The following is a 230,686-nucleotide window of genomic DNA, read 5'->3' on the forward strand; positions in this document are numbered from 1 at the left end:
CGGCCTGCTGAAAACACACGCCGCAGCGGCCCAGGCAAAGTACGAGAGTATAAAATCAGGCCCTGTGCCTTCGGGCCTGCAGCAAGGCGTATGCGCGGGCTCGCCGGTACTGGTTACACCCGACAAGGGCAGCACCTTCCGCTTCTACGCTGACGAGGAAAAGACAGAACTGCTGGGCTCCGGCGATGCGCTGCAGATGGGGCAGCTATATACTGGCAGGACCATCTATGTGAGCAACGCCGACTCGCTGTTCGAAAGTGCGCCCGTGCCCTACACCTATCTGATTCCGGAGGAGGCGGAGGCTGACTTTAAGCTGGGGCAGGCTTTCGGGAACACTGGCAAAGCCGTGGACCTGGTGAACCTGAGCAGGCACGCCGCCACGATGCATTGGGATTTCGGAGACGGCACCACCTCCACAGAGGCGCACCCGAGCCATACCTATCAAAAAGCCGGTATATATACCGTCACCCTGACGGCTACCGACAGCCTGGGCTGCGTACAGAGCAGCAGCAGCCAGGAGCTACAGATTTACGCGGACCAGGTCATCTTATACCCCAACCCGGCCACAGCGCATATTGCCCTCACCCTGACCACCCCTATCGACTGGGGCAACAGTGCCACGGGTCCCCGCCTCACCCTGACGGATATGACGGGCCGGGTGGTATCGCCGCCCTCTTACGTGGCCGGGGCAGACCTGCGCTATGATGTCAGCGGGCTTGCGGCCGGGGTATATATAGCCCGGGTTATCTACAACAACACCAGTTATGTGGAGCGCATCCTGGTCCGGAACAAGTAAGTCGCATTCCATTGTTCTGGGAATTACCCGGCCGGGATGCCCCCGCCAGAGCTTTGCAGCACGCTTCAGTAGGTCAGCTCGCTGGTAATCTGGAAGCCTAGCTTGCGCGGCCTGGTCAGGTGCGAGTTCTCCAGCTTCTGCTTCAGGGTGATGCGCTCGATGTCGCTCACGTCCTGCCCGATCAGGTCGTTGTTGACGGAGGCGATGATGGCGCTCTCCACAATCAGGCGCAGGCTCTTGTCGGTAATCACGTTTGCCTTCATGTTGCTGATTTTGTCCATTGGCAAGTCCAGCTGCTTCACCCCTTCAATGCAGAAATGCTTTTCGATGTTCACCAGCATGCGCCCCACCAGGTAGCCCGGGTCATCGAGGCGGTTGTACTTGATGGTGTCGGCCATGAAGTTGTAAGCCATGATGTGCCCGAAGAACCTGCGCCGGAAGTCCTCCTCCACATACGCGCTGCGCATGATCTCATAATCGTCCGGAAACGTGATGATGTTGGAGTGCATCACGAACACCAGCAAATCGCCGGAGAACTTGATCTGGAACTCGTGCTCCCCGATGTTGCGGTACTCGATGATCACATCGCCGTCCTGGCGCGTGATCCGCTCCGTCAGCTCCGCCACCAGTGTCTGCGAGATTTCCTTCATGCGGTCAAAGGCCTCTTTGGTGTAGCGGTAGATGGCCTGCTTCGTCTTCGACTTCTGGTGCAGCCCGTTTACGATATCATCTAACCTATCCTCTTTGTCATCCATAATCTTTCGTTACAGTGCAATTCGCTATTTGGACTATATTTACCTCCCAAGGCGTCACTTTGTTCTCCCGCGCCCGCTGAAGCGCTGATGCACAGCGCATATTCTATATGGGCTGCCTTTGTATACGGTTATATATGGCATACCGGGCCATATATAACCGCCCGTTCCCGGAGAGGAAGAAACAAGCGTTCGTTGGCCCCGCTTTTGAGAGCTAAGCTATATATGGCTGAATCTATTCCAGTGCTGCCATCACCTCCTCGTTCAACTCCAGGTTGTGGTACACTTTCTGGACGTCATCGTCGTCTTCCAGTGCGTCGAGCAGGCGCAGGATTCTTCGGACGGCTTCAGGGTCCTGCACCGTGACGGTGGTTTGTGGGATGCGCTGCAGTTCGGCGTTCTCCAGGTCCAGTTGCAGTTCCTCCGCCTTTTTCTGCATCGCCCCAAAATCTTCCATGGCACAGTAAACGGTGATATGATCTTCCTCCACCTCCCCGGCGCCGCCATCGGCCAGTTCCAGTGTCAGTTCTTCCTCGTCCAAAGGTTGCTCCGGGTTTCGCTTCACCACAAAAACGCCCTTCCTGTCGAACAGGAACTCCACGGACCCGTTGGTGGCCAGGCTGCCGTTGCCCTTGTTAAAGATGGTGCGCAGGTTTTGCACGGTGCGGTTGATGTTGTCGGTGAGGCACTCTATGAAAAGGGCCACACCGTTGGAGGCATAGCCCTCGTAGGTCACGTCGCTGAAATCGCCGCCGGTGCCCTCGCCCTTTTGTATGGCGCGCTCTATGTTGTCTTTGGGCATGTTGGCGGCTTTGCTCAGCTGTATGGCGAGGCGCAGGCGCGGATTGTTTTCCGGGTCAGGGCCGCCCACTTTCGCCGCCACGGTTATTTCCTTGATGAGCTTGGTGAAAATTTTGGATCGCTTCGCATCCAGTGCGCCTTTCTTGCGCTTGATCTGCGACCATTTGTTATGTCCTGCCATGTGTTGCGCTATTGTGATACTCCCTCATCTTCCTGAAACAGATGCTCCTTCCTGCAAAGTAAAAAGGCAAGCCCCATATATCGGCTTGCCCCTTTAATCAGATACTCTGATGCGTTCTATACTGTTGCCCATTGCCCCCTGTTTTGTTGATACATTGGTGCCGCCATCCTCCTGGCACTCTCCTTCTCAGCCCTGTAAAATGCCAGATACTCTTCCTCTTCCATCTCTTCGCGCAGCGCTATATGAAAAAGAGCCAGCTCGGGGTATAACTCATACTGCTCCAGTCGCTCTTCCGGGTTGTTTCTGTTGAAGTCATAAAAGCTTTTCATGTTCTGTTTTCTTAAAAGATAGAAGTAAGATTTATTGTCAAGGATAACATACTCATAACAAATTGGTTAAGTTATTAACAAGCAGGTAGCCAAACCCGTAACAAGGGTCGTACAATAGCCTCCACTAAAAAATAAAGTGGCTACACCAAATAGGGGCAGCCACTTGACTAAGTTATACCGGAAAATTCCGCTTTTCAAATACTTTCCGGCAGCCTAATTGAAGTCATCTTTATTTTAACCAATTAATTATTAACAAGTTACATATAGTCTTACTTCAGGCCCAGTACATCCACACCCTGCTCAAATACAATATCCACGGGTATGCTGGCCTCGGCAAGGCGGTCCAGGTCGGCCTGCAGCTGCGGACTAATTTGCCCCTGCTCTTCCAGCAACTGCTCAACTCCGGCGTAGTCTCCGCTGCCCTGCAGCGTCAGTATCTTCTCCGACAGCTTGTTCATCGCCTCCCGCATTTTCTGGTAGTTGACGCGGTACCTTCCCGTTTCCTCGTCGCGCTCAAAAGCGCCGTTGTCCCTGAAAAAGTTAAAGCGCACCATGTTGGCCTTGCCATGCGCACTGGCCGCCCCGAAGCGCACCGAGCGGAAAATACCCGCCAGGAAGGTGGTATAGTAATCCTCCAGGCTGCCTTCTATCTCGCCTTTCTCGTGCAGCTGTGTAATCATATATAAACCCAGGATGTCGGCTTTGCCTTCTTCCAGCGCCGAGGCCTGCTCTTTCAGCGCCTCGCGCACGGTGCCTTTGCCGTTGATGGTGTTTTTGATGCCCAGGCCGTGCGCCACCTCATGGAACATGGTGTTGGCAAAGAAAGCATCGAAGGTGACGTGCTGCTGCTGGTCTTCCGCTATCAGCTCTTCGGCAATCGGCACCATAATCTTGTCGAACTTGGCGCGCATGGCGTTCTTGAGTTGCAGGCGGCGGGTGCCGCGTTTCAGTTGCACCTCCTCGTCGTTGGGCAGGTTAATGGCGATGGTTTTGCTACCCGCGTTGCTATCGCCAGCGTAGTACACCACGTCGTAGGCGTTCAGGTCGGAGTCGGTGCCGGGCGTTTCTGTTTTATAAGGCGCCGCCACCGGCAGGCCCCGCTGCAGCTCTGGCAGAAACGCCGCGTACTTGGCCAGCCGCTCGCTCCACTCCATGTCCTTCACCAGCACGTAGGCCTCGTGCGCGGCCTTGTAGCCGAACAGTTTGTCCTCGTACGTCTCAATTGGCCCGATCACGATGTCCAGCCGGTTGTCTTTCATATCCATCCAGGCCAGGTCGCTGGGCTGGTAGTTGTCGGTGAGCAGCGCCTCGGCGCGCAGGGTCAGGTACTTGTTCAGCCCGGCGTCTTCGGCCAGCGCGGCCGCCTGCCGCAGCAGGCCCGCTGCCCGCCGCACCTCCTTCTGAAACTGTACATGGTACGGCACCGTGATCAGTTTGCCGCCGGCGTCGCGGCGCAGGAATGTGTACTGGCTCGCCTTGTCGGGGAGGTTGGCCTGCTCAAACTCCTCCTTCGTCATATCTGTTGGGTAAAAGTTGGCGCCGTCCGGCTTCGGCCCCACACCTGCGATAAAAGGGGCGTTGTTGTTGAGGCGGTCCCAGGGGCCGTAGTTGATATGGACGAAGCGCTTCGCAGCCTCGCTGGCCAGGGCGTTCAGCAGCGAGTCGCGCTGGCCGTAGGCTTCGTACCAAAACAGTCCGTTCATGATGTCGGCCGCCCCAATCAGGAGCGGGATCATCTGCTTTTCTTTGGCGCTGAGCCCTGCCAGGTCGGAGGTGAGGCGCACGGTAGTGTACATGTCCAGTTTCTGCTGCAGGCTGTCGCTGGCCTGGGCGGTCTCGGTGGCTTCTGCTGTAGCCGTTTCGGAAGTGGTGTTGGTGCAGCCAACGGTGGCAGCCGCAAGCGCCGTGGCAAAAAGTATATGGCGTGGTTTCATATCAGGGTATAGCTTTTTTGGAATGGAAGATAACAAAATTTGGGCCGGGGGCAATTACCTGTGAGCCGCCTGTCTCTTTTGCGCCGGTTATATAGCAGGGAAGATTCTACATATGGTTGCACCTGAAAAGGGCGGCAGGAAAGGCGTGTCGCTTTTCCTGCCGGATTTGTACATGTGCCCGTTTATATATAACGGTTACGCTCTCTGCCGATTAGAACAGTCCGAACAGCTCTGCCTGGATTTTTTCGATGATAGTGCCCAGGTCTTCGGGGTTCGCTACGAAGTCGAGGTTGTTTACGTCGATCACCAGCTGCCTGCCCAGGTCGTAGCTGCTCATCCAGGTGTTGTAATGCTCGTTCAGGTTGCGGAGGTAGTTGATGCTGATGCTGCTCTCGTAGTCGCGGTTGCGCTTCTCGATCTGTCCGATCAGTTTGGGCAGGTCCGCTTTGAGGTAAATCATCAGGTCGGGTGCCTTCACCATGCTGATCATGGACTGGAACAGCGCAAAGTAGTTTTCGTAGTCACGGGTGCTCATCAGGCCCGACTGGTGCAGGTTTTTGGCAAAGATGAAGGCGTCTTCATATATGGTGCGGTCCTGGATCACGCTGCGGCTGGTGTCCTGTATTTGCAGGACCTGGCTGAAGCGGCTGTTGAGGAAGTACACCTGCAGGTGGAAGGCCCAGCGCTCCATGTCCTCATAAAAGTCCTTCAGGTACGGGTTGTTCTCGACGGCCTCCAGGTACAGGTCCCACTTGAAGTGCTGCGCCAGCTTGGCGGCGAGGGTGGTTTTGCCGGCGCCTATGTTGCCGACGATTGCAATGTGCATGGTAATCTGCGGTTTTGTCTGAATAGGTAGCAAAAGTAAGGCTTTTCCGGCAGAGGCTGGCGGTTGTCGCGATACTAGTTCCCCACGGCGTTATCAACATGCTGCCCGCCGCTTCAGCTCCTGCAGTTCGCTATATATGCTGCGGTGCGCGCAGCCTGGCATGGGCAAAACTTTTCTTCGCCAGGCCATCTTTCCCGATTCTATATATGCCTGTGGCTAAAAGATAAAACAGGCGGCCCCGGCCATAAATGGCCGGGGCCGCCTGCTCTAAATACAGCGCAGTTGGAGACCTAGACTTTTATCGCGCGTCTTGCCGCCGGTCCCTGTTTTAGTTGCTCTCGCGCATGTGCTCGTAGGCATCCCGGGCCTCGCGGCCTTTTTTGAGTGAGGCGAACTCCACCTGCAGGGCCGCAATCCGTATTTTGTCGCTGTTGGTCAGTTGGTCCAGCACCTCAGCCTTGCGGCTGTTCAGCTCCCCGAACACAAACTCGGCGTACTCCCAGTCGCGGAGGCTCCACTCGCGGCGCTGCGCCCGTGTTTTCTCCAGCAGTTGCGTGTAGGTGTCGAACATCCGGGCTGGCTTCAGGCGGCTGATGTTCGTGGTGCCGGTCAGTTGCCGCTCCCAGCGCTCCAGTTCCTCCCCGTCCAGGCTCACCGACTCGGCCTCGTGGCGCTCCTCCCACTCCCCGAAGCGCTGCTTCATCGTATTGTACTCTTTCCGGGAGCTTTCGGAGAGCTCCTCCGCGTCGCGGTTAAGGCCGTAGGTCAGCTCTTTGTACTCTTGCTTCACCGTGGGCCACTCCCTCCGGATGGTGCTGTCGGCCTGTGCCGACCGGCGCTGCATCCAGGCGCGAAGGTCGGCCAGTTCCCGCTCCACCTTCGATTGCGCCTGCACGCCTCCCCAGGCAACTGTCGCCAGCACCAGTACCAGCGCCCGTTTCATCATTTTTTTCATAGTGCTCTTTTCTGTTTGCTTAAACTACAACAGGCATCCTCCGTAAAAATTATGCCACATTTCTGCGGCCCCCGACACAACCTCGTCAGCACGCGCCGCGCCGCGCCCGCCCATCACACAAATTTAATATAAAGGAAGCTGTAATTGGACCATCTTTTGCGGTTAATATCCGTTTAGTAGACATTGGCTTTGCGGGTGCGGGATGGTTTGTGCAAATGCTCGCCTGCGAAGCGAAAAAATTATTTATATATGAGCAAATCCCATAAAGGCAGTTTTCACGAATCCGTCGTTTCCATCTCCAACAACGACGACATATTCCTGAGCGCGCAGGAGTTTCCGTTTAAGACCTCGCTCAGCCTGTCGCCGCTTATTGCCTATTGGGAAAACAAGGAGAGGACCGACCCAAACTGCAACGCGGCGCGGGTGCGCGAACTGGCCGACCTGCTGCGGGGCACGCCTGAACTGACCGGGACGATTGAGGACGTGTCGCTGATTGAGAAGTATGTGGACACGGTGGACATCCTGATGGAGGACATCTTTCCGAGCGCCCTCTGGGAGCACGAACTGATGGCGGCGGTGGTGCCTTTCCACTTCCGCAGCTTTTATGCCACGCCCAAGCTGGACGAGCTGCAACTGCTGGACGGCGGCAGCCACACCCAGAAGCTGAACATGGACCCGAAAACCCTGCTTTTCCGGCTCACGCTCTCGGCCTACACGCTCATCCTCGAAAAATTCTACAACGCTAACTTCAGCATCGACGAGCCCTTTATCTTCACCGTCAGGGACAAGTTCACGGGCTTGCCGCGCCACTACAAGCTCATCATCGACCTGAAGTTTATGGAGGTGAAGGCCAAGGGAGAGATCAGGAAGCTGAGCCCCCGGGAAATCAATTTCCTGATAAACCGCTACAACGACCTGGACCTCTGGATGATGAAGCTGCCGCCGGAGAGCTTCGAGTTTACGGGCTTTGCCATATATGATTTCACGGAGGTGACAAACGAGGAGACGCTCTCGTCGCTGCGCTTCGACCTGCTGAAGCGCGACTCTGTGAACACGCAGGAGGGCTTCCTGAACCTGCAGCAGAAGCTGCGTATTCTGTTCGGCCTGCCGGGCATCCGGCTTGGTTTTGCCTCGTGCCCCACCCTGCAGGAGTTTGACACCAGCTATGCCCGCAAGATCTGGAACGGCCTGGTGCTGACGCAGGACTGCGACCTGATACTGAAGGACCTGCAAAACTCCATATATGAGCCTGTGCTGCAGCGGGGCAACACCATAGTGGTGGAAGACCTGGAGGTGTTCTCCAATCCGTCGCGGATTGAGCAGAAGCTGCTGGAGCAGGGGATCCGCAATCTGATTATCGCGCCGCTGCAGTACGACGGCCACACCATCGGGCTGATGGAGCTGGCCTCGCCGATACCCGGCGAGCTGAACGCCCTGGCCACCATCCGGCTGAAGGAGCTGCTGCCCCTGTTTGCCCTGGCCATCAACCGCAGCCTGGAGGAACTGCGCAACAGCATCCAGAGTATCATCAAGGAGAAGTACACCGCCATACACCCGGTGGTGGAGTGGCGCTTTACGCAGGCCGCCGTGAACCTGCTGGAGAAGATGGAGCGCAACGCCAGCTCCGAGATTGAGCCCATCATTTTCCGGGACATATACCCGCTCTACGGCGCCTCCGACATCCGGGGCTCCGCCACCGAGCGCAACAAGGCCATACAGGGCGACCTGCTGGACCAACTGGTGCTGGCCAAGGAAGTGATACTGGCGGTGAAGGACAGCCTGCCGCTCTCCATCCTGGATGAGCTGGTATATAAAATCGACACGTTCTCGCAGAACATCGTGAGCGAACTGGGCTCCGGCGACGAGGTGCTGGTGCTGGACTTCCTGCGCGCCGACATAGAGCCGCTCTTCGACCATTTCATGAAAAAGCACCCTGCGGCGCAGCCCGCCATACAAGCCTACCGCGACGCCATCAACAACCCTTACCGGGTGGTGTACAACAAGCGCCGGGCATACGAGGAGAGCCTTTTCATGATCAACGAGACCATCTCCACGTTCTTGGACCGGGAGGAGGAGAAGGCGCAGCGCCTGTTCCCGCACTATTTCGAGAAGTACCGCACCGATGGCCTGGAGTACAACATCTATATCGGCGCCTCGCTGCTGAACAAAGGCGGCTTCGAGCCCATTTACCTCAAAAACATGCGCCTCTGGCAACTGATGCTCACCTGCGAGATAGCCCGGCGCATACACAAGCTGCGGGCAAACCTGAAGCTGCCCCTCGAGATAACACAGCTCATCCTCATTCACAGCGACCCGATCTCCATCCGGTTCAGGCTCGACGAGAAGAAGTTCGACGTGGACGGCGCCAACAACGTGCGCTACGAGATCGTCAAAAAACGGATTGACAAGGCCACGCTGCGCGGCTCCGAGGAGCGCCTGACGCAGCCCGGCAAAATCGCCATTGTGTACTCGCAGCAGAAAGACGTGGCGGAGTACCAGCGCTACATCGACTTCCTGCAGTCGGAGGGATATATACACCGGCAGGTGGAGCACCTGGAGGTGGAGGAGTTGCCGGGGGTGCCGGGCCTGAAGGCGCTGCGCGTATCGGTTAACTTCAAAGAGGAACTGCGCCACAACATTGACGCCGGAGACGAGCTGCTGAGCATTGCCAGCAGCGCGAGCCTGAACTGAGACCGGAGCCCTTTCCCTTATATATAAATTTTCATATTTGAAGAAATTATGCGCCCGCCCATGCGGCTGCACCCAATGCCTTACAACCTGAAATATAGCTGCTTATGGCCCTCCGCACCCCACGGGCAGCAGCCCGCCGCTCATATTTTTTTGGACCCTGTGCAATTATTAAAACAGAAGTTGCGTTTTGACTGCAACCTGCAAAAGCAGGCCTTGTTTCATCATTTCAACTTTTAGCCAAATGAAATTGAAAAACAGACTGATGCCCGCCCTCCTTTTCTGTGGCGTGGTAGCACTAAGCTCCTGCGAGAAAAATGAGCAGGAATCTGTAAATCCGGAGTTTACCCAAGGCGTGATATCCCATATCCTGGCCGACTCCGCGGAAGTGACCTCGTATGTGTTTTCCGGCAAGAACCTGAGCCAGTTAAACCACTACGACAAAAAAACGGGCGAACTCGAAACCTTTGAGAAATACGAGCGCGACGGAAGCGGCAAATTGCTGAAGACCACCACGCACGCCGCCGGCAGCCACGCGCTGCTCTCGGAGCAGGTGTATACCTACAACGACAAAGGGCTGCTCGCCAAAACAGACATGACCTACTACAATGCCGGCAATCTGGAGTACACCGCCTATGCCACGTATGAATACGACGAGGAGAAGCATCTGAAGAAGAAGTCGCTTTTTGAGGTGAACGACAAGAAGGAGGCCAGGCAGAAATCCTATACCACCTATGCCCTGCTGCCGAACGGCAACTACGCCGAGGAGAAGCAGTACGTGGTAGACGGGAAGGGCGAGGCCAGCCTTTTCTCCACCACCACCTACTCCTACGACTCAAACCAGAACCCCTTCTACGCATTTGCGGAGCCGGGCAGCGCCAGCAGCCCCAATAACCTGGTGGCCTCGAAGGCGCTGGTACACAACAGCAATAAAACTTATGCGTACGCCTACACCTATACCTACGATGAGCGCGGTCTCCCGCTGACGCAGACGGTAACCAAGCCCGGCGGCAAGAGCCAGGCCTACAGCTACCTCTACAGCAACTAAGTAAAGTTGATATATAGATTTCCCTTACCGGCTCCGGGCTCTGCCCGGGGCCGGTTTTGTTTTATTCCCTCCAACTGCCGTGCGTTTCACCAGTTGTCCGCCTATTTCGCTATATTTGTAGCCCCGGCGGCAATCCTATATAGACAAAACCGCAAGCTGGCTTCGTCTGTCTGCTGGCATGATAACCTACATATAACAAACATTAAAGATGGCTAAAACTAAAATAACGGTAAACAACAACGGCTCGCTACGGGTAGAGGGCGAGTTTGAGATAGTAGACAAGAACGGCAACGTATATGGCCTGGGCGGCCGGGAGTTGGTATCCATCTGCCGCTGCGGGCGCTCCCAGAACAAGCCTTTCTGCGACGGCTCCCACAAGGGGCATTTTGAGCACGAGGCTGTTGCCTTCGACCTTCCGCCAAAGAAGCAATAGCACTTTAACGCACCACCCGCATGGCCGATCGCTTCGTCACCATCGCCACTTTCAACGAGGTAACAGAGGCCTACATCCTGAAAGGCCGCCTGGAGGCAGAGGGCATCCTTTGCTTTCTGGGCGATGAGCACATTGTGGGGGCACAGCCGTTTTATTCGGTGGCCGTGGGCGGCGTAAAGCTGAAGGTGACCGCCCAGGATGAGGAAGAGGCGCGCGCCATACTGGCCAGGATACAGGGCGGCACCTCGGAGTTCCTGTACACCGACGACCTGGAGCTGGCCCCGCCGCTGCAGGAGCACGTTCCCGCCCGGGTTTGTCCGGTCTGCGGCTCCGACAACGTCGGCGAGGAGAAATACAACAAAACGGTTTTCTCCCTCAGCTACCTCCTGCTGGGTTTCCCGGTGCCCTTCTTCAGCCGGAAATTTATCTGCTACAACTGCGGCAATCACTGGAAAGGGAAGTAAGCAGGAAGAATTGTCGAAATCTATTGGCTATATATGCCCGGGTGGCAGCGGCCATACCCTACTTTCCCGACAGGTCATTCACCAGTTGCACATAGGCCGTCCGGGCCTCTTCGCTGCTTTTCCCCTCCTGCCCCTTCCAGGCGTCCCATTTGGCGATGCTCTTAAAGTCGAAACCGCCGGGCCGGGGCGTGTTCACGTCGCCGTCGGTGGCCTGCTTGTAGAGGCCGTACAGTTGCAGCAGCACATCGTTGCTTGGCCGCGCTGCCAGGGCCTTTGATCTTTCCACCGCTTCTTCGAATTCTGCCTGTGTCGCCATACGTTATATATACTTGTAGCGTGATGCGTCAAATTAAGAAATATCGGGCTGCTTGCAGCATATTTATCCCTTAATATTCGCTATTTTTAACGGCTCTGTTCTGACCTTTGCGCCTATATAAACCAGCACAACGATAAATATGAAAAACTTTATGACGAAAGCTGCTGCCCCGGCCCTGCTACTCTCCGCTTGCGTGGCCTTTATGCCCGGTTGCACCTCCAGCAACACCGGCAGTGGCAGCAGCGCCGCTACTGTCGCGGCTGATACGGCGGTAATAGCCGAGGCCCCTACCACGCAGCTGCCGCAACCGCCCGTTGCCAAAAAATTACCCAAGGAACTCACCACCCACGGCGAAACGCGCATCGACAACTATTACTGGATGAACCAGCGCGAGGACCCGGAGGTGATCGCTTACCTGAACGCAGAGAACGCCTACACGCAGCAACGATTGGCCGGCACCGAGGAACTGCAGGAGAAGCTGTTCAACGAGATTGTGGGCCGCATCAAGCAGGACGATGCCACGGTGCCGTTCAAGGACGATGGCTACTGGTACTACGTGCGTTACGAGGAGGGCAAGGAGTACCCTATATACGCCCGCAAAAAAGGCACGCTGGAGGCGCCCGAGGAGGTGATGGTGAACGCGAACGAGCGTGCCGAGGGCCTTAGCTACTATGCCGCCGCCGGCATGGATGTGAGCCCCAATAACCAGTTGCTGGCCTTCGGCGAAGACACCGTGAGCCGCCGCAAATACAACATCCGCTTCAAAGACCTGAAGACAGGCAAGCTGCTGCCCGACGCCATTCCCAACACCACCGGCAGCGCCGTGTGGGGCAACGACAACAAAACCGTGTTCTACACCATGAAGGACCCGGCGCTGCGCTCTTTCAAAATCTTCAAGCACACGCTGGGCACGCCTGCCGCCCAGGACAAGGAGGTATACCACGAGGCAGACGAGACCTTCAGCACCTATGTCTACAAAACCAAATCCGACGACTATATCATCATCGGCAGCGGCAGCACGCTCTCGAACGAGTATCGTTTTCTGGACGCGGACAAGCCGAACGGCGTGTTTAAGGTGATACAGCCCCGCGAGCGCGGCCTGGAGTACAGCGTGGACCACTTCGGCGATAAGTTTTATATCGTCACGAACAAGGACGGTGCGACTAACTTCAAGCTGATGCAGACACCGGTAAGCAAGCCGGGCAAAGCCAACTGGAAGGAAGTGGTGCCGCACCGCGAGAACGTGCTGCTGGAGGGCATCGAGATTTTCAGGGATTACCTGGCCCTGCAGGAGCGCAAAGACGGCCTCTCCCAAATCAGGGTGAAGAAGTGGAACGACCCGAAAACGGATTATTATATAGACTTCGATGAGGAGGCTTACACCGCCTACATCAGCACCAATCCCGACTTCGACAGCAAAGAGTTGCGCTTTGAGTACAGCTCCCTCACCACACCAAGCTCAACCTACGATTATAACATGGAGACGAAGGAGCGCGAGCTGCTGAAGCGCCAGGAGGTGGTAGGCGATTTCGACCCGGAGAACTATGAGGCAAAGCGCATTTTCGCCACTGCCGACGACGGCACCAAAATCCCGGTGTCGCTGGTGTACCGCAAGGGGCTTGAGCTGAACGGGCAGAACCCGACGCTGCTATATGGCTACGGCTCATACGGCAACAGCATGAACCCCGGCTTCAGCTCGGTGCGCCTCAGCCTGCTGGACAGGGGCTTTGTGTATGCCATCGCCCATATACGCGGGGGCCAGGAAATGGGCCGCCAGTGGTACGAGAACGGCAAGCTGCTGAAGAAAAAGAACACTTTCACCGACTTTATTGACGTCGCGGAGTACCTGATTGAGCAGCGGTACACCAATCCCGACAAGCTGTTTGCCCAGGGCGGCAGCGCCGGTGGTTTGCTGATGGGCGCCGTGGTGAACATGCGCCCCGAGCTGTTCAAAGGCGTGCTGGCGGCCGTGCCGTTCGTGGATGTGGTGACGACGATGCTCGACACCAGCATTCCACTGACGACAGGCGAGTTTGACGAGTGGGGCAACCCCGCCGAAAAGCAGTACTACGACTACATGCTGTCTTACTCACCCTATGACAACGTGGAAGCCAAGGCTTATCCGAACATGCTCGTCACCACCGGCCTCCACGATTCGCAGGTGCAGTACTGGGAACCCGCCAAATGGGTGGCCAAGCTCCGCGAGATGAAGACGGACGACAACATGCTGCTGCTGCACACCAACATGGAGGCCGGGCACGGCGGCGCCTCCGGCCGCTTCGAGCGCTACAAAGAGACAGCCCTGCAATACGCATTCCTCCTGAACCTGCTGGAGCAGAACCAGTAAGTTGGATTGCTGGTTGCTGATTGTTAATTGTTTTTACTTTTAAAAGAAGAAGCGGGCCTTACAGCCCGCTTCTTCTTTTTTGTGATGTCTGGCGCTCAAGTATCCGGCTTCAGAGTCAGCCTGTAAGTAAACCTATTTTAAAACGTTCACATACAACAGGTGTATCTGAGAGGCTGTTGTAAAACCTACTAAAGCCTTTTAATAAGTATTGTAATCATGGCAATATAGCTCATGCTTTGGTAGTTCACTCTGTTTTTCTCATAGTCCTTACCAGGCACCTGGCATGTAGCATCCAGGCGAGGGTTCTCTCCACCACCCACCTTCGCGGCAGCACTTTGAAGCCTTTCGCACCGTCTGTGCGCAGCACCACCTGCCAGCACCAGCCTATGCTGTGCAGCCTGATTTGACGCGCGCCTTCTCGCCCAGAAAAGCATTGATCGCCTCCCAACTGCCGTCCTTGCTCCACTGGCTGAAGTAGCCATAGACCGTTTGCCAGCGGGGAAAGTCATGCGGCAAGCTGCGCCAGCTGCAGCCGTTTTCACCATATAGAATATAGCGTTCAATGCTTCTGTTAAATCCGCAGGGGGGCCGGCCGCCCCGCTTGCTGGGGGTTTTTACAACTGGGAGGGCCTGTTTGAATCTCTCCCAGCCCTTCTTACTCATGTCGCTTGGATATCTGCCCCCTTTTTCTTTCTTTTAGTTGGTGATCACCTAGGTTTTGAATAGTTGGTCGTTCAACTTTCCTAACCAAAGTGAGAACTTTATTTATTCACCCCATTTAGGTTCTGAAACAGTTTCTTAGAAAAAATCTATTAAGTTGGAGGCTTATGAAAACCCTACCTATCAACTGGCTTACAGAGGGGCTCATCGATTTTGAGTACAAAAAGTACATGCTGCTGGCCTACCTCAAAGCCGCCAAAACCGAGTTCGGCCAGCGCCGCCTCTACCCCGTCTTGTCGGACCTGATCATGCACTACCGCCACCTGCTGCAGGTGAAGGAGCACAAGCAACTGGTCTACGAGACGTTCCCCAAGCGCATCAGCCGCGCCGATTTCGAAAAGCTGGAGCTGGTGTACCAGAAGATTGTGGAAGACGACGAAACGATGCAGCAGATCGAGGAGATTATCGCGTACGCCGCGCCGCGCTTCAACCAGACGGTGGCGTCTGGGCAGGAACTGTATGATTTTGTGGAGCGCCACCTCGAAATCAGCCCCGTCGGCATCACGCCCATGTACCACGACGAAGGCTATCTGTTCCTGGATGCTTTCCCGGGCAAGGAAACGCATGTTTATATATACCGCATGACCGTTTTTGAGAACGCGTACGAAAAGTACAGGGGCATAAACACACAGCTGCTGCAGACAGTGCGCCGCGGGCTGGCCCAGACGCACGAAAACCTGAAGGGGCAGCTGCTGCGCGAACGGCAGGCGCTGCCAAACCCCGCCACCTTTGCCGTGGTGTCTCGGATACCGGTGCCCCTGGAGCACTCGCTGCTGCCCATCGCCAAGCGTTCGCTGGTGAAGTACGTGGCCCGGCTGTCCGCCTGACGGCTGCCAAAGCCGGGGCGGCGCCTTCGGTTTTGCTGCCCCGGTTAATTTATTTTCGCTTACATAGTAGGCAGTTGAACAAAAAAAGCCTTAAATTTGTACTTCAATTACGAATTGACTAATAATTGACCTGAGCGTCAGTAAAATTTATATAGAAGAGGCGAGAGAATAGGCTCCAAGACCCTCTGGCAACCACCCGTTTGGGAAGGTGCCAAGTCCTATCCCGCGGGGCGGGAGCATATAAATTTAAGATATAATGCAAACTACAGCTTACACATCGCCTTTTGTTTCCGGTAGCCACCTTGCTGCCACCCTTCCTGCCTCGGCATATTTCCGCAACACCCCTGCTTTTTACTGTTGTTGCTGCTGTATGCAGTGCTGCTAACTTGCCGGATCTGTTGCCTCAGATGCAACCCCTCAGTACTTTTGCGCCGCAAGGTGTTCCTTTTTCCCATGCTGTTTCGGTTATTCATCAGGCAACGCCGCCCTTTGGCTTAATTTGCACGGGCGAGCAACGGAACTGGTTATACCACAGGGATATAGGCAAGGCATATATACGAACACCCACTAAGATTTAATATTTCAACATGAGTCAGATATCAGCTTTAGAAACCAAGATGCCGGCCCTGCTCGGCCTGCTGGAGGGCAAAAGCATAGAAGAGAGCCTCGCCATACTGGCCGCCCAGTTTCCGGGGCAGATCGCTTTCTCCTCCAGCCTCGGCATCGAGGATCAGCTCATCACGCATTATATATTCGAGAACAACCTGCCGATCCGCGTTTTCTCACTGGACACCGGCCGCCTCTTCAACGAAACCTACAACCTGCTGCACAAAACCAACGAGCACTACGGCAAAAAGATAGAGGTCTTTTTCCCGCAGCACGAGGCCGTGGAGCAGATGGTGACAGAGAAAGGCACGCTCAGCTTTTACGCTTCGGTGGAGAACCGCAAGCAGTGCTGCTATATCCGGAAGGTGGAGCCGCTGAAGCGCGCGCTGCAGGGTGTGCAACTCTGGATTACCGGCATCAGGGCCGAGCAGTCCGACGCCCGCCACGACCTGCAGCTGCTGGAGTGGGACCCGGGTTTCCAGATGATCAAGTACAACCCGCTCCTGACCTGGTCTTTCGACGCCGTGCGTGAGGCCGTGCGCCAGCTCCATATCCCCTACAACCCGCTGCACGACAAAGGCTTTGTGAGCATCGGCTGCGCCCCCTGCACCCGCGCCATCGCCGAGGGTGAGGACTTCCGGGCAGGACGCTGGTGGTGGGAGAGCGACTCCAAGAAAGAGTGCGGGCTGCACGCACGTTAATTAAAAGGCTAAATGGTTTGATTGTTAAATGGTTGGAAGCATATACCTGAATTTTCAACAATTTAACAATACAGCAATTGAACAATTAAAATATGACGAAGAGATATTTAGATTACCTCGACCAGCTGGAGGCGGAAGCCATCCATATCATGCGCGAGGTAGCGGGCCAGTTCCAGAAACCGGCTCTCCTGTTTTCAGGCGGCAAAGACTCCATCACGCTGGTGCGTCTGGCCGAGAAGGCTTTCCGGCCGGGCAAGTTCCCGTTCCCGCTGGTACACATCGACACGGGCCACAACTTCCCGGAGGCCATCCGGTACCGCGACGAGCTGGCGGAGAGGCTGGGCGAGAAACTGATTGTGCGCCACGTAGAGGACACCATCAAAAAGCAGAACCTCACGGAGCCGGTGGGCCGCTATGCCAGCCGCAACGGCCTGCAGACCTATACCCTGCTGGAGACCATCGAGGAATTCGGGTTTGACGCCTGTATCGGCGGGGCCCGCCGCGACGAGGAGAAGGCCCGCGCCAAGGAGCGCATCTTCTCGGTACGCGACGAGTTCGGCCAGTGGGACCCGAAGCGCCAGCGCCCCGAGCTCTGGAACATCTACAACGGCCGTATCAGCCTGGGTGAGAACGTGCGCGCCTTCCCGATCAGCAACTGGACGGAGTTGGACGTGTGGAACTACATCAAGCGTGAGGAAATCACCCTGCCCAACATCTACTTCACGCATGAGCGCGATTGCCTGATCCGCGACGGCAAGCTGATGGCCTGGTCGGACTTTATTTACCGCGAGCCGGAAGACGAGGTGGTGAAGCGCCAGGTGCGTTTCCGCACTGTAGGGGATATGACCTGTACTGCCGCCGTGGAGTCCATCGCCTTCGACATCGACTCGGTGATCGCTGAAATCATAGAATCAAAAATAAGCGAGCGCGGCGCTACCCGCATTGACGACAAACTGTCGGAAACCGCCATGGAGGACCGAAAAAAAGGAGGATACTTTTAAGATGGATATATTACGATTTATTACCGCAGGCAGCGTGGACGACGGAAAAAGCACCCTCATCGGCCGCTTGCTGTACGACACCAAGCAGATATACATAGACCAACTGGAGGCAATTGAAAGCTCCGGCAGGGTAAACGAGGACGGCGAGGTAGACCTGTCGCTGCTGACGGACGGCCTGAAGGCGGAGCGTGAGCAGGGCATCACTATCGACGTGGCCTACAAGTATTTCAACACGCCGCGCCGCAAGTTTATCATCGCCGATGCGCCGGGCCATATCCAGTATACCCGCAACATGGTGACGGGTGCCTCTAACTCCAACCTGGCCATTATACTGGTAGACGCGCGCCATGGCGTGCAGGAGCAGACGCGCCGCCACTCCATCATCTCTTCTTTGCTGGGCATTCCGCACCTGGTTATCTGCATCAACAAAATGGACCTGGTTGGTTTTGATGAAAACGTATATAACCAGATTGTAGAGGACTACCGGAAGTTCTCCAAGAAGCTGACATCCAAAGACATCACGTTTATTCCGGTGAGCGCCCTGAAAGGCGACAACATCGTGGACCGATCCGCGGCCATGCCGTGGTACAACGGCCCGAGCCTGTTGGAGCATCTGGAGCAGGTGCCTGTGTCGCAGGACTTTAACCTGGACGATTCCCGTTTCCCGGTGCAGTACGTGATACGCCCGCACACACACGAGCACCACGACTACCGGGGCTATGCCGGCAAGGTAATCAGCGGCATCTACCGCAAAGGCGATAAGGTGATCGTGCTGCCATCGGGCCAGACATCTACTGTCAAGTCGGTGGAACTGGGCGGCAAGGTGTTAGAGGAAGCATTTGCGCCGCAGTCGGTGGTGCTGCAACTGGAGGATGACGTGGACATCAGCCGCGGCGACGTGATTGTGAAGCAGGAAGAGGAACTGGACGTGACGAAGGAGTTTGAGGCGCTGGTTTGCTGGATGGACGCAAAGGCGCTGAAGCCGGGCGCTAAGCTGCTGCTTCGCCACAACGCCACCGAAACGCGCGCCGTTATCCGGCAGATACAGTACAAGGTGGATGTAAACACCCTTGACCGCATCGAGGACGTGGACCAGGTGCAGTTAAATGACGTTTGCCGTGTGCAGGTGCGCACCGCCACACCCCTGCTGGTGGACCCGTACCTGAAGAACCGCTCCAACGGCGGCTTTATCCTGGTAGATGAAACTTCCTACACCACGGTGGGGGCTGGCATGGTAGCTACGGTGTCGCATGAGAGTGAGCTCAATTACATGATTTAAAGCATAGACACTGAGAGGTCTTAGACCAACCATATATAAAAGAGGCCGCTGCGGGTAATCCTGCAGCGGCCTCTTTTATATATGCCTGAATAGATTTATATATAGCTGGCTCCTCAGCCTGCCACCACTTCAAAGCTGTGCGTGATGGTGGCGGTTTTATATAGAATGGCGGCTACTGAGCAGTACTTGTCCATCGAGAGGCTGACTGCTTTTCCTACCCGCTCTTCTTCCAGCGGGCCTCTCAGCGTAAAATGCACATGAATCTCTTTGAACAGGGAGGGCACCGCCCCGGCCTCCCGCACTGCCGTTACTTTAATGCGGAACGAATCGATTTGCTGGCGCTGCTTCTTGAGTATCTGGATGATGTCGATGGCGCTGCAACCGCCGAGTCCCATCAGCAGCAGCTCCATCGGGCGGGCGCCTGCGTTGTGGCCGCCAATCTCAGGAGAGCCGTCTATATGCACCTCCACTCCGGAAGTACCCACTCCGGCGAAATGAAAATCCTGGTCTACGCGTGCTAAGTTAACTTCCATATATGGTTTCTTTCTTTTGATCGGCAGAGTATCAGCGCAAATGCGCCTTTACTGCCTCACTCTTGTTTAGCTGGTATTGAATAAATTTGATGGGGGTGCGAGCTTGCAGCTCGTACCCCCGTCTATATATAAGGTACGAACTGCAAGCTCGCACCAGCAAAAAGACGGCAATTGCGAAGAATGCCCACTGATGCTTTTTATTTGTTTCATTGCTGAAAACCAAACAACAACCGACAATCAGCAACTAACAACCACCTATCAAACCTTCGCCAGCGCCTGCTCGATGTCCCCAATGATGTCCTGGATGCTCTCCAGTCCGACAGACACCCGGATCAAACCATCTGAAATACCGGTGGCGGCTTTCTCTTCGGGGGATAGTTTGGAGTGCGTGGTAGAGGCCGGGTGCGTGGCAATGGTGCGGGTGTCGCCCAGGTTGGAGGTGATGGTGGCCATCTGCAGGTTGTCCATAAAACGCTTGGCTGCCTCATAGCCTCCCTTCACCACGAAGGTCAGAATGCCGCCGCCCTGCTTCATCTGTTTTTTAGCCAGCTCGTACTGCGCGAACGACGGCAGGAACGGGTAATTCACCACTTCCAGCGCCGGGTTCCCTTCCAGTGTCTCCGCCAGTTTCATTGCATTTTCGCAGTGCTTGTCGATACGCAGCGAGAGCGTCTCAAGGCTCTTGGACAGCACCCAGGCATTGAACGGCGACAGGGCCGGGCCGGTATGGCGCGAGAAAAAGCGGATTTCCTTGATCAGATCCTGCCGCCCCACTATCATGCCGCCCAGCACCCGGCCCTGCCCATCGATGTACTTGGTGGCCGAATGCACCACCAGGTCCGCGCCAAAGTCTATGGGCGTTTGCAAAATGGGCGTGGCAAAGCAGTTATCCACCACCAAAAGCAGGTTGTGCTTCCGCTTGAGCTCACCCAGCCATTCCAGGTCAATCAGCTCCAGCCCGGGGTTCGATGGCGTCTCCACCAGAATCATCTTGGTTTGCGGCGTAATCAGGCGCTCCCATTCCTCCGGCTTGTCGGCGTCGGCATAGGAGTGCGTAATGCCCCAGCGCGGCAGAATGGAGGTGAGCAGTTGGTGCGTAGAGCCGAACACGGCGCGACCGGCCAGCACGTGGTCTCCGGCGCTCAGCAGCGCGGCCATGCTGGTAAACACCGCCGACATGCCCGTGGCAAAGGCAAAGCCGTCTTCCGCCTTCTCCAGGTAGCACATTTTCTGCACCAGCTCGTCCACGTTCGGGTTGGAGAAGCGGGAGTAGATGTTGCCCGCCTCTTCGTCGGCGAACACGGCGCGGGCCTGCTCGGCACTGTCAAAAATAAAACTGGAAGTGAGGTAAAGAGGCACGGAGTGCTCCCGGTTATGGCTGCGTTTGGCCTGCAGCCGGATGGCCTTTGTTTCGTTATCAGACATTTTATATATGCTTGTTAAGGCTGCACCGCGCTATCGGCAGACAGTGGCCAGGTAAAGTCTTAGGTTATATATGGCAAAGGTACGCATGGCCTGCCGTTTCTCCCTAGGGATTTGGCCATCTACTTGCATGCTACCCGAAGAAGGTCATGAAAATCATGCGCAGGCTGACGATGATGATGACAATGCCGACGATGATCATCATGGTTTTCACCGGAAGCTTCCGGGCAAGCATGGCGCCCAGCGGCGCTGAGATAGTGCCCCCCAGAATCAGGCCGATGATGATTTGCCAGTGTGAAATGCCTGCCAGCGAGATGAAGGCCGCCGAGCTGGCAAAGGACACGAAGAACTCCGCCAGGTTCACGGAGCCGATGGTGTACATCGGGTGCCGGCCCTTCGCTATTAGCGTCGAGGAAACAATCGGTCCCCAGCCGCCGCCGCCAATGGCATCCATAAAACCGCCGACAGCACCCAGCATGCCAAGCCGCGTCACAGGGCTCTTCTTTACACGCTTCTTCAGTACCTTCCGGATAATGAGAATGCCCAGAAACAGGGTATATCCCGCCACGATGGGCTTGATGAGGTAGATGTACTCCTCCAGCGTAAAGAGGAGGTAAGCCCCCGCTATGGCCCCCAACACGCCGGGTACCACAATGGTCTTGAAGAGCTTGCTGTTGACGTTGCCGAATTTAAGGTGCATCCAGCCGGAGGCGCCCGAGGTGAAAATCTCGGAGGCATGCACGCTGGCGCTGGCCGCTACCGGCGATATGCCGAAACTCAGCAGGAAAGTGGTGGCGCTCACGCCATAGGCCATGCCCAGGGCTCCGTCGATGAGTTGGGCCACAAAACCAGCCAGTATAAAGATGAGGATCTCTCTGTCGACCTGCGCGGCCACGTCCAGGGCCAAGTGGCCGATGGTGCTGAAAGGGATATAGCTGAAGAGCAGGTGCCCCGTCACCATCAGGGATATGGCCGCCAGCACCAGCATCAGCACAACGGTAGTGCTGTACCTCGATTTTTTACGGGCGACAGGGGCTTTGGGCTCCACCAGCACCTCCGTCACCTCGTTCAGGCGCTTCACCTTGTAAGCAAAGTCGCCGGTGAGCTGGGCGCGAAGTCTGGTGAGTTTGTCCAGCACCTGCTCTATCTCATCAGGCAGCGCCTCGTTCAGCACCTGCTTCAGGCGCTTGGCAACTGTCGGGGATTTCCCGTTGGTGGAGATGGCGAGCTTCAGGCTGCCCTTCTGCACGATAGACCCCAGGTAGAAATCGCACTGCTGCGGCGTGTCAGCTACGTTGGTGAGAATCTTGCGCGATTTCGCCAGGTCCCGGATAGTCACGTTCAGCACATGATCGTCCGTCGCCACCAGCACAATGTCACGATCCGCCAGGTCCTCTTCCCGGAATTCCCGCTTCTCGAGCCTCACCAGCGGGTGGCGGCTGGCCAGTTCTTCAATTTCGGGCAATATGGCCGGGGCAACCAGCAGCACCTGCGCCTGCGGGCTGTTAGCCAGGATGGCCGAGAGTTTCTCGAGCCCTACGTTGCCCCCTCCCACTACCAGCGTCTGCAGTTGCTCCAGTTTCAGGAAAACGGGGAACAGCGGGTTGATAACCGGCTGCACCGTAGCCGGGGGAGAGTCTTGTATTGTATTCTGCGAACTGCTCATGTATCTCGTATGTCGTCCTTTGTGAGGTAGGTGCTACGCGTTTATCGGTTCCTGCACCTGTTTCTGGCTGCTGGCCCTGCCGCACCTGCCCTACCCACGATGGCCTTTAGGACCGCTTCGGCGGCAGCATCATTTCTTACCGCCTGCTATATATCTTACCTTCCTGATGCCATCTTCAGTCAATTTTGAGCAACTGAATACTGAATAATTGAATTCAGATATCAGTATTCAGTTATTCAAAATTCCTGCCTACGCCCCACGCTCTACCGGCTTTGGCGAAGGCATTTGCCGCTGCTGCTGGCGGTAGCTGGAGGCCTGCTGCAGAAACAGCAGCGCCTGGCCTATATACTCGCGGGCGAATGCCTCCGACGGCTCATGCTGGTTTAGCTGGAGCACCGTCTCTTTAAAGCTGGGCTCAAAGGCAAACGTGCCTTCCGCCACATAATTTGCGTCAAAATCATCGATGATGCCGATCTGGGTATTTCCCTTCAGGCCCTTATCGAGCAGCAGCGCCTTAGCCGTGCTCACAAACGAACCGTAGCCGTAGTAGATGGCATCGGCAAAACGCTTGCCCTCCAGGGCCTCGGCGGCCCACTCCAGTTTCTCATCAGACTCATACAGCAGGGTGACCACGAGGTCAATCATCACACCCGCGCACTCTCCCACGCCGATGGCCGTCGAGTACTCCTCCTGGTGGCCCCAGTCGATAAAGTCGTCCGGCGTCAGGTTGGTCAGGTCGGCCAGCGGCTTCAGCAGCTGGTAGAAATAGTTTTTGCCCTGCCGGTCGTAGTAGTCGTTGAAGCGCTCGTTGTCCTCTTTGTTCGCGTAGTAGTCGTTGATCACGTAGCGCAGCGCGTCCGTTGCCTTTTTGCTGGGCACCTTGATGATTTTGTCTGATGCCCGGCCCACGCCGTTCCCGACGGTGCCGCCGCCCAGCAGCACCTGCAGCGCTGGCAACACGTTTTTGCCGCTCTTCAGCGACGAGCCATGGAAGCCGATGTTGCTGATGCCGTGCTGTCCGCAGGAGTTCATGCAGCCGCTTATCTTAATTTTGATGTCGGTGTTGAAGATCAGCTCCGGGTACTCCCCGATGATGATGTCTTCCAGCACTTTGGCAAAATTGGTGCTGTTGGAAATACCCAGGTTACAGGTGTCGGTGCCGGGGCAGGTGGTAACGTCGGCCACGCTGTCGAAGCCCGGCTCCGCCAGGTTCAGGGCCTCCAGTTGCGCAAAGAAGTAGGGCAGCGCCTCCTGCTTCACATACTTCAGCAGCAGCCCCTGGTTCTGGGTTACGCGTATCTCGTCGCCGGCAAAGTCGCGCACCAACGGAGCCAGTATTCTGGCTGTGTCGGAGCTGATGTCGCCGGTCGGCACTTTTATATAGATGCCAAAGTAGCCCTCCTGCTTCTGGGCGAAGACGTTGGTTTTGAGCCAGGCGTCATACTTTTCCGTGTTCTCAATGATATAATCCGGGATGGCTTTCGGGGCCGGGAGCGCAGGCGTGAAGTCCACGGTTTCATCCACCTCAAAGCTGTGTACTTTCAGCGCCCTGGTCTCTTCCTTTATCAGGCGCATCACCTCGTCCAGCCCTATCTTGCTGATCACATACTTGAACCTGGCCTTGTTGCGGTTGCTTCGCTCGCCATAGCGGTCAAATACCCGGATCACACTCTCAATCACCGGAATCACCTGGTTGGCGGGCAGGAACTCGTACATCGGCTGCGCCAGCATGGGCTGTGCCCCCAGGCCGCCCCCGATCACCACTTTAAAGCCGCGCACCAGTTTTCCGTTCACCTCCTGCACTTTAGGTATAAAGCCCAGGTCGTGGATATAGCTCATGGCGGTGTCGCGGTCGCTGGAAGAGAAGGTAATCTTGAATTTGCGGCCCATCTCCTGGCAAATCGGGTTACGCAGGAAGTAGCGGAAGGTGGCATCGGCGTAAGGCGACACATCAAAAGGCTCATTCGGGTCGATGCCCGCCTCCGGCGACGCCGTCACGTTGCGCACGGTGTTGCCGCAGGCCTCCCGGATGGTAATGTCCTCCTCATCCAGTCGGGTCCAGAGCTCGGGAGTCCTGTCCAGGCTCACAAAGTGAAGCTGTATGTCCTGGCGCGTGGTCAGGTGCAGGTTGCCGGTAGAGTACTCATCCGAGATGCCGGCTATATGCAGAAGCTGTTTTGTGGTGACCCGGCCAAAAGGCAGCTTGATGCGGATCATCTGCACCCCCAACTGGCGCTGGCCATATATACCGCGCGCCAGGCGCAGGCTCTTGAACTTGTCTTCCTGCATCTTGCCGGTGCGGTACATGCGGATTTTCTTCTCCAGCTCAATGATATCCTTCTCAACTATCGGGTTCTCTATTTCGGATCTAAAGGTTTGCATACAAAAGTATTTTAGTGGATGAGCCGGTCAAGGCTTCTGCTCGGGTTGCTATTTAAATTATGAGGGTCCAGAAGTGCCTGCCGCAAAGCACACAGAGGCAGCCATATAGGCAGGGGCATTCAACAACAGCCACAAGTGCCGCGCCGCGCACCGTCGGGCAAAAGGCCGGAGGCTTTGTTATATATGATAAAGGAGACAATGGTAGATGTCATAAACTTGTGGCTGCGCCGCTTCCTGTGTTGTTAAAAAATGGGCGGGTGATGCGTTCCCCTGCTTCCTGCGGCATGCCTGTGCCGGCACGGGCGGGCGTCACTTTAGTTAGAAGGATGAACGGCAGCAACAACAGCACATCACAGGCAGCGATGCGGCAAGATTGTCAGGATGAGGAAAGCGGGTGAATGGGAAAGTGCCTGATGTTTTGTTCATGGTTCTCTAATTTATATTTCCCCTTTGTCGGGCAGGATGTGGCACCTTTCCGTTAGGATGGTTGCCAGAGGTTCTAAGAGCCTGTTCTCTCGCCTCTTCGTCTATAAATTTATTGCGGGTAGCAATAGTATTCTTCACAAAAGTAAAAAATAAATCTCACTTGTATATCAAATTGATAAAAATCCGGAGATTATTTTCGTTCCTCCCGTTTCAGCCCCTATGGCTGCACAGCCATAGGGGCGTTACAGGCGGTGATTGGCCGGACAGCGGCCTACGTCTCAGCGGCCTGAATTTCAGGTTTATCAACAAAATCGGCGGCTTTTTGTTCCATCGCTCCCCGCCCGCCAGGCTATATATGGCGCCGTCACCGCCCAAACAACTTTCTCTGTCAGTTGTACCTTGCCAGCCACACAAGATTATATATGGAAAAGCAGTGTCTTGATAAATTCCGGCGGCGGCCACGCCCCTACCTCATATGAACAGCACACTCGCGTCAACAACGTTCAACGTGATGCCGGCACACCTTCGTAAACATCTCTACGCTGCAAATGCACAAAGGCCCTCCCCGTATACGGGGAGGGCCTTTGCTGATATATAAACAGTCTCTGCTTGCCCTGCAGCGCGCAGCTGTTTCAGTGTAAGGTTTAAGCCATTGCTTCGGAGCCTTTCTCAAGCTGCCTGTAGACTCTCTTCGTTTTCACGTGAACGGAGAACCAGGAGTAATTGCTCTTCAGCAGCTCGAAGTTCGTTCCTTCCACCACGCCGTTCATTCCTTTTTTGGAAAGAGCGTCTGCCAGCACATCATCCTGAATCACGAAAGAATCAATCACCAGTCCCCCATTCACAAAAGAGCAGGCAAGCCCTTGCTGGTCAGCTTTGTAGAGTAAAGTTTTGCTTTTGTTGAGTCCCTTCTCGATTCTTTCTAATTCCTTCATAGCAGTCTTTAAAAATTTTAGTGGTTATATAAAGGAGACAAGGCAGAAAGCAGTATAGTTCAACTGGTTAACGTATAATTGCAATAGTATTTCAAATCTGTGTATAGAGTATTATTTTAAGGGTGAATGTAATTATAATGTATATACAGTTAAATCTTCTATACCCTTACCCCTAATTTCATGATCCATATTCTCATATAAAATAAGCTGTTCTGCCCATATACAGGGCAACTGCCACGCCCCCTCAGCAGCCTGCTCCGCAGAAAAGGTTTGGTTATGAGCATAATCCGCAGCAGTGGCTTTTAGTTTTACTGCTTTTAGTCTAATCACACTTCAGCGCCAGTCTGAATGCCTCGTATGCCCTGGCAAGTGCAGCGGGCGGGTAGTGGGCGTTCAGGCCACTTGGGTTTGGTAGCACCCACAGTTCCGTCTCTCCGATTCTTTCCGGCTGCAGCCCCAGCACTGCCCCGCGCAACCCAAAGGCGGTGCGGTACGCCGTAATCCCCAGCACCGCCAGGGCTTGTGGCTGATAAAGTAACACCTTCTGCCGGAGCAGTTCCCCTCCCTCCCGCAGTTCTGCCGGGCTCAGTTCTGCCGCCGCCGCCGTGGCCCGCGCCGCGAAGTTGGTGACGCCATACCCGTAGGTGAGCAGTTCGCCCTGCTCGTGTGGCTGGAAAAGGCGCGGCGTGAAGCCGGCCCGGTACAGGGTGGGCCAGAAGCGGTTGCCGGGGCGGGCGAAATGATAGCCGGTGGCCGCGCTGTAGAGGCCGGGATTAATGCCGCAGAAGAGCACTTGCAGGTGTGGGGCCAGCACGTCCGGCAACGACTTTCCGGCGGCGGCTAATATTTCCTCTCCTGTAGGTTTATATATATGCATCATTCTTTTTATCTTTACCTGTGGGTGCTTGTTGCAACAGCATAGGGGTATTGTAGGAGGCCGCGTCGCCTGCCTGCCCCGCCGCATGGCACCCTTTTATTCAATGTTTAAACTTTCTACCTAGTCCGCAGCAGCGGGATCAGGCTGGTTACCGGTTTGCCGGGCCCTGGCGCAGCGCAGTACGGATGCCGTTGGGGCGGCTGCCAGCAGCCTATATACCGAAAACACCTGTACCTTAGTTTGTTGTTTACCTTAAACCAGATCATACCGTGTACCAGGCAGACATCTCCGCAACCAAAGCATTTCTGAAAGGCATCTTCGAGCGCAGCACCACGCCGCAAGGCCGTGCATGGCTCACGCAGAAAACCGAACTGGTAAGCTCCGGGTCCGCAAAGGAGAAAGACTTTTACCTCGCCTTCAGCGCCGCGCCGCGCTTCGTGGGCAAAGAGCACCTGCAGTTGACAGAAGCTGATCTAGCGCAGGCCGATGCCCTGCGGGCAGGCTTCAACCCCAGCCGCTGGACCGCCGACCAGGCAGCCCGCACGCTGCTGCTGCTCTCGCTACCCGCGCAGGACGCCGACGCCTTTGTGAAGCAGGTCGAGACGCTTTTCGGAACGGCGGATATGGGCGAGCAGGTGGCGCTGTATGGCAGCCTGCCCCTGCTGCCTTACCCGGAGCGATTCAGCAAAAGGGCCTCGGAGGGCGTGCGCACCAACATTGGTGACGTGTACGAGGCCGTGGCCCTGGATAACCCCTTCCCCTCTGAGTATATGGAGGAAGACGCCTGGAACCAGCTCGTGCTCAAGACGCTGTTTGTGGGCAAGCCGCTCTACCGCATCCATGGCCTTGACCAGCGCAGCAACTCCGAGCTCACCCGCATGCTCTCCGACTACGCGCACGAGCGCTGGGCCGCCGGCCGGCCAGTGTCGCCGGAACTGTGGCGCACCGTAGGCCCTTTTATAGACGAGCACACCATCCACGACATCCAAAGGCTTTTTTCGCAGCCCGACGAGCTGGAGCGCGAGGCCGCTGCGCTGGCCTGCGCCCAGAGCAGCTTCGGACCGGCCCGGGAACTGCTGAACAGCCACCCAGACCTGAAGCAGCAGGTGGAAAGCGGCGAGTTGAACTGGGGCTACATCGGCCGCAACGCCACGATGCAGGAGCCCTACAAGGTTGACAGAACCTAAACGAACCGGAATCCCATCGGCCGCCGGACTGATATAGAAGGCTAAATCAAAAGTAATCCATACGCTCACATCCGTTATAAAACATATATGAATACGCAAAACCTGATGCTCATAGACCCGCACATCCACATGACCTCCCGCACCACCGACGACTACGAGCGCATGCGGAAAGCGGGCATTGTGGCCATTATAGAGCCCGCCTTCTGGCTGGGCCAGCCGCGCACCGATGTTGGCTCCTTTAAAGACTACTACAGCAGCCTGGTGGGTTGGGAGCGCTTCCGGGCGAGCCAGTTCGGCATCAAACATTACTGCACCATCGGCCTGAACTCCAAAGAGGCGAACAACGAGGCACTGGCGGAGCAGGTGATGGAACTGCTGCCCCTGTTTATATATAAGGAAGGCGTGGTGGGCGTCGGTGAGATTGGCTACGATGACCAGACGCCGACCGAGGACAAATACTACCGCCTGCAACTGGAACTGGCCAAGGAAACAAACATGCCCGTGCAGATACACACGCCGCACCGCGACAAGAAATCCGGCACTATCCGCAGCATGGAGGTGAGCCTGGAGCACGGCATTGCCCCAGACATGGTGATTGTGGACCACAACAACGAGGAGACGGTGAAAGATGTGCTGGACAGAGGCTTCTGGGCGGCCTTCACCATCTACCCGAACTCCAAAATGGGCAACGAGCGCATGGTGGAGGTAGTGAAGCAGTACGGCACGGAGCGCATCATGGTCAACAGCGCCGCCGACTGGGGCATCAGCGACCCGCTCTCGGTGCCGAAAACGGCTGCCCTGATGCTGGAGCGCGGCATATCGCTGGAGGATGTGCGCAAAGTGTGCTACCAGAATGCGCTGGACGCCTTCGGCAAGAGCGGCCAGATGCACGAGTCCGACTGGCTCACGCCTGCCACCGTGGACCAGCGCGAGAAATTCTCCGGCAGTACGGTGCTGCGGGGCGGTCAGACGCCTGTAGTGGGCGAACTGGAGAATGACGAGGGCGAGTTCGGATCAAAATTCATACGGTAATGTCGCGACTCGGGGCTTACCTGCGGCTCATGCGCCCGGCCAACATTATTACCGCCATCGCCGATATCATGATGGGTTTTGCGGCCTCCGGCATGTTGCTCTCGCGCCCGTTCTGGGAAATTAACCTAACCGGCGAGACGCTGGAGCCGCTGGGCTGGCTGGTGCTCTCCACCATCGGGCTGTACGGCGGCGGCGTGGTGTTCAACGATGTATTCGACGCGGAGCTTGACCGGGTGGAGCGCCCGGAGCGGCCCATCCCGAGCGGAAAAGCCACCGTGGGCGGAGCCACCGCCGTGGGCGCGCTGCTGCTGGCGGGTGGGGTGCTGGCGGCCTGGCAGGTGTCGCTGCTAAGCGCTGCGCTGGCGCTGGCCGTAGCCTTACTGGCCCTGCTCTACGACTGGAAAGGCAAGCACCACAACCTGCTGGGTCCGGTCAACATGGGCTCCTGCCGTGGCGGCAACCTGCTGCTGGGCATGAGCGCCGTGCCGGCAGCCGTAGAGGAGCTGTGGTTCATCGCCCTGATCCCAATCTTATATATCGCCGCCATCACCATGATAAGCCGCGGCGAGGTGCATGGCGGCAACATCGCCGCTTTGAGGGGAGCCGTGCTGATGTACGCGCTTGTGCTGGGAGGCATCATCAGCCTGTCGCTGCTGCCGCAGTTCACTTTCAGATATAGCCTGCCGTTTCTGCTGCTGTTCGCGTTCTTCATCTTCCCGCCCCTGCTCCGGGCCATGCCCACCAAAGAGCCGAAGCTCATCATCAAAGCCGTAAAGGCGGGCATACTGGCCCTGATTGTGATGAATGCGAGCATGGCCGCAGGCTTCGCAGGGTGGCAATACGGCCTGCTGGTGCTGCTGCTGCTGCCGGTTTCCACCTATATAGCCCGCAAATTTGCCGTCACCTGAGAATTGTTATGCCGTGCGCATTGTTATAGCTATATTACAGGTTGATGATTAGAAGGAAGGCGGCCTGTGGCGCGGCGCTTGTGGAGTAAACCGCCTCCGGAACAGCATCATTTATATAAAGCTCAGCCCTTCGCCTCTGAGACAGTGGGCTGGCTTAGAAAGAGACATACCGATTTACTATCATATATGGAGCCAATAGAGCAATCGTTTGCAGTGAAATTCAGGTACGGCGTGTACTTTACCCAAGGGCTTTTTGACCCGGAGAATACTGTGTTAACGGATGTGCTGCAGCAGGACAAGGGCACAGGCCCGCGCAAAGTGTTTTTTGTGATTGACCGCGGCGTCGCGGTTGCCCACCCGCACCTGACCCAGGCGATCAAGAGCTACGCCGCGAAGCATTCGGACATCATCAGGCTACTGGCTGACCCGCTGGTGATAACGGGCGGCGAGGAGGTGAAGAACAGCATTCCGTTGCTGCAGCAACTGCTGGAGGCGGTGAATACCCACCGCATCGACCGCCACGCCTACTTCATCGCCATCGGCGGCGGCGCGGTGCTGGACATGGCGGGCTTTGCCGCCGCCATCGCGCACCGGGGCATCCGCCATATCCGCATCCCCACCACCGTGCTGGCGCAGGACGACTCTGCGGTGGGCGTGAAGAACAGCTTCAACTTTTTCGGAAAGAAGAACTTCCTGGGCACCTTTGTGCCGCCCTTTGCCGTCATCAACGACAGCGATTTCCTGCTGACCCTCGACGACCGCGACTGGCGCGCCGGCATCTCCGAAGCCATCAAGGTAGCCCTGATCAAAGACGCTGCTTTTTACAACCAGATAAAGCAGGACGCCGCCAAGCTGGCGCTACGCGACCTGCCCGCCATGCAACGGCTCATCCACCGCTGCGCCGAAATGCACGTGCAGCACATCGGTGGCGCCGATCCGTTTGAGTCAGGTTCCTCCCGCCCGCTTGACTTCGGGCACTGGGCGGCGCACAAACTGGAGCAACTCACCCACTACAGCCTGCGCCACGGCGAGGCCGTCGCCATCGGGATGGCCCTGGATGTCACTTATTCGATGCTGGACGGAAGGCTGACGGAGGCGGAATGCGAGGACGTGCTGGAACTGCTGGAGGAACTGGGCTTTGATCTATATGTTCCGGCGCTGTCGCAGACGGAGCCCGGCTCTGAACAGCTGAGCGTCATCAAGGGATTGCAGGAGTTCCGGGAGCACCTGGGCGGGCAGCTCACCATCATGCTGCTGAACAGGATTGGCGAGGGCGTGGAAGTACACCATATAGAGGAACCGCTGGTGTTGCAGGCCGTAAACCTGCTAAAGAAACGCCACCAGCACCAGCCGGCCGCCAACCTCTAAGGCAGTCGGGCAGGTTACTGCCCGACTGCCGTTCTCTTACCTAAACCAACTCAAACATGTATCTGGACACAGGGCACCATCTCTCCTACTGCACCAACATCCACCCCGGCGAAACATGGGCCGAGGTCTTCCAGCAGCTCAAAACATATCTCCCGCCTCTCAAACAGAAGCTATCGCCTGAGCGGCCTTTCGGTATCGGCCTGCGCCTCTCGAACCTGGCCAGCGAGGAGTTGCTGCAGGGGAACCAGTTGCAGGAGTTCAGGCAGTGGCTGCAGGAGCAGGATTTATATGTCTTCACGATGAACGGCTTTCCCTACGGCGGCTTCCACCACCAGGCCGTGAAAGACGACGTGCATAAACCGGACTGGACCACGCAGGAGCGGCTGGAATATACCAAGCGGCTCGCTCATATACTGGCTGAACTCCTGCCGGAGGGCATGGAAGGCGGCATCTCCACCTCTCCCCTCTCCTACAAACTCTGGTTTCCGAAGGAAGAAACCTCAAAGATAAAATCCGCTTTCAGCACCGCCACCGATCACCTGGTGTCGTTGGTAGAAACGCTGCTGCAATTGAAGGCCGATACCAGCAAGACCATTCACATCGATATAGAGCCGGAGCCGGACGGACTGCTGGAAAACAGCGACGAGTTCATCAGCTATTACCGGGAGTGGCTGCTGCCTGCAGCCGAAAAAGCGCTGTCGGAGTCGCGGGGACTCTCAAAGGAGGAGGCGCGGACCGCCGTGCTGCAGCACATACAGCTGTGCTACGATGTGTGCCACTTTGCCCTCGCCTACGAGAAACCGGCCGAGGTTTTCGCCAAAATCAGGAAAGCCGGCATCAGCATCGGGAAGATACAGCTGAGCGCCGCCCTCAAAACCGACCTCCCGAAAGACGTGGAGATGCGCGGCGAACTGGCGGGGACGCTTGCCCGCTTCGCGGAGTCGACGTACCTGCACCAGGTGGTGGAGCGCGGCGATGACGGAAAGCTGACACAATACCCGGACCTGCCCTTGGCACTGGAGCATATCCGCAAGCCGAACGCGGTGGAGTGGCGCACGCATTTCCATGTGCCGTTGTTCACCCAAACCTACAGCGGCCTCGCATCCACGCAGCAGGACATTGTGGAGGTGCTGCAGTATATCCAGCAAGAGCCGCTGACGCAGCACCTCGAAGTAGAGACTTATACCTGGGACGTGCTGCCCGAGGATATGAAAAAAGAACTTTCGGAGTCCATCCAGCGGGAGCTGGAGTGGGTTCTCTCAACCATAAATGCTACTGAACATGCAGAAAACGGTCGTACTGGACATCGTCGGGCTCACACAGCCACTCCTCGGTAAACACACGCCAAACTTGGCGAAGTGGGCGGCCGATGCGCAAAAGGCGTCGGTACACCCGGTTTTTCCGGCCGTCACCTGCACCGCCCACGCCACCTATATGACAGGCAAATGGCCGGAGGAGCACGGCATCGTGGCCAATGGTTGGTATTTCCGGGACGAGGATGAGGTGAAACTGTGGCGACAGTCGAACAAACTGATACAGGCCCCCAAGATATGGGAGGTGGCCAAGGCCGCAGACCCGAACTTCACGGTGGCCAACATGGGCTGGTGGTACAACATGAACACCACCGCCGACTATACCCTCACGCCGCGCCCGCAGTACCTGGCGGACGGCCGCAAGATGCCCGATTGCTACACCCAGCCCGCCAGTTTGCGTGACACGCTGCAGGCCCAACTGGGCACGTTCCCGCTGTTCAACTACTGGGGCCCAAAAACCTCCATCAAATCGAGCAAGTGGATAGCGGACGCGAGCAAAATCACGGACGATCTATATAACCCGACGCTCACGCTCATCTACCTGCCGCACCTCGACTATAACCTGCAGCGCCACGGCCCCAGCGACCCGCGCGTGGCCAAAGACCTGCAGGAGATTGACGCCGTGGCCGGCGACCTGATCAAGTTTTACGAGGCGAAGGGCGCGCAGGTAATCGTGCTGTCGGAGTACGGCATTACGGATGTGAATCAGCCCGTACACCTGAACCGCGTGCTGCGCAAGCACGGCTATATAGCCGTGCGCGAAGAACGCGGCACCGAGCTGCTGGACACGGCCATGAGCAAAGCCTTTGCCGTGGCCGACCACCAGGTGGCGCATGTATATATAGAAAACCCGGCTGACGTGGCGGCAGTGCAGAAGTTGCTGCAGCAGGTGCCGGGCGTGCAGGAGGTACTGGCCGGTGACGAGCGCAACAAATATAAAGTGGCGCACGCGCGCTGCGGCGAACTCGTGGTGGTGGCTGATAAAAGCTCCTGGTTCACGTACTACTTCTGGCTCGACGACCGCAAAGCGCCGGATTACGCCCGCATGGTCGACATCCACAAAAAGCCCGGCTTCGACCCGGTGGAGATGTTCGCGGACCCGGAGATCAAGTTTCTGCTGCCAAAGGTGGCGGGCAAGGTGCTGAAGAAAAAGCTCGGCTTCCGGATGGTGATGGACATCATCCCGCTGGACGCCACCCTCATCAAGGGCTCGCACGGCCGCATTTCCGAAGACAAAAACGAATGGCCGGTACTCCTCACCAAAAACCAGCAGGCACTGCCGCAGGAACTGCAGGCAGTGGATGTGTTCGGCGTCATCCTGTCGCACCTGCAGTTGCCGAAGAAGGAGTTGGCGGTGTAGCCGATTCATATACAAAATCACCACAAAGCAAAAGGGGACGCCGAGATACAGGTGTCCCCTTTTGCTTTAACTCAGGCTGTCTTTGTATATAGGCGGACAGAAAGGCCTTGTTTATATGTCTTCCGAAGCAGTATCACTGTCAGGCCTTCCGCCCGCTGCACGGCTCATCGTGGGCCATATATCCCAGATACCGCAACATTTTCCTATATAGCTACGCCACCGGGAGGAGAAACCCGCTGCACTGCCGCGCGTTAAAATAGAGGCACTAACGCTACGCATGCATGGAAGACTACTGCCCCATTGCCGACTACGGCCTTATCGGGAATATGCACACAGTGGCCCTGGTGTCGAAGTACGGCTCCATGGACTACCTGCCCTTTACCCGCTTCGACTCCCCCACCATCTTCGCGGCCCTGCTCGACAAAGACAAGGGCGGCCACTGGCAGATAAGACCAAAACACCCCGAAACGCAATTCAAGCAGTTGTACCTGCCCGACACGGGCGTGCTGATCACGCGCTTTTTTACGCCGGATGGTATGGGAGAAATGACCGACTTCATGCCTGTCCGGCGCAAGAACTCCAGTTGCGCGGTGGTGCGGAAGCTACGGGTAATCAAGGGGAGCATTACCTTCCGGATGGCACTGCGCCCGCGCCTGGATTATGCCAGGGCGGGGCACGAAGTGCTGCAGGAAGAGGGCGCCCTGCTTTTCAGGAGCAAGGGCACCGACAACATGGCGTTCCGCTTCATCACCGACCGGCAGGTGCAGGTGCAGGACGGAGACGTTACCGGCGAATGGACGCTGGACCAGGGTGCGCAGGCCTCTTTTGTGATCGAGGCCCTGCCCCAGGAGGAAGGCTCCTTTAAAGGCCGAGAGTTGCAGTATTTTACTGAAACCGCTTTCCAGGACACCGTGACGTACTGGCAGAAATGGATAGAGCAGAGCACGTACCAGGGCCGCTGGCGAGAGATGGTGCTCCGCTCCGCCATCACCCTCAAAATGATGACTTCCATGGAGTTCGGGGCGCCCATCGCCGCCGCCACGTTCAGCCTGCCCGAGCTGATAGGCGGCGGGCGCAACTGGGACTACCGCTTCACCTGGATACGGGATGCCGCCTTTACCATGTACGCGTTTCTGCGGCTGGGCTTCACCGACGAGGCCAGGCACTTTATGCAGTGGATAATGGTGCGCTGCAAAGACATGCAGAAAGGCTCGGATTTGCAGCTGATGTACGCCGTGGACGGGGAGACGCAACTGCAGGAACAGGTGCTCGATCACCTGGAGGGGTACAGGGCCTCCAGCCCGGTGCGAATCGGGAACGATGCCTTCAATCAGTTTCAGCTGGATATATATGGCGAGCTGATAGACACCATCTACCTTTACAACAAGCACGGCGGCCCGATTACGTACGACTTCTGGAAAGACATGATTGTTTTTGTGGATTATGTGGCGGAGAACTGGCAGCAGCCAGACCATGGCATATGGGAGGTGCGGAACGAGAAGCGGGAGTTCCTGTACTCAAAAGTCATGGCCTGGGTAGCGCTGGACCGCGCCATCAGCATTGCCCAGGGCCGCTCCTTCCCGGCCCCTCTGGAGCGGTGGCTGAACACCCGCAACGCCATTTACAAAGATGTGTATGAGAACTTCTGGAGCGAGAAGCGGCAGGCCTTTGTGCAGTACCGGGGCGCCACCGTGCTGGACGCCGCCTGTCTGGTAATGCCGCTGGTGCGCATGTTCAGCCCGGCAGAACCCCGCTGGAAGGCCACTTTTAAGGCGATTGAAGAGAACCTGGTGACGGACTCGCTGGTGTACCGCTACAGCACCGAGCACGGGGCCACCGACGGACTGGGCGGCCTGGAAGGCACCTTCAGCATCTGCTCGTTCTGGTACATTGAGAACCTGAGCAAAGCGGGGCAGGTAGACAAGGCCCGGCTGCATTTCGAGAAGATGCTGGGCTACGCCAGTCACCTGGGCCTGTATTCGGAGGAGATAGGGCTGCAGGGCGAACTGCTGGGCAACTTCCCGCAGGCGTTCACGCACCTGGCCCTCATCAGCGCGGCGGTGGAACTCAACACCCGGCTGTCTGTGAAGCCCGGCGGCAACATCAACCCGATGTATACGTGAAGGAGCACACGCTATATGGCTGGGTATGGCAGGCGGAAGCGTTACTCAGCAGCAGCGGAGCTTACTCCTTCTCGTGCGAGAACAGCCAGGGCAGCAGTTCCGGCTCATTAAAGGCGTTTACCCAGCTGTTGTGGTCCACGCCGGGGTATATGGTCAGCTGCACGTCGCCGCCCGCCTTTTCTATCGCCTCAGCCATGATGCGTGATTTCTCAACGGGCACTACGCTGTCCTCCTCGCCATGGAACACCCACAGCGGCACTTTGTTTGCGAACTTTTTGGCGGTGGCCGGGTGCCCGCCGCCGCAGATCGGGAAGGCGGCCGCGAAGGTGTTGGGCCTGCGGCGCAGCAGTTCGAAGGTGCCCATGCCGCCCATCGAAAGCCCGCCTATATAGATGCGGTCCTCGTCTACGTGGCCGGAGCGTTTCAACTCCTTCAGGAGACCGAGCAGGTTGTCCATGGCGGCCGTGGGTTTGCCGCCTTTCCGGAAGTTGAACGTGCGCCTGCCACTCTCATCCGGCACAATATTCACATTAGACCAATAGGAATCTTTCGGGCACTGCGGAAACACGACAATAGCGGGGTATTCCTCCTGATTCTCCAGAAAAAGGTCAGCGCCATATACCATCTGTGCCTCGTTGTCATCGCCGCGCTCCCCGGCACCGTGCAGCACCAGCACCAGCGGGTATTCCCTGGAGGTGTCAAAGTTTTTGGGATACAGAATGCGGTAGGGCAGTGTGTCGTTGTGCTGTATAAAGAGCCTATGCTCGTACGCCTCCAACCCTCCCTGCGCCATGGCCGGGAAGTTTATCAATATGACCAGCAGCACCAGCGCGAAATTCAAAAGCTTCATATATTCCTTTGGGTGTTGAGATTCTGACAGCTTATATATGGGTGATGTGTTTGCACATCGATTTTGCCTTTTTTTAAGTTTCGCTGTTTGATATCTGATTATTTAGAAGCCACGCAGCGGAATCCGGTGTTTTCCAGGCCGGTGTCTGCCGAGGATTTCATGCGGGAGGTGACCCTGTAGCCTTTGCAATAGCTGTCGTGGCACATAAAGGAACCGCCGCGCACCACCCGCTTCGGGACAGTGGGCTCCTGCGGGTCAAAGCTTCTCCCGGGCCCCGCCGGGTTTACTGATTCCCCGGAAGCCACCGTTTGGTAATAGTCGGCGGCGTACCAGTCGGAGCACCACTCCCACACGTTGCCGGCCATGTCGTAGAGGCCGTATTTGTTCGAGGCAAAGCTCATCACCGGAGCCAGGCCCTGGTACTTGTCCCAGCCCGTGTTATGGTCCGGAAAACTGCCCTGCCAGGTGTTGGCCTTCGGCTTTCCCTGCTCCACAGCCTCGTTCCCCCACGGGTATACCTGTGCCTTCATACCGCCCCGTGCCGCATACTCCCACTCTGCTTCGGTAGGCAATCGTTTACCTGCCCACTTGGCGTAGGCCGTGGCATCGTCCCAGGATACCTGCACCACCGGAAAGTTCTCTTTGCCTTCGATGCTGCTGCCAGGCCCCTGCGGATGGCGCCAATTGGCTCCTTTCTTCCAACTCCACCACTGCGCGGCATTGTGCAGCGATACGGGTTGGGCAGGCGGATTGAAAACGAGCGAGGCGGCCACCAGCAAACTGTCGTGCGGCTTTGGCGTGCCGGGGGGCAGCTGTTTTTTTAGCTCCTCCCAGTCCGGGGCGCGCTCGGCGGTGGTGAGATAGCCGGTGGCGGCCACAAACTCCGCGAACTGCGCGTTGGTCACCTCGGTGGCGTCTATCCAGAAGCCGCTTACCTTTACCTGGTGCTGCGGCGACTCATCCGGACGCCCCTCGGCGTCGGCGGCCCCCATCGCGAAGGTCCCGCCCTCCACCCACACCATGCCCTCGTGCGACAGCGCCTTTGCCTGGTAAGCGGTGGTGTCCTGGGCAGTGGCGAAGCGCGCCGGCAGGCTGCCGCTGCACGAGGCCATGGTGTCGGTCTTAGCAACTTCTTCAGCTGCTACCGCCTGGTTGCTTCCCGCACCCGAGTCGCAGGCGGACAGGATAAAGGCGGCGCATGCCGTAAAAGTCTGGGTATTTAATCTGAGCATATGCAAATATAATCTTCCGGAAGTAAATCAACCGGATTCAGAATTAATAAGTGCCCTTGTAAGGCAAATCGATGCGCTTGTAAGGGGCGCTTTTCAGCGGTATCTGCAGGCCGTCCGTCGATTCCAGCCAGTTCCACATGTCCAGTTTCAGCTGCTTGGCGATCGGCTCGAACTGCGGGTCGCGAATCAGGTTGTTTATCTCCTCCGGGTCTTTCTGAATATCGTACAGCTCGTTTACATCCCAGACGCCGTGGTTAAAGATGTATTTGTACTGGTCCGTACGCACCCCAAACACCGTGGGCGTCTGCGGGAAAGCCCATTCCCAGTAGTACTCGTAATACATCCGCTCGCGCCAAGGCACCTGCTCCCCTTTCAGCAGCGGCAGAAACGAGTTTCCCTGCATGTGCGGGGGCATCTCCAGGCCAGCCAGCTCCATCACCGTCGGGGCGATGTCCACGTTCAGCACCATCTGCTTCACCTTAGTGCCCGGCTTTATCAGGCCCGGGGCCCTGGCAAGCAGGGGCACGCGAATGGATTCTTCGTACATGTTCCGCTTGTCGATGAGACCGTGCTCCCCGAACATGAAGCCGTTGTCGCCCATATATATAACCAGGGTGTTTTTGTCGAGGCCCTCCTTTTTGAGCCAGTCCAGTACACGGCCGATGCTTTCGTCCACGCCCATCAGCGTTTCGAGGTACTGGCGGTAAAAATCGTCGAACGCAATGGCGTTGTCGTACATGCCGTCCACGCCGTGCCAGCTGTTGCGCTGCGCCCGCACCCACTGCGGAATGTCGCGCAGGTTTACGGGCCCCGTGGGCTTCTGCACCACTCCCCAGCGCGTGCTGCTGTCCGTCGCCGTCAGGTACATCGACATCGGGCTCATAATTTTGATGTCCTTGTACATGCCCTCGTGGCGTTTGGCTGGCATAAACTCGGAATGCACGCCCTTGTGCGAAAGGTAGGCAAAGAAGGGCTTTTTCTTATCGCGCTTCTGCAGCCAATCCAGGGTGTAATCCGTCAGCAGGTCAGTTGTATAGCTTCCCTCCGGCTGTTTCACCTCCTTGCCGTTGATGTTAAAAGCCGGGTTGTAGTAAACGCCCTGCCCCTTGAAGCTCACCCACTGGTTAAATCCCGGCTGCGGCGCATCGTCGGTGTTGCCCATATGCCATTTCCCGAAAAAGCCGGTCTGGTAGCCCGCCTTTTGCAGGTACTGCGGAAAGAACGTGAGCCCTTCCGGCAGGGGGGCGCTGTTGTCCACGATCTCGTGGGTGTGGGCGTACAGGCCCGTGAGGATGGAGGCCCGGCTGGGCGAGCAGAGGGCGGTGGTGACAAAGGCGTTCTGCAGGTGGGCTCCTTCTTTGGCCATGCGGTCCATGTTGGGGGTTTGCAGGCCGGGCACCTTGTTCATGAAGCCCATGAAATCGTACCGGTGATCGTCGCTCAGGATAAAGATGACGTTCACCGGCTGCTGCGCCTTTTGTTGCTGCGCCAGCAGGGTTACCGGGACAGCCAGCACTGAAATCAGCAGCAATACGAGCAGCCTTGTTGCAGAAGGGGTTTGTAGTTCTTTTGTCATAAGTGCTCGAATTATGTTAACAACTGACGCTACGCCACATGCAGTTTAAAAAGACTCCTTTGCGTAAATGGCGCGAGCATCCCCGCTCGTGACTGGCTATCCCGCGGCCTCCGGCCGCATTTATATATAGGCTGCCAACCCGGAAACCCATCGTATATGCACGTTAGCCACTGCACAGGCTATATATAAATGCCACCTATATAAACGCGGGCCGGAGGCCCTGTGAGAGTAGACACGAGCGGGGACGTTCGCGCCATCTACACGCTGCTTTCAAAGTGTGACAAAATCAAGCTTGGGTAACATCAGTTAATAAAGATAGCCCTGTTGAGCCGATTATATATGGCTAAGGCCCGTATTCCGTTTCCAGTCAGGATGTTTCAGGTCATATATGGCCGTAGCCGCGGGAAAACGCATACAGCCTGCGCATATCCTGCCTTATGTATTATCATCCAACAATTTACAGCGAAGCGGGCCAATAGTCCGCGATTTTCTTTCTGAGGAAAGCGACGCTTCTTTCCAACTGGTCCATGCCGTCCACGCCGTCCTCTATGCTAATCCAGCCATCGAAGCCTGCACTTTTCAACTCGCTGAAGATTGCGTCATAGTCGTTCAGCCCCTTGCCGATTTCCCCATGGCTGAGCCTTTTGGCATAGCCCACGGCCCCTTCCTCCTCTTTTTGCAGATCCTCGATGGTGCCGTATTTGAGGTAGCGGTCGCTGGCGTGCATCGTGACCACCCGCTTCGAAACCCGTTTGAGCAGTTCCAGCGGATCCTCGCCCGCCAGGAAAGTATTGCTCGGGTCATAGTTCACGCCGAAGTTAGGATGCTCCACACGGGCTACCAGTTGACAGAAAACGTCCATCTTCTGAGCGAATTCAGGGTACTCCCAGAAATCATCTTTGTAGTGATTCTCCAGTATGAGCGTGATGTTCCGATCCGCGGCATAAGGCAGGCAGGCTTCAATGCATTCCGCTGCCAGTTTTATCCCTTCTTCGGTGCTGAGTTCCGGCCGCCGCTGCCCCGACAGTACCCGGCAGTAAGTTCCTCCCAGCGCATGGGTCATATCTATCCAGTACTGCTGCTTCTGGATTTCCTTCAGCCGGAAGGCGGCATCGGGGTGGGTGAAGTCCGGCGAGCAGCACATCATGGGAATGACTTTCCCTTTGTCCTCCACCATTTTCCGGAATTTCCCCCAGTTGCGCTGGTCTTCCATTTCCAGAAAGCCGGCATACCACTCCAGGCCTTCTATATCCAGTTGGCTGGCCAGGTTTATCCACTCTTCCAAGGCCATGGACCCGTCTTTGCACAAAGCCTGCATATAGGCCTTCGGAAATGCTGCTAATCTGGGCATATGAAATTGTTTACTTTAACGTGACTCATTAATAATTCTGCCTATGCCTTTAGCTGCTGTACATCCCACTGGACTTGCTTCCTCCAAGTTCTATAGCTGGCATTGGTGCTCTCAGGCCGAGCGGCCTCGTTTTCCCTATCGGCGCTGTGTAAAGAAGCTGCCGGAGGTAGGGTCCCTCTATTCGCTCCGCTGCGGGCTGCCTCTCTGCGTTCGGCACCACATCACTTGCAAGGCGCCTCTTGGGAAAACTGGAAACGGTTTCGCCCTGAAATGACTGTTAGAGAATTATATATGGAGATATTCCCTATCTTAACAGTATTTTGCACACAAATTTCTTCACAGGTTCACGCTGCTTTACTTTACTGGTTATTCAATTCCTAAGATCCGATAACGAATACATCTTACTTGATGGTGCTGGTGTCTTTGGGTGCGTTTCGGCCAATCATGGGGTGCTGCTCCAATTCCATCACCTGTCCGCTGATGGGGCCGCACTCGTCTGACAGCCAGAACACGGCGGCTGCCGCTATCTCTTTAGGCCAGATGATTCTGCCGGACGGGGCGTACATATCCGGGAGGCTTTTGTACCAGGTTTCCGACAGGCCGTGCTCCTGCTTTCGTTTGATTTCCGTTTCTGTCAGCACCCAGCCGGGGTTGATCTGGTTCACCCGCACCCCATGATCCCGGAAAAGCGCATCGCCCAGGTTCCGGGTCATCGTCATCAGGCCTCCTTTCGAGATGCTGTAGGCCAGCAGGTTAGGCTCCCCGCTCCAGGCGTTGACGGAGCCGATGTTGAGCACATTCCCTTTGGTGGCGCTCAGGTGGGGCAAGGCCGCTTTTATCAGCAACAGGGGCGCGACGGTATTCACCGCCAGCACTTTTTGAAGGAAATCGCCATCTGTATCCTCGATATTGGAGGATGCCACCATAGCCGCATTGTTCACCACGGCGTCCAGTTTACCGAAGGCTTTCAAGGCTGCCTCCACCAGGCCCTCTGCGGTTCCCTCCTCTGCCAGATTTCCTATATATAAAGCTGCTTTCTCCGCACCGATTTCAGCCACTACTTCTTTGCCCCACTCCTCTTCCAAACCATGCACGACGACTTTTGCGCCTTCCTCCACGCAACGGAGGGCGGTGGCCTTCCCGATACCCGTGGTGCTGCCGGTGATGATGATGACTTTGTCCTGTAGCCTCATCTTATATCGGTTTTAAGACGCTTTTCACCACCTCTCCGCGGTGCATTTTCTCAAAGGCCTCCTCCCAGGAATCCAGCGGCCACACTCCCCCGATGATCGGCCGCACGTTCAGCGCGCCTGTTCCCATCAGGCCGATTACTTTTTCCCAGATGGGCCAGTTGTGGCTGAAACTTCCCTGCAGCCGCACGTTTTTCTGCACCAAGGGATCTAAAGAAAAGCCGCAGGGCTGCGGTCCCCAACCTACTTTGGTAATCTGCCCGTTGGGGCGGACCAGGTCCAGCGCCATTTTCAGCGTGACACTGCTGCCAGCCGCATCCACAATCAGATCAGCTCCCATACCGTCTCTTTCCACGGCCCATTCCCGGGCGTTCCCGATCAAAGGTTCGCAGCCATACTGCCGGGCTATCTCCAGCCTTCCTCTGTCAGCTTCCAGCCCCAGAACGGCAACATCTGCCCCGTTGAGCTTTGCGATGGCGGCGCAAAGAATCCCGATGGTGCCGGGCCCAATCACCAGCACCCTGTCGCCGGGCTTGATTTTGGAGTTCATGACCACGGCATTATAGGCAACGCAGCAGGGCTCGGTCAGGCAGGCTTCCTCAAACGGAACATGCTCGGGAATACGGTGCAGGCACCTTGCCGGTACTTTCACAAACCGTGTCATCGCGCCGTTCACCCCGTACCCGAATCCCTTCCGGGTGGGGTCCAGGTTGTAGAGCCCTACCCTGCTCATGGGGTTCTGGGCATCGATGACGGCGGCCGTTTCGCTCACCACCCTGTCCCCTTCCTGCCAGCCGGTCACCCCAGGGCCTATTTCCGCGATCCGGCCGCCAAACTCGTGGCCCAGCACCACCGGGTAGTTCACAGGCCAGCTGTGGTCGGAGGTCCACTGGTGCAGGTCACTGCCGCAGACCCCGACGTTCTCTACTTCCAGCAGCACTTCTCCCGCCCCAATCTCGGGCTTTTCAATTTCCCTGATTTCTACCGAGCCCTTTGCTTCGGCATAATTGACGACGGCAGCTGATTTTATTCCGGTTGACATGTTTTTCTATATGGGGTGTATATAAATTATCTGATGGGATATCGCCCTGGGCATGAATCGCCTCGCAAATCTTCCGGAGCGACGCCTCCAGGTTGCCGTCTGCTGTTTTGAAGGCATCCGCATCAATGGTGAGCGGCGCCCCTAACACCACCAAAGGCGCCCCGTATCCGGGGCAGGCGATGGCCTGCTCCAGGGAAAGACCGCCCACTGCCTGCACCGGCACATGCACCGCGTCCACCACTTCTTTCAGCTGATCCAGCGGGCTGGGCATGCGTTTTCCCTGGGCGGCTATTCCCCGCCTTTCATCGTATCCTATATGGTGAATCACAAAGTCGCAACCCAGGTCCTCCAGCAGCCGGGCCCCGGCCACCATGTCCGGGCAACCCAAATTATCGCCCATCACCTTGACACCGTAATCCTTGCCCGCCTGCACCACGCATTTAACGGTTTCCGCATGTGCCCGGGCCATCACCACCACATGGGTAGCCCCGGCTTTTGCCATCATTTCAGCCTCCAGGTAGCCGCCGTCCATCGTTTTCAGATCGGCGACAATCGGAATGCCCGGAAAAGCCTCCCGCAGCTTCCGGACCCCATGCAGCCCCTCCGCCAGAATTAGAGGAGTACCGGCTTCCAGCCAGTCCACACCCGCCCGCATGGCCAGCGCCGCGGTTTCCAGGGCTTCGTCGATGTTGGTAAGATCCAGTGAAATCTGAACTATGGGCTTCATAATGAGCTATAGGAGTTGAACTGCATCTGTGAAATGGAAGGAATATGCTTCTAAGCTATATAGGCAGCTATTATTCAGGCAGCGGCTTCACCAATACTTCTTTGTAATAAACCTTGCTCTCAGGGTCGTGGCCCTGGAGCGCGATGGTGCCGCTGGAGAGACGCTTGCCGATTTCGCCCTGCGCCTGCGCCAGCTCTGCCGGCTCGGTATACTCCACCACGGTTTTGTCATTTATCTTGATGGTTACCTTGTTATCCTGCACGATGATGTGCTCGGTGAACCACTCGTTGTCTTTCACGAACACCTCCCTGACGTCATCCACACCATACAGGCTGCCTGTTCTGCGCCAGTCAGTGTGCGAGTTGTTTACCTGTACCTCATAGCCCTGCGAAGGCCAGCCATCCTCCTGGTAAGCGGTATGGATGAAAATGCCGGAGTTGGAGCCAGGCGTGGTCATCACACGGGTCTTCAGCTCGAAGTTCTTGAAATCGGCGTCCTGCACCGGCCCCACGTAAAACAAATGGGCCCGGGGGCCATGCACGACAATCTTGCCATCCTCCACAGAGAAGGTAGCGGGGTTTTCGCTGGCTTTCCATCCGTCCAGGCTTTTCCCGTCGAACAGGCTGATCCAGCCATCGGAGTTCTGGCCTTGCATGGTGCCGGAACAGGAACTCAACAGGAGGAGGATGCTAAAGAACGTGACAAGGTTTTTCATATGGGTTTTCGCTGTTTTATATATGGTTTCCGATAATTCACGCATGCCGCTAAGCCGACGGTAGAGCTTGCCCTGGTTCCAGACTTTCCTGCGGTGACGCCCCTGGCCATCCGCATGAAGCTGTGCAGCATTGTCATGAATGATTTAAGTTATCTGTTTTATGCTGGAAGGCAAGGGGTTTTCTGCAAAAATTGGAATAACCTGCTGAACCAAGGCAACACTACTGCTGCGCTGAGAACCGAAAACAGAAACGGCTTGCCGAGGCACCGGTGGCTTTATGCACCCGGATCGAACAGCAGCGGGAAAAACTGCCCCTGCATCTTCTCCCCTTTCGGAACAACCGGAACGCCGTGCAGCAGTTCCTGGTCGGTGTCAGACGCAGTGCCGTCGGCAAACACGTTCAGCACAAAAGCCCTTCTGGAGTGTTCGGACTTGTTTTTGTAGGAGCCGTGTACCATCAGGGGGTGGTGAAAGGCGGCATACCCCTTTTTCATCTCCACGGGCACCGGCTTAAATGCAGCTTTTTGCTCTTCTGTCAAGTAATCCAGCACCCCTTCCATATCGCCTGCCAATTCCGGCTTGTCGAGCAGGCCCCAGCGGTGGCTCTTGGGCACGTAGTAGAGGCAGCCGTTCTCCGTGGTGGCATCGTCCAGCCCGGTCCAGCAGGTCAGGTGCTGCATGGGCGTGGTGCGGGTCCAGTAAGAGTAGTCCTGATGCCAGGCCACCACCCCACCGTGCAGGGCGGGCTTGCAGAACAGCTGATCGTGCCAGAAGCGCACCGGCCGGTTGCCCAGCAATTGGCTGGCGGCCATTACAAAAGCCGGGTTCCAGAGCACATCATGAAAGCCCGCCCCCACCCGCCAGGCCCCCAGCGCATGGAAAAGCACGGCATCCGGGTCAGACGACTCGTTGGAGTGGAACTCGTAAAAGAGGTGATGCCCCGGGTGTCCGGGGTCGGCGAGGGCCGCCAGTTCTTCGGTAAGCGTATCCACCTGCCATTCTTCCAGCATTTTGATGTTCGGCAGGTAGCCGTTCTCATGAAAGAAGCTTACCTGCTCCTCCGAGAGCCTGTACTGCTCCCATTCCGCATCGGTAAGGGGCCAGGCAAATAGTTCCGATACCAGTTTATGATACGCAGCATAGTCTCCGGATCTGCTGTCCTGGAGGGATGAGGGCTGGGTCTGTAGCATGTGATTAGGAGTTAGGTTACTGAAGTTTAGTGCTTTTTATGCACTAAGTCAAGCCCAACCCCCAGAAGCTGATGAGCCGGAGCTTACCGGCTCATGTATTTCAGAGGTCACCCTTCCATGTATCTCCGGAGAGGAGATATATGGAAGGGTAGGTGGGTTCGCTACTCCTTCAAATCATCGTCCAGTTCTTTGATGGCGATGTTGCGGAAACGGTGCGCCGCGCCGGGTGCCCAGGAGTTTAGCCCGCAGCAGTCGCCCGCGTTAGGGGAGTACAGCGCCGTCCAATGCGATTGCAGGCCGACCATGCCTTCGGTGGCACCGGTTGGGAAGTCGTTTTCAGGCTGCTGCACATCCCACATCTGCACCCCGTTTATCCAGAGCGTGACGCGCGGCACCTCGCCCACCATCCGTATCCGGAACGAGTTCCACTCACCGGGCTTCCACACTTTGTTCCGATTCTTAGCCAAGGCCACCTCGCTTACCGGCATGCGCTCCCCATATAAATTGCCCGTGCTTCCGGCCGCGTCATCCAGCTCAATCTGGTAGGCAATGCCGCTTTCGGAGGAACGGATAAAGATGCCGCCGTTGGTGAAGGAATCAATCTTGGCCTCCAGGTACAGGTCGAAATTCTTGTATTTTTTATCTGATAGCAGCACGCCGCCCTGCCCATAGGGATTCTGCCGCAGCACGATGGCGCCGCCCTCCACCCGCACATCGGGCGTGGTGCCCTGGTGGGTGGTGCGGCTGATGTGCCACCCGTTCAGGTTTTTCCCGTTGAAGATGGGTTCATATCCCTCCGGTATCTGCGCCCCCGCCACCGTATATATAAAAGTGAATAGAAGAAGCGGTATGATTTTCTTTAGCTGCATATAAATCAGATTAGCAGGGTTATATATCGCTATGGCCGGGGCTCCATCACCACCCGGAATCCGACGTCGAAGCCGTTGCCCGGACCGGCGGCGTGGGTCATATAGGTGGCGTTCTTGGCATCGCCGGTGAAGGAGGCGCCTTTGAGGACGTGGAGTTTCCCGGAGCGCGGCGGCACCGGGTCCGCGAATATTTTCCCGTTGTAGTAATCCTGCACCCACTCCCACACATTGCCAATCATATCATATATGCCCCAGGCATTCGGTTCTTTTGACCCAACTTGCCGCATGGTGGTGTCGCTGATGACGCCCCTCGCGCGGGCCTCTGCCCAGGGAATCTCGTCCTTAGCCCCGGCGCGGGCGGCGTACTCCCACTCAAACTCGGTGGGCAGGCGGTATAGATGCTTTTTGTCCAGCCTGTTCAGCTTTTTGATAAAGGCCTGCGCGTCCTCCCAGGTAATGTTCCCGACGGGGTGCTTCTTGGCGTCTCCGGCCACTTTGTCGCCCTGGAAAAAGGACGGGTTGCTGCCCATCACTTTCTCCCACTGCTCCTGCGTCACCTCGTATTTGCCTATATAGTAGGGGCGCTCCAGCTTTACCTCGAAGCCGGGCATGGCCGCTTCCGCAGCCATTTTCTCCGCCACTTTATAGGCAGAAGGAGGCAGCACCTTCCTGACCTCGCCATCAGGCCCGGGCTGGGGCGGCACGTAGGCGCTGACCGTCGGCTGGTACCGGCCCACCACCATGCTGCCCGGTTGTATCAGCACAAACTCCATCCCGGTGCTGTTGGTGACTGTCTTCTCCTGGGCCTGCAATGGCCTCTCTGCCCCTATATAAAGCGACAGCAGCAGTATGATTTTCAGTTTGGCGTGCATGGCTTTATTGTGCTTCGTCTTCTACCCAGTTCCGTTGCGTGGTGCGGTAGCCTTTATGTACTTCCAGGTACTGCATGGTGGCACCGCCGGGGATCAGTTCGGTACGCTCCCGCACCTCCTTCACCTCCTCCGGCGTGATGACCGAGGCCTTGTTGCCCAAATCGCTGCTGTTGCGCACGTAGCTGAGCACAGACGCTATCCACTCATCGCTCTGGTGTGCCATCGAGGGCATCATGTCCGGGTACTCTTTGCCGTCAATGGGTCCTTTGAGCCCGTGCAGCAGTATCTCGATGGGGAGGACTTTGTCGGTGCCCTGCAGGCGCGGCGAACCGGCAAGCGGCGGGGCCGGCATCGGGCCTCCGCCGATCTGCTTACCCTTGCCCTCCGGGCCGTGGCAGGTGGCGCACAGCTGCTTATATATGACTGCTCCCTGGGTTATCAGTTCCCGTTCCTCGGGGCTGATGTTTTTGATGCGCTCCTGCTCCGCCGCAATCCGCGCGTGCGTATCTATATAGGATTTGTAGGAGGCCTGCATCACTTCGTTGTTCGGGTTGGCGGCGAGCAAGTCTTTCACAGTGGCCTGTGCCTCCTCTGTCTTGTTCTCGCGCAGCGACAGCATCAGTTGGATGCGGACATCCGCACTCGGGTCGTCCTTCATCGTGCCGAGTTTCGCAATCACTTCCCGGTCGTTTTCATCGATATACATCTCGCTCATCCACACGGCGGTTTTCCGGATGTGCGGGTTTTCGTCGGCCAGGGCCTTGAACAGGATGTCCTTCTCCATCTCTCCCATGCCCTCCAGTGTCCACAGCGCATGGATGCGGGTGATGGGGCCCGGCTTCTCTTCCAGGGTGGCCTGCTGGCCAAGGGCTATTTTCTTTAAAGCAGGAACAACAGACTTGTCATCGCGCACCACCAGCAGCAGTTGAGCATTGTCGCGCCACCAGCCGTTCGGGTGCGCCAGGTAGGTGACGAGCTTGCTACTTGGCTGCTCCAGCATCTGTGGCCGCTCCGGGTCGCGTTTGAAATCTTCGTGTACCACTCTATATATGCGGCCCATTCCGCGGTTCTTATAGAGCTCTTTTTCCTGGATGATGCCGCCCAGGTAAGTGCCCGGCCCCGACCACTCGCTCTCCTGGATGATGCCGTGGTACATATCCACGATGTAAAAAGTGCCGTCCGGCCCGGTGTAGGTGTTGATGGGGCGAAAGTTCATGTCGGCCGACGCGAGCCAGTCCTTGCCTTCATATACATTCTGTATCTGAATCTTGCCGTCTTTGTTCACTATTTCGCCCCGCTTGATGATGTGGGCCACCGGCTCCGGTATAAAATAATCACCCACCATATCCTCGGGCATCCGGTCGCCGCGGAAGATGGACTGCCCGGCCCCGGCGGTAAAATGCTTCAGGGTGTTGTCTTCGGGCCGCAGGGCATCCGGGCCTCCCTGCGCGTCAATCGTCCCGATGATGGGCCACGGCACTGCAAAGTCCTCTGTAAACTGGTCTTTAAAATTGAGGGCGCCGTAGGCGGGCATCTGCTCGATCTGCACGGCGGGCAGCCCCGGCCCGGCCTCCGACAAGAACAGTCGGCCATAGTTATCTGTGGTGATGCCCCACTGCCCGGTCATGTTGTCGATGATGGTATCGGCCACCAGCACGCCATCCTTGTACTTGTAGCGCAGGTTGTCGCGGGTGGGGTATATCCAGTTGTTGAGGTTCCAGAGCAGGCCGCCGTTCTGGTGCTCCAGGTTGCGGAGGTCGGGCACGTTGTTCTCAAACACCATTTTCTTTTCATCCGCTTTCCCGTCTCCGTCCGTGTCGCGGTAGCTCCATATATGGCGCACGTTAGTTTCCTGCACCAGCACCTTGTCCCCGATGGGCAGCACCACGCGCGGCAACACCAGGCTGTCGACAAAGATGGTGGCCTTGTCCATGGTGCCGTCCCAGTCAGTGTCCTCCAGCAGTTTGATGCGGCTGGTGGGCTGGAACTGGTCCGTGCCCTCGTTGTCCTTCATATAGGTGTTCATCTCGGCCACATACAGCCTGCCGTTGCCGTCCCAGGCCATGGCCACCGGCTCCTGCACCATCGGCTCGCTGGCCACCAACTGTATATGGAAGCCCGGCGGGAGCACGATTTTGCGCATGCTCTCCTCCGGCGACAGCGGTGTGGAGGGCGGATTCTCGTCCACCACCACGCGCTCAAAGGTCTCTTTCTCTACTTCCGCTTCTTTCTTGGGCGAACAGTAGGTGCATAGAACCAGGGCAAAAGCAGCTACACCAAAAGTGCGCAGGCTGGTATTGGTCTTCAGGTGATACAGGTTGTTATCGGGGTGCATGGGTTTAAAGCATTAAGGTTAAGCCATATATGGCTTCTTAGTCTATCTTTTCAGATGAGGAGACAGGGCTTTTTGCCATATCTGGTAGCCCTTGTTGTTCATGTGCAGGCTGTCCTCTAAAAATATCTCCGGTTTCGGCTTTTTGTTTTTGCCCAGCATCAGGCTGTAAGTATCCACAAAGGTTGTGTGGGGTTGAGCCTTCATATAGGCGCGGATGAGTTTGTTTGCCTCCTCCATCACGGGTTTGTACTGCCACCGCGAAGGGCTCGGCTTGATGGATACGTACACGATGGGCACCTCCGGCAATTCCTGTCGAATGGACGTGAACACATCCTGGAAGCGTTCCAGCACTTCCGGCGCCTGTACCGTGCCACCAGCCAGGTCGTTCTCTCCGGAGTAAATGACAATCTGCTTCGGCTGGTATGGCAGCACAATGTCGCCGAGGTAGCGTTTTAGGTCCAGCAGGGTAGAGCCGCCGAAACCCCGGTTGATGACGGTGTGCTTCGGGAACATTTTCTGCATATCGTCCCACATCCGGAACGAGGAACTACCCACGAACAGGATAGCGTCCTTTGGCGGCATCTGCACACTGTCCTGCTGTTTGTAAGCCTGGATTTCATCCCAGAACGGCGGTTTCTCTTCCTGGGCCCGGGCCGCCGCAGGCAGCACGAGATAACATAGCAGCAGCAGGACGAGGTGTAAGGTGTTGTGTCGCTTCATCTTTTTTGTTTTAGTTTCTTTGACTTTATATATAGGTATAACGGTGAAAACGCGCTTTCCCTACAATTTATACATAAACAGCCAGAAACGTTTACTTCAGGTGCGGGCTTTCGAAACCCAGCTTCTTTAAACCGGCCTGCACTTCCGGGGCGCTCATAAACAAATCCCACAGCAGCCCGGTGCGGCCATTCTCAATCATCACCGGAATCGGCCCCTGGTCGATGCCAAGGTAGCGCGGGAGGTACCAATCCTTCTCCTCCGAGAAAGCATCGTAGAATCCGTACTCCCCCCACAGTTTGTCTCCCATGTCTTCGTACAGGTGGCGGATCACGCGCATGGATTCCTCGGGCGCGTAGGGATAGGACGACAGGGCCGCTGTCGGGGCGATAACTCCGAGGTCGTGTTTGGGGCTGTGGCCGGCGTAGCCTTCCGGCGAGTAGCTGGAGGTCAGGCCCCAGGTGTCTTTTCCGTAGCCTTCGAAGTTCTTGGGGTTATCTACGGCGTATTCGTATTGGATCATCGTGTGGTTCTGGTTGAGCTTCCAGTAATCAGCATACTTATCCTTCAGTCCGCGCGGGTCCAGGCCCAGGTACGAATAGTGCGCCCAGAACATCGGCCCCACCGTCCCTTCGTGGCCATTGTGACTCAGCACCACCTCACGCCCATAGGTTTTCGCATCAGAGGTGATTTTGCCGTTCTGCGCCCAACCCTCGTGGTATACCTCGGCGGGCACCCCGTGCGTGGGCGAGGCGGCAGCCAGCACGTACATGATCAGGGCCTCGTTGTAACCCGTCACCGGGAAATTCATTTCCCAGGCGTAGTCCGGGCTCCAGTGCCAGTACAGCACGTTCTGCCCGTCTTTTCGGTACCAGTCCCACTCCACTTCCTTCCAGAGCTTGTCTATCTGGGCAGCCAATGCCTTCTCCTCCGCAGTACCGTCCTGCAGATACTGCCGCACAGTAAGCAAGCCCTGCACGAGGAAGGCTGTCTCCACCAAATCACCCCCGTTGTCCTTCTGCCCGAAGGGCTTTACTTTGCCCGTCTCGCCCTCTATCCAGTGCGGCCAGGCACCGTGGAAGCGATCGGCCTTTTCGAGGTAGTCCACCATTTTCTGCAGGCGCTCCACCCCTTCCTCCCGTGTAATAAACCCACGTTCCATGCCGACGATGAGAGCCATCAGGCCAAAACCGGTGGCTCCCGTGGTCACGACGTTGCGGTCATTCGAAGGGTATACATTGTCCATGTGGATTCGCTCCCGGGCATGGCCGGACGTGGGCTCTGCGCCGTTCCAGAAATACTGAAACGTCTTTTCCTGCACCAAGGTCAGGAGTTCCTCGTCGCTGAGGCTGTCTTCTGCCGTAGTGGCAGTGGGTGCGGTGGCAACGGTGGTTGTCTCGGTTTCAGAGGGATTCTGGCAGCCGAACAGGCTGGCCAGCGGCAAAACTATAAGCGGGATTAATTTACGTTTCATTGTTTCTATATCTTTTTCTGATATCCTGTTTATATATGAGGCACTCGCGCACCCGCTAATGCAGGTAAACGCCAAGCACCTTAGAGGCACCTGCTCCGGTGAGTTTCAGCATATATTCGCCTGGCAGCGCGTCGGCTCCGAACGTAACCGCCTGTAGGCCGCTGCCCTAGCTCTCGCTGTCCCATAGCGTCAGGGCGGTGCTGCCGTCTTTGTTCAGCAGCAGCAGGGTGTAGATGCCGGCCTCTTTCGTAGCCACCTCCACGCGATAGGCGTTCAGGTCCGGATGCTTCAGCAGGTCTACCCAGCCTTTCTGTATATCGGCCACCACCAGCGGAAAGCCTGTTTTATATACCGGCTCCCGGATGTTCAGTTTCGCCAGCCCCGCCTGTATCTCCGGCAAATCGGTGAACAGGCTCCAGAGCAGGCCGCTGCGGTAATTCTCCAGCATCGCCACAACCGGTCCCTGGTCAATGGCCAGGTGGTCGGGGGAAGTCCAGTTGCGGGCTTTGTTATGGGCGTCTTTCAAACCATATTCCCCGATAAGCTGAGGCCCCAGCGCGTTATAAAAATGGCGCAGCGCCTGCATGCTGTAGTAGGGTGTGTAAGGAAAAGAACCTAAAGCCGCCGTGGGCGCCACCGTGCCGTTGTCGTTGCCGGGGTGATGGGCCATATAGCCTTCCGGATCGTCGGAGGCGGTGAGGCCCCAGAAGCCCTCCGAGTAGCGGTAATCTTTAGGAGCGGAGAGGAGGCAGTAAGAGCGGTTGGCCATGGTGTGGTTCAGGTTCTGCAGCCAGTAATTGGTGTAGGCATCCTCCATTTGCCGCGGATCCAGGCTAAGGAAAGAATAATGGGCGAAGAACAGCGGACCGCCGTAGGTCGGCCCCATGTTGAGTATATACCCCTCATAGTTCATCGGGAAGCCAAAACTGGGCTGCACCCAAGCCTTTTGGTACACCTCCGCCCCGATAGGGTGTGTGGGAGAGGAAAGCGCCAGCACGTATGTAATAAGCGCCTCATTCCAGCCGCGGATGGGCATGTTCATCTCCCAGGCATAATCCGGGCTCCAGTGCCAATACAGCAGGCCGTCGCCCCTGGAGGCATACCAGTCCCACTCCACCGTTTCCCACAGTTCCGTAATCCTCTGCCGTAGCGCTGCCTCTTCGCCTGCTCCGTCAAAATAGGCACGTGCAGTCAGCAGGCCGTTTATCAGGAAGGAAGTTTCTACCAAATCGCCCCCGTTGTCTTTGGCGCTGAAAGCGATGGCCCTGCCGGTGCTGCCGTTCATCCAGTGGCTCCAGGCCCCGTGGAAGCGGTCGGCGGCGCTTAGAAAGTCAGTCAGTTTGTGTAGCCGCTCCACCGCCTGTTCCCGCGTTATCCAGCCACGGTGTACCGCCACGATAATCGCCTGCACCCCAAAGCCTGTTCCCCCGCTTGTCACGATGTCCCCGGACCCGGTTCGCTCGCGGGCCATGCCGGAAGCCGGGTGGGCGTAATCCCAGAAATACCGGTACGTGCTCTCCTGCACCTTGTCCAGCAGTTCCCTGTCGGCAGCGGTTGAGGTGGGAACTGTGGGGGCGTCAGGTGTTGCATTTCCAGGCGTTGGCCGGGTCACCTTGTCGTCGTCACAGGACAGCAGCGTGCAGAGCAGCAGGATGAAGCCGTACCAAAGCTGTTTTTGTTTCATCCACACAGGAAACAGGGGTTTAAAGTATGGAGCCTCTGGCTCCATACTTTATATATGAATTAATAGCCGGGGTTCTGGGTAAGCACGCCCTCGCTCAGGCTTATCTGCTGCTGCGGGATGGGCATCACCTCGTTCACGCCATCCTTAAATTGCTTGCCCTGCGCGCGCAGCACCTCACCTGCCCGGCCCTGGCGCACCAGGTCGAAGAAGCGGTCTCCGTTCTCCAGGGCCAGTTCCACGCGGCGCTCATGCCAAATGATGTTCCGCAGCTCCTCCTGTGTGGCAGACGCAATCGGCTCAAGCCCGGCCCTTTCGCGCACCCTGTTCACCGACTCCAGCGCTTCCTCTATCATCCCCAGTTCGTTGGCCGCCTCCGCGTGCATCAGCAACACCTCGGCAAAGCGCAGGATGCGGATGTTCTGGTCTTTGGCATAACCGCACTCCGTTGTGACCGAACCCGGCACATAGGCCTTCTGGTTATAGCGTGGGTTGGGGACTGTCTCTTTTATTTTGTCACCGGCCGGCGTCACCTCTCCGCGGAAGAGGATAGTTGCTTCCATGCGCTCATCCCCTTCTTCAAAGGCGTTCACAAGGTCCTCGGTCGGCTCCACAAAGCCCCATCCGAACTGCTCCCGCACGCCCTGCACCTCGGCCCATTGGCTGTTGGAGGCCCCGCAGTTGCCGGGGATGGTCATGGCCTGTATCTCGAAGATGGACTCGATGTTGTTCTCCCCGGAAAGCGTGAAGATATCTGCATAACTTGGCGTCAGCGAGTAGCCCATGCTCATTACTTGTTCCGTCAGGTTCAGCACCTCCTGCCAGTTCTCCTGGTAGAGTTGCACCTTGGCCAGCATCCCCAGCGCAGCTCCCTTGGTGGCACGGCCCACGTTGGCCGCATCGTAACTGACGGGCAGCACTGCCGCGGCCTCCTGCAGGTCGCTGATGATAAAGTTATAAACCTCTTCTTTAGTTGCTCTCGGCGGGTTGGCCTCTTCCAGCGTCTCTGGCAATTTCGAGACAATCGGCACGCCGCCGAATACCCGCACCAGGTTGAAGTAGTGGTAGGCCCGGATAAACTTGGCCTCGGCCAGCAGGCGTGCTTTCAATTGCTCGTCCATCTCTATATCCGGCACATTCGCCAGCACCTGGTTTGTGAGGTTAATCCCCTGGTACTGCCCCACCCAAAAGCCGTTCAGTTGACCTTCGGTGGAGGTCACGGTAAAGTCATCGAAATCATCCAAGAAGCCGGCATCGCCGGGCACGCTTCCCTTTTCAGCGTTATCAGAAGTAATGGTGCTGACAGCCAGCCAGGCGAATGCGATGTTGTTCCACTCCCGCAGGTTGCCGTACATGGAGTTCACTGCCTCTAAAGCGTCCTGCTGCGAGTTAAAAAAGTCAGAAGCGCGCCCGCTGCCCTCCGGCTCTACGTCCAGAAACGAGTCATCGCAGGCACCCAAACCACCCAAAGCAAGCGCACACACCAACACCAGCGACCGACGTTTTGTGTTATAGAATATATTTTTCATATATAACTTCATTCTGTTTCATTAAAAAGTTACGTTCACACCCAAGTTGTAAGTAGCCGAGAGCGGGTACACGTTTGAGTCGATACCCGCGTTGAGCGGGCTGCCCCCTACTTCCGGTGAGAAGCCGTTGTAATCGAAGATGGTAACGGGGTTCTGCGCGTTCAGGAAAATTCGGGCGGTCTGCATGCTCCACTTGCCCACCAGGTCGGTAGGGAGGTTATAACCCAGCTGCAGGTTCCGGAGCCGGATATAATCCCCTTTCTCCACGTACCAGCTGTTCACATCCAGGTTGGAGCCAGCCAGGTTGGCAGATGGGTACGTGTTGGAGGTACCCGCCCCATGCCAGCGGTTCTCGAAGAAATCTGCATCGTAGTTCTCGTTACCAAAACGGACGTTGCGGTTGGCGTTGTATATATCCACATCCGCCACCCCCTGAATATCTACCTGCAGGTCGAAGTTCTTGTACCTGAAACCGGTGTTGATGCCGTAGAAGTAGCCAGGGTTCGGGTTGCCCAGTATCACTTTATCCAGGCTGTTGATGAGGCCATCGTTGTTCTGATCTCTGTAGATGAAGTCGCCGGGCTTCGCACCTGGCTGTGCAGAGCCCGCCACATCCCCCTCTGTCTGGAAAATGCCGTCTACCACGTACCCATAGAAAGAGCCAATCGGGTCGCCGATGCGGGAGACAGAGGCCAGGTTGCCGGCCACGCCTACACCACCCGAAAAGAGTTCGTTGTTACCTGTCGCGAGCGCGGTCACCTCATTTCTGTTTGTTGAGAAATTCACCCCCACGTTGTAACTGAAATCAGTTCCGGCTTCATCCTCCCAGCCAGCGACAAACTCAAATCCTGTGTTGCGGAAGTCAGCAAAATTGCCCCGGAGAACGCCACTGGAATACCCTTGTGTACCGAGTTGTGGCGCATCAAAAATGGCATCCTTCGTCTCTTTGTTGTACCAGTCAGCCTCCAGGGTCAGGCGGTAATCCAGAAAGGCCATCTCCACGCCTATATCCGTCTCGTTCACAACTTCCCAGAGGAGCCTGGGAGGCACTGCTGTCGTTATGTTTCTTCCAACGTAGGGAGTATTACTGAAGATAGCCGCATAACGTGGGTCATTATTGACGGGTACGATGAAGAGCCCGGTTGGAACCCCCTCGTTCCCCAGTTTTCCCCAGCTGGCTCTCAGTTTCAGGTTATTAAAAATCGTCTGGGTGCTCATGAATGGCTCTTCCGTCACAATCCAGCCCAGCCCGATGGAAGGGAAGTAATCCCAGCGCTCGTCTGCGGGGAACTTAGAGGAGGCGTCGTAGCGCAGCGTGCCCGTGAACAGGTAGCGATTTTTGAAGCTGTAGTTTACCCGTCCGAAGTAGGACAGGAAGGTAAACCTGTCGCCCCTGTTCTCAATAAAGAATGTCTCTGGGTCGCCCAGGCTCAGGTACAGGTTTGCCTCCGATTCAAAAGGCACGTCGTTGGCCCTTCCCAGGAAAAGCTCCTCCCGGTCTTCCTGGGCAGATGTACCCAGCAATGCCGTCACCTCATGGTCGCCAAAAGTCTTGTCGTAGGTCAGGGTGTTCTCAATCAGCCAGCTGGACGATTTGGTCCTGGACTTGTTGAGCAGGCTGCGCTCAGCAAACTGTATTGTCGTCAGGGAGTCCTGCGATACGTAGTTCCGGTACTCGTTGATGCCGTAGTTGAGGCCCAGGCTAGTGCGGAAGGTAAAGTTCTCCAGGAATTGCACCTCCCCGAAAACGTTGCCCGTCATCTGCTGCCCGCCCGATGTCTGGTTGAACCAATCGAGAGTCGCCTGGGGGTTGGCAAAGTTGCCCACACCTATATCAGCCGGATCGCCGTAGTTGCCATCCGGCCTGAAAACAGGGAGAACGGGAGGCGCCACATAGGACTGGTAGAAAATGCCACCCGGTATATCCTTGGAATCGTAGTTGTAAAAAATGCCGCTGTAGCCTACCTTTATATTGTCAGTGATGTTTAGGTCCGTCTGCAGGCGGGCTGTTATGCGTTCGTAGTCATGGCCTTCCACAATGCCCTGCTGATTCAGGTAGCCCGCGCTGGCGCTGTAGGTCACTTTCTCGCTACCGCCGGACACAGATACCTGGTGGTTGTGAATTTTGGCGGTGCGCAACACCTGGTCATACCAATCGGTGGAGGGGGCATTTGGGTCAACCAACTCTGAACCCACCTTTTCATTGACAAGCGTGGCATACTGCCGGGCGTTCGCCATCTCCAGTTTGTTCGTCACGCGCTGAATTCCCACAAAGCCGTTGTAGTTGACGCGCATATCTCCGGCCGCTCCGCGCTTGGTAGTCACCAGCACCACCCCGTTGGCAGCCCGCACGCCATATATGGCCGCGCTGGAGGCATCCTTCAAAACCTCCATCGACGCAATGTCTGCCGGGTTCAGGAAGCTCAGGTCATCCACAAAGGTACCGTCCACCACATAGAGCGGTTCCACTTTGCCATAGGCCGAGCCCGTACCCCGGATGCGCACCTGCGGCGAGGCTCCCGGCGCGCCGGAGTTGGTTATCTGCACGCCGGCCACTTTGCCCTGCATGGCGCTCACCGGGTTCTGAGAAGCCTGCCGGGCTATCTCCTCCCCTTCCACAGATGAGATGGAGCCGGTTATATCGCGCTTCTCCTGCGTACCGTAGCCCACTACCACCACCTGCTCCAACTGCTGGGCCGAAGTCCCCAGTTGAATCTCGATTGTAGTCTGTCCGTTAATGGGCGTCTCTGTCCGTTCGTAGCCGAGGTAATCCACCACCAGCGTTCCGGTGGGCGGAGCCGTAATTGTAAAATTTCCAGTCGCGTCTGTCTGCGTGCCGAGGGTTGTCCCCTTCACGGCCACCCCGGCGCCGATGAGGGGATCGCCGGTCGCTGCATCCGTCACGGTGCCCTGCACCGTTATGTCACCCTGGGCATACAGCGAACCAACATTCAGCAGACACATCCACAGTAGTAAAATGTATTTCTTCATAAGCTGTTTTATTATATATAGGTAGTAGGTTGAGTGTCAAATCTCCGGATAAAAGCGGGCGGCGGCAAAAAAGCCACCTCTACAAAGCCACATCAGGGTGAATATTCTGCGGCAGCGGCGTGTGAGCAAGCACTTTGAAACCGTGGTGTAGGTTATTGGATTGCCCTTTCATATATACGCTGCGTAAACCACCTGGACTGAAGAAAGACAAAAAAAAGCCCCCGGAGCAGCGTATCCGGGGGTAATGAGAGGTAATGATGTGGTAAAAGAGAGGTGCTACAGCCCCATAAAGAACTCGACGAGGTTCTTGTCGTGCTCCATATTTAGCTTCTTGCGCAGCCGGTAGCGGCGCAGTTCCACGCTGCGCACCGTGATGTTCAGCAGCGAGGCAATCTCTTTACTGCTCATGTTCATGCGCAGGTAGGCACTCAGTTTAAGGTCGTTCGGGGTGAGTTCGGGATAGCCCTCTTTCAGCTTTTTGAAGTAGTTTTCGTGGGCCTCGTCAAAGCTGTTCTCAAACCGGTTCCAGTCGTGCCGGTCGCCCATGCCCTCGTCTATGATCTTTTGTATTTTCCGGAGCCTGGCGGCAGGCAGCCTGTTGCCGTCCGCGTCCTCCAGTTTGTGCATCTCCACCCGTATATTCTGCAACAGCTCGTTCTTGTACACGATGTTCAGGGCGGTGCTGGCCAGTTCGCGGCTCTTGCCCGAGAGCTCCGACCGCAGCTGCTCATTGCGCAGCTTCACCAGTTTCTGCTCGTGCAGCAGGGCCTCCCGCTTCAGGTGCTCCTGCTTCTCCTGCTCCAGCTTTTGCTCGATCCGTGCCTTGTCGCGCTGCAGCTTCAGGTAATACAGCTTCCGGAGCAGCAGCGCCAGCAGGGTCGCCAGCACGGCGTAGGCGAGGAAGGCCCAGGTGGTGGCGTACCACGGCGGCAAAACCGTGAAGGTATATATGGCCGCCTCCGCCAACTGGCTGCCGTCTACCCGGGCCCGCACCTTAAAGGTGTATTCGCCGTGCGGGAGATTCGAGAACTCCTTCTGGGCCGCCCCGCCCCAGGCAGACCATTGGCTGGAGTACCCCTCCAGCAGGTACTGGAACCTGACGTTCGCCTGATGGAAGAGCGGCAGGGAATATGCAAAACGAATGTTATTGCGGTCGAAAGGCAGTTCCAGCAGGACGCCACTGCTGCCCCTGTCGCTGATGGCTGTGGCCCCGTCGGTAGTGTTCTCGATTCTGCGGATGAGGACGGGCGGCAGATCCGGTTGCGGCTGCCGGGTGCCGCTGCTGTACACCACAAAACCATCGTCGATGCTGATGAGGTAGTCGGAGGCGCGAATCCGGCTGATGTTCTCGTATTCCTGCACCATGCGCCCGTCCAGGATGCGGAACTGGTTGGTGTTGATGGTCAGTTCTCCGCCACTGCCGAAGTCCACCAAGGCCACCTTGCCGTGGTTGATGAACCAGTAGGTGTCTTTGTCGGCGGGCAGGATGCGGTTGGAGGAAGCAAAGCTGCCTAGCTTCGTGTTGAGCTCCTGGTAAGGCGAGAACCGGTTGCTGACCTCATCAAACACGTAGAACCCGGCACCGGAGGAGAACAGGAGGCGGTTGAAGAGGCGGGAGATGTTGATTTTGTAGTCGGTCGGCAATCCGCTGGCTTTGCCATAGTTGCTGCTCTCCTTCACCCTTCTCAGGTCATTGCTCAGCGTCAGCCGGAACAGCCCCTTGTAGGCGTGGCTCACCCAGATGTTGCCGCTGTTGTCCTGCTCCACGTAGCGCGACGGGCCGCTGAACCCCTCCACCCTGTGCCACAGCGCCCAGTTGCCGCTGCCGTCTTTTTTGTAGAGCACCAGCCCGTTGTAAGTGCCCTGCAGCAGGTAGTCGGGGTCCGAGAGCAGCTTGCCGATCACCCAGCCGCCCTTGGCGTCCGACACTTTCACCAGTTTGTCGCCCTCTACCCGGAAGGTGCCGTCGTTGTGGCCGCAGAGCAGTTGCCCGTCAATCAGCGAAAGGTCCCACACCTGCCCCTGTGACCCTGGAATCATCCGGAAGTCGAGGTTCTGGAACAGGGAAACGCCGTCCGGGGTCCACGCGCTGTAGAACAGCCCCTGGTTGGTGCCCAGGTATATTTTATTGTCGTGGATGATGCTGGCGTACACCGTCCCGAACCGGCCGCCCTTGTCGAAATAAAAGTAAAGCGGGGAATCGATCTCTATATGGTCGATGCCGTTGTCGAGCCCCAGCCACAGGTTTTGCATTGGGTCGGCATAGAGGCTCAGCACCGTGTTGTTCTGCAGCCCGCTGGACTTGTCGATTTTCTGCACCACGTTCCCGGCCGTGTCCACTACCACCACGCCCTTCAGGATGGTGCCATACGCGAAGCGGCCGTTTTGCAGGCGCACGCCGTTGTTGAGCTGGTTCTCCTTCAGAAAAGTGTTTGCCTGGTTTTGCCAGGGCTTGAGGAAGTGGCCGTCATACAGAAACAGGCCATCCCGGTTGGTGCCTATCAGGAAAGTTCCCATCCGGAAGGGCAGCACCGACAGCACACCGGATGCACCGGGCGCGCCAGCCGGGGCAATCAACTCCAGCTTTTTGTTTTTCAGCTCATACAGCCCCTTCGATATTACCTCCACAAAGTACCGGTCTCCGGCCTTGAGCAGGAACAGGAAGGGGGCCTCCGCCCGCACGACCTCCATCCTGCCGTTCTCATATATAAAGATGCTGGCAAACGACTGGAAAAGCACCCGGTCGCCGTCGGTGTATATCTTCCAGACTTCGTCTTTAAGCGCAAATTCCGGTGGCACCAGGTCGGTAAGGGAGGTATACAGGAAGCGCCCTTTGCTGTTGTAGCCCCAGTAGCCAATCTCCCCGAAGGCCCCTGTATAAATACGCCCCTTGTTATCAGCGGCCACCGCGCGCACCGTCAGGTTGTGGGGCATCGGGTACAGTTGCCAGTGGTTGCCGTCGTAGGCCAGCAGGCCGATGGAGTTGCCATAGTACATCACACCGTCAGGTCCCTGCGTGACAGACCAGTTCTGGTTGCCAGCCTGGTAGGTGTGCTTCGTGAAGTTCTGCACGTACGGGAAACCAGTGCTGGGCACGCCCTCGGAGGCAGCAGCAAGCGGCGGAAGGAAGCAGGGAAGTAAACACAAGATCAGCAAAAAGACTGGCCTGAAGCCGGTATGATTTACACGTACTGCAACCATTTCCTTCTTTATATCTACAATATTACAAAATTAGCCATACAGGCAGCATCCGGTTCTGCCCAAATAAATGCCTGCTACCCCGGAAAGCCTGTTATCATCCTTCGACTGACAAGCTCTGTATAAACCAAAGCAGGCATATAAATATTGCCTGGGCCGCACTGCTCTAAGATTGCCCTCAAACGCCTACGCACCTTTCCGGCAACCGCCCCGCCGCATGGCCGTTAGCAGAAAGAAACTTTACGATTCATCTACTCCGAAACAAACACGATGGAAAACAAGCCTCTGCAGAACAAGGTAACCGTGGTTACCGGTTCCAGTTCCGGTATCGGGGAGGGCATTGCCCTTGCCATGGGCCGCGCCGGTGCCAGAGTAGTCATCAATTACCGTTCCAACGAGCAATCGGCCCGGGAACTGAAAAGCCAACTGGAGGAGGCGGGGTGCCAGGCACTGGTGGTGCAGGCCGACGTCTCCAACCCCGAAGACGTGGACAGGCTCTTTAAGACCGCTATCGCCACCTTCGGCACCGTCGACATCCTGGTGAACAACGCCGGGATACAGCGCGACGCGCCTTTCCTGGAGATGTCGCTGGAGGAATGGAACAAAGTGATCGACACTAACCTGACGGGCCACTTTTTGTGCGCGCAGGCGGCGGCCAGGGAGTTTGTAAAGCGGAAGGTGCAGCCCGGTGAGCGGAAAGCAGCGGGCCATATCCTCTTCATCAGCTCGGTGCATGACATCATTCCGTGGGCGGGCCACGTGAACTATGCCACGGCCAAAGGCGGGGTGCAGATGCTGATGAAAACGCTGGCACAGGAGCTGGCGCCCAGCAAAATCAGGGTGAACGGCATCTCGCCCGGCGCCATCAAAACGGAGATAAACAGGAGCGTGTGGGAAAGCGAGGAAGGCCTGAAAGGCATGCTCTCGCTCATCCCCTACGGGCGCATAGGTGAGCCGGAAGACATTGCGAAGGTGGCGGTGTGGCTGGCGACAGACGAGGCCGACTATATCACCGGCACCACTATCTACGTAGACGGCGGCATGACGCTCTACCCGGCCTTCAGCGACAATGGTTAAAACCTGCCGGAGCAGAATTTATATAGGAAGGATATAATTCTACAAATTTTTACGCTAATTTTGTAACAGTTCCTGCTGCCGGAGGCTTACCTTTGCAACAAGTTCAGTTCAGAACCATGAAATTATACCGCCAGGTCATCTTGCTTACCCTCACGCTGCTGGTGCTCGTCTCGTCGACAGGCATGGCGGTGGGCTTGCATATATGCGGCGGTGCCTTGCGCGACATTACTTTCTTCGGTGCCGCCGCCGATTGCCCGATGGAGCAGGAGCAACAGCAGGAAACCCCGCCATGCCATGGAACCAGTGATCAGGACGCAGCCGATGACGAGGCTTGCTGCCTGGACCACAAAGTGCTGGTGGAGCGCTCGGACGCTACTTCCGGGCACGATACGATTACGCTCAGCAAAACCCTTGACATCAAGTTTATCGCCGCCGTGCAGGCTGTCATCCTGCAGTTTTTTGCCCCTCAGGCGGATATAAAACCCACGTACGCACTTTACGAATCCCCCCGCTGGCCCGCGACATCCCGGTGCTGGTGCAGTCCTTCCTTCTATAACCTTACCGCTGTAGGTGCCACCGTGGCATGCTGAATATATATGGCTACCCTATATGGCCATGTGCTTTGGCTTTGCCCTGTATTATATATAGCCGGCACCTCTCTTCCTGCCACACCCGCTGTGGCCCCTGTTACATTCTGTAAAGTTTAGAACATCATTTCCATGATCGAGAAGTTAATATCCTTTTCGCTGCGCAACCGTGTATTTGTGCTGCTTGTGTCAGCCGTCCTGTTCGGCTGGGGCCTGTATTCGGTGCAGACAAACAAAGTAGACGCCATCCCCGACCTGTCGGAGAACCAGGTCATCGTGTTCACCGAGTGGATGGGCCGAAGCCCCCAGATCATCGAGGACCAGGTGACCTATCCGCTCGTGACCAACCTGCAGGGCCTGCCCGAGGTGAAGTATGTGCGGGGCACCTCCATGTTCGGGATGAGCTTTATCTACATCATTTTTGAGGACGACACCGACGTGTACTGGGCGCGCTCGCGGGTACTGGAGCGTTTAAACTCGCTGGCCAACGCGCTGCCGGATGGCGTCACGCCAACACTTGGTCCGGACGGCACCGGTGTGGGCCATGTGCTCTGGTATACCCTCGACGCCCCCGGCGTAGACCTGGGCGAGCAGCGCGCCATCCAGGACTGGTACGTGAAGTTTGCGCTGCAGAACGTGGACGGCGTGAGCGAGGTGGCCTCTTTCGGCGGCTTTCAGAAGCAGTACGAGGTGACGGTGGACCCCAACAAACTCACCTATTACAACATCACCATTCCGCAGGTGATACAGGCGGTGCGGGCCAACAACAACGAGGCGGGCGGCCGCAAGTTCGAGCGCTCCGACATCGGCTATATCATCAAAACCACAGGTTACCTCGAGTCGGCAGAAGAGATCGAAAACATCGCCATCACCACCAGCAACACCATCCCGGTGCGCGTGCAGGACGTGGCCACGGTGCAGATGACGGGCGAGAGCCGCCTCGGCATCTTCGACCTGAACGGCGAGGGCGAGGCGGTGGGCGGCATTGTGGTGATGCGCTACGGGGAAAACGCCGCCGAGGTGATCGAGAACGTGAAAGAGAAAATGGCCGAAGTGTCCAAAGGCTTGCCGGAGGGCGTGGCGTTCAACATCGTCTACGACCGCAGCGGCCTCATCAACGAAAGCATCGACTCCGTGAAAACCACACTCATTGAGGAGATGGTCGTCGCTTCCGCCATCGTCTTTCTGTTCCTGTTCCACTGGCGCATTGCGCTGGTCATCATCATTCAGTTGCCGCTGTCCGTTTCCATCGGCTTTATCCTGCTCAACGCCTTCGACATCTCCTCCAACATCATGTCCCTCACAGGCATCGCCCTCTCCATCGGTGTGATTGTGGATGACGCGATTGTGATGGTGGAGAACTCTTACCGGCACCTGGCGGAGGCGAGCAGGAAGAATTTTGAATGAGTGATTGAGTGAATGAGTGAATTTTAATTGAATGGGAAATGAGTGATTTAGATAGGATACCTAAGGAGCAGTTTGTGGAGCAGTTCCGGCAGCGCACTAAAAAGTTGGCACTTGACGTCATCCGCTTCAGCCAAAGTTTGCCTAAAACGGAAGAAGCAAATGTCATGAAGCGGCAGTTGTTGCGCTCCGCCACCTCAGTAGGTGCCAACTACAGAGCCGCCTGCCGCGCCAGGTCGTCGGCAGAATTTTACTCTAAGATAAGTATAGTCATAGAAGAAGCAGATGAGACGCTGTTCTGGCTGGAATTACTGGAAGAATCAGGTTCTACAAGTAAGTCAGCTACAGCACCATTAGTGAAAGAGGCAACAGAAATCCTATCGGTGCTGGCGAAAGCCAGAAAGAATACCATCCGGTAAAAATTCGCTCATTCACTCAATCATTCATTCAAAATTTATCCAATGAACTTAGATAAAAACACAAGACTCCGCATCATCGAGCACGCCTCCAAGCAGGTGGGGCCGAGCGTGTTCTGGAGTACGGTTATCGTGATTACCTCCTTCCTGCCGGTGTTTCTGCTGACGGGCCAGGAAGGAAAGCTGTTCGGCCCGCTGGCCTGGACGAAGACCTTTATATTGATTGTGGATGCCATCGTGGCCATCACGCTCACGCCGGTGCTCATCTCCTTTTTCCTGAAGGGGAAGTTCAAGGACGAAAATGCCAACCCCGTCAACCGGGGCATGGAGCGCATATATGGCCCGGTGCTGAAATGGTGCCTGAAGTGGCGCAAAACCACCATTGGTCTCAACATTATAGCCTTACTGGTGGCCATTCCGATGCTGTTCAGCCTGGGCACAGAGTTTATGCCGCCACTCGACGAAGGCTCTGTCCTGTTTATGCCCGTCACGCTGCCCGATGTGTCGAACGCCGAGGCCAAGCGCATCCTGCAGGTGCAGGACAAGATCATCAGGTCGGTGCCGGAGGTAGACCAGGTGCTGGGCAAGGCCGGGCGGGCCAGCACCGCCACCGACAACTCCCCTATCAGCATGATCGAGACCATCATCATGCTGAAACCGCGCTCGGAGTGGCGCGAGGGTATCACCAAACAGGACATCATTCAGGAGCTGGACGCGAAACTGCAGATACCGGGGGTGGTGAATGGCTGGACGCAGCCCATCATCAACCGCATCAACATGCTGGCCACCGGCATCCGTACCGACGTGGGCGTGAAAGTATATGGACAGAACCTCGATTCTATATATGCCGTGTCGGAGAAGGTGAAGACGGCGCTGGAAACGGTGCCCGGTGTGAACGACCTGTACGTGGAGCCCATCACGGGCGGCAAATACCTGGAGATCGACATCAACCGCGAGGCCTTGGGCCGCTACGGCCTGACGGTGGACGACGTGAACATGATGGTGGAGTCCGCCCTGGGTGGCGCGACCATCGGCAACACCATCGAGGGGCGGGAGCGCTTCGCCATCAATGTGCGCCTGGCGCAGGATTACCGCAACAGCGTGGAGCGCATCAAACGCATCCCGATTCAGACAGCCGCCGGGTCTGTGCCCTTGTCCTCGGTAGCGGATATAAACTTCACCAGCGGCCCCCCCATGATCAACTCCGAAAATGCGCAGTTGCGCGGGGCCGTGCTTTTCAACGTGCGCGACCGCGATTTGGGCGGCACCGTGGAGGAAGCCATGGAAAAGATAAACGCAGAGGTCACCGGTATTCCGGAAGGCTACTACCTGGAATGGAGCGGCCAGTGGGAGAATCAGGTGCGCGCCAGCCAGACGCTCCAGTTCATCATCCCGCTGGTGCTCGTCATCATCTTCCTCATCCTGTACTTCTCTTTTAAGTCAATGAAAGAGGCGCTGCTCAACCTGGTGACCATCCCGTTTGCGCTGGTGGGCGGCGTGTTCATCGTCTACTTCTATGGCGTGAACCTGTCGGTGGCGGTGGCGGTGGGCTTTATCGCGCTGTTCGGTTTGGCGATTGAGACGGCGATGGTGATGGTCGTGTACCTGAACGAGGCCATCAAACAACTGGTGGACACTAAAGGAAACTCATCCGAAACCATCACCAAACAGGACATCCGCGATTACGTGTTCATGGGAGCCGCCAAGCGCCTTCGCCCCAAGATCATGACGGTGTCGGTGTCGTTGTTTGGCCTGATTCCGGTGCTGTGGGCCACCGGCGTGGGCACCGACGTGATGCTGCCCATCGTGCTGCCGATGATCGGGGGCGTGTTTACCTCCTCCATCCATATCCTGCTGGTAACGCCGGTGGTGTTTGAAATGACGAAAGAGTACGAACTGAAGAAACACGGAAAACTGGATGTATACGATGTCAAGCATTAAGCTATATATAAAAAGACCGGGAATGGGATGTATGTTAACAGGGGTAACCTTGCTAATGCTATATATATATAGCTTCCCTGCCACCGCCCAACAGCAGCCCGTGGCACTGGACAGCATCCTTCAGACCATCCGGACAGAGAACCCCATGCTGCAGCAGTACGACCTGCGGGCGCAGGCGCAGGACGCCTATGCCCAAGGCGCTGCCGGCTGGATGGCCCCGATGGTGGGAGCCGGCGTGTTCATGCTGCCCTATCCTGGCCAAAGCATGGAAGGCGCCGAGAAGGAAGGCGCCTATATGATTTCGGCGGAGCAGGCCATCCCGAACCCGGCCAAGCAGCGCGCGAAGCAGGCCTACTTTGATTCCAAGGCTGCCATCGAGCAGGCGGAGGGTGCGGCTATATATAACGAGCTGCGCGCGCAGGCGAAGGCCTCCTACTACAACTGGCTGGTGCTGGAAAAGAAGCTGGACGTGCTGCAGGACAATGCCCGCATCATGGAGTATATGCTCAAGCTGGCCCGCATCCGCTACCCTTACAGCCAGGGCAAACTCGGCAGTATATATAAAGCTGAAGCGCGCCTGCACGAGGTGGAGAACATGCAGCTGATGACGCGCAGCGAGATCCGGCAGCAGAACGTGCAGCTCAACACCCTGATGAACAGGCCAACGGAACAAACCTTTCAAATCGACACGCTGGCGGCCATACCGGAACCCGTGGCGCTGGCCGCCGACACAGCTTACCTCAACCAAACCCGCAGCGACCTGCGGAAGCTCGACAGAACCATCGAGAGCATGCAACTGGGCGTGGAGCAGGAGAAACTGGAGCGCAAACCCGACTTCAGCCTGCGCCTCGACCATATGACACCCCGCAGCAGCATGATGCCAAACCAGTTCACGGCCATGGGCATGGTTTCCATACCCATCGCGCCCTGGTCGAGCAAGATGTACAAGGCCAACACCAAAGCCATGAACCTGGAGATTGAGGCGATGCAGCGCGAGCGGCAGAGCATGCTGAACGAGGCCCGGCAAATGGTGGGCACCATGGCCCTAGAGCTGAACGCCAAACGGGAGCAGGTGGAGAACTTCAGCACCAAAATCCTCCCGGCCCTGAAGAAAAATTATGATGTGACCATGTTGGCCTACGAACAGAACACCGCCCAGTTGCCCGAGGTAATCGACGCCTGGGAAGCGCTGAACATGGCCCAGATGGAGTACCTGAATAACCTGCAGGAGCTGTACCAACTGGCCGTGGCTTACGAGAAGGAGATTGAGAAGTAATTGTGATTGAGAGAATGAGTGGGTGAGTGAATTTGAAGGTGTGGGAATTTGAAGATGAAGCAGCGCAAAGACTCATCCCAAACCTCGTAGTGTCCGAAGGTCCTGCGAGCGTTTTGCCGGGAAGGTGCAGCGCCGCCATTGCTGACATATATAACCGTCCTCATTCAGTCATTCAAAAGTCAGTTATCCAAAATTAAAAATTCACTCATTCACTCAAGCACCCATTCAAAATTAGCATATATGAAACGATACCTGAACATATACCTGCTGCTGCTCTTCATCGGCAGCAGCGCCTGCCAAACCGGGCAGCACGAGCATGATGAAGAAGCCGCAGCGGAAACCACCTACACCTGCCCGATGCACCCGCAGATCGTGCAGTCGGAGCCGGGCACCTGCCCCATCTGCCACATGGACCTGGTGCCGACTTCGGTGGAGGGAGAGGATTTTGAAATGACGGATGACCTGGCCTTCCTGTTGCAGCCGACAAACCAAATGGTGGTGGCGAGCATCAACACCATCAAACCGGAAAAGAAAGCCGTGAAGGATTCCGTAGAGATGGAAGGCATCATCACCTACGACGAGCGCCGCATCTACTCCATTCCGGCGCGTGTGGGCGGGCGCATTGAGAAGCTATATGTCAAGTACAACTACCAGCCCATCCGAAAGGGCCAGAAGCTGCTGGAGGTATACAGCCCGGAACTTGTGACGGCACAGCGCGAGCTGCTGTACCTGGTGCAGTCGGCACCGGAAGACGAGGCCCTGATTGCGGCCGCAAAGCAAAAGCTGCGCCTGCTGGGTGCTACCGAAACCCAGATCAACCGCCTGATCCAGACTAGGGAGGCCAGCTACAAGTTCGCCATCTACAGTCCTTACGATGGCTACGTCATCGGGCTGAACACCACGGCACCATCGGCTACCCCTAGCGCTGTTCCTGTCGCGACGGCTGGTGCGGCGGGCATGGCCTATGGCATGGGCGGTGGCACTACAACCGCTGCTGCAACGGCCCCCGCCGCGGGAGGCGCAGAACTTCCGTTGCGCGAAGGCATGTACGTAACCGCTGGCCAACCGCTGGTGCGCGTGGTGAACCCTGACCAGTTGTGGGCCGAGTTCAACATCCCCGCCGGGGAGATTGCCTCCATTGCCAAAGGCACCCATGTCCGGATTTCGTTTCCGCAGGTACCCGGTGAGAAACTGGAAGCGCAGGTGGATTTCCTGCAGCCGTTTTACGAGGCCGGGGAAAGCTTTGCCAAAGTGAGGGCCTATATACCGGGTCAGCAGCAGGTGGCGCGTGTAGGCCAGCTGGTGTCGGCCACTGCCGCTTATACCACGGCGCCCGCCCTGTGGGTGCCACGCGAGGCTGTGCTGGACATCGGCACCCGATCAATTGCCTTCAAACAGGCAGGTGGCAACTTCAAACCCGTGGCCGTCACCATCGGCTCCACGGCGGGTGGCCAGGTGCAGGTGGTGGAAGGGCTGGCGCAGAATGACCTCATCGCCGCCAACGCCCGCTTTCTGGTAGATAGTGAAAGTTTTGTGAAAGTAAGTGAGTGATGTGGAAATTTAAGGATGAGCAAATTTGGAGATGAAGCAGCGCAAAGGCGCATCCCAAACCTCGCAGTGTCCGAAGGTCCTGCGAGCGTTTTGCCGGAAAGGTGCAGCGCCGCCATTGCTGACATATATAACCGTCCTCATTCAGTCATTCAAAAGTCAGTTATCCAAAATTAAAAATTCACTCATTCACTCAAGCACTCATTCAAAATTAGCATATATGAAACGATACCTGAACATATACCTGCTGCTGCTCTTCATCGGCATCAGCGCCTGCCAAACCGGGCAGCACGAGCAAGGCGAGGAGGCCGCAGCGGAAACCACCTATACCTGCCCGATGCACCCCCAGATCGTGCAGTCGGAGCCGGGCACCTGCCCCATCTGCCACATGGACCTGGTGCCTGTGTCGCAGAGCGGGGAAAAAGAGGGGGAACTGATGCTGAGCGAGCGGCAGATAGCGCTGGGCAACATCAAAACGGCGCGCATCACGCCGGGTGACGTAGCCAGCAACACGCTCCTGACAGGCAGGCTGGTGCTCGACGAGACACAGACAGACGTGGTGAGCAGCCGCGCACAGGGCCGCATCGAAAAATTATATATAAAGGAAAACGGGCAAACGGTGCAGAAAGGGCAGCCCCTATATGAGCTGTACTCCGAAGAACTCCTGACACTGCAGCGCGAGTACCTGCTGGCCCTGAAACAACACGAGGAACTGGGTAAGGAGAATCCGCGTTTCGCCTCATTCCTGGAGGCGGCCAGACAGAAGCTGCGGCTATATGGCCTCACCGAAGCCCAGGTCAGGAGCCTGGCCAAAACAGAAAACTTAGATGCGCGTGTTACCTTTGTGTCTCCCACCTCCGGCGTGGTGACGGAGGTGGCCGCTGCCGAGGGACAGTACATCGCCGAGGGAGCCGTGCTTTACCGGCTCGGGAAGCTGGATAAGATATGGGTGGAGGCCGAGTTGTACCCGCAGGAACTGGACAACGTGCAGGCGGGCGACCAGGTACAGGTGGCGGTGCAGGGGATTGCAGCGGGCGCGGTTCCGGCCAAGGTCACGTTCATCAGCCCAGAGTACAGGCAGGGCAGCCAGGTGGCGGTGCTGCGCGCCGAACTGCCGAACAAGGACGGGCAGTATTTGCCGGGCATGCAGGTCAACGTCACCCTGCCGGGGAAGAGTGGCACAGCCCTGGTTGTACCCACCGATGCCGTGGTTCGAGACGAGAACGGCAGCCATGTGTGGGTGCAGACGGGCGAGAACACGTTTCAGGCGCGCATGGTGACTTTGGGCGAGGCGGGCACGGATAACGTAGCCATCCTGAGTGGCGTCAAGGAGAATGACGAAGTAGTCACTTCAGGGGCCTATTTGCTTTACAGCGAGTTCGTGCTGAAAAAGGGGGCTGACCCCATGGCGGGCCATAACCATTAATTTTGAATGAGCGAATTTTGAATAATTGAATGTACATCCTTCCATTATTCATGATTCGGTCCAGGTTAGCTTTTCAACTTATTTATATATAACCAAGCATTTACAAGTCAATTATTCAATTTTTAAATTTATCAACCATGAAAAAGAGAATTTTCGCCGTAGCCGTAGTTGCTGCATTTACCTTTGCTTCCTGCTCATCAGAGAACACTGCCGAAACCACGGGGGCTACTGCCACGAACCAGGAAGGCACAGGCGGCGATGCCGCAACAACAGCCACGCCCGCCAGCATGGTGGTAGAAACGCCTGATTTCGAATCGGTGGCCGAACCCCTGCAGCAGCAGATAGACCAATTGGTGAGCCAGTACCTGGAGCTGAAAGACGCGCTGGTGGCATCTGATGCCGCTGCCGCCAAAGCCGCGGCCACCGAGGTGCTGACCGTTGCCAAAGCCATGCCGTTCGCCACGCTCACCAGCGATGAAAAAGCATACGCCGAGGAAAAAACCGCAACAGTAATCAGCGCCGCTGAGGCAATGGCGGGTGCTTCGGATATAGAGGCGCAGCGGGAGCACCTGGAGCACTTGTCAGAGGCTGTTTTCTCATTAGCCAAAGCCTTCGACGCCGCTGGCCAGACGCTCTATTACCAGCACTGCCCGATGGCGCTGAACGACAAAGGCGCCTACTGGCTGAGCGCAAACAAGGAGATCCAGAACCCCTACTTCGGCGACAAGATGCTGAAGTGCGGCAGCACCGAAGAAGTGTACAAGCAATAAGCTCTCATCTTCGCATTAAAAAAGGCAGCCCTATATATAGGGCTGCCTTTTTTAATGCTTAAAATTATTTATTCGGTGCCTGTCCGGCACCTGTTCAATTCAACGAAATGTATCATCTAAATGCCCTGCTGCATCAGCTGTATAGCAGCCATATATGCAGGACTGAGCAGACGCAGGCGCTTCTTTTAAGGCTCGCGGTGGTAGGTCGTCCGGTGGTCGGGCCGCACGAGCAGCCACAGCAGCAGCCCCACGGGCCACGCCAGAAACGCCACCACAAGCGCCACCAGCCAACCCGGCTTCCCTCTTCGCTCCGCGTCTCTGTAAGACCAGACAATACTCCATAAGTACACCAGCAGCGCCACCAGCCCCAGTACGAGGCCGATAATGCCCATTCCTAAAAAAAATTCTCCCATTGGTTCCATAGTTTATATCATTAGAAATTAATTAGCAGCCCCTCTGGCCCTTTCTTTCTAACGAACACCGCCTACTTGGGTTTGGCTGCCAGCAATATACCGGGCAGAAGCCTGTGTCGGCTGTTCACGCTGTTCCCGGGCACCTCCACGGCTTTGCCGCTTTCCGGACCGGTTTTTCCCGTGCAGACAGACCTGCTGCTGCCTTTTATATGTCTTCGCCAGGCCGTGCCGCCTCCTGTGGTATTCCCCGGAAAAACCTGTGCTTCAGCCGGTATCATTCCTCCCGCCCTCCAGACTGTTGATGGTTAGCTGCCAATAAAAAGAAGGGCAGGCACAAACATCTGCTTTCTCGGGCCGTATTGCCTCTGTGTGAAATGTTTAATTTTTAGGCTTTCGGAGGAAGCGCAGCGATATGGGACTGAAAGATATGTTTGATAACCTGAAGAAGGAAGTGAAGGTGCTGCAGGGCGATGAGACCAAGGACAAGGTGTATAGCAACCATAATGAGTTTCCTGATGAGGCCGCTGCCCGCGAGGCGTTCGGGCGGTCGAAGCAAAAGCTGTTCGATGTAAACGGCTGGTCCAGGATGGCGGGCTTTAACTCCGAGTTCAACCTGTACGACAGCCGTGGGCGCCGCACTGCCGCGACAAAGCCGGAGGTGGGGTACTATATAGACATCATCCTCCCGGCCTCTACCCTGGACAACTGGGTGCAGATAACGGATATACGGGAGGAGGAAAACCTTGCCGAGTTTGTGGTACACCCGAGCGAGAAACCGCAGGAGCGGCATCAGGAGGACAAGGTCATCGAGCATTTCTTCATCAAGGAGGCCAGCAGCACGTTCCGGGTGGTGCGCGAGGGCAACACCCTGCATGCCTACGAGATTGGGCGCAACGAGGGCATCAACAACGAAGGGCAGGAATCCGGCAACCGCGCCCTGCTGAACACGCTGGTGGCCGAAGGCGGATGGGCCGGTGTACAGGGGCTGCAGTGGGACAAACTCACCAAATACCTTGTACACCTGGAGGAAGCCAAGGAGACAAAAAGCTAACAGAAACCCAACAGAGAGGCGGGCATTACTGCAGTATATATGGCTGCGGTGGCCCTTATAAAGAAAGGGAGAAGTTGCAGCGATGCCTATATACATGCTGCAGCTTCTCCTTAATCTTTTATCTGTTTTTATTCAACCCTGAAGACCTTGCCGGTATTGCCCTGCGGCCCGGTTTGGTCGGTTGTCAGTACATAAAGTTCTCCGTCGTTGTCCTCGCCAAAGCCCAGCAGGTTGTGCCCCAGTTCGTCCTGCGGATGGTTGTCGATAGCCAGTTTGCGGAATTTCCAGTTGGGGCTTCCGGCTTTTGCATTGGCGGCATACAGGGCACCGCCGCTTCCACCATCCCCCTCAGACCACACGCCAAAGATGTATTCTCCCCCGAGGTTGTAGAACTGGTCGCTGCCCCTGTACACGTAGCCACCCACGACAACCACTCCCAGGCCATCGGCAAAGTTGCTGCTGTTCTTAAACTCGATTACCGGGTCAATCAGCACGTTCCCCCAGATGTCTACATCAGGGCAGTCAGCAGGCGGGTTCATGTTATCCGCCGCATTAAAGCAGTGGCGGCCTTCTTTCACGTTCCAGCCGTAGTTGCCGCCCTTGGTTACCACACTTACCTCCTCATACAAAGCCTGGCCGGCATCTCCCACAAGCAGCATGCCTGTCTGCCTGTCGAAGGAGTAGCGGTAAGGGTTGCGGAAACCGAATGCGTATATCTCATCCAGCCCCTCTTTGCCTACAAAGGGATTGTCGGCAGGTATGCCATAGGGGGAGCCGCTGTTCACGTTGATGCGCAAAATGCTTCCCAGCAGGTTCTGGGAGATGTCCTGCCCGTTGCCGCCTGCATTCTCCGCGTACCAGTCCTCCACGTGCCCCACGCCCACGTCATTCGCGCCGCCGCCATCGCCCAGGGATATATACAGGTGCTTGTCGAGGGGGCTGAACTGCAATGTGCCGCCGTTGTGGTTTCGCTGCGGCTGGTCCACGGCCATGATAAGCCGCTCAGAAGTTGCATCTGCCATGTCAGGGTTGCCAGGCATCATCCGGAACTCCGATATATGACTGGTGTGGTTGAAGTCTGCCGGGGCAGAACCACGCAGCGGCGCACTGTAGTACACGAAGAAGCGTCCGTTGTAGGCATAGTCGGGGTGGAAGGCAAGTCCCAGCAGGCCGCGCTCGTCGTAGCCCGGGTTTAGGGGCACAATCTTGTCCTTCAAGTCGAGGAATGGTGTTTCACTCAGGGCACCGTCTTTAATTATTCGGATCTCCCCTATCTGGTCTACCACAAAGAGGCGCCGGTTGTCGCCGGGGGCCTGCGCCAGGAACACGGGAGCAGTCAGGTTATCCGCCACTAACTCCAGCTCAATGGAGTCTCCGTTTCCCACAATCACAGGAAAATCGTCATCGTGGCAGGACACAAGAAGAAGGCAGACACCGAGGAAGGAAAGTTTGATAAAGTGTTTCATAGTATATATATTTTGGTTAGCAAATCTAGAGAAACACTCTTACCGAAATAAGAATTATTACATATAAACGCTTATCGTTTATATTAATCCATTCCTTCACTCACATTTAGATACAGTTAACCAACTTTAAATCCATCACTTACATAGAAAATCAGGCGCTGACCTGCAGGTGCTATATATGAGCTGCTCCCAGGGAAGTAGAATAGCCAAGTGCGTGGGCTGTAGGAAAACAGGCTAATTGCCCTGCTGCTGCGCCTTAGCGGCCCCCTTCTTGTCTTAAGCCATATACAACTGCAAAGTCCGGCGCATCTGTAAAAGATGCGCCGGACTTCTGCGTTGGTGGCAAACCAGATACAACTCAGTCGCGCCGCTTCAACAGCTTCCGCAATGGAATCAGGGACGCAAAGTTGATGAGGGCTCCGGCTACGCAGTAGATACACACTTTTTTCTGCACAAAAGCCATGTTGTAGAGGTAGAGCGCGCCGCCTGCAGCCTGCCCCAGCACTATGCCGCCCATGGCCACATCCAGCACGCGCGAGGGCTTCTTATACCGGGTAGCGGCAGTGGCCAGCAGCATGGTGGCGGCATAGCTGCCCAGACTGATGACGCCGTCGGGCATGCCCAACAGCACCGCGGCTTTGGAAGAATTCACTTGCTCCGTGTCGAACACCTCGCCCGGCAGGTCGGGCATGTGCCGGATATAGCCCAGTTGGAAGAGGGATATCAGGCTGAAATCAGCCAGGCCCAGCGCAGACAAGGCGGCTAACTGGCGGCGGTAATTGGTGGCTTCGGAGGAGTCGTTTCTGATTTTGTCGATGGCCGATGTCTCTGTTTTCATAGCTTGCGGGTTTGTCTTCTCGCTTTACGCGGTGGCACAGGCGGGGTTCCTTTGCCGCAGCACCAGCCTATATATGGCCTATATATAAGTGGCCGCAAAAACCGCATTTACAACTAAGTGCCGGAAGCAGGCGTACCAACAACAGAAGAAATGGACACTACTAAATCTGTTAAAACTATGGATAACAACAACAATGGCTATAAGGGAGTGGCGGTCGTAACGGGTTCTTCTGCGGGCCTGGGCAGGGCGATTGCCCGCGAATTTGCTCTGAATGGATATGATGTGGCGCTGATTGCCCGTGGCATAGACGGGCTGGAGGGAGCCAAGAAAGAGGTGGAAGCCCTTGGACGCCGGGCTGCTTACTATGCGCTGGATGTGGCTGATGCGGACGCCGTGGAAAACGCGGCGGCCAAGATTGAGGAAGAACTGGGGGAGATTGACGTGTGGGTGAACAACGCCATGAACAGCGTGTTCAGCCCCATCAAAGAAATGAAGGCGGAGGAGTACAAGCGTGTGACCGAGGTGACTTACCTGGGGCAGGTATATGGCACGCTATCGGCGCTGAAGCGCATGCTGCCCCGCGACCGCGGCTCCATCGTGCTGGTGGGTTCGGCCCTCGCCTACCGCGGCATTCCGCTGCAGTCGGCCTACTGCGGCGCTAAGCACGCCATCGAAGGCTTCTACGACTCGCTGCGCACTGAGCTGCTGCACGACAAGAGCAATGTGCAGGCCACCATGGTGCAGCTACCCGCTATGAACACCACCCAGTTCGGCTTCGTGAAATCGCGGCTGCCCAACAAGCCGCAGCCAATGGGCAAGATTTACCAGCCGGAAGTGGCTGCCAAAGTGATTGTGTACGCCGCCGAGCACAACCGCCGCGAGTACCGTGTCGGCTACCCCACTTTGAAAGCCATCATCGGCAACAAGATAGCGCCGTGGTTTGCCGATTACGTGCTGGCCAAAAACGGCTACGAGGGGCAACAGACCAACGAGCCCGAAGACCCGAACCGCAGGGACAACCTCTGGGAGCCCATTCCCGGCGACCACGGCGCGCACGGCACCTTCGACGACCAGGCCACCTACTCCAGCCCGCAGGTGTGGCTCAGCCTGAACCGCGACCTGCTACTGCAGGGGGCACTGGCTTTGGGAGGCGTCGTGCTGGGCGGCATGTTGATGAAGAAGTGGCAGGACGATGATTAGGACTGCTTAACAGGGTACCCATATATAAAGCGAGCGCCGGTCAGATAAATGACCGGCGCTCGCTTTATATATGGCTGAGTTTAGCGGATGCTTGCAACCTATATATTTTTATCTATTAACGCTTCGCCTCTCCTACTTGCGCCGTGGCGCTGTCGGTTCTGAAAGAGGAAGCCGGAAGACCTGCTTTGTTGAAGAGGGTCGGCGTTACCGTATTGCTCCACTCGAAGCGCACCGCCACTGGCTTCTTTACTTCCTTCGCCTGCACTACCACCGTGCTGCCGTCTATCTTTGCATTGGCTTTCACGAACTGGCCGTCTTCTCCGGCTATCTCAAAGTTGGTCAGCTCTTTGCCCTTGCGCACCAGTCCTTTGTCGGCATAGTCGAAGTACAGCCTTGCTTTCCTGCCTTCCACTTTCATCTCGCGGAACAGCGGACCGGAGGCGGGGCGGTCTGTTTGGCCGTAGGTTTTATTCAGGGCCAGGTTGGCCAGGCGCTTACCCACGTCCAATTTGTTTCTGGGGTGGATGTCGTCGTTGTTGCCGATGTCGCTGACCACTACCATGCCCGTGTTGGGAACCCGCAGGCTTTTGCGCTGGGAGTCGCGCAGCAGCGGTCCTGCCTCGGGGCCGTAGCCCTTGTAAGGCGCTATCTGCACAAAATAGAACGGAAACTCGTAGCCCCAGTCGCTGCGCCAGTTGTTGATGAGTGCCGGCAGCATGGTGGCGTATGCCTCAGGGGCATTCGTGTTCGACTCGCCCTGGTACCAGAGCGCCCCGGCAATTTTAAAAGGAGTAAGCGGCGCTATCATGGCGTGGTAGGTTTTGCCCGGCCGCACCGGCCCGTAGGGCACCTCTTTCTGCGTGGCCGCCGCCTGCTTCAGCACCGGGTTTTGGGCAACTGTCTCCGGGCTCACCCACACCTCGGCCGGCGTGCCGCCCCAGCTGCTGTTGATCAGCCCCACCGGCACATCCAGCGCCTGGTGCAGCTCCCTTCCGAAAAAATAACCGATGGCGCTGAAGTTCTTCATCGTTTCCGGGGTACAGACCACCCACTCGCCCTGCACGTCGAGTTGCGGGCCGTCGGCGGTCTGGTGGGCCACGCTGAAAAAGCGAATCTCCGGATACATGGCCTTCGGCACCTCCTGCTCCCCGTTGTCAATCCCTGCCGCCGCCGACCACTCCATGTTCGACTGGCCCGAGCAGAGCCACACCTCACCTGCCAGCACGTCCTCCAGCGTGATGGTGTTATGGCCTTTGATGGTTAGGGTGTAGGGGCCTCCTGCGGCTGGGGTGTTCAGCTTTACCGACCACTTCGCCAGGTTGCTGGCCTTGGTGGTGACGGGTTTGTTGTCCCAGCTTCCCGTCACGGTCACTTCCTCCCCCGGTTTGCCAGAGCCCCATACCGTTACCTCCGCATTTTGCTGCAGCACCATGTGGCTCCCGAAGATGGAGGGCACCGAGACAGCCCCCGCGCTACTTAGGCTCAAGGTTATCGCAACCAGGAAAGAAACAAGCGATTTTTTCATCTTATGCATCTATTTAAAATTAACAGTGAGGATTTATATATAGCCAGTGGTTCTGGTGGCTGTATGTAAAGAAAAGAAAAAACGGCAATAAATCAGCCCCATTCATTATATAACTCAATTTCCGGTATATAAAGCTGCTGAATGAAAACCCACCCCTGCCCCCTCCAAGGAGGGGGCAGGGGTGGGTCCTATCTTAACAGCGGAAGCAAATCGCAGCTTGGATTTTATAAGTTTATATAGAGTCTGTTCCCGTAGCCATATATAAATCTGCTTCCATATATAAAGCGAGGCCTCCGCTCTGTAGCAGGAGCTTCGCTTTATATAACCGCTTTTGCTACAACGCAGCCTTCTCCTGCAGCGCCTCTATCGCGCCTGCCAGGTACACGAAGGGTGCGTTCCAGTTGATGGCGATTTCGTTGGAGGCGTAGGAGCAGTCGTTGTCGGTGAACATCTCATCCGCGAAGGCAGTCGTGTAGGTGGTGCAGTTGTCCTGCTTGTCGGCCCGCGCGTTTGGCCCGCCGGAGAGCAGGCCCGGCACAGGTTCTTCTATCCCATCCGCCACGGAAGGACGGTGGTGCGGGTGCATAATGGGTTTGTCGCCGAAGCCGGTCAGGAAAGAGTAGCCGGTGGCGTTGCGGCCCAGCAGGTAGTCGAGGTTAGCCAGCGCGGCGTCGATATACTTTTTATCGCTGGTGAGTTGGTAGGCCTGGAGGAGGGCGATGCCCTGGTTGGCGGCCACGGCGCTGCTGCCCCATATATAATCCTTCTCCGTTTTGCCCATCACGGTGCGGTACGTGCGTTCGGAGACGCCGTATATCATCTCATCGGCAAAAGCGATAATTCGCTTCTTTATCTCCGGCAGGTCTTGTTGCGCAGCGGGCGTCAGTTCATCGGCGAAGCGGGCGAGGGTGTAGTAACCCAGCAGCCGCACCTGCGGCCACGATGGCAATGGCATTTCCGTATCCGGCAGCATGTTCACGGCTTTGTAGTAGCTGTCGTCTTTGGTGGTGGCATATAGTTCCGAGGCGGCCCAGATAAACTCATCCTGGAATTCCTTGTCGCCATAAGCCCCGGTAGAGACCTCCGGCTTAAACTGCTCGTTCATGCTGTTCTGGTCATACACCACATTCGGATTTTGCTGCGCCCAGTTCCAGGCTTTCACGGCAGCCGTGCGGGCAGAGTCGGCCAGGCCCGGAAACTCCTTTTCGTAGTTGCGGAAGACGCGGCTTGCCTGGGCCATCACCGCAGCGAAATCGAGGGTGGCGGCGGTGCCTTTCTGCACCACGTAGCGCGGGTTGGTCGCCTCGGCAGGCATCACCATGCCATCGAAACTCGGGTTAGTCAGTTTATGGTACACGCCGCCGTCGTTCGAGTCCTGCATGGCCAGCATCCAGCGCAGGTTCCAGAGCGCCTCATCCAAAATGTCCGGCACCTGGTTGCCGCTCTCCGGTATGTTCAGTTCCAGCGTTTTGTAAAACTCCGGGAAATCCTCGTAGGCCGACAGCAGCGTGCCCGTCGTGATGCCGGAATTGACGATGTACTTGTTGTAGTCGCCGGCGTCGTACCAGCCGCGCGGGGCAGATATCTTGGAGGCTGCCGGCCGTTGCTCCGAAGCGGCAGAAGGGTGTATCAGCACCTCGGTGTCGGGGTGGCCTGCCGCGCGCGCCCATTTGCCCGCATAGGTTTCCGGCAAATCCGTGGACATCCGCTGATAGTAGAACCCTTTGATGGAAGCCGCGGCCGCCTCCCGGTGTATGTCCTGCCCAATCTCGAAGGGGTAAGAATGCCCGACGCCTGGAATGGCAAGCACGTAGTTTCCTTTCTCTTTGAACTCCGAAAAGTCTGCGATACGGGTGGGCCTGTTCGAGAATTCACCGGGTTTCATGTCGGTGAGCTGGCCGGTATATACGGTCTGCTGCTGGTCGGCTGTTTTCACGTAGAATGCACCGCCGCTGTGCTCTCCCACCACCACGGCCACTTTGGTGGCGTTCGGGTAAAAACCTACCTGGTTCAGGCGGATACTTTCAGTCAACTGCTGCTGCGCCACCTGCGCCGTCTCCCCGGACTCCTGCTGCGCGCTGGAGCAGGAAAAAAGGAACAAGGCAGACAGGCCATATATAAATCGAGTAAAAGTCGGATGGTGCATGGGACGGGGGTTTAGGAATGACGTTAACGGATGCACAGCGAAGGTAAGCGAAACAACCGGCAAGTGGGGCTACCGGATGTTTCGGATATATGGCTGAGATGTTAACGGCCGGGTATGTAATGGTATCTCCTCCCTTCTTTCACCCCAACGTAGTTCTGATTCTATACATCGTTGCAGGGACGCTTGCGCCATATATGCTTTAAAGAAGTCTAAGTGGATGTTACTGCTGGGCAAGCTCGCGCGCCTGTGCGGCGGGCTGTCTGCCGACTTTCTGCAGCACCCACTCGCCTACCTGCAGCCCCTGCGCACGCCCGTTGTCGATGGCGTCCATGAAGTGTATCCCGCCATAAAAACGGGAAAGGCCTGCCTCGATGGCCGCCTGCCGGAAAGACTCGAATTTGCGGGCGGGCAGGCCAAAGCGCACTTCCACGGTATCGGTATAGCTGAAATTTTCACCGAAATAGTGCGTCAGCACTACCTCCGACGCAGCCGAAATGGTCGAGTGGCCGCTCAGGTACTCCGGGAAAGGGGGCGTCTGCAAAAACGGCTTCCAGGAGGTGTCCATATACTTCCGGATGGCCGTTTCGGGGCGGATGCGGTTGCTCCGGAACTTCTCGTCCCAGCAGGAGATGAAGCCATCCATCAAGGCTACAGACACCATCGTGTTGATTTCCATGGCCTCCGAAAAACTCTTGTCGGCCTGTTTGCAGGCGATGCCGGCAATGCCCAGCCAGTGCGCGCCCGGCGATATCTTTTTCATCCCCACCATCAGGTGGCCGTTGTCCTGCAGCGCGAAGGGGTTGCAGTCCCAGAAGGCGGCTATCTGCTGCTCCTCTTCTGTCAGGCCGTTGCTGCCTTTTTGCTGGCACTGTGCCATCAGCCTGTAAAACTCAGAGTCTTTATCTTTTGAGAAAGCCACCGGAGGCGCTGGCTGAAACTGGGCGCAGGTGTCGAGGGTGAAGGAGCGGACGGTGTTGAAATATGGCTCTACCGGAGCGAAAAAGGCAGGCGGCGTCGGGTGCCAGGAGCCCTCTTCCTCGAAAGGCGTGTAGCGGGCGTAGTTGCTGATGCGGTTGTACTTGTCGGCCTTGGCGTAGGCCAGGATGGCTTTGCTGATGTGCTGGGCATAGCTCAGGGAGTTGGCAATCACCTCCTCCGGCACACCGGCGGTGCGGCACGAATCGAGGAATTGCTGCTCGTAGGCATCCAGCACCGGGCCGGAAGGCTGCATTTTCTTGGCCGTCTCCATCATGGCGAGCAGCGCGCTCAGCTCCGTGGAGTAGTTCGTCAGTCCGGCGGGTTTCTCAATTTTCGGGTATTCATTTAGAATGCCGTGCATGCTCTGGCGGGCACTGTCGTTCTGCGACACCACCTCGTAACCGGCCAGCGTGGCATAGGAGTAAAACCGCGCCGCCAAGGGCGGATTGGTCACATCGTTCACCATCATGTCCGTCATTTCAGCCAGCACGCCGCTGATATGTTCGCTTCGGAATTGAAGCGGTTGCTGGTCCGGCGCTTTGCAGCCAGCCATATATACCAGGATGAAAAAGAGGGGCAGTAATTTTCTCATGGACTACTTAACTTTATATGCCTTGATTTCCCGCTGGTTCACGCCGAACAGCAGCAGGTTATGGATGTGTAACATACTCCGCACATCGCCTTTCAGCTGCAGGCCCGATTTGCTTTGGGGAATATAGGTGAAATTTCCTTTCCCATCGCCCTGCAGCAGCACACCGTAGCTGGCGTCGTACTTGCCGAAGCGCAGGCGGGCCTCGTTCATATTGCCTGCCAGCAGCACATCCAGTTTCCCGTCCCGGTTATAATCCAGCGGCTGAATGGCATATACCGGGGCGAACTGGGCCTGTACCGGCAAGGGTTTTTCCACAAACTTCCCGTTTGCACCGGCCTCAAAATAAGCTGTTTGCAGGTAATTAGCAGACAGTTGCTTTGCCCCTTTCAGTTCCTCCGGCGTAAAAAGATCCCGTAGCGTGGCGTCAGCGTAGCTCTCGTAGCTGACGTAGCGGGTGCGCATCATGCTCATCTGGTCGAGCAGCTCGTCCCGCGTCACGTAGGGGTAGCTTTGGCCTTTGATATAAAAAGTAAGTATCGGGTCCACCGAACCGTTGTCGTCAAAATCCTTGTAATACAGCTCCGCTGGCTGGTTACCAGAGGCTTTTACCTGCGAGTTCAGGCCCATGTTCCCGACCATCAAATCCGGCTTTCCGTCCTGGTTAAAGTCCTCCACCACCAGTTTATTCCACCAGCCGTTGTACTGCTTTTCGAAGTATTGGTCAGTGGCATCGCGTAGTTTGCCGTTCACGTTCTGGAACACCGTTACCGGCATCCACTCCCCCACTATTACCAGCTCCTGCTTTTTATCACCATCCAGGTCATGCCACGCCGCATCCGACACCATCCCGATGCGCTGCAAAGCGGGCGCCACTGAGGCCGTCGCATCTTTGAATTTGCCGGTGCCATCGTTGAGGAGGATATAGCTTTGCGGAATCTCCGGGTAGCGCCCCGGAACTACCCGGCCGCCCACGAACAAATCCATATAGCCGTCGCCGTTGATGTCGGCCGCGCGGGCGCAGCTGCTGCTGGTGCGCATGTTGGGCAGTGCTTCCGTGGCTTTTGTGAAGTCGCCGATGCCGTTGTTTATATAGAGCCGATCCTGCAGCAAGGCGTCTTCCGGCGCAAAGTTGCCGTAGCCGCCGCTGCTGATATATAAGTCCGGCTTCCCGTCCTTGTTCGCGTCGAAGAACAGCGCGTCCACGTCCTGGCTTTCTTTGTCGGCCTCAAACGCAGCGTTTGGTTTTGGGCTGAAGCGCCCGCCCCGCTGCTGTATATATAACACGCCCGCCTGTCCGGCTGAGCCGCCGGCATAGACGTCCTCGAGCCCGTCGCCGTTTACATCGGCTTTCGCCAGCGCAGGCCCCGAAAACGACATGGGGTTCACCAGCAGCGGCTGGCGCTTGAAATCGTTCACCGCCTTTTTCTGATGCGTAAACGCCACCGGCGACTCCACCTCTTCCAAAGCAGGCGAGGCTTTGGTATTCAGATACCTATATAGGACTGTGGCTTCTTTCTCCTGCAGCGCCAGCACCTGGTTGGCCTTCACCTCATATAGAACCTGCTGCTTCCCGCTCTGCCACACCACGCGCAGCGAGTCCACCACAGCCGCCTCCCCCAAACCGAAGTGCAGCACCGGCGACACGCTCGACTGGTAGCCGCGCGTCGGCATCTGCTCCTGGTACTGCTGCTGGTCGTCTTTGTAAAGCATCACCTTTGCGCCAACGCCTGCCGTATTTTTGCCTGCTCCCGCCAGCTTCACTTGCAGATAGTGGCGCTTCAGTTGTTTGCCAGCCTCGTTCTGGTATATAAAAGCGGGCTTGTTGATGTTGTTCACCACCAGGTCCAGGTCGCCGTCGTTGTCGAGGTCGGCGTAGGCGGCGCCGTTGCTGTTCGAGGCGAAGTTCACGCCCCAGTCGGTGCCTTTGTTCGTAAATGCCAGGCCCCCGTTGTTCTGGTATATGTAGTTGTTGACGTTGGAGGAAGGAATCTTGTTCACCAGCTCCAAAACGCCTTTCGGGTTCATGCGGCCGCCCGCGTTCTGGAAAAACGAGCTGCGGTACTTGACGAAATCGAGGTTGGTGAAGTCGCGCAGGAAGCCGTTGGAGACGAAGAGGTCTTTCCAGCCGTCGTTGTCGTAGTCGGCGAAAAGCGGGGCCCAGCTCCAGTCGGTGTTCGAGATGCCCGCCAGCTGCCCCACCTCGCTGAAGGTGCCGTCGCCGTTGTTGACGTGCAGCATGTTGCGCATGTACTGCGGACTGAAACCTGCCCGTATGAACTGCTCGAAATACTCGTAATTGTCCGGCGAGAACAGCAGCTTCTGCCTGCGGTTGTCCTCCGGCAGCATGTCGAGGGTGTAGATGTCCAGCAGACCATCGTTGTTGATGTCCGCGATGTCGTTGCCCATCGAGTACAGCGACGTGTGGCCGATGCTTTGGTTGATTTGGTCCGTGAAGGTGCCGTCGTGGTTGTTGATATAAAGGTAATCCGGGGCGGAGTAATCGTTGGATATATAAATGTCGGGCCAGCCGTCGTGGTTGATGTCCGCCACACCCGCGCCCAGCCCATACGTAAACGCCGAGCCTGCAAAGCCCGACTTATCCGACACATCCACGAATTTGCCTGCGTCGTTTCTGAACAGCTTCACCCGCATATCCGGCTCCGTCTTCTTCTGAATTTCCCGGATGCTTGTTTCATCCAGATTTCGGAACACGTTCGGGTTGTGGTTCAGCAGGAACATGTCAAGGTCGCCGTCCCGGTCATAATCAAAGAAGGTGGCGCTGGTGCTGAAGGCGGCATCGGCCAGGCCATGTGCCTGCGCCTCGTCCACAAACTTCGGTACGCCGTTGGCATCAGGCCCCTGGTTGATGAAAAGCTGGTTTGCCCGCGCCTCCGGCGGCATGTTGCCGGAGTAGCAGAGGTATATATCCAGCAGCCCGTCACCGTTCACGTCGGCCATGCTCACGCCCGTTTTCCAGTTGCTGGGCCTGCCAGCCGCCGCCGCTGACGTGGTGATATCCTCGAACTGCATGTCACCCTTGTTCAGGTAAAGGGCGTTTGGGGCCATGTTGCCAGAGAAGTAGACATCCTGTAGCCCGTCGTTGTTGAGGTCCCCCACGGCCACGCCGCCGCCGTTGTAGAAATACTGGTACGCCAGGATGTTGCCATAGGGGTTTTCCTGGATGGTGTTGCTGAAGTTTATGCCGGTCTCCCCGGCGGGCAGCAGGCGAAACAGCGTTTCAGCGGGCGCGTTGTGCTGCTGTGCCGCACTGGTTTCTACTTCCGCCTCTTTCGGTTGACAGCCTGCCACAAAAACAGCCAGTGCAAAAAGGCAAACGAGAACGGGTAATTTCAAAAACTGCATGCTGTTCTGTAAGGGAATCCAAAAGTAAGGAATCGGGCACATACCTGCAAAAGGCGCAGACGCTCTGCGCTGAAATCGCAAGTCAACAGGTACCTTAACACCTAAACCGCTCTGTTAAATTCCTCTTCAGGTGAGGGATTGATGCGATGTATTTTCTATAATATGGCAATGACTTCTTTCACACGAAGCTATATCACTTTTTCACCACCCGCACCGCCGCCCCGTTCAGGTTCGTTTTCACGAAGTATATACCCGAAGAAAGTCCTTCAAAAGAGACGGAGGCTTTGGTGCCGCTTACTTTCTGCGCCTTCACCTGTTGGCCCTGCGCATTATATATGGCGACGGTTTCCATCCTGCGTTCGCTGCTAATAGTTAAATCAGCCTCCACCACAGTCGGGTATGCGGCGAACGCGGGCTTCTCGCTTCCGTTGTCCCACAAGCCCGTCGGCTCCGACGGGCCGGCCGCTGTGTCCTGTCGCTTATAGGTGCGCAGTTCCGGCATCTCGTCCAACGTTAGCACGTACTCGTGGGCAAACAGCTTCTTCCACAAGTCCAGCGAGTTGTGCTTGCTGTCGCGGGTGTAGCCGCCGTACCAGGGCATGAACCACGACCAGGCCGCCCCGTCCTTTATCAAATCATCTACATCTGGGATGGAGCCCACTTCGCTCAGCGTCAGCATTTTTTTGCCGCCATAGCGGCTGTTCATCTCGCCAAACTCCAGCGTCTGCGAACCATGGTCGCCCTCCCTATAGATGTCCCGCCCCACGATGTCCACATAAGCATCGCCCGGGTACCAGGCATCATCATTGGGCTCCCTTGTCCATACCCAGATGAGGTTGCGGAGGCCGTGGTGGTTCACCAGGCGGTCATATAGGAGTTGCCACAGGGCTTTGAGTGGCTCCGGCCCTTTGGCTCCCCACCAGAACCAGCCGCCCGCCGCCTCGTGCAAGGGGCGCCAGATAACGGGAACGTGCTCGTCCTGCAACTTTTTCAGCATGCCGGCTATATAGTCTATATCGGCGAGCATGGCTTTGTATTCGGCTGAGCTTTTATCCGAGACTTTCGAGACATCGAACGCTGTGCCTTCCGGCTTTGATTGGTTCTGGGTATAAAACTCCTCCGTCTGCCGGGACGGGTCGCGCCAGTGCCACATCAGGGCTGGAATGCCGTTGCGGCCGTACCAGGTTTTGGCGTCGTGGATGGGCGTCTCGTCGTTGTACCAGGTGTAGTTCCGGCCGCTGTGCATGAAGTCGATCCCCAATAGGGCCGGTTCTTTGCCGGTGTTTTCCTTCAGCCAGTCCGATTCATCGAAGCTGTTCAGGGTCATCGCGCCGGAGATTATTTTATCACCGTAGTTGTCCAGCAGGAAATTGTACAGGGCGGTTGCCTCACGAGTCGGGTTTGGGGCCACCAGCGTCTGGTTCAGGTCAAACCTGTGAGTGTCCTCCACTGCCTCGAACGCGATATAGTCGATGTTAATCCACCCCCAGGATTTGGTAATCTTTACCTGGTGCTGCCCGGCCGCCAGTTTCTGGGCGCTCACCAGTTGCAGGGTGCTGTAGGCGGCATCTTTCTTCAGGGAGAAATTCAGCGTGTTGCCGCCTATGCCAAACGTGTTTATCTTGTCGCCTGCCGGGGAGGCCGCCCTGATAGAGATGTTGTAAAATCCTGCTGCCGGGAGCGTCACGGTGAAAGTGAGGTTGCCCTCGCCCTGCGCCACCGCGCCGCCGCCGGAACAACCAGGACACGCGATTTTCGCCGCTCCGCCGGATAGGGCTGCCTGTTCGGCTTCATATTTCTGGCTATATGCCTGCAGGGAGCAGAGCAGCAGCCATACCAGACAGATTAGCGGGGTGTAGGTATTTTTCATATATGAGGTGTTACAGACGTCGGAGTTCGGTACTTCCTGTCGAAAACAGAACATTGGCTCTATACGTGCCGATGATTGTGCTCCAGATTTAGCAAGGTTTGGATATTGAGATTCTGAGTAACAGAAAACCCCTGTAAAACTACAGGGGTTTTCTGTTACTCAGATTAGCTTGTGCTGGTGTGTATCAAGCTTATTTGAAACCGACATGGTCGTAATGCACTACCCCGGCCCAACCGGCAGACTGAAACATGATATCCCCGATACTTGCCGGGCTGCCCAAATCTGACAGTGGAATGGTATAAGTGGTCCATTCTCCTTCCACTACGTTGAATGTACCAGCAGGAGGATTATAGCCTTCATCAATCACGATATTTACGATTTTGCCATCTGTACCCGGGCCGCCATAGACCGAGAACACCAAATGAGTATAATCAGCGGTAGACACGGCTGTGCCAATGTGCCAGCGGATTGCATCGTAGCTGCCGTCGTAGGTCTTCCTGGCAGCAAAATCTCCCTGTCGCACTTTTTCAGTGCTCTCCCAGTTGGTGGCACCGCCCCATCCCCAGTTTTCCCAGCCTGTTCCTCTTGCGTCATTGTACAGGAAATAGGGCAGCGCTGCGAGCGGAGGCAAATCCCCAATAAATTGTAAGGATGTTTCTGACTCAACCTGTACGCCAGAGTGTGCTACAAGTGTTACGACCCCTTTTCCGGCTTCGGCAGGCACCACGACAACAAGCTCAGCAGGAGACACACTCACAAACTCTGTGATGGGCTCTGTTATGCCATTGAATAAAACACCCATCGTCAGATCAAGGTTTTCGCCGGTTATGGTCAGGTTGCTGCCGCGCTCCACGGGGTTTGGTGCCAAATTAGCTATGGATGGCAGGGTGACAACCAGATCCGTTTCTGTTACAATGGCCTGCGGCTCTGTACCACCTGTCAGGAACACCAGTCTTCCTGTCTTGGCATTCACCGGCACCTGCAGCACCAATTCGTTCATGGTCTGGCTTACGAACTCGCTCACCGTGTCGCTGTCGAACACCACGCCTGTTACCCAGTTCATGTAATTTCCTGTGGCGGTAATATTCGCTCCCGGACGTGCCTCTTCCATAACCGATTCGATGGTAACCGGCACCTCAAAACTCAGCACTGTTTTAGAGACAACATCCCCATCAGTAGTTTTCAGCGTTACCAGACCTTCACCTGCTTCCTGCGGCACTACCAGCACAATCATATCGGAGGTATGGCTTTTGAAAGCCGATTTCGGAACACTCACTCCCGGCAGCTCCACAGCCTCCACTTTGTTCAGGTTGTGGCCGATGAACTTTATCTCTTCCCCATGCTGTACGCCGGAGGGGCCGAAGCTTAGCAACTGCACCATGCCACCGTTCGGTTCACTGTCCTCATCGTCTTCACAGGCTGTCAGGAAACCGGCGAAGAGGAACAGAAACACAAGCGTGAACAGCCTCACATTGTATACATTCTTCATATTTCTTCTTGAGCTTTAAAGTTTAGTCAACCGATGTTGGCACTACGCGCATGTTATCAATCGCAAAGTTGGCGTTTACTGCCAGCGGGCCGCTGAAGTGGAAAGAGACGCCGTAGCCCGCCGGGTTATAGGCAAACGACTGGTTGGCAGCATAGAACTCCTCAAAAGGAATGCTCACTGTTTCCCACTTGCCTCCGGTGTCCACGTTTGGCTTCCAGGTATAGCTGGTGCCACGCTCATCTGCCATCTTCGGCCCCATGTACATCTTAATTTCAGCACCAGTCAGGGGAGCCAGCGTGAATACCTCGAACTTCAGTTCGTAATCACCGGGGTTTGCGAATGCCTCGGCCGGGATGTTTTTGGTCTCTTTGGCCACATCGCTTTCTGCTGGTCCTACATACATCTCAAACCAGGCCCAAGGACCCAACTCACGTTTTACGCGAATAAAATTACCGTTGATGTTCGGTATCTCAGGATCAGATGCTTTAATATAAGCCGGACCGTGCCACAGACCGGCAGTTGTTCCATCGAAGCTGGCGATGATGTTCCGGTTGTCTCGGAACCATAAATCAGATTCTACCTCTCCGAAATTAGTTTTCACCGTAACCGGGCCAGGCTCTGCCCCCTCCGGCACCCGCACTTCAATGGCATTGCTCTCTTCAGACACAGAAACTACTTCTCCCTCTACCCCTCCTGTGAATGTTACCATAACAGGCTCGTAGAAGTAATTGCCATATATGGTGGCTACCTCCCCTGTGTTCACATATTCGCTCAGCATGCCGGTAATCACGGGTTCACTGATGTCTACCACAAAGTCGTACAGCAGTGAATCGCCGTTCGCAAAAATAATCTTCATGCGGTTAGAGATATCTGTCGGAATATCTGACGGCACCCTCGTGATGATGGAAGTATTGGTGATGAAGGTAGGCGACAGCGATCCGCGCAGGTCGTTGAACCAGATTTCGCGTGCGTTGCCCAGGTTCTGCCCCACGATGGCTATCATGGCTCCCTGCCCCGCCTTCGCGATGAGAGAATCGGAGGCATCCGGGTTCGTGACCCGGATATAGCTGATTGCCGGGGTGCCGTTGTTCGGAAGGTCCTCATCTTCCGAACAAGCTGAAAACATTCCTGCCATTGCAAAGGCGCAAAAGAGGAACAACAGTGATTTAAAATTCAATTTCATATATAAGTTCTTTTAACTTTTAACAAGGCTAATGCTACTCCCCAAACTCATATGGGACAGGCTCGTCCCGCAGCCACGGCGCCTGGCTTGACTCTGATGCCGGTATAGGAAGCAGGAAGTTACCGGAGTTGGCCGTAGCCGTTCTTTCCGCGAACCACGACGTCTTCTCAAACTCCCAGGAGGTAGGGTTCGGCATGCGGTTCGGATGCACCACAAAGAGTCCCCGGTCCTGGTTGTTGATGATATCGTAGGCCCGCTGCGGGTTGTAGTAGTGGATTCGCACCAGGTCGTACCAGGCCAATCCCTCCATGGCGAACTCCTTCATCCGCTCCTCAAACACATCCTGCCAGGTTAGTGACTCTTCCAGAGGGGCTACACCTGCTCTTTCGCGAATCACGTTTACATATTCCAGCGCCTTGGCATCGCTCGTAGACTCGCTGCTCCCCAGCACGGCGTCTGCATAGATCAGGTACATCTCGGCCAGGCGCAGCATGTAGGTGTCGTTCGGGTAGCGTTGCTGGCCCGCCTGGCCGTCTACGTCTGCCGCTTTACCCACCACATACTTCTTGATGCTTACAAAGCTGTTGTCTGCATCGGCTCCCGGCGCCGGGAAAACCAACTCCTGCTCTGTGGCGTTACCTTCCGCGTCTCTGACTGTCTGTGATATCTCGGGGTAATGAAAGCCCGGCAGCATATAGGTAGCTTTCAAACGCTCATCGTTCGTGAACCCGTCCTCGAACAAGCCGTCGTAGAGGCTCAGCTGCCACCAGGAGGCTCCCAAATCGCCCCCCCAGCCATCGCCGTTGGCAATGTCGTTGCTGTAGGTGATCTGAGACACCATTGTGTTGGCATAGCCATAGTTGGTGGTGTATACCCACTGCTGCTCGAACAGCGACTCGATGTTGTTGTCATAAGGATAACGGAACAGGTCGGCATAATCAGGAAGCAGGGTGTGGCCGCTCATGGTAATCACCCTTTCCGCGTACTCCTTCGCCTTGTCCAGGTATTCCTGGCTCATGCTGCCGCCAACTCCGGCCCTGGTCAGGTAAGTTCTGGCCAGCATCCCTTCCGCCGACCATTTTGAGATCCTTCCAACGTCAATGGAATTCTCCGGAAGGTTTTCAGCCGCATACAGGTAGTCTCTGGTGATAAACTCCCAAACACTTTCCTCGGTGTTGCGCTTCACCTCCGGGCTGTTCAATAATTCGATGTTGTTCTCGATAATCGGAACGGGGCCGTAGTTCATGACCAGGAAAGAGTAGGCAGTGGCGCGCATAAAGCGTGCCTCGGCGATGACGTGCTTCTTTATATCCTCCGACACTTCAGGCCCGGCGTAGCGCTCCACGTTCTGGATCAAGGTGTTCGCCTGGCCAACCACAATCCAGAAGGTGCGGTACGCTTCGCTGTTGGAGGTCGAAACTTCCGTTGTGTTGAATAACACGTCGTCTCTGTATCCCCAGGCGCGCATCGTGGTTCCAGCCCTCAGGTCGCCTAGGGCCCAGGACGCTTTGTCCACATAATCCTTCCACACCACACTGTAGAGCGGGGCCGACGCGGCCAGCAACTGCGCATCGGTCTTGAAGAAGTTGGCATCCACCAGGGTATCCTGCGGCGGCCTCTCCAGAAATTCCTTCTCGCAGCCCGAGAAAAGGGATAGGGTTAGAAGCCCACCTATATATAAAAATCTATTTTTCATCTTGCTCTTCGTGTTTAATTAAAAATCAATGCCAACGTTCACAGAATAAACCGGTGTTAGTGGATAACGGCCATAATCTACCCCTATGGAGGCATTTCTTGCATCTGCGTTCGGCCCTACATAAGAACCAACTTCAGGGTCATAACCAGAGTAGTCTGTGATGGTGTAAAGGTTTTGTGCGCTTACCCCGATTCTCGCTCCTTTAATGTACTTCAGTTTTTCCATCACGGAAGATGGCAGGTTGTAATTCAGCGTGATGTTCTTGAGTCTTACAAATGAACCATCCTCCACGTACTTGTCGGTATGACGGTTGAAGTTGTTGTTTTTATTGCCTCCCGACATTCGGGCTACAACCGTACCTGGATTTGTAAGATAGGGGTTCCCTTCCGCGTCTAACTGCACATTGGCATAGTCGAATGCGCCCACGAACAGGTTGCGACCCAGGTTAATGTTGTTCGGGTTGGTGTTCTCGCTGCGCAGGTAGTTGTAGATGTCATTTCCGATGGTGCTGGTGATCAGGACGCTCAGGTCAAAGCCCTTGTAAGAGAAATCGTTAGTGAAACCGGCATAGTATTTTGGCCAGGGGTTACCGATAAAGGTCTGGTCCTCGCCGGAGATGATGCCATCTCCGTTGATATCGCGGTACTTCACATCGCCCACCCAGATGCTGTTTTCCGCAATCGGGAACTCTACCCCGTTGTTGTCGGCTGGCAGGGCGCTGTTCTGAATCTCCTCAACAGACTCGAAGATGCCTTCTTCTATATAGCCGTAGAACAACCACGGGGCCTGTCCTACCACCGTACGCTGCGTCCAGTTGTTCATCCACCAGTTGATTTTATCTACCTGGCTGGTTTCGGTGGTTAAACTCTTCACCTCTGTTTTGAAGTGAGACAGGTTGAAGTTAGACGACCATCTGAAGCTTGAATTGTCGATGTTGATGGTGTTCAGGGTTAAGCTCCAGCCCTTGTTCTGCAGCGAACCGATGTTAACGATAGGAGGCAATATCGAGCCATTCCCATTTGTGCCCATATACCAGGGCAGGGAGCTATCCAGAATCAGGTTATCAGTGTCCTTTATATAGTAGTCAGCCTCTATTTGCACCCTGTTCTCAAACAAGCCCAGGTTTATCCCGAAGTTGTTGGTCTTCGTTTCCTCCCACTGGAAGTTCGGGTTCGGGTACCTTCTCGCTGAGAAAGCGGTGCCCCAGGGCGTAGGACCGGCAGTAAGCGTACCATATATGGCTCCACTCTCTCCCTGGTTACCTGTCAGACCAATCTCGTAGCGTAACCGCAGGTCGCTTACAAAAGGAACTGCGAAGAACTCCTCCTCAGACACGCGCCAGGCAGCTGATACGGACGGAAAGTAACCCCATCTGTTCTCCGGGCCGAAGTTTACGGAGCCATCCGCACGGAAAGCGCCCGTAATGATATAGCGCTCGTCGTAGTTATAGATGGCTCTGCCCAGGTAAGATTCCATTCCCCACGTACCTTGTCCGCCTCTGGCCACGCTTGTCGCCTCGTCTCCAGCCTCCAAGTCTACAACCTCGTTCGTCTGGAAACCGCGTCTTTCGCCAAACAGGTTTTTCCAGGTAGACTCATTCACCTCGTGCGTTGCCATCAGGTTGATGCTGTGCTTGTCAAACTGCTTTCTGTAGGTCAGCATCTGGTTCCAGTTATAGGAGGTGTTCACGCTGTTTCTGTTGTTCAGGACAGCGACTGTGTTTTGCTGATAGCCGAATTTGTACGTTGGCAGGAAATACGTGGAGTTCGAAAAACCGACGTTTCCGTTAAAGGCTGTGCTGAAGTCCAGATCGTCCGTGATTTTAAAACCTAATGTCAGGCCTCCCAGCAACTGTCGCTTGGTCAGGTCATTCTGCGTAAGCTCAGCAAGTCCGACGGGGTTTGGCGGCGTAAACTGTTCTCCTGTACTGGTCGCCGTTACAATACCACCCCCATAAGTACCGTCCAGGTTCCTTACCGGAATGTGGGGAGCCAGCTGAATAGCCATCCTAATAACATCAGCCTGCGTTGTGGAAATGCTCTCGTCTGTTTGCGCGTAGTTGATGTTCGCTTTGATAGAAAGCCACTCCTTCGCCTGGTTATCCAGGTTCAGTCGGATGGAGGCCCGGTTGAAGCCAGAGCCCAGGGCGACGCCCTCCTGGTCCAGGTATTCCCCTGACAGATAGTAAGTTGTCTTCTCACTGCCGCCACTCAGGCTTAGCTGGTGCTTCTGCATCGGCGCGCTCTTGAAGAGCTCATCCTGCCAGTCGGTTCCCCCGCCCAGCAGCGATGGGTCCAGAAAGTCCTCGCGCACATTGCCGCCTGCAATTGACTTGTACTCGTTGTCCATCTGGGCGTACTGGCGCAGGTTCATCACCTCCAGTTTTTCAGGGGGGGTCTGTACGCTATATAGATAGGCGTAATTAATACGGATGTCGCCCGCCTTGCCACGCTTGGTGGTAATCAACACCACGCCGTTTGTAGCCCTTGAACCATATAGCGCCGTGGCAGAAGGCCCCTGCAGGATCTCCATGCTTTCGATATCCGCTGGGTTTAGGGTAGAGAGTGGGTTTGAGCCGGAAGGAGAAATCTCCCCCTCAATCTGCACACCGTCGATAACGTAGAGCGGCTCGTTGGTTCCACCGATAGAGTTAACCCCCCGGATGTTCACCGAGATACCGCCACCTGGCGCACCGGTGTTCTGGGTTACATACACCCCGGCAGCACGCCCCTGAATGGCCTGCTCGATGGTAGTGTTCACAGTCTTCTCAATCGATTCTGAAGAAATGGTTGTCTGCGCCCCTGTTATCTCGCTTTTTCGAACCTCACCGTAACCCGTCACCACCACCTCTTCCAGCAGTTTATCATCGGGGCGCAGGGTAACGGTAATATTCGTTCTTCCGTTCACGGGAACCTCCTGCGTGGTGAAACCGATATAAGACACCACCAGCACCGCGTCGCTAAACGCCTGCAACTGGAACTGGCCCTGGGCATCGGTGATCGCACCGGCAGCTGTTCCCTGCACGCCAATGCTTACGCCCGGCAGCCCCTGGCTGTCTTCCGAAGAAACCACCTTGCCGCTGATGGCAAGGGGAGCCTGCGCGAAGCCGCAGACACTCTGCAAGAAAAGAAAAGCCAGCAGCAATGGGGATAGCCTGCTCGCTTTCATTAATTTAAAAACAGGATTATGTATATAATCGCTGTAATAGTACATGTGTTTCATCATAACTCAGTGTTGTATTTGTAAGGGTTGTGTTTTGCCTGCACCGGCGCTTTCTCCTTTATCTGTAAAAGCGCATATATAAAATTCCTTTTTTCGAAGCGATTTGCAAACATGAGCTTGAACTATATAAGCCGGAACCTGATCCGCGGCGCTATAGCAGGTATATCTCTATATTGAAACGCTATAATATTTCCGTACCCACGCCCGCCATATAGACCAGGAAGGAAGCCTGCTTCTCAACTGCTCCACATCCGGTAAAAGTGGCCTCTTTTAAGCCACATCTTAGGCACAAGGTATGAAATGATGCGGTACGGCAGGGGTATCAAATGTTTCCAATGTATGCCGCCAGGGTTAACGACATGTTAACCCTGCTGTCCACAGCGATAAGGTGGCGCCACCAGCGGCCCGGAAGGTTAATGGGGTTTATAGTCAGGTTACGGCCGAAGGAATAGGGCGCTACACAATTCGCCTGCCTTATATACTTGGCAGGGAAACCCACTGGTCGCAGCTATATATAGCAAGTCTTCGGATGATGAGGTGTAACGCTGTCAACACTGTGCTGACCGGCATATATAAATATACATAGGAATAAAGCGCGATGCCCTCCTTTCAGGCTGAAAGGAGGGCATCGCGAAAGAAAGTCTGTATGAAATGTTATATAGAAGTGATTTATATATACTAGGTTTAGTTGGCTTGCACTGCTTTTGTGGCCTGCAATGCCTTGTACACCTCCTGCGCCAGCAGGGCCGCGCCAGCATCGTTCGGGTGGATGCCGTCGTAGGTCAAATCGGCTTTGCCCAGAAACGGCTTGTAGAGGTCGATGGTCTCCACTTTCGCTTTGCGGGCAATCTTTTTGATGGCGGGCAACACCTCGTTGTCCATCACCTCTTTGCTGATGTCAAACTTATCCTCAAATACCGGAACAGGATAGGCTATATATACCTTTGGCTTGGAAGGCAGCTTTTTGAAGGACTTGATGAACTTTACATAATCCTTCACGAACTCGTCTTTGTATTGCCAGTTCTGCGGCTTGGTGTCGTTGGTGCCCAGTTTGATGATGACGATGTCGGGGTTCCAGGCCAGCACCTCTTCGTACTTCGCCTCGTTCCAGTAGGGGTAGTCGCCCTTTTTCAGCAGGGTGCGGCCGCCCATGCCGTAGTTGCGCACCTCGTACTGCTCGCCCAGCAGCTCCTGCAGCGCCTGCGGGTAGGTCTGCGCTAGCCCGGCCCCTTCGGTGATGCTGTTGCCCACGCAGGCCACTTTTATATCCGACTGCGCCAGGGCCGCAAACGCGTTCAGCAGCACGAACAGGCACGCCAGCGCCGCGATGGTTAAATGTCTTTTCATTTCAGAGAGTTGATTACATTAGAAAATCAAAGCTGCAGCCACTGCTGCAACTGCCTTGTCATTACCTTAATATATAAAGCTGTTGATCCGGCGCCTTATCACCGAACAAGAAAAGCAGCGGCAGGCCAGGGCTATATATACCACAGCCTGCTGCCCTATTGGCCTGGCTACAATTCTCTGATCCAGATGTTGCGGTACTGCACCGGGTTTCCGTGGTCCTGCAGCGTGATGGGCGCTTTTCCGTGGGCTTTGTACTCAGGCAGACCAATGTACTCTGTCGGGCCTTTCAAATCCACATCGTTCTGCACCAGCACGCCGTTGTGGAGCACCGTAACTTGGGCAGGCGTAAACAGCGAGCCGTCTTCCTTGAAACGGGGCGCTGTATATATGATGTCGTAGGTGTTCCATTCAGTGGGCTTGCGCATGGCGTTCACCAGCGGGCGGTGCTGCTTGTAGATGCTGCCAGCCTGGCCGTTGGCGTAGGTGCGGTTCTTGTAGTTGTCGAGCACCTGCAGCTCGTAGCGGTCCTGCAGAAAGATGCCGCTGTTGCCGCGCCCCTGGCTCTCGCCTTTCACCTCGTCGGGGGCGCTCCACTCCACGTGCAGCTGAAAATCGCCGAACTCCTTCTTGGTGGAGATATCCCCCTTTCCCACTGTGAACGCGTTGTCCTTCACCTGCCACTTGGCCTCACCACCGCCGGCCTTGGCTTTCCACTGCGAAAGGTCTTTCCCATTAACAAGAATGATGGCATCAGAAGGGGCCTCTGTGCTGGTGGCGCCCGGTGTCACCACGCGCACCTCCGGCTCCCAGAACTCAGTCATTTCGGGCACCATCTTGGGCGGCTTTGGCGTTTCCTGAGCCTGTGCGTGGGTGAATGTCAGCAGCCCAAGGGCCACGGCGGCTAGCGCGGTTTTCTTCAGAATCATATGTATCGTTTTAGTATGGAGTGTTTTTTCTTTTTGTTTTTGAAGTGCAGAATTTCAGGGAGTGAAAGTACTGGATTGAGTTGAAAAACGCAATTGTGGTTCCTTCTTCAAAAGGAAGAGAGAAACCTTTCTCCCCTGTACTATAAAAGAGAAGCAAGCTAGGTGGAAAAACATTTGCTTCCTCATCGACTAATACCAGTTATGATTAGGTACTGCAGCTGTATACGAACCACCCCTGCCCCTCCTTGGACAAGGAGGGGCAGGGGTGGTTCGAAAGATCGGCAGAATATATTTGATACTGGTGTTTATCCTGAGTTCACTGCTATATATACTGCGGCCTTACGCCTCCTTCTGCCTGCTTTCGGCGTACTGCGAGGGCAGGATGTTGTACTCGTCTTTAAAATACTTGGTGAAGTACTTCCGGTTGTTGAAGCCCACTTTATAGGCCACCTCCGCCACCGTCAGCTGGCTTTTCTCGAGGAACTGCGCCGCGTGCTGCAGCCTGATCTTCCGGATAAACTCCACCGGCGACTGCTTGGTGAGGGCCACCATCTTTTTATACAGATGCACCCGGCTCACTCCCAACTCGCGGCTCAGCATCTCCACCGAGAAATCGGCATTTTCAAGGTTCTCCTCCACCACTTTGATGGCTTTCTGAATCAGTCTGTCGTCCAGCGACACGATTTTCTCCTCGCTCGACTGCACACTGATTTTCTTCTCGAACACCTTCTGCAGCAGTTCGCGCTGCGTAATCAGGTTGCGGATGCGCGAGAGCAGCAGGTCGAAACTGAACGGTTTGGTGATATAGTCGTTGGCCCCGATGTGCAGGCCATGCAGCTTTTTATCCTCGGAAGCATGTGCGGTCAGCAGCACAAACGGGATATGGGAGGTGCGCGCATCGGCCTTGATTTTTTTGCAGAAGTCGATCCCGTTCACCTCCGGCATCATCAGGTCGCTCACAATCAGGTCCGGCATGTGCGCCAGCGCCTTCTGCCAGCCGTCTTTGCCGTCCCGGGCCTCCAGGATGGTGAAGTGCTCTTTCAGGTTCTCCCGCAGGTAAAAGCGGAAATCCTCGCTGTCCTCCACCAGCAGCACGACCGGCGAACTGCTGCGGGAACTGTTAACGGGCTGCGCTTCGGCCACCACAGGCGCCACGTCCGAAACAAGGTCGGTCGCATCCTTCACTACCGCCCCGTCCGGCACCGGCGCAGGCATAATTTCTTTCACCGGAATGGTCACCGTAAAGCAGCTGCCCTGGTTCGGGGCGCTGTCGAGGGTGATCATGCCGCCGTGTATTTTCACAAACTCTTTGGTGATAGACAACCCGATGCCGCTGCCCTGGTTCACGACATTGCCCGGCACCACGTCGCGGAAGAAGCGCTCAAACACTTTCTGGTGGTTTTCTTTGGCGATGCCGATGCCCGTGTCCTTCACTTTTATCTCCAGTAGCTTGATGCCGGAGGAGGAAGAGTCGTTGTCGTGGGAGTTGAGCGCCACGTGGATATTGCCGTAGTCGGGCGTGAACTTGAAGGCGTTCGACAGCAGGTTGAACAGGATTTTCTCCAGCTTGTCCATGTCAAACGACACCTGCAGTTCCTCCACATTCGATTTAAATGTCAGAGCGATGTTCTTTTTCTCCGACAGATCGGAGAAGGACTGCACCGTGGCCTCCACAAACTTCACCACATTGCCCTCCGAAGGATATAAGTGCAGTTCCTCCACCTCAATCTTGCGGAAGTCGAGCAGTTGGTTCACGAGGTTGAGCAGGCGGCGGGCGTTCCGGTTTATCATCTCGAACTGAAGCAGTTGGTCCTTGTTCTCCGTGGTTTTGAGCAGGCGCTCCACCGGAGCCAGTATGAGCGAGAGCGGCGTCCGGAACTCATGGCTCACGTTGGTAAAGAACTTTATCTTCATCAGATCGAACTCGTGCAGCTGCCGGGCCTCCCGCCGCTCCTGCTCCAGTATCAGTTTTGTCCGGGCCTTCTGCAGTTCCATTTTATGCACCAGCACCAGCAGCAAAACCCCCACCAGCGCATATATAAAAAAGGCCTCGGTGGTGAGCCAGAACGGGGCCAGCACCGCCAGCTGCATACTGATGCCTTCCTCGTTCCAGACGCCGTCGTTGTTGGAGGCCATCACTTTAAACGTGTACTTTCCCGGGTCGAGGTTGGTATAGGTCACGCGCCTGTTGGCATTCGTAACGGTGTGCCACTCCTTGTCAAAGCCCTCCAGTATATAGCGGTAGCTTGTTTTTTCGGGGTGGAAGAAGTTGAGCGCCGCAAACTCAATGGAGAAAAGGTTCTCATCGTGCTTCAGGGTAAGCTGCTCGGTGGCGGATATGGACTGGGGTAGCAGCACGCGCCCGTTCACCGGCTCCCCCACGGCCAGGCTTTTGTTGAACAGCTGAAAATCGGTGAACACGATGCGCGGCGAGGCGTGGTTCTCGCCGATGCTGCCGGGGTGGAACAGGTTGATGCCGTTCGGGCCGCCAAAGACTACCTCGCCCCTGCTTGTCAGCAGCGCGGCATTCTCGTTAAACGCCTTGCTCTGCAGACCATCCAGCTCGTCGAAGTTGCGGAAGGTGGCCCTCATGCCGTTTTTCCGGTTGAGGCGCATGTTGGAAATGCCGTTTGGGGTGGAGAGCCACAGGTTTCTGGCGGCGTCCTCCACTATGCCGACAATGGCGTCGTTGGGCAGGCCGTCGGCCGCGGTGAAATGCCGGAACGAATTCGTCTTCTCCATATATAAATCGAGCCCCTCGGTGGTGCCGATCCATATATGGCCTTCAGTGTCGCGGTGAATGTAGGTGATGTTGTTGCTGACCAGGCTGTTCGGGTCCGTCGGGTCGTGGGCGAAGTAGGTGCTCTTGCCCGTTTCCGGGTTAATCACATCGATGCCGTAGCCGCCGCCTACCCATATATTGCCTTTGCCGTCGCCAGCCAGGGCGGTGATGTAATCGCAGTGTACCGGAAACTCGCCCCCGCCGTTGCGCGAGTGCCTGAACGTGTTCGTCTGGCGGTCGAAGAGTTCGAGGCCGCCGCGCAGGGTGCCTATCCACAGATTCTCTTTTTCGTCTTCATACAGCTCCCATATATTATTGTCGGAGAGGCTGCCGGGGTCGCCGGGCTGGTGCCGGTAATGCGTAAAACCGTTGCCGTCAAACTCGTCGAGGCCGCCGAGGTAGGTGCCCACCCACAGAGTGCCGCCGCTGTCGAGCAGCAGGCTCACGATCACATCCGAGGCCAGGCTGGCTGGATTTTCCGCATCGTGCCGGTAAGTGGTGAAGGTGTCCGCCGCTCTGTCCCAGAATACGAGCCCGCCCCCGTTGGTGCCCATCCATATATTGCCTTTGCTGTCCTCCACAAATGCGTTCACGTCGTCGTAGGGCAGGCTCTGGCTCAGAGAGGCCTGGTGCTTCAGGTGCGGGAAGCGGATGTTGTTGGGGTGGTAGTAGTTGACGCCTTTTTTAAAGGTGCCCACCCATATGATTCCCTCCCTGTCTTTATACAGGGTGTTGATGCTGTTGTGCGCCAGGCTCTTCTCCACCTCGGGGTTGTGGAGGATATAGGAAACTGAGAAGTCTTTTTTATCGATCACGTTGATGCCCCCGTGGTCGGTGCCGACCCAAATGGTGCCGCTGGCCGCCTCCGCCACGCCCCGTATCGTGTTGTTGTTGAGCTGCGTGCGCTCCGCGCCCTTATGGAAACGCGAGAGGGCTTTGCGCGTGTGGTCGTAGAAAAACACGCCTGCTTCCACGTTCTGCAGGTATATCCACAGGTCATCGTCGCTGTCGACGGTGAGGGAGTAGCTGAACTGCTCTTTTTTATTTCTCCGGTAAAGGTCATCGTTCCGCTCTATCACCTGCAGCGTTTTGCGGTGGATTTTCTCTAGCAGGCCGTTGCGGTGGATGACCCAGAAATCGCCCGCTGCGTTTTGCCCGACAGCCGCTACCTCGTTGGTGCTGAGGGTGTTTTTATCATTGAAGGCGTTCGTAAGCCTGACGGAGGCGCCGTTGGACGGGTTATACCGAGTGAGGCCTTTGCCCCTGCTGATAAACCAGTAGTTGCCTTCAGCGTCTTTCACGATATCCTCCACCACGGCATCCGGCAGGTTGTATTTCCTCAGCAGGCTGTCTTGCTCCCGTATAAACTTCTCCGTGAGGGGGTCGTAGACGCAGGTGCCGGCGGTGGTCTGCACCCATATCTCTCCCCCGGGGCCCTCAAAAAGTCTGATGATATTGTTGTTTAGGAGCGAGGTGGTGTCGTTGGAGTTGTATTTGAACACCCGGAACTTGTAGCCGTCGTAGCGGTTCAGGCCCGAGGAGGTGCCGATCCAGATATAGCCCCTGCTGTCTTTGAGGAAGCTCTTGATCTGGTTGTCCGAGAGCCCGCTGTTGATGTCGATGAGCGAGAACCGGTACTGCCCCGGACTGGCAGCCAGCACCTGCCCGATGCTCATCAGGAAAAGGAGAAAGGGTAGAAACCTTTTGAAACGCATGGTTGCAGGAAAGCGTGAGATTTTGCAGCTTCCAAGCTAAACAAAAATGCCCGGAAAACATTCCATTTCCAGTAAAACCCTTAGCGCCTGACAAAGGGCGGGAAAGCCATCGGTCAAATCCTCCTTTTATCCACCCAACAGGCTATATATGAAACGGCTGCGTTTCCGGCGAAGAAAACTTAATCTCCCCAGAGCAGCGCCATTTCATCCCGCTTCTTTTGCCGGCGCAGTTCTGTAACGCGGATTATATATCCGCAACTCAATACTCCCGGATTATAAATCCGCAAGATCAGGCAGATACCCTCCCCGAGACTGCGCCCGGAGCAGGCTGGTAGTGAGAGGTCGCAATCCAATGCCATCCGCTTAAAGAGAAGCGTAGAGCTGTTTCGGATTTCTTCATCCGAAACTTTGTCTGGAGCGGATTAAGAAATCCGCATTAGCCGTTTATATATCACATTTAAAGTACTCCTCGCTGTAGCCCGGCCCGTGTTTGTCGCCCAGCCGCACCAGTCGGTCCAGCCGTATCTCCTCCCCTGTTGCCAGGCGCAGGAAAGGCACGCCATTCCGCTCAAACAGTTCCTTGGGTACCGCCGTGACAGTGATAAATTCCCGGATGTCGCTGAAATATTGTATCCGGATAAAAGGCCTTTTTGCCACCAGGTCCTCCAGCAGTGCCCAAAAGCCCGGTTCAACTGGTTTGTATGTTTGTCCCATCAGGTTGTGGTTTTATATATACAGGGAGAGAATCGCTTATATCTGACGTTACGCAAAAGGCAAAGCAGTTTAATAATCTCCGCTTGAACCAGGGGTTATATAGCCATATATGGCGCGAGCGTCTCCGCTCGTGACTTGTTATCCCGCGGCCTCCGGCCGCCTATATAAGGCAGGCTGCCATTCCGGAAATCCATCCTATATGCATCTTAGTCACTGCCCAGGCTATATATAAACGCGGTTTATATATGAATGCGGACCGGAGGCCCTATGATAGTGGACACGAGCGAGGATGCTCGCGCCATATATAAGCCGCCTTCAAAGGGTCTCGAAATGGAGCTTGCGTAACAGCAGTTATATATAGCAGAGAATCTTTTTACGTGCCCGACAGTTCCACCGGCTGGGTGTTTGGCACCGCCCGGTACAAAACAAAGGCCCCGTTCGCATCCTTCTCCGGCTTGACGAGTTGCTCCTTCGCCCCCTGGCGCACGCTCACGGCTTCCCACGCTGACGGCACGTAGGTTTTCAGCGTGAGAGGCAGGTCGTACATCTCCTGATCCAGCGAGTGGCTGAGGTTCACCTTTATCTTGCCTGCATTTTCACTTATATCCACGGTGGCGTTCATCCTTTCTCGCATATACTTCGTCACATCACCAAACGTGGCCACCCAAAGCTTGTCCTCCTTGTCTTTCATATACTGGAAATACTCCTCCAGAAGGGAGCTCGGGAGGGCTTCCCAGCCAACACCATCCACCCCGTGGAAGACCAGCACCAGCCACTGGTTCTGATGGGCGGCCACGGTGTCTACCCACGACTTCATGAGCGGCAGGGGCGTGCTGGTAAGTGCGCCTCTTTGCCATTGCACATACTCTTTGTCAGAGGCACCGGGCTGCTGTTTGCTTCCCCGGTTAATTTCTTCCAGGTAGGGCGCCGGCATTCTGTTGCGGGTGGCGGGGAAGAGTTTCAGGGCATATTCCATCACCCGCTCGTTTTCAGTCCCGTAGGGGCCTTCAGCCGAGAAAGTGTGCTCCGGGCCCAGCTGCTTCAGAATGTCTTCCCTGCTTTTCTCCAACTCATACAGCATGTTGGCCTCATCCAGCGCCGCCAGCCTGGGGTGGGTAATGGTATGGCTGGCAAACTCATGGCCCTGTGCCGCATATGCTCTCAGCTTTTCCCAGGTCACGCCCTCAGCTTCCGCCACCTCATTTTTAAGCTCCACGCCCGGCTCAAAAGCCCCTTCCCTTACTTTCTGGTACAGGTCATCCATCACGGCGTAGGCTTCCTCCTCTTTGCCGGCATCCACCAGGGCACCGGCGCGCGTGTGGTACTCCATAGTTCCCTTGTACCCTAAGTACCCTGCCGCAGAGGCCCGCTCAAAAAAATTATCCTTGTTGGTTGGTGTGTCAGCCGTTTCGGCGATAATCTCTTTAACCGGACGGCCTATAAACTTGCCCTGGTACTGCGACCCCGGCATGTGCCCGGTCATGATGAAGAACGTGGCGGGAAACTGCAGCCGGTTCATGATCGGTAGCGCCTTGGCGAACTGGTTGGTGTTGCCGTCGTCGTAGGTAAGGGAGATGGCGGCATTTTTCCCATCCTGCCACTTTGTGATTTCCGTTTGTCCTGTCAGTTCTTCCTTTTGGCCGCAGCCACTGACACTGATGAGCAAAGCAAATGCTAAGACGAGTCGATTCATATCGTTTGGAGATTTCGCTTGGGTAAAATTACGCTGCCAGCCGTCCTCCCCAGGAAAACAGGGAGCGACGACACCAGCGGCCAATAATTTTGCGCGGAAGATATAAAGTTAACGATTCCTGTCATTGTTCAAAGGATCTAGCAGTCAAAAGCCATATGCCGCCCTACCGGGGCTACAGGATGTAGGGAAGAGCGGGTTGCGGCATGTGCGTGGAGGAACACCGGAGCAGTGCAGACCATGATGCCGCCAGATGCGCTTCAGGCAATTGAATAAGGCACCGGCGCAACAGCGACTTTGTCCCCGAAACGCACACACCACCTGCCTTCCTCTTAGCAAGCAGTAAAAACCAATTTGTTATTGGTTAAAACATTAAAAATAAATATATTAGCTGAACTACATGCTATATGCCAGCCTGGTGCTGCCGGCGATCCCTAACCTAAATCAATCACCATGATATACCTGTCTTTTATCAGTAAGATGAGGGGGAAAAACATGATTGCCAGATTCCTCTGCTTTTCCCTCCTGAGTATAAGCATGCTGGCAGCGCTGAGTGCCTGTAACTCTGGCACAACATCCGGCGCTACATCCGTGCAGGTGGAGGCGGGGGATATAGGAGGCGTAGTAACAGGCCCCAACGGCCCGGAGGCTGGTGTGTGGGTGATTGCCGAAACGAATGATCTTCCGACCAGGTTTGCGAAGATTGTGGTCACAGACGAGGAGGGCCGCTACCTGATACCCGATCTGCCGGGCGCCAATTATGCGGTTTGGGTTCGCGGCTATGGGCTGGTGGATTCCCCTAAAAGACCGGCTACGCCCGGCCAGTCGCTGGATCTGAAGGCCGTGGTGGCGCCCAGTCCGCAGGCTGCCGCCCAGTATTATCCGGCTGGCTACTGGTTCTCGCTACTGGAGGTGCCGGACAAAAGCAAATTTCCGGGCACCGGGCCTGACGGAAATGGCATCTCGCCCGGCATCACCAGCCAGGCGAAATTTCTCACCAATATAAAATCAGGCACCTGCCTGGCATGCCACCAGTTGGGCAGCAAAGGAACCCGGGAGTTGCAGGAATCCCTCGGTAATTTCGCCTCCTCTGAGGACGCATGGGAGCGCCGTTTGAAGTCCGGCCAGGCTGGCGCCATGATGACCTCAGCCCTCCACCAGGTGGGCCGGGAGGAAATGCTCCGGATGTTTTCTGACTGGACGGATCGGATTAAGGCGGGAGAATTGCCACCCACCCCTCAGCGGCCGAAGGGCATAGAGCGCAATGTGGTGATTACCCAGTGGGATTGGGCCGACCCGAAGGCTTATCTCCATGATCTGGTTTCCACGGACAGAAGAAACCCAACCGTAAACGCGAACGGAGCCCTTTACGGTGCCCTGGAAGCAAGCGCCGATTACCTGCCGGTGCTGGACCCCATCAGCCACGAGGCAAGCCGGATACCGCTGACGGTGCGCGACCCCAACACCCCCTCCATATCAGGAGATGTGCTGGAACCTTCCCCTTACTGGGGAATGGAGGCTATATGGGACAGCAAGACCAACGTCCACAACCCCATGATGGATGCAGAAGGCAATGTCTGGATTACCGCCGCCGTGCGCCCTGCTGACAACCCGGACTGCTGCAGGATGGGATCGGACCACCCGTCGGCCAAGCTTTTCCCGCTTGAAAAGTCTAGCCGCCACCTGGGCCTCTACAACCCGAAAACAAAAAAGTATACCACTATCGGCACCTGCTTCAGCACCCATCACCTGATGTTTGCCGAGGACGAGAACAACACCCTCTGGACCAGCGGCGGCGGCGAAGTCATTGGCTGGCTGAACACGAAGAAATTCCTGGAAACAGGCGATGAGGAAATTTCTCAGGGGTGGACAGCGCTTATATTGGATACCAACGGGAATGGTAAAAGGGATGCCTATGTGGAGCCCGACAAGCCCCTTGACCCCAAAAAGGACAAACGGATTGCCAAAGGCATATACTCTGTGGCTCCGGCACCGGACGGTTCAGTTTGGGGATCGTCCCTGGGTTACCCGGGCGCTGTCATCCGCCTATATCCAGGTTCAAACCCACCGGAAACCGCGCTGGTGGAATACTATGAACTTCCTTTGGATGAAAATGGAGAGCCCATCAAAGGTTTCTCTCCCAGAGGGATGGACATCGACCGGAATGGTGTAGCATGGGTGGCCCTTGCCAGCGGCCATCTCGCCAGTTTCGACAGACGCAAGTGTGGCACCCTCAACGGTCCCGATGCCACGGGCCAGCATTGCCCCGAAGGCTGGACATTTTACACCGAGCCGCTGCCGCAACTGAAAGGGGTAGATTACGAAGGAAGCGCGGAATCCAGCTACTACACCTGGGTGGATCAGTTCAACACCTTTGGCTTGGGTGAAAACATCCCCATCAACACCGGAAATGAGTCCGAAGCCTTACTGGCGCTGAAAGATGGCGAATGGGCTGTTTTCCGCGTTCCCTACCCCCTCGGATTCTACACCAAATGGATGGATGGACGGATTGATGACCCAAATGGAGGCTGGAAAGGCCGTGGCATCTGGGCCACCGTGAGCACCCGGGCCCCTTTTCATATGGAAGGCGGCAAAGGCACCACAAGCAAAGTATTCAAGTTCCAGCTACGCCCCGACCCGTTGGCTAGGTAGAAGATGGTGGTTTAACCGCTTTACATTCAATATCAATCTGCAAGTGACGTTGACCCGGATCAGGCACACCGGCAGACATGGCGGCTAGGCAGGTAAATAACAGCCGGGCCGCCTGTGTCCCATTCAAAGAGGTTCCTCGATAGGAGAAGTGGCACCTCCGAGGCTGGCCTACAAAACACCCTTTAGCGTCCTTCTTTAACGCTTCAAGCTGTTTTACGCCTCTAATTTCATGGTGTAAATCTGTACCGAAGTCACGTAAAACGGCTGATGTATCACTATATATAGGAAGAGGCATGGTCCCATCCTTAGGAAGCCCCGGAGCATCAGCGTTCCTCCATTACCCTAAGCAAGGTACACAGTTGGGTGCTGGCGGCTTAATGGTCCTTCATGTAGCGTTTGGCCGTCTCCACTCCGATAAACCGGTACAGTTCCCTTGATGCCTTTTCGGTCGGGATAGCCTGCAGGAGTTCCTCCAGGGCAATTGTTTATAACCTATGGCGAATATTTTCAGGGGGGTACCTTTCGATTATTTTGCAAGGAGGGCACGCACCGTAGACAGGGGCAGGCTTGGAGCCCCAAGAGAAACCCACAGCATCTAAAAGAGAGATCCGCTCCGGGGCAAGCTTCCCTCGCTCGTGCCGCATCTTGCTGGCCCACTTGCCCAACTTTGGGTCCTCCTGAAACCTTACCGGCACGTGCGCGTGTCCGCGTTGCTGCCTGAAGGCTACGAGGCGATTATACATCTCCCCCCATGGCACTACGTTTCTTTGGCTCAGGGTCCAGTCAAACCCGATCCTGTTCAACAGCTCAATCTTCTGCTGTGTCAGCTCCGGCTGGTTTAGCCTTACCCTGTACACCCATGCCGCCAGCCGTGGATCAGGCTTCCACTGGCTGGGCACCCGGGTGTGGCCGAACTGCCTGTTGAAGTCCAATAAGGCATCGTACATCCGCATCCAGTACCCCTCCTGCACGCTCCACGGGAACCGGATCTCATTGAGCCTGTCGATGCGCTCCGGGGGCAGCCTGCCTTGGTAAAAAAGCCGCCGCTGCCAGCACGTCCAGCGCTGCAGCGCCGGGTCTATCTTGAGGGAGACCTGACAGGAACCATGTACCCCTTTATAGACTTGCAGCTTCTGAAAACTGAATTCCCACTGAGTATCATAGGCTGACTTCACCTGACGTTGCGTGTCCCTGCTCCACACAAAACCCAAAGTATCGAGCATCTTCTTTTTGACTGGCCCAAGCCTGCCCTGGGCCTCCAGCCCCCTTTGTGTGGCAACCCACGTCCCAAGGCTTTTGTTCTCCCTGAAGTTGACAGGCACAAAACTGTGGCCGTGCTGTCGGTGGAAGGCACGCAACTGGTCGTATCTTTCATCCCACAGCCTCTTTTTGATGCCCTCGCAGCTCCAGATAAAGCCGATTGCATCCAGCCGCTTTTCACGGTCGGCAGGCAGCGCGTTGTCCTTTTTAGCGAGTCTTTGCCTTTCAATCCAACTCACCAGTTTTTCATACTTACCCGGGACACTGCAATGGCCCTGGTCATTGTGGAAGGAAGCCAATTGCTGGAAATAGTGCTCCCACTGGGACTCATATACCTCTCTGATGCTCCAGACAAAGTGGAGCTCATTCAATTTCCGCTTCCGGTCTTCCCGTAATTTGTTTCGGGCGTGAAGCCTTCGCTGCACAGTTACCCAGTGCGCCAGTGGTTTGTCCTTGGCCCACTTTTGAGGCACCCGGCAATGCCCGAATGTGAGGTAAAAGTCTTTTAGCTTCCAGTACATTTGCTCCCACCGATGCTCTCTGCTGATGGGCATGTCCCAGTCCACACCCAGGCGGTCCAGCTTCCGGTACTGATCTTTAGAAAGGAAGCTTCTACCCACTACCTGCCTCACTAGCCAGTCTCTCAGTTCTTCATGCCGTCGGTCAGGGGGCAGGCACGTGTGCCCGTTCTTTTGCGCAAACCCGGCCAGTTGCCTGTACCTAGTGGCCCAGGAGAAATTCTTTTCTTCGAAATCAAAATGAAGCGCTGCCAACTTAGATTTCAGTTTGGTGGGGAGCATATGCCTGATGCGTCGCTGGATGCTTACCCACTGCGCCAACTGGTCGTCAAGGTTTGCAGCAGCAGGTTGGCCAGCTTTGCAAAGCGCTGCCAGCTTCTGGTAATTCAGATTCCATGAATACAGAAAGTTCTCGTCGAACAGCTTATTCTCTAAATGTGGCATGTCATTTATTTCTCCTGTTTTGATGGCGTTGAATTTATGACTATCTGATTAGCTGGCGTAGCCTGCTTCATAAAACCACACTTTGGAAGTGTAGGTGCTGATTGCTCTGAATCGTGTCAGCAGCACCTACGCTCCTGAGCACCACATGCTCAACCGTTGATTCCTGCTGGCCTAATACCAGGAGATACACCTCACACGGAAGGCTTCTATATTTATAAGGAAAATATCTGTAATTGGTGTAAGCTTCCGCTCGCAGGTCGGCACCAGGTTCCACCACTGGTAGAGCATGTCCGTTTAAATGCCGGGTATGCCTTGGTCAATTCTTTCAGCCTTTATGTTGCTGATGGGGATGTTCCGGACATATCCCCGTCAGCGCTCATTGGTCATGATGAATACAAGATAATTCCGTTTGGCACCGTCCACTGCACGGCAGCTGTCCAAGGACACTTTCTCCGCACCGCCTGACAATTTCCTGCCGATAGACATCAGCTGGGGATCATTTCTGACCGTACTGTTCCGAATAAAAAAGCATCGCTAGGGTGTCTGTGACCGCCACGTGTCCTGCCCCCGCCCCGACTTAGTGGCGATAGCGTCATCATCCTAATATAAAGGAGCAGTGCGCTACCAGCATGTTCTGGCACATCTCCGTGACAGCATTTTCGTTGTAATGGCCATACATAGCCGAGTACCGGCTGGTCCTTGCTGTCCCGGAGGAGTTGAAAAGGGGGCTGCAGACCGTTGAAGAGCTGGGTAACAGAACAAATAAGCCACCAGCTGTAAACTGGTGGCTTATTCCTTCCTAACGAGATAAAGTAATGGATTTAAATTCGCGGGTCAGATTTGTTAAAGATGCTTCTACGCCCATGCGCTCCAGCGAAGAGGCACCCACAAAACCATGGGCTTCGGTATTTTGCAAAACTACCATCACATCTTCTGGCGTGTTGATGGGGCCACCATGAGTGAGAAAAAATATATCTGGATTTACTTCCTTTCCAGCCTCCATAATTTTTTGGGTGCGTTCGATGGCGTCGTCCATAGTACAGGTAGCCTCCACCACTCCAATCGAGCCGCCCACTGTCGTGCCTACATGTGCAATAATAGCATCGGCACCCGCCTGAGCCATTTGCAGGGCTTCCTCGGGTTTAGCAACGTAAACAATGGAGAACAAATCCATCTTAGAGGCCAACCGCACCATCTCCACTTCTTTTTCAAAGCCCATGCCGGTTTCTTCCAGCACCTGCCTAAAATGACCATCTACAATAGAATGAGTCGGGAAATTATTGATACCGGAAAAGCCCATTTCTTTTACCTTAAGTAGATGATGCCACATCCGGCGGCGCGGATCAGAACCATGCACTCCACAAATCACGGGTATTTCTTCTACTACCGGCAATACTTCAAATTCACCTATTTCCATGGCCACAGCATTGGCATCTCCGTAAGCCATCAACCCCGCCGTAGAGCCATGCCCGGCCATCCGGAAACGACCGGAGTTATAAATAATAATTAAATCCGCGCCGCCTTGCTCAATAAATTTAGCGCTGATACCAGTGCCGGCACCAGCTGCAATTATAGCTTTGTTTTGATCAATAGTATTTTGCAAACGATCTCTTACTTCTTGTCTGGTATAAGGGTTCCCTTTACCGGTCCATGGATTTGGCATAAGTATATGAAGTATTATGGTTAATGATTTATTCTAAATTTGTACCTGCTGCTTTCTTCTTTATTAAATCTAATAATGTATTTACAGCCATCTCGGCAAACATAGTATCGTTGATATGGGCATCTATTTCCAGCACCGGTATTTTATCCTGCGCCTGCTCTTTTATAGCCTGAAATAAAACCTGGTCTGTTTCAGGCTGGTAGAAAACACCACCCGCCGCATCTATCTGGGATATTCCTTTTGAAGGCAGCAAAATAGCGGCAGCGCCTTCAGACCGGTTTACCTTTTGTGCTAGCAATTCTCCTAGCTTTTTGTTTTCTCTGCCATTAGTGCGCATCAAGGTTACATCTGGTGCCCAACTGTAAAGCTGCCGCGACTTGTATAATTCAGGCACGGTATCCAGTTGGGCAAAGTTCACCATATCTAAACAACCCGGGACCACTACCTGCGGAATCCCCATCTCGGCCGCCGCATTTACCCGATCCGGTCCAGCACTGAGAATACCGCCGCATAATTCATCGGCTAGCTCGGTGGTGGTAATGTCCAAAATGCCAACAAAAAGATTCTCTCTTATTAAAGACTCCATGGTACGGCCGCCGGTGCCGGTGGCATGAAAGGCAAATACTTCGTAACCCTGTTGTTGCAGTAGCTCGGTGCACTTATCTACGCAGGCTGTTGTATTACCGAACATGCTGATAGCAATTCTACCAGCGCTTGCGTTCTCCTGTTCCACCGGCACATTGGCCATGGCGCTAATAGCGGCAGCGGCTTGTTTTATCAAAAGCTTGCTAATACTATTAAGACCTGCTACATCCACCACCGACGGCATCAAGGTAACGTCTTTGCTGCCTAACTGGCGGGATAAATCTTTCGCGGCCAAGGTGGATAAGCAAAGTTTAGGTACGCCTAACGGAACGACTTGCATAGCCGCTATGGCCAGATAAGTGCCGCCGCCGCCGCCCATTCCAATGGCCGCTTTCAGGCCACCGGCTGCTACCAGATCAGCTACAATTTTGGCCGCTCCTTTACTCATGATTTCTACGGCATAGCCCCGGTCTTGCTTCTGTCTTAAATCGGCTAAAGAAATGCCTGCTGCCGCTGATACCTGTTCGGCTTCATGATCTACCGGGAACAGTTTGGTTGTGCCCAGCACGCCCGTATTGATGGTGAAGACGCGCTCGCCTTGGGCCATCAAGCAGTCACGCAGGTAAGCAAACACCTCGCCTTTCGTATCGAAACATCCTATTACTAATATATAGTCTGAATTTGCTCGCATGCTTTATTGATGATAGAATTATCAGTAGAGTTTTTGTAATCTTATTGTAAGGTCAAGTAAATTTAAGTGCGTCAGTAATTTTTAACCGGTAAAATCAAAAACCACCTGTTAGAAGTTATGCGCTATATGATTTGCCCTACCCCCTATATATAGGACTAGGATTCTACTACTCATATTTTTTTTTCAATTGCAGTTTCTTCTTCCTTCAGCGGAATCAGCCTCAACCTGTGAATTGCCTGCTGCTCCCGCAGGAACTGGTTCGGAGACAGCATGTGTAAGCTCCCATGGACTCTGCCCTGGTTGTAGAAGTTGCCGAACCTGTTGAACACCTCTTTGGCCTCCTCGAGGCTCTCAAGCTCATACTTAGCACAGACAGCGCTCTCCACGATGGAGTGGTAGGACTCGATGTAGCAGTTCTCCTGCGGGCTGGCCACATGGGTGAACTCAAGGTCAATGCTAATCTCCCTGAGGTACTCCCGAAACAAGCCTGCCTCGAACTGGCTGCCGTTGTCGGTTCTCAGGCTCACCTTCTCCGGCATGCTGTAATGGCACAAAGCATCTTTCATCAAGTCAACCACCTGGTGCTTTGTGATGCTCCATTCCAGCCTGTAGCCCAGAACGCCCCGGCTGAAAACATCCAGTACCGTTACCAGCAGGGCGTTCCTGTGCTCCCCGTGGATGTAGTACTTGATGTCGGTCTGCGGCTGGTGGGGGTTTGGCAGCAGGTCCTCGGCGATTCGCTTGCCCCTCCTGTCCCTTCTGATGCGGCAGTTCAGGAGCCGGGCTTCTTTCATCAGGCGGTACACTTTCTTGCCGTTGATAAGCAGGCCCTCGCTCTTGTTGAGCCACCCGGCCACCTTCTCGTAGCCATAGTCGACAAACTCCTGGTTTAAGAGCCACTCTATCCTTGCCAGCACATATTCATTGCCGTAGAGGATGCCGCCCTTGCCCTGCGTGCCGGTGCTGGCTTTGCGGCCTCTCTTTCCACAAGAGGGAGAATAATAGTAGGAGCTTTTGCTCAAACCGCACAGCGGCAGAACTTTGTATAGAGGGTATCCCTGCCGGATGAATGCCACGGCAATTATGATCTTGTCTGCTTTCTGGCAGAGCTTTTTTTAGCAGCTCTTCTTTAATGCGCAGGTCCAGCTCCTTCTCTGCCAGCATCTCCTTGAGTTGCCGGTTCTCCTTCTGCAGGCGCTTTACCTCTGGTGCAACTTTGTGGTGCTTGCTGGCCAAGGCCTCCTTGCCGCCCGTATCCAACTTCTCCTTCCACTGATAAAAGGTGTTGCTGTAGATGCCATGCTTACGGATAGTGGCCGTTATTCCTTTTTTTTCGGCTTCTGATAGTATGCTTAGTTTCTCGTCTGCTGACAAGTGTCTTCTTTTCATTGTTCGTACAAGTTATCAATTTAACTTATAGAATCTTTGGTCCAGTATATTAGGGGGCTAAGAAGGATTATCTGAGTAAGATACTGCAAGCAATTCCAGTACGTGTTTCAGAGGGCAGGCTGCAAGCTTTAAGGCTTTACTGAAAGTCGGCTTTTTAGAAGATGATAAAATCTCCTTGAATAGAATGAAAAAAGGGCAGTAGGTTTTACTTCAGTGCGTGCTCTTTTATATCTTCTTTACAGTTTCAGATTATAGCTTTGTAATTATAAACTGATATACATTCTCTTATTCATTAGTTTCTACCTAATGGCTTCACCTTTAGCTTTTAACTCTTGTTTAGCTTCATTTACATATTGATAAAACTTCCTGTATTGCAAACGAAATTGGACTACTAAAACTCTTAAACTGAAATACATATGGGTAATCCTTTGCCCTAACTCTACTACTTTCAATGCTGTACTATTTTGTCGAAAGAGACTAGCCTCAACTAATGAACGTTGAATAGGCACAACTACCTGTTGTCTAAATTTTATCAACTCTCTTTTTCCTTTTATTTCTTGGTGATATAGATCGAATTTATTACGAAGCAGAGTAAGCACCTCATCATTCTCAATCAATTCACTATTATTCTCGAGCTCTTCAATTAATATTGGTATAAGATTTAAATATTCTTCTAATGAATCTTGAAGCTTTTGCCTAATACTTTCACTGCGTTCTAGTGCTTTACGATGGAAAGTTTCGACTTCATTGGGAATTTTAAGAATGAAATCTATATTACTTAATATATCAGATAAATTCTCTTTTGTTTTAATTGCTAAAAATAAATCTACTGTATTTAGGTTATGAATTCTTTCTATATCACTTGATAAGACCTTTGGAGAAGAAGTAGGTATACCTGAGTTGATATTAATATTTTGGTAGAACTTTTTATATACATCGGCTAGATTGACACAGTATTTATTTGTGATCTTCTCAAGGTTATATATAAAAAACCTTTTAGTTCGTACTTTTTTGATTTGACTTCTCTCGATTTGATGCAGCGGTCAATCAAAATCCCTACAATGAAGATTCCTAAAGTCACTAATACTGTAAAAGCGGTATCTTTAGTTACTCCATAGAAAATCTCATCATCTTTTTTCTCTATAGAATTTCTGATTGATGTTAAGTCTGTATGTAATACATTCTGTAGCTCTTCAATAGTGAGTGCTACTGAGTCTACAGCATTTCTCTCGATGGAAGCGCTTAATAAAGTAAAATCTGTATGAGGCTACTTTGTAGTTCTTTGATGGCAATAGCTGCAGAATCATTATTACTTTCAAGCAGATTAACTAATGACTGTTTCTGAACTGTTGATAAAATATTAGGCATGGGAACCAACTAAAGGCCTCTAAGGGAGTGCTAAGTCAGTAAATTAACACTTGGGGTGAGTTATTTGCAAATTACTCTGCAAATAAAAAAGCACTTACAAGTTTTATCTCGTAAGTGCTTGATTGCGAAGTGGGCCCACCTGGAATCGAACCAGGCACCTACTGATTATGAGTCAGTTGCTCTAACCGAATGAGCTATAGGCCCGTTCCCTGAAAAGGCATGCCTTTGTTTGATTTGGGAGTGCAATTTTACATATTTGCATTCAGTATTTCAAACAGAAACGGGAAATTTTTACGTGGAGCTGACACAAATAAAGAATATAATTTTCGACCTGGGCGGTGTCATCATCAACCTCGACATCAACCGGAGTATTGAAGCGCTGCAGAAACTGTGCAAGGCCAACTGCCAAATCGCTTACAATCAGCGGGAACAGTCGCAGTTGTTCGATATGCTGGAAACGGGTGCCAGTTCCCCGGAGCAGTTCCGCGCCGGGCTGCGCGAGGCCTACGGCATCACCGCCTCCGACGAGGAAATAGACGCGGCCTGGAACGCCATGCTGCTCGACATCCCGCAGGAGCGCATCGACCTGCTGCTGGACCTGGGCAGGAAGTACCGCCTTTTCCTGCTCAGCAATACCAACGCCATCCACCAGAAGCGCTTCAACGAGATTGTAGCGCACAGCTTCACCATCCCCAGCCTCGACTCGCTGTTTGAACAGGCCTATTACTCGCACCTGATCGGCAAGCGCAAGCCGGACGCGCTGGTGTTTGAGGAGATCATCGCCATGAACAAGCTGCAGAAGCACGAAACACTGTTCATCGACGACAGCATCCAGCACATCGAGAGCGCCAATAAAGTTGGGTTGCAGACCCTGCACCTGCAGCCGCCCCTTACCATCAACCAGTTTTTCAAGGATGCCGTTGTCTGAGCAGCAGCGCACGTACACCCTGCACCTGCTGCTCTTCTGCCTTACCCTTGTTACCACCACCATCGCGGGCACGGAGTGGCGCTTCGGCAAGCTGTTTTTCCTGGGGCCGCAGGGCTTCGACTGGACGGGCACCATCACGTGGGCCGAGTTCATGGGCGGCCTCTACTTTTCAATTCCCTTCCTCGGCGTGCTGACGGTGCATGAGTTCGGCCATTATTTTACCGCCCGGTTCTACCGCACCAATGTCTCGCTGCCCTACTATATACCGCTGTGGTTCGGCATCACGTTCTCGCTGGGCACCATGGGGGCCTTTATCCGGATAAGGGAGCGCATATTCTCCCGGCGGCAGTTTTTCGACATCGGCGTCGCCGGGCCGATTGCTGGTTTTGCGGTGGCCGTTCCGCTGCTGTTTTACGCCTTCACGCACCTGCCGCCGCCGGAGTACATCTTCCACATCCATCCGGAGTACAAGCGCTTCGGGCTGGACTATGCGCAGTACGTGTACGACGATAACGCAGGCAGCTTTTCGCTGGGGCGCAACCTGCTGTTCATGGGCTTCGAGCGCTTCGTGGCCGACCCGGCCCTGCTGCCCAACCAGTACGAAATCATCCATTACCCGCTGGTGTTTGCCGGCTACCTGGCCCTTTTCTTCACGGCACTCAACCTGCTGCCCATCGGCCAACTGGACGGCGGGCACGTGCTCTACGGCCTGATCGGCTACGCCCGCTTCAACCGCCTCTCCCCCATTTTCTTTACCCTGTTTATCACTTATGCCGGGCTTGGCATCGTGTCGCCGCACAGCGAGCCCTTGTGGACCGAGGACCTGCTGGTGGTGCTTGCGCCTTTCGCGTACTGGGCTTTCAGCAAAATACTGGACAACAAGCGTTATGGCTTGATCGCGGCCCTGTCGATGCTGCTGCTGCAGTACGGCCTTTCCGGGATACTGCCGGAGTTCTCGGCCCATATATGGCTGTGGGGATTTTATATGCTGTACCTGGTGTTTGTGCTGCAGCCCGCCACTCCCCGGCTGCGGTACGCCCTGTACCTGGCGGGCGCTGTGCTGCTGGTGCAGGTGCTGATTTCATTTGCCTTCCCCGAGGCGGACGGCTACAGCGGCTGGCTGGTGTTCGGGCTGCTGCTGGCGCGGGTGATGGGCATCTTCCATCCCTCCTGCCCCGACGAACGGCCCCTCACCCCGTTGCGCAAGGCGCTGGGCATCCTGGCCATTGTCATTTTTGTCCTTTGTTTCAGCCCCTCGCCGTTTATAATCGGGTAGCGGTTCGAGTGATAGCGGGGGATATAAAAAAGAAAACCGGCAGCGGCCATATAAGGCCGCTGCCGGTTTTCTTTTTATCAGAGTTATATATACTCCGCCAACGTCAGGGGCTTTACATGAGTTTATATATAGCCAATGCCTTAATTCAAATATGGAGGAACAGGTTTACAACCTTATCCTATCTCATACCTTGTTTAGAAGCGAGTTTCCGCAGCCAGCATTTCCCCTTGCTCGGACAGGTCGCGACCTGTCCCTCCGAAGCACTGGAACAACCGCTGCAGCCCTGTTATATATAACGCGCCACTCGGAACCCGGAACTCCCAACTCGGAACTTATAAATCAGCCATTATACGCCAGGATGCCGCCCAGCATGTTGCGGACGTTGCTGAAGCCCTGCTGCTGCAGGAACGCTTTGGCATTGGCGGAGCGGGCGCCGGAGCGGCAATGCACGATCACTTCCTGGTTTTTATATTCCTCCAACTCGTCGAGGCGCTGCGGCAGCGTGCCCAGTGGGATAAGTTTAGAGCTGGCAATGTTCGATTCCTGGTATTCCCAATCCTCCCGCACGTCAATTATAATCGGCGTCTCGCCCTTGCTCAGGCGCTGCTTCAGCTCTTCTGCGGTGATGTCTGTTGATGAAGTGATCATAGTTTATGTAGCATTAGTTTCTTGATGACAACTGCTTCCCTGGTTTGAATACGCAAAGTATACAGCCCAGGTGCCAGGTGGCGCAGGATAATTGGCTGCGCCAGTGCCTGGGCAGGCTGGCTATATACCTTTTTCCCGGTCATATCAAAGACGGTGATGTGTTCGTAGGGCTCGTTTATATATACCTCGCCGCTGCTCGGGTTCGGGAACACGAGCAGGGTAGCGGCGGCTACCTCGTCTTCAATCCCCAGGGCCTCCCCCACCAGCACCGGGCGCATCATAACGGCGCCTTCCAGGGTTGTTTCAGGTTCCCAGCCCTCGCTGGGCGTATATATAAAGCGGCGGCCCGGCATCGGCTCGTTCCGGTCGAAGCCGATGTTGACGAAGGTGTTGCCGTTCTGCGACCAGCCCATGTAAAAGCTTCCCTCTACCGGCACCGGCTTGGTGAGTTGCACCTCGTAAAATTCGTTCAGCGTGTCGGTGTACTGTATCTGGAAACCCTGCTGGTGCAGCACCTCGCCGGGCACGCTGTCGGTGCCGGCCCATATCCGGAAAGAGAGCGGAGTATTTGTCAGGTCTCTGCTGCCGATGCGCGGGAAGTACACCCGGAAAGCCCTCAGCTGGTCCGGCTCGCTCAGGTCGAAGCGCTGCGCCACCTGTGTGTTGCCCGTGCCCACAAAGCTGAAACCCGCCTCGGCCGTGCCGTCGTCGTAAGCGTAGTAGTCGGCGAACACAGTTTTGCGCTCGGTGCTGTCGTTGGCGCGCTGCAGCGGGTCAGGTTCCTTGGTGTCCAGCTGGATGCCGTGGAGCAGGGTGAAATGGCCTTCGCGCGGCACGGCAACGCCGCCCAGGCCGGGGGCTCCGGTAATCTCATATTGCCGGGCTACGGCAGGCACCAGGTCCTGGCCGCGCAGGAAGGTGCTCACAGCGCCTTCGTCCACGTTCCGGATATAGCCGCGCCAGCTGATGGCCCCCGGCAGTCCGCCCAGGTTGTTGACGGTGGTGCGTACCTCCTCCGCCAGCGCGCCTTCCGGGCTGGCCCGGAACTGCCGCGCGGGCATGGCGGTGTAGTGCTGCAGCAGCTTGCTCACACCCTGGCTGATGCCAATGTCGCGGGTGATGCGCTCGCCCTTGCGCCGGTTTTTGTAGAGCTCTATGTAATCCAGGTTCCACACATCGGCCAGGCCGTTGCGCAGCCCCACGTTGCGGAAACGGAACTGAAAGGCATCATGGAGAAAAGCCGGGTCCTTCACCCCCACAAACACCTGCACGAAATCTGTCACCTCGCCCACGGCCGCCTGCCGCCACACCTCGCGCCAGACGCCGGTCCTGTCTTTAAACTCCAGCGCGAGGTAGCGCAGGTTGCTCTCCGTCCGGTCCGGCACATCGCCCAGGCCTCCCGACTGCCAGTAGAAGCTGAGGTATAGGGAGTCGCGGGGGTTGAGGCTTCCCAATTGGATGGGCTGTGAGGTGAGTGTGTCGGAGGCACCGGCGCTGGAGGAACCAGGGGCATACGGCTGCCCGAGGGCATTCAGCCCATCGAAAGAGGCCACGTTGATGGTGACGGGGGCCAGCGCGTAGCGGTTGTTTATATATACCCCGCCCTCTGCCAGCCAGCGCGCCGCGTCGGGGCTTCCGGATGAGGCGGCGAAGTCATCAAAAAAAGGAAGCGCAACGGCTGCCGTGCGGAGCAGGGAGGGCTTATAGGCCTGGACTGCACGCGCCTCCTGTTGCAGCGGCCGCAGCACGGCCTGCGCCATGGCTGCCGCCCCGAACCAAAGCATCAAAAGCAAAAGAGCCAGCGTTTTTCTCATGTTCCTGCCTGTAAGTATACCGAAAGCGCCCGCCTTTTTGGGGCAGGCGCTTCTTCTGTTATCTCCTGTTTTACTCAATATCAAGCACCGGCTCCTCGCCTGCCACCCACAGATCCACGAACTCGCCCACCCGGATCATGGCGCCCACCTCGGCGAACGGGCGTTGTTTCAGCACAGTGCCGTCCTGTTCTTCACTGCCCTGCACATAGATGATGTTGCCAATCTGGAGCCCCTGCCCCACCAGCAGCACCGAGGCCTCGTCCACGGGCATGCCCACCACATCGGGCACTTCAAACTCGGTGTTGCCCAGGCCGTCGCCCACGTGCAGATCCACCACCGAGCCCTTGGGTATCAGTTCGCCGGGCTTCACTTCCCTTCCGTTCACAAACTGCTTCAGCACGGCGTTCTGCTGCAAATCGGGCACCATCGTCACTTTGCCCTTCTTCAGGTCGTAGCTTTTGAGGATAAGCTCGGCGTGCTTCACCGATCCGTCTATCAGCTTCGGCATTTTGATCATCGGCGGCTCCTTCATGTTCACGCTGATGTAAATCTTGCGGTTCTCCTTCACCTGGGCGTCCGGCGCGGGGTCCTGCGTCAGGATGGTGTATGGCTTCAGGTCGGGGTTATAGCTGGAGTCGTTGATAAAGTACCGCAGGTGCTGCGCTTCCAGCAGCGCCTCGGCATCGGTCAGCTGCATGCCCTCTATCCGCGGCACAGAGATGCTCTCGCCGTGGTTAGTGGTGGAAGGCAGGTATATATAAAAGAAGCCGATGATCAGGGCGGCCACAATAATACCCATCAGACACAGGTGCAGGAGTACTCCCGCAAATGATTTCGCTTTAAACATGAGGAACTTGATTGTTGAACGGCTACTTTATGGCTGAATGGTTATATGGTTGAATGGTTGGTTGTGGTTCTAAAAGCGCTCCTATAGCTATCCTACCCACATTTAACTCTCTAACTTTCTAACTCTCTGACTTCATCCTGTTGCGCTCGATGCCGAACTGCAGGATGCGGTTGATGAAGTCGTAAGGCTTGTACCCGTTGATGGCGGTCTGGTGGAAGATGCAGGTGGCCGGTGTCATGCCCGGCAGCGAGTTCACCTCGATGATGATCGTCTCCACCTCGTCGTTCTCCAGCACGCGCACGAAGGCATCGATGCGGGCGTAGCCTTCTATCTGCAAAATCTGCGCCACCCGCCTCAGGTCCTCTTTCACCTTGTCGGATATCTGCTGGCGGCGCACCGGGTCGGCGGCATAGCGCGCGGGCGTGATGTTCTGCCCCTCGCCCGCCAGAAACTTCTCCTCCAGCGACAGCACCTCGCCCTCGGCCAGGGCCTCGGAGGCTTCAAACACCTCGTACTCTACCGCCCCGTCCGGGCCATATTTGGTTAGCAGGCCGCCCGTTACTTCCAGGAAGTGCTTCGCCCCATTTTTAGAAATCAGCGTCTCGACCAGGAAACCGCCCTTGTTCGGGAATTCTTCTTTAAACCCAAGCGACAACGTGCGGGCACATTCGGTGTCCAGTTCTTCCATCTCCCGGAACATCAGCGTGCTGAAGGCCTCCAGTTCCCGGCGGTTCTTTATTTTCTTAACGGCAGAACTGCAGCCATCGTCTGCGGGCTTGGCAATAAAAGGGTAAGGAAACTCTGCCTCTATGCTCTGAAAGAATGCCTCTTTGTCCTGCAGCCAGTCTTCTTTCAGCGCCATTTTGTGCTTGGCCACCGGCACGCCGTGCTTGGCGAGCAGCTCGTTGGTGTCGTATTTGTTGATGGTGATGCGCGAGGAGCGAATGCCCGACCCATTGTAGGGGATATGCAGTTTCTCCAGTTCCGTCTGCAAGGCCCCGTCCTCGCCCGGACGGCCGTGCAGCGCGATAAACACGGCATCCACCAGGTTCTTCAGTTGGGGGTACGTGATGCGCTGCGGCTCCTGCAGGCTGCGGCCGGTGTATTTGCGGGTTATGCCCTCTGCCTCTTGGATGATCTGCGCCAGCACCGGGTGCGGCTTACCGCCATGCTCAAAGTGCTGTATCTTCTCTTTTATATCGTCTGCATTGTCCTTCAGCATAATGTTGACCGGAATCGTGTAGAGACGGTGCGCCTCGTTGCTGCCCGTCAGGAAGATGGGCAACGGCTCGTATTTAGTGGACGAGGAAAGCTTCTCATATATGTTCCGGCCGCTCTCCACGGATATATGGCGCTCCGAAGAATAGCCGCCCATGATCACGCCCACCCGTATCTTGTCGTGGCGGTGCGCCTGCTCGTCCTGTATGGCGCTGTCCAGCTTCTGCAGCAGCCGCGTCAGTTTCACGGTGTCTTTTCCGGACTTCAGCCTCTCGGCCACCGAGGTGCGGATGATATAGGTCAGGAACTGTGACGGGTTCAGCCCGATTTCCGCTGCCTGATGGAAGAAGAACGACGAAGGCAGCATGCCCGATGTCGTGTTCGGGTCGTTCAGGAAAATTTCGCCGCTGTCGGTGATAAAGCCATCGAGGCGGGCATATACGTTAAAGCCGAAGCTCTTGAACAGCCTGCTGGTCGCCTGCCGGATTTCCTGTATCTGCTCGGTCGGCAGGTTGATGGGGGTGATTTTGCGGCTCAGGCCGGGCAGGTACTTGGACCGGTAATCGAACACCTCGCTGCCTTTCACGATCTCGGTCGGCGGCAGCGCCAGCGGTTTGCCCGTCTCGTCCTGCACCACGATGCACGAAAACTCCTTGCCTTTGATGAAAGCCTCCACCAGTATCTGCTGCTCGTGCTCTATGTTCGTTAGTGTGATACTATCGGTGGTGCTGTCGGCAAACGTTATGTTTATATGGTTCAGCAATTGCTCGGGGTGATATATAATGGAGCCGTCCTGTAGCAGCACCGGCATGCCGATGCCTTCCCGGATGTCCACAAGTTGCTTCATGCTCACCAGTTGCTTCTCCTGGCCCATCGCCAGCCACTGGTTATTGTAGATGGTTTTGGTGAAGAAGCTGCGCTCCACTCCTGCCTCAAAAGCGGCAAAATCATCTTCCTTGATGATGGAAACGCCGATAGAGGAACCCTGGTGCGGCGCCTTCAGCACCAGCGGAAACCCGAGGTCTGCGACCAACTGCTTATATATGCTTTCGCGCTGGTTCAGGTCGGCCCAGTCGGCGTACTGGATGATGCGGTAATCGGGCGTCGGGAAGCCGTGCTGCTTGAGCATCTCCTTCTGCGCGGCTTTGTCGATGCCGATGGCGGAGGGCAGGATGCCGGAGCCGGAATACGGGATATGGTACCACTCCAGCAAACCCTGAATGCTGCCGTCTTCGCCGTAGGGGCCGTGCAGGGCCAGGAACGCGAAATCGAAGTGACTCTTAAACTCGTGGGGCAGCAGGCGCTTGCCCGCTTTGGCGATGATGGCGTCCTGCTCGGCTATGCTCAGCTCGCCCAGCGACTCCATATAGATCTGCAGGCCGTGCTCCGTTTCCGGCAGGGCCTCCACCGGCGGGTAAAAATCGCGGATGGTGCCTTTGTATATATACTGCCAGTCCAGCAATATAAAATTGCCGAGGCTGTCCACAAACACCGGCACCGCCTCAAACAGCGCCTTGTCTAAATTGTCGTAAACCGTGCGGCCACCTGCAAACGAAATCTCCCGCTCCCGCGACGGCCCACCGAAAATTATTCCTACTTTCATTCCTGCAAAGGTAACAAATGAGCAAGTAAAGTTAAGCTATATAATAATGAGTTTAAAGTTGTTTTGTCAGGCTGGTGTCGCCACTCCTAAGTTACGGCAGAAGTTAACCTTAACATGAACTTGGTAATATTCTGCCTAAGACTTGAACTGCTGTATATCCCACTGGACTCAATCCTTTAAAGTTCTATAGTTTGCTTTGGTGCTCTCAGGCCGAGAGGCCTCGTTTTCCCATGAGGCGCTGTGTACATTTCCTGCCAGGGGTTGGGGCCCCTTGTCAGGGCGGCTGCCGCTCCCGCGGCCCCGGAAACCCTCGAATAGAGGGCCCCTCCCCCCGGCGCCTCATGGGAAAACTGGAAAGAGCGTCGCTTTGAGCAGCCTACTGCAGGATTATGTATAAAGGTGGCTGGCTGGTTCAAAACAACTTGAATTCAAGTTAATTCCCGTGCCCACATATATATATAAACTATTTTACTCCCAGCTATAATTCCGGAAGAACATATATCCAGAACTAATTATATAAATAGCATCTAAATGACACACCGCAAGCGTACCCATGATACAAACCTACCTCCCACCCTCACAACTTATGCTCCTTTTGCTATATTTGCCGCAGCAACAAATTTTCCTGAATAACGAACAACGAGTATCGGACAACGAAACCAGACCATTTCATGAGAACCATCGACCAATATGACTTTGCCGGCAAAAAGGCACTGGTGCGCGTAGATTTCAACGTGCCCCTCGACGAGAACTTCCATATCACGGACGATAACCGCATCCGCGCGGCGGTGCCCACCATCCGGAAAATACTTGACGACGGCGGCGCTGTCATCCTGATGTCGCACCTGGGCCGCCCCAAAGGCGGACCCGAGAACAAATACTCCTTGGTGCATCTGGTGGACCGCCTGAAGGAGGAGTTCAACACCACCGTGTGGTTCGCCAACGACTGCATCGGGCCGGAGGCGGCGCAAATGGCGCAGGCCCTGAAGCCGGGCGAGATTCTGTTGCTGGAGAACCTGCGCTTCCACAAGGCGGAGGAGAAAGGCGACCCTGACTTTGCGCGGGAGCTGTCCACACTGGGCGATGTGTACGTGAACGACGCTTTCGGCACCGCACACCGCGAGCATGCCTCCACAGCCGTGATTGCGCGCTACTTCCCTAACGACAAGCTGATGGGCTACGTGATGCAGGCGGAACTGGAGAACGCCCGCCGCGTGCTGGACAATGTGGAGCGCCCCTACACCGCTATCATGGGAGGTGCCAAAATCTCCGACAAAATCCTCATCATCGAGCGCCTCATGGACAAGGTCGATAACCTGATCATTGGCGGCGGCATGTCTTATACCTTTGTGAAGGCCGACGGCGGCACCATCGGCTCCTCGCTGGTGGAAGAAGACAAAGTGGAACTGGCGGGCCGTATGATTGCCATGGCCCGCGAAAAAGGGGTGCAACTGATGATTCCGGTAGACTCGGTGGTGGCAGACGAGTTCAGCAACGACGCCAACATCGACACCTGCCTGAGCCACCACATCAAGCCCATGTGGATGGGACTGGACATAGGCCCGAACGCCCGAGAAGAGTACGCCGCCGTGATCGCCAACTCCAAAACCATCCTGTGGAACGGCCCGATGGGCGTATTTGAGATGTCGAACTTCTCGGTGGGCACCGAGGCCGTGGCCGAGGCCGTTGTAGAGGCCACCCGCCGTGGCGCCTACTCCCTCATTGGGGGCGGTGACTCTGCCGCTGCCGTGAACCAGCTGGGCTATGCCGACAAGGTATCGTACGTATCAACCGGCGGTGGTGCGCTGCTGGAGTATATGGAAGGGAAAACGCTGCCAGGCGTTGCCGCCCTCGAACGCAACGACTACTAAGCCAATGCCAAGAGCTATATAAAAAACCCCTGTCGCTGCAAAGCGGCAGGGGTTTTTATGTTAATTTTATGTTACCAAATAAATTATACCATTATCAATTAGGTTTTGCGCATGTTCACTTTGCAACCATATCCAACCACCCCTGCCCCTCCTTATTTAAGGAGGGGAGTCTGATAACACAGCTTTAAGCACCAATGGCTATAGTTGAAGATATTATAAGTGTAAGCAAACTCACCATATATAGCCATGCGCTTGCAATACGCAGGAAAGAAGAAGGTGCAAGTAAAACTCCCCTCCTTAGACAAGGGGGCAGGGGGGGTTGGACAGATACGCAGAATCAATTTAATATTAGTATTAATCATCCTTTTATCACAGCTTACCTCAGGTTGAGATTCACGCCTGCCCTGAGGCTTATGTTTTCATCCAGGTAAGGGTTTCCGAGCTGCCAGCCCGCTGTTTTGCCGGTTACGCTTAAAAAGGAAGAAAAGTGCCGGCTTAAATTCAGTGCTACTTTCAGGTCAGTTGCCCCTCCTGCTTTGCCTTTCTCATCAAAAAAGCTTTGCTCTTCCGGCTGCATCCATATGTGCAACGCCACGCTGCCATAAAGCCTGCCGCTTCTGTCAAGTGCTTTATCAATCAAAGCAACATCTAACCCGGGAAAGGTCTCAGTACGATTGTTATAGGTATGGAGGCCCAACAGCAGATTATTTGATTTCCACCGCATGGGCAGTTGCAGGCCGATATCGTTTCCGAAATTCGTGGGGATGTACTGCCCCATAAAGTTGAATGAGAAGTTTCTGCCAAGATGAATGCGGTTGATGAAGAAAATTGCAGGATTGATGAAGTTAAGTAGCGACAGCTTTTGCTGGTCTTTCAGAAAGTCCTGCGCCTCGGGCGACAGATCATCGAACCCAACTCTGCGGTTTACCCCCTCTCCTCCCGGAAAAGGGTCGCGGGCTGTGTAGGGCTGGTTCGGGTTGAACATATCAAATGCCCAGGCTGTAAAATCAGCCCCGGCAAAGTCGCGCTGGCCCGGGTCGGGGTTTTCATGTGGTGGTGCATCCACTTTCACTGTATTTGAAGCATGGCTGATAGAGAACTTCAGGTAGTGCCAGGTATAGTAAGCGTTGTACAGGTACAGCGCGTTTTTGTAGCTGGTGCGTTCATGATAAAAATCCTGGAGCATGTTCGTCTGCGTGCTCAGGTTTTGGGCATGCACCCCCGCCACATAGGAATACAACAGCGCACTCGGTTCATGCGCCTTCAAACCGGACAGTTGCTCGTCACTGACTCCATATACTGTACCATCCCAGCGGCTGAAGAGCCAGTTGCCGTTTTTTGCGTTAATGCCATTTACACCCAACACGGCACGGTGGAACTCTTCATGTGCCCATATGCCCAGGGGGATGGGCAGTTCGCTCCCATACTTTACAAAGCCCAGGCTTAGCAAATACTTAGTTGTCTTGTTCAGCAGCACCCTGCCTGGGGCTGCTCTCCCTTCATCCAGCCTGATAAGTTTATCGCCCAGCAGGTCTATACCTCTGTAACCGAGGTCGTAGAAGTTATTGCTCCATTCCAGGCTTTGCTGCATCGAAGGGTATGTATAGGGGAGGCCCATGTTCTGGGGCAGGTCCAGCACTGAAAGCGAAAGGCGCAGTTTATAAGCAGCCGTGTCCTGGGCCGTGGAAGTAAAACTCAGAAGAACCAGTGCAGCGGTGGCTACACGCAAGATGATATGTTTCATTTTATTGTTTCAAGGGGTTAGAATAGAAAAAGCTGCAGTATTGCAAGCTGCATAAGGCACAGCGAAGCCGCTCTCGCAAAAAAGCTTTGGGCTTTTTGTGAAATCAAATGAGGAATAGGTTCGGGGAAGACAAAAACTACTGCTGATTCATGCTTGCCTGTGTACCGGCGGCTTTTTTCCGGATAAGCGCTAAAGCAGAGGCCATCTCACGGTCGGTGCCATTTAATACGTCCTGTACTGTTGGCACTACGATGTGGTGCGGAATGACACCCCGGTTTTTCACTGGCTCCTCGGAAATGGCGGTGTAGTACGACCAGAGCGGGATGCCAAGGTCTATCTTGGTGTTTGGCAGGGGCAGAATGGAGAAGTAGCCGCTGTTGTCGCCCTGGTAAGCGCCACCTGTCTCCTGTCCTACAAAAGTGGCCCGCCCCATGTTATGCACCACCGAGGCAAACTCTCCCGTGACAGAAAAGCTCCAGCCATTCGTCAGGATATACACATCACCGGTATAGGCATCTTTCTGCGGCTTGAGCTCCCGCAGGTATTTGGCTGGCTGCACGTCGAAGGTGCCCTGGCCGTTCTTTTTCATTCTGCTCCTGAAATACCAGTAGTACCAGGGCTCATGGGCTTTGCCGGAGAAACTGAACTTCTTGTTTGAGTTGGAGACTACGCGACTGAAGTAGTGATAGGGCTTATCTGCCAGATAAGAGCTCAGCAGCATGCCTAATCCATCCATACCACCTTCGTTATTCCGCACATCCAGTACCAGCGCCTTTGCTTTGCGCTCTTTGATAGCCTCGAAAGCACCGGCCATAAACTTCCTGAACTTCTGCGCTTTGCTATTCATAAACCAGTCTATCTCCAGCACCGCAATGTTGTCCGCCGTAAAATTCAGTCGGAAGGGTGGCTGCGCTGGCTTTGCCGCCGCTTTTTCCTGCTCAGACGCTTTGATGGTTTCTAAGCTTACGGCCGGAAAATCCTTTGTGACTGCCTCGCCGTCCGCGCCCCGGTAGGTGACAGCATACACAGGCGACGCTTCCACAAAAGCAGCAAAATGTCCGCTAAAATAGTTGCTCATGTCCTGGTACTTTGAGGTCTGCACCATCCCATCCGCAAATGACAGGTAGGGCAGTAACGCTTGCTGTATCTCCTGAAAGCGCTTTCCGTTTATAGCCAGCAACTCCGCGCCAGCAGGAGCCGCCCCCCATCGGCATAGTGATAGAGGATGTGCGCCTTGCCAGCCGTCACGTACAGCTTTAGCGGGAAAAGCTGGTCGGTATGATACCAGTAGTTGTACGCTCCATCGGGCGCTCCTTTGGGTATAAGCTTCGTGTGTCCGCAGCGAATAAATGTGACGAGTGGCTTTAGGGAGGCATAAAACTCCTGCTCCGTCATGGGTTTATTCAGAGCGGCAAAAGTGCTGTCGAACTCCGCGTCAAACACCTCCTTCGGGGTATACCGGTACAGCCCCGGATGGGCTTCTTCCAGTGCCCGCCGGAACAAGGAGAAGTCTTCGCGCAACTGCTCAGGGGTAAACACTTCTGCCTGCCGCGGGGCAAGCTGGGCACAGGAAAGCAAGGGCAGACATACCAGCAACACGAACTGCAGCAAAAAGGCTAATCTTTTCATCTTCAAGGCTTAAAAGGTTGTTGTTGCTGCAAACTTAGGGTGTGGATACAGGCAAAGCGTCTTATCCGCTAAGTTCAGACAAGTATTTTCGACTTTGAGACGTATGCCGTTGGCGTAAGACCTGTCTGCTTCTTGAAGACAGCATTGAAGGTGGCTTTGGAGCTGAACCCTGCCTCCAGGGCAATGGCTAAGGTCGTGTAGTGGCTAAAGGCAGGATTCAACAGCAGGCGCTTTGCCTCCGCTACCCTGTATTCATTTACGAAATCATAAAAATTTTTATGCAGTCGCTCGTTCACAACACGCGACAGGTGGTGCCTGGGGATACCAGTCGCCTCCGCAAGTTCCTGGATGCTGAGCTCATTTTGTAGGTACGGCTTCCGCTCCTCCATAAACTGAAGCAGTTGGCCCAGGTACTCTTCGGCCGCGTCCTCCTTCAACCCCGACTTCTGATACTTCACCGCAGCGAGATTTTCGCCTGTCTGCATCTCGTTCACCGCCTCGTCGGGAGCTGGCACCTCTGCCTCCTCTGCTTCTTTCCTGCCCTGCGGAAACGGCAGCGAATTATTGAAGATAGCGGGCTGCGAAAGCGCTTTGTACCCTATCCAGTAGATACACACAATAACCCCCAGATAGTGAAAATGGTATACCTCCGACACCCAGGGCACATTCCATTTGCGGGCGTAGAACACCACCACGCCGATCAGAATGATGCAGAAAATCAACTGTACAAACTGCTTCAGCCACCGCAAGCGCACTTTTCGCAGTTCTGAGAAGCGCTGGAGTATGTTCTGTTCGTGCCTCCGGATAAGGACGAGTGCGGCATACGTATAGCCCAGGTGCAGAAAGTTGAGCAACTGGTTCAGGGTACCGAAGTCATCCTCCGATGCTTTGTCAAAGTTCTCGAGGTACGCGGTTTTAACTGCCGCTGGCTGCAGAAAATAGGGCAGCAAGTACAGCAGACACAGGGCAAACGGCACAAGGTGCAGAAAATCTTTCTTCCGCCAGACAGGTCTCTCACTGGTGAGTTTGGCGGTGAACAGGTATATGAGCGGACCAAATAGGGACGGCAGCAGCCAGCCTACTTTGCTCAGGTGCGGGAAGGCAAGGAAGAAGTCGCGTGTGTCGTATGCCACGAGCACTGTCTGTATAGATAACAGCAGGACAAGCGCCCCCAGCAGGCGGTTTGCCAGTTTGTTTTGCCTGCGCGTAAAGAGTAAGGTCGCCAAACACACTCCCTGCACTGCACCCGCCACCAGAAACACTTGTAAAGCAGCCAATGACATCGCCTTTTTTCTTTCAAAAATAAACTTTTCCCTGAATTTAAGCTATTCGGCAACTGATTGCCCCAGGTGCTTCGCTAAATTTAGTACGCATCAACCGGCGGCAGTGCGCTGCTGGAGTATATGGAAGGAAAACGCCGCCGGTCGTTGCCGCCCTGGAGCGCAACGGCTACGAAGCCAACAGCAAAAGTTGTTATATATACCCCTTGTCGCTGCAACATGGCAGGGGGTATATCACACCGGAAAGTATGCAGGAGCGGGAAACAATTCAAATGGAAAATCGCTTAACTGATTCTCTATTCATAAAAGTAATGATATTATATAAGCCATATATAAAATATTTATATATTTGGGTGCCAATATCTATACGTCTGTCTCAAGTAAGAATAACCGGTTCTATATATAGTGTGTGGCGGGTTCCGCTTCATATGCCAAAATCTTCTATCACCCTTCATCACTCGCTTTAATGGCCTCTCCTTTTAAACTCAGCCTTGCTACCGTCTCCCTGCTTCTGTTCTTATGCACATGCGCAAAAGCTCAAAATGACAGGGCAGCGTATTTTATAACCCTGGCAGGAGATACTGTTCAGGCAGCCATTGTGAACGCAAGCGACGAAAAGAACACCTTCGGCTTTAAGTTTAAAAACAGCGCGGGCGGAAACCAGGACCGGGAATATAAACCCGGCGAGGTGAAGGAAGTGATATATGGAAATGAGAAGTACGTTTCTGCTTTCATCCCGGACCCGGCCTTTAACCAAGCAGTGTTTTTAAAAATGCTGATCGAAAGCGAGGTGAACCTGTACAAGGCAGTTGACACAAACGGGAAGGCACATTTCTTTTTTCAGGAGGCAGGTGGAGAACTCCAACTGCTGCAGGAGAAAACATACAGCGGGCTGTTGAAGGTACATCTGAGAGGCTGTGCAACTATGAATTTCGATGATCCCTCCTTCGTGAAAAAATACGGCTACAGCGCCACCGGCCTGTCAAAATTTTTCATAGCCTACAACACCTGTGCAAGCCCTGGCGCGCCCATCATCGAGCACAAGAACAAAACAGAGTTATATATCACGAAGGGCGTGACAGCGGGCATGGCCAGCACATCCGTGTCCTTAACCACCATCGTGGCGAAACCCGGCAGCTATGGCACCTATGTGAACATGAATGCAGGCGTGTTCGGGGAGCTTCATATCGGCAGGCATTTGTCCACGCTGCTGGAGTTGCAATACCACAGCTACAAAGGCGGGCTTTATGAGCCGGATGCTTTTTATCCCGACGAGATAGAAATCGAAATGCAATATGTGAGGGTGCCCCTGCTGCTAAAGTACACCACCTCCGGAAAAGTCAGGTTGTTTGCGAATGCCGGTCCTCATGCAGACGTGCTGATCGGGCAAAGTGGCAGGAGAAACTACAGCAAAATAGAGTCTGATTACCATCCTGATTTCGCCAGGCTTTCTTATGGCCTGACCGGGGGTGCGGGGGTTGCGCTGGCGCCGTTCTCAAAAACAACGGCGCTTAAATTGGAGGGCAGGTACAGCAAAACAACGCTTAACACGGGCGTTAACCCGTGCGGCACCCTCGCCTCTTACCAGTTGCTGGTCGGTTTCAGTTTCTGATGAAGGGGTAGCGCCCCTGGCATCTACCGGCGCAGGCTATATATGGTCGTCGTTCACCTCCAGCCAGTAGCCGTCCGGGTCCTGGAAAAAGATTTGCCGGATGCCGTCGGAGCGCAGGTTGGGGGTTTTGGAAGTCTCCTCGAAGTTGCCGTAGGGAATGCCAAGCTCCTCCAGGTTTTCCATAAAGTCCTCCAGCGAGTCCACGCTGAAGCATATGTGCGTGTTCTTCTCATGCGCTATAAGGCTCGGTGCCCCTTCAATCAGGTGCAACTGGCTGCGCCCGCCCATGCTGAACCAGACATGCCAGCCGTCTTTGAAGGGCTCCGGAATCTGGCGCAGTTGCAGCACCTCCTCGTAAAATTTCACGCTTCGGCTGAGGTGATGCACGTAGAGCGCGATGTGGTTGATGGCGGTGGATATGGAATGCATAAAGGAAAACTCTGTTCGGCTGCTGTTATATATATAGCTGTGGCCGCTGTTGTTGGTTGCGTTCCGCAAATTTGAAACAAAAACCTTGGCAAAGCAACCGGAAGCTCATCCCTGCAAAACACTTCTCTCCATTTAGGAGTATTCTAAGGAGGAATAGATTCTTCCGGAAAGTCTGCATTTACATATACTGCAACCGGCTTACCGCTTTGTTTCATCTTTAGCTGCCCGAGTTATGCCACAACACGCCACAGACAAATTACTGCGAACAGCGCTGGCCTGCTTTCTGCTGCTGTTCTGCTTCGGTGCCCTCGCCCAGGAGCCGGTGCATTCCGGGAAACGCGAAATCGTTTTCCGCGCCGTCCACGTCATCCCCATGGACAAAGAGCGGGTGCTGGAAAACCAGGATGTGGTGGTGAAGGACGGCGTTATCACGGCTTTGGGGAACACAGGCAAGGTGACATATGGGAAAGACGCGCTGGTGATAGACGGCAAAGGCAAGTACCTGATGCCGGGGCTGGCCGAGATGCACGCGCACGTGCCGCCCGTGGATGATTTTGCGCCGATGGAGGAAGTGCTGCAGCTTTTTGCGTTGAACGGCATTACGACCATACGCGGCATGCTGGGCCACCCGCGCCACCTGCAGCTGCGCGACAGAATCAATGGCGGCGAACTCATCAGCCCCCGCTTTTACACCTCCGGCCCCTCCTTCAACGGCAACAGCGTGAAAACTCCGGCGCAGGCCGCCGAGATGGTGCGGGAGCAGAAACAGGCCGGGTATGATTTCCTGAAGCTGCACCCCGGCCTCACCCCCGAAACGTTTGCCGCCATCGCCAAAACAGCCAAAGAAGTGGATATCCCCTTTGCCGGCCATGTGTCATATGATGTGGGCATATGGCCCGCCATTGTCGCAGGCTACGCTTCCATCGACCATCTGGACGGCTTTGTGGAGGGTCTGGTGCCTGGGCTCGATTCCATTCCGGAGCAGGAAGCGGGGCTGTTTGCCATGTACATTGCCGACGAGGCCGATGAGTCGCGCATCCCAAAACTGGTAAACGCCCTCCGCGAAAACAACATCTGGGTGGTGCCGACGCAGGCCCTGGCCGAGCGCTGGATAGCGGCCGACAAAGCCCCCGAGGCACTGCGCCAAGCTCCCGAAATGGTGTATATGGATGCCGCAACCCTTGAAAAGTGGACATCTGCTAAAAAGGACATGATGCAGCACCCGAAGTACGATGCTGCCGAAATTGCCGACTATATAAAGCTCCGGCAAAAGCTTATATATGAGAGCAACGAAAACGGCGTCGGGCTGCTGCTGGGTTCTGATGCACCGCAGGTATTCAACGTGCCGGGCTTCTCCACGCACCACGAACTGCGTTACCTGGTGGACGCGGGCCTTAGCCCCTACGAGGCCCTGCGCACCGGCACCGTCAACGTGGGCCGCTACCTCAACCGCCCGGACATCGGCACCATCAAAGCCGGTGCCGCCGCCGACCTAGTTTTACTGGCGGGCAACCCCCTGAAGGATATAACGCAAACACAAAATATTGAAGGCGTGCTTGTTGCCAAACGCTGGCTCCCGAAGGCCTATATAGCGCAGGAACTCAAAAAGCTGGAGAAGCGGTAATATAACTTTCGCCATGCCGAGCTAAAGGCTGAAAAAGTGCTCCTTCTCAACGGGCTTGGCTTTGCTGTGGCGTAGCTACAGTAAAGGTGTGGTTATAGTTTTGTTGTTTTTCCTTTTATTTCGAAGGAGTTGAAGAACTTTTGAGCTGAAGGGTTGAATATATCTGAATCACTCATTACCACATAAAGTTCGTACTCCGTTTGGTCAACAATGAATAGTCGCACTTGAAGCACTACTGGCTGATGCTCCAAAGAGATTTGAGCCTCACACACCTCAATGCCTTTGTAGTCATAAAAGTTAAGGAAGTCCACTTTCGCTTTCAAGGTTTCAGCTTTCTTGTACACGTTTGCCTTGCATTTTTCTCTAATAGATGCCTTATCGGCAGGCAAAACCGCTTCATCGTATGTAGTGTGACTGAACGAGTATCCTAAGTTTTCATCATCTTCATTTTGAGAGTTGATGATATTCAAGTGTACAGTATATTCGCCCAACTCTGGAACATAGCCAACTCTATCAGTTTTCTTTACTTTATAGTCAGGATGATTTATAACATATCCTCCTTCTCTGCTTTCAAACTGCACCCACTCCTTTTGAGCCTCACTCACGTCTTTCATTGATGTGTTGTCACTACAACCAAAGTGAACTAAAGCCACAAAGAGCAAGGCAAACCATTTTTCCATCTATGTTTATAATTAACTATAACTGCCCGATATAAGTGAACATCCGTTTTACTATTAATTATGACAGACACCAGTAACTGAACTACTGAATATACTATATATTACATTACAAATACCTTTAACTAATCTTTTTCCCTCTGCACTTTTCTTCTTTTATATTGCCTTGGCGGGTTTCGTCTTTGCGCAAATACCAGTAGCTTTACTTTTCATCACCAACCACATTTTATCAGTACATGCGCCCCAGGTTTCTCCCGGTTATATATAGCTTATTTGCCCTGCTCCTGTTCAACAGCTGCGCCAAACTGGCCCATACACCTGCAAAGCAAAGCGCCGCTGCTAAGAAAAAAACACCATTCAGCGTGCAGGAGGCCACCATCGCGGATATACACAAGGCCTTTGAGGAGGGCACCTGCACCTGCGAGCAACTGGTGACCACTTACCTCCACCGAATCAAGGCCTACGATCAGCCGACCAGGCTGAACTCCATCATTCTCACCAACCCTAACGCCCTGGCCACTGCCCGGCAACTGGACCAGGAGTATGCGCAGACAAAGCAGCTCCGGAAACTGCACTGCATCCCGCTCATCGTGAAGGACAACTACAACACCGCCGGGCTGCAGACCACCGCCGGGTCGCTGGCTATGAAAGGCTTTGCCCCTGACCGGGACGCCTATCAGGTAAAAGCCCTGAAGGACGCCGGTGCCATAGTGCTGGCCAAAGCCAATATGGCCGAGTGGGCCTTCAGCCCGAAAGTCACCATCAGTTCCATAGCCGGCGAAACCCTGAACCCCTACAACCTGGCATTTGTGCCAGCCGGGTCCAGCGGCGGCACGGCGGCGGCAGTGGCGGCCAATTTCGGCATGGTGGGTTTGGGCACTGATACCGGCAACTCCATCAGGGGGCCGTCGTCGCACACCGCGCTGGTCGGTTTCCGCACGACCCTGGGCCTGACCAGCCGCAGCGGCATCGCGCCCCTGTACCTGCGCAACGATGTGGGCGGCCCCATGGCGCGCACCGTGGAAGACGCCACCAAAGTGCTGGAGGTGATTGCCGGCTACGACCCCGCCGACCCGCTGACTGAACACAGCCGGGGCGAGGTGCCGGAAAACTACCGCCAGTTCCTGGACAGGAACGGCCTGAAAGGTGCCCGCATCGGGGTGCTGCGCGCGCTGACCGAGGCCACTCCGGATACGCAGGTGATGGCGCTGTTTGAGCAGGCCATTACCGACCTGCGCCGACTGGGGGCCGTGGTGGTAGACTCCGTCGAGATAAAAGACTTCGACAGCCTGCGCGAGAACCAGTGGTGCGCTGTTTTCCGGCACGACATCAACCAGTACCTTTTTGCGCTCGGCGACAGCGTGCCCGTGAGCAGCCTGGAGGAAATCATCGCCTCCGGCAAATACGCACCCTATATAGCCGACGACCTGAAGTACCAGTACACGCAGGCAGACGCCGTAGGCGAAACCATATGCACCGACGCCTATACCGACCTAAAAAGAATCTCCTTCCGGGAGGCCGTGGAGGCCGCGATGGATGCGCAGCAGCTGGACGCGCTCATTTACCCGACCTGGACCAACCCGCCCGCCAGGGTAGGCGATATGGAAGGCTACAAAGGCGACAACAGCCAGGTGATTGCCCCGCACACCGGGCAGCCTGCCTTTACCGTGCCCATGGGCTATACTTACGAGAACCTGCCGGCGGGTCTGCAGTTCCTGGGCCGCATGTTCGGCGAACCCACACTGATACGGCTGACCTATGCCTACGAGCAGGGCACCAAACACCGAAGGCCACCGGCTCGCTTAACGGGAAAGGCACCTAAACCGGTGACGAAAAATTAGGCTGGCGTTTGTGATAAAGCCGGAAAAATCGTATCTATAAGAGACGGTTCCCCGGAACCGGAAAGCCACGCGGCCTTGTTCCTTTATGGCAGGGATTTCTGGAAGATGCGATAGGGCATCAAACGAAAGAATTCCTGCTTTCCGACACTGGTGCCATTTTAGGGATGGCACCCTCTGCTTACATATTGGCGGCATCTGCAACGCATACGTTACCTGCCCATTCACGACGCATCAACATAAATGAAGACAATTCTGATACTGCTGTTTGCCCTCGCCGCTTTTCCCTCCGCCGGGCAGAAGTTCTCGTTCTCGTACCACACCGATTACCCGAAGCTGCTGGCCCGCACCCAGGCCAAAACCGACAAACTTTATTACCCGAAACAGGTGAAGCGCTTTGTGCAGAACGACACCAGCCTGACGGATTTTGAGGTGCTGGCCCTGCTGGTCGGGTTTACGGCAGACAAGAACTACTGCATACCCCGGGATATGGAGATGGAGCGCAGCCTGTATCAACTGAACGACCAGGGCAGGTTCCGCGAGGCAGTGAGCAAAGGGCGGAGCTTCAACAAAACGCACCCCCTGCACCAGGCCACCCTGATTGAGCTGTCGTTTGCCTACCACCAGCTGCACATGCCTGACTCGTCGGCTTACTTCGGGCGCCAGTTTCACCGCGTGATGGACGCCATGGCCCTGTCCGGCTCCGGCTTGCACCCCGACTCCGCCCTGTTCTCCCTCACCCCCACCGACGGACGGAACCTTATCACGAGATACCTGAAAGCCGAGATTGGCAGCACGGACTCCGCCACCGACGCACACGGAAACTTTTTATATGTGCTGGAGTATGTTTCTGAGGAGGATGGCGCCAGACTGCCCCTCTACTTTAACGTGCAGCACGCCTACCGGCAGATGAAAAAGCAGTTGCACGCTAACCCCGAAAAAGCCGAGGCCATGCGCCCGAACTCCGGCAAGAGCAAAAGCCAGTAGCAGGCACGGCGCGGCTTTACCCGCTATATAAACCATATATAACCCACCAGCCAACAAAACCAGAAGAAGTATGGCAGCCTATGTACTTGTTGAAGTAGAAGTAACCGACCCGGCCACGTACGAGGAATACAAGCAGCTCACCCCCGCCACACTCGCGGCGTACGGCGGCAGATTCATCGTGCGGGGCGGCGCCAGTGAAACCCTGGAGGGCGGCTGGAAGCCAAACCGCGTGGTGGTGCTGGAGTTTCCGAGCGTGGAGCAGGCGAAGACCTGGTGGAACTCGCCGGAGTATTCCAAAGCGAAAGCCATACGCCAGCGGGCAGCCAGCACAAAGATGATTGTGCTGGAGGGTTTTGAAGGCTGAGCCGCCAAATTAGGGCTTTGGGATATATAGATGTAACTGAAACTGCCTTTGTGCGCTACACTTTTTTGCCGCAACAAAAGCGCCTGGCTTTGCTTCTGTTAGCGGCGATATAATTAAGCGATAAGCAAAAAGAGGCAAGCCAAATGTAATTTTAAGACAGCATTTACTGTCTGTTAACGTACGCTTTGGTGTCTGAATCCGTACATCAGGCATTCCGTTAAATGGCCATAAGTGCAACAGAGGCCTGTTTCAAACATGGCACATGTATTGGATATGGTCAGGCACAAAAATAAATCCGCCACGCCTGCCAAACATATATAGCCTCATGTTCCGCCACAGCCTCCTCCTCATCTACCGAAACTTCAAGCGGTTCAGAAGCACGTTCTTCATCAACCTGCTTGGCTTGTCTACGGGCTTGGCCTGCACGCTGCTCATATACCTGTGGGTGAGCGATGAAGTCAGCATGGACAAGTTTCATGAAAAGGACGGACAGCTTTTTCAGGTGATGACGAACCATGATAATTCCGGCGGTATCGTGACCTGGGAAGTGGGCCCGGGGCTACTGGCCGAGGCGCTGGCGGAGGAATTGCCTGAAGTGGCCTACGCCGTCAGCTCTTCTGGTATCCCCGATAAGTTCACCATATCCGCTGAAGAGAACCACATCAACGCGGCGGGCCAGTTTGTAGGCGAAGATTTCTTCAATATTTTCTCCTACCGACTTATCCAGGGAAACAAAAGCCAGGTGCTGGCGGATAAAAACGCCATTGTCCTATCCGAATCCCTGGCGCAGAAGCTGTTCGGCACCACCCAGAACGTTGTCGGCAGAACCCTGGAATGGCAAATCCTGCAGTTCAGAAAGCCGGTTGTCGTGACGGGCGTTTTCAAAGACGTCCCTCCTGCCTCCTCCGAGCAGTTCGACTTTCTGGTGTCGTTTGAGGAATTTAAAGACATGCTCGGCAGCGGCCTCCACTGGGACAACCACAATGCGAAAGCCTACCTGCTTTTACAGGAAGGAACAGACGCGGGGCAGTTTAACCGCAAGATTACCGGGTTTATAAAGAGCAAGCTCCCGGCCTCCAATGTCACTGTATTCATCAGGCCCTACTCTGACAAGTATCTATATGGCACCTATGAGAACGGGGTGCAGGCTGGCGGCCGGATTGCGTACGTGAAGCTGTTCTCGCTGATTGCCGTTTTCATACTGGTGATTGCATGCATCAACTTCATGAACCTGTCCACGGCAAAAGCTTCCCGACGCATAAAGGAAGTCGGCATCAAAAAAGCCATGGGTGCCAGCCGGGAGTCGCTTGTCCTGCAATATATGGGCGAGTCCATGCTGATGGCGTTCGCCTCGCTTATACTTGCGCTTGTGCTGGCGGAGCTTTCCCTTGCAACGTTCAACCAGATAACTGGGAAGCAGCTCGTCCTTTCGTTTGACACCCACTTTGTGCTGGCGGCACTCGGCATCACACTCATCACGGGCCTGCTGGCTGGCAGCTACCCGGCCCTGTACCTGTCCGGTTTCAAGCCCGCCACCGTGTTGCGGGGCAAGCTCGACAGCCTGGGCGGGGAACTCTGGGCACGGAAGGGATTGGTAGTGTTCCAGTTCACGCTTTCGATCATCCTGATTGTGGCGGTGCTGGTGATATACAAGCAGATTGAATATGTGCAGACGAAGAACCTGGGATATAACAAAGACAACATCGTCTATTTTAATGCAGAAGGCAGCGTGCAGGAAAAGCTGGAGACTTTCCTTTCAGAAGTAAGGAAGGTACCGGGCGTAGTGAACGCCTCGAGCGGGGGCAGCATTATCACAGATGTCGGATCCACAATCGGTTTGTCGTGGCCAGGTAAAAATCCGGAGGAGGATGTGGCCTTCCAGGTACTGTCTGTAAACTACGATATGATTGAGACATTGGGCATCCAGGTGAAAGCCGGACGCGCCTTTTCAAGAAAATTCGCCACAGACACCGCCCGCATCATCGTGAATGACGCGGCAGTAAAAGCGATGGGCATGCAGGACCCGGTGGGAAAAGCGGTGAACCTGTGGGGCGAAGACAAGAAGATCGTCGGGGTGGTGAAAGACTTTCATTTCCAGTCGCTGCATGAGCATGTGAAACCGCTGCTTTTCAGGTTAGAGTCTGACAAAGCGATGAAGGTGATGGCAAAAATAGAGGCCGGAAAGGAAAAAGAAACCCTTGACCAGTTGCAGCAGCTCTACAAAGCATATAACCCCGGCTTCGTGCTCGATTACAGGTTCCTGAACGAGGACTATCAGCAGCTATATGCCGCCGAGCGGCGCGTAGCTGTCCTGTCCAGGTACTTCGCCGGTCTGGCAATCCTTATATCCTGCCTCGGCCTGTTTGGCCTGGCAGCCTTCACGGCCGAGAGAAGGTTGAAGGAAATAGGTGTCCGGAAAGTGTTGGGGGCGAGCGAGTTTAACATTGTGTACCTGCTGTCGAGCGACTTCACGAAGCTGGTACTGGCCTCTATTCTGGCTGCGTTGCCCCTGAGCTTCCTCCTCGTCAAATACTGGCTCGACAATTTCGCGTACCGGATAGATCTGGAGGCGTGGTACTTTATAAGCGCCGGGCTGGCGGCGCTGCTCATTGCCTGGTTCACGGTAGGCATGCAGGCTATAAAAGCCGCGCGGATAAATACGGTCCAATGCCTGAAGGATGTATAATGCGGCTGTAGCGCCCGGTTCGGTATTCTAACTTTGAGATTCGCAGCGTTTGTTCTGCCGCTGTACTTATTACGCCGGAATTAACTAATTTTGCGCGGTATATGATGGAAGAGCAAAAGAACAACCCGCTGCACGGCAAAACGCTGGAGATGATCCTGGTGCTGCTGGTGGACTACTACGGCTGGGAAGAGTTGGGGTACAAAATCAACATCAACAGCTTCAACAAAAACCCGAGCGTCAAATCCAGCCTGAAGTTTCTGCGCAAAACGCCCTGGGCGCGCCAGAAAGTGGAGGAGCTTTATGTGCGCACCTTCCACAGAAAGTAGCTTTTGCAGCGAAACCCGGCCTTACCTTTGCAGAGACCGAAGGCACAGCGCCTATATAGCATCAGCCCCTGAAACCACAAAACACAAAGGCCATATATAAACTGCGGCTCCTGCCCTATACCGGACGCATGAAGCACGTACATCCAGAAACCGCGCCGCCCGCATCACCCTCCGTTTTACCCGGCACAACCGCCAGCATTTAAGAAGAAGCATCTATGACCACAGATACCAGCACCCGCCTGAATAAGTTTATATCCGACTCCGGCTTTTGCTCCCGCCGCGAGGCCGACCGGTACATCGAGGAAGGCCGGGTCACCATCAACGAGAAAACGGCGCGCATGGGCGCCACCGTAAAACCCGGCGATAAAGTGGCCGTGGACGGCGAGCTCATCAAGCGCCGGAAACCCACCGACCGCCCCATCTACATCGCCTTCAACAAGCCGGCCGGCGTGACCACCACCACCGACACGAACGACAAAAACAACATCATCGACTTCATCGGGTACCCAAAGCGCATCTTCCCCATCGGCCGCCTCGACAACCCGACCGAAGGCCTCATCCTGCTCACCAACAACGGCGACATCATCAACAAAATCCTGCGGGCGGGCAACCTGCACGAGAAGGAGTACATTGTGACGGTGGACAAGCCCCTGACGCCGGAGTTTATATCGCGGATGAGCGGCGGTGTGCGCATCCTCGACACCGTGACGCAACCCTGTTTTGTGCAGCAGCAGGGCAAAAATACCTTCCGCATCATCCTGACGCAGGGCCTGAACCGGCAGATACGCCGCATGTGCGAGGCGCTGGACTACAAGGTGGTGAAGCTCAAGCGCATCCGGGTGATGAACATCAAACTGGGCAACCAGCCTGTGGGCAACTGGCGCCTGCTCACACAGGAGGAAACCGACACGCTGCACCAGCTCGTGGCCGAATCAGTGAACACCGAGGACGCCTCTGTTTTTGATTTCGAGGATACTCCACCCCCCGCAAAGCGCAGACCGGCAAAGCCGAAAACAGATTCCAGTAAACCTAAAACAGCGCCCGGCAAACCCAAGGGTGCGCCTGCCAAACCGAAAGAGGAGTTTGTAAATCCAAAATCAGCGTCGCTGCGGAAAAAAGCGGCGAGCGGCAGAGGCACCCGAGGCGCCGGAAAAGGGGCGCCCGCTGCCCGAGGCAAGGGCGCTGCCGCCAAACCACGCACAAGCTCCGGCAGGCCGAAAGGCAGACGAAGCTAATCAGTAAGTTTATATATAAATCCCCTGCCGCCTGAAAGCGGCAGGGGATTTTAAGTTTTAGGTGGTGCGAGTTTATGCAGGCAATTTGCTTTATTGTTAGAGCGGATGCTTTAGCTGATAAGTATTAGGCTTCTAAAGCACTGTATATATCGTGTGGATAAACGTACTGCCAAGTATATCCACACGATAGCAAAAATGTAATACATGAATGAAACAGATAATTACAACAATTTTAGTCGTGCTAACTTTTGTTGGATGTACAGACGAAGAATCGCTTGTAGAATCTACTAACTATCATGAGGAAGAGTTAAGGGCTTACAATGACGTGTTCAATGAAATTGCGGACACTACTTTCTACTATAAAAAGTTAAGGGAGCAAAACGCTGAGCAAGCTGTCTTCTTTCTTTATAGAAATCTGGAAGCTATAGATAACAGTGGAAAGGAGAAAGAGCCGTTAGAAGAGTTCTTCACAGTATCGTTGGAAGAACGACCACACTATATTACAAGGTTAGAAGATTTCTCCAGGTATAGGTTTACCCCTGCGGCAGAAGGGAAGCTACCGCATCCTATCCGCTTGGACCTGCAAGAAGGTGAGGAGTGTATGTATAAATGGTTCACGCTATCAAGAGTTCTCTTCGATTCAAATTTCACCGAAGGAATACTTTATTACAGAAAGTGGTCTGGAGACATGGCATCTGGTGGTGGAACGCTAAGAATAAAAAAGGTAGAGGGGAAGTGGGTGGTGATAAAAAAGATACTTGCTCCTGTCGCTTAAAAAACAATTGTGCCAACCATAGCTATAAAGTAGTTATGCCACTTCATAGCCAAGCACGTTCAACATTTTTTGATCACTCCCTGATACACGATTTTGCCGCAAATGCCCCTTTAGAATGTCAGAATCGCACCGCCTGAAAGTCCGGTGGAAGTGCTTCCTTTGTGTAAACCAAATGCTTCAGGAGCTATGACATCAGCCAAAACCACCAAAATCATTTACTGGACCGCTACGGGCCTTATATTCCTTTTCGAAGGCGTGATGCCCGCCCTTACCTCCCACACCGACCTCGCCGTGGAAGGCATCCGGCATCTGGGCTACCCGGACTACTTCCGGGTGATGCTGACGGTGTTTAAAGTCGCGGGAGCCCTGGCTTTGGTTTTGCCCTTTGTGAAAGGGCGGGTGAAGGAGTGGGCGTACGCGGGCTTCGGCATCACGATGATTGCAGCGTTTGTCAGCCACTGGGCAGTAGACGGCTTGAACGGACAGACAATTTTCCCGCTTTTCATTTTCGCTGTGCTTGCCGTTTCCTACATTTACTACCACCGGCTCGTGAAGCTGCGCCGGCGCACGCAGCCGGACTTAAAACAGCACGATTTTGCTGTGTCAGGTTTATAGCCGCAACACATGCCTGCTGAGAGACGAAAACTCAATCAAAAACACTAACATCCTATGACCAAATACGGCCTGCACGGCAAACTCACGGCCACCTCAGGAAACGCAGACAAGCTGGCCGCCATCCTGCTGGAGGCATCGCGGTTGGTTTCTACAGCCAAAGGCTGCCGTTTATATATGGTCAGCAAAGACCGCAGCGACGAAGACGCGGTGTGGGTAACAGAAGCCTGGGACAGCAAAGAGGACCACGACCATTCGCTGCAGGTGGCGGGCGTAAAAGAACTCATCTCGCAGGCCATGCCCTTGCTGAGCGGCAGGCCGGAAAAGGGCCAGGAACTGGAAATCCTGGGCGGGCCTGGTATCCGCTAAATGCATGTATTCCACTGGCAGCCCTATATAGCCCAGCACCTCCTGCCCTGATGATGTAGCATATATAATATCAAGGAATCCGGCCATTCAGGGAACAGGAGAAATGGACTCGCGCGATACGCAGGCATATAAACTAAAACGGGCGGCGGGGGTATATAATTCCCTCCCGAATCTGCTCTGGTCCGTGCTGGCCTTTGTGCCCTTGTATATATGCTGCTACACGCTGCTGGACAGAAATTTGCTCCTTATCTTTCTGGTTGGCAGCCTTTTCACCATTTTCCTTCCCCAAGCGTTTTTCCACTATATACAGCTTGGAGAAACACCGGCTATATATAAAAAAGCAGGCGTACCATTCGTCGGCAGGTTTACGCAGAACGGCCAAATCATAAACGGGCTGCTGCGAAAGCGTTTCCCCCGGCACAGGGTTGTATCAGGCAGCAAAGAGTCAGCAGACAGGCTCTTCCGGCAAACTTTTATGTATGAGAAATTTCATTTCATGCTGTTCACCTTTTTCAGCCTTGTGCTTATATATGCGCTGGCAAAAGGATATATGGGATGGGCCTTGCTCCTGCTGCTCATAAATATCCTCTACAATGTGTATCCCTGCCTCCTGCAGCAGTACATCCGGCTAAGGCTGACGCCCTTTATGAGAAGAAATAGCCTATAAACTCCCTACACCTCCGTCTGCCGCCCCTAAGAACTACTGGCCCGCCTGGCCCCTACCCGGATTGGCAGCGACGGCCGCATCATGGAGTGGAACGAGGAGTTTGAGAAGAATGAGCCGGGCCACCGCCCTATATCACGGAGATGCTGATGCAAAGCCATGCCGACGAGATTGAGCTGCTGCCCGCCCTGCCAGCCGCCTGGCGCAGGGCCATATATGGCATTGTGGCGCGTGGCGGCTTCGAGGTGGATATAGCTTGGGAAAACGGTAAACGGAAACATGTCAAGATTGGGCAACCTCTGCCAGGTCCGCAACGGCAGTAAGGTGGTAATGCTGCAGACGCCGAAAGCCGAAAGCTATGTGCCGGACGGAAGTCTGAGGCCGCTCCGGTGTTGGATATAGTGATTAATAGGCCTGATATAGTCAGCTTGTGACGTTTCTGTCATAAATGGTGATAATTTCTAAAATAAAAACAATAACTTCCTGATGATAAAAGCTTTGTTTCATCCAGCCAAATAGAAACCTTGCAGTGCTGGCGGAAGGCCTAAAGTCCACATCAGCGATACAGCTCATTACTGCTATATAAAAGCGGAGAAATCAGCAGGTTCTTCATGCCGTGGATGCCTTTATTATGTATAGGAACTTTAATAAATGACGATATGGAAAACAGCAATTCCAGAAGAGATTTCATAAAGATAGCCGGTTTAGGATCCCTGGGTCTCACCCTGGGCACTTTAGGAGTGAGCGCGAAAAGCTACGGGAACATATTGGGCGCGAACGACAGGGTCAGGGTCGCGGCGATAGGTGTCAATGGCCGGGGGTTTGGCATGGCGAAGAATTTTGCAAAGCAGGCGGGGTGTGAGGTAAGCCATATATGCGATGTAGACGCCAACGCGATGGCTAAAACCATCACTGCAGTAGATGAGGTGCAGCGCAGGAAGCCCAAAGGAGTGAAAGACTTCCGCACCATCCTGGACAGCAAATCAGTAGACGCGGTCTACATGGCCACACCGGATCACTGGCATGCGCCTGGGGCTATTTTGGCGTGCCAGGCAGGAAAGCATGTGTACGTGGAGAAACCGTGCAGCCACAATCCGTATGAGGGGGAACTGCTGGTGGAAGCAGCCCGGAAGTATAACCGTGTCGTGCAGATGGGCAACCAGCGGCGGTCCTGGCCCAAGATCATAGAATGCGTGAAAGAGCTGAACGCAGGAATCATAGGCAGGGCGTATTTTGCCAAAGGCTGGTACACCAACAACCGTCCGCCGATCGGGATTGGCAAGCCTGTGCCGGTTCCTGCACACCTTGATTATGAGTTGTGGCAAGGCCCTGCCCCCCGGCAGCCTTACCAGGACAACATCATCCACTACAACTGGCACTGGTTCTGGAACTGGGGGACCGGCGAGGCGCTCAACAACGGAACACACGAGGTTGATGTGATGCGCTGGGGCTTGGGAGTCGAATACCCCACCCGTGTTACCTCTGCCGGGGGCGCTATGCTTACCAGGATGACTGGCAGACCCCCGACACGCAGGTCATCAGCTTTGACTTCCCGGGCAACATATCCATGGAGTGGGAAGGCCGCAGCTGTAACGGCTATCCGATAGAGGGCAGCGGGCGTGGCGCCATCTTCTACGGAGAAAAGGGGACCATTGTAACGACCGGAGACAACGCATACACCGTGTATGATAAAGCGAACAAAGTCGTGAAGGAGGTAAAGGACGAGGTGACAACCAACACCCTGGACCCTGCCGGGCCGGGGGATCGGCTCGATGCTTTCCATATAGTTAACTTCCTGGAATCTGTACGGAATGGCACAAGGCCCAGCGGCGATATAGAGATCGGCCATAAAAGCGTGCTGTTGTGTCAGTTGGGCAACATCGCCCAGCGCACCGGGAGAACCCTGCATTGCGACCAGCAGAACGGGCATATAATCGGGGACAAGGAAGCCATGGCCTTGTGGAGAAGGGAATACGAGCCGGGCTGGGAGCCAAAGATTGTATAGAGTTGAATTTCAGCGATCCAAGCTTTCACGGCTTTCCAGAAGCGTATATATCAGATAACATCAAAATGGCCTCCAAAACATGAAAAAGCCTTACTGTTTCATCAGCTCCCTCATCCTTTCACTTGTATGTGTTGCCAGCGCTTTTTGTCAGTCAGGCAAACCGCTTTTCCCGCAAACGCCCGGATTGGTCTCCTACACCCACCGCGAAAGCTTCGAGAAAGACGTGCCCGCGACTTTAGATACCATAAAAGCCTTGGGAATTACTGATATGGAGTTCTCCAACTTGTTCGGGAAATCGCCGGAATCTCTTCGCCAGTTACTCGACGAGCGCGGCATCGCATGCACCTCGTTTGGGGTGGGCTATGATGAGTTGGTTAACAACACAGAAGAAGTAGCCCGGAAGGCAAAGGTTTTGGGAGCCTCCTTCGTTCGGGTGGCCTGGATTCCGCACAAGGCTCCTTTTAAACTGGAGGATGCACAGAAAGCGGTGGCCGATTTTAACAGAGCAGGTAAAGTGTTGAAAGAAGAACATGGGCTCACCTTTTGCTACCACAACCACGGTTATGAGTTTGCTCCCTATGGAAACGGCACCTTGTTCGACTACCTGGTGCTCAACACAAACCCGGAATACGTGTCTTTTGAACTGGACATCCTATGGGCTTTTCATCCCGGTCAGGACCCGGCTCAATTGCTGAAAAAGTATGGGGAGCGCTTCAAGCTCATGCATTTGAAGGACCTCCGGAAAGGTGTGAAAGGCGACCTTACAGGATCAACATCCACCGAAAATGATGTGGCCCTTGGCACCGGCCAGATAAATATTCCGGCTGTATTGAAAGCTGCTAAAAAGGCAGGAGTTCAGCATTATTACATTGAAGATGAAAGCAAGCTTAAGAGTGTGCAGGTTCCACAGACGATGGCCTATTTAAAAAGTCTGAAAGAGTAAAGCGCCGGTCTTGTACAACTCTCTCAGAAAGAACCACGGCACCAAGCTGCCGGACATGCTGATTGCCGCTCCTGCTATATATACAGTTGTCTTCCGCCAGCGACGACCGGCGGGCAATCGGCCCCTAATCTTTGAAAAACTGCGAAGTTTTGATTGGTTGCAGGTCGTTCCCTGTTTATATTACCGGATTTCTTTTCCATAACGCCCATATATGCTCCGGAAACACTTTACGCTTTTCATTCTTTATATGGTCGCCTCGCTGGCAGCAACCGCGCAAACGGAACAGGACAAAGCCGCCGTACTGGCCCCTGTAAAGCAGCAATTGGCAGCCTATAACAACCGCGACATCGACGCGTTCGCGGCGGCCTACAGCGACACGGTGAAGGTATATGGGAAGCCGGGCGTGCTGAGTTACCAGGGCAGGGAAGAGCTCAGGAAACGATATGGCCAGATGTTCGCCAACACACCGGAGCTGCATTGCGAAGTGGTGAACCGGATTGTGGCGGGCAACGTGGTGATAGACCACGAGAAAGTGCGCCGCAGCAAGGACGGCCCCCGGTTCGATGCCATTGCGGTGTACAGGGTGCATAACAACGAGATTGTGGAGGTGACGTTTATATCTCCCGACAAGACAAAGTAGCGCGCCCGCATGAAAGATACCTACCACCGCGACAAAACCTTCGACAAATTAAATTACGCCGGCAAGATTTTGTCGGGGCAAGAGTTTGAGTCCTGCACTTTCATTAACTGCGACTTCTCAGAAAGCAACCTGTCCGGCAACGACTTTGTGGACTGCCGGTTCGAGGGCTGCAACCTGAGCATGGTGCGGGTGGACCAGACGGGACTGAAGAACGTGGCGTTCCACAACTGCAAACTCATGGGCGTCGACTTCAGCGCCTGCAACGACTTCCTGCTGGCCGTCAGCTTCCACCACTGCATCCTCGACTATATCTCCTTCTTCAGAAAGAAGATCCGGAAAACAACCTTCCACGGGTGCAGCATCAAAGAGGCCAACTTCACGCAAACGGACCTATCAGGCTCCAGCCTTACAGACTGTGAAATGAGCCAGACGGTTTTTCAGCAGACGATTTTAGAAAAGGCAGATTTCCGGTCGGCCAGCAACTTTTCCATTGATCCGGAAATGAATAAAATAAAAGGGGCAAAATTCTCTTCGTCCGGGCTGATAGGATTGTTGGATAAATACGATCTTGTGGTGGATTAGGAAAGCAAAACAAAGCCGCCCCAGCCAGCGTCCTATATATACCACTACCAAAAAAGCCGCCTGTGATAGTAGCCGCCGACCCGGACGATATTGACGACGTGTATGCGTTGTGGCAGGAGTTGCTGGAACTTCACCAGTCGCACCACCCCATCTTCCGGTGCAAGCCCGACAGTGAACAGGCGCTCCGCAACGAGCTACTCCTCCGGCTGAAAGACAAAGACACCAGGATATTTGGCTATGTGCAGCAGGACGAATGGCGGGGAATGGTGGTGGCTAGCATCAAAAAGGCGGCGCCCGGTTTCCGGCTTTCGCACAAGGGCTATATAGCCGAAACCATCATCAGAGAGAAATACCGGGGAAAGGGCATCGGCAATGAACTGGTGGAAGCGGCAAAAAACTGGCTCACGGACAAGGGCGCCGACCATATAGAATTGCAGGTGTCTGTCCGGAACCCGGACGCCATGCGTTTCTGGGAGAAGCAGGGCTTCGCGCCTACCACGCAGCACATGGTGCTGGTCGTATCTTCCGGCACTAAAAAAAGCTGATGCCCAACCGTTATTTCGGCACCACCTTGCCAGAGCCGCTGATATTGGTATGGACGGCGGGGTTGCCGAAGTAGTACACCTTTCCGCTGCCGGACAGATCAACCGTGAGGGAATTCGTCGCTGTCACCTCTGCTGCGCCAGAGCCGGACATGTTAATCGTCACGTCCTCGGCCGTGAGGTCAAACGCGCTCACATTGCCTGATCCGGATATGTTGATGCTTTGCACCTCAGCCGAGCCGCTCAGGCGCACCTCCCCCGATCCCGTTACGCGCGTCATGACTTTGGCGGCATCCAGTTCCAGGTCAATTTCCCCGGAGCCGTTCACCTCCACGGGCAGGTCTGTCACCGCAAACTTGTTCTCGCTATATATGCTGCCAGACCCGTTCAGGGACAGCCCCTCCACCGCAGGCATAGTGATGTACACCTCTACCGGCTTGCTCCGGCGCACGCATTCTTCGTGCGTAATCCTCCACCTGCCGTTGAACACGCGGGTATTCACCTGATCCAGGATATTCGGCTCCCCTTTTACCTCCACCTGCTGGGTTGGCCCCTGCGTTATATATACCTTAAAATCGCCGTTTGCCTCCACTTTGCTGAAAGGCTGCAGTTGCAGGGTCCGCTGCTCTACGTTTCCCTCGCCCTTGATGCACCTGGCATCCTCACAGGCGCTCAGGCACAGCAGGCTAAGCAGCAGAAAGGCCCACTTCACTGGGTTTGATAGCTTCCGGTTCAGGTGCATTTTCATGGTTTTTTACTTGGTTTGATGATTGGTATGCACATAAGATGTCAGAAACAGGCAAAGCGTTGCATGAAGGGTTGATAAACCGGTAAAAAAGTGTAGCCGGAGTGGCGGCTGTGGGGCTGGCAGGGGTAGCGCACGGCCACCTACTACAGTAGAATTGTTTTATATTTGGAGTGCCAATACCACACGCCTTGTATGCCAGACGCCTCAGCAGCAAAACATCAGCTTCCCTACATCCTTTTTCTGTGCATCGGCCTGCTGGCGCTGCTGCCCTTCTTTCTTTAACCAATCCGGGAATAAGATCCAGCGCTCTAGAAAGCAGGCAAGGCATTACTGGCAGAGCAGCGCCTTTTTCTGTAAAGTGAGAACTAAACTTATCTCACTGCCTCCAGTTTCCCGCTCTCCCTGTACTGCAGCCTGCCCACGTCCACCAGTTCCCGGAGGAGTGCGGTTACCGCCTCAGCGTGCTTTGGCTCAAACTGCTGCACCAGTTCTTTGGGGAGCCGGGGCTGCGCTTTCGCCAACGCCAACACCTTCTCGCGCAGCGTTTCCAGTTCCTGCCCTTCCCGCTCCTTTTTGCGCTCGGCCAGGCAGTAGTCACAGATGCGGCAGCGGGTGTCGGTTATCTCGCCGAAGTATTCCAGGAGCAACTGTGTGCGGCAGCGGTTGGCGGTGTTCGCATAGCGCCCCATCTCGCGGGCCTGCAGCAACGCCCGCTCCCGCAGGGTAACCAACCGTCTGGTGTCTAAACAAAGCGTGGCGGCGTCTTCGCGGGGTTTGGTGAACACCAGTTGGGGTGAGTCGTGCTGCGGCTCGTAGGCAATGACCGAAAGCTTTTGCAGGTATTCCAGCTTTCGGCGCACCTCCTGCTCCGCCTCATGCAGTTGCAGCGCCAGTTTGCGCTCCGACAGTTTCACGAAGTTGGTGAAGGCCTCCCCACCATATAGCCGCAGCACCATCCGGATGAGCCGGTCGTGGTCGGGGTTGGCCACCTGATACTCGTAAAGCGCTTCGCTGTGGAGCAGCAGCATGAGCCGCGAAGGCATATAGTACCCTTCATTCAGCTGCACATACCCCTCTGTCTCCAAACGCTTAATGGCGTGGTGTGCCTCCAGCGGCTGTAGCTTGTAGTTTTTGGCGAAGGTGGCCAGGTCAAAGTCGAAGCTGCTCAGGAGGCCGCTGCCCACGGCCAGCTGGTAGTAATTGGCCAGGCACTGGTATACCCTCCTGATATAATCAACCGACGGGTGCGCCTCCTCTACCTTGCGCTGCAGTTCCGCCACGTCGTTCGGCCCGTTCAGGATAACGGCATAGGCATACAGTTCATCCCGCCCGGCGCGGCCTGCCTCCTGGTAATACGCCTCCAGGCTTTCCGGCAAATCCAGGTGTACGACCAGCCGCACATCCGGCTTGTCGATGCCCATCCCGAAGGCGTTCGTAGCCACCATCACCCGCACCTTGTTTTCAATCCAGCTTTGCTGCGCCGCATTGCGTTCCTCAAACTTCAGGCCCGCGTGGTAAGCAGCCGCCGGTATATGGCGGCTTCGTAGGAGCTTTGCTATTTCCACGGTTTGGCGGCGGCTGCGGACGTATACAATGGCCTGGCCCGGTAGGCGCTGCAAAATCTCCAGCAGGCGGCCTGTCTTGTTTTCGGTATCGAGGACAGAATAGGATAGGTTGGCGCGGGCAAAGCTCTTCAGGAAAACGTTCGGCTTCGGAAAGGCGAGTTTCTCCTGTATGTCCTGCCTCACCTGTTCGGTGGCCGTGGCGGTGAGCGCAATCACCGGCACCTTGGGCAAAGCTTCCCGTAACTCCGCCAGTTGCAGGTAGGGCGGCCTGAAATCGTAGCCCCAAGCTGAGATACAGTGCGCCTCGTCCACGGCGATCAGACTTACCTTCATCCGCTTCACGCGCTCCTGAAACAACTCGGTTAGCAGGCGCTCCGGCGAGAGGTACAGAAATTTGATGTTGCCATATACACAGTTGTCCAGGGCAACGTCGATCTCCCGGCGGTTCATCCCCGAGTAAACGGCCACGGCCGCTATACCCCGCTTATTCAGTTGCGCCACCTGGTCCTTCATCAGGGCGATCAGCGGCGTGATAACGAGGCACAGGCCTTCCATAGCGAGGGCGGGCACCTGGAAGCAGATGGACTTGCCGCCGCCCGTTGGCAGCAGCGCCAGCGTGTCCTGCCCCGCCAGCACCGACCGGATGATATCCTCCTGCAGCGGCCGGAACTGCGCATAGCCCCAGTGGGATTTCAGTATATGGTGGATGTCTTGCAAAGGCCCGGGTTGTTTCCACAGCGAAGATAGGGCATAGGAAATGAGAGACAAGCATCAACGCGCAGGAGAAAGGCTCTTTTACAGCAGTAAGCTGATTTTTACTCCCTTAGAAAACACCGGCCATATAGGGCTGTGTTGTTTTGAAGCTATATAGATGAGCGTGTAATATCCTCCGCATATGAGTCAGGTTTATATGGCGTCTGAAGCCAGCGAGTTTGAATCCTGCTCTTTTGTGCTGGCGCGAGTTTGCAACCCGCGCCGCCACATAGCATATATTAGGTTTTCAGAGTCAAGCCATATATAGCTCTGAGGTTTTGGCCGGAGACCCTTCCATAACACAAACGAGCCAGAAGGCTCGCGCTATATATAGCCTATATAAACCTGCCGCCCGGTCGCCTGAAAATGAAAAAGCCCGCCCCAAACAGGGGCAGGCTTCCGTGACGTAAAATTCTGATAATTTATGCCGCAGCCGACTGGCCATCTTCGCGGTCCTCGATTACTTTCTTCAGTTTCTCGATGGCCTGCGCAGCGCGCTCCTCGTCGAAGCGGTTGATGTTCAGCAGCATTTTCGTCTTCTCCTGGCGCGTAATCGTCGGGTTGTTCAGCAGGCTGATGATCTCCTCCTTCTGCTTGGCCGACGCATAGCGCACGCTGGCAACCGGTTCCTGCTGCTGTTCCGCAGCCACGGCCGGCTCGTTAGTCGACGACTTCATGGTAGCCTTCTTCTCGGTCGGCACCGCTGGCTTGGCAGCCTGGTCGTTTCCGCTGTAGTCCATTTCCTCGGCTGGGGTTGGCTCGTAACCGGCCGCCCTGATGATCCAGGCCAGGATGTTCCGGTACGCCTTACCAATCGCGCGCGTCTGCGCCATAGAGGCAATCGCGAACTCCTGGTAATACTTTTTGCCCTGCTCCCGGTTAGAACATATAGCGAACCCGGCCCCCACTACCTGCTGGCTGCGCAGATCAAGCAGGTTCACCTTCGCCTGATATTTAATCTCCTCGTCGGTGCTGATGTTGACCACGTGCTCTACCACCGGCAGAATACCCAACCGCGAACCGGCATATTGCCAGCCTTCCACGTTCACATATTCTTTGCCTTGTATGTTCTGGTAGAGACGGTTCTCCTTGATGAACTTGGCCAGGTCTACAGCCAAGTGCAGCGTCTCGTCAGATTTGGCAATATCGTAGCTTTCGATCTTTGGTTTCTTCTGCACCTTTATCTCTTTAGTGTCTTGATTCATACTCATTTAGCTCTCATAGTGATGGTACATATAGCTAACAGCACAGGGTGGCAAATGGTGCAAAAAACAGTTAAAAATACCCATTTAATCTATCTGATTATCAGTTAGTTACAAGTAATTTTAAAATATTTTCCGTCATTTGCACTGCCTGCTCAAAAAAGCTAAAAGTTGAGCAAAGGGCTGAGGTGTATATACGTGATTATGAGCCGGAAGTATACACCACGGCTGCCTGAAAGAAGAAAAAGAAGGGACTATGGCTAACTCACCGGCAGTTCCTGCACAATCATGCCGTCCTTCATCACCAGCGTGCGGTCGGCCATGCCGGCCAGTTGCTCGTTGTGCGTCACGATCACGAAGGTCTGGTTGAACTCGGCGCGCAGCCGGAAGAAGATTTCATGCAGTTCCTGGGCGTTCTGCGAGTCGAGATTGCCGCTGGGCTCGTCGGCGAAAATGATGCGGGGCGAGTTGATCAGGGCGCGGGCCACGGCCGTGCGCTGTTGCTCCCCTCCCGACATTTCGGAGGGCTTGTGGTGCAGGCGGTGCGACAGCCCCAGCATCTGTAGCAGTTCGGCGGCGCGCTCGCGCACTTCTTTCTCGGCGCGGCCCGCCAGGAAGCCGGGCAGGCAGGCGTTCTCCAGGGCCGTGAACTCCGGCAGCAGGTTGTGGAACTGGAAGATGAAGCCGATGTGCCGGTTGCGGAAACGGGCCATCTCCGAGGCGTTCATCCTGGCGATGTTCTTGTCGTCGAAGCGCACCTCGCCGGAGTCTGCCGTGTCGAGGGTGCCGAGTATATGCAGCAGCGTACTTTTGCCCGCCCCGGACGCGCCAACGATAGACACCACCTCCCCAGCGTAAATAATCAGGTCGATGCCCTTGAGCACCTCCAGCGAACCGTACTTCTTATGGATGTTTGATACCTGCAGCACTTTTCAAAATAGATATAATGGCAACTCGTGGCGGCAATTACACAGCCAGTTTACAAATATAAGTATAGTTCACGGTTGTTCGTTATCCGGCTCCTAAGAAAGCCCCTGCCCCGGCATATATGGCTTAAAGCTGGCGCGTTATATATAAACTGGCGGCTACACCTGCTTTCCTTCCGCAGCAGGCGCAGCTTCAGCCTCCAGCACGTCCTTTATATACAGCTCATTCACCAGCACCATCAGCACGGCCAGGATGGGCGCCGCCAGCAGCAGCCCCAGCGCGCCCTGCAGAATGCCCAGCAACACCTGGAAGAACAGCAGCAAGGCAGGCGGCAGATCCACCGTTTTCTGGAAGATGATGGGGGTAATGACATAACTCTCCACCAGTTGGACGCCCCCGTAAACCAGCAGCACATACAGGGCCATCTGCGGCCCGACGGTGAGGCCCACCAGCACCGCGGGCACTCCGGCGATCCAGGGGCCAACGTTCGGGATGAAGGCCAGGAAAAAAGCGATCAGCGCCAGCGCAAACGCCAGGGGCAGGCCGATCAGGCTGTACCCGATGGCCGTGCTCACCCCGATGATGGCCATGGCGGAGAGCATGCCCACCAGCCACGATTTCAGGGTGCTGTAGCACTGACCGAGCACCTCCATGATGCGTGAGCGGCTTCGCACCGGAAAAAGTTTTGTGAGCCCCACCGTGTAAAGTTTCGGGCTGGATGCCAGGAACAAGGCGGTAATGATGACGATGGCGAAATCAGCCAGGAAACTTAGCGTGGTGGAGAAAGCCCCGGACAGGTTAGACAGCAGCGCGTCCTGCTTCGGCATCACCTTGCTGATATCGTCGGGTACTTTGTTTATCAGTTTCTGACCCCAGCCGTACTGGCTCAGCCAGTTCTCCACCTGGCTCAAAGCCTGCGGAATCGTCTGCTTCATTTCCTGTATCTGCCTGCTAACCGTGGGCGCGATAAGCCAGAACGCCGCCACGATCACCCCGAAGAAAAAGAGCACGGCCAGCAGCAGGGCCAGCCCGCGCTTCAGGTGCAGCTTGTCTGTAAGCCAGTCGGTCATGCCGCAGAACAGCACCGCCAGCAGGATGGCCGCAAACACCAGCAGGAAAAAGTAAGCGTGCCGCCCCAGCAGGTAAAAGCCCGCCAGCATCAACAGGACGATAAGAGCCGCCGTGGCAACGCGCCTGGAGTAAGTATATATATCTGCCATAGTCAGGTTTTATGTGCATGTACATAAATTTGCACTTCTTCCATTTACTCGTATCCACCCGCATGCGTTACAAATGCACCCATTCCACGGCCTGTGGCCAGTAGCGCAGGGGCAGGCGGGGCATATATTTTAGAAAAGCTTTGCTTGAATCTAAGGGAATAAAGGCTTAATTTCGTGGCATCCATTAAAACTGAGAGCATGAACATACACGAATATCAGGCTAAAGAGATTTTAAAAGGTTACGGCGTGCGCATCCAGGAAGGCATCGTGGCTGAAACGCCAGACCAGGCCGTGAAAGCTGCCATGAAGCTGACCGAGGAAACCGGCACCAGCTGGCACGTGATCAAGGCGCAGATACACGCGGGCGGCCGTGGCAAAGGCGGCGGCGTGAAACTGGCCAAAAACCTGGATCAGGTGAAGCAGATTGCGGACCAGATACTGGGCATGACGCTGGTAACGCACCAGACGGGGCCTGAGGGAAAGCTAGTGCAGAAAGTGCTGGTGGCGCAGGATGTGTACTACCCCGGCGAGTCGGAGCCGAAGGAATTTTACCTGAGCATTCTGCTGGACCGTGCCAAAGGCCAGAACGTGATCATGGCCTCTACCGAAGGCGGTATGGACATTGAAGAAGTGGCCGAGAAGACGCCGGAGAAAATCATCAAGGAGTGGATCGACCCTGCCGTGGGCCTTAGGCCGTTTCAGGCCAGCAAAATTGCTTTTGCTTTTGGGCTGCAGGGACAGGCGTTTAAGGAGATGGTGAAATTCATCACCAACCTGTACAAGGCCTATGTGGAGACGGACTCCTCTATGTTCGAGATCAACCCTGTGCTGAAGACTTCGGATAACAAAATACTGGCGGTAGACGCCAAAGTGGACCTGGACGACAATGCCCTGTTCCGCCACAAGGACCTGGCCGCCCTGCGCGACACGTCGGAGGAAGATCCGTTGGAGGTGGAGGCGAGCGCGTCGAACCTGAACTATGTGAAGCTGGACGGCAACGTGGGCTGCATGGTGAACGGCGCCGGACTGGCCATGGCCACGATGGACATCATCAAGCTTTCCGGCGGCGAGCCCGCTAACTTCCTGGACGTAGGGGGCGGGGCCAACGCGCAGACCGTGGAGGCTGGTTTCCGCATCATCCTCAAAGACCCGAACGTGAAAGCCATCCTGATCAACATCTTCGGGGGCATCGTGCGTTGCGACCGCGTGGCCAACGGCGTGGTAGAGGCTTACAAAAACATCGGCGACATCCGGGTTCCGATCATCGTGCGCCTGCAGGGCACCAACGCCGAAGAAGGCGCCCGCATCATCGATGAGTCCGGCCTGAAAGTATACTCGGCCGTCGCGCTGAAAGAGGCCGCTGAGAAAGTAAAGCAGGTGTTGGCGGAGGTTTAAACTCCCAGCACTTATATATAAACAGCGCGGGCGGCCATATAGGGGCCGCCCGCGCTGTTTATATATAGCTATATCCTCAGGCCGTAAAGTCGGGGCATTAGGGAATGGATGGGCAGGTTATTTCTGCTCTGTATAACCTCCTTGTTTTTCCACTTTTTGAAGCGCATGCTGCGCTGCCATTGCAGCCCCGGTATCACCCGAAAATATAGAAAATGGAGTAAACCACTGTGACTGAACAGCCTGCACCAGGAAAGCCGGAAGGGATATAAAATTTACTCCCTAATGTTTTCTTTTATGCGCATACTTCCTATTTTTGCAGCACTGCACCCGTAGTTCAACTGGATAGAATATCGGATTTCGGCTCCGAGGGTTAGGGGTTCGAATCCTCTCGGGTGCACAATTGATTGAAAACGCCTTGTAAATCGATTTTGCAAGGCGTTTTTTATTGTTTTAGGCGGGATTCTTAACAACGTCGGAGCAAAAACTTGTGAACTGTCCGTGACCTATTTTCAATTCTAAATATTAGGTCACGAATAGCTAGATAAACAACTGATCAACATCTTACTGCAAGCAAGATTCTTTAAGTAAAAGTGGTCTTCATTTAACAGGAAGAACCATGAAAAACACACAATCATTTTCGGTACTAGCCATCCTAAGGAAAGCCAAACTCAACAAATCAGGCGAAGCCCCTATTTACATCAGAGTCACGGTCAATGGGGAAATTGTTGAGCTCTCTTTAAAGCATAACCTAGCCCCTTCTCTATGGGATAGTGCCAAAGGTAGAGCAAAAGGCAGAACAGAAGTTGCCAAAAGTATCAATTCTGACATTGAGGCTTACTCTGTCAAAGCAAGAACAGTTTACAACAACCTTGTACTAGAAAGCAAAACAGTCACTTCCAACATAGTAAAAAGACACGTGTTAGGTGACAAGACTAACTCGCCTACCCTACTTTCTGTCTTTGATAAAATGGTATCGGACATTCGTGCGTTGATTGGCAAGGACTACACGGAGAGCACATACAAGAATTATTTGGCCTCACAACGCCAGCTCCACAAGTATGTTTCAACTCAATACAAGGTAAAAGATATTAGCTTAAACGATCTTGACTACAGGTTCATAGCGGATTATGAAATGTATCTCAAAACCTTGGGAGGTTGCACGCAGAACGGCTGTATCAAGCACATGCAGAAGCTACGAAAGGCCGTCACTATTGCCCTCCAGCATGACTATTTCAGCAAAGACCCGTTCCTGCGCTACTCCATCAAAAAGAAGAAAACAGAGGTGCAGCCTTTAACTAAACATGAACTTCAGGCACTAGAAGCTCGTAATTTTGAAGTTCAAAGGCTGAATATCATCAAAGATTTATTTCTTTTCTCTTGCTACACTGGCTTGGCCTTTGCGGATGTTTCCTCTCTCCGTAGTGAGAACATTGGCTTGGGCATTGACGGGAGCGAGTGGATATTCATCAACCGCAAGAAGACAGGGAATGTATGTAGAATCCCGTTACTTGCCCCAGCTAAGGCTATTTTGATAAAGTATCAGCATCACCCAAAAGTAGTGGAATCGGGCAACTTGCTTCCGCTCCCCTCAAACCAGAAATATAATGCCTACCTTAAAGAGGTGGCTGACCTTTGCAGTATCTCTAAAAACCTCACGACACACATCGGCAGGCACACGTTCGCCACAACCGTGGCACTTCAAAACGGCGTGTCTATGGAGGTTGTAAAAGAAATCTTAGGGCATAACAATATTACTACCACCCAAATTTATGCAAAGGTAAATGATGACTTAATTGCAACAGCGGTACAGCCACTGAAGGAAAAGCTCTTTAGTGCGGAAAGCTACAGGTTTACTAGAAATATAAACCTCACAACAACCCGTTAACCAACTTTAAATTTAAAATCATGGCACAAATTGACCCTTGGAGTATCGAGTACAGCACAGAGTGCTATGCCGCAGTAGAAGCGGAGATAGGCTTTCATTGTGGCCGCATAAAAGGCTGGAAGCTGTACAGCTTGGAAAACCCCGACCTGTACCGCACCCTTAACCAAAGCCCAAGCGAAATACTGGCAGCGTTTGAAACGCAAGAGGAGCTGGAGCAGTGGCGGGAAGACCTGTACAAAGAGCCAGAGCCTGAAAAGAAGCAGGATTACAACTTATTTAATCAGCCGCAAGACGATATTCAACTTAAAACCATTGGAAGCGGCCCAAACAAACTGGTTATTTCGCAAGTCCTGTAAACCAGCCGCCAATTTTAAATTTACAAGTCATTTACAGAAACGGCTTTACAAGGCTGTACAGGCATTTAAAAATTCGTAAATAGCATATTTTTTAGTTTATTTCCGTTTATCCAACTACTGTTGGGCGGCTAAACGGAATAACACCGTCTATGCATAGTTGCTTGCAAGCATAATTCAAATCAACTTAATCAAACTCGATTTAATAAAATGGATAATACTGTTTTAGTTGGTATAGTAACTGCTTCATGTACATTAATAGGTGTTGCTTTTACTGCTCTTGCAACAAGATATTCAGCAATTCAAAAGATAAAAGAGATTGAAATTACATACAGACAAAAATTGCAGGAGGGTTATCTATCAAATGCTCGTCAACAGATTGGAAATGTTTATGCTCCTTTAAATATAATATTGTCAAAGTTAATAGAAAATTATGTTGATTTTAGTAATAATATTGAGTTTGAAAACGCTATGATGGACAAGAGTTCTGAAGATAAATTTCGGCAATCATGTAATGAATATCTAACAAATATCAAAGGCCTTATCGATAGAGGTGCAGATGCATACCTCACTAACCAACTTGAAATTTACCTTAGAGCCTTTACTTCATTTATAAGGGAGTCATTACGAGCAGAAACACCTAAACTTAAAGTTGTTCCAAACTATATTTCCTTTTCACCATTTTTTTTACCCTTACCGAAAAACCAAGAAATGTTTTTTGAGGGCAAATGGGCTAAATTTTTCAATGAGTACGGGTTATCCTTTCTTGGCTACGGAATTTCTTTCGAAAAAGAATTGGTTGGCGCTCCCGTCAATTCACCTGAGTTCCAAAAGAAAATTACAAACGATGTATATAACTTAAAGTCCCTCATTAAAGAGGTAACTCTTGGAGCACGGGATATGCTATGAAAATGCCAGCAGGCAACGTGCGGTTTGTAAAAGTGTGGCTGAAGAGTTAATTTTAAACAGTAAAATAAGTAGCGACTAACGTGCTAAAGTGAGACGGCTGGAACTTGAATACCCCACCTTCACAAAGCGGCTCAACGTTATAAGCTTTATACTGCGCAATAACGCCATCGCTAAGTGTGCATCAACTGCTCTCACAAAGTGTCTGTAAAGCGCCTAAAGCCGTTCCAAAACAAGTCCTGTCAATGCCGCTTTGACCTACCCTTAGAACACTTGGCAAGCGGATTTAAAACGGCGCATTTTAAGCCCCTACAGCGAACACAGACACTTTAAGAAATTGTTGCGCTACCTGCCTCTGAACTTGTCGGTAAAGGACTGGAAACACTTCAAACAAGGCTAATTTCAACTGCAGATGAATCAAAGCTGAATACAGTTGAAAGCAAAATTTTAGGTAGCAAAACAACCAGCAAATCCTATTCTCATGCAATCAAAAGTAACAACACCAGAAGAATACATTAGCGAATTATCAGACGATAGGAAGCAAGTCATAATCCAGTTGCGGGACGCAATTCTTAACAACCTACCAGAGGGCTTTGAGGAAGTAATGAGCTATGGCATGATAAGCTATGTAGTGCCCCATTCCCTCTATCCTACTGGCTACCACTGTGAGCCCAAGAAGCCATTGCCTTTTTTGAGCATTGCTTCCCAGAAGAACTATGTTGCGGTGTATCACATTGCCCTTTATTCTGACCAGCAAGTGCTGAACTGGTTCAAAGAGGAGTACGGAAAGAAACAGAAGGGAAAGCTGGATATGGGCAAGAGCTGTATTCGTTTTAAGAAACTGGAGCAAATACCCTATAGTCTGTTAGGAGAGTTGGCCGCTAAAATCACCCCTCAAGAGTGGATAGCAACCTATGAAAAGCAAATAAAGCGTTAATCCCTTTGCGTCAATTAGTATCCATGCTAACTACAACCTCTCCAGTTGAAAAAGTTTGACCAACTCACACCCCGCCAACAGTTCCTGCGCCAGAACATCTTGCGCGGTGTCATTTACGGCGGCTTCGTGCTGGTGCTTTACTGGAGCGTTACCAGAATCATAGAAATTCAGCGGGAAAAGGACGCAGAGATGCAGCCAAAGATTGAAACCATAGACTTTTAGACAGTCTTTACAAACGCTGCCATTATAGGGTCTACTATTAACCGTTCTTAAAAGCTTCTGTCAATGGCTATAAATACCTCAAAACTAAAACATTACTAACGCCTTGACCTACCATCTGCTATGATGCCTATATAGACTGGGTGAAATTTGCTATATATATCCATCTAAATATAATATATTCGCTTGTACTGTAATGCCAATACAAACACCAGCTGGTCGTTGCACGGCATTACACTCTCATAAAATTGTTACAAACACTTTAATTAGTATAGTTAAGTTACGATGGCGAAATATTTAAGAACATCAAGCATTTCTGCAGAATTAGAAAACCTGATAAGAGATGCTAAAAAAAAGCTTTACATAATTAGCCCTTACTTAAAGCTTTCAGACCACATCAAGGAGTTGTTAAATGATAAGGAGAGGGAGAAAGTAGAAGTAAGAATTATTTTTGGGAAACAAGAGCTTGCTCCTGCTGAAATGAGTTATCTGGAAGAATTAAAATACGTTCGTTTATATTTCTCGAAAAACCTTCATGCGAAATGCTATTTAAATGAAAGCAAAATGATTATTGCCTCCATGAACTTGTATGAGTTTTCTCAACAAAATAACAGGGAAATGGGAATTTTAATAGATACTGCAATAGAGGAAGACAAATCGGTTTATGAAGATGCTGAAAAGGATATAGATTCGATAATTCACAACAGTGAAGATTTCTCATATGTGAAGGCACCTCAGAAAGGAACGCAAAAGGAAATTGCAAAGACCGAGGTTCCTTTGATTGATAGAAAGCAAGACTATTCTAAATCAAAGTACTGTACTACTAAGGAATTATCTCAAATAACAGGGATAAGCAGTCAAAAGATAAATAAGTGGTTAGTAGATAATAAATTAATGTACAAAAAAGAAGAAGATTGGTTTACTACTAAAAGAGGTGCAGAGATAGGTGGAATTTCAAAAGATGGTCAGTATGGAAAGTTTATCATTTGGCCTGATACTATTGCTGTTGAAATAAAAGTTTGAAAATACTGATTCGACTAGCACTCTTGGCTTTAGTTGAACAAGTGTCAATTCCGACAGAGCATTTGTATGAACACGGCAACGTCTACATCAACGACACTCAGTATTTCGCTAACGTACCACAAACAGCTTGGGAGTTCTACATAGGGGGCTACCAACCAGCTCAAAAATGGCTCAAAGACCGCAAAGGCCGCGAGTTAAGCTTTGATGACATACTGCACTACCAGAAAATTATTGTGGCCTTGGCGGAGACGGATAGACTGATGAATGAGATAGACAAGGTGGAGATTTGAAAAAGTATTGAAACTGACGCATCTAATTAAAAAGGCAACTTTAAATTTAAAATTTAGTCTCCATAGCTTAATTTAATGCCAACACAACTGAAGTTAAGTAACTTGAAAGCTTACATGCTTTTAGTGCCTGGGATTCTGGGTTTCCTAATCACAGAATTTTCACTGCTTGGAACAGGCAACTACAGACAGGGCTTTTCCGCCGCAAATATGCTTTGGGTTTTAAATTTGCTTGTGCTCCTAAGCACCCAAGCTTATTTTACCGCAGCCTTTGACAAAGCAACCGCAAGAAAAGATACGTTTACTACCCTAAACGCAATGGTGCCAGTTGCCTTCTTTGCGTTTTACTTTCTGTTTGTGATATATAGTGCGCTACAAGCGCCTGAAACCCCTGCTGGTAGTTCAGAGGCAATCGGGCCATTGAGGGAGGTGAAATTCAGCATGGCAGGCACCTTCATTATGGTGATGCTTGTCTATTCGGGCGTAAGTTTTCTGTTTGTGAACAATTATCTTGTGAAAAGACGCATCCAAAAATTTGAAGACCTGACCCGACGCAAGGAGCTATATATAGCTTTCCTGCTTCCGATGAAGAGGCTCGTGAGGGCTGCCGTAGTAGTAGTGGGAGGTGTTACCCTTTTTGCCATTATTTACGACATATTAAAGCTAACCCTTTAAATTCTCACAGCGAGTTCAGTACTTCAGGCACATTGTTCAGCGGAGAGTTTACCAGCGGAGAGACAGCATAGGCTTTCATCTTGTCTGCCGCAAAAGGCTGCAGGAGCGAAAGCAGCCCGTCCTATGGCTCGTTCTCGTCCTTTCATAGTTTTTCTGCTCTTGGCGATAAAATAACGAGCACGGTCATATAGTAGCTGTAGACATACGAAATAATGTATATTTGCTATTTACATGTAAATGGGTTATAAAATCAGACCTACAATAGGTTTGTTTAAACAAATGGAGATACTAGGATTAGTTTTAGGTGCAATTGGTTTAATACTTACAATAGGTTTTGGTATTTATTCCATTTGGACATACGAAAAGTCTAAAAGAACCGTAAGCTTAGAGTTTCAAAACAAAGAGTGTTATAGCCTCTTTAGAGATGACGTAAACCGCTTAAATATTGAAATGAGCTATAACAAGCAGCCCATTTCGAGCACATTAATTCTGCTAAAGGCACGAATCATAAACAATGGAAAAATTGATATTGATAAAAATAGGGTTTATAACCCGTTGAGAATAATCTCCACAAATGATTTCAAGTGGTTGGAGTTCTCAATCACCTCTCATCCTGATGGAGCCTCAACAAAAGCTCTCTTAAACAATGCTCAAGAAGTTCAGGTGGAGTGGGATTTATTAAAAAAAGAAGAATTTATTGAGGTTGAGGCTCTTGTAGAAATTTTAAATGGAGTAAACTTAGGTAGTGAAGAAGCTATTGAGTTCTTTAATGGAATCACTTTTGACTTTAGGATTACAGACCTTAGTTCTGTGCAAAAGGAGAATCAGCTACCAGAAAGCGATAAACGTAGGAATAACAAAAGACAACTTTTTAAAACCGTTGGAGTCATGTCAACCATCCTTGGTGTTATATTCCTGACTACTCATTTTGTCCCAGCATTAAACTTCTTGCCTAATGAGCGCGATGTAAACTTTGTGTTAACTGATGGTTCAAAGAGTGAAATTGGTTCTATTGCTTCATTTTACCCTTCAAAAGTAGCTTTAACACTTGAGGGAACAGATGACGAAATAAAATTATCAGTAGCGGAGTTCAACAAAAAATATAAGGTTCAGCGAATAGATAATACTATAGAACCTTCCATATATAAAACATTTAATCTTTTAATTGGAGGTGTGTATACTTTTGTAGGTTTGCTATTATTTTCAATGAATACATCAGCAATAAGAAAAAGATTTTTTGGATTATAAGGTGTGTTTTAGTTCCTAAAAAACGGCTCAAGTAGCTTTAAATCAAGCAGCTTTTGCTCCTACTGTAAATGTTAAGAAATTAGTTGTTTTTACAGCGAGTTTAGTACTTCAGGCACATTGTTCAGCGGAGAGTTTACCAGCGGAGAGACAGGAAAAGCTTTCATGTCTTCAGCTTTGTATGGCACCAGCAAGGAGAGCAGGTCATCCTGTGGCTCGTTCTCGTCCAGCCACAGCTCTTCCGCCTCTGGAGAAAGAATGACAGGCATACGGTCATGTATGGGCTTTACAACGTCGTTAGCTTCTGTAGTAATGATGCTAAAGGTATGCAGCACTTCCCCTGTTTCCTTGTCAGCCCATTCATCCCAAAGCCCTGCGAAAGTAAACAGGTCTTCATTTTTTAGCATGATGCGGTAAGGCACCTTTCCATGCTCCGTCCTCTGCCATTCAAAGAACCCGTCTGCAGGTACGAGGCAACGTTTAGACTTCAATAGGCTGCGAAACATGGGCTTATCTGTCAATGTCTCCGCCCGTGCGTTAATAGAACGCTTAACCGCCTTGGCATCCTTAGCCCAAAAAGGCTGTAAGCCCCAAGAGAAGAACTGGAGCGCGTTAGGCTGCTGGTTTGTCACGACAGGAAGCGCTTGGCTTGGTGCAGCGTTGTAATGCGCTTCCTGCAAGTGCTTCTCTATAAGCTTCGCTGCTTTAGAGTGGCCTTTGCTAACTTTGGGCTGTACTGTGTAGCGTCCGCACATAGGCATTTATTAGAAATAGGAGACTAAGATTCAAAGCTAATCACTCTAATATATTCAGAATTATATTTATAATTTTCGTATAAAAGCTCACCCGGTCAACGATTTTTTAAATGTTTTTCCAATTCATCAAAGTTTGCAAATAGCGAATAGAAGCGCGCTACGACAAAAAAGAACATTTGTTTCAAAAAAGTGCAAGAATATTTTACCTTCTCAAATCCTCAACTTGCTTCTGATAACACCCCCTAATTTATTAAATTATTTAATAAATCCCCGACGCACGCTAAGCACACAACTACCTTATATTATGACACTTATAAATTGCGCAAGGTTGTTTCTTCTCCAATTGCACAGGTACTAACCCATGCTCGAATTATATTATTTAGATTAATTCCAGCAACACCTGTCTATTTTTCAATCCAATTTTAAATTATTTAAAGACATCTTAAATTATTTTATTTATAAATGTCGTTAAATAAATTTTACAAGAATATAACAATACTAATATATGGTAAATTAAAGAAAACCTAAATTGGGTTATTACCTGTATAATTCACCATACAGCAACATTTTAAAACTTACCCAAAGCTTATCGGCCGCTACAAAGACGTGTAAAATAATATAACAAAACAAATAATAATTAAATGTAAAAAAGTTTTTAAACGAACTTTAATGGAATTATCATGACTAAAAAAAACGAAATTATCAATGCAATCCGAGAGTTCCTAATCAAGGAAGGTTTATACATGTACCTAACACAGAGAGCAGACACGGTTATCTATCCAGCTCATGCCGATATTGACTTAGCCATATACGAAGAGCCTGATGCATACAACAGAGACGCACTTAAGCTCCTGTTAGACTCGCTTCTAAAAGCAATGGCTAACTATCCTGAGCATTTCACTAAGGATGGTTACGCCCCTTTACACGTCATAGCTGCGACCGCCTTTATCCCAAACCACAGGCAACTCCTTGACTATTTGGTCATGCGGGGAGTACTCGAGAGAGTAGAAGTGGCTGTTGGAGAAGGCGGATTAGAATATGCTTACAGGTTCTCCCCTGCTTATGAAACTTCAAGGCTAAAGGAAGAACGACTGGAATCCGCTGCCGTGATTGAGGCAGCCGTTAGTGTTTGCCTCGGCAACTTATCAGGGCTGCTTCATCGTCCCGAACTTTCCAAGTTTTATTTAGACGGGGGACTGGAAATAGATGAATCCAAGGCAATCCAAGCATTTCAGGACTATTATGTATCTCCTATATATCCAGACGACCCTACACCATACAGGCTCAATGTAAGCAATAACGTAGGCCAGCTCCTCATCTATGAACTCAAAAGCAAGCAATGGCGCTTTGAGTTTAACCGTGAAACGGGGTTCCTGCGCACGACCCTAAGCCACCTATCACAGTTCCCGATGCTCAAACCCTCTATCACCTATGGGGGGCACAGACTTGTTGAGATAGAAGTGTTGGACAGCAAAATCATCATGCTCATAGCCTTGTTAGACTACAGCTTCTGGGGGTTTGAGTCTGGATTCGCTCAGTTTCTACACTTCGTCTCTGGTTCAACCACTAAGACCCTCGCACAGGCAACTGAACACCTTTCTCCAGAAGATGAGTTAACAATGTCATACAACGAATACATTGAACGCGGAGGCATAGCGGAAGACCCTGTACACGCCAAGCCAACCAAGAGCCAGAATCTGTTCTTAGGAGAAATGGAAGGAGGCGACATTTACCTGAACACTCTCTACGCCACCTCTATTACACCTTTACAGGCTGAGACTCTAATTTCTTTGTTCAGGCTGGGGAGAAGCAGGGTGCAGAACAAAGACTTCTACAGATTAAGGAAACTTGTATCAGCCCCAGACACGGTAAATGATATATTGAAGTTGCTTCCATTAGAGGATGCGGAAGCATTGCTTGATACAGATGAATTTCACTTTTTTTTCGACAAAGTCCTTTTTGACAAAAACTATGCCCATGGAGACAGATTCATGAAGCTGCGCGCTGCCTTCAAAAACAGGTTCCCTGCAATATTTGTATTCACTGAGTGGCTAAACAAAAAAGATACGAACTTGCTTTCGAATCTTTTAAACAGAATGGAAGCTCATTTCTTGGTGGAGAGGGTTTGCAAGGTGTTAATGGTGAAAGATGAAACCGTACCATTTTTCCCGATTATGAGCAGGACTGGTAAGTACTCACTTTTAACTGTAAAAGGAGCCGAAGACATAGTAATGGAATTGGTTCGTAAAGAGATACGGAAAATTTCTACTGTTGATGATTTTCTTCGATGCGCAGAACCTTGGGAAGAAGGTCATCAGTTGACTTAGGCGACATCTTACCGCAGCATCAACCCGCATTTACAGCTAAGCAATGCCTGATGGACACAATGTTTAAACGGGCATTGCTTTAGTTTGCCAATGGGTAAAGCCATTTTCACAAATGCCTATTGACTTCTCTTCAGCTTAGCACTCATAGCAAAAGCAGCAAAGCGCCTTCAGACGGGCAAGATATCGGTGAACACAGGTGATATGAAAGGCTGCAGAGCAAACAACGCCAAATAAGCCGTTTTAAGACACTTTCATGCCAAACCCTCACAATCACCTTGCCGCAAATAGATAATGCGCCACAAGGTCTAAGAATAGCCTTAAACGGGATTTCATCCAAAAGGTTGCACCTCAACTGGCGGCACAGGGGCTTCGCGGCTATTAATTCTTAAATGTAAGACATTTTCATTAGCGGGTAAAGGCAGAGAGAGGAAGTTTAAACGCCATTTTCCTTTATAGCGAAAGAGAGAGTTATAAGGTAAATTTAAAATTTAAATTCTAAGTGAGCCTGAGCGATAGTGAAGGCTGGCAAATGAGCTTCAGCGAATTTGCCCCTATTTACAATAGACATTTTACTTTAAGATATTTTAATAAACGTTTTAAAAGGACATTTACCTAATGCCCTTTTAAATATCTTCTAATGCCCTTTAAAACGTCATTTTAAAGAACCGCATATACCATCATATAAGCGAACGCCGCGCGCGGGCACGCGTAAATGCTTTCTCTCCGCTAAAGGTTCAAACATGGAAGAGAAAATTTTCCTCAGCAGCCAAAAAGCTGCCGAGACTACTGGCATTAAACAAAACCATACTCCTCAAGTGAGCCCTTACTCTCCCGCCTCTACTAAAATGCCTCGTCAACAAATGCCGTCAGTGTAAAAGTGATAGGCATTTATTGCCTCATGGTACAGCATTTGGAAGTTTTCATCATCAATATAAGGGGCAGGAATCCCTTTCTTCTTCATCCTCGTTTCCAACTCAAAGGCACCGTACGCCTGCGCAAATCGCTCTTTGAAGTCAGGTTCGCCCAAGTGCGCATAAGCCAGATAAGGCCACTTGTTGTAAATGAAGTAATCAGCGTGCTGGCGCAACTCCTCAAGGATGGCAAAGTACAGCGCCTGTCCAAAAGCGCGCTTCCCTTCCCTCCGCAAATTCATAATGCCACCCGCCACAGATACGTCGTCAAACTTAAGCCCCTCCAGTTTCAGTTCTTTCTCCTGCTCAAAGTACAGGCAGGCAACCCTATAGTCCCTTTTGAAATCGAGCACATTCTCCCTGCACAGAAAAGCGGAGTAGATGTGGTCAAGGTGGTTCTCCTTGCCTATCAGCCTGAATAATTGCAGGTTATGCTCCTGCATTACCTTTATGTGAATCTGCTCCATTACCATTACAGGTTAAAGTGCTTTTTAAGGTTGGCATCTACCTCGTCGGATATATAAACTTTGCCCATGACACCGATGCCGATTATGTTTGTTTCTTTGTCAAAGGTTACTCTGGTGAGGGAAAAAAGCACGTAGTCATCCACGTTTAGCATAGTGTATGCCGCAGCGTCAGCGAGTTGCATCACTATTGAGCGACCCGCAAATGCAATCATTCCTTCAAGACCAGAGCCTTCCGTTGCTTCACTGGCTTTTTCCTCCACGCCCACCGCGTTCACTATGGCCTGTTTGAAGGCTTCCTTGTGCTTTGCTTCATCAGGGTTGGTGAAAACCAAAACCCCCGCAAGTGCAGCAAGACCCAACAGGCAGTTTTGGACGCTTACACGCGCCTTTCTAACAACAGGCTTAATTACAGCATCATCAACAGCATCATCATAAGCCACAGGAGCTGCTGTAGGTGCACTTGTAGCTGTATTAATGGTAGGCATAGCTTGTGCTCCAAACTCGCTGTAATAGGCGTTAATGGAAGCATTGGGGTTCTCCTTCAGCCACTGCTGGAGGGTTAGGTGGCGAGCATGGTTTTGTATTGCTTGCGCTGTAAGCGTTTCCATAAGTAGGTGTAATTCTGCTTGAGTGAAGTGGTAAGCAAATCTAAAAACAATATTTGGATACACATATGTACCCAGCATGTTTTCTTTAGTGTGTCACCTTTGGCGGGTGAAGAATCCAGCAGGCATCAAGGCGTTCGGCGTGCACCTAAGAAAGATTAGGGAGCAAAGAGGCATAAGCCAACAGGAGCTTGCCGACATAGCCAACGTCTCCAAGCTAACTGTGCAGCGGACAGAGAACGCAAAGTATTCAGTGACTCTGGACGTGCTCTTGTCTTTTGCCCATGGCCTGCAAATACCCCTGAAGGAGTTGCTGGACTTGGATGTGCCAGATGAGCTTTCTTAACCACTCCTGTTTCCCATAGAGAACATCCGTATTCTGGCTGCCAGCTTAGATGCTGCGTCTGCTACTCCGCCTTTCGCCTATACCATAATTTTGCCTGTACCCAACCTCTTTACAGCTATCTCCGTTAGTAATGCTAATTAATTTAGTATTATGTAAAAGCTATATCATATATTGCGGCAGGATAACCTGAAAATAAAGCTATGTTGAAAGAAACGGTACTACAGAACAGGGACAGGAGCGTGTTCGGCAAGGCCTTCTTTGTGGACGGTCACGAAGATTTGGAGCTGCCGCTGTTCGGCAGCAAGATAGCGGCGGGCTTCCCCTCCCCTGCGACGGACTACATCGAGGAAACCATCAACCTGAACAGGCACCTGATAAAGAACCCCGCCTCCACTTTCTTTATCAGGGTAATGGGCGAGTCCATGCAGGACGCTTACATTCGCAACACAGACCTGCTGGTGATTGACAAGTCCCTGAAGGCAAGGGACGGTTCGGCGGTGGTGTGCTGGCTGGAGGGCGAGTTCACGGTGAAGACTTACAAGCCAGCGGGCAACAAGCTTTACCTGTTGCCTGCTAACCCAAAGTACAAGGCTATAGAGTTGACTGAAGGGATGGACTTCGTGTTCATGGGGGTGGTGACCTACTCCATCCACGACTGCCTGAAGAACCAGCTATGATAGCGCTTGTGGATTGCAACTCCTTCTATGCTTCCTGTGAGTGCGTTTTTAATCCTGCCATAAGGGATAAACCAGTTATTGTTTTGAGCAACAACGACGGGTGCACGATAGCCCGTTCACAGCAGGCCAAAGATGTAGGGGTGAAAATGGGAGACCCTGCCTTTATGCTGAAGGACTTGATTAAGAAGCACAGCATAAAGGTTTTCAGCTCCAACTATACCCTCTACGGTGACATGAGCCGCCGTGTGATGCAGACGCTGGCGGGCTTCACACCTAACCTTGAAGTGTACAGCATAGACGAATCCTTTCTGGATTTGGGGCACTTCTACAAGAAAGACCTGCACCAATACGCGTGGCAGATAAAGAACACGGTGCAGGAATGGACAGGTATACCCGTAGGCATCGGTGTGGCGAAGACAAAGACGCTGGCAAAGATTGCCAACCGCATTGCAAAGAAAAGCCCCAAGGCAAAGGGCGTTCTGGTGCTTCAGGAACAGCGGCACATAGAGGCGGCGCTTAAACGGACAGAGGTAGGTGACGTTTGGGGCATCGGCAGGCAGCACAGCAAGCTCCTGCAAAAGCATGGCATCACAACCGCCTACGAACTGGCGCAGCAACATGATGCGTGGGTGAAGAAACACCTGACAATTGTTGGCCTGCGGATGGTAAAGGAGCTGCGCGGGGAGCCGTGCCTGGAACTGGAGGAAGTAGCTCCAAAGAAGCAGAACATATGCACTTCCCGCTCCTTTGGAAGCCCTGTAACGAAGCTTCAGGAGCTGGAGGAGGCAACGGCCACCTACGCCTCCAAGTGCGCCTATAAGCTGCGTAAACAAGGCTCCTGCGCCTCTGCCGTGACCGTATTTGTGATGACGAACAGGTTTGCCAATACCCCGCAGTACTACAACTCCAAAACCATTCACGTGCCCAACCCCGTCAACAGTGACCTGCACCTTATCCAGTACGCGAACATGGCGCTAAGGAGCATTTACGAGGAAGGGTACAGCTACAAGAAGTGCGGCGTGATTGTCTCCGACTTCATGCCTGAAGACAACCTGCAACTTGGCTTGTTTGATGTTGCCGATACAGGCAAGCACAAAGACCTCATGAAGGCGTTGGACAACCTAAATAGCCGCTACGGGATGGCAACTGTTAAAGCGGCGGCACAGGGCATCAAGAATAACTGGACGCTGAAGCGGGAAAGGCTTTCGCCTTGCTATACGACGAGGTTAAGTGACGTGCTGGTGGCGAGACTATAAAACTGTCTTACAGCACCAAACAACTATTTATTAATAAAAATATACTATATTAAATTTTCTTCAGATGTCACAACTTTAAGAACCTGCAATAAATCAGAAAGCACTTAATAATAAGATGGATACAATAAGGCACGATATCAAGATTTACCAAATCGACATAGACTTCCATGAAATTAGAGAAATAGATTCTCTTATGGAGAAAATCTATTTTATAGTCGATAAACATAAAAACTCAATCCTTGATGTAAATAAAAAGGCATCTGAACTTCCTACGACAACTATTGATAGTATTCAATATTTGTTATATACCTATAATCAAAGGGAGAAAGAGTCTTCTTGGAGGTCCTTTCTTCCTTCAGCCATAGTTACAGATGAAGATTTTAATGTGCAGACTACCTCATTTGTTCTGTTTGCTATACTTAATCGAAGAATATTTGCTACAATTGGAGGCAACGGAATAACTGTTATAAAGCGATACTTAAACCAGACATTTGGTCTTGACCTATATGAGAAAATTTCCGAGCCAGAAAATGATATTGTTAACTCTATTGAGTCACGAGGAGTAGCAGGCAATATGACTTCTCAAATTGTTACCTATAGGAGTGAACAAAAACTTATAGATTCTCTTTCCTTCGGCCGTATACCGCATCGGCTCAATTTTCAACTACGAGACACTTTATTGGCAGATGTTTTTGACTTTATCAAATTTGATGGTGCCGAAAAGGTCTGTGTCCAAGTTGGCACTTCCTTTCATATCAAATGGAAGCTTTCCTTCAAGGAAATGCATCAACTAATCCAGCAAATCGATAAAATTTTAGATACAACAGCCCATACACCTATAAGCAGCTTTGTCAGGATTGGAGACAGAAATTTAACTGAAAATAATTTAAGGTTTGCTTTATACAACAGGGTAAGGGATGATATGGTTAGGGCATTTGAACCTCAAAACAACAGGTATGGTGCAAGACTAGACTATGATTTTGTTCACCCTTCCAAGTTACAAGCCTTTTATGAGTGCGATAAATATGCTCTTTATGAGAGAGGTGCTCAGCAGCCATTCTTTGAAACTTTCGATAGACACGCACTTTATCATGCAGGGCTAACCTTTTTATATAATAATACAGACCGCACAAATCCTATTGATTTCAATAGCAAAATATCAGGAATAAGAGTGTGCGGGTATGTTAACCGTCTAAAGAAAACAAATGCAATGTTTGCCCACCATGTCACATGTGAGATTGAGTTCAACAAAAAACCTACTTTTCACATCGACTCGCACTGGTATACAATTAAAGGGAATTTTATAGAAGACATCAACACCCTTTGCAGTAAGTCAATAAAAAATAACTATCTAAATTCTAGTGTTAACCTGCAAGTATGGGGTGATAGCATCAAGGACGAAGGGCAATATAACATGCTATACCATGGTCTCCCAAACTATTTGGTACTAGATAAGATGTTGGGCCAAAATATTGAGCTATGCGACATCCTCTACGAAGATGACTCTAGTGTTTATCTTATTCATGTAAAACAAGGCTTTGATGCAAAAATTCGAGATTTAACAAATCAAGTTATAATCTCCGCTAATAGGCTATGGAATGACCTGAAGTCAGGAGCATTTACTTTTATTGACGAAGTTTGTGAAAGATATAACAACTCAATAGCTGCCGACCAAAAAATTGATTTACACAAATTTAGGATGGTATTTAAAAAGGACATAATTTATGTTATGGCATTTAATTCTCACTTAAGAGGGAAAAGAATAAGAGACGACATTAGCATTGCACGCTCGAACATAGCAAAATTTTCCCTTATCCACAGTTTTCGCGACATGCCATCAAATCTATATCCTTTAAAGGTCGTTGAGATAGATAATGAATAAATCTAAAGAACAATTCAATCAGATAAGTCCAGACTTCATAAAAGAGGCGTCAAATAAATAGCTAACAATTTAACTTCATCTAAGGTAACAATAACTTGAATTTTATCCGTCAAAGAAATAATTAATGAGCTCAGAGAAGAACATAAGCGAGTTAGCTAGTGGAATTAGTGGCATAGCAGATAGGGCCTTTGATTTTGTAGAAAAAATAATAGCTGGTCCAATCATTGAAGGAACAGGTGCAATTACAGATAAAATCAAGTTTTGGAGGTTCAAAAATCAGGTTAATACAATACTTAAAGCTCAAGAGTTTCTAAAAGAGAAAGGTATCAAAACCCCTAAAAAATTACCCGTGAAAGATGTAACCACTCTGTTGGAATATGCATCGTTTGAAGAAGATGAAAACATGCAAAATAAATGGGCCTGTCTGCTAGCAAATGCTGCTGACCCAAATAACCCCTTCGATATATGTTATATATTTAGCCAAGTTTTAAATCAGCTTTCACCTCATGAGGCTAAACTTCTTGACTATATGTTTTCACGTTCCTTCTTGATGACAGACAGAGACAGGCCTTATTTTGAAAAAGATGATATAATAAGAAGAAACTTTGCTTCCTATGAAGTGACCTTGCTGATTTTTGATAATTTACTTAGACTAAGACTAATTGAGGAGAAGCCTCCAAAACTCCAAGATAATAGTAGATACCATTATAGATATGATGAAGACGAAGCTATACCTGAACATGAAATTGTACCAAGTAATAGCGTTCGTTTGTCAGAATTTGGCGCAGAATTTACAAGAAAAACCCATTTATTATAGAAAACAAGAAGAATTATAATAAGCAAAAGAGATATTCATATACGCATCAACCAAAAGCCTGTACATCGGGTTACAGATGTAATTTAAAGCAAATATAAGGCTACTTTAGAAGCACTAATGTTTTACCCGAGTAACCCACCTGAAACAAACAGGACGTTTTAAAATGGCTTATTTAGGCTCTAATGAACATGTGCCTAAAAGGTAGACAACACAGCTTCTGGAGCCCAAAATTTTACATCTTAGGAGTGGTATACCTACCTTCATTAACAACTCCTACTCCATTACTTCCCTAATGAAATTTATGTTGTGGACATTCGTCACCTATATTAAAATGCTTAGTGAAAATCATGTGCGGTATCACATAGATGTTTATTATCTTGAACAAGCCTCTTGAGCAGGTATAATAACCTTAAAAATATATAATCTCCGCGTCTAATCTTTTAGTTTGATATAGGTATGGCATTAATATTTGTTTGCTATATCAAATAGAATATTTTTATTATAATAATTAATTATTATTATAATAAAAATATGTAATATACACAATATAAAGTACATTGCATTAGCAAGAAGATTTATATTATCCTAAAATAAGCATCCTGCTAATACTTGACTTCAAATCACAAGTAGTTCAATTTAATAAGATGGGAAATAGACTTTATCCTAGTTGGGAGCAGTTAGATAGTTTAAATAATCCATTAACTGAAGGTGAACGACATTTACTTTTGTTTCTCGATACAAATTTACCTAAAGATAAATTTTGGACAAAAGAAAAGAAACTGACAGACTACAATGGGTGGTTAATCTTTGCACAACCTTTTCTAAATGGGAGCAGACCAGATATTCTCATATTCAACCCGTTTGTTGGTGTAGTCATATATGAAGTGAAAGATTGGAATCTTGAAAATTATAAATGGGATAAGGACCATTATGGCAGTACCAGTCTCTTTGTTCATGATAAGAGAAGCAGATATGCAGTTAAAAGCCCTATCAGGCAAGTTGAGCATTATAAAGAGAAAATAATAAGCCAGTTAGTCCCTATTATTGGAGAGCTAATTGATAAAGACAAAAGGAGTTATGGATTGATAAAAACCGCATTATACTTCCATAAAGTAAACACAAATGATGCTCAAGATTTTTTTGGTGCGAGAATTAAAGATTTTAAACATTTTCCTGTTTTCGGGTATGATAGTCTTCACTATTCAAAATTAAATGAAATTGTTCCTGATATTCATATAAGTAGAAGTAACTATTGGGATAGAAAATGGAATGAAGAACTCATATTTTGGTTTAACCCCCCTACCACAGCATCGAACAGGGCATACTTTTAACTTTGAAGGGCAACCAGTTGAAAGTAGCGGAACCTAAATCAGGACACCAAAGGGTTAGGGGAGTAGCAGGCAGTGGTAAAACTCAGGCCTTGGCATTTAGAGCAGGAAAGTTAGCTTCCAATAATCTAAATGTTTTAATCATTTCTTTCAATATAACACTTTGGCATTATATAAAAGACATGATAGCGCGTTCTCCCTTTAGTTTCAAATGGGATAGAATTACGTTTGCCCATTTTCACGGCTTTTGTAAAGATAAGTTGAATGAGTTCGGGAGAAAATGGCCCGTTTCACCGAGACGCAATCAATTTACATCTCAAGAAGAATATGAAGATGCCTTGGAGCTCTTTTTCAAGGTAACTGTTCCAGAGGCAGTTGTGGATGCAATTGGTGCTAACAGCTATGCAAAGTATGATGCGATTTTAGTTGACGAAGGGCAAGACTATCATTATGAATGGTATAAGCTATTGAATGAGAAGTTTTTAACTTCTCGAGATGAATTTCTTGTAGTTTGTGACAAGAAGCAAAATATTTATGACAGAGAACTTGATTGGGTTGATAAGCGGGTTAATAGGATTGGGCTTGAAAAGTTCAAAGACCCTTATGTTGATTTAACTTCATCTTACCGTATGCCGCAGAGAGTAGCTGAAATGTCTAACGAGTTCAGCGAAATTTTCGAATTAAACCAAGAATTAAAAGTTTCTAAAATTGAAGGTGGTGCCGTGCTATTTCATTCGCAGCATATAATTTGGCTTAACATAGATGAAACTCAATGGTTAGAATTTATTTATAATTCATTTTTAAGGCTTAAAAGAGAATCATACAATCCTTCAGACATGGTAATTCTTCTACCTAATCATAAATATGGAATGGAGTGTGTCAAATTCTTTATGGGAAAGAATATAGAAGTAAACCATGTATTTGAAGATGACTCGGAGGCAACTTATCATCCACACAAGAAAGCCTTTTGGATGGGAGACAGCCGCTTAAAAATGTCTACAATACACAGCTTCAAAGGTTGGGAGTTATTAAATATAGTGTTATATATACCAGAAAATTCACCAGATAGTAACAAGAAACTTGACGCTATTGTCTATACAGCTATCACCAGAACAAGAGAAAACCTAATAGTTTTCAATGCCAACAAAAGATATGCAAAGTTTGGAACAAAATTTCCCAAAAAGTGGCATGAACAAATTGTTTAAATATTGATTCTAATCTTTAAATCAAAATCAAATCCTAAAGGAAACCGTATAACTCTGGCTCAAATAACATTTTCTCATATACAATGAATAAGGCATATAAATCCCTATTAAGCGCCTCTTGCCACAGCTAAAGCTCAAGTTCATGTGCGGCATTAGAGGGGCTTAATAGGGGTGTTACAGCTCTTAAACAGGCTTAATTAATTCTGTGTGAAAGCGATGGCGAAAAGCCATCAGAGCAGCCCTTGCTCTGTCAATTTTAAATTTAAAACTACTTACGCCAATTTCACCATTTTGGCTTTAGATTCTATGGGCACAGCAGCTTAACCGTCAGATTGTGTACAGCTCCAACATACTACACAAACTCCTGCCCCATTACCTGCTTTTAGCACAGTTGACTTTCTTCTATTATTAAGAGACTATCATGAATGGTGAATAGCGGCAAGCCTAGCAGTTCGTTCTTCAATCGTTCACATAACTTATACAGAAGGAAGTCATATTTTATAGACTGCAAATGGCAGGACAAGGGCACATAAACCTCCTGTAGCTGAAACCCTATATAGTGACTTTTAAATCTCATTACAAGCCATTTAAATTCCCTTTAAGAGCATTTATACCTTTACCTTGAGCCTCGCCTTCTGAAGCACTTATATGCTTTATAACGGCTTATTTTGGCTCAAATCATACTCGCCTAAAGTGTAGTTAACACAGCCTCAGGAATCCAAAATTCTACATCCAAGCAGGGTTGTACACCTACCATTCTGTACAGTTCCTGCTCCATCACTTCCTTAACGAAATCTACATTTGCCACGGTTGTAACAATCGAATCATGAATAGTGTAAATGGGCACACCAGGCTTTTTGCCCGCAATGGTCTTGCAAATAACATTAAGCATCACATGCGCCTCTATCCGCTGAAGCAGGTAAACCATGTTCTTGTAGTCTTCCGCCTTCAGGAGGTTATAGAATTTCATCACAGTAGGGTACTGCTTAGCAAAGAACCTATAGAACGGATGCGTGGCAGGGTGGTTAATGCCATAAACTTCACCATATGCCACCATGCAGTAAAGTTTTTTTATATCTCCCCTTGTGTGGTTACCACCTATTTCCCTGTTGTAATTGTCACGTAAATTGTCATAGAAAGTACCCCCTGATATATCCCTAAAATATTGCTCTACGTCACTGTAAAGCCCCTTTTCACCCTCTCTTACAATGTCTTTTACTAGCATTATGAGAGAAGACATTGAAGAGAGACATTGAAAGAAAGACATGTAACCAGAACTATAGAAAGAGATATTGTTAAGAGAGAGTACATTTACATTAGAACATATAGAAGAGACATTAAAACGTCCTTCTACAATGTCCTTTACCCCAATATCATTTACATCAATACCATTAACACCTATATCATTAACAAGGCTATTAATAAATTTTTTGTCCGCCGCCGATACGCCCTTTTTGAGGTTGAACTTGTAAAAGTTCGGGTTAAAAAACAGCAAACTCAAATACGGCTGGCAGTTCTTTATGTCAATGCACGCCAAAGGTGCCCCGCCGTAGGTGACAAAGTTCCTAAGCTCCTTTTTCAGGTTCGTAAGCGGCGTGTGCAGCCTTCCCGCCACATCATCCAGCTTAAAGAAAAGCTCCCTTTCCTTGTCGTAAAGGTGCTCAACGGTGAGTGAGTGCGCATTATACTTCACCATGTTCTCTGTCCGCCTGTCCATTAAGTCAAACTCGTCTTCAGGGGGCGGGGGATTCTCAGGGTACATGTTTGACAGCCACTCCAGCGCGCCCTCCCTGTCAATGTTTAGCTTTCCCCGCTTCCACCAGTTCCACAGGTTTTTGTGCTTGTCTTTTGCAGTGTCGTTTTCAGGAGGCGTTTTTGAGAGCTTCTTTATAAGCTTTTCATCTGTTAGCAATACCTCTTTAGTGCGGCACATGTACCTGTGGCTGAACCAGTATGCTTTAGAGGCATACTTAGGGGTGTAGTACGGCTCGCACTGCAGCACTCCCGCATCTATTAAATAATTTAAGTACTTGTCGTAGTGCCTTACCTTGCGCTGGATGGTTTGAGCGTGGATGGGCACCTTGCCATCCACACTTACCTTGTCTCCGCCATACGCTTGAATATGCGTTACCTGTCCGAGAATGTATAGCAGTTCATCTTTTTTGAAGTCTGGTACACTATCAGGTGGCCGCTTTTCAATCAGCCTCTCCACGTCCAGCTTCTCAGGAATATAAACTTTCACTGCCATTATGTAATTTATCATTCGTTGTTGCTGCACCATTCTTCAGAATAGGCAGTATCCACCCACCCAACATGAGAACCATGTTTGAAAAACTAAACTCTAACCATGGAAAATTTAATTATAAAATGAAGTGCTAATTATCTCCGCTAATTTGTCCCACTACAGTTCTAATCTCTGAACGTAGGTATACATATCCATTACAGCTATGCAGTCTGTTTGGTGTTAATATGCGTTTCCTAAAAAGCCCGTTGATGGTTGCTTTTTTCAGGTCAGGATTCAAATGCTGTATATAAGCAATGGCTTCTGGCCTTGATAACGGGCGTTCTGTTATGTCATCAGGTTCTATGACTCTTGTGGGAACCCAGAATAGCATCCCTTTGGGGATTCCATAGCCGCTAACATAGTCTCTTCTATAGACAATGTATGTCGGGTTATCAGCAAAATACTGTAAGATTTCATCATAACTCCTACCTGTAAATATGTTATCCATCTTCATCTGTAAAAAGTCAAATTATACATCTATATACACTGACAAACAGGTAGTTTATTCAATATTTTCTCCTTTTTAAAAAGTTCGTATTTCTCCTTAGCCGCATCTAATTGCTCCGTCCAGTAATAATGACGCCCCATACTCTCCTACTGGTTGGTTTTATCAAGCGCAAGTCAACCATTCTCCTTAACACCGCTCTTGAATAGCCAATGTAAATGCAGGCTTCATCAGCAGTATAAATTCTTTTAGGTTCTAACTGCTTGGCTTTCTCAGCTTTGGTTAATTTTTTAGCCAATGCGGCTTTACTGGCTACAGGATAAGGAAAAGGCGTTTGTGCGGTTGTATTAAAGCTGATATTGTTCATTGTTCTTAGATGAATTAGAATATTTTGTAAATACTTATTTAGAATTGAAAGACTTGGAAGATGCCTTTTGACGTAACAAAGTGTAGTTAATTTAATTAGGTTGGATAAGTACAATCTCGCGCTAAATTGATACTGCAAATGTATACGCTTTGAAACATAATATGCAAGACTTAATCAAAATTATTTTTAGATATCAAATAAATTTAATACAATATCAAACCTGCATTAATTGCTTGTTTGCTATTTGCAAACATTAATAATTACATTCACCGACCAAAAAAACTACAAGTTACATCAAGCTAAGTACGGTACAATTCTAACCCTACTTACTTGATTCGAAACGAACTACATGTGAATAGGCAATATTAAAGCACTAATAAAGATATAGCTACATTAAGAGAGGGGTGAATACCCCACATTTATACAGCATTATAAAGCGCAATTACAAGAAAGGGTATTAGATTTATATGAAGGGAGTAATATATAATAGAAACAGCAAAAAGGCATTTTGTAAGTGTTATTAAGTACTTTTGAAGGCATGAGGAAGTCATTGGAATTATTATATAATTTATTCTTTCGGGCAAAACGTGTCTCCCCCCACCGCTCATAAAAGAAACACCTTAACGCGTCCTGCCTTACATTTATACCATTTTTACCAGCGTTTCCTGCGCCTTTTACTGCCATATCTCATCTTCACTTGCTGAATCATGCCAGCTACCAGCGCTACAAACAGGGGAATGGTAATGATGGCAAGCAGCAGGTACTCCCACCATGTCTTAGTTTCTTCCATGGCAGCAGTATATGTGGGTTAGACTTGCCTTACCGCTCCAAACAGGGCTAATCAATTTCATATCTATTCAGGAAGGAACGTTGCAGGAGTGTTAAATACATCGTATATTTGTAATATAAGATATTAAACACTGTCTGGAGCATGAAAAAGTACATAGCCTACTACCGCGTATCAACACAGAAGCAGGGCACTTCAGGACTTGGGCTGGAGGCACAGAAAGCAGCCGTAGCTGGCTTTGTGGCTGGTGCTCCAGTGCTGGCAGAGTACGTGGAAGTGGAAAGCGGCAAGAAAGACAACAGGCCAGAGCTGGAGAAAGCCATAGCGCACGCAAAGCAGGCAGGAGCCACGCTTATCATTGCAATGCTTGACCGCCTTAGCCGCAACGCTGGTTTCATCTTTGCCTTGCGGGATTCAAAAGTAGACTTCATTTGCGCCGATATGCCAGACGCAAACACCCTGACAATAGGCATATTTGCGGTTATGGCACAGCACGAACGGGAGCTGATAAGCAAGCGCACAAAGGACGCATTGGCCGCTAAGAAGGCACGCGGCGAGGAAGTAGGCAACAGGGCTAACCTGACACAAAAAGGCCGTCAGAAGGGCGCAAAAGCCCGTCAAACGGCGGCTATGCAGGACAAGGCGAATAAGAACGCCCTGAATTGGGCGCTGGAGTGCAAGGCGAAGAAAGGCGAAGAAAAAATGACACTACAACAGATAGCCGATAAGCTGAACAGCATGGATTTAACCACCAGCACAGGGGCACAGTTCAGGGCAATGAGCGTGAAGCGCCTGCTTGACCGCCACGACAAGCTACAAAAGGAGCAGGAAGACTTTAAATTTAAAATTAAGCAAGCGGAAAAATTTGCCCTGCACCTGAAAGCGGTAAACCTGAAGGTCAGGATTGACGAAGGTTTGGTGTACTTTGAACCTGACACCAAGCACACGGAACCTTGGCCGTTTACATCTTTGCTTTTCCAGCAAGTGATTGACAAAGGCGCAGTGCTGGAGTACATAGACGGATACTATGCCCTGTATGCAGACCGCAGCAAAAGGGAAAAACTTTCGGGCGGGAGCAGCTTCATTTCCTTGCTTGGTATACTGGCAGATTATATATTTCGCATAAACATGCAAAAGGAGCATGAGGCAAGCCTGCATCCTGACTTAATCTACATCAGCAAAGGCAATCCAGAAAAGAAGCAGCCGCCTTTTGTTTTAAGCACAGTCCTTTAGTCTATCAATATCTTCTCAATATAAGAGGAAAGAGTGCAGCAGCTTTAACCTAAATCTTTAGTGTGCAACCAAGATTAGAAGACTATATTCGTAAGTCCTGATAAGGTCAAAGCCTTTAGACGGTCATTTGTAAATTTTCAGCTATATACATGCAAGAGCATAGAATAAATCCAGAAAGAATCACCAAGCCGATTCAATTGCTTGCAGCATGGCTTATTGGGCTTATTTTGGTAGTTGGCTCTCTCTTAACTGCTGCTGGTACAATAGATAGACCTTCTTGGTTACCCGCTTTCTTTGCAATTTCTGCAGTCTGTACAATTCCTGTGTTTTTGGCATTAATATTCCTTTTACAGACAAAGTTTAGACCTGAAATGCAAGAAGATTCTTTCTATTCCAAATATTTAGAAAAAGATTCTTTAACCTTTCAGTATTTCAAAGAGGAAGATGAAAAGCAAGTGGAAATAAAAATACTAAAAGAAGAGATTCTGCTTTTATCACAAGCAACTAAAAAGGAAATAGAGGCAATAAGGCAAATAATTAATGTAGATTCTATTAAGTCTGAACAGGAAGAGAAAATTGAAGCAATCATAGTTAATTCCGATAATAGGTTAGATGAAATTAAAAGAATTGCAAATATTGCCACAATCTCATTAAACATTAATAGGAATTTACCCTCCTATCAAAACATAGTACCCATTGTTACCCAAATTGGATTTACAAATTTTAAAGAGTTTGGTACAGATAAAGTCCCTGAAGTACACGCAATATCATTTGGCAAAAATGTAACTATCGATATTGTTAAAGCATTAGCTTTCAAGCTTGTAACCTTGGGTATCACACACATGAAGCTTACAGGAGATAACGCAGAAAATAAAATATTTATTGGTACCTATTCCACCAGAGGAGGTTTGAAACCTATTAATAGTGAAATGATAAATAAACTTGAAAAAGCAAGTCCAGACTGGAGGTTCTCTACTTTTTTAAGTATGGATTCTTTTTGAATCTACATATTATTGTTATCAATGAATCACAAATGAAGGTAATCAATAAACTTAGTACATATATTGTGAAATGATATGTAACTGAAATGTTACTCACAATAGGTAAATAGCTCATTCACAGTATCATCTTAACCTCAGGGGCAGAGGTTAATATATACCGTTGCCTTAGGGCATCAACTTGCTATTTATTTTTCAATCCGCTATCTTAGTGACGCAATACATCATTCACTAGACCACAATACTTTTAGACTGTTGTTTGTTTGTGAACTAATCAGTGACCTTGTTACAAGACATTTTCATAAGACGTTGATAATGGCTCCGTTTGGTTAGGGGTTCGAATCCTCTCGGGTGCACACATCACAAAGCGCTGGCTATATATGGCCAGCGCTTTGTGTTTAGCCTTCCTCTGAATTATACACCCCTTATCCCCATATGACAGGTCCACTCCTATATAAGTCGGACTGATTTTTACCGGCGATGCGTCCGCATTCGTATATTTTTGCCTACCTTTTTCACCCGGATAGCTTGATAACAGGGTGCTGCGTGAGGGAACCGACTTTGCAGCCAAAGCACCCATTCCTATATAATCAATCGTAAATTACAGCTTGCAAAAGCGAATCTTCTTTTGAAAACGCCTGATGTGCAGCCAAACTAAAATGAATGGTGGAAAAGATTTAGCGGAGGTGGCCAAGCTGTTCCTGAAACTTGGCTTCATATCGTTTGGAGGCCCTGCCGCTCACATCGCCATGATGGAGGATGAAGTCGTGCGAAAGCGAAAGTGGATAACGCCTGAGCATTTTCTGGACCTGATTGGGGCCACCAACCTCATACCCGGACCGAACAGCACGGAAATGACCATGCACTGCGGACATGAGCGGGCAGGTGTGAAAGGGCTCTTCGTCGCGGGCTTCTGCTTTATACTGCCTGCCGTCGTTATCACGGCTGTTTTTGCCTGGCTGTACCAACTATATGGCCAGCTCCCGGAGGTGGAGCCCTATATATACGGCATCAAGCCTGCTGTGATTGCCATTATTGTAGGGGCCATATATGCTTTAGGCAAAAAAGCCCTGAAGTCTGTACAGCTCGGTATGGTCGGGGCTGTTGTATTAATCGTCACGCTGCTGGGCATCAGCGAAATTGCCGCACTGCTGGGGGCTGGCGTGGCAGGCATCCTCCTTTACCTGATAAGGAACAGCGGGCAGCAAACAGCCAGGGGCCTGTTGCCATATACCCTGCTGCATGTGGCCGGGTCCTCGCTGGCTGATATCTCCCAACTGAAACTGTTCTGGATTTTCCTGAAAGTAGGCGCAGTGCTGTATCGGAGTGGCTACGTGCTGTTCGCACTCCTTGACGGAGAGTTGGTGGCAACAGGCATACTCACGAGGCAACAGCTGATAGATGCCGTTGCGGTTGGGCAATTCACGCCCGGGCCCGTGCTTTCCACCGCCACTTTCATCGGCTGGCAAATAGGCGGCTTGCCCGGTGCGCTGCTTGCAACCCTCGGCATCTTTCTTCCCTCCTTTTTCTTCGTCCTGCTCCTGAACCCGCTCATCCCCAGAATGCGCAACTCGGGCCTTATGGCTGCCTTTCTCAATCATGTGAACGTGGCATCCGTTGCCGTCATTGTTGCCGTGGCTGTAACCATGAGCAGGGACACGCTGACAGACTGGAGAACCATCGTTATCGCCGTAGTGAGCCTTGCCGTGACGTTCGGATACAAGAAGCTGAACAGTGCCTTTATTGTTGGCGGCGGCGCACTCCTGGGTTATATCCTGACCCTGCTTTAGGTACTACACAGTAAACGTAAATTCCCGATTTTATATGGTGCCGCTGCGGGTTTTGATTCTTTTAGGAATACGCAAAGTCGCCCTTGCTGCCTTGCCATCACCAGCCTTTTTACTTCTTCTTATAAAGCAAGCGTCTAAGTTAAAACGCGTTCAGGGCCTGCTGGGCTTTGTGGAGCATATCTGCCGCCGGGGTGGTTTTCAGGGCCTCCAACTTAAACGCGCCCACAACTGCCTCCAGTTTCCGCAGCTTGTCCTGCTGGTTGTTCTTTTTGAATTCTTCCCGCAGTATCCTTATTTTTTCAAAATCCTCGATGCCTTCTATCAGGCGCTCGAACCGGATGGAGGATCGGTAGCCGGGGTAGACAAAGTAGGTGTCGCCGGATGACCAGCTCCTGAAGCGGCTGTCCTGCAGCGGGTTGGGCGGCCAGCTGTTATATGCCCACCGCAGGTACCCGTCGTAGTTTTTGTTGGCCGCGTGCCACCCCATCCACGCAGCCTCAGCTGGCGGTGAGAAGGTAAACGTGTTCGGGTAGGCCTCCGGGCAAGCCGTGTAGAAGCTGGTGACATAGCCCGCCTTTTCCCTTTCCTGCATGGTTGCAGCCTCCACTGCCTGGTTCGAGGCGACGGTGTAATAGTATAAATCCTTTTGAATCTCCGGGTGGTAATTCCCCGCCAGCGATATTTTAAAGTCTTTATCCGCATCCTTAATCACCGCAATGGCCTTCTGCATGGCCTCCATCGGCCTTTCGTCCATCGCGATTAGAGTTTTATCGAACCATCCCTTTTGCTTGAGGTGCTTTGCAAAATCATTAAGCATCGGCTGCCAGTGCGCCCTGTAGGCCGGTGTGCCCGGCTCCGCCACCAGCACGGTGTCTTTCCCCAGCGCCTCGTCGTAGTAGTAAAACTTGAGGTTCCAGGGGATCATGCTGTAACACTCAATCATATTGTCGATGCCGAGCGCCATCATAGCAGACACCCATTTGTCGAACGCCGTGTAATCATAGCTCCAGGTGCCGTCTTTTTTCTTTGTCCACTTAATCATGGAGCTGTATATATCGTGGGTCTGGCTGTTCCAGGGGTCGTAAATGAGGGTCGTGGTGATGACCTTCTGCCCTGCGTCGGCCAGCATCTCCATATAGGGTTTCATCACCTCCAGGTGCTCATCCGACCATTTCTCCACACCATGCACCCGGGCAATGGCATCCGGGCTCTGCCAGAGGTTGAGATGAAATGCCCAGTCTTTCGGTGCCGGCAAGGTGCGGTTCACCACCTCTACAGAGTAATTCAGGGTGCCCAGGTTGCGCCTGCTCCCCTCCTTCACGTTGATTTTCCCCTTGTAAGTGCCTGCGGGTACATCCTCCGGAACGTTGATGCTCAGCCACACAGGCTGGGTGGTGTTGGCGGCCACAGGCAAATCATCCGCCACATCAATCACGTCTGCCACCAACGTGGAATCCAGGTTATCCGGGATGCCGCAGCCGCTGCCCTTGTCGTTCAGCCCATCGGCCATCACGTAGCGGACAAAGTCAGCCTGTATCTGTTCGGCCGGTATGCGGTTGCCTTTTCCGTCAGTCAGCGCCCCCACTTCAAGGCTCACCTTTTCCAGCGGGCGGGTGGTCCAGATAACAAGCTGGGTATGCACCTTCTCTCCTTTCCATGCCTTGCCCTGCCAGCCGGACGGGCTCAGCGATTCTGTCGGAACCTCGTTCTTCCCATACCGGATATCGGGTGAGGCAAAGCGTATATAGGTGCCGTCTTTCAGGTTTTTCCACGGGGCCTGGTCCGCCGGGTGCGGGTCCGGCAACTCCCGGTAGTTGCTTTGGGCAAGTGAGAAGGTACTGCATAGAATCCCTAGTAAGCATAGTATTAATCTCATAGTGGAAAGGTTAGCGTTTATATATAGGCTGATTTATTGATAGGTTATATCGGCCCGAAAACGGAGTGTCGGACATATAAATACTATGTGTTTTAGGCTGCTGTTGAGTTTATAGATAGCTGTAAAGTCTGAACTTGCCAGTAAAAGTCTATACAACAACCCCTTTGTGTTGTTGACGCCTGTACTTCCTATATTTCGTATATTATTAGTTCCAGCTCTTCAACGACCCGAAATTGCTTATCAGCTGTCAGCAAGGGTAGTTTTAAGCTAAATGCAGTCGCAGCTACAATAGAATCGGGCAGCTTCAGTTTTGATTTCCGACGAAATTCTATAGTTACATCCTTGATTTCAGGGGCTATATCTACTATCTGGCAATTCTCTAAAAGGCCTTTGATCGTTTCTTCTGAATCCGACAAAATTTTAGGGAAGGAAAGAAGTTCAAGTTCAGTAATAAAAGAAATAACCAGATCCTTGTCAGCAATCATTTCTATTACCTCCTGATCTCCCTTTAAGAAATAGAGCAGGATGTTAGTGTCTACACAAAGCCTATTCCCATTCATCTCTCATCTGCTTTTGATATTCTAAAGGATCAATAGCCGTCTTAAGTTTTCCAGCATATTTCAGGATGCCCTTTTTAGGCGCTTTTGAAATCGCCTCGTTAATCCGTTTTCTAATTTCCTCTTTAGGAGTCCCTTTTTTTATTACTGTTATCATATGTAAAGTTCTTTAGTCAAGATAACAATTCTACCTTAGTTTCGGTCTTTAAAGGGTAAGGTTTTTCTGTATTGGCACCAAGGGCTCTGCTATGGTGCGTTCATGCAATATAGGTTTGGTTAGCTACCACTCTTTTTTTGAGCCTTTAAGAGTTCTTCTTCTGCCAATTCCATAAGCTCCTTATTATCAACAGTCGGATTCAGTTTATATCCCTTTTTGAGGTAGAAGTGAGCTTTTTCATGGTTTTGAAATGCAATCATGTAAATAAGTCCCAAGTTATGATAGCAGTCGGCAAGTCTAAAACCAAGCTCTGCTGCCCTATGGTAATCTTTTGCTGCACTTTCAAAATCATCCAACTTTACTTTTGAAAATGCTCTTCTGTAGAATGCTTCAGCATTGAGTGAGTCAATTTCTAAAACCGCATTATATTTTTCAGCCGCAAGCTTGAAGTTGTCTCTCTCATACGCTTCGTTTGCCTGAGAAAGAACAGTTTCGTATGTTTCAGTGGTTTTTGAACCTGATAGATTTTGCTTGTTACAACTTAGCAGCAAGAATACTACTGCCGGTAAAATATATTTCATTTTTTTGAGTGTTTGCCAACGTGCGGCTAAACGCAGAGTATTTCGTTTAGCCTCCTAATATAGGCGGCTAAACGCAACTGCACAAGCAAATGTCCTATATAGATTCAATATTATATAATTGCCCGCCTATCAGGGTTGTCCCACCGCAGCTATCCCAAAACTAAAGCGCCACGGAACAAGCCAATCCCGTATATTTGCAGCAGGGTGTGCAGGCAGGAGGCACCCTACCTAAAGCGCCTATATATAATTTGAAGCTACTCTACGACATCGGCCTGAAGGCATATAGGGCAGCCATTGCCCTGGCGGCTCCTTTCAACGGGAAGGCAAGTCTGATGCTGGAGGGGCGCGAACGGCAGTTTGAACGGCTGCAGCGGGCCATGCAGGGCAACCAGTCGCCGGTGGCGTGGTTCCATTGCGCCTCTTTGGGCGAGTTTGAGCAGGGGCGGCCGGTGATGGAGGCGTTTCGGGAAGCGTTCCCGCTATATAAAATTCTGCTCACCTTCTTCTCCCCCTCCGGCTATGAGGTGCGCAAAAACTACAGCGGAGCAGATGATATATACTACCTGCCCCTCGATAGCAAGGAGAACGCCGCCCGGTTTGTGCAGCTTGTGCAGCCAAGGCTGGCGGTGTTTGTGAAGTATGAGTTCTGGCACTACTACCTGCAGGAACTGCAGCGGCGGCAGATTCCGGTGCTCTCCGTTTCCGCCATCTTCCGCAAAGAGCAGCTTTACTTCAAACCGTATGGCCGGTTTTACCGCGACATTCTGCGCCGCTTCACTCATATATATACCCAGAACCAGGCCTCGCTGGAGCTTCTGAGAAGTATAGATGTGCAACAGGCAAGCGTTGCCGGCGACACGCGATTCGACAGGGTGCTGCAGACGGCGGCTTCCGTTAAAATTCTGCCGCTGGTGGAGGCCTTTGTGCAGCAGCAACAGGTGTTTGTGGTGGGCAGCAGTTGGCCCCCCGATATAGACGTGCTGCTGCCGCTTATCCGGAAGTACCGCGCCAGCGTCAAATTTATCATCGCGCCGCACGAGGTGAACGAAGGCAGCATCAGCGCTGTGCTGCAGGCCGTGGGCGACGGCGCTATCCGCTTTTCGGAGGCAAACCAGGCGAATGTGCCACAATATGACGTGCTCGTGATCGACAACATCGGCATGCTGTCGTCTTTATATAGCTATGGTACCTACGCCTATATCGGCGGCGCGTTCGGCAAGGGCCTGCACAACACGCTGGAGGCCGCCGTGTTCGGACTGCCGCTTTTCTTCGGGCCGCGCTACGACAAATTTCAGGAGGCAAAGGATTTGGTGGAGTTGGAATGCGCTTTCCCGGTAAAGAATGCCTCTGGACTGCTGCAGGCCTTCGGGAAAGTTCACACCACGCCCGGCCTCCGGCAACGCATTACCGAGAACGAGAAACAATACGTAAAACAGCAGGCAGGCGCCACCGCCAAGATAATGGCGGATATAAAGCGCCTGCTTCATTAAGGGGCATGAAAGGAGTAGTAGTAAAATCGACGGGTTCGTGGTACCTGGTGCGCGACGCGGAAGGCAATCTGCACCGCTCGCGCCTGCGCGGCAAGTTCAAGCTGAAGGAGATGAAGGTGAGCAACCCGCTGGCCGTGGGCGACCGCGTGGAGTTTGACGTGGAGGACACCGGCGAGGAAACGGCCGTTATATATAAAATCGAGGAACGCGACAATTACATCATCCGGCAGTCCACCCACAAGTCGGCCCATGCCCATATCCTCGCCGCCAACCTGGACCAGGCGCTGCTGATCGTGACGCTGGTGTCGCCCCGTACCTCGTTCGGCTTCATCGACCGCTTCCTGGTGACGGCCGAGGCCTATGAGATTCCGACGGTTCTTATTTTTAACAAAACCGATTTGTACGACGAGGACGTGCGCGATTACCAGCGCCAGATCAGCCATATGTATAAGCAGGTCGGGTATGACAGCCTCTCCGTTTCCGCCTCAGAAAACCAGGGGATGGACGAGCTGCAGGCGCTGCTGCAGGGTAAAACGTCGCTCCTTGCCGGCCACTCCGGCGTGGGCAAGTCTACGCTCATCAACCTGCTGGTGCCGGACCTGGAACTGAAAACCTCCGGCATCTCCGACTTCTCCGACAAGGGCGTACACACCACCACCTTCGCCGAGATGTTCGAGGTAAGCAAAGACACCTATATCATCGACACGCCCGGCATCAAGGAACTCGGCATCGTGGATATACCTGCGGCAGAGTTGGGCCACTTCTTCCCGGAGATGCGGGAGCGCCTGAACCAGTGCCGCTTCCACAACTGCACCCACTTCAACGAGCCCGGCTGCGCCGTGATAGAGGCCGTGCGCCGCAACGAAATCTCCCTCACCCGCTACGAGAGCTACCTGAGCATGCTGCACGGCGGCGACAACAGGAAGTAAAAAAGCACTCGCTCGGCAAAAGCTATATATAAGCCGCTGCACATAATCCGCCTGCCCGAAGGCCGCTTTATCCGCAGGAATACGTACCTTTGTGAGATTTTGCGGGGCTGTGGCATTTTCAGCGAGACTTTAATGTTGCACCACAATACCGTTGTCGCGACCCGGGCTTTGGCTGCAGACTGTCGCATTTTATATATAAAGCAGAGTATCATCCATGGCAAAACGCGGATTCGGGCCGAGTGCAGCGCAGGAAAACGAAGGCAGGAAAAAAATCAGTAAGGAAAGCTTTCGCCGGGGGCTGCAGATTTTCAGCTACGTGCTGCCTTACAGATTCAAGTTCATCACGGGCCTCGTCTTCCTGCTGTTTTCGAGCCTGACGTTCATGGCCTTCCCCTACCTGGTTGGCAAACTCGTGGACGCAGCTGTCGGCAACACCGAGGGGCTGCTGCAGGACATCAACCTGATTGCCATGGGCCTGTTTGGCGTCATCGTGCTGCAGGGCATCTTTTCCTTTTTCAGGGTGTACTTCTTTGCGCAGGTAAGCGAAAACGCCGTGGCCGACATCCGCCGCGATTTATATAGCAAATTCGTGCTGCTGCCCATCCCGTTCTTCGAGAAACGGCGCGTGGGAGAAATCACCAGCCGCATCACCACCGACGTGGCGCAGGTGCAGGATGCCATGTCCATCACGCTGGCGGAGCTTTTCCGGCAAACCACCACTTTGCTCGTCGGCACTGTCATCATCATGCTGGTGTCAGTCAAGTTGTCGCTGTTCATGCTGGCCACCTTTCCGGTGCTGGTGGCGCTGGCGCTGGTGTTTGGCCGCAAGATCAAAAGCCTCTCCAAAAAGACGCAGGACGAGCTGGCCAACACCAATGTGATTGTGGAGGAAACGCTGCAGGCCATCAACACGGTGAAGGCCTTCACGAACGAGATGTTTGAGATTGCCCGCTACAAAGCCACCCTGGGCAGGGCCGTGACCACAGCCCTGTCGGCCGCCTACTACCGCGGTGCATTCATTACGTTCATCATCGTCGGGCTGTTCGGCGGCATTATCCTCGTTATCTGGTATGGTGCCACGCTGGTGGCCAACGGCGAGATTGCGCTCGGCGACCTGATGTCGTTTGTGCTCTACACCGTGTTCATTGGCGCCTCCGTGGGCGGCCTCGGCGAGATATATGGCAAGGTGCAGGCCGCGCTTGGCTCCACAGAGCGCATCCTGGAGATACTGCAGGAGCAGGAAGAGCCGACCGATAAAGGCGCGAGAACCCTGAGCGAAGTCCTGAAACTGCATGGGGATATAGCCTACCGTAATGTGGCTTTCTCCTACCCTACCCGCACCGATGTGCAGGTGCTCAACGACATCAGCTTTACCGTGCGCGCCGGCGAGAAAGTGGCCCTGGTTGGCCCGAGCGGCGCCGGAAAGTCTACGATCGTGCAGCTGCTGATGCGCTACTACGATGTTTCTGGCGGCAGCATCACAGTGGACGGCAGGGACATCCGCGATATAAATCTGACCACGCTGCGCAGCAACATCGGCATCGTGCCGCAGGAAGTGCTGCTTTTTGGCGGCACCATCCGGGAGAACATTGCCTACGGCCGGCCCGAGGCCACCGAGGCGGAGATTGTGGAGGCGGCCCGCAAAGCCAATGCCTATGATTTCATCAGGTCCTTCCCCGAAGGGTTTGACACCCTGGTGGGCGAGCGCGGCATCAAGCTGTCGGGAGGGCAGCGCCAGCGCGTGGCCATTGCCCGCGCCATCCTCAAAAACCCGGTCATCCTCATCCTCGACGAAGCCACCAGCGCCCTCGACTCCGAGTCGGAGCAACTGGTGCAGCAGGCCATGCACGAGCTGATGCAAAACCGTACTACCATCGTTATCGCCCACCGCCTGGCCACCATCCGCAAGGTAGACAAGATACTGGTGATAGACGGCGGCGCGATTGTGGAGGAAGGTTCGCACGACATGCTTTCCATGAACCCCGAGGGCATATATGCCAACCTGCTGAAGCTGCAGTTTGAGCTAAGCTAAACAGATTTATATATGATTTTTAAAAAATCCTGCCCGTGCTGAACCGGCAGGATTTTTTATTTTATACATTTACTACGCCTACACGGCGCGACACCGAAGAATCTGACCCCAAACCTGCAGCGGCGTTCTGTTGCCGTTGCGTATGCATGATGCTGAAACACCACTCAAAGGCGCTTTACACCCTCTGCCTCTTCCTGCTCCTGCTTCCGGGCCGGGTGCTGGCGCAGGAATTCACCCAAAATTTCCGGGCACTGAACGCATTCTATATAGAAGCTGGCGGCAACAGCGACACCTACTCCGTGAACTACGACCGTGTGGTGTACCAGCAGCGGGTGTTTAAAGCGGCTGTCCGCATCGGCGTGGGCACCAACCTGTTTTTTATGGAAGGCGAAGAAACGGTTTACCCCATCGTGCCGGTGGAGGCGCTGGCGCTGGTGGGGCGCAGAAAGAAACATTTTGAGGGAGGCCTGGGCTACACGCACCGCTTCACCGACAACCCCGAGCTGCTGCAACAGATGTACTTCGCCCGGCTGGGCTTCCGCTACCAGGCACCGCGCGGCGGGCTGCTGGTGCGGGTGGCCGTCACCCCTTTCATTTCGCCGGATAAAGACTCCCGCACGCCCGGCGTCGGGGTGGTTCCCCGGCTTGGGGTCAGCGTAGGCAAGAGTTTCTGAGTCAATTCTTCGGGCATCCGGGCCGGGAATTATGTGTTCTAAAATGCTGATGTTAAGTGCCTGTACCTATATATACTGCCACAGTAGCTGGGCCAAGGATAGTAGATACGAACATGGTCTGCTAGTATAGTCTGGAAGCGAATTCCCTGTTTCATTTTTCAGCCAATCCTGTTCATCCTCCAATCCTGTAAATCCTGATTCAGACAGATTGCATCGGAAACGATGGGAAAGATATAGCTACAACTCCGCGCCACGAGTAGGGCCAGGTTATGTATAGACTCCCCTGACGCTACGCTTTCAGCAGAAAACTACCGGCCCCGGATTCCGTCAAGGCCAAACCCCACTTTTTCAGGATCGGCTCCTCCAGCGCCTTTTCCCGGTATTCGTCAGGTGTCAGGATAGGGATACCATATATGATCGGGTAGTACCTCCTGCAGGCAGGGCAGGTAAGCAGTCCTTCGATAATATCCCCGTTTTCGTGCTGTACAAACACTTTGGATTCGAGTTCTTGCTTGTCGAGGGGGCAGCACAGTTTATTCAGGAGCGATGGGTTCATGTCTTCAATTTGTGTAAGGTTTGTATATATGCCGCCGCAGACATTTGCGGAGAGGCATCGTTCAGAATGCCTGAGATAACAGCCACTCCGGCAAAGTCCAGGTCCTGCAGCGTTTTCATATTTTCTGTTGTTATCCCGCCTGAGAGGAAGAAGGGGATGTGCGTCAATTCCCGCGCTTGCTTCACCGTCTCCGGAGTCACGATTTCACAGCTGCCCGCAGAGGTGGAGGGAAACATGGCACAGAAGGAGATATAATCCAGTTGGTTCTGCTCTGCCCACCGGACTACCTGCAGATCGTTGCCACAGGTTATGCCGCAGATAAAGTCCCGGTTGATTTCCGCTTTGATGGTCTCATAATCTGTAGGGATGTTGTCGAAATGGACACCAGCCAGCCCCGTGGTTTTCAGCAACTCCCATTCCTCATTTATCAGCAAAGGCACTTTATATGCCGAAGCGACAGCAAGCACGGCCCGGATGAGATATGCTTTATCGGCCAAGTCAAAAGAAGCGGGCCAGTTGTTCCAGATCTGCAACACCCGGACGCCTCCTTTCAGCGCCTCCTTCAGCTTGTGCAGCAGCGTGGGGGTATCCATACCAGGGTCCAGCACCAGGTAAACGCCGCCGGTTATCATATCCTGCTTCTTCATCTCCAACCTGCTTTCAGGGCCTTAAAGAACGCTTCCCAATAAGGGTCCTTTCCATCACATGAAAGTGCTTTCTCCTCACCCTCATCCACGATTTTGAATCCCTCCTCCTCCGGGATCATCTCCCCTACCACGGTGGCTTTGATGGATTTGGATTGCAAATGGCTGATGAGCTTTTCTTCCCGGCCTCTGCGCACTGCCATGATCATGGAGCCTGCCCCGACGCAATAACGGTGGTCAATCTCAAACAGCCGTGTTATCAGGCGCTGTGCTTCCCCCACCGGAAGCGCTTCGTTATATAGCCGGAAACCGCAGCCGGAGGCTTGCGCCATCTCGCAGATAGCCCCCACCACGCCGCCCTCCGTTACATCGTGCATGGCTTTCAGTTCCACATTGTTTTGTAGTATTTCCGTGGCAGCAAGGGCATCTTTCAGGGAAGAGGTCTGGTAGAAGTTTTCACACCCTCGTTCATATACCTCTTTGCCCAGCCTGTTCTTCACCGTCTCCGGGAAACTCATCGCCAGGATAGAAGATGCCACCAGCGCAGTCTCCTTCGTTACCACGAGCACATCCCCGGGCTCGGCGCAGTTACTTGTCAGAATCTCGTTCAGCGGGGCCGTCAGGAACATCGTGCCCCCGCCCGAGATGGTGGAATTCAGCCCTTCAGTCTGGCCGGTGTGCCCTCCGGTGATGGAAACGCCAAGGTCCTCGCAGAACTGGTGTATATAGGCCCAGTATTCTTTGAAGGCATCCAAAGAAAGAGTAGATGGCAGGTTGAGCACAAACTGCGCATACATGGGCGCAAAGCCGGTGGAGGCCATGTCGTTGGCCAGCAAATGCACCGACAGCCAGGCAGACGCTTTCATACCGATGGAAGGGATGAGCGAGAGCGGGTCGCTGGAGACAGCCATCCCCAGGTTATTGCCCAGGTCAATGACGGCGGTATCCACACCGAACTTCGGCCCTACCAGCACTTCCTCCCGGTGGTAGCCGCGTTGCGGGAGCAGCACATCCTTGAACGTATTGGCGGCTATTTTTCCGGAGTTGTCTTCGAAAGCGCTCATTTCGCATCATTTAGCCGTACATGCAAACCGAAGAAATCGCCGTAGGGCTGGCTCCACTGCTGCACCGGAAACCACGCAGGGAGGCCGGTTGCCGTCCATGTTATCGTATAGTCCCGCCCCTGCAGTGCTTCCGCTATTACTGCTTTCAATTTATCGGGCGTGTAGAAGGTGGCGGTGACGTAAAAAGGGTTTTTGCCGAACAGCTCCTGGATTCTCCTTCTGGCCACCTTCGGGGAGTTCCGGTTCATCATCCCGAACACGATGCCGTACTTCCCGACGCGCACCGCTTCCCGGATCACCTGCACCGGGTTTTTGTAGTACTCAAACGTGGTGATGAAGGCGAGCGCATCAAAGGTGTGGTCCTTGAACGGCATGTGGTGTGAGTCGGCCAGCACAAGGTCGCCGTCGAACAGATGGGCGCCCTGCCCCAGCATGAAGGGAGAGAGGTCACCCCCGCTGGCCTCGATGCCGATCTCTTTCCACCAGCGTGTGAAGCGGGTGGTGCCACAGCCGAACTCCAGCAGGGTTTTCACCCGCCCGTCTTTTTTGATAAGATCGCCGATGACTTTCTTTTGCCAGACTTCCGCCCGTTTGTACCGCCCCTCGTACCAGAGTTCGTAGGTGTCGGTGTGGTCGCGGTTGAAGAACCACTCCTCGCGGCCCTGCCACTTGCGCAGGTCCTGTGTCACGAGGTCGAATTTTTGTTGTTGAAGGTTGCTCATGGCAGGTATTTTTAAGGTTAAAAATAGCCTGACGAGAAAAGCAGATAGGGAATGGCGGGAGAGCACCGCAAGAGGTGCTCAGATGACTTACATTCCTACGCTGGCATTATCCAGATCAGGTGCAGGGTATGATCTCAGCCTGATGTAATATCAAGCACCCCTTGTATGATGGGCCAAGGTATGAAATTTTTATAAAAAGGCGAATTAAATATAATGCCCGCACCTGCCTGCCGCGCCTGCCTCCTATATGGAAAAGCCTGCGGACACAGTGGAAGCCCAGGTTTGAAAAGATACTTGATAGGTGACATTTCAAGCGGTGCTGCCGGCAAATTACGCTGGCTAAATCCTGATTTAATGCGTAATATTGCAGCAGCAAAACACTCTTAATTTAGACGCACACCCATGAAGAAAACATTTATCGGCTTTGTACTTTCCGCTGCCCTTTTATTCGGTGCCGGAGCAACGCAGGCACAGGGCATCCAAATGCCGGCAGCAAGCCCCTCCCAGAAAGTGGAGCAGGCAGTAGGCCTTTCCACGGTATCCCTTGACTATTCCCGCCCTTCTGCCAAAGGCCGCACTATTTTCGGCGACCTGGTGCCTTACGGAAAAGTGTGGCGCACCGGCGCGAACAACTCCACGGTTATCAAGTTTTCGGACGAGGTGACCATCGAAGGGAAGAAAATCCCTGCCGGGGAGTACGCCATCCTCACCATCCCGAACCAGAACGAGTGGACGGTTATCCTGTCTAAAAACACCAAGCTGGGAGGCAACGTGGCCGATTACAAGCAGGAGGAAGACCAGGCGCGCTTCACGGTGAAGCCGCAGCAGAACCCGCGCAAGGTAGAGTCCTTCACCATCAACTTCGCCAACCTGAAGGCGGATGCCGCGGATGTGGAGATCCTGTGGGACAACACCATCGTGCCTTTCACCATCAAAACGGACGTAGACAACAAAGTGATGGCCCAGATACAGAAGGAGGCAATCGACAACGCGAACGCCGACCCAAACGTGTACGCCGCCGCCGCCAACTACTACCTCGAAACCAACCGCGACCTGAAGCAGGCCCTGGCCTGGATGAAGAAGGCCAACGCCAAAGACCCCAAGTTCTGGAACATGCACGCGCAGGCCAAGATCGAGGCAAAGATGAAGGACTACAAGAGCGCCATCAAGACAGCAGAGAAATCTATCGAGCTGGCGCAGCAGGCCAAGAACCAGGACTACGTGGCCCTGAACCAGAAAGCGATCGCCGACTGGAAGAAGATGAAATAAAGCCTAAGCCGCTTTTAACGTATAGAAAGCCTCCGGGGAAGTGTTTCCCGGGGGCTTTTTTATCCCTTTATATTTAAGACCACAGCTACCGTGCAAGAGGAAAAACAACATTCGGAGGAGCACCTGGGCCCGGCCCGGGAGTATTGGTGGAACGAGGATTACCTGGAGCTGCTGGCAAAGCGTTTATATATAGAATACTGCCAGACGCTGGTGGACATCGGCTGCGGCAAAGGCATGATGGGCTTCAAGTTCTCGAAGTATATGCCCCTCGGCGCCAAGGTATATGGCGTGGATTACGAGCCGGGCTATATAGAGGAGGCCCGGCAGCGGGCGCAAAGCCAGTTCGGCGGCAACAGCATCGACTATGAGTTCAGGGTCGGCAACGCCACCGATATTCCGCTGCCCGACAACACCGCCGACGTGACGCTGTGCCAGACGCTGCTGATCCACGTGAAAAACCCGCAGCGCGTGATACAGGAGATGATCCGGGTGACGAAGCCGGGCGGCTGGGTGCTGGCGCTGGAGCCCAACAACCTGGTGCCCAACCTCATGTTCGACCGCTACGGCGAGACAGACTATAACGTGGAGAGCATGCTGGACGTGCTGGAGGTGAAGCTCCGCATCGAGAAGGGCAAAAAGCAGCTCGGCGAGGGCTTCAACTCACTGGGTGACGTAATCCCCGACCTCTTCCTGAAAGCGGGCCTGCGGGATATAAAAGTCTGGATCTCGGACAAGGCCCTTTCCATCATCCCGCCCTACGACACGCAGGAAAAGATGCTGCGCGTGGAACAGATGCTGCAGTGGGTGGAGTCGGAGGCGATGGGCTACGACTACCAGGACAACCTGAACTACTATATGGCGGGCGGCGGCCAGAAAGAAAAGTTCGATGCCTACTGGCAGACGCTGCTCTACAACAAGATCATGCTGAAGGAGAAGCTGCAGAACGAGGAGTACGTCTCGGCGGGCGGAAGCCTGGTCTATATCGTGGCAGCCCAGAAGCCAAGATAGGCGGAGTATATATAGGGTGCCGCGCTCAACCACCCCTGCCCCTCCTGGGGGCGTAGGGCTGGTTGGAAATCGGGCTGAGCGCTCAGAACTAAAGACCTCGCAGCGGAGTGTCTTGCCAGCACTTTAAACTTTCACCCCTTTCTTCCCTACAAACGGCTGCAGGATAAAGCCGAATATAATCACGCAGACACAGCCGATGACGTTGAACCACAGGAAGGCGATGTCGGTGAAGTAGAAGCAGTAGAGCACCACCAGCTCGGCCAGCACGGCGGCGACAAACACGGCGTTGCCCCGGACATAGCGGAAGTAAAAGCCAACTAGGAAGATGCCCAGGATAGTGCCGTAGAAGATGGAGCCGACAATGTTCACCGCCTCGATGAGGTTATCGAGCAACGAGGCGAACATGGCGAAAAGAATCGCTATGGCCCCCCAGAGGATGGTGAACATCTTGGAGGCCGTGACGTAATGCTGCGCACTGCCCCGCCGCCGCATGGAGCGCTTGTATATATCCACCACGGTGGTAGAGGCCAGCGCGTTCAGTTCTGAGGCAGAAGAAGACATGGCCGCCGAAAAGATGACGGCCAGCAACAGGCCCACCATACCCGCCGGCAGGTACTTTATCACGAAAGAGATGAAGACGTAGTCGGTGTCCTTTACCTCGGCCTCCGGCGTAGCCTGCTTAATCACTTCCTTCGCCTCGTCCCGCACGCCCTTTGCGGCGGTGGCCAGGCTTGCCACCTGGTCTTGGGCAGCTTCGATGGCGGCCTCATCCTCTGTGCGGATGGCTTTTACCAGCCCATGCACCGCCTGCTGCTTCTGATCAAAAACAGCAGTGTACTCTTCCTCCAGCTCACGCAGATCGTTGGCATATGGAGTGGCATATACCTTGGCTTTCGCTGCGCCATTAAAAAAGACCGGCGGCTGGTTGAACTGGTAAAACACGAACACCATCACCCCGATAAACAGGATCAGGAACTGCATCGGTATTTTCAGCAGGCCGTTGAACAGGAGCCCCAGCCGGCTCTCCCCCACTGATTTTCCGCCCAGGTAGCGCGCCACCTGGCTTTGGTCGGTGCCGAAGTAGGAAAGCGCCAGGAACAAGCCCCCCGTGATACCCGACCAGAAATTGTAGCGGTCGTCCCAGTTAAAGGAGAAATCCACTACGTTCATCTTTCCCATTTTACCGGCCACGGCCACGGCTTCCCCGAAACTCACGCTCTCGGGCAGGTAGTACACCACCATATAGCCGGCAAGCAGCATACCGCCCATCATCACGGCCATCTGCTGTTTCTGCGTCACGCTCACGGCCTTGGTGCCACCCGATACGGTATATATCACCACCAGCACCCCGATGATCAGGATCGTCACGTTCAGGCTCCACCCCAGCATGGTGGACAGGATGATGGCGGGCGCGTAGATGGTGATGCCGGCGGCCAGCCCGCGCTGCACCAAAAACAGCAGCGCCGCCAGGGAGCGGGTTTTCAGGTCGAAGCGGTTCTCCAGAAACTCGTAGGCCGTAAACACATTCAGCCTGTAGAAAATAGGGATGATGGTGATGGAGATGATGACCATGGCGATGGGCAGGCCGAAGTAAAACTGCACGAAGCGCATGCCGTCTTCGTACGCCTGCCCCGGCGTGGAGAGAAACGTGATGGCGCTGGCCTGCGTGGCCATCACCGACAGCCCGATGGTCCACCACTTCATGCTGTTGTCGCCCTTCAGGTAGCCCTCAATGTCTTTGCTGCCGCGTGTCCGCCAGACGCCATATATCACGATGAAGCCCAGGGTGCCCAGCAGCACAATCCAGTCCAGCGGCCTCATTCGTAGATTTTGGTGAGTATATAAAACAGGAGAATCAGGAATGCCAGGTTGCCCAGCACCAGCCAGTACATGCCCGCCCAGCTGTTAAAAAGCGGCGGCTTTGTGAGTGGCTTTTCTTCGTCCACAGGGTTTGTGTCTTCCATCGGGTAAGGGGTTGAGCGAGCGGCAGGTTGCCGCTGCCATATATGATGATGCTGTATAAATTCGCGTGAGCTATATATAAGCTACTTTAACCCGGAGGCCTTAGATGAGGTGCCGCCGGATGTGGTGTTCTGCCCCAGCGAGATCAGGTTGGCGAACAGCCGATAAGCCCCCGGCACCCCCGCCGGCAACTCCCTGAACCAGGAATACCCGGTGTATATATAATTCCCCTTGCCATAAGGCGCAATCAGCAGGCCGCCGTCGCGGGCAGGCTCGCCGGGATCGTTAGAGGATAAGATGGCCGCATACTCTTTGCTCCACTCGGTCGGGAAGTACAGGCCGCGCTCCTGCACCCAGCCCTCAAAGTCTTTCTGCGTGATTTTGTTCGGCGTGTTCAGCACCGGGTGGTTTGGCTGCAGCAGGCGCACCTGGGCATCCTCCACCGCCACCCGCTCCCGCGAAAGCTGTAGCGGGTAAGGGGCTATTTCCGGGAGCACAAGGTTGTGGCTGGTGTTGTACTGCACAATCAGGTTGCCGCCGTTCTTCACATACTCCAGCAGCGTGGGCTGGTAAAAACGGAGCCGGTCCACGGTGTTGTAGGCGCGCACCCCCACGATAATGGCATCGAACTGCTGCAAACGGGGCAGGCGCATGTCGCCCTCCTGCAGCAGCGTCACGTTGTAGCCAATCTGCCGGAGGCTGGCCGGTATCTCGTCTCCGGCGCCCATGATATAGCCGATGTGCTGCCCTTTCGTCTTCAGGTCCAGCTTCACGATTTTGGCCGCGGCCTCCGGCAGCGTCACCTGTGCCGGTATATGGCTGTAGTCAATCACGTTGAGGCCCTTCGAGTAGCTTTCGCCGTCGATGGTGGCCACGGCCTGGAGCGCCGCCTCCTGCTCCTCCTGCGGCGGATACACCGTGAAAGCCACCCGCTGCTCGGCCCCTTTGTTTTTCAGGTCAAACGGCACGGAGACGGGTTCTGCGCGCCAGCCCTTCGGCAACTGCAACTGCACCTTTCCGGCTATATCATCCTTCCCTGACTTCACCAGCACCTGCACCTGCTTCGGCTCCTGGCTAGCAAACACATACACGTTCTCCTGCAGATTCACGAACACCGGCGGCGTCACCACGAACGGCCTGTACACCTCGCCCTCCACCGGGTCGGTGCGCTTGTACACCACCGGCACCGTTACCTCCAGCGGCTGCCCGCTCACCTGCAGCGAGAAAGTAGCCTGCGCAGCAGGGGCGTTCTCCGGCATGCCCACCTCCTGCTGGCTCTCCACAGCGTACATGCCCACTGTGCCCTCCTTGCGCAGCCAGTAGGGCTGGGAGTAAGCCATATCCTTAGGCAGTTTCGCTGTGGCGGTATAGGTGAGCGGCTCGTTGTTTTTAAGTGGTTGGTTGAGGGTGGTGTCTTTTGCAGCGAAGCTATACATGACACTTTGCAGCGTAACGGGCACCTCAGACCGGTTGATGGCCTCTACCCGCAGCGCCACCGGCTGGCCGGGTGTGGCTGCGTAATCGCTTGCCGTGACTTCTATATATAGGCCCATGGCATGCTGCAGCACGTCCTGCAGTTCCTCCAGTTTCACGCGCTTCCAGTAGCCGTCCGGCAGTTTTTCCAGTTCCTTTTTAGCGGCAAGCAGCGTGGGCACCACCGTTGCGGGCTCCGCCGGGTTGTAGGAGTCAATGGCCTTCTGAATCAGTTTCGCTACTTTCTCACCGCCCTTTACCCGACCCCAGCTGGTGTCGATACCCCCGAACAGGTTTTTTTCTGCCCGCCCGCCTTTGGTGTGCTTCAGGTACTCCAGGGAGGTGCCGCGTGAGCCCGAGGAGCCGAAGCCCTGGCTCTTGTGCATGCTGCGGCTCTCGGCGGCAATCTCCCCGTACGACTTGCCCAGCAGCGGATTATATCCCCCCACATCTATCTTGAGCAGCTCATCCACATATTTGTCGAACTCGGCCTGGCTGCCAAACGACCAGACGCCCGTGTTCCAAAGCAGGCGCTTCGGCTGCCAAACGGCCACATATTTCAGCTGCTCCGGGAAGCGCTTCGGGTCTGCGGCGGCATCAAAGGCCTCTTCCGCCAGGATGGCGGAGGCGCTGTGGTGCCCATGCCCGGCGCGGCTATCCGGCGGAAACCGCGTCACCATCACATCGGGTCTGAACTTGCGGATAACATAGACCATATCCGCCAGCACCTGCTCTTTGTCCCAGATGTTGAAGGTCTCCTCCGGATTTTTGGAGTAGCCGAAGTCGTTGGCGCGGGTAAAGAATTGTTTGCCCCCGTCGGTGCGGCGGGCCTGCAGCAGTTCCTGCGTCCGGATGAGGCCCAGCCCCTCCCGTATCTCCGGCCCTATCAGGTTCTGGCCCCCGTCGCCGCGCGTCACGGCCAGGTAGCCGGTATTGTACAGCTTTTCGTTTGCGAAATAAGCAATCAGGCGGGTGTTTTCATCGTCGGGGTGCGCCGCCACGTATAAGACCGACCCGAGCACATTCAGCTTTTTAAGGTCTTGCAGCACCTTGGCAGCCGAGGGCTTGGCCGGTGCCTGTGCCCAGGCGGCAGGCAGGGTGATGCACAGTGCCAGCCACAGAAGCAGGCTGCTTCGGAAGATGAGGGTTTTATGCATGGAGCGTTAGTATGGTCAATGTTTTCCGGGAGCCGCCGTTTCACAACAACTCATTCTGTAAAGCTATAAAATTTACCTGTTCCATACCACAGCCGTTTTGCCGTGCCTACAGAAAGTCAGTGTACCCGGACAAACGGCCGTCTGCCCTCTATGTGCGCCCGAAAGAAAATTTTTTTCATAAAAAGAGCGTTATAAGAACTACAATGCCGGGTGTAGCATTTTAGTATAATTTATTCTATTTTTAATTTCATATATATTTGTATCTATATAAAAAATCATATATGTTTGTCGGGTGCCTGGCGCACGGTGTCGTTTCCCTTTTTGATGTTCGTACTCAGACCTAACGGCGGATATGGCGTGTCAGCAGCAAGCTTTATCCTGTAACTCAAGCTTTCTGCTACACAACCTTCAGCTATTTAAAGACAGTGAGCCCTATGCCGAACCAAAAAGAGAGTCTGATTGAGGACTTCGCCTTCGACTACCTGCAATCCTATTATGCCACCCGCACCGGATCGAACAGAATTTTAGCAGACAAAGCCGAGCGCACGAAGCAGGGGCAACTGGCGGACGGCCTCTTCTCTCTGTTGAACCCTGACAAAAGTATTTTTATTGCCTCCCTCCACACCGGCAACTCGCTGAAGATATCCAGCCTCCTGACTACTTACAAAAGCAAAGGCCTTGGCAAAACGCGCTATATTACAGCGGGCCTGCTGCTGCTTGCCTCTCTCTATATAGGTGTCATACTCGCCCAGTTGCCTTACCTGTATGCACTGCCTGCGGCGGCTGCCGTTGCGGCGGCCGGTTATATGCTGCACAGCGCCCTGGCAATCAGGAATCTGAAGCGCAAACTGACGGCGCTGCTCAACGACCTGAAGAAGGCTCCCGCTGACGAGCAATGGCTGGGTTTGTCCATCAGCAGCCTTGCCTTTCGCCATAATCCCCTGGCAAAGCATCTGCTGGCCGTTTGCCAGCGCCGTGGCATCGGGGTGATCACGGTAGGCAAGCGTGCCAAGGTGGTGCAGTTGCTCGAGCCCAAAACCCAGACCTGCCGCCGCGGCGATTTCCTGTCGCAGTACGAGGCGGAGGCGCGCATCCGGAAGAACCTGCTCGGAGACTCCTTCCTGCGTGTAGCCTAAGTTGCACCACCCCTGACAGGCAGACACAGCCCTTCGGTTGCAAATCGGCCTGCAACCGAAGGGCTGTGTCTTTAGTAAAAGACCGAAGTACCCGTGCTATCTCATCAAATAGCCATGACATTCTTCCTGTTAATCATACTTGCCCTCATCATCCTTATCGGCGTGATCTGGTTTAAGTCGAAGACCCCGAACCACTAAGCCGCCACTATGAATAATTTTGCCATACTTGGCTTTCTGCGCGCGCTGCAGCAGCACAACAGCAAACCGTGGATGGACCAGCACCGGGAGGAGTACCTGGAGGCGAAAGCCGGGTTCGCAAACCTTATCTCACAACTGCTGGCCGGCCTTCAGCAGTCCGACCCCGGCCTGCATGGCGTAACGGCTGCCGAGTGCCTGTTCAGAATAAACAAGAATGATTTCTCTAAAAAAGGAGAGCCGCCGTATAAAGGACATTTTGGGGCGGGCATGTCGCCGGGAGGCCGCCATTCGCCGTATGCCAACTATGTCCTGGTGCTGGAGCCAGGCGGAAAATCGAGGGCGGGCGGCGGCATACGGAAGCCCGGGGCCAAGCAACTGGATCTGATACGGGAGGAAATTGACTACAGCCCCGGCGAACTGCAGGGCATTTTGCAGGAACCGGCTTTTTATGCCACCTTTGGAGACTTGCGGGGCGTGCAGCGCAAATCAGCGCCCAAGGGCTACGGCAAGGCGCACCCGGAGATAGCCCTGCTCCGGCACACAGGCTTCCAGGTGTTGCGCTATTTCTCCGACGAGGAGGTCTGTTCGCCGGACTTTATCAATAAACTGACGCTGCTTTACAGGCAAGTGAAGCCCCTGCACGACTTTTTGAACCGATCTGTAACTGAAGAAACATAAGTGAAGAATCCCCTACTGATTTTTGCGTGCCTCACGCTGCTGCTCCTGAGCGGCTGCAGCGACGAGCCCAAGCGCATCCCCGACACGCTGCCCGATGTGCATGGCTATATCGGCAGCATCAAGCGCACCGCCAGCAACGACGAAGCCGTAAAAGCCATCGTGATGGTGAAAGCGATAGAGGGCCTGGAAGCAGACTACCCCGACGCCAGCATCAGGATAGACGAAGACACCAAGATAGAGGACGCAGCCGGCAAACCCCTGAAACTGGAACAGCTGCGCGAGGGGCACGAGATACAGGCCTGGTTCGAGGAGGGGGGCGTACTGGAGTCGATGCCGGTGCAGGGATATGCCAAGGCCATCCGGGTAATGGACTAGCGCCTATGCCACAGCCCGATGTTATATATGCCTGGCACCGGGTGTTCTCCTCGGAGGGGGAGGCCAAGGCACGGGTGGGGCTGCGGAAGCTGCACCAGTTGCAGCTGGATGGCCGGGACATTTGTTTTGCCCACACCGCCGCCGGCTTCTTTGCGGTGGCTGATGCCTGCCCGCACATGGGCCGCTCGCTGAGCCACGGCACCACCAATTGCCTGAACGAGGTTATCTGCCCCTGGCACAGCTACGCCTACAGCCTGGGGAGCGGCCGCGAGCGCGATTACCGCACCCGGGATGCCCCTATATATCCTGTTGAGGTGCGCAGCGACGGGGTCTATATAGGCATCCGCCAGCGACCCGCCGGGCAGCAAAAATAAGTCCGCGCCCTTCCGCTTGATATTTCCCGCTTTGCCTCACCTCCAGCCGTCGTTTTTCCGTATTACCTCTGCCAGCACCGCATTTCCCGGGCACGGCGGCAAGGCGGTATCCTATATGCACCAGTCCACATCTACAAGCCAGCGCGTATTTATGGCACCAGTTCTAACTGATTTCGATGATTTGGTGGCGGCATGGCCTGCGCCGGTGCGGCTCACGCACCTGGAGGGCGACCTGTTTGTGACGCTGAGCCTGCACGCGGACTACATCGAGGCGAAATGGGCGGGGCACATCACGGCCGACGATGTGATTACGGCGGCACAGGTTTTCCTCCTGCTGCTGCAGAAAACGGCTGTGCCGAAGCTGTTGAACAACAAGACGGACGCCTCCGGAGACTGGTCTGAGGCGAACGACTGGCTGGAGTTTGAGTGGCTGCCGAAAGCCCTGGAGGCAGGGTTCCATCGCCTGGCTCATGTTTACTCCAACAACATGTTCAGCAGGCTCTCGGCCCGCGACCTGTACCTGCGCCTCGGCCCGCGCATCAGCATGCGCACCTTCAGCGACCGCGAGGCCGCCGAGGCCTGGCTGCTTTCCGCCCCTACCGCTCAAGATGCCCAGGAACCTGTTGCCGATCAATAAAGCCTAAGCCTGCCGCTAGCGGAGCGCCACTGCCACAGGCGCCGCCGCAGTTACCTCCACCGTATCCAGCATCACATCCATTACAGGCTGCTCCATTACCGGGTAAGATATGGCTTCGTGGGCAGCCACTGCACGCTGCGGCTCCGGAACCTGCACTGTATTGTGCACGGCAAGGCCAAAACCGAAAAAAGAGGCGAAAAGAAGAACGACGATTTTCATAGTAGTAAAATTTAAAGTGTTTTGAGTGTCTTTCACTGCATCAAATATAGTATATAGTACTATGTATTGCAAAGTACTGTTGCGTACATCACCGCCTCTTATACCAACCTCCTCCTTCTGTCTCCCAACTTCCTGATAAATCAGACTAAACCCACATCAGTTTTTACTGTAACTCTGCTCGAAAACTCCGGTTCCTTTTGTGGCAGACTGGCGTTGGCTATTTCGGCAGAAAAAGAGCTAAGAACTCCAGCAAGACAGCCAGGATGTAGTTTACACTGTCAGAGTTCCTATATGTTCGTGTCTGGCCAAAGCTGCTGCTGCAAGGTTTTGTTTATATCGGACTCTATATATGGGTGTTTCCGAAGCCATCACCAGGCCCGTCCTGCTGTTCCTTTGCCGGAGGGGCTGCGCGGCCCTAAATAACGCTATGCGTTCAGCCACGTAGTAAAGTCCTGAACTATATATAACAGGCATATATCATAACGAGACTGCTATGAGCAAAAACGAAGGTATCCCACCGGGATGGAGTTATAACCCGGCTGCGTGGGGGCAGCGCCTGCCCATTGTGGGACTGGCCATGATTGGCTTCAGCATTGCCACTTACATGGCACTCTTCCAACTGAAGATACTGGACACTGTCTGGGAGCCGTTTTTTGGCAACGACAGCCGCAAGATTCTTACCTCCAGCGTCTCGAAAATACTGCCTATCCCGGACGCCGCGCTGGGGGCCATCGGCTACTTGGCCGACGCCGTGACGGGCGCGGTCGGGGGCACCCGCCGCTGGCGCACCATGCCCTGGATAGTGATCATGTTCGGTCTGGCGGTGGGCCCGCTCGGGTTTATCAGCATCCTGCTCGTGATTCTGCAGCCGGTGCTGTTCGATGCCTGGTGTACCCTCTGCCTTTGCTCGGCTGCCATATCCGTGATTATGATTGGCCCGGCCATGGATGAGTTTATGGCCAGCATGCAGTACATGAAGCGCGTAAAGGACGCCAACGTATCGCTCTGGAAAGCCTTCTGGGGATATAAGGAAGTACAGGGAAAAGTTATCTGACTATGTGGGCACAAATTATAAACGCACTGCTGGGCATCTGGCTCATGGCCTCGCCCGCCCTTCTTCGGTTTGAAGGCATCGCCGCCGACAACAGCCACATCGTGGGGCCTATTATCGCTTCGTTTGCGGTCATCTCGTGGTGGGAGGCTACCCGGGTGGTCCGGCTGTACAATATCCCCCCCGCCGCCTGGCTGCTGCTGGCCCCGTGGGTGCTGGGCTACGAGAGCACGAGCGCCCTCGTAAACGACATGCTGGTTGGGGCAGTAGTGCTGGGTCTCAGCTTTGTGAAGGGCAGGATAACAGAAAAGTTCGGCGGTGGCTGGTCCGCCATCTGGCAATCGGACTCGCCGCACGCGCAGGAGGCCCGGAGGCAGCCGCGGACGGAGATGGAGTAGCATTGCCAGCGCCCGTAGCGCCTCTCATCGCACAATTAGTACCCGGAGCGATAACTGGGGGCTTCACCATATGTGAATTTGAACGGCCCTTGCACCAGGCTCGGTACTCTCATCCCCGAAAATAGACTTTCAATGCTTCGGTCTCCTCAGATGCTGTTCCTGGGGCGGCTCACTATATATAAATCAAAACATCTCCCCCCTCATCTAAGAGCGCAGCACCGCAGGTAACAGAACAGACGGAGCAGTGTAACATCCCTACATGCGTAAAATCAAACCCGCAGCTTTTTAGCCCCACCCCCTTGATTTGGGCAGCCTTGCTGGTTGTAGTGTACCAGAGATCAATTATCAAGGTGAGCTATAACTGGTAAATAAGAGAAGCCCCTGAATCTCTTAGGAAAAGGCTTTTGCCTGAAAACATTGCAAACCCTCCCCACCTGATGCCATCACACATAGTGTCGACAGTCCTACCTGTTTTTGTATATAACCAGTTATTAAAATAATAATTTTTGCAGTAAGATATAATAGTTCAATTTTTAATTGCTATGTTTACATTGTTTAAAAGCTATAATTCCTCTCTTCAAACTTTCTATGATAGAAATATCTACCGCGAATAGGCTTATGGCCAAACGCGGGCAAAGCATTGACTACAACAGCATACCCTATACCATCGAAGAGTTGATGGAAATGACAGGCGCCATCCTATTCATGCACGCTTTGCTGCGATACCTGGCCAGGCATAATGCCCAGGTGTCCATTGTGAACAAGGAGGGCGGCGAATCCGAGCTTTAAAAGTGCTTCACCCCGTCAGCTCCCTTAAAACTGGATACTGGCTGGGGAGAACATGCCTGTAAAAGGCAGAAATTGTAAAATAGAAAACTCATATGATAAGCTTTGACTACTGCCTGCTTGCCGAATGGCCGCCGCTTGCTTGGGCGGCTGAGTGTGTCCCTTCTTCACCCGTTATTACCGTTTATCACGGCTCCAAGGTAGAAACTAGGGAGGCTTGGTTCTGCGAGGCCGTGTGGGACGGCGACTACGAATCGGGCGGCTTTGACCAGACAGACCTTGTTTTCGGTTCAGGAGCCCGCATTCGGGACGAACAGGCGACTTTCGTTTCATCGGGCACCACGCTGGATCGGCTGCAGGCGGTGCACTATGAGGGAGGGGTTTGGGTATCTAACTCGCTGGCCTGCCTTCTGGCAATCACAGATGCGAAACTGGACCCCAGCAGCACCGAGTATTTGCCCCATATAGGCACCATCGCAAAGGGCTTTAGAAGGTACGAGCGCGAACTGGCCGTATCAACGGGCACCGTGCGCTTCATGTACTTCAACAACCTGAGGTGGGACGGCACTACATTAACTGACCTGGACAAGCCGGACGACAGGCGCGATTTCAGCACCTTCGCCAAATACAACGATTTCCTGCTGGGGTCGCTTGGCAGCATTGCCTCCAATATGGCTGCACCCGGCCGGCGGAACCCCTACCAGATGCTCGGCACCCTCTCCTCAGGATATGACTCCACCACCACCACCGTGCTGGCACACAAGGTAGGCCTGCGGGAGGTGATCTCGTTTTCGAATGCCCGGGGCGGATTGGCGGATGATGGAAAGGATATAGCTGACTTACTGGGCATCAGGCACTCCACGATTTCACGCAGCGGCTGGAAGTCGCTTGATTTGGCAGAAGTGCCCTTCATTGCCTCTGACGCTAAGGGAGAAGACGTCTATTTCAGCGCTGCGGAAGAATTGTTGCAGGGCCGCGTGCTGCTGACAGGCTTCTATGGAGACAAAGTATGGGCAAGGGGAAACCTCCAGCCAGACCCGACGGTGGTACGGGGAGACCGCGCAGGATTGTCTCTTACAGAATACCGTCTGTGGGCAGGATTTATACATCTTCCGCTTCCCTTCATGGGCGTGCGGCAGCTTGGCGATATTAATGCCATCAGTGATTCTCCGGAGATGGCTCCCTGGGATATTCCGGGAGACTACAGCCGCCCCATCTGCCGCCGGATTGTAGAGGGAGCCGGTGTGTCCAGAGGGATGTTCGGAACGTCAAAAAAGGCGGCCTCGGTGCTGTATGGAAAGCGCAAGGATTCCTTTTCTCCTGCCACGCGCGATGCCTTGTACCAATGGCTACGCTCCCACTCCTCCCTTTGGGCCTCCAAAGGAAAAACCCCTCCTTATAAGGCGAGTAGGCTGCTGGAGCGCTTTCACTGGCCTTACAGCATATTGAAAAGGGGCCTGTACGTTTTAGGGCGCATTAGCCCCCTGCCTTTCGGTACTCGGCTACAAGGCCTCTCCCGCCGGTTGGAAAGCTTTGAACATCGTCTGAATCCACTGCTTTACGCTTTCCCCTGGGCAATAGAGGAAGCCAAAAAGAGTTACCGCGCTTTTGCAAAGCACCGAAAACATTGGAAGGAGGCATAGAGGGCCTGTCTAAAGATAAGGAGTTGCATCCCCATATCCTTAGACAGCAGCGTATCTACATTTCCTCCTATATAGCTTGAGCGGTGCTATGTCAAACTGATCGATGCGGGGTGGCTGAAAACCCATCCCCATTCAGGCGAAGAGCCGTTTCGTTCAAAAAAGACATGAAGTTCGCCCCGGCTCTCGACTTCTCTCACGGCTACAACCCGGACAGCGCATTCGGATAAAGGTTTAAAAACCTGCCCATATATGGATATATAGACGATAAACATACGCCAGCAAAAAGCGGAATGAAACGCCCCTGCTTTCGAAGCGCTTTGAAGGTGGGATGTGCTGCAGCAGCATAGGCAGGCTTATGTCCCGCATATGGCATCAGGCTTTGCCACACGGTTAGAAAGCAGAAGCACAAACAAGCTTTCCTTCCCGCGTATAGCTACCCATGAGCACTGTTTACCTGATCAGCGGCCTGGGCGCCGACTGGCGCATGTTCCGGTTTCTGAAGCTGCCGGCGCACCTGCAGCGGCATTACGTGGAATGGCTGCCTCCCCAGCACATCAGCGAGCCCCTGCCTGCTTATGCGCAGCGCCTGAAGCAGCAGATAACCGATCCGCACCCCATCCTCATCGGGCTGTCGTTCGGCGGACTGGCGGCCATTGAACTGGCCAAAATCCTGCAGCCAGGTAAAACAATTATCATCTCGAGCCTCGCCACACGCCATGACCTGCCGTGGTACTACCGCGCATTGGGTAAGCTGAGGCTGCACCAATGGGTACCGCTGCGGGTGCTGCAGAGTGGCCTGCCTTTCGCGCCCTGGTTCTTTGGGGCACACACCCGACCAGAGAAGACGCTTTTGAAGGAAGTTATACTAGGTGTAGATGCCGCGTACCTTCGCTGGTCGTTGGGGCAGTTGCTGGACTGGCCGCAACAGGAAGTGTTGCCGGGGCTGGTGCAGATCCACGGCACCGCCGACCGGGTGCTGCCGCTCAACGACAGGCCGGGCCTCATCAAGGTAACAGCGGGCGAACACTTGATGGTCATGGACCGGGCCGATGAAATAAGTGCTATCTTGCGCAAAATTTTAGCAAGCGCATGAGCAAGAGCAGATACATCGTCACCACCCCCGGCGGGCAGCAAGTAGACCTTACACACGCCGTCATCCTGAAAAGCAACAACCTGTACCCGTTCGGCCAGCACAACTTCGCCATCTATGAAACGCCGGAGGGCAACTTTGTGAAAGGCCTTAACAAAGGCGAGCGCGAAGTGATGCTCACGCATTTTGAGCAGCTGGACGAAGCCGCCGCCCGCAGTTACAGCCACCCCTATATACGCAAAGACGAGTAACCTCGGAGACTGGGCCTGATGCGCAAGTTTGCTCCAGCGTGAATTTATATACCCTAGGCGCAGGGGCGAGTCTGCACCGGCCGGTATATATAATACCAATATCAAATGAGTTCTGCGCGTTTGAAAAGTTCAATTTTAAACTCCCCCTCCAAGGAGGGAAATTAGCTTTACTGAGCAAGGATGGTTCTTCAAACAGGCATCTTTGAATTGATACCAGCCGTTGTAAATGTTGTTGTGCGCCACCCTGTTCCCGTAAGTCTGCATCAGCAGCAGCCCCACCGCCGAGGGATATACCTCGCCGAAATGGTGCAGTTCGTTGTCGGAGATGACGTTGTTGCCGTTCCAAAGCACGGGCGGGACCTCGTCCGTGCCTCCATTTACCCGGGACCCTCCCGCCCCGATGTGGCTGATGGTGTTGTAAGAAAATTCATTATCAGTACTGCCCTTGCCCACTTCAAAAGCGAAGGTGCCGATGTTCTTCACCGTACGGTTATTCGATGGTGCTAGGCAGACTCGGGTCACGGGAGTTGCATCGCCTGCAGGCAACCTGAATGTGTCTCTCCTCGGGCATCTACTTGATGTCCTTGATGTGGATATCCAAGGTGAGCGGCTCCAGGCTACCCGCTCCCGTCTCAGCTTCGAAATCAGAGGGTGTCTCTCCGTACTGGAACACCTCCCACTCTTGCTGCTATTCTATGGTACCTGCTCAGCCAGTAGTCTCAGTTTATGGGTGTGATTTAATATATAAATGTCAGGATAGCTTTTTGATCTTTTTCCAAGGCTACCTCAACAACACCTCCCTGCATTTTCTTTTTCCTGTTTGACTTGTTTATCTTTACCCTCACCCCCTTGGCATTCTCTGGAACTTTTACTCTGAATGTATTGGTTATATCGGCCTGCAGGGATGCCTGCTGCAGGACATTGTCCTTCCATTTAGCACCCGTTACCCCGCCGCCTCGCACACGTAAACCTTCATAGTTCCCGTCTTTCCATTGCGGAGGCAAAGCAGGTAAAAACTGTATGAACCCGGCGTGGCTTTGCACGAGCATTTCAGCTATACCCGCCGTTCCCCCAAAATTACCATCGATCTGAAAAGGCGGATGCGCGCAAAATAAATTCGGATAAGTGCCTCCTCCATCGTTCATATTGAATCCTTGATAATTTGTGGGCTTTAATAAATCCCGCAGCAGTTTGAAGGCACGGTCTCCATCACCCAGGCGTGCCCATAAATTGATCTTCCAGGCAAGAGACCAGCCGGTACTTATGTCGCCCCGCTTCTCGAGGGAAGCCTCGACGGCCTTAGCAAGTTCAGGGGTACCGGATAGGGTAATTTCATTGCCCGGATATACTCCCCACAGATGAGAAACATGGCGGTGGTGCGGGTCGGCTTCTTCATATTCTTTCAGCCACTCCATCAGCCTTCCATCCGCTCCAATCCTACTTGGTGGCAACTTCGCTCTGGCCTCTTTCAGCTTTGATCGGAAGCCTGCATCTATATCAAGCGTCTGAGAGGCCTCAATTACGTGAGAGAATAGCTGCCGGATGATTTGATTATCAACGGTGGGGGCTATGGCCACGTGGGCTGTTTTCCCGTTAGGCAGGCGAAAGGCATTCTCAGGAGAATTAGAAGGTGCAGTTACCAGCCACTCATGCTCAGGATGCTTCACCAAAGTGCTCAGGTAAAATTCAGCAGAACCTTTAATGACGGGGTATAGTTTTCGCAAGTAGGCGGTGTCCTGCGTAAAGGCGTAATGCCGCCACAGCATATGGCATAACCACCCGGAACCGGAGTTTGTGGCTCCCCAGGACGGGTGTTCCCCCGGAGAAGTATACCCCCACACATTCGTGATGACATGGGCGACCCAGCCTTCCCCCTGGTAGTAGACCTTCGCGGTTTTTTCCCCTGGCTCCACCAGGCTTTCCACCAGGTCAAAAAAGGGCTGGTTCAACATAGGCAGGTTGGTCACATCCAAAGGCCAGTGGTTCATCTGAATATTGATATCAAGATGATAGTCCCCGTTCCAGGGCGTATCGATAGTGTTTGCCCACAAACCCTGTAAATTGGGGGGCAATAACCCCGGCCGGGTACTGCTGATCAAGAGGTAGCGCCCGTACTGGAAATACAAGGCGGCTAAACCAGGGTCATCCGCTTCTTTCTCAAAAGCTTTCAGCCGCTCATCGGTGGGTAAGCCTTCCACTTTCGGGTTCACGCCCAGATCAAGAGTCGCGCTGTGTAACAGTGGCTGGAAAGCCCTGACATGCTCCGTTTTCAGCGTCGCATATGGCTTTTGAACGGCCATACGCATCAAATCAGAAGCCTTCTTCTCAAAATCCGCCTCTTTATAATCCGTAGCGGCAGAAACATATAAAACAACCGCATTCGCCTGTTGCAACTGAAGCGTGCTGTCGTCTGCTATGATATTACCCCCTTCCGGCTTCAGCCGGACTTTCGTAATATACCGCATTCCGTTTCCATCGGTACCGTTGTTTAACTGCCCACGCATCACCATTTCCTCTCCTTCTACAGTCGTTTTATATCTTTCAGGCCGGTCCAAGTTAACTGTAAGATTCAGCTTCCCGGGCTGGTCGGCAGAAAGTCGGATGATGATAACGTCGTCGGTAAAGCTGCTGAAGTATTCTCTTTTATAGTTTACGCCGTTGATAGTGTAGCTACTGCTGGCGATGGCACTGTCCAGGGACAATGCCCTTTTGTAGCCTGAGACTTGGATAAGGGAGGTATCAATGCCGTAGTCGAGTTTCAGGTGCAGGTTCCCTAATACCTGGTAACTGCCATAAGGCACGTTCGCTCCCTTGCCCTGCCCCGATCCTGGTCCTTTACTCACAAAAGTTTTATACATCAGCGCCTCTGCCTCATCGTTTTTTCCTTCAAAAAGCAGGCGCCGTATCTCAGGCAGATACTTTACGGCTTCCGGGTCATCCGCATCCTGGGGCCCGCCCGACCAGAGGGTAATGTCATTCAACACAATGTTTTCGTTCAGTATATTCCCATCGGGCATAGCACCCAACCGGCCATTTCCCAGGGGAAGAGACGCCTCCCATATTTGGGCTGGCTGCTTATACCACAGCCGGGGTCCGTTTTGAGCATAGCCGTAGTGAATAAAACAGAGACTTATCAGGAAACTGAGCAGGAAATATTTATACGTCATCTTTTTAAGGTTTACAAAGCGGAAGTGTGTGGTAGTCAAGAGGAATTTAACAGAGGGCCAGTTACTAAACCAGATTGTCCCGGTCCTATCTACTGTTTTTAAAACTAAGACGGGCCTTTTCACCTTTCTTGATGGTTCTTTCATAGATTTCTCCATCATATAAGTGTACACCCTCTACCCAGCAATCGCCATCGAAAGGATTCATTAATCTTACCACCACGTCCTTTTCTGATTGTAGTGTCGTTTCGACAACAGTGTCTTTTTTTATGCTGGCTGAAACAGACACCCCTCCCTGGGCTCTGAATCCTTCGAAAGAGGCCTTTTCCCAATCATCTGGAATAGCAGGAAAGAGTCGGATGAAACCCTCATGACTTTGCAGCAGCATTTCCTGAAGTCCTGCGGCAAAGGCAAAGTTTCCCTCCAGTGTGAATGGCCGGTAGGTGGCATTGCTGTAACCCTTTCCAGACTGGTCGCCATTGACATGGAAACTATTGGGAAGGCAGAAACTTGTCGCAAAGATTCTCAATGTCTCTGCGGCCCCTTCTCCGTCCAGCATTCTTGCCTGTAAGTTACCCAGCCAACTAAAGGAATATCCCACCCAGGCTGAAGTTCCCTGCTTCTGGAGGTTCTCTATAGTGTTGCGGATGATGGCCCGCTCCTTCTCTCCGTCTGACCAATTAATTAATCCCAGCGGGTGAATCGCCATAAGGTGAGAAAAATGCCGGTGTGATACCGAGTAGGGCTCTCCTGGGGCAACCATCAAGCCGGTCTTGCCATCAACAGCCAAATCCGGCCACTGGGAAAGCAGGGCCTTCCATTTTGCCGCTTCGTCCTTCTTGCCAAGTTCAAGAGCCAACTCTTCTGCTTTGGCATAAACAAACCTTATAATAGCCAGGTCAAAATTGGTTGTGCTTCCAAACCAGGCCTCCCGGCTATTATCGTGAAATTCAGGAGAGGAGCTGATTGGCAGCTTTCTGTATCCACCTTCTCCAGTCTCAGATACTTCGTCCAGGTAAATAGCTACTTCTCTAAACCAAGGGTATGCCTTTTCCTCTAAAAAGTTCCGGTCCATTGTGTAGCGCCAATGAAGGTAAAAATGCTGTGCCAACCACCCTGATACCGTTGGACCAAACGCATATTGAATCCAACCTCCCATGGGTTCACCAGTAAGGGTCGTCACACCGGGAACGTTTAGCCCTTTGGTACCAAAGTAGGCTTTCGTATATTTTACGAAAGTAGGATAATTATCCCAGAGCCAATTAAGGTATCCCTCCCCCAGGTCTATATGGTTGGATGTATAGCAGGGCCAGTAGCTTAATTGTGTATTCAGGTCATGATGGTAATCACCTTTCCATGGGGGCAACTTGCCATTATCCGCTGTCCAAACGGCCTGTAAGGATATGGGAGGGGCATCCTCTGGCGGTTGCCCCGAATTTATACTGTTCTAAATACCATTGCTTTTCAAGAACTGGGTCAGGAATATTGATCGATGACTTTGACCAGTACCGCTCCCACCAGCTTACGTGGGAAGTAAAGGCATCTTGGAACCCCTTTTTGAAGCTATACTCTGAAAAACCCGCTGAGGAGACCGCTTCAGCCTCGGTTGTCATATTGGTAGTGATACTCCAGCAACCCTCTATGCCTGAAGGAGTCTCTTCCCACCTTACCGTAATCTGGTATTCAAAGTCTTCCCACCCCGGCTGGGTGTAAACGATGGATGACTGCTGCTTTATGATTTCCCCTTTGGGATAACAAAGCCGCCTTAGATCCTGTCCGGTAACCGGGTTATTTTCTTGTGATTTCCCCTCCAGGTTATAGGCGGGGATAATCAGTTCGGGCTTGAAGTGATTTGCGTCGATTCCCTGGAACTGAAACCACCCCATAGGCTCTTCGGCATGGACAAAAGTGGTCAGTGTCGCCCCCGAATCCCATTCTACTTTGCAGGTGGCCTCTCCTAAGGACAGGCTGCTACTGATTACCTTTCCAAAACCCTCGGTGCTGAATTCCAAAGCGCCACCCGGGATTTTAGACGGGGCAGGAAGTCGGTCGTAGGGTTCATCAAACAACTGCTGTACTTTCTGGTATTCATTGCTTTCCCATCGGTCTACTACCCACCTATATTTCCATTCCTCCCTCTCCAGGTTCTCCATTTTTCTCAAGTCCCAAAGGTTCACATTGTCGAGGGAGAGCCTTAGCTTACCCTCCTTTTCCCAGACTAAAGCCCCAATGTGCCCGTTACCCAAAGGAATACCTTCATCCCATACCTGAGGTAGGTAGTCATAAGTTAAATCATTCCTCTTATACCCTTGCAAGGCATCGTCACTTTCCTGTTCGTTTACCATTTCGGCGCAAGAGAGTAAAAGGAAGGAAGAAGAAACAAAAAACAATAGAACTTTTATCATACATGGAGGCTGTTTTGATTCTATTCCGTTAATTTCTTCTGCACGACATGCAGAGATTATTGTTCCAGCACATTGGATTAAGGCCCAATACTCTCTCAAGCATGCTGGAGATGAAGCCCATGGAACGCTCATCGCTTCCACACCTGTCTCTGGGGCTTAACAAGCTGATAGTACTTCTACTGCTTGCCATTCATAGGCAAAGTAGTATACATTGAAGATCGGTTGTAGCAACCCTGCGTGCCCTTGATTCTTCCTCTGGTCAAAGCTGTTCTAAGCCGGAAACCTAAAAGTGCAACCAGACGCTCCTAAGAAACCTCTGGTTGCTTTCAGGCTACAGATAGTCCGGATTTTGCTCGAGTACTCCCTGGCTTTTATCGATTTCAGTCTGTGGAATCGGCCACAGGTAGAACCGCTCTTCAAAATGATAGGGCAGGATACCGTCCGTTACTCCGTTTAGTACCGTTTCCGCTGTCCGCCATCTTTTCAGATCGTAATACCGCAGCCCCTCAAAGGCCAGTTCAATCCTTCTTTCGTGGCGGATTCTTTCTCGCATCTGCTCCTGATTCAGGCCCGCTGGGATATCGGGCATGCCTGCCCTGGATCTAACGGCATTAATTGCCTCATAAACCGACGGATCAGGCCCAATGAGCTCATTTTGTGCCTCCGCATACATGAGCAACACCTCCGCATACCGGAGCATCACCCAGTCCTGCTGGCTTTGGGTAGAATAGCCATAGGGCATCAGGCCCGGGCTGAGAAATTTGGCTACCCCATAGCCTGTGGGCCTGTTATTAGACGGTGAGTGTACCTCCCCATCGATTGTTACCATATCGAAGAATACTGTCGTCTCCAGGCGCGGGTCCCGGTTCTCTGTGGGATCCTCTGGATTGGTTAGAGGAGAAATGCCCCATGGCAGGCCGTCAATGCTTTCGTAGGCGTCCACCAGGTCCTGCAGCGGGCTCACCACCAACCAGTCACCGTACCATTGGTCCATAGCGGTGGCATTGTCCGGAGCCAGAAATTTAACAGAGAAAATTATTTCCTTGTTTCCCTCCTGCGTTCCATCCCTGAACACGTTCTCGTATACCGGGTCCAGCTCATAGCCGGCCCCCATCACCGATAGAAGCAGATCTCTTGCCTGGGTCAGCATTTCAGGATCGGGTTGCCCGTTTTCATCATAGGCGGCATATAGCAGCACCCGAGCCTTCAAAGCCTCTGCTGAGGTTTTCACGGCATGCCCGTTGTTGGTGTAGTAGGGCTCGGCGGGCAGCGATTGTATGGCAAAATCCAGATCAGACATAACCTGGCCCAATACCTGCTCGGCAGGCGCCTTAGGCTGTACCTGCGTTTCCAGCGTCAGGGGCTCGGTAACCAAAGGCACGGCACCGTAGCTGGAATACAGCTGAAAATAAAAATACCCTCTCAGGAACCTGACCTCCGCTTCATATCGTGCCCCAAGTTCGTCGTCAATATCTGCGCCCTTATATGCATCTAATTGCTGCAGAAAGATGTTAAAGCGGGCAATGGCCTGGTAGCTCGCATTGTAAACATCAGAAATGTACCCCCCGGTGGAAGGAGAGATATTGCCCTGAACGATGGCCTGACTCCCCCAGTAATTATGTTGCCCATAGCCATTATCAGTCAGCGCATCCATGTTAGGCATTCCGGCGGAGAACATTCCATTCTGCAGCGTTGCGTAACTTGCGGCCAAGGCCATATCAAAATCCGACTTGGATCGCCAGAAGTTAGCAGAGGATATCTGGTCGAGTGGGTTCTTCTCAAGAAAATCTTTTTCACAGCCGCTCGAGACAAGAAGCATAGCGCTTAAGAGGCTATATATATACTTTTTCATAAACCTTATGTCTAAAATTGAATGTTAAGCCCGGCAGAGTAAATCTTGTTTTGAGGGTAGTTCAGGAAGTTCCCGTTGTCCGCTCTTTCCGGGTCCAGTCCAGGGTAGTCGGTAATCGTCCAGATGTTGTCGCCGGAAACATATAGCCTCAGCCGTTTTACACTTATCCGCTGCGTCAGGGACCCCGGCAGGGTATACCCTATGGTCAGGTTCTTTAGCCTGAGGTAGGTGGCGTCCTGCAGGAAGTAAGTCGAATTCCTGCTGATTTTACTCGGCGCGCTGAATCCCCAGTACATTTTAGGTACGGTGGCAGACGGGTTCTCTGGTGTCCAGCGGTCTCTCCAGTCAGTCGTTGGAGGGGTTCCCTGTATAAAGGGTATGGTTCCCCAGTTGTTGACAAAAACACTGCGGCCGCTTTCTCCCTGGAAAAAGAAGGACAAGTCGAACCCCTTCCAGGAGGAACTCAAGTTAAACGCGTAGTTGAGGTCCGGGTACCTACCGTCAACAGGAACCCTGTCATCGTCATTGATCACATTGTCTCCGTTCTGGTCCTTAAACCGCAGGTCGCCGGGCTCCGTTTTGTCATTGTACTGCTTGGGAGCAGCCGCCACCTCGTCAGCGCTCTGGAATATCCCATCCCACTCAAGCATATAGAAGGTGTCCCATGGCCTTCCCTCCTCTTTAATGGTTATACCCCCGATCTCCTTCTCCCCAAACTCCGTCAGTTCGTTCCTGAAGTGGTCAGCATTGAGTCCTATGTTATAAGTAAGCCCCTCAAACACCCCGGACTTGATCTCATTCCGGTACCCGAGGCCCAACTCCACCCCTGTATTGGCCATTGTTCCATTGTTCACGGTGGGGGCGCTCAAACCTACTATCCCGGTTATCTGCGAACTTCTCAGAATATCCGTAGTGGTCTTTTTATACCAGTCGAAAGTGACTGAAAGGCCTCTGAACAGGGTCATGTCAACCCCGACGTCCGCAATTTTGGTGGTCTCCCAGGTGATGTTCCGGTTTGCAAGCGATGTCTGGGCCGCGCCGGAGGACAGGTTCGCGTTGTCAAACGGGTAGTTGCCGGTCAGGCTAAGAATACTTTGGTAGGGATAAATGCCGATGTTCTGGTTGCCCAACTCCCCGTACGAGCCGCGGATCTTGAACTCGCCCAGCCAATTGAAGCCTGCGTTCTTTATGAACTCTTCTTCGCTTAAGCGCCACCCGGCTGACAAGGACGGGAATACCCCCCATCGGTTATCCGTGTGCAAACGGGAAGTGCCGTCATACCGGAGGTTGAATTCCACCAGGTACCGCTCCCTGTAGTTATATCCCAACCGGCCAAAGAACGACTGCAGGGCCCACTCGTTGGTTGAACCGCTGGAGTTCTGTACCGCGGGGCTCCCGGCGTTCAGCTCTCTTAATACATTGCTGGGGAAATCCCTCCGGTATCCGTAAAGGTATTTGAACGTGTTCTCTTCCTGGCTGAACCCAAGCTGTGCATTCAGCAGATGCCCTGCACCTATCTCATTCTCATACTTGAGGTAGGTGAACAAGTTGGTGTAGATGTTTCGCTCCTCCTGGTTGACCAGCCCTCTGCCACCCACATCGAGGTCGGACATAAATTCTCCTGAATGATAATTATACAGCGGTACCTGGGGTCTCCAGTCGCTCCAGCTCCCAAAGTCGCCGACGATGGCTGCCTTTGTATACCAGCTTAGGTTTTCGAATATTTTCACATCCGTCCAACCCTGCACATTTACATTATAGTTAACGGTATTCCTCAGAACATCATTTTCAACTATGGCAAAAGGGTTTTTGTTGTTAGACTCAAAGTCGTATGCCTTGAAGGTATAGCGGCCGCTTCCGTCCGGCAGCCACGGAAGGTAGGTAGGCGCCTGTGACAGGGTTGCCAGGAAAGTGTCCCCGGAGCCCTGCCGTGCAGCCGTTCTGTCTCCTTTCATCAACGAGACGTTCGCCCCGAACTGAACCCTGTTGCTGATCTGCGACCCTATGTTGAATTGGGCATTGTATTTCTTATAGTCAAACCCCTTCATGACCCCCTCCTGGTCCACATATCCCAGGGCCACATAAAAATGCGTGTCCTTGCTGCCTCCATTGAAGCTCAGGTTGTGCGTGAAGGTGGGGGCAGGATTGAACATGATATCCACCCAGTCGGCGTTCGGGTAGAGGGTTCTGTCTGTCGCGTTGCGGTAGAGATCGATCTGCTCCTGCGTGTACAAGCCGGAAGTGATGCCGGTATTAAGCTTGGCTTCATTCCACAACTCCATATACTCTGCGGAGTTGGTAATCAGGTCCAGCATCTTCGTGGGAGTGTGTACCCCATAGTTCCCGCTGTACTCGAAATTGAGCTCGCCTGCCTTTCCTTTTTTGGTAGTGACCAGGACAACCCCGTTTGCGGCACGGGAGCCATATATGGAAGCAGAAGCAGCGTCTTTTAAAACAGATATGCTCTCGATGCTATTGGGGTCCAGGTTGGCAAGGTTCCCTTCCACCCCGTCTATCAGCACCAGCGGGTTGGACCCGGCGCCGCTGAAAGTGCCGATCCCCCTGATGCGCACAGACAAGCCCTCATTGCCTGGCTCTCCTGAGTTCTGCACTATCCTTACACCAGGCATTCGGCCCTGAAGCGCAGAAACGGGGTTCGTGACTGGTCGCCTGGTGAGCACCTCGCCGTCTACGCTTGCTACAGAACCCGTCAGGTTTTCTTTTTTCTGTGTCCCATACCCCACCACCACCACCTCCTCCAGGGCCTCGGTATCCGGCACCAGCGCCACATCAACCACAGCCCGGTTGTTTATCGGCACTTCCTGCGTGGTGTAGCCAATGAAGGAGACGACAAGGGTGCCGTTGCCGTCGGGGGTGGCCAGGGAGAAACTCCCGTCCGCACCTGTTGCCGTGCCGGTGGTGGTTCCCTTTAGCAATACTGTCACGCCCGGCAAGCCCTCCCCGTTCTCATCGGTGACGGTGCCGGAAACGGTCACAGCCTGGTAAGTGCTCTTTCGCGCGGAAACGGCCCTGTTGTGCAGCGCCAGCAGGGTGCTCGCCTCAGCGGCTTTTTGGGGAGGGTTGGCAGCAGCAACTACCATCGTGCCAGCTCCAGGGTATTCCTGCGCCTGCACGGGATACTGCATGGCGCATAACCCCAGGAGCAACAGCGATAGCCTCCCCCTGCTCTTCCTCATGCCTGAAAAGACTTCTAAAGCCTTTTTCTTGTGGTGTAGCTTTTTTTCCATATGACTGTTTAAAATTCGTTTCAGAGACAAAATTAAATGCTACAATGACCCGGAAGGCAGGCCGGCAACAGGGGAGGCATTCACCTAAAATCGCTTTATTCAAGTCGGAGTCAAGGACTGTTTGCAGTATCAGCAGTTGCGTATAGGCTGATGTAAACAGTGCTTGCCGAAATATAATTTAGAGTGACCCCTCACTTATACACAGCTTCAAAGAAATGATTTAAAACAATTACTTCAGCGCTTAATGTTATCCTACTATTAAGTTATTTTACCATCAGCTGCCTGCTCTACACCTTTAGGTAGAATATTTTTATTAGGGGAGGCACAGAAATATTATAAACCATACATGCCATACTCCATTCCCGTCGCACTCTGAACGTGCAATGTCACGGTTCAGGTCACGTGCTATTTCCACAGTGTATGGCACGCATGACATAGGTGAGATTGCCGTCCTGCACGCTTCTCTACCATACCGCGACCTATTTGCCGGGTATGCATAAGTTCTATTATATAAAAGAATGGGGTGCAGAAGCAGGAGTTTCGGAAACAATCATGAGTGGGTAATGGAGAGAATTGCTTTGCGTGAGGAGCAGCGTCAGAAAAAAGCCTTATGGCTGCGGCACCCTTCTCGGGCGGTATCGCAACCATAAGGCTTTGTAAAAAATCAGAATAGCAGAAGCGGGGCGCCAAAGCTATATATAGCCATGCGCCGTGTATGCCATATATAGCCTACGCCTTGCGCCAGGGGCCGGTGACGGCTACGGTTATACCCGCGCCCTGCAGGTTGACGAAGTAGGTGTCGCCAGACGGCGAGAACACGCCTCCGGCAAACTCGCTCTTGAAGCCCACGTTTTGCGCCAGTTTGTAGAACTCTCCCTTTGGGGTGATGCCCACCACATAGGGGGCCGGATTGTCTTCGCACAGCACTAAGTCGCCCCACTGCGACACGGTCATGTTGTCGCAGGCATTGGCGATGGTCGAGTCATTCGGCTCCACGAAAAGCTCCAGCTTTCCGGGCTGGCTCTTTTCCTCTGCTTTTCCCTCATAGGGGCTCGGCACGTACCGGAACACCTGGCCGTGCATGGTCTTGCCGCCGTTTGTGCAGGCAAAAAAGACCTCGTTGTTCCCGAACCACATGCCCTCGCCGCGCGCAAAGCGGGCGGCCCCTTTGTCGAAGCCCTGCAGCCGCAGGTCGTTCTCCGGCGATTCCACGTTATCGATGTCTATCCACTCCACCTCGAAGGGCTGCCCCACCGGAAACTCCGGCGTGGTAAGGTCTGCCCAGTTGCGGGTGTCATAGCTTTTCTGCTCCCGTATGGCCAGCGCCTGCAGCCTGCCCCCTTTCAGCAGCTTGCCGTTCTTTTTCGGGATGAAGCGGTAAATCAGGCTGTCGCCGGTATCCTCAGTCATATACACGATGCCTGTGCGCGGGTCCACCGAAACGGCTTCGTGGTTCATCCTGCCCATGGCCTTGATGGGCTCTGCCTTGGTAAGTTTCACCTTCGTGCGGGCCGGAACCTCAAAATTGTAGCCGTGTTCTTTCTCGCAGGAGTTCGCCTCGCCCGGCTTCAGCACAGACTCCTCGCAGGTAATCCAGGTGTTCCAGGGGGTGAGCCCGCCGGCACAGTTGCGGGTGGTGCCCACCAGGCTCAGGAACTGCTTCTCGACCTCGCCGGTGGCGGGGTTATATACCACCGTGGTGGTGCCGCCCAGTTCGGGTGTCACGCCCTTACCGAAATCATAGAATTTGTCTTTGTCTACTTTCGACAGGAGTTCGTTCTGCGCCCCAAACGGACTTCCGGACAGGCTGTTGCTCTGCAACTCATGGTTCCGCACCAGTATGACCCTCCCCTTCGGCCCCTGGAAAGTCGCCATGCCGTCCGGCGCGCCGGGCACAAACAGGCCATCGCTCATAGGGTCTCCGGTGCGGGAGATAATCTTGTAGGAGAATCCCTTGGGGAGGTTCAGAATACCCTTCGGGTCAGGGAGCAGCGGGCCGTAGCCGACATTGTAACTGTTGCGGGCGCTGGAGGAGGCCGCAGCGGGCGTGTTCACAAAGTATTGCAGCCCCATAAATCCGATGGAGGCCATCCCGGCCATTTTCAAAAAGTCGCGTCTCGAGTTGCTCTGCTCCTTGTTCATGATTATCCTGGTTTATATATAATGCGATGCCAACAGGCCTTTAATTGAAAAGTGAAAGGCTTTTAAATTAATGAAACCTAATATCGGCATTATAAATGAAAAAAGGTACATCTATATATAGCCAGGGTTCTGCGCTTTGTTTATATATGGCTTTGACAGAGCATTTTATATGTAGATGGTTTTTTAAACGTAACATTCCCACCCATTATTTAACAGTGCCTTGCCTTTAGGATGCGGCAAACCTGCTGTTAAAACTTAGGGTCATATATAATACTCCTTCATGTCACGCGCTTTGCACCCCGTGAATTCCAGCAAGCTTCATGCACAATTCTAAAAGCCCCGCCTACTGCAGGCTGAAGGCATATGTTTTGCCTGCCTCTGTCGGGAAATCATAGAGGTAGGTCTCCTTCAGTTCTATGCCATCCAGGTCTGCCTTTGGCGACACGAGCGGCTCTTTCACGTCCGGCACCTCGTAAAACGGGTTGGGATTTTTGCCGCTTGCCTTCACCAACTTCAACGGGCCGTCGCTCTTGATAGGGCTATATACCCGGAGGCGGCAGTTGCCGCCGAGTTCTGATGTGACAGTCAGCTTGTCTATCTTCCCGTTTTTCCACGAAATATCCACCTCATATCCTCCCCTCGCCCAGAGCCCTTTCACACTGCCGTCAGGCCAGTTATCCGGCAAGGCGGGCAGCACATGCAGCGCGCCGTCGTGGCTCTGCACGAGCATTTCGGCAATGCCAGCCGTGCAGCCGAAGTTTCCGTCTATCTGGAAAGGCGGGTGCGCGTCCAGCATGTTCGGGTAGGTGCCGCCAGCGCCAGCGCGTTCGGTTACCAGTTGCAGCTGGTTTGTCAGCAGTTTGTAGGCATGGTTGCCGTCCAGCAGGCGCGCCCACAGGTTCACTTTCCAGCCCATCGACCAGCCCGTGGACGGGTCGCCGCGGTGGATGAGCGAGGTACGGGCGGCCTCGAACAGCTTGGGCGTGCGGTAAGGCGATATCTGGTTGCTGGGGTACAGGCCGTAAAGGTGCGACACGTGCCGGTGCTTGTCGTTGGGGTCGTCCCAGTCGTGCAGCCACTCCTGCAGTTGCCCGTGCTGGCCCACCTGCATCGGCGGAATACGGGCGAGTTTTTTCCTCAGTTCCTCCTGGAAGGCCTTGTCGGTATTCAGAACCTGCGCCGCGTTGATGGTTTTGTTGAACAGGTCGAAGATCAGTTGGTTATCCATGGTAGCCCCTGCCGTGATGGATATCTTCTTCTCCGGGTCGTAGCCGTTTTCGGGAGAAATGGACGGTGCCACTACCAGCCAGTGATTCGTTGGCTCCTCCTGCAGTACATCCGTGAAATACTCCGCCGCGCCTTTCAGCACCGGATAGTATTCCTTTAGAAACTCCTTGTCTCCGGTGTAAAGGTAGTGCTTCCATATATGCTGGCTCAGCCAGGCGCCGCCCATGGGCCACAAGCCGTAGTAGGCCGGGTCTACCTGGCCCGTAATCCGCCATATATCGGTGTTATGGTGTAGCATCCAGCCTTTGGCGCCATATATCCGGCTGGCGCTCTCCCGGCCCGTCACCGACAGGTCTTTCAGCATATCAAAAAGGGGGCCGTGCAACTCCGACAGATTGGTGACTTCCGCCGGCCAGTAATTCATCTCGGTGTTGATGTTGATGGTGTACTTGCTGTCCCACGGTGGCGACACGTGGTCGTTCCAGATGCCCTGCAGGTTGGCGGGTTGCGTGCCCGGCTGGGAAGAAGAGATGAGCAGGTAGCGCCCGAACTGGAAATACAGGGCCGCCAGCTGCGGATCATCGGCTTTGCTGAACTCCCGGATCCGGGTGTCGGTTGTTTTCTTTGCGGCGTCTGTCACGCCCAAATCCAGGCTCACCCGGTCGAAGTATTCGCGGTAGGCGGCTATGTGCGCCTTCAGAGCGGCGGCATAGTTTTTTCTGACCGCTTGCGCTATAGAGGCTGCTGCTTTTTTGTTCGCATCCCCGCTCAGGTCTTTGTAGTTCTTGAAATTAGAGGCCATTGAGAGGTAAAGCGTGGCGCTGTTGGCCTTGCTGACCTTCACCTTGTTGTCCGCTGTTGTCACCTTGCCGCCATCCGTTGTGGCCTTGAGGTGTGCCTGAAACTTCACGCGCCCTTTCTGGTTTTCATGGTCACCTGAGTTTCCGGAAAGCACCAGTTTCCCGTCCTCCATATATAACTCGTGCTGCATCGGGCTATCAAAGCTGGCATCGAACGAGATTTTGCCTGGTTTGTCGGCTGTCAGGCGCACAATCAGCACCTGGTCCGGAAAGGAGGTGAACATCTCGCGCTTGTACGTCACGCCATCCGCCTCGTAGGTAACGGTGGCCACGGCTTTAGCGATGTCCAGGTCGCGGTAGTAGTTTTTGAAATTCTGATGCGCGGGGAAATCCAGCAGCAGGTCGCCTACCAATTGGTAGGGCATGCCGCTGTTGCCGTGAGGGCCCATTTCCTTATCCGCCAGCTCCTGCGCCTCCTTGTACTTCCCGGCAAAGAGCAACGCCCGGAGTTTGTCTATCACCTCCCGCGCATCGGGTTTCACGTTGTTGTTCGGCCCTCCGGCCCACACCGTCTCTTCGTTCAGTTGCAGCTTTTCCTGCTGCGGGTTCCCGAAAATCATCGCGCCGATTCTGCCGTTGCCGATGGGCAGCGCCTCGTTCCAGTTAGAGGCTGGCTCGTCGTACCACAGGGTCATATCGCCGGGGCCGGAGCGCTGGAAAGAAGAGTGCAGCAGCCATACCAGCAGGAAAAAGGCTGGCCGAAGCAGCGCCTTCGTACATGTGTTCCTCATATTGTTAGTTTTACCGGGAGCGGTATATGGTTTTGTGATGAGAAGTGCTCCCTCCAAAGAAAAGGTTTCTGAGGTAATTTAACGCTATTTCCCTTACCCAGCAAGTAAGGGATATTACCGTTTACCCGAACAGGCACCAGCATCCCCGTGAAGCGATTGCCCTATACAAGCTCCATTGCCATGGCAGTTCTGTACCCGCCACAACCTATATGTAAAAGCAAAAGCACCTGGCTATATGCTCGCCAGGTGCCTCATTCTACTTTACATCTTTTTTTAATACCCTGGGTTCTGCCCCCCGAGGCTTGGGTTTCGTTGCAGCTCCGATTCGGGGATCGGGAAGAGCAGGTGCTGCTCTCCAAACCGCTTGCCCCAATAATTCTCATACCCCACCACATCAACAAAATTTATTTCTCCCCGGTTGGTCTGCGACGTCACCGGAAATTTCCGGGTCCGGACGATATCCTGCCACAGCTGAAACTCAAACACGAGCTCCCGGAAGCTCTCCCCCCAGACTTCCTCCACAAACTCGTCCTCAGAGAGGCCGCTAAGCTCGGCTTCGATTTGAGCAGGAGTCATTTTCCAGTAGGCCCTGCTTCTTACCTCGGTCAGGTAATCCACCGCCTCGGCCGTGACACCCTGGGAGCGGGCTATCGCTTCGGCGGCTATCAGCAGCACATCGGAGTAACTGTAGGCTACCGCATCCTTCCCGGAACTGGCGGTTTCGAACACGGCCTGGTCATCGTGCCACATATAGGGCGCCGTCTCGAAAGTTTTCACTTCGCCGTTATCCAATGTCAGAGAAGAATGAAAATACTGCTTCTCCTGTATTCTCAGATCCTGCTCCGGGTCATAGCCCCACAGGAACTCGTCAACTGGCTCGTAGGCGTTGTTCGTGATGGCGTAAGCCACATATTGCGCCATCGATACCGGGTAGGTCCACTGCGGGTAGTTGTTGCCGGCAATGTTGATGGCGTACTCGTGGTAGAAGACATACTCATTGGGGGATGCATCCCCCAACCGGAGTTTGTTATAGGCGCTGTTCGTCACCTCGCTTCCATTCCTGTCGTGCTGCGTCAGGCTGTAGGTACCGCTGTTGATGACGCTCGTTGCCATAGCGGCCGCATCCGCATACCGGTCTTCCTGCAGCGGGAACCCGCTCATGGTAAGGTAAACATCCGCCAGCAGGGTGGCTGCCGCCCCCTCCGTTACCCGGCCCCCGTTGTTGGCCATGGAGATTTCCGGCAGGCCGCCCTCGTTCACGGCGTACAGCAGGTCCTCTTCTATCAGGTTATATACCTCCTTGATAGAATTCCTCTCGACGTAGAGGCCTTCAAGCGATTCGTAGGGCTCCGTCACCAAAGGAACCTCTCCAAACATCCTGACAAGGTTAAAGTAGGCGTATGCCCGGAAGAACCTGGCCTCCGCTGTGAGCCGCCTGCTCTCTTCCTCCGTCAGCCCCGGAGTGGTGGGTATATACTTGATGGCATTATTTGCCCGGGATATGCCCCGGTACATGTCGTCCCAGATGCTTCCTAGATAGCCGTTCAGGTTGTTCCCGTTCAGGGTGAGCTGCTGGGCGTGCTGCACATGCACCTCCTGGCCTTTGTACTCATTGTCGAAGAAGCCGGACATGTAGTTGCCCAGCATCGCCTCGGCGCCGTTGTACACGCCACCGTCAAACATCTGCGGCGCGCCCGTCCTGTAGAGGGAGTTAACGGCGTTATAGGCATGCGCCGGCTGCGTGAAGTTCTGGCTGGCGGCCAGTTCGTCCTTTGGTTCCTCTTCCAGGAAATCCTTGCAGGAAGCGAAGCACAGCAGACCGGCCAGTAGTATAATTGCATTTATCTTTTTCATGTCTTTTGCGTCTATCCGTGAATTAGAATTTAACACTGAGCCCTAACGTATAGGTGCGGGGCTTGGGATACTGGAAGAAGAAAATATTCTGTCCCCACTGGTTGCCGCCCCAGGAGGTCGCCTCCGGGTCATACCCCTGGAATTCGTCGGAATGAACCACAAAGGCATTCTGCACACTGGCATATACCCTCAGTGCTTTCAGGTTCAGGTCTGGCAGGAAGGTGTTGTCGAAGTTATACCCTAGCGAGATCAGGTTGCCGCGCAGGTAGGACCCGTTCGCTACCCAGCGGCTGTCCACCTCGCTGTTCTGGCCTGCGTAGGCCTGGTTCCTGATCTCCTGCACCATGGTGTTCTGGTTTTCCGGTGTCCAGCCCTCGGTCAGGATGGTGCGCAGGCCGTTCGCGATACCGGACCTGTCCTCGGTGGAGTGGTAGAACTGCTGCAGAATATCTACCCCGTATACAAACTGGAGGTCGACGGTGAAATCAAAGTTCCTGTAGGTAAAGTTGTTGATGAAGCTTCCGGTCCAGTCCGGCAGGCCTTTGCCCAGAATCTGTCTCTCTGCGGACCGCTTGGCCTCTCCCGGCACGGCGCCCACTTCGGCAGCGGCCTCCGCCTCGTCTGTTCCCCAGATGCCCAGGCGCTCATAGCCCCAGAAAGAGCTCAATGACTCGCCCACGCGCAGGATGGTCTGGCTTCCGGATACCCAGTAGGGACCCGGCTCGATGTCCTCATCGTTCTCGCCCAACTCCTCTACCTTGTTCTTGTTATAGTTCAGGTTGAGTGTAGTCTCCCAGTTGAAGTCGTTGGTCTGGATGTTGGTGGTGGTCAGCAACATCTCTACCCCCTTGTTAGACACAGATCCGATGTTGTCAAAGACAGAAGTATAGCCTGTGGTATGTGGCACTGGTCTGGCGAGCAGCAGGTCGGTGGTAAGCCTGTAGTAATAGTCGAACTCTAACTGCACGCGGTTATTGAACATCCTGCTGTCGAAGCCGATGTCAAACTGCTTTGTCTTTTCCCATTGCAGCTCGGGGTTCGGCAGCCTGCTCAGGTAGCTCTCGGGGGCACGCTCCCCGCCAATCAGCACCGTACCAGATTCTACCGTCGCCAGCGAGAGGTATGTTCCGATTTCGGTGTTACCAGTTAAACCAAAGCTTGTCCTGAACTTCAGTTGGTTCAGCTGGTCCACGTTCTGCAGAAACGGCTCATTCGATACTACCCATCCGAGACCAATGGAGGGAAAATAGCCGTACTTGTTATCCTTTCCGAAGCGGGAGGAGCCGTCCACCCTGCCGGTCAGGGTCAGCAGGTACTTCTGGTCGTACGCGT

General features: G+C 53.3%; 188 protein-coding genes, 2 tRNA genes, 1 pseudogene and 3 riboswitches (2 of these 194 running past the window's edge). Of the genes and pseudogenes, 90 read left to right on the forward strand and 101 right to left on the reverse strand.

Annotation, left to right across the window (positions count from 1 at the left end):
* Window positions 1-796, forward strand: the final stretch of a protein-coding gene (locus GSQ62_RS04755) for a S8 family serine peptidase (RefSeq protein ID WP_202621841.1). 2,504 nt of this gene lie to the left of the window's left edge; the window shows 796 of its 3,300 coding nt (coding positions 2,505-3,300); its start codon lies off the left edge, out of view; its stop codon occupies window positions 794-796.
* A 65-nt stretch (window positions 797-861) separates the two neighbouring features.
* Here the strand turns inward: GSQ62_RS04755 and GSQ62_RS04760 are convergent, their stop codons facing one another.
* From GSQ62_RS04760 to GSQ62_RS04785, 6 genes are all read right to left on the reverse strand, one after another.
* Window positions 862-1,551, reverse strand: a complete 690-nt coding sequence (locus GSQ62_RS04760) for a hypothetical protein (RefSeq protein WP_161888445.1) — start codon at window positions 1,549-1,551, stop codon at window positions 862-864.
* A gap of 232 nt (window positions 1,552-1,783) precedes the next feature.
* The gene (locus GSQ62_RS04765; protein ID WP_161888446.1) at window positions 1,784-2,530 is read right to left on the reverse strand and encodes a YebC/PmpR family DNA-binding transcriptional regulator; all 747 of its coding nucleotides are present in this window, start codon (window positions 2,528-2,530) and stop codon (window positions 1,784-1,786) included.
* A gap of 116 nt (window positions 2,531-2,646) precedes the next feature.
* Entirely contained in the window at window positions 2,647-2,859 is a 213-nt protein-coding gene (locus GSQ62_RS04770; protein WP_161888447.1) for a hypothetical protein, read from the reverse strand.
* Between the two features lie 269 nt (window positions 2,860-3,128).
* Window positions 3,129-4,793 carry a dipeptidyl-peptidase 3 family protein gene (locus GSQ62_RS04775; protein WP_161888448.1) on the reverse strand — a complete coding sequence of 555 codons (1,665 nt, stop codon included), beginning with the start codon at window positions 4,791-4,793 and terminating at the stop codon, window positions 3,129-3,131.
* Window positions 4,794-5,004: 211 nt separating this feature from the next.
* Complete coding sequence (locus GSQ62_RS04780) at window positions 5,005-5,619, reverse strand: deoxynucleoside kinase (RefSeq protein ID WP_161888449.1); 615 nt, start codon at window positions 5,617-5,619, stop codon at window positions 5,005-5,007.
* Between the two features lie 328 nt (window positions 5,620-5,947).
* Window positions 5,948-6,574, reverse strand: a complete 627-nt coding sequence (locus GSQ62_RS04785; protein ID WP_161888450.1) for a DUF6565 domain-containing protein — start codon at window positions 6,572-6,574, stop codon at window positions 5,948-5,950.
* Between the two features lie 249 nt (window positions 6,575-6,823).
* On the opposite strand from GSQ62_RS04785, the gene GSQ62_RS04790 reads away from it, so the two are divergent.
* The 4 genes from GSQ62_RS04790 (at window position 6,824) to GSQ62_RS04805 (ending at window position 11,207) form a co-directional block, all read left to right on the forward strand.
* Window positions 6,824-9,265, forward strand: a complete 2,442-nt coding sequence (locus GSQ62_RS04790; protein ID WP_161888451.1) for a GAF domain-containing protein — start codon at window positions 6,824-6,826, stop codon at window positions 9,263-9,265.
* A gap of 241 nt (window positions 9,266-9,506) precedes the next feature.
* Window positions 9,507-10,310: a hypothetical protein gene (locus tag GSQ62_RS04795; RefSeq protein ID WP_161888452.1), complete on the forward strand. Its 804-nt coding sequence runs from the start codon at window positions 9,507-9,509 to the stop codon at window positions 10,308-10,310.
* 208 nt (window positions 10,311-10,518) lie between these two features.
* Window positions 10,519-10,743, forward strand: a complete 225-nt coding sequence (locus GSQ62_RS04800; RefSeq protein WP_161888453.1) for a CDGSH iron-sulfur domain-containing protein — start codon at window positions 10,519-10,521, stop codon at window positions 10,741-10,743.
* A gap of 20 nt (window positions 10,744-10,763) precedes the next feature.
* Window positions 10,764-11,207, forward strand: coding sequence for a putative signal transducing protein (locus GSQ62_RS04805; protein WP_161888454.1), 444 nt, complete (start codon window positions 10,764-10,766; stop codon window positions 11,205-11,207).
* 58 nt (window positions 11,208-11,265) lie between these two features.
* Here the strand turns inward: GSQ62_RS04805 and GSQ62_RS04810 are convergent, their stop codons facing one another.
* Window positions 11,266-11,523 carry an acyl-CoA-binding protein gene (locus tag GSQ62_RS04810; RefSeq protein ID WP_161888455.1) on the reverse strand — a complete coding sequence of 86 codons (258 nt, stop codon included), beginning with the start codon at window positions 11,521-11,523 and terminating at the stop codon, window positions 11,266-11,268.
* A gap of 139 nt (window positions 11,524-11,662) precedes the next feature.
* Here GSQ62_RS04810 and GSQ62_RS04815 point away from each other — a divergent pair, with 139 nt between their 5' ends.
* Window positions 11,663-13,870 carry a S9 family peptidase gene (locus GSQ62_RS04815; RefSeq protein ID WP_237586987.1) on the forward strand — a complete coding sequence of 736 codons (2,208 nt, stop codon included), beginning with the start codon at window positions 11,663-11,665 and terminating at the stop codon, window positions 13,868-13,870.
* A gap of 384 nt (window positions 13,871-14,254) precedes the next feature.
* On the opposite strand, the gene GSQ62_RS04825 is transcribed toward GSQ62_RS04815, so the two are convergent.
* A complete protein-coding gene (locus GSQ62_RS04825; RefSeq protein ID WP_161888456.1) occupies window positions 14,255-14,533 on the reverse strand; it encodes a transposase in 279 nt (92 codons plus the stop codon).
* A 164-nt stretch (window positions 14,534-14,697) separates the two neighbouring features.
* Between GSQ62_RS04825 and GSQ62_RS04830 the strand changes: the two genes are divergently transcribed.
* From GSQ62_RS04830 to GSQ62_RS04845, 4 genes are all read left to right on the forward strand, one after another.
* Window positions 14,698-15,417: a hypothetical protein gene (locus GSQ62_RS04830; RefSeq protein ID WP_161888457.1), complete on the forward strand. Its 720-nt coding sequence runs from the start codon at window positions 14,698-14,700 to the stop codon at window positions 15,415-15,417.
* A 144-nt stretch (window positions 15,418-15,561) separates the two neighbouring features.
* Window positions 15,562-15,664: riboswitch (SAM riboswitch) on the forward strand.
* 340 nt (window positions 15,665-16,004) lie between these two features.
* Window positions 16,005-16,724 (forward strand): phosphoadenylyl-sulfate reductase, encoded by a 720-nt coding sequence (locus GSQ62_RS04835; RefSeq protein WP_237586989.1) that lies wholly within the window; start codon window positions 16,005-16,007, stop codon window positions 16,722-16,724.
* A 92-nt stretch (window positions 16,725-16,816) separates the two neighbouring features.
* Window positions 16,817-17,725 (forward strand): sulfate adenylyltransferase subunit CysD, encoded by a 909-nt coding sequence (gene cysD / locus GSQ62_RS04840; RefSeq protein WP_161888458.1) that lies wholly within the window; start codon window positions 16,817-16,819, stop codon window positions 17,723-17,725.
* Between the two features lies 1 nt (window position 17,726).
* A complete protein-coding gene (locus GSQ62_RS04845) occupies window positions 17,727-19,004 on the forward strand; it encodes a sulfate adenylyltransferase subunit 1 (protein ID WP_161888459.1) in 1,278 nt (425 codons plus the stop codon).
* Window positions 19,005-19,117: 113 nt separating this feature from the next.
* On the opposite strand, the gene GSQ62_RS04850 is transcribed toward GSQ62_RS04845, so the two are convergent.
* From GSQ62_RS04850 to mug, 7 genes are all read right to left on the reverse strand, one after another.
* Entirely contained in the window at window positions 19,118-19,537 is a 420-nt protein-coding gene (locus GSQ62_RS04850) for an OsmC family protein (protein WP_161888460.1), read from the reverse strand.
* 258 nt (window positions 19,538-19,795) lie between these two features.
* On the reverse strand, window positions 19,796-20,962 hold the full coding sequence (locus GSQ62_RS04855; RefSeq protein ID WP_161888461.1) for a trans-sulfuration enzyme family protein: 1,167 nt from the start codon (window positions 20,960-20,962) through the stop codon (window positions 19,796-19,798).
* Between the two features lie 130 nt (window positions 20,963-21,092).
* The gene (locus GSQ62_RS21035) at window positions 21,093-22,625 is read right to left on the reverse strand and encodes a TSUP family transporter (RefSeq protein ID WP_161888462.1); all 1,533 of its coding nucleotides are present in this window, start codon (window positions 22,623-22,625) and stop codon (window positions 21,093-21,095) included.
* Between the two features lie 249 nt (window positions 22,626-22,874).
* Window positions 22,875-25,007: a nitrite/sulfite reductase gene (locus GSQ62_RS04865; protein ID WP_161888463.1), complete on the reverse strand. Its 2,133-nt coding sequence runs from the start codon at window positions 25,005-25,007 to the stop codon at window positions 22,875-22,877.
* A 434-nt stretch (window positions 25,008-25,441) separates the two neighbouring features.
* Window positions 25,442-25,543, reverse strand: a riboswitch (SAM riboswitch).
* A gap of 534 nt (window positions 25,544-26,077) precedes the next feature.
* A complete protein-coding gene (locus tag GSQ62_RS04870; RefSeq protein WP_161888464.1) occupies window positions 26,078-26,368 on the reverse strand; it encodes a hypothetical protein in 291 nt (96 codons plus the stop codon).
* A gap of 132 nt (window positions 26,369-26,500) precedes the next feature.
* Window positions 26,501-26,698: a hypothetical protein gene (locus tag GSQ62_RS04875; RefSeq protein ID WP_161888465.1), complete on the reverse strand. Its 198-nt coding sequence runs from the start codon at window positions 26,696-26,698 to the stop codon at window positions 26,501-26,503.
* Complete coding sequence (mug, locus tag GSQ62_RS04880) at window positions 26,691-27,248, reverse strand: G/U mismatch-specific DNA glycosylase (protein ID WP_202621842.1); 558 nt, start codon at window positions 27,246-27,248, stop codon at window positions 26,691-26,693. Before mug ends, GSQ62_RS04875 begins: the two co-directional genes overlap by 8 nt.
* Before the next feature lie 266 nt (window positions 27,249-27,514).
* Between mug and GSQ62_RS04885 the strand changes: the two genes are divergently transcribed.
* The 7 genes from GSQ62_RS04885 to GSQ62_RS04915 all read left to right on the forward strand — a co-directional run bounded on the left by GSQ62_RS04885 (window position 27,515) and on the right by GSQ62_RS04915 (window position 36,536).
* Window positions 27,515-28,432, forward strand: a complete 918-nt coding sequence (locus GSQ62_RS04885) for an EboA domain-containing protein (protein ID WP_161888466.1) — start codon at window positions 27,515-27,517, stop codon at window positions 28,430-28,432.
* Window positions 28,433-28,519: 87 nt separating this feature from the next.
* Window positions 28,520-29,464 carry a TatD family hydrolase gene (locus GSQ62_RS04890; RefSeq protein ID WP_202621843.1) on the forward strand — a complete coding sequence of 315 codons (945 nt, stop codon included), beginning with the start codon at window positions 28,520-28,522 and terminating at the stop codon, window positions 29,462-29,464.
* The gene (eboC, locus tag GSQ62_RS04895) at window positions 29,464-30,372 is read left to right on the forward strand and encodes a UbiA-like protein EboC (protein ID WP_161888467.1); all 909 of its coding nucleotides are present in this window, start codon (window positions 29,464-29,466) and stop codon (window positions 30,370-30,372) included. The genes GSQ62_RS04890 and eboC overlap by 1 nt, the downstream gene beginning before the upstream one ends.
* 186 nt (window positions 30,373-30,558) lie before the next feature.
* Window positions 30,559-31,740 (forward strand): 3-dehydroquinate synthase, encoded by a 1,182-nt coding sequence (locus tag GSQ62_RS04900; protein ID WP_161888468.1) that lies wholly within the window; start codon window positions 30,559-30,561, stop codon window positions 31,738-31,740.
* A 56-nt stretch (window positions 31,741-31,796) separates the two neighbouring features.
* Window positions 31,797-33,077: a metabolite traffic protein EboE gene (gene eboE, locus GSQ62_RS04905; RefSeq protein ID WP_161888469.1), complete on the forward strand. Its 1,281-nt coding sequence runs from the start codon at window positions 31,797-31,799 to the stop codon at window positions 33,075-33,077.
* Window positions 33,022-34,413: an alkaline phosphatase family protein gene (locus tag GSQ62_RS04910; protein ID WP_161888470.1), complete on the forward strand. Its 1,392-nt coding sequence runs from the start codon at window positions 33,022-33,024 to the stop codon at window positions 34,411-34,413. Before eboE ends, GSQ62_RS04910 begins: the two co-directional genes overlap by 56 nt.
* 281 nt (window positions 34,414-34,694) lie before the next feature.
* A complete protein-coding gene (locus GSQ62_RS04915; protein WP_161888471.1) occupies window positions 34,695-36,536 on the forward strand; it encodes a glycoside hydrolase family 15 protein in 1,842 nt (613 codons plus the stop codon).
* Window positions 36,537-36,597: 61 nt separating this feature from the next.
* On the opposite strand, the gene GSQ62_RS04920 is transcribed toward GSQ62_RS04915, so the two are convergent.
* The 18 genes from GSQ62_RS04920 to GSQ62_RS05005 form a co-directional block, all read right to left on the reverse strand.
* Window positions 36,598-37,386, reverse strand: a complete 789-nt coding sequence (locus tag GSQ62_RS04920) for a carboxylesterase family protein (RefSeq protein WP_161888472.1) — start codon at window positions 37,384-37,386, stop codon at window positions 36,598-36,600.
* A gap of 98 nt (window positions 37,387-37,484) precedes the next feature.
* Window positions 37,485-38,618, reverse strand: coding sequence for a formylglycine-generating enzyme family protein (locus tag GSQ62_RS04925; RefSeq protein ID WP_161888473.1), 1,134 nt, complete (start codon window positions 38,616-38,618; stop codon window positions 37,485-37,487).
* 43 nt (window positions 38,619-38,661) lie between these two features.
* Window positions 38,662-40,194 (reverse strand): sulfatase family protein, encoded by a 1,533-nt coding sequence (locus tag GSQ62_RS04930; protein ID WP_161888474.1) that lies wholly within the window; start codon window positions 40,192-40,194, stop codon window positions 38,662-38,664.
* Between the two features lie 457 nt (window positions 40,195-40,651).
* Window positions 40,652-41,545: a sugar phosphate isomerase/epimerase family protein gene (locus GSQ62_RS04935; protein ID WP_161888475.1), complete on the reverse strand. Its 894-nt coding sequence runs from the start codon at window positions 41,543-41,545 to the stop codon at window positions 40,652-40,654.
* A gap of 401 nt (window positions 41,546-41,946) precedes the next feature.
* A complete protein-coding gene (locus GSQ62_RS04940; protein WP_161888476.1) occupies window positions 41,947-42,738 on the reverse strand; it encodes an SDR family NAD(P)-dependent oxidoreductase in 792 nt (263 codons plus the stop codon).
* Window position 42,739: 1 nt separating this feature from the next.
* Entirely contained in the window at window positions 42,740-43,777 is a 1,038-nt protein-coding gene (locus GSQ62_RS04945) for a zinc-binding dehydrogenase (protein WP_161888477.1), read from the reverse strand.
* On the reverse strand, window positions 43,701-44,504 hold the full coding sequence (locus GSQ62_RS04950; protein WP_237586992.1) for an orotidine 5'-phosphate decarboxylase / HUMPS family protein: 804 nt from the start codon (window positions 44,502-44,504) through the stop codon (window positions 43,701-43,703). Before GSQ62_RS04950 ends, GSQ62_RS04945 begins: the two co-directional genes overlap by 77 nt.
* A gap of 70 nt (window positions 44,505-44,574) precedes the next feature.
* Window positions 44,575-45,219, reverse strand: a complete 645-nt coding sequence (locus GSQ62_RS04955) for a 3-keto-disaccharide hydrolase (protein WP_161888478.1) — start codon at window positions 45,217-45,219, stop codon at window positions 44,575-44,577.
* 275 nt (window positions 45,220-45,494) lie between these two features.
* A complete protein-coding gene (locus tag GSQ62_RS04960) occupies window positions 45,495-46,409 on the reverse strand; it encodes a phytanoyl-CoA dioxygenase family protein (protein WP_161888479.1) in 915 nt (304 codons plus the stop codon).
* A gap of 161 nt (window positions 46,410-46,570) precedes the next feature.
* Complete coding sequence (locus GSQ62_RS04965; RefSeq protein WP_161888480.1) at window positions 46,571-47,278, reverse strand: 3-keto-disaccharide hydrolase; 708 nt, start codon at window positions 47,276-47,278, stop codon at window positions 46,571-46,573.
* A gap of 29 nt (window positions 47,279-47,307) precedes the next feature.
* On the reverse strand, window positions 47,308-48,150 hold the full coding sequence (locus GSQ62_RS04970; RefSeq protein ID WP_161888481.1) for a formylglycine-generating enzyme family protein: 843 nt from the start codon (window positions 48,148-48,150) through the stop codon (window positions 47,308-47,310).
* 4 nt (window positions 48,151-48,154) lie between these two features.
* Window positions 48,155-50,485: a DUF7133 domain-containing protein gene (locus tag GSQ62_RS04975; protein ID WP_161888482.1), complete on the reverse strand. Its 2,331-nt coding sequence runs from the start codon at window positions 50,483-50,485 to the stop codon at window positions 48,155-48,157.
* Between the two features lie 42 nt (window positions 50,486-50,527).
* Window positions 50,528-51,205, reverse strand: coding sequence for an SGNH/GDSL hydrolase family protein (locus tag GSQ62_RS04980; protein WP_161888483.1), 678 nt, complete (start codon window positions 51,203-51,205; stop codon window positions 50,528-50,530).
* A 91-nt stretch (window positions 51,206-51,296) separates the two neighbouring features.
* Window positions 51,297-52,676 carry a glucoamylase family protein gene (locus tag GSQ62_RS04985; RefSeq protein ID WP_161888484.1) on the reverse strand — a complete coding sequence of 460 codons (1,380 nt, stop codon included), beginning with the start codon at window positions 52,674-52,676 and terminating at the stop codon, window positions 51,297-51,299.
* A 166-nt stretch (window positions 52,677-52,842) separates the two neighbouring features.
* On the reverse strand, window positions 52,843-54,360 hold the full coding sequence (locus GSQ62_RS04990; protein WP_161888485.1) for a glucoamylase family protein: 1,518 nt from the start codon (window positions 54,358-54,360) through the stop codon (window positions 52,843-52,845).
* 59 nt (window positions 54,361-54,419) lie between these two features.
* On the reverse strand, window positions 54,420-55,886 hold the full coding sequence (locus GSQ62_RS04995) for a RagB/SusD family nutrient uptake outer membrane protein (RefSeq protein WP_161888486.1): 1,467 nt from the start codon (window positions 55,884-55,886) through the stop codon (window positions 54,420-54,422).
* A 21-nt stretch (window positions 55,887-55,907) separates the two neighbouring features.
* Window positions 55,908-58,877 carry a SusC/RagA family TonB-linked outer membrane protein gene (locus tag GSQ62_RS05000; protein ID WP_161888487.1) on the reverse strand — a complete coding sequence of 990 codons (2,970 nt, stop codon included), beginning with the start codon at window positions 58,875-58,877 and terminating at the stop codon, window positions 55,908-55,910.
* Window positions 58,878-59,153: 276 nt separating this feature from the next.
* Complete coding sequence (locus GSQ62_RS05005) at window positions 59,154-62,078, reverse strand: triple tyrosine motif-containing protein (RefSeq protein WP_161888488.1); 2,925 nt, start codon at window positions 62,076-62,078, stop codon at window positions 59,154-59,156.
* A 267-nt stretch (window positions 62,079-62,345) separates the two neighbouring features.
* On the opposite strand from GSQ62_RS05005, the gene GSQ62_RS05010 reads away from it, so the two are divergent.
* The 9 genes from GSQ62_RS05010 to GSQ62_RS05050 all read left to right on the forward strand — a co-directional run bounded on the left by GSQ62_RS05010 (window position 62,346) and on the right by GSQ62_RS05050 (window position 72,520).
* A complete protein-coding gene (locus GSQ62_RS05010; protein ID WP_161888489.1) occupies window positions 62,346-63,152 on the forward strand; it encodes an SDR family oxidoreductase in 807 nt (268 codons plus the stop codon).
* A gap of 116 nt (window positions 63,153-63,268) precedes the next feature.
* Entirely contained in the window at window positions 63,269-63,742 is a 474-nt protein-coding gene (locus GSQ62_RS05015; RefSeq protein WP_161888490.1) for an HYC_CC_PP family protein, read from the forward strand.
* Between the two features lie 129 nt (window positions 63,743-63,871).
* Complete coding sequence (locus GSQ62_RS05020; protein ID WP_161888491.1) at window positions 63,872-65,146, forward strand: efflux RND transporter permease subunit; 1,275 nt, start codon at window positions 63,872-63,874, stop codon at window positions 65,144-65,146.
* A 38-nt stretch (window positions 65,147-65,184) separates the two neighbouring features.
* A complete protein-coding gene (locus GSQ62_RS05025; protein WP_161888492.1) occupies window positions 65,185-65,562 on the forward strand; it encodes a four helix bundle protein in 378 nt (125 codons plus the stop codon).
* A gap of 42 nt (window positions 65,563-65,604) precedes the next feature.
* Window positions 65,605-67,500, forward strand: coding sequence for an efflux RND transporter permease subunit (locus GSQ62_RS05030; RefSeq protein WP_161888493.1), 1,896 nt, complete (start codon window positions 65,605-65,607; stop codon window positions 67,498-67,500).
* A 55-nt stretch (window positions 67,501-67,555) separates the two neighbouring features.
* On the forward strand, window positions 67,556-68,776 hold the full coding sequence (locus GSQ62_RS05035) for a TolC family protein (protein WP_237587138.1): 1,221 nt from the start codon (window positions 67,556-67,558) through the stop codon (window positions 68,774-68,776).
* Between the two features lie 240 nt (window positions 68,777-69,016).
* Window positions 69,017-70,327: an efflux RND transporter periplasmic adaptor subunit gene (locus tag GSQ62_RS05040; RefSeq protein WP_161888495.1), complete on the forward strand. Its 1,311-nt coding sequence runs from the start codon at window positions 69,017-69,019 to the stop codon at window positions 70,325-70,327.
* 217 nt (window positions 70,328-70,544) lie between these two features.
* Window positions 70,545-71,750, forward strand: a complete 1,206-nt coding sequence (locus tag GSQ62_RS05045) for an efflux RND transporter periplasmic adaptor subunit (protein ID WP_161888496.1) — start codon at window positions 70,545-70,547, stop codon at window positions 71,748-71,750.
* Window positions 71,751-71,887: 137 nt separating this feature from the next.
* Entirely contained in the window at window positions 71,888-72,520 is a 633-nt protein-coding gene (locus GSQ62_RS05050; RefSeq protein WP_161888497.1) for a DUF3347 domain-containing protein, read from the forward strand.
* A gap of 185 nt (window positions 72,521-72,705) precedes the next feature.
* On the opposite strand, the gene GSQ62_RS05055 is transcribed toward GSQ62_RS05050, so the two are convergent.
* Window positions 72,706-72,933, reverse strand: coding sequence for a hypothetical protein (locus tag GSQ62_RS05055; protein WP_237586994.1), 228 nt, complete (start codon window positions 72,931-72,933; stop codon window positions 72,706-72,708).
* Between the two features lie 412 nt (window positions 72,934-73,345).
* Here GSQ62_RS05055 and GSQ62_RS05060 point away from each other — a divergent pair, with 412 nt between their 5' ends.
* A complete protein-coding gene (locus tag GSQ62_RS05060) occupies window positions 73,346-73,984 on the forward strand; it encodes a hypothetical protein (RefSeq protein ID WP_161888499.1) in 639 nt (212 codons plus the stop codon).
* 128 nt (window positions 73,985-74,112) lie between these two features.
* Here the strand turns inward: GSQ62_RS05060 and GSQ62_RS05065 are convergent, their stop codons facing one another.
* Together GSQ62_RS05065 and GSQ62_RS05070 are read right to left on the reverse strand one after the other, a co-directional pair.
* Window positions 74,113-75,450: a PQQ-dependent sugar dehydrogenase gene (locus GSQ62_RS05065; RefSeq protein WP_161888500.1), complete on the reverse strand. Its 1,338-nt coding sequence runs from the start codon at window positions 75,448-75,450 to the stop codon at window positions 74,113-74,115.
* 358 nt (window positions 75,451-75,808) lie between these two features.
* Complete coding sequence (locus tag GSQ62_RS05070) at window positions 75,809-76,288, reverse strand: vitamin K epoxide reductase family protein (protein ID WP_161888501.1); 480 nt, start codon at window positions 76,286-76,288, stop codon at window positions 75,809-75,811.
* A 177-nt stretch (window positions 76,289-76,465) separates the two neighbouring features.
* Between GSQ62_RS05070 and GSQ62_RS05075 the strand changes: the two genes are divergently transcribed.
* A complete protein-coding gene (locus GSQ62_RS05075; protein ID WP_161888502.1) occupies window positions 76,466-77,488 on the forward strand; it encodes an SDR family oxidoreductase in 1,023 nt (340 codons plus the stop codon).
* A gap of 115 nt (window positions 77,489-77,603) precedes the next feature.
* On the opposite strand, the gene GSQ62_RS05080 is transcribed toward GSQ62_RS05075, so the two are convergent.
* From GSQ62_RS05080 to GSQ62_RS05145, 14 genes are all read right to left on the reverse strand, one after another.
* Entirely contained in the window at window positions 77,604-78,974 is a 1,371-nt protein-coding gene (locus GSQ62_RS05080; protein WP_237586996.1) for a sialate O-acetylesterase, read from the reverse strand.
* 373 nt (window positions 78,975-79,347) lie between these two features.
* On the reverse strand, window positions 79,348-81,159 hold the full coding sequence (locus GSQ62_RS05085) for a glycoside hydrolase family 9 protein (protein WP_161888504.1): 1,812 nt from the start codon (window positions 81,157-81,159) through the stop codon (window positions 79,348-79,350).
* A 220-nt stretch (window positions 81,160-81,379) separates the two neighbouring features.
* Window positions 81,380-82,729, reverse strand: coding sequence for a vanadium-dependent haloperoxidase (locus GSQ62_RS05090; RefSeq protein ID WP_161888505.1), 1,350 nt, complete (start codon window positions 82,727-82,729; stop codon window positions 81,380-81,382).
* A gap of 3 nt (window positions 82,730-82,732) precedes the next feature.
* Window positions 82,733-86,092: a VCBS repeat-containing protein gene (locus GSQ62_RS05095; protein ID WP_161888506.1), complete on the reverse strand. Its 3,360-nt coding sequence runs from the start codon at window positions 86,090-86,092 to the stop codon at window positions 82,733-82,735.
* A 193-nt stretch (window positions 86,093-86,285) separates the two neighbouring features.
* Window positions 86,286-87,962, reverse strand: coding sequence for a glycosyl hydrolase (locus GSQ62_RS05100; RefSeq protein WP_161888507.1), 1,677 nt, complete (start codon window positions 87,960-87,962; stop codon window positions 86,286-86,288).
* Between the two features lie 190 nt (window positions 87,963-88,152).
* Window positions 88,153-89,451, reverse strand: coding sequence for an IPT/TIG domain-containing protein (locus GSQ62_RS05105; protein ID WP_161888508.1), 1,299 nt, complete (start codon window positions 89,449-89,451; stop codon window positions 88,153-88,155).
* 22 nt (window positions 89,452-89,473) lie between these two features.
* Window positions 89,474-90,577, reverse strand: coding sequence for a glycan-binding surface protein (locus tag GSQ62_RS05110; RefSeq protein WP_161888509.1), 1,104 nt, complete (start codon window positions 90,575-90,577; stop codon window positions 89,474-89,476).
* 91 nt (window positions 90,578-90,668) lie between these two features.
* Window positions 90,669-92,330 carry a RagB/SusD family nutrient uptake outer membrane protein gene (locus tag GSQ62_RS05115; protein WP_161888510.1) on the reverse strand — a complete coding sequence of 554 codons (1,662 nt, stop codon included), beginning with the start codon at window positions 92,328-92,330 and terminating at the stop codon, window positions 90,669-90,671.
* A gap of 18 nt (window positions 92,331-92,348) precedes the next feature.
* Complete coding sequence (locus GSQ62_RS05120) at window positions 92,349-95,555, reverse strand: SusC/RagA family TonB-linked outer membrane protein (RefSeq protein ID WP_237587004.1); 3,207 nt, start codon at window positions 95,553-95,555, stop codon at window positions 92,349-92,351.
* 681 nt (window positions 95,556-96,236) lie between these two features.
* Entirely contained in the window at window positions 96,237-96,899 is a 663-nt protein-coding gene (locus GSQ62_RS05125) for a GDSL-type esterase/lipase family protein (protein ID WP_161888511.1), read from the reverse strand.
* Between the two features lie 167 nt (window positions 96,900-97,066).
* Window positions 97,067-97,819, reverse strand: a complete 753-nt coding sequence (locus GSQ62_RS05130) for a 3-keto-disaccharide hydrolase (protein ID WP_237587139.1) — start codon at window positions 97,817-97,819, stop codon at window positions 97,067-97,069.
* A 345-nt stretch (window positions 97,820-98,164) separates the two neighbouring features.
* Entirely contained in the window at window positions 98,165-102,283 is a 4,119-nt protein-coding gene (locus tag GSQ62_RS05135) for a two-component regulator propeller domain-containing protein (RefSeq protein ID WP_161888513.1), read from the reverse strand.
* A 483-nt stretch (window positions 102,284-102,766) separates the two neighbouring features.
* Window positions 102,767-103,036 (reverse strand): hypothetical protein, encoded by a 270-nt coding sequence (locus tag GSQ62_RS05140; protein WP_161888514.1) that lies wholly within the window; start codon window positions 103,034-103,036, stop codon window positions 102,767-102,769.
* 373 nt (window positions 103,037-103,409) lie between these two features.
* Window positions 103,410-104,729 carry a polysaccharide deacetylase family protein gene (locus GSQ62_RS05145; protein ID WP_161888515.1) on the reverse strand — a complete coding sequence of 440 codons (1,320 nt, stop codon included), beginning with the start codon at window positions 104,727-104,729 and terminating at the stop codon, window positions 103,410-103,412.
* Between the two features lie 492 nt (window positions 104,730-105,221).
* On the opposite strand from GSQ62_RS05145, the gene GSQ62_RS05150 reads away from it, so the two are divergent.
* The gene (locus tag GSQ62_RS05150) at window positions 105,222-107,378 is read left to right on the forward strand and encodes a carboxypeptidase-like regulatory domain-containing protein (RefSeq protein WP_161888516.1); all 2,157 of its coding nucleotides are present in this window, start codon (window positions 105,222-105,224) and stop codon (window positions 107,376-107,378) included.
* A gap of 485 nt (window positions 107,379-107,863) precedes the next feature.
* Here GSQ62_RS05150 and GSQ62_RS05155 read toward each other — a convergent pair whose 3' ends face one another.
* The 7 genes from GSQ62_RS05155 to GSQ62_RS05185 all read right to left on the reverse strand — a co-directional run bounded on the left by GSQ62_RS05155 (window position 107,864) and on the right by GSQ62_RS05185 (window position 115,500).
* Window positions 107,864-109,600 carry a helicase associated domain-containing protein gene (locus GSQ62_RS05155; RefSeq protein WP_161888517.1) on the reverse strand — a complete coding sequence of 579 codons (1,737 nt, stop codon included), beginning with the start codon at window positions 109,598-109,600 and terminating at the stop codon, window positions 107,864-107,866.
* Window positions 109,601-110,399: 799 nt separating this feature from the next.
* Window positions 110,400-111,263, reverse strand: coding sequence for a phosphoenolpyruvate hydrolase family protein (locus GSQ62_RS05160; protein WP_161888518.1), 864 nt, complete (start codon window positions 111,261-111,263; stop codon window positions 110,400-110,402).
* Between the two features lie 28 nt (window positions 111,264-111,291).
* Window positions 111,292-112,539 (reverse strand): Tm-1-like ATP-binding domain-containing protein, encoded by a 1,248-nt coding sequence (locus GSQ62_RS05165; protein WP_161888519.1) that lies wholly within the window; start codon window positions 112,537-112,539, stop codon window positions 111,292-111,294.
* Window positions 112,540-112,709: 170 nt separating this feature from the next.
* Window positions 112,710-113,561 carry a DDE-type integrase/transposase/recombinase gene (locus GSQ62_RS05170; protein WP_161888520.1) on the reverse strand — a complete coding sequence of 284 codons (852 nt, stop codon included), beginning with the start codon at window positions 113,559-113,561 and terminating at the stop codon, window positions 112,710-112,712.
* The gene (locus GSQ62_RS05175; protein WP_161888521.1) at window positions 113,461-113,928 is read right to left on the reverse strand and encodes a transposase; all 468 of its coding nucleotides are present in this window, start codon (window positions 113,926-113,928) and stop codon (window positions 113,461-113,463) included. Before GSQ62_RS05175 ends, GSQ62_RS05170 begins: the two co-directional genes overlap by 101 nt.
* A gap of 299 nt (window positions 113,929-114,227) precedes the next feature.
* Window positions 114,228-114,545 (reverse strand): hypothetical protein, encoded by a 318-nt coding sequence (locus tag GSQ62_RS05180; RefSeq protein ID WP_161888522.1) that lies wholly within the window; start codon window positions 114,543-114,545, stop codon window positions 114,228-114,230.
* Window positions 114,546-115,426: 881 nt separating this feature from the next.
* A tRNA-Ile gene (locus GSQ62_RS05185) sits at window positions 115,427-115,500 on the reverse strand.
* Between the two features lie 52 nt (window positions 115,501-115,552).
* Here GSQ62_RS05185 and GSQ62_RS05190 point away from each other — a divergent pair.
* Both GSQ62_RS05190 and GSQ62_RS05195 read left to right on the forward strand, forming a co-directional pair.
* Window positions 115,553-116,224: an HAD family hydrolase gene (locus tag GSQ62_RS05190; protein ID WP_237587006.1), complete on the forward strand. Its 672-nt coding sequence runs from the start codon at window positions 115,553-115,555 to the stop codon at window positions 116,222-116,224.
* Window positions 116,211-117,500 carry a site-2 protease family protein gene (locus GSQ62_RS05195; protein ID WP_161888523.1) on the forward strand — a complete coding sequence of 430 codons (1,290 nt, stop codon included), beginning with the start codon at window positions 116,211-116,213 and terminating at the stop codon, window positions 117,498-117,500. The genes GSQ62_RS05190 and GSQ62_RS05195 overlap by 14 nt, the downstream gene beginning before the upstream one ends.
* Window positions 117,501-117,839: 339 nt before the next feature.
* Here the strand turns inward: GSQ62_RS05195 and GSQ62_RS05200 are convergent, their stop codons facing one another.
* From GSQ62_RS05200 to GSQ62_RS05215, 4 genes are all read right to left on the reverse strand, one after another.
* The gene (locus GSQ62_RS05200; RefSeq protein ID WP_161888524.1) at window positions 117,840-118,148 is read right to left on the reverse strand and encodes a rhodanese-like domain-containing protein; all 309 of its coding nucleotides are present in this window, start codon (window positions 118,146-118,148) and stop codon (window positions 117,840-117,842) included.
* A complete protein-coding gene (locus GSQ62_RS05205) occupies window positions 118,145-119,962 on the reverse strand; it encodes a T9SS type A sorting domain-containing protein (RefSeq protein WP_161888525.1) in 1,818 nt (605 codons plus the stop codon). Before GSQ62_RS05205 ends, GSQ62_RS05200 begins: the two co-directional genes overlap by 4 nt.
* 70 nt (window positions 119,963-120,032) lie before the next feature.
* The gene (locus tag GSQ62_RS05210; RefSeq protein ID WP_161888526.1) at window positions 120,033-120,809 is read right to left on the reverse strand and encodes a PASTA domain-containing protein; all 777 of its coding nucleotides are present in this window, start codon (window positions 120,807-120,809) and stop codon (window positions 120,033-120,035) included.
* A 118-nt stretch (window positions 120,810-120,927) separates the two neighbouring features.
* Window positions 120,928-123,630 carry a D-alanine--D-alanine ligase family protein gene (locus GSQ62_RS05215; protein ID WP_161888527.1) on the reverse strand — a complete coding sequence of 901 codons (2,703 nt, stop codon included), beginning with the start codon at window positions 123,628-123,630 and terminating at the stop codon, window positions 120,928-120,930.
* A 671-nt stretch (window positions 123,631-124,301) separates the two neighbouring features.
* Between GSQ62_RS05215 and GSQ62_RS05220 the strand changes: the two genes are divergently transcribed.
* Window positions 124,302-125,501 carry a phosphoglycerate kinase gene (locus GSQ62_RS05220; protein ID WP_161888528.1) on the forward strand — a complete coding sequence of 400 codons (1,200 nt, stop codon included), beginning with the start codon at window positions 124,302-124,304 and terminating at the stop codon, window positions 125,499-125,501.
* A 376-nt stretch (window positions 125,502-125,877) separates the two neighbouring features.
* Here GSQ62_RS05220 and GSQ62_RS05225 read toward each other — a convergent pair whose 3' ends face one another.
* The 4 genes from GSQ62_RS05225 to GSQ62_RS05240 form a co-directional block, all read right to left on the reverse strand.
* Complete coding sequence (locus GSQ62_RS05225) at window positions 125,878-127,245, reverse strand: hypothetical protein (protein ID WP_161888529.1); 1,368 nt, start codon at window positions 127,243-127,245, stop codon at window positions 125,878-125,880.
* A 136-nt stretch (window positions 127,246-127,381) separates the two neighbouring features.
* Window positions 127,382-128,323 (reverse strand): S41 family peptidase, encoded by a 942-nt coding sequence (locus GSQ62_RS05230; protein WP_161888530.1) that lies wholly within the window; start codon window positions 128,321-128,323, stop codon window positions 127,382-127,384.
* Window positions 128,324-128,412: 89 nt separating this feature from the next.
* Window positions 128,413-128,874 carry a hypothetical protein gene (locus tag GSQ62_RS05235; protein WP_161888531.1) on the reverse strand — a complete coding sequence of 154 codons (462 nt, stop codon included), beginning with the start codon at window positions 128,872-128,874 and terminating at the stop codon, window positions 128,413-128,415.
* A 74-nt stretch (window positions 128,875-128,948) separates the two neighbouring features.
* Window positions 128,949-130,100 (reverse strand): helix-turn-helix domain-containing protein, encoded by a 1,152-nt coding sequence (locus tag GSQ62_RS05240; protein WP_161888532.1) that lies wholly within the window; start codon window positions 130,098-130,100, stop codon window positions 128,949-128,951.
* A gap of 652 nt (window positions 130,101-130,752) precedes the next feature.
* On the opposite strand from GSQ62_RS05240, the gene GSQ62_RS05245 reads away from it, so the two are divergent.
* Complete coding sequence (locus GSQ62_RS05245; protein ID WP_161888533.1) at window positions 130,753-131,766, forward strand: porin family protein; 1,014 nt, start codon at window positions 130,753-130,755, stop codon at window positions 131,764-131,766.
* A 36-nt stretch (window positions 131,767-131,802) separates the two neighbouring features.
* On the opposite strand, the gene GSQ62_RS05250 is transcribed toward GSQ62_RS05245, so the two are convergent.
* Window positions 131,803-132,195 carry a VOC family protein gene (locus GSQ62_RS05250; RefSeq protein WP_161888534.1) on the reverse strand — a complete coding sequence of 131 codons (393 nt, stop codon included), beginning with the start codon at window positions 132,193-132,195 and terminating at the stop codon, window positions 131,803-131,805.
* A gap of 232 nt (window positions 132,196-132,427) precedes the next feature.
* Here GSQ62_RS05250 and GSQ62_RS05255 point away from each other — a divergent pair, with 232 nt between their 5' ends.
* Window positions 132,428-133,819 carry an amidohydrolase family protein gene (locus GSQ62_RS05255; protein WP_237587007.1) on the forward strand — a complete coding sequence of 464 codons (1,392 nt, stop codon included), beginning with the start codon at window positions 132,428-132,430 and terminating at the stop codon, window positions 133,817-133,819.
* 92 nt (window positions 133,820-133,911) lie between these two features.
* Here GSQ62_RS05255 and GSQ62_RS05260 read toward each other — a convergent pair whose 3' ends face one another.
* Window positions 133,912-134,499, reverse strand: coding sequence for a hypothetical protein (locus GSQ62_RS05260; protein ID WP_161888535.1), 588 nt, complete (start codon window positions 134,497-134,499; stop codon window positions 133,912-133,914).
* Between the two features lie 233 nt (window positions 134,500-134,732).
* Between GSQ62_RS05260 and GSQ62_RS05265 the strand changes: the two genes are divergently transcribed.
* The 17 genes and pseudogenes from GSQ62_RS05265 (at window position 134,733) to GSQ62_RS05335 (ending at window position 149,067) form a co-directional block, all read left to right on the forward strand.
* Window positions 134,733-136,337, forward strand: a complete 1,605-nt coding sequence (locus GSQ62_RS05265) for an amidase family protein (protein WP_161888536.1) — start codon at window positions 134,733-134,735, stop codon at window positions 136,335-136,337.
* A 240-nt stretch (window positions 136,338-136,577) separates the two neighbouring features.
* Window positions 136,578-137,321, forward strand: a complete 744-nt coding sequence (locus GSQ62_RS05270) for a DUF4919 domain-containing protein (RefSeq protein WP_161888537.1) — start codon at window positions 136,578-136,580, stop codon at window positions 137,319-137,321.
* 70 nt (window positions 137,322-137,391) lie between these two features.
* Complete coding sequence (locus GSQ62_RS05275) at window positions 137,392-137,685, forward strand: DUF1330 domain-containing protein (protein WP_161888538.1); 294 nt, start codon at window positions 137,392-137,394, stop codon at window positions 137,683-137,685.
* Window positions 137,686-138,010: 325 nt separating this feature from the next.
* Window positions 138,011-140,371, forward strand: a complete 2,361-nt coding sequence (locus tag GSQ62_RS05280) for an ABC transporter permease (protein ID WP_161888539.1) — start codon at window positions 138,011-138,013, stop codon at window positions 140,369-140,371.
* A 101-nt stretch (window positions 140,372-140,472) separates the two neighbouring features.
* Window positions 140,473-140,697 (forward strand): VF530 family protein, encoded by a 225-nt coding sequence (locus GSQ62_RS05285; RefSeq protein WP_161888540.1) that lies wholly within the window; start codon window positions 140,473-140,475, stop codon window positions 140,695-140,697.
* Between the two features lie 215 nt (window positions 140,698-140,912).
* The gene (gene rluF, locus GSQ62_RS05290) at window positions 140,913-141,932 is read left to right on the forward strand and encodes a 23S rRNA pseudouridine(2604) synthase RluF (RefSeq protein ID WP_161888541.1); all 1,020 of its coding nucleotides are present in this window, start codon (window positions 140,913-140,915) and stop codon (window positions 141,930-141,932) included.
* A 208-nt stretch (window positions 141,933-142,140) separates the two neighbouring features.
* Window positions 142,141-142,707 (forward strand): hypothetical protein, encoded by a 567-nt coding sequence (locus tag GSQ62_RS05295; protein ID WP_161888542.1) that lies wholly within the window; start codon window positions 142,141-142,143, stop codon window positions 142,705-142,707.
* Window positions 142,708-142,893: 186 nt separating this feature from the next.
* Window positions 142,894-143,322 carry a DoxX family protein gene (locus GSQ62_RS05300; RefSeq protein ID WP_161888543.1) on the forward strand — a complete coding sequence of 143 codons (429 nt, stop codon included), beginning with the start codon at window positions 142,894-142,896 and terminating at the stop codon, window positions 143,320-143,322.
* Window positions 143,323-143,376: 54 nt separating this feature from the next.
* Complete coding sequence (locus tag GSQ62_RS05305) at window positions 143,377-143,688, forward strand: putative quinol monooxygenase (protein ID WP_161888544.1); 312 nt, start codon at window positions 143,377-143,379, stop codon at window positions 143,686-143,688.
* A gap of 103 nt (window positions 143,689-143,791) precedes the next feature.
* On the forward strand, window positions 143,792-144,355 hold the full coding sequence (locus tag GSQ62_RS05310; protein ID WP_161888545.1) for a glycosyl-4,4'-diaponeurosporenoate acyltransferase CrtO family protein: 564 nt from the start codon (window positions 143,792-143,794) through the stop codon (window positions 144,353-144,355).
* A gap of 45 nt (window positions 144,356-144,400) precedes the next feature.
* Complete coding sequence (locus GSQ62_RS21135; protein WP_394351353.1) at window positions 144,401-144,502, forward strand: glycosyl hydrolase family 95 catalytic domain-containing protein; 102 nt, start codon at window positions 144,401-144,403, stop codon at window positions 144,500-144,502.
* A complete protein-coding gene (locus GSQ62_RS20625) occupies window positions 144,502-144,675 on the forward strand; it encodes a glycoside hydrolase family 95-like protein (protein ID WP_202621844.1) in 174 nt (57 codons plus the stop codon). The genes GSQ62_RS21135 and GSQ62_RS20625 overlap by 1 nt, the downstream gene beginning before the upstream one ends.
* Before the next feature lie 336 nt (window positions 144,676-145,011).
* Window positions 145,012-146,357, forward strand: a pseudogene (locus GSQ62_RS05315) (Gfo/Idh/MocA family protein).
* Between the two features lie 79 nt (window positions 146,358-146,436).
* A complete protein-coding gene (locus GSQ62_RS05320; RefSeq protein ID WP_161888546.1) occupies window positions 146,437-147,300 on the forward strand; it encodes a sugar phosphate isomerase/epimerase family protein in 864 nt (287 codons plus the stop codon).
* A 211-nt stretch (window positions 147,301-147,511) separates the two neighbouring features.
* Window positions 147,512-147,940: a nuclear transport factor 2 family protein gene (locus GSQ62_RS05325; RefSeq protein WP_161888547.1), complete on the forward strand. Its 429-nt coding sequence runs from the start codon at window positions 147,512-147,514 to the stop codon at window positions 147,938-147,940.
* A 9-nt stretch (window positions 147,941-147,949) separates the two neighbouring features.
* Complete coding sequence (locus tag GSQ62_RS05330; RefSeq protein WP_161888548.1) at window positions 147,950-148,522, forward strand: pentapeptide repeat-containing protein; 573 nt, start codon at window positions 147,950-147,952, stop codon at window positions 148,520-148,522.
* A 62-nt stretch (window positions 148,523-148,584) separates the two neighbouring features.
* Window positions 148,585-149,067, forward strand: a complete 483-nt coding sequence (locus GSQ62_RS05335; RefSeq protein WP_161888549.1) for a GNAT family N-acetyltransferase — start codon at window positions 148,585-148,587, stop codon at window positions 149,065-149,067.
* A 10-nt stretch (window positions 149,068-149,077) separates the two neighbouring features.
* Here GSQ62_RS05335 and GSQ62_RS05340 read toward each other — a convergent pair whose 3' ends face one another.
* The 5 genes from GSQ62_RS05340 to GSQ62_RS05360 form a co-directional block, all read right to left on the reverse strand.
* Entirely contained in the window at window positions 149,078-149,812 is a 735-nt protein-coding gene (locus GSQ62_RS05340) for a head GIN domain-containing protein (RefSeq protein WP_161888550.1), read from the reverse strand.
* 371 nt (window positions 149,813-150,183) lie between these two features.
* Complete coding sequence (locus GSQ62_RS05345) at window positions 150,184-152,094, reverse strand: RecQ family ATP-dependent DNA helicase (RefSeq protein ID WP_161888551.1); 1,911 nt, start codon at window positions 152,092-152,094, stop codon at window positions 150,184-150,186.
* Window positions 152,095-152,552: 458 nt separating this feature from the next.
* A complete protein-coding gene (locus GSQ62_RS05350) occupies window positions 152,553-153,335 on the reverse strand; it encodes a hypothetical protein (RefSeq protein WP_161888552.1) in 783 nt (260 codons plus the stop codon).
* Between the two features lie 257 nt (window positions 153,336-153,592).
* Window positions 153,593-154,261, reverse strand: a complete 669-nt coding sequence (locus GSQ62_RS05355) for an ABC transporter ATP-binding protein (protein ID WP_161888553.1) — start codon at window positions 154,259-154,261, stop codon at window positions 153,593-153,595.
* A gap of 156 nt (window positions 154,262-154,417) precedes the next feature.
* Window positions 154,418-155,479, reverse strand: a complete 1,062-nt coding sequence (locus GSQ62_RS05360; RefSeq protein ID WP_161888554.1) for an AI-2E family transporter — start codon at window positions 155,477-155,479, stop codon at window positions 154,418-154,420.
* A 198-nt stretch (window positions 155,480-155,677) separates the two neighbouring features.
* Here GSQ62_RS05360 and sucC point away from each other — a divergent pair, with 198 nt between their 5' ends.
* The 11 genes from sucC (at window position 155,678) to GSQ62_RS05415 (ending at window position 164,407) form a co-directional block, all read left to right on the forward strand.
* A complete protein-coding gene (gene sucC, locus GSQ62_RS05365; RefSeq protein ID WP_161888555.1) occupies window positions 155,678-156,874 on the forward strand; it encodes an ADP-forming succinate--CoA ligase subunit beta in 1,197 nt (398 codons plus the stop codon).
* Window positions 156,875-157,197: 323 nt separating this feature from the next.
* A tRNA-Arg gene (locus tag GSQ62_RS05370) sits at window positions 157,198-157,271 on the forward strand.
* A gap of 219 nt (window positions 157,272-157,490) precedes the next feature.
* Window positions 157,491-158,759 carry a site-specific integrase gene (locus tag GSQ62_RS05375; RefSeq protein ID WP_161888556.1) on the forward strand — a complete coding sequence of 423 codons (1,269 nt, stop codon included), beginning with the start codon at window positions 157,491-157,493 and terminating at the stop codon, window positions 158,757-158,759.
* 20 nt (window positions 158,760-158,779) lie between these two features.
* Window positions 158,780-159,115 carry a hypothetical protein gene (locus tag GSQ62_RS05380; protein WP_161888557.1) on the forward strand — a complete coding sequence of 112 codons (336 nt, stop codon included), beginning with the start codon at window positions 158,780-158,782 and terminating at the stop codon, window positions 159,113-159,115.
* A gap of 207 nt (window positions 159,116-159,322) precedes the next feature.
* Window positions 159,323-160,021 (forward strand): hypothetical protein, encoded by a 699-nt coding sequence (locus GSQ62_RS05385; RefSeq protein WP_161888558.1) that lies wholly within the window; start codon window positions 159,323-159,325, stop codon window positions 160,019-160,021.
* A 478-nt stretch (window positions 160,022-160,499) separates the two neighbouring features.
* Complete coding sequence (locus GSQ62_RS05390) at window positions 160,500-160,955, forward strand: DUF1801 domain-containing protein (RefSeq protein ID WP_161888559.1); 456 nt, start codon at window positions 160,500-160,502, stop codon at window positions 160,953-160,955.
* A 45-nt stretch (window positions 160,956-161,000) separates the two neighbouring features.
* Entirely contained in the window at window positions 161,001-161,177 is a 177-nt protein-coding gene (locus GSQ62_RS05395; RefSeq protein ID WP_161888560.1) for a hypothetical protein, read from the forward strand.
* 282 nt (window positions 161,178-161,459) lie between these two features.
* Window positions 161,460-162,197, forward strand: coding sequence for a phospholipase D family protein (locus GSQ62_RS05400; RefSeq protein WP_161888561.1), 738 nt, complete (start codon window positions 161,460-161,462; stop codon window positions 162,195-162,197).
* A complete protein-coding gene (locus GSQ62_RS05405; protein WP_237587008.1) occupies window positions 162,194-162,487 on the forward strand; it encodes a type ISP restriction/modification enzyme in 294 nt (97 codons plus the stop codon). Before GSQ62_RS05400 ends, GSQ62_RS05405 begins: the two co-directional genes overlap by 4 nt.
* A gap of 75 nt (window positions 162,488-162,562) precedes the next feature.
* Complete coding sequence (locus GSQ62_RS05410; protein ID WP_161888562.1) at window positions 162,563-163,159, forward strand: hypothetical protein; 597 nt, start codon at window positions 162,563-162,565, stop codon at window positions 163,157-163,159.
* Between the two features lie 279 nt (window positions 163,160-163,438).
* The gene (locus GSQ62_RS05415; protein WP_161888563.1) at window positions 163,439-164,407 is read left to right on the forward strand and encodes a hypothetical protein; all 969 of its coding nucleotides are present in this window, start codon (window positions 163,439-163,441) and stop codon (window positions 164,405-164,407) included.
* A gap of 89 nt (window positions 164,408-164,496) precedes the next feature.
* Here GSQ62_RS05415 and GSQ62_RS05420 read toward each other — a convergent pair whose 3' ends face one another.
* The gene (locus GSQ62_RS05420) at window positions 164,497-165,159 is read right to left on the reverse strand and encodes an SOS response-associated peptidase (RefSeq protein ID WP_161888564.1); all 663 of its coding nucleotides are present in this window, start codon (window positions 165,157-165,159) and stop codon (window positions 164,497-164,499) included.
* A 680-nt stretch (window positions 165,160-165,839) separates the two neighbouring features.
* Between GSQ62_RS05420 and GSQ62_RS05425 the strand changes: the two genes are divergently transcribed.
* On the forward strand, window positions 165,840-167,486 hold the full coding sequence (locus GSQ62_RS05425) for a hypothetical protein (protein WP_161888565.1): 1,647 nt from the start codon (window positions 165,840-165,842) through the stop codon (window positions 167,484-167,486).
* Between the two features lie 853 nt (window positions 167,487-168,339).
* Here the strand turns inward: GSQ62_RS05425 and GSQ62_RS05430 are convergent.
* On the reverse strand, window positions 168,340-168,864 hold the full coding sequence (locus tag GSQ62_RS05430) for a hypothetical protein (RefSeq protein WP_161888566.1): 525 nt from the start codon (window positions 168,862-168,864) through the stop codon (window positions 168,340-168,342).
* 5 nt (window positions 168,865-168,869) lie between these two features.
* On the reverse strand, window positions 168,870-169,550 hold the full coding sequence (locus GSQ62_RS05435; RefSeq protein ID WP_161888567.1) for a DUF4359 domain-containing protein: 681 nt from the start codon (window positions 169,548-169,550) through the stop codon (window positions 168,870-168,872).
* 28 nt (window positions 169,551-169,578) lie between these two features.
* Between GSQ62_RS05435 and GSQ62_RS05440 the strand changes: the two genes are divergently transcribed.
* The 7 genes from GSQ62_RS05440 (at window position 169,579) to GSQ62_RS05470 (ending at window position 176,980) form a co-directional block, all read left to right on the forward strand.
* On the forward strand, window positions 169,579-169,815 hold the full coding sequence (locus tag GSQ62_RS05440) for a helix-turn-helix domain-containing protein (RefSeq protein ID WP_202621845.1): 237 nt from the start codon (window positions 169,579-169,581) through the stop codon (window positions 169,813-169,815).
* A 200-nt stretch (window positions 169,816-170,015) separates the two neighbouring features.
* Window positions 170,016-170,492: a LexA family protein gene (locus GSQ62_RS05445; protein ID WP_161888569.1), complete on the forward strand. Its 477-nt coding sequence runs from the start codon at window positions 170,016-170,018 to the stop codon at window positions 170,490-170,492.
* A complete protein-coding gene (locus GSQ62_RS05450; protein ID WP_161888570.1) occupies window positions 170,489-171,748 on the forward strand; it encodes a Y-family DNA polymerase in 1,260 nt (419 codons plus the stop codon). Before GSQ62_RS05445 ends, GSQ62_RS05450 begins: the two co-directional genes overlap by 4 nt.
* A gap of 193 nt (window positions 171,749-171,941) precedes the next feature.
* Entirely contained in the window at window positions 171,942-173,630 is a 1,689-nt protein-coding gene (locus tag GSQ62_RS05455) for a DUF6119 family protein (protein ID WP_161888571.1), read from the forward strand.
* Window positions 173,631-173,754: 124 nt separating this feature from the next.
* A complete protein-coding gene (locus tag GSQ62_RS05460) occupies window positions 173,755-174,447 on the forward strand; it encodes an Abi-alpha family protein (RefSeq protein WP_161888572.1) in 693 nt (230 codons plus the stop codon).
* A gap of 644 nt (window positions 174,448-175,091) precedes the next feature.
* Window positions 175,092-175,778 carry an NERD domain-containing protein gene (locus GSQ62_RS05465; RefSeq protein ID WP_161888573.1) on the forward strand — a complete coding sequence of 229 codons (687 nt, stop codon included), beginning with the start codon at window positions 175,092-175,094 and terminating at the stop codon, window positions 175,776-175,778.
* A 17-nt stretch (window positions 175,779-175,795) separates the two neighbouring features.
* Window positions 175,796-176,980, forward strand: a complete 1,185-nt coding sequence (locus GSQ62_RS05470; RefSeq protein ID WP_161888574.1) for a DEAD/DEAH box helicase — start codon at window positions 175,796-175,798, stop codon at window positions 176,978-176,980.
* A gap of 688 nt (window positions 176,981-177,668) precedes the next feature.
* On the opposite strand, the gene GSQ62_RS05475 is transcribed toward GSQ62_RS05470, so the two are convergent.
* From GSQ62_RS05475 to GSQ62_RS05490, 4 genes are all read right to left on the reverse strand, one after another.
* Window positions 177,669-179,243 (reverse strand): hypothetical protein, encoded by a 1,575-nt coding sequence (locus GSQ62_RS05475; protein WP_161888575.1) that lies wholly within the window; start codon window positions 179,241-179,243, stop codon window positions 177,669-177,671.
* A 112-nt stretch (window positions 179,244-179,355) separates the two neighbouring features.
* Window positions 179,356-179,712, reverse strand: a complete 357-nt coding sequence (locus tag GSQ62_RS05480) for a hypothetical protein (protein ID WP_161888576.1) — start codon at window positions 179,710-179,712, stop codon at window positions 179,356-179,358.
* A gap of 106 nt (window positions 179,713-179,818) precedes the next feature.
* The gene (locus GSQ62_RS05485; protein WP_161888577.1) at window positions 179,819-180,076 is read right to left on the reverse strand and encodes a hypothetical protein; all 258 of its coding nucleotides are present in this window, start codon (window positions 180,074-180,076) and stop codon (window positions 179,819-179,821) included.
* A gap of 652 nt (window positions 180,077-180,728) precedes the next feature.
* Window positions 180,729-180,866 carry a hypothetical protein gene (locus tag GSQ62_RS05490; RefSeq protein ID WP_161888578.1) on the reverse strand — a complete coding sequence of 46 codons (138 nt, stop codon included), beginning with the start codon at window positions 180,864-180,866 and terminating at the stop codon, window positions 180,729-180,731.
* 141 nt (window positions 180,867-181,007) lie between these two features.
* On the opposite strand from GSQ62_RS05490, the gene GSQ62_RS05495 reads away from it, so the two are divergent.
* From GSQ62_RS05495 to chrA, 3 genes are all read left to right on the forward strand, one after another.
* Window positions 181,008-182,096, forward strand: coding sequence for a recombinase family protein (locus GSQ62_RS05495; protein ID WP_161888579.1), 1,089 nt, complete (start codon window positions 181,008-181,010; stop codon window positions 182,094-182,096).
* 149 nt (window positions 182,097-182,245) lie between these two features.
* On the forward strand, window positions 182,246-183,097 hold the full coding sequence (locus GSQ62_RS05500) for a hypothetical protein (RefSeq protein WP_161888580.1): 852 nt from the start codon (window positions 182,246-182,248) through the stop codon (window positions 183,095-183,097).
* A 656-nt stretch (window positions 183,098-183,753) separates the two neighbouring features.
* Entirely contained in the window at window positions 183,754-184,884 is a 1,131-nt protein-coding gene (chrA, locus tag GSQ62_RS05505; RefSeq protein ID WP_161888581.1) for a chromate efflux transporter, read from the forward strand.
* Window positions 184,885-185,023: 139 nt separating this feature from the next.
* Here the strand turns inward: chrA and GSQ62_RS05510 are convergent, their stop codons facing one another.
* The 4 genes from GSQ62_RS05510 to GSQ62_RS05525 form a co-directional block, all read right to left on the reverse strand.
* Entirely contained in the window at window positions 185,024-186,760 is a 1,737-nt protein-coding gene (locus GSQ62_RS05510) for a DUF4091 domain-containing protein (protein WP_161888582.1), read from the reverse strand.
* Between the two features lie 188 nt (window positions 186,761-186,948).
* Entirely contained in the window at window positions 186,949-187,320 is a 372-nt protein-coding gene (locus tag GSQ62_RS05515) for a type II toxin-antitoxin system VapC family toxin (RefSeq protein WP_161888583.1), read from the reverse strand.
* Window positions 187,307-187,474: a hypothetical protein gene (locus GSQ62_RS05520; RefSeq protein WP_161888584.1), complete on the reverse strand. Its 168-nt coding sequence runs from the start codon at window positions 187,472-187,474 to the stop codon at window positions 187,307-187,309. The genes GSQ62_RS05515 and GSQ62_RS05520 overlap by 14 nt, the downstream gene beginning before the upstream one ends.
* A gap of 119 nt (window positions 187,475-187,593) precedes the next feature.
* Entirely contained in the window at window positions 187,594-188,055 is a 462-nt protein-coding gene (locus tag GSQ62_RS05525; protein WP_161888585.1) for a tetratricopeptide repeat protein, read from the reverse strand.
* Between the two features lie 248 nt (window positions 188,056-188,303).
* On the opposite strand from GSQ62_RS05525, the gene GSQ62_RS05530 reads away from it, so the two are divergent.
* From GSQ62_RS05530 to GSQ62_RS05545, 4 genes are all read left to right on the forward strand, one after another.
* On the forward strand, window positions 188,304-189,545 hold the full coding sequence (locus GSQ62_RS05530; RefSeq protein WP_161888586.1) for a 3-deoxy-D-manno-octulosonic acid transferase: 1,242 nt from the start codon (window positions 188,304-188,306) through the stop codon (window positions 189,543-189,545).
* A 5-nt stretch (window positions 189,546-189,550) separates the two neighbouring features.
* Window positions 189,551-190,474, forward strand: a complete 924-nt coding sequence (gene rsgA / locus GSQ62_RS05535) for a ribosome small subunit-dependent GTPase A (RefSeq protein ID WP_161888587.1) — start codon at window positions 189,551-189,553, stop codon at window positions 190,472-190,474.
* Window positions 190,475-190,688: 214 nt separating this feature from the next.
* Window positions 190,689-192,506: an ABC transporter ATP-binding protein gene (locus GSQ62_RS05540; RefSeq protein WP_161888588.1), complete on the forward strand. Its 1,818-nt coding sequence runs from the start codon at window positions 190,689-190,691 to the stop codon at window positions 192,504-192,506.
* Window positions 192,507-192,652: 146 nt separating this feature from the next.
* Window positions 192,653-193,180, forward strand: a complete 528-nt coding sequence (locus GSQ62_RS05545; RefSeq protein ID WP_161888589.1) for a hypothetical protein — start codon at window positions 192,653-192,655, stop codon at window positions 193,178-193,180.
* A gap of 289 nt (window positions 193,181-193,469) precedes the next feature.
* Here the strand turns inward: GSQ62_RS05545 and GSQ62_RS05550 are convergent, their stop codons facing one another.
* Genes GSQ62_RS05550 through GSQ62_RS05565 form a run of 4 tightly spaced genes read right to left on the reverse strand, consistent with a single transcriptional unit; the run spans window position 193,470 to window position 196,166 of the window.
* Window positions 193,470-193,736: a Trm112 family protein gene (locus tag GSQ62_RS05550; protein ID WP_161888590.1), complete on the reverse strand. Its 267-nt coding sequence runs from the start codon at window positions 193,734-193,736 to the stop codon at window positions 193,470-193,472.
* Window positions 193,733-194,383, reverse strand: a complete 651-nt coding sequence (locus GSQ62_RS05555) for a thiamine phosphate synthase (RefSeq protein WP_161888591.1) — start codon at window positions 194,381-194,383, stop codon at window positions 193,733-193,735. Before GSQ62_RS05555 ends, GSQ62_RS05550 begins: the two co-directional genes overlap by 4 nt.
* A complete protein-coding gene (locus GSQ62_RS05560) occupies window positions 194,380-195,444 on the reverse strand; it encodes an AIR synthase family protein (protein ID WP_161888592.1) in 1,065 nt (354 codons plus the stop codon). Before GSQ62_RS05560 ends, GSQ62_RS05555 begins: the two co-directional genes overlap by 4 nt.
* Complete coding sequence (locus tag GSQ62_RS05565) at window positions 195,441-196,166, reverse strand: class I SAM-dependent methyltransferase (RefSeq protein WP_161888593.1); 726 nt, start codon at window positions 196,164-196,166, stop codon at window positions 195,441-195,443. Before GSQ62_RS05565 ends, GSQ62_RS05560 begins: the two co-directional genes overlap by 4 nt.
* A gap of 75 nt (window positions 196,167-196,241) precedes the next feature.
* Window positions 196,242-196,338: riboswitch (TPP riboswitch) on the reverse strand.
* A gap of 230 nt (window positions 196,339-196,568) precedes the next feature.
* Between GSQ62_RS05565 and GSQ62_RS05570 the strand changes: the two genes are divergently transcribed.
* Window positions 196,569-197,435, forward strand: coding sequence for a DUF2911 domain-containing protein (locus GSQ62_RS05570; protein WP_161888594.1), 867 nt, complete (start codon window positions 196,569-196,571; stop codon window positions 197,433-197,435).
* Window positions 197,436-197,525: 90 nt separating this feature from the next.
* Window positions 197,526-198,443: a class I SAM-dependent methyltransferase gene (locus tag GSQ62_RS05575; protein WP_161888595.1), complete on the forward strand. Its 918-nt coding sequence runs from the start codon at window positions 197,526-197,528 to the stop codon at window positions 198,441-198,443.
* Between the two features lie 123 nt (window positions 198,444-198,566).
* Here the strand turns inward: GSQ62_RS05575 and GSQ62_RS05580 are convergent, their stop codons facing one another.
* The 3 genes from GSQ62_RS05580 to GSQ62_RS05585 all read right to left on the reverse strand — a co-directional run bounded on the left by GSQ62_RS05580 (window position 198,567) and on the right by GSQ62_RS05585 (window position 203,035).
* Window positions 198,567-200,264 carry a sodium:solute symporter family transporter gene (locus GSQ62_RS05580; RefSeq protein WP_161888596.1) on the reverse strand — a complete coding sequence of 566 codons (1,698 nt, stop codon included), beginning with the start codon at window positions 200,262-200,264 and terminating at the stop codon, window positions 198,567-198,569.
* A complete protein-coding gene (locus GSQ62_RS20630; RefSeq protein WP_202621846.1) occupies window positions 200,261-200,407 on the reverse strand; it encodes a hypothetical protein in 147 nt (48 codons plus the stop codon). The genes GSQ62_RS05580 and GSQ62_RS20630 overlap by 4 nt, the downstream gene beginning before the upstream one ends.
* Window positions 200,408-200,488: 81 nt before the next feature.
* A complete protein-coding gene (locus tag GSQ62_RS05585; protein WP_161888597.1) occupies window positions 200,489-203,035 on the reverse strand; it encodes a PIG-L family deacetylase in 2,547 nt (848 codons plus the stop codon).
* A gap of 434 nt (window positions 203,036-203,469) precedes the next feature.
* On the opposite strand from GSQ62_RS05585, the gene GSQ62_RS05590 reads away from it, so the two are divergent.
* The 5 genes from GSQ62_RS05590 (at window position 203,470) to GSQ62_RS05610 (ending at window position 206,433) form a co-directional block, all read left to right on the forward strand.
* Complete coding sequence (locus GSQ62_RS05590) at window positions 203,470-204,171, forward strand: hypothetical protein (RefSeq protein ID WP_161888598.1); 702 nt, start codon at window positions 203,470-203,472, stop codon at window positions 204,169-204,171.
* A gap of 207 nt (window positions 204,172-204,378) precedes the next feature.
* On the forward strand, window positions 204,379-205,047 hold the full coding sequence (locus GSQ62_RS05595; RefSeq protein WP_161888599.1) for a DUF2461 domain-containing protein: 669 nt from the start codon (window positions 204,379-204,381) through the stop codon (window positions 205,045-205,047).
* A complete protein-coding gene (locus GSQ62_RS05600; RefSeq protein ID WP_161888600.1) occupies window positions 205,048-205,422 on the forward strand; it encodes a DUF3221 domain-containing protein in 375 nt (124 codons plus the stop codon).
* 5 nt (window positions 205,423-205,427) lie between these two features.
* Window positions 205,428-205,796, forward strand: coding sequence for a Rieske (2Fe-2S) protein (locus GSQ62_RS05605; RefSeq protein ID WP_161888601.1), 369 nt, complete (start codon window positions 205,428-205,430; stop codon window positions 205,794-205,796).
* 151 nt (window positions 205,797-205,947) lie between these two features.
* The gene (locus GSQ62_RS05610; protein ID WP_237587010.1) at window positions 205,948-206,433 is read left to right on the forward strand and encodes an STAS/SEC14 domain-containing protein; all 486 of its coding nucleotides are present in this window, start codon (window positions 205,948-205,950) and stop codon (window positions 206,431-206,433) included.
* Window positions 206,434-206,448: 15 nt separating this feature from the next.
* Here GSQ62_RS05610 and GSQ62_RS05615 read toward each other — a convergent pair whose 3' ends face one another.
* On the reverse strand, window positions 206,449-206,652 hold the full coding sequence (locus GSQ62_RS05615) for a hypothetical protein (RefSeq protein ID WP_161888602.1): 204 nt from the start codon (window positions 206,650-206,652) through the stop codon (window positions 206,449-206,451).
* 493 nt (window positions 206,653-207,145) lie between these two features.
* On the opposite strand from GSQ62_RS05615, the gene GSQ62_RS05620 reads away from it, so the two are divergent.
* From GSQ62_RS05620 to GSQ62_RS05645, 6 genes are all read left to right on the forward strand, one after another.
* Window positions 207,146-207,706, forward strand: coding sequence for a vitamin K epoxide reductase family protein (locus tag GSQ62_RS05620; RefSeq protein ID WP_161888603.1), 561 nt, complete (start codon window positions 207,146-207,148; stop codon window positions 207,704-207,706).
* A 2-nt stretch (window positions 207,707-207,708) separates the two neighbouring features.
* Window positions 207,709-208,101, forward strand: a complete 393-nt coding sequence (locus tag GSQ62_RS05625) for an SPW repeat domain-containing protein (RefSeq protein ID WP_161888604.1) — start codon at window positions 207,709-207,711, stop codon at window positions 208,099-208,101.
* A gap of 618 nt (window positions 208,102-208,719) precedes the next feature.
* Window positions 208,720-208,890: a hypothetical protein gene (locus tag GSQ62_RS05630; protein WP_161888605.1), complete on the forward strand. Its 171-nt coding sequence runs from the start codon at window positions 208,720-208,722 to the stop codon at window positions 208,888-208,890.
* A 92-nt stretch (window positions 208,891-208,982) separates the two neighbouring features.
* Entirely contained in the window at window positions 208,983-210,530 is a 1,548-nt protein-coding gene (locus tag GSQ62_RS05635; protein WP_161888606.1) for a hypothetical protein, read from the forward strand.
* Window positions 210,531-210,969: 439 nt separating this feature from the next.
* Window positions 210,970-211,623 carry an alpha/beta fold hydrolase gene (locus GSQ62_RS05640; RefSeq protein WP_161888607.1) on the forward strand — a complete coding sequence of 218 codons (654 nt, stop codon included), beginning with the start codon at window positions 210,970-210,972 and terminating at the stop codon, window positions 211,621-211,623.
* The gene (locus GSQ62_RS05645; protein WP_161888608.1) at window positions 211,620-211,871 is read left to right on the forward strand and encodes a hypothetical protein; all 252 of its coding nucleotides are present in this window, start codon (window positions 211,620-211,622) and stop codon (window positions 211,869-211,871) included. The genes GSQ62_RS05640 and GSQ62_RS05645 overlap by 4 nt, the downstream gene beginning before the upstream one ends.
* A 135-nt stretch (window positions 211,872-212,006) precedes the next feature.
* Here GSQ62_RS05645 and GSQ62_RS05650 read toward each other — a convergent pair whose 3' ends face one another.
* The 10 genes from GSQ62_RS05650 to GSQ62_RS05695 form a co-directional block, all read right to left on the reverse strand.
* A complete protein-coding gene (locus GSQ62_RS05650; protein ID WP_161888609.1) occupies window positions 212,007-212,354 on the reverse strand; it encodes a hypothetical protein in 348 nt (115 codons plus the stop codon).
* Between the two features lie 254 nt (window positions 212,355-212,608).
* Complete coding sequence (locus tag GSQ62_RS05655) at window positions 212,609-215,038, reverse strand: glycoside hydrolase family 95 protein (RefSeq protein ID WP_161888610.1); 2,430 nt, start codon at window positions 215,036-215,038, stop codon at window positions 212,609-212,611.
* A gap of 85 nt (window positions 215,039-215,123) precedes the next feature.
* Window positions 215,124-216,401: a glycosyl hydrolase family 95 catalytic domain-containing protein gene (locus GSQ62_RS05660; RefSeq protein ID WP_394351346.1), complete on the reverse strand. Its 1,278-nt coding sequence runs from the start codon at window positions 216,399-216,401 to the stop codon at window positions 215,124-215,126.
* A 7-nt stretch (window positions 216,402-216,408) separates the two neighbouring features.
* Window positions 216,409-217,440 carry a hypothetical protein gene (locus GSQ62_RS05665; protein WP_161888612.1) on the reverse strand — a complete coding sequence of 344 codons (1,032 nt, stop codon included), beginning with the start codon at window positions 217,438-217,440 and terminating at the stop codon, window positions 216,409-216,411.
* A 331-nt stretch (window positions 217,441-217,771) separates the two neighbouring features.
* On the reverse strand, window positions 217,772-219,259 hold the full coding sequence (locus GSQ62_RS05670) for a RagB/SusD family nutrient uptake outer membrane protein (RefSeq protein ID WP_237587011.1): 1,488 nt from the start codon (window positions 219,257-219,259) through the stop codon (window positions 217,772-217,774).
* A 44-nt stretch (window positions 219,260-219,303) separates the two neighbouring features.
* A complete protein-coding gene (locus GSQ62_RS05675; protein WP_202621847.1) occupies window positions 219,304-222,540 on the reverse strand; it encodes a SusC/RagA family TonB-linked outer membrane protein in 3,237 nt (1,078 codons plus the stop codon).
* A 729-nt stretch (window positions 222,541-223,269) separates the two neighbouring features.
* On the reverse strand, window positions 223,270-224,682 hold the full coding sequence (locus GSQ62_RS05680) for an alkaline phosphatase PhoX (RefSeq protein ID WP_161888614.1): 1,413 nt from the start codon (window positions 224,680-224,682) through the stop codon (window positions 223,270-223,272).
* A gap of 343 nt (window positions 224,683-225,025) precedes the next feature.
* Window positions 225,026-227,500: a glycoside hydrolase family 95 protein gene (locus GSQ62_RS05685; protein ID WP_161888615.1), complete on the reverse strand. Its 2,475-nt coding sequence runs from the start codon at window positions 227,498-227,500 to the stop codon at window positions 225,026-225,028.
* A gap of 273 nt (window positions 227,501-227,773) precedes the next feature.
* Complete coding sequence (locus GSQ62_RS05690; RefSeq protein ID WP_161888616.1) at window positions 227,774-229,354, reverse strand: RagB/SusD family nutrient uptake outer membrane protein; 1,581 nt, start codon at window positions 229,352-229,354, stop codon at window positions 227,774-227,776.
* Between the two features lie 22 nt (window positions 229,355-229,376).
* Window positions 229,377-230,686, reverse strand: partial view of a SusC/RagA family TonB-linked outer membrane protein gene (locus GSQ62_RS05695; RefSeq protein ID WP_161888617.1) — the end only. The gene runs 1,783 nt beyond the window's last position; 1,310 of the gene's 3,093 nt are visible here — the last part of the coding sequence; the start codon falls outside the window, past its right edge; its stop codon occupies window positions 229,377-229,379.

Origin of the sequence: Pontibacter russatus (assembly GCF_009931655.1) — a bacterium.
GTDB lineage: Bacteria > Bacteroidota > Bacteroidia > Cytophagales > Hymenobacteraceae > Pontibacter > Pontibacter russatus.

Coding starts and splice junctions, on each gene's coding strand:
- GSQ62_RS04760 (WP_161888445.1), bottom strand. CDS start 1,551: ATGGATGACAAAGAGGATAGGTTAGATGATATCGTAAACGGGCTGCAC.
- GSQ62_RS04765 (WP_161888446.1), bottom strand. CDS start 2,530: ATGGCAGGACATAACAAATGGTCGCAGATCAAGCGCAAGAAAGGCGCA.
- GSQ62_RS04770 (WP_161888447.1), bottom strand. CDS start 2,859: ATGAAAAGCTTTTATGACTTCAACAGAAACAACCCGGAAGAGCGACTG.
- GSQ62_RS04775 (WP_161888448.1), bottom strand. CDS start 4,793: ATGAAACCACGCCATATACTTTTTGCCACGGCGCTTGCGGCTGCCACC.
- GSQ62_RS04780 (WP_161888449.1), bottom strand. CDS start 5,619: ATGCACATTGCAATCGTCGGCAACATAGGCGCCGGCAAAACCACCCTC.
- GSQ62_RS04785 (WP_161888450.1), bottom strand. CDS start 6,574: ATGAAAAAAATGATGAAACGGGCGCTGGTACTGGTGCTGGCGACAGTT.
- GSQ62_RS04790 (WP_161888451.1), top strand. CDS start 6,824: ATGAGCAAATCCCATAAAGGCAGTTTTCACGAATCCGTCGTTTCCATC.
- GSQ62_RS04795 (WP_161888452.1), top strand. CDS start 9,507: ATGAAATTGAAAAACAGACTGATGCCCGCCCTCCTTTTCTGTGGCGTG.
- GSQ62_RS04800 (WP_161888453.1), top strand. CDS start 10,519: ATGGCTAAAACTAAAATAACGGTAAACAACAACGGCTCGCTACGGGTA.
- GSQ62_RS04805 (WP_161888454.1), top strand. CDS start 10,764: ATGGCCGATCGCTTCGTCACCATCGCCACTTTCAACGAGGTAACAGAG.
- GSQ62_RS04810 (WP_161888455.1), bottom strand. CDS start 11,523: ATGGCGACACAGGCAGAATTCGAAGAAGCGGTGGAAAGATCAAAGGCC.
- GSQ62_RS04815 (WP_237586987.1), top strand. CDS start 11,663: ATGAAAAACTTTATGACGAAAGCTGCTGCCCCGGCCCTGCTACTCTCC.
- GSQ62_RS04825 (WP_161888456.1), bottom strand. CDS start 14,533: ATGAGTAAGAAGGGCTGGGAGAGATTCAAACAGGCCCTCCCAGTTGTA.
- GSQ62_RS04830 (WP_161888457.1), top strand. CDS start 14,698: ATGAAAACCCTACCTATCAACTGGCTTACAGAGGGGCTCATCGATTTT.
- GSQ62_RS04835 (WP_237586989.1), top strand. CDS start 16,005: ATGAGTCAGATATCAGCTTTAGAAACCAAGATGCCGGCCCTGCTCGGC.
- cysD (WP_161888458.1), top strand. CDS start 16,817: ATGACGAAGAGATATTTAGATTACCTCGACCAGCTGGAGGCGGAAGCC.
- GSQ62_RS04845 (WP_161888459.1), top strand. CDS start 17,727: ATGGATATATTACGATTTATTACCGCAGGCAGCGTGGACGACGGAAAA.
- GSQ62_RS04850 (WP_161888460.1), bottom strand. CDS start 19,537: ATGGAAGTTAACTTAGCACGCGTAGACCAGGATTTTCATTTCGCCGGA.
- GSQ62_RS04855 (WP_161888461.1), bottom strand. CDS start 20,962: ATGTCTGATAACGAAACAAAGGCCATCCGGCTGCAGGCCAAACGCAGC.
- GSQ62_RS21035 (WP_161888462.1), bottom strand. CDS start 22,625: ATGAGCAGTTCGCAGAATACAATACAAGACTCTCCCCCGGCTACGGTG.
- GSQ62_RS04865 (WP_161888463.1), bottom strand. CDS start 25,007: ATGCAAACCTTTAGATCCGAAATAGAGAACCCGATAGTTGAGAAGGAT.
- GSQ62_RS04870 (WP_161888464.1), bottom strand. CDS start 26,368: ATGAAGGAATTAGAAAGAATCGAGAAGGGACTCAACAAAAGCAAAACT.
- mug (WP_202621842.1), bottom strand. CDS start 27,248: ATGATGCATATATATAAACCTACAGGAGAGGAAATATTAGCCGCCGCC.
- GSQ62_RS04890 (WP_202621843.1), top strand. CDS start 28,520: ATGAATACGCAAAACCTGATGCTCATAGACCCGCACATCCACATGACC.
- eboC (WP_161888467.1), top strand. CDS start 29,464: ATGTCGCGACTCGGGGCTTACCTGCGGCTCATGCGCCCGGCCAACATT.
- GSQ62_RS04900 (WP_161888468.1), top strand. CDS start 30,559: ATGGAGCCAATAGAGCAATCGTTTGCAGTGAAATTCAGGTACGGCGTG.
- eboE (WP_161888469.1), top strand. CDS start 31,797: ATGTATCTGGACACAGGGCACCATCTCTCCTACTGCACCAACATCCAC.
- GSQ62_RS04910 (WP_161888470.1), top strand. CDS start 33,022: ATGCAGAAAACGGTCGTACTGGACATCGTCGGGCTCACACAGCCACTC.
- GSQ62_RS04915 (WP_161888471.1), top strand. CDS start 34,695: ATGGAAGACTACTGCCCCATTGCCGACTACGGCCTTATCGGGAATATG.
- GSQ62_RS04920 (WP_161888472.1), bottom strand. CDS start 37,386: ATGAAGCTTTTGAATTTCGCGCTGGTGCTGCTGGTCATATTGATAAAC.
- GSQ62_RS04925 (WP_161888473.1), bottom strand. CDS start 38,618: ATGCTCAGATTAAATACCCAGACTTTTACGGCATGCGCCGCCTTTATC.
- GSQ62_RS04930 (WP_161888474.1), bottom strand. CDS start 40,194: ATGACAAAAGAACTACAAACCCCTTCTGCAACAAGGCTGCTCGTATTG.
- GSQ62_RS04935 (WP_161888475.1), bottom strand. CDS start 41,545: ATGCCCAGATTAGCAGCATTTCCGAAGGCCTATATGCAGGCTTTGTGC.
- GSQ62_RS04940 (WP_161888476.1), bottom strand. CDS start 42,738: ATGAGGCTACAGGACAAAGTCATCATCATCACCGGCAGCACCACGGGT.
- GSQ62_RS04945 (WP_161888477.1), bottom strand. CDS start 43,777: ATGTCAACCGGAATAAAATCAGCTGCCGTCGTCAATTATGCCGAAGCA.
- GSQ62_RS04950 (WP_237586992.1), bottom strand. CDS start 44,504: ATGAAGCCCATAGTTCAGATTTCACTGGATCTTACCAACATCGACGAA.
- GSQ62_RS04955 (WP_161888478.1), bottom strand. CDS start 45,219: ATGAAAAACCTTGTCACGTTCTTTAGCATCCTCCTCCTGTTGAGTTCC.
- GSQ62_RS04960 (WP_161888479.1), bottom strand. CDS start 46,409: ATGCTACAGACCCAGCCCTCATCCCTCCAGGACAGCAGATCCGGAGAC.
- GSQ62_RS04965 (WP_161888480.1), bottom strand. CDS start 47,278: ATGCAGCTAAAGAAAATCATACCGCTTCTTCTATTCACTTTTATATAT.
- GSQ62_RS04970 (WP_161888481.1), bottom strand. CDS start 48,150: ATGCACGCCAAACTGAAAATCATACTGCTGCTGTCGCTTTATATAGGG.
- GSQ62_RS04975 (WP_161888482.1), bottom strand. CDS start 50,485: ATGCACCCCGATAACAACCTGTATCACCTGAAGACCAATACCAGCCTG.
- GSQ62_RS04980 (WP_161888483.1), bottom strand. CDS start 51,205: ATGAAGCGACACAACACCTTACACCTCGTCCTGCTGCTGCTATGTTAT.
- GSQ62_RS04985 (WP_161888484.1), bottom strand. CDS start 52,676: ATGAAACGTAAATTAATCCCGCTTATAGTTTTGCCGCTGGCCAGCCTG.
- GSQ62_RS04990 (WP_161888485.1), bottom strand. CDS start 54,360: ATGAAACAAAAACAGCTTTGGTACGGCTTCATCCTGCTGCTCTGCACG.
- GSQ62_RS04995 (WP_161888486.1), bottom strand. CDS start 55,886: ATGAAAAATATATTCTATAACACAAAACGTCGGTCGCTGGTGTTGGTG.
- GSQ62_RS05000 (WP_161888487.1), bottom strand. CDS start 58,877: ATGAAGAAATACATTTTACTACTGTGGATGTGTCTGCTGAATGTTGGT.
- GSQ62_RS05005 (WP_161888488.1), bottom strand. CDS start 62,078: ATGGTTGCAGTACGTGTAAATCATACCGGCTTCAGGCCAGTCTTTTTG.
- GSQ62_RS05010 (WP_161888489.1), top strand. CDS start 62,346: ATGGAAAACAAGCCTCTGCAGAACAAGGTAACCGTGGTTACCGGTTCC.
- GSQ62_RS05015 (WP_161888490.1), top strand. CDS start 63,269: ATGAAATTATACCGCCAGGTCATCTTGCTTACCCTCACGCTGCTGGTG.
- GSQ62_RS05020 (WP_161888491.1), top strand. CDS start 63,872: ATGATCGAGAAGTTAATATCCTTTTCGCTGCGCAACCGTGTATTTGTG.
- GSQ62_RS05025 (WP_161888492.1), top strand. CDS start 65,185: ATGAGTGATTTAGATAGGATACCTAAGGAGCAGTTTGTGGAGCAGTTC.
- GSQ62_RS05030 (WP_161888493.1), top strand. CDS start 65,605: ATGAACTTAGATAAAAACACAAGACTCCGCATCATCGAGCACGCCTCC.
- GSQ62_RS05035 (WP_237587138.1), top strand. CDS start 67,556: ATGCTATATATATATAGCTTCCCTGCCACCGCCCAACAGCAGCCCGTG.
- GSQ62_RS05040 (WP_161888495.1), top strand. CDS start 69,017: ATGAAACGATACCTGAACATATACCTGCTGCTGCTCTTCATCGGCAGC.
- GSQ62_RS05045 (WP_161888496.1), top strand. CDS start 70,545: ATGAAACGATACCTGAACATATACCTGCTGCTGCTCTTCATCGGCATC.
- GSQ62_RS05050 (WP_161888497.1), top strand. CDS start 71,888: ATGAAAAAGAGAATTTTCGCCGTAGCCGTAGTTGCTGCATTTACCTTT.
- GSQ62_RS05055 (WP_237586994.1), bottom strand. CDS start 72,933: ATGGGAGAATTTTTTTTAGGAATGGGCATTATCGGCCTCGTACTGGGG.
- GSQ62_RS05060 (WP_161888499.1), top strand. CDS start 73,346: ATGGGACTGAAAGATATGTTTGATAACCTGAAGAAGGAAGTGAAGGTG.
- GSQ62_RS05065 (WP_161888500.1), bottom strand. CDS start 75,450: ATGAAACACTTTATCAAACTTTCCTTCCTCGGTGTCTGCCTTCTTCTT.
- GSQ62_RS05070 (WP_161888501.1), bottom strand. CDS start 76,288: ATGAAAACAGAGACATCGGCCATCGACAAAATCAGAAACGACTCCTCC.
- GSQ62_RS05075 (WP_161888502.1), top strand. CDS start 76,466: ATGGATAACAACAACAATGGCTATAAGGGAGTGGCGGTCGTAACGGGT.
- GSQ62_RS05085 (WP_161888504.1), bottom strand. CDS start 81,159: ATGCACCATCCGACTTTTACTCGATTTATATATGGCCTGTCTGCCTTG.
- GSQ62_RS05090 (WP_161888505.1), bottom strand. CDS start 82,729: ATGAGAAAATTACTGCCCCTCTTTTTCATCCTGGTATATATGGCTGGC.
- GSQ62_RS05095 (WP_161888506.1), bottom strand. CDS start 86,092: ATGCAGTTTTTGAAATTACCCGTTCTCGTTTGCCTTTTTGCACTGGCT.
- GSQ62_RS05100 (WP_161888507.1), bottom strand. CDS start 87,962: ATGAAAAATACCTACACCCCGCTAATCTGTCTGGTATGGCTGCTGCTC.
- GSQ62_RS05105 (WP_161888508.1), bottom strand. CDS start 89,451: ATGAAGAATGTATACAATGTGAGGCTGTTCACGCTTGTGTTTCTGTTC.
- GSQ62_RS05110 (WP_161888509.1), bottom strand. CDS start 90,577: ATGTTTTCAGCTTGTTCGGAAGATGAGGACCTTCCGAACAACGGCACC.
- GSQ62_RS05115 (WP_161888510.1), bottom strand. CDS start 92,330: ATGAAAAATAGATTTTTATATATAGGTGGGCTTCTAACCCTATCCCTT.
- GSQ62_RS05120 (WP_237587004.1), bottom strand. CDS start 95,555: ATGATGAAACACATGTACTATTACAGCGATTATATACATAATCCTGTT.
- GSQ62_RS05125 (WP_161888511.1), bottom strand. CDS start 96,899: ATGAAAAGACATTTAACCATCGCGGCGCTGGCGTGCCTGTTCGTGCTG.
- GSQ62_RS05135 (WP_161888513.1), bottom strand. CDS start 102,283: ATGAGCATCGGGCAGGTGCTGGCTGCCAGTCCGGGGCAGTACCGGTTC.
- GSQ62_RS05140 (WP_161888514.1), bottom strand. CDS start 103,036: ATGGGACAAACATACAAACCAGTTGAACCGGGCTTTTGGGCACTGCTG.
- GSQ62_RS05145 (WP_161888515.1), bottom strand. CDS start 104,729: ATGAATCGACTCGTCTTAGCATTTGCTTTGCTCATCAGTGTCAGTGGC.
- GSQ62_RS05150 (WP_161888516.1), top strand. CDS start 105,222: ATGATTGCCAGATTCCTCTGCTTTTCCCTCCTGAGTATAAGCATGCTG.
- GSQ62_RS05155 (WP_161888517.1), bottom strand. CDS start 109,600: ATGCCACATTTAGAGAATAAGCTGTTCGACGAGAACTTTCTGTATTCA.
- GSQ62_RS05160 (WP_161888518.1), bottom strand. CDS start 111,263: ATGCCAAATCCATGGACCGGTAAAGGGAACCCTTATACCAGACAAGAA.
- GSQ62_RS05165 (WP_161888519.1), bottom strand. CDS start 112,539: ATGCGAGCAAATTCAGACTATATATTAGTAATAGGATGTTTCGATACG.
- GSQ62_RS05175 (WP_161888521.1), bottom strand. CDS start 113,928: ATGAAAAGAAGACACTTGTCAGCAGACGAGAAACTAAGCATACTATCA.
- GSQ62_RS05195 (WP_161888523.1), top strand. CDS start 116,211: ATGCCGTTGTCTGAGCAGCAGCGCACGTACACCCTGCACCTGCTGCTC.
- GSQ62_RS05200 (WP_161888524.1), bottom strand. CDS start 118,148: ATGATCACTTCATCAACAGACATCACCGCAGAAGAGCTGAAGCAGCGC.
- GSQ62_RS05205 (WP_161888525.1), bottom strand. CDS start 119,962: ATGAGAAAAACGCTGGCTCTTTTGCTTTTGATGCTTTGGTTCGGGGCG.
- GSQ62_RS05210 (WP_161888526.1), bottom strand. CDS start 120,809: ATGTTTAAAGCGAAATCATTTGCGGGAGTACTCCTGCACCTGTGTCTG.
- GSQ62_RS05215 (WP_161888527.1), bottom strand. CDS start 123,630: ATGAAAGTAGGAATAATTTTCGGTGGGCCGTCGCGGGAGCGGGAGATT.
- GSQ62_RS05220 (WP_161888528.1), top strand. CDS start 124,302: ATGAGAACCATCGACCAATATGACTTTGCCGGCAAAAAGGCACTGGTG.
- GSQ62_RS05225 (WP_161888529.1), bottom strand. CDS start 127,245: ATGAAACATATCATCTTGCGTGTAGCCACCGCTGCACTGGTTCTTCTG.
- GSQ62_RS05230 (WP_161888530.1), bottom strand. CDS start 128,323: ATGAGCAACTATTTTAGCGGACATTTTGCTGCTTTTGTGGAAGCGTCG.
- GSQ62_RS05235 (WP_161888531.1), bottom strand. CDS start 128,874: ATGAAAAGATTAGCCTTTTTGCTGCAGTTCGTGTTGCTGGTATGTCTG.
- GSQ62_RS05250 (WP_161888534.1), bottom strand. CDS start 132,195: ATGCATTCCATATCCACCGCCATCAACCACATCGCGCTCTACGTGCAT.
- GSQ62_RS05255 (WP_237587007.1), top strand. CDS start 132,428: ATGCCACAACACGCCACAGACAAATTACTGCGAACAGCGCTGGCCTGC.
- GSQ62_RS05260 (WP_161888535.1), bottom strand. CDS start 134,499: ATGGAAAAATGGTTTGCCTTGCTCTTTGTGGCTTTAGTTCACTTTGGT.
- GSQ62_RS05265 (WP_161888536.1), top strand. CDS start 134,733: ATGCGCCCCAGGTTTCTCCCGGTTATATATAGCTTATTTGCCCTGCTC.
- GSQ62_RS05270 (WP_161888537.1), top strand. CDS start 136,578: ATGAAGACAATTCTGATACTGCTGTTTGCCCTCGCCGCTTTTCCCTCC.
- GSQ62_RS05275 (WP_161888538.1), top strand. CDS start 137,392: ATGGCAGCCTATGTACTTGTTGAAGTAGAAGTAACCGACCCGGCCACG.
- GSQ62_RS05280 (WP_161888539.1), top strand. CDS start 138,011: ATGTTCCGCCACAGCCTCCTCCTCATCTACCGAAACTTCAAGCGGTTC.
- GSQ62_RS05285 (WP_161888540.1), top strand. CDS start 140,473: ATGATGGAAGAGCAAAAGAACAACCCGCTGCACGGCAAAACGCTGGAG.
- rluF (WP_161888541.1), top strand. CDS start 140,913: ATGACCACAGATACCAGCACCCGCCTGAATAAGTTTATATCCGACTCC.
- GSQ62_RS05295 (WP_161888542.1), top strand. CDS start 142,141: ATGAAACAGATAATTACAACAATTTTAGTCGTGCTAACTTTTGTTGGA.
- GSQ62_RS05300 (WP_161888543.1), top strand. CDS start 142,894: ATGACATCAGCCAAAACCACCAAAATCATTTACTGGACCGCTACGGGC.
- GSQ62_RS05305 (WP_161888544.1), top strand. CDS start 143,377: ATGACCAAATACGGCCTGCACGGCAAACTCACGGCCACCTCAGGAAAC.
- GSQ62_RS05310 (WP_161888545.1), top strand. CDS start 143,792: ATGGACTCGCGCGATACGCAGGCATATAAACTAAAACGGGCGGCGGGG.
- GSQ62_RS20625 (WP_202621844.1), top strand. CDS start 144,502: ATGCAAAGCCATGCCGACGAGATTGAGCTGCTGCCCGCCCTGCCAGCC.
- GSQ62_RS05320 (WP_161888546.1), top strand. CDS start 146,437: ATGAAAAAGCCTTACTGTTTCATCAGCTCCCTCATCCTTTCACTTGTA.
- GSQ62_RS05325 (WP_161888547.1), top strand. CDS start 147,512: ATGCTCCGGAAACACTTTACGCTTTTCATTCTTTATATGGTCGCCTCG.
- GSQ62_RS05330 (WP_161888548.1), top strand. CDS start 147,950: ATGAAAGATACCTACCACCGCGACAAAACCTTCGACAAATTAAATTAC.
- GSQ62_RS05340 (WP_161888550.1), bottom strand. CDS start 149,812: ATGAAAATGCACCTGAACCGGAAGCTATCAAACCCAGTGAAGTGGGCC.
- GSQ62_RS05350 (WP_161888552.1), bottom strand. CDS start 153,335: ATGAATCAAGACACTAAAGAGATAAAGGTGCAGAAGAAACCAAAGATC.
- GSQ62_RS05360 (WP_161888554.1), bottom strand. CDS start 155,479: ATGGCAGATATATATACTTACTCCAGGCGCGTTGCCACGGCGGCTCTT.
- sucC (WP_161888555.1), top strand. CDS start 155,678: ATGAACATACACGAATATCAGGCTAAAGAGATTTTAAAAGGTTACGGC.
- GSQ62_RS05375 (WP_161888556.1), top strand. CDS start 157,491: ATGAAAAACACACAATCATTTTCGGTACTAGCCATCCTAAGGAAAGCC.
- GSQ62_RS05380 (WP_161888557.1), top strand. CDS start 158,780: ATGGCACAAATTGACCCTTGGAGTATCGAGTACAGCACAGAGTGCTAT.
- GSQ62_RS05385 (WP_161888558.1), top strand. CDS start 159,323: ATGGATAATACTGTTTTAGTTGGTATAGTAACTGCTTCATGTACATTA.
- GSQ62_RS05390 (WP_161888559.1), top strand. CDS start 160,500: ATGCAATCAAAAGTAACAACACCAGAAGAATACATTAGCGAATTATCA.
- GSQ62_RS05400 (WP_161888561.1), top strand. CDS start 161,460: ATGGCGAAATATTTAAGAACATCAAGCATTTCTGCAGAATTAGAAAAC.
- GSQ62_RS05410 (WP_161888562.1), top strand. CDS start 162,563: ATGCCAACACAACTGAAGTTAAGTAACTTGAAAGCTTACATGCTTTTA.
- GSQ62_RS05415 (WP_161888563.1), top strand. CDS start 163,439: ATGGAGATACTAGGATTAGTTTTAGGTGCAATTGGTTTAATACTTACA.
- GSQ62_RS05420 (WP_161888564.1), bottom strand. CDS start 165,159: ATGTGCGGACGCTACACAGTACAGCCCAAAGTTAGCAAAGGCCACTCT.
- GSQ62_RS05425 (WP_161888565.1), top strand. CDS start 165,840: ATGACTAAAAAAAACGAAATTATCAATGCAATCCGAGAGTTCCTAATC.
- GSQ62_RS05430 (WP_161888566.1), bottom strand. CDS start 168,864: ATGGAGCAGATTCACATAAAGGTAATGCAGGAGCATAACCTGCAATTA.
- GSQ62_RS05435 (WP_161888567.1), bottom strand. CDS start 169,550: ATGCTGGGTACATATGTGTATCCAAATATTGTTTTTAGATTTGCTTAC.
- GSQ62_RS05445 (WP_161888569.1), top strand. CDS start 170,016: ATGTTGAAAGAAACGGTACTACAGAACAGGGACAGGAGCGTGTTCGGC.
- GSQ62_RS05450 (WP_161888570.1), top strand. CDS start 170,489: ATGATAGCGCTTGTGGATTGCAACTCCTTCTATGCTTCCTGTGAGTGC.
- GSQ62_RS05455 (WP_161888571.1), top strand. CDS start 171,942: ATGGAGAAAATCTATTTTATAGTCGATAAACATAAAAACTCAATCCTT.
- GSQ62_RS05460 (WP_161888572.1), top strand. CDS start 173,755: ATGAGCTCAGAGAAGAACATAAGCGAGTTAGCTAGTGGAATTAGTGGC.
- GSQ62_RS05465 (WP_161888573.1), top strand. CDS start 175,092: ATGGGAAATAGACTTTATCCTAGTTGGGAGCAGTTAGATAGTTTAAAT.
- GSQ62_RS05475 (WP_161888575.1), bottom strand. CDS start 179,243: ATGATAAATTACATAATGGCAGTGAAAGTTTATATTCCTGAGAAGCTG.
- GSQ62_RS05480 (WP_161888576.1), bottom strand. CDS start 179,712: ATGGATAACATATTTACAGGTAGGAGTTATGATGAAATCTTACAGTAT.
- GSQ62_RS05485 (WP_161888577.1), bottom strand. CDS start 180,076: ATGAACAATATCAGCTTTAATACAACCGCACAAACGCCTTTTCCTTAT.
- GSQ62_RS05490 (WP_161888578.1), bottom strand. CDS start 180,866: ATGGAAGAAACTAAGACATGGTGGGAGTACCTGCTGCTTGCCATCATT.
- GSQ62_RS05495 (WP_161888579.1), top strand. CDS start 181,008: ATGAAAAAGTACATAGCCTACTACCGCGTATCAACACAGAAGCAGGGC.
- GSQ62_RS05500 (WP_161888580.1), top strand. CDS start 182,246: ATGCAAGAGCATAGAATAAATCCAGAAAGAATCACCAAGCCGATTCAA.
- chrA (WP_161888581.1), top strand. CDS start 183,754: ATGAATGGTGGAAAAGATTTAGCGGAGGTGGCCAAGCTGTTCCTGAAA.
- GSQ62_RS05510 (WP_161888582.1), bottom strand. CDS start 186,760: ATGAGATTAATACTATGCTTACTAGGGATTCTATGCAGTACCTTCTCA.
- GSQ62_RS05515 (WP_161888583.1), bottom strand. CDS start 187,320: ATGAATGGGAATAGGCTTTGTGTAGACACTAACATCCTGCTCTATTTC.
- GSQ62_RS05520 (WP_161888584.1), bottom strand. CDS start 187,474: ATGATAACAGTAATAAAAAAAGGGACTCCTAAAGAGGAAATTAGAAAA.
- GSQ62_RS05525 (WP_161888585.1), bottom strand. CDS start 188,055: ATGAAATATATTTTACCGGCAGTAGTATTCTTGCTGCTAAGTTGTAAC.
- rsgA (WP_161888587.1), top strand. CDS start 189,551: ATGAAAGGAGTAGTAGTAAAATCGACGGGTTCGTGGTACCTGGTGCGC.
- GSQ62_RS05540 (WP_161888588.1), top strand. CDS start 190,689: ATGGCAAAACGCGGATTCGGGCCGAGTGCAGCGCAGGAAAACGAAGGC.
- GSQ62_RS05545 (WP_161888589.1), top strand. CDS start 192,653: ATGATGCTGAAACACCACTCAAAGGCGCTTTACACCCTCTGCCTCTTC.
- GSQ62_RS05550 (WP_161888590.1), bottom strand. CDS start 193,736: ATGAACCCATCGCTCCTGAATAAACTGTGCTGCCCCCTCGACAAGCAA.
- GSQ62_RS05555 (WP_161888591.1), bottom strand. CDS start 194,383: ATGAAGAAGCAGGATATGATAACCGGCGGCGTTTACCTGGTGCTGGAC.
- GSQ62_RS05560 (WP_161888592.1), bottom strand. CDS start 195,444: ATGAGCGCTTTCGAAGACAACTCCGGAAAAATAGCCGCCAATACGTTC.
- GSQ62_RS05565 (WP_161888593.1), bottom strand. CDS start 196,166: ATGAGCAACCTTCAACAACAAAAATTCGACCTCGTGACACAGGACCTG.
- GSQ62_RS05570 (WP_161888594.1), top strand. CDS start 196,569: ATGAAGAAAACATTTATCGGCTTTGTACTTTCCGCTGCCCTTTTATTC.
- GSQ62_RS05580 (WP_161888596.1), bottom strand. CDS start 200,264: ATGAGGCCGCTGGACTGGATTGTGCTGCTGGGCACCCTGGGCTTCATC.
- GSQ62_RS20630 (WP_202621846.1), bottom strand. CDS start 200,407: ATGGAAGACACAAACCCTGTGGACGAAGAAAAGCCACTCACAAAGCCG.
- GSQ62_RS05585 (WP_161888597.1), bottom strand. CDS start 203,035: ATGCATAAAACCCTCATCTTCCGAAGCAGCCTGCTTCTGTGGCTGGCA.
- GSQ62_RS05590 (WP_161888598.1), top strand. CDS start 203,470: ATGCCGAACCAAAAAGAGAGTCTGATTGAGGACTTCGCCTTCGACTAC.
- GSQ62_RS05595 (WP_161888599.1), top strand. CDS start 204,379: ATGAATAATTTTGCCATACTTGGCTTTCTGCGCGCGCTGCAGCAGCAC.
- GSQ62_RS05605 (WP_161888601.1), top strand. CDS start 205,428: ATGCCACAGCCCGATGTTATATATGCCTGGCACCGGGTGTTCTCCTCG.
- GSQ62_RS05610 (WP_237587010.1), top strand. CDS start 205,948: ATGGCACCAGTTCTAACTGATTTCGATGATTTGGTGGCGGCATGGCCT.
- GSQ62_RS05615 (WP_161888602.1), bottom strand. CDS start 206,652: ATGAAAATCGTCGTTCTTCTTTTCGCCTCTTTTTTCGGTTTTGGCCTT.
- GSQ62_RS05620 (WP_161888603.1), top strand. CDS start 207,146: ATGAGCAAAAACGAAGGTATCCCACCGGGATGGAGTTATAACCCGGCT.
- GSQ62_RS05625 (WP_161888604.1), top strand. CDS start 207,709: ATGTGGGCACAAATTATAAACGCACTGCTGGGCATCTGGCTCATGGCC.
- GSQ62_RS05630 (WP_161888605.1), top strand. CDS start 208,720: ATGGCCAAACGCGGGCAAAGCATTGACTACAACAGCATACCCTATACC.
- GSQ62_RS05635 (WP_161888606.1), top strand. CDS start 208,983: ATGATAAGCTTTGACTACTGCCTGCTTGCCGAATGGCCGCCGCTTGCT.
- GSQ62_RS05640 (WP_161888607.1), top strand. CDS start 210,970: ATGAGCACTGTTTACCTGATCAGCGGCCTGGGCGCCGACTGGCGCATG.
- GSQ62_RS05645 (WP_161888608.1), top strand. CDS start 211,620: ATGAGCAAGAGCAGATACATCGTCACCACCCCCGGCGGGCAGCAAGTA.
- GSQ62_RS05655 (WP_161888610.1), bottom strand. CDS start 215,038: ATGACGTATAAATATTTCCTGCTCAGTTTCCTGATAAGTCTCTGTTTT.
- GSQ62_RS05665 (WP_161888612.1), bottom strand. CDS start 217,440: ATGATAAAAGTTCTATTGTTTTTTGTTTCTTCTTCCTTCCTTTTACTC.
- GSQ62_RS05670 (WP_237587011.1), bottom strand. CDS start 219,259: ATGCTTCTTGTCTCGAGCGGCTGTGAAAAAGATTTTCTTGAGAAGAAC.
- GSQ62_RS05675 (WP_202621847.1), bottom strand. CDS start 222,540: ATGGAAAAAAAGCTACACCACAAGAAAAAGGCTTTAGAAGTCTTTTCA.
- GSQ62_RS05680 (WP_161888614.1), bottom strand. CDS start 224,682: ATGAACAAGGAGCAGAGCAACTCGAGACGCGACTTTTTGAAAATGGCC.
- GSQ62_RS05685 (WP_161888615.1), bottom strand. CDS start 227,500: ATGAGGAACACATGTACGAAGGCGCTGCTTCGGCCAGCCTTTTTCCTG.
- GSQ62_RS05690 (WP_161888616.1), bottom strand. CDS start 229,354: ATGAAAAAGATAAATGCAATTATACTACTGGCCGGTCTGCTGTGCTTC.